Origin of the sequence: Sphingomonas sp. ASV193, from assembly GCF_040203355.1 — a bacterium.
In the GTDB taxonomy this organism is placed as follows: Bacteria; Pseudomonadota; Alphaproteobacteria; order Sphingomonadales; family Sphingomonadaceae; genus Sphingomicrobium.
Map to the genome: position 1 here is coordinate 1 of NZ_JBEHBW010000003.1, position 219444 is coordinate 219444.

Genomic DNA, 219444 nt, shown 5'->3' on the forward strand with positions numbered 1-219444 from the left:
TCGTCGCTTGCTTGCGCGTAGCTACGGCTACGCGACTGCGCTGCGCTTCTCGCCAGCGGGCCTGTCTGGGCGATCCCGGCCATTGCGGGTATCGAGGACGGACCCCCACAGGGAAGCGCGGCGATTCCAGCGTCCCCGCTTTGCCCCGCGTCGACTTCGCGTTATCGTCCGTCTCGCGAAGGGGGACAGGGACATGGACGACATCACCACCAATCGGCGGCAATTGTTCGGCGCGGCGGCGCTGGTCGCGGGCGCGGGCCTCGTCGGCGCGGGCCCCGCGCGGGCGGGCGGCGCGGGAAGTGGCGGCGGTTTCGGGGGAAGCGGCTGGACCGCCTCGCCCGAGACGGTCGATGCGTGGATGGACAAGCCCGGCACCCGCCACCGGATGGTGTTCGACGGTCCCTCGGCGAAGGGCGGCTGGGGCTCGGTCGGCTATGCCACCAATTACTATTACGCCAACGACAAGGGCTATGGGCTCAAGCCCGAACAGCTCGGGGTGATCATCGTCTTCCGCCACGAATCGACCGTGTTCGGCTACGACGACACGATCTGGAAGAAATATGGCGCCAAGTTCGCCGCCAACCTCAAGATGAAGGGCGACGATCTCAAGCACGCCAACGCCGGGCGCAACCCGATGCTGGTGGTGCCCAAGGGCCCGGTCGAAAAGGGCGAGGAAGCCTTTGCCGGCGCCCCGCTCGTCCGCCTCGCCGGTCAGGGCGCGCGCTTCGCGGTGTGCGGCCTCGCGACCGAGGGCATCGCCCACATGCTCGCGGGCAAGACCGGCGACTGGAAAAAGATCGAGGCCGACCTCAAGGCGCATGTCGTCCCCGGCGCGGTGGTCGTCCCGGCGGGGATCACCGCGGTCAACCGCGCGCAGGAACATGGCTACAGCTTTGCCTACATGGGCTAGGGCGGGCGCGGCGCTCATCGCCGCGCTCGCGCTCCTCGCGGTCGCCTGCACCCGAAGCGCCGCGCCGCCGGCGAGGCCGGTGGAGGCCGCCTTCGCCCCGCCCCCGCTGTCCGCGCTTCCCGCGGGGCCGGAGGGCGAGGCGATCAAGCGCGGCATGGCGATCTTCGACAATCCGCGCGTCAACGCCGCCGCCTATGTCGGCAACGCGATGGCGTGCCGCAACTGCCACCTCGACGGCGGCCGCGCGGCGAACAGCGCGCCGATGTGGGCGGCGTGGGTCAGCTATCCGCAATTCCGCAAGAAGACCGGCACGATCAACACGATCGAGGACCGCATCCGCCAATGCTTCCTCTATTCGATGAACGCGCCGAACAGCCCCTCGGGCGGCCCGCCCCCGGCCGACAGCGACGTGGTGCGCGACCTCGACAGCTATTTCCACTGGCTCGCGACCGGCGCGCCGACCGGCCGCAAGCTTCCCGGCGCGGGCTATCCGACCCCGCCGCTCCCCGCCGGCGGCTACGACCCGGCCAGGGGCGCGGCACTGTTCCAGGCGAAATGCAGCGGCTGCCACGGCGCCGACGGGCAGGGCGCGATCGCTCCCGATGGCACCGTCACCTACCCGCCGCTGTGGGGGCCGAAGAGCTATAACTGGGGCGCCGGCATGGCGCGGATCGACCTCGCCGCGGGGTTCATCAAGGCGAACATGCCGCTCGGGCAGGGCGGCACCCTGACCGGCGACGAAGCATGGCACCTCGCCGCCTTCGTCGACAGCCACGAACGTCCCAAGGACCCGCGCCAGACCGGCACGCTGGCCGCCAACGCCAGGGCCAATTTCGCCGGCCAGAAAAGCTATTACGGCCAGACCCTCGCCGGCGTCACGCTCGGCGGCGGAATCGCGCCGCAGCGCTGACCGCGCGATTTTTCTTTCCCCGTTTTGACATCGGTCAAGGCGCGCCGCGCGCCGCCGCGCCACTCTCCTCGCCATTCGAAGGAGAAACGCCATGTCCGTCCGCCTCGACCGTGCCACCCTCGCCGCCGACGAGCTCGCGCTCGCGCCCGCCCCGGCCCCGCGCGCCTGCACCGACCGCAACTTCAACCTGCCGACCGCGCTGCACGCCGGCTTCTTCGGCCTGTTCCTCGCCTATCTCGCGGTGATGGGGCTCGGCTTCCGCAGCCCGCAGATGATCCTCCCGATGGCGATCTTCGTGATCTTCACTGTCGGCTTCTACGTCGTCCCGATGCTGTGGGCGACGATGGCCCCCGCCCACGCCGACCGCGCGATGCCGCTCGCCCGGCTGCTCGGCGAGGGCGTCGACACGCTCACCGGCCGCACCAGCGGCGCCGGCGCGGTGGCGCAGGTGCTGGTACTCCCGGTGCTGATCTTCGGCTGGGGGCTCGCGGTGGTGACCATCGCCGCGCTCAGCTGACGATCGCCTCCAGCGCCGCGGGATCCGCCAGCCGGATCCCGCGCCGTCCCTCGCGCGCGATCGTCCCCGCCCGCTCGAGCGCGGTGAGCTGCCGGCTCACCGTTTCGATCGTCAGCCCCAGCAGCCCCGCCATCTCGCCCCGGCCGAGCACCAGGTCGAACCGTTCCGCCGGGTGGCACGACGACCGGCTCGCCGCCCGCCCCATCTCCAGCAGGAAGGCCGCGACCCGCGCCCGCGCCGACCGCCGCGACTGCAGGTCGACCAGCGCGCGGGTGCGCTCGATCGCGTCCGACGTCCGCTCGAGCAGCGCCTGCGCGAGCGCGGGAAAGCGGTCGATCGCGCGCCGATACTCCCCGCGCCCGAAGGTGCACAGCTCGCAATCGGCGATCGCCACGACGTCGTATCGGCTCATCGGCCCGAACAGCTCGCCGACGAATCCCGCCGGGTGGACCAGCCCGACGATCCGCTCGGTCCCGTCCGCGCCGATCGTGCGCAGCTTCAGCATCCCGCGCTTCAGCGTCGCGGTCGTGCCGCTCGCCTCGCCCGCGTGGAACAGCGTCTCGCCGGCCTGAAGCGCGCGGGTGCGCCCGAGGCTCGCCAGCGAATCGCGCTCGCCGGGCGTCAGCGCGGCGCAGGCCGCGCTCGTCCGCACCGGGCATTGCTCGCATTGCAGTCCGCTCGCCATCGCCCCGCAAAATAGGCCGGCCCGCCGATGTTGGCCACCCGGCCCATAATGGCTAAGCCCGGACCGTGACCCCCGTGCCAGCCAGCCTCGGCCCCGCCAGCTTCGCCTCGGTCGGCCTCCTCCTGCTCGTCGCCGCGCTGGTGGCGATGGCGACACGGCGGGTCGGCATGCCCTATTCGGTCGGGCTGGTGATCGCCGGCTTCCTGCTCGCCCTCAGCGGGCTCGCCCCCGCCATCGCGCTGACGCCCGAGCTGATCATGGAGGTGTTCCTGCCCCCGCTGATCTTCGAGGCGGCGATCCAGATCGACTGGAAGCCGTTCCGCCGCGAGCTGCCGCTGCTCCTCGCGCTGGTTACCGTCGGCGTGCTGCTCGCGGCGGCGCTGGTCGCCGGGGCGATGCACGCCTTCGCCGGCTGGGGCTGGCTCGCCGCCGCCTTCTTCGGCGTGCTGGTCGCGGCGACCGACCCGGTATCGGTGATCGCGCTGTTCAAGGAAATCCGCGTCCCCCACCGGCTGCACCTCTTGGTCGAGGCCGAAAGCCTGCTCAACGACGGGGTCGCCGCGGTGCTGTTCGCGCTGCTCGTCGGGATCGCCGCCGGGGGCGCGGCGGGCCCCGACACGATCGGGCTCAAGCTGCTGACCACCGCGGGCGGGGGCACGCTGCTCGGCCTCGCGGTCGGCTGGGGCTGCCTGCTCGTCGCCGGGCGGACCCGGGACCCGCTGGTCGAAACCACGCTCACCGTGATCGCCGCCTACGCCAGCTTCCTCGGCGCCGAGCATTTCCACCTGTCGGGGGTGCTCGCGACGCTGGCGGCGGGGCTGGTGGTCGGGAATTTCGGGCGGCGCGGGGCGATCTGCAACGCCGCCGAACATTCGCTGACCGACTTCTGGGAATTCGCCGCCTTCCTCGCCAACTCGATGGTGTTCATCCTGATCGGCAGCGCAGAGGCCTCGCCCGCGCTGCTCGCCGCGCTCCCGCTCGCCGGCCTAGCCACGCTCGCCGCGCTCGCCGGGCGCGCGGTCGCGGTCTACCCCTTGAGTCTCGCTTTCGCCCGCTCGCGGCTGGCGGTGCCGTGGGGCTACAAACACGTCCTGTTCTGGGGCGGCCTGCGCGGCGCGCTCGCCCTCGCGCTGGCGCTCGCGCTCCCCGCCGACCTGCCCGAACGGGGCGCGGTGATCGCCGCCACCTTCCTCGTCGTCGCCTTTTCGATCGTCATTCAGGGCCTGACGATGAAGCCGCTGATCGCAAAGCTCGGCCTCATCGAAAGCAGAGCCCCCGAGCAAAGCGAGAGCGGAGCGTAGCGAGCGTCGCTATGCCGAGAGAGGGCGAACGCCGGCCAGCGACTTGCGCAGCAGCTCGTCTGCCGTCACCGATTTACGCCGTGACGGCCCCTGCGCTGGCCGGATGAACAGGGAGACCCACGATGCCTGACCGGTTCGAACGTCACAAGCAGCCTTGGACCGAGGCCGAGCTCGAAAAGCTCAAGCGCCTCGCGGTCAAGGGCATGGGATTGAAGGCGATCGCCAAGGCGCTGACGCGAAGCGAGGAATCGACCCAGGCCAAGGCCAAGGACCTCAAGCTCAATATCGCCAAGCTGCGCTGACACGGGCCGCCCGCCCGCGGTCGAAAAGACATTAACCATGCCTGCATCCGCCGCGTCGCCGCCCACGTAACTTCGACGGCGGCGCGTCTGCACCCAGCGGTTGGGAACGCCTCTTTGCAGCCGGTCGGTCGTCGAACAAAGGAGAGGATGCATGCGTCATTCGAAACTCGCGGTGGCCCTGTCGGCCATCGCCCTCGTCGCCCTGCCCGCGTCGGTCTCGGCCGGGGCGCCGGCCAAGACCGGAAGCACGTCGAACGCCAATAATTGCTGGGGCGTGGTCAGCGCGCAGCTGGCGCAGATCGAAGGCGGGCTCGGCAGCCACGTGCGCGAACAGAGCGAGCCGCGGCTCGGCCTCGGCAACGTCGCCGACCTGTTCTACGAAATGGGGCTGATCGACAGCCCGACGGTCAGCGCGCTGGGCTCGTTCCTCGCCAGCGTCGACGAATATGACGGGACCAGCTGCCCCGCCAACTAGGATGCGCGCGCCGGGTCGGTCGGTCGCCCCCGGCCGGCCCGCGCGCCAACCCGCGACATTGATCCAGGCAAGTCGATGATATAATAAAACAGAAAATAATGTTTTATCATATCATGTTCTCTTCTTGAACGTCACTGAACAGGCGCTGAATTGCCCCGAAAATATAGCGTATTGCATGATGCAATATTTGTGACAGCTTCCCCGGCGTCGCGATTCGCGCGGCGAACGAAAGGGGACTTTCATGATTGTAAGGGCTTTTGGACTGGCGGCCGCGACGATCGTCGCCCTGGTCGGCGGCGCGTCGATCGCGAGCGCGCAACAGGTCGAACGCAACGGCAACGGGTATAACGTCATCGCCTGCGCGCGCGGCGTCGGCCAGGGCGAGGCGCGCTGCTACGCCCGCATCAAGTCGGACGCGCGCGGCAATTTGTTCGTCGGCAAGAACGCGATAACCCCGAACGCGGTCCCCTCGGGCTATGGCCCCGCCGACCTGCGCAGCGCCTATAATTCCCCGTCGAGCGGCGGCAACGGCCGGGTGGTCGCGATCGTCGACGCCTACGGCTATTCGAACGCCGAGAGCGACCTCGCCGTTTACCGCGCGCAATATGGGCTTCCGGCCTGCACCACCGCCAACGGCTGTTTCAAGAAGGTCAACCAGAGCGGGGGCACCAGCTATCCGCGCAACAACACCGGCTGGGACCAGGAACAGGCGCTCGACCTCGACATGGTCTCGGCGATGTGTCCCGACTGCAAGATCCTGCTCGTCCAGACCTCGAGCACCTCGCTCGCCAACCTCGGCGCGGGCGCCAACGAGGCCGCCGCGCTCGGCGCCAGCGTGATCTCGAACAGCTACGGCGGCGGCGAGAGCGGCACCTCGAGCTACGCCTCGGCCTACAACCACCCCGGCGTGGCGGTGACCGTCTCGTCGGGCGACAGCGGCTATGGCGCGCAGTTCCCGGCCACCGCCAACACCGTGATCGCGGTCGGCGGCACGTCGCTCACTCGTGCCTCGAACACCCGCGGCTGGTCGGAAACCGCCTGGAATTCGGGCGGCAGCGGCTGCTCGACCGTCTATGCCAAGCCCAGCTACGAGACCGACAGCCTGTGCACGATGCGCATGGAGGCCGACATCTCGGCGGTCGGCGATCCCAACACCGGCGTCGCGGTCTATGGCCCGGGCTCGACGGGCAAGTCGCAATGGATGGTGTTCGGCGGGACCAGCGTCGCCTCGCCGCTGATCGGCGGGATGTACGGCGTCACCGGCAAGACCGCCAACGGCGCCTCGACCATCTTCGCCGACTCGGCCAGCGGCTTCAACGACGTCACCTCGGGCAGCAACGGCAGCTGCGGCGGGACCTACTTCTGCACCGCCGGTGCCGGATACGACGGTCCGACCGGACGCGGCACGCCGATCGGCGTCGCCGGGCTCTAGCGTCTTCCTGACCCCAGGACGCTTGAGCGGGGCCGCGGCGACACGCCCGTCGTCGCGGCCCACATGTTTTTCGCGAAAGGCCCCGGCGGCGCGTGCCGGCGGGGCGTCGCGAATGGCGAGGTTCCGGCTGACCGGAACGGTGAAGGAGAGTGATGATGCTTCGAATGATCTCGATGGGGCTCGCGGCCACGGCCCTGCTCGCGGTGACCCCGGCCTCGGCCAAGGGCTGCCTCAAGGGCGCGGCGGCAGGCGGCGTCGCCGGCCATGTCGCGGGCCATCACGGCAAGCTCGGTGCGGCGGCGGGCTGCGCCATCGGCCATCACCACGCCAAGACGACGAAGAAATAGGCAGCTTTGCTCCGGGCGCGGCGCTCGCTCGCCGCGCCCGGATTTTTCGCTGTCCTACAGGCCCGCGCCTGTGAGACACGGGAATCCTCGCGAATTCGGCGGTTGGATTCGCGCTCGGTTATTCCCACTGCTTTTGAAGAACGACCCCGCTTAAGGTCACGAAAACGTCCGGGGTAACGCTGGCTTTTGCGCCTTAAGCTAGGGCACCAGCACCGTGTCGACCGCCTTGTCGGCCATCCGCGGATAATCGAGCGTGTAGTGCAGCCCGCGGCTCTCGTGCCGGCTCAGCGCGCTCCGCACGATCAGGTCGGCGACCTCGACCAGGTTGCGAAGCTCGATCAGGTCGGGGGTCACGCGGAAATGGCCGTAATAGTCGGCCACTTCCTGCCGCAACAGGTCGATCCGGTGCTTGGCGCGCTCGAGCCGCTTGGTCGTGCGCACGATCCCGACATAATTCCACATGAACCGCCGGATCTCGCCCCAGGTCTGGGCGATGACCACTTCCTCGTCGCTGTCGGCGACCCGGCTCTCGTCCCACGCGCGGATCGGCGGCGGCTCGGGCAGCGAGTCCCAGTGCGCGTCGATGTGCCTCGCCGCCCCCTCGCCGAACACCAGGCATTCCAGCAGCGAGTTCGACGCCAGCCGGTTGGCCCCGTGAAGCCCCGACTGGGTCACTTCGCCCGCGGCGTAGAGCCCCGGCGCGTCGGTCCGCCCATCGAGGTCGACCAGCACCCCGCCGCAGGTGTAATGCTGCGCCGGCACCACCGGGATCGGCTCCCTGGTGATGTCGATCCCAAGCCCGATCAGCTTCTCGTAGATGTTGGGGAAGTGCGCCTTCACGAACTCGGGCTCGCGGTGCGAGATGTCGAGCCAGACATAGTCGAGCCCGTCGCGCTTGATCTCGCTGTCGATCGCGCGCGCGACGATGTCGCGCGGCGCCAGCTCGGCCCGCTCGTCGTAGGCGGGCATGAACCGCTCGCCGGTCTTGGGGTTCTTGAGGATCCCGCCCTCGCCGCGCACCGCCTCGGTAATCAGGAAGTTCTTGACCTCGAGATTGTAGAGGCAGGTCGGGTGGAACTGCATGAATTCCATGTTCGAAATCCGGCACCCCGCGCGCCACGCCATCGCGATCCCGTCCCCGGTCGCCCCCCGCGGCGCGGTCGAATAAAGGTAGGTCCGCCCCGCGCCCCCGGTCGCGAGCACGGTCGCGCGCGCGGTCAGCACGTCGACCTTTTTCGTCCCCCGGTTGAGCGCATAGACTCCGTGCACCGCGCCGCTGGTGCTGAATTCCCTCGCGTGCCGACCGGTGACGAGGTCGATCGCCACCCGATCGGGGATGATGGTGATGTTGGGGTGCGCCACCGCCGCCTTTTCGAGCGCCTGCTGGATCGCCCAGCCGGTCGCGTCGGCGACATGGACGATGCGGCGGTGCGAATGGCCGCCCTCGCGGGTGAGATGTAGGTCGCCGCCCTCGGTCGCGAACGGGACGCCGAGCTCGGTCAGCCGCGCGATCGCCGCGGGTGCCTCGCTCACCACATGCTCGACCACCGCGAGGTTGTTGAGCCCCGCCCCGGCGATCATCGTGTCGCGCACGTGCGATTCGAAGCTGTCGCCTTCCTCGAGCACCGCGGCGATCCCGCCCTGCGCCCACTCGGTCGCGCCGCCGCCAAGCTCGCCCTTGCTCAGCACCGCGACCTTGCGGGTGGCGGCGAGGTTGAGCGCGGCGGTCAGCCCGGCCGCGCCCGAGCCGACGATCAGGACGTCGAACGATTCGCGGCTCAAGCCGCGCTCTCGCGAGTCAGCGCGAGGAAAACGTCCTCGAGATCGGGGTCGCGGGTCGAGACGTCGACCACGTCGAACCCCGCCTGCTGGAGCGCGCCGAGCACCTCGCCCGCGTTGGCGCGGTCCTTGCGATACTGGACCTCGATCGTGCGCGGCTCGACCTGTTCGATCCGGTCGAACAGCGCGTTATCGGGAAGCGCCGCGATGTCGCCCGCGACCTCGACCCTCACGACCTTGTCCTGCGCCTTGGCGACCAGCTGGCGGGTGGGCTCGTTGGCGATCAGCCGGCCGTGGTTGATGATCGCGATGCGGTCGCACAGCTGCTCGGCTTCCTCGAGGTAATGGGTGGTCAGCACCACGCTCACCCCCTGCCGGTTGAGCTGGCGGACATAGTCCCACAATTGCTGGCGAAGCTCGATGTCGACCCCGGCGGTCGGCTCGTCGAGGACGAGGATCGGGGGCGAATGGACCATCGCCTTGGCCACCAGCAGCCGCCGCTTCATCCCCCCCGACAGGGTACGCGCATAGGCGTCGGCCTTGTCGGTCAGGTGCACCGCGGCGAGCAGCCGGTCGGTGATCCGCTCTCCCTTCGGCACCCCGTACAGCCCGGCCTGAATCTCGAGCGCCTCGCGCGGGGTGAAGAAGGGATCGAACAGGATCTCCTGCGGCACGATCCCGATCGAGCGCTTGGCGTTGCGCGGGTGCGCCTCGATGTCGAAGCCCCAGATGCGCGCGGTCCCGCTGGTCTTGGTCACCATCCCGGCAAGGATGTTGATCAACGTCGACTTGCCCGCGCCGTTGGGGCCGAGCAGCCCGAAGATCTGGCCGCGCGGCACGTCGAAGGTCACCCCGTCGAGCGCCCGCTTGCCCCCCTTGTAGGTCTTGGCGAGCTGGTCGATCTGGATCGCGGCCTCGGTCATTCGCCAAGCGCATAGCGCGTGACGCCGGGCTGGCAAGCGGCGCGTGGTTATCGGCGGCTTAACCCTATCGAAGGGTTTGCCCGGTAAGCGGTGCAGCGATGGTTTCGCGTCTTGCCTCCCGTTCGCTCGCCCTGCTCGTGCCCGCGCTTCTCGCGGGGACGCCGGCGCTTGCCGGCACGGCGAGCGCAACTTCGACGGTGAGCATCGTCAAGCCGACCTCGCTGACCCGTGTCGCCGACCTCAATTTCGGGACGATGCTGACCCCGGCGACGGGCACCGGCACGATCGCGGTCAACCCCAACACCGGGACGCCGACCTATGGCGGCGGGCTGACCGCGCTCGCCGGGACGGTCGGGCAGGCGCAGTTCAGCGGGCGCGCCTCGCGGCTGTCGCTGGTATGGATCACGCTGCCCGCCGCGCCGGTGACGCTGACCCGCAGCGGCGGGACCGAAACGCTGGTAGCGAACAATTTCACGATCGATTCGGCCGGACAGTTGCGACTCGTCGGCACGACCCCCTTCCCGATCGGGATCGGCGCCACCCTGACCGTCCCCGCGACCGCGGTCGGCGGGGTGTACAGCGGCAGTTTCGCGCTGACCGTCGACTATTATTAACCGCACCGTTGATCCCGATCGCTGAGGGTCGCGGTTGACCGGGCGTTAAGCAAACATCCGTTTTCGGCGGAAATCGGTCGGAAATCGACCGGTTGGCGGTGCGCGAATCTCACCGCGCGCGGTTAACGCCGCGGCTACGCCCTATCTTGAGCAAATCCGGCATAACTGCCGCCTAGCTTCCGGGTCGTTCCAATTTGGAGACCAGACCCGTGTTCATCACCCGTATGCTTTCCGCCGCGATCGCGGCGCTCGTCATCGCCTCGCCCGCCGTGGCGCAGAGCTTTCCCACCCCGACCAACGGCCCGTCGGGCCCGACCGCGAACCGCGTGGCGGCGATCGGCAACGGCAAGGCGGTCATCCTGACCCCGTTCCAGCTGCTCCAGGAGCAGGCGCTCAATTTCGGCAGCTACGTGCTCCCCACCGGCCAGTCGGGCAGCGTGTCGCTCGACCCGGTGACCGGCGCAGTGACGCCGACGACCGTCGTCCCGATCCCGTCGAACGCCCCGCTGCGCGGCAAGATGGACTTCGCCGGGACCGCCAACCAGCCGGTGACCGTGCAGGTGACCTCGTTCAGCGGCTTCCTTTGCGCCGCCCAGTCGAGCTGCTCGTCGGGGCTTCCGACGACGCTGACGCTCGACGGGGTCCAGCAGGGCACGACCGGCATCTACAACTATACCGTCCCGGCGAGCGGGGTGCTGTCCTTCTACATCGGTGGCACCGTCGGCATCCCGGCGGCGACCGCGTCGGGCACCTATGGCGAAAGCTTCCAGGTCACGCTTAGCTATAACTGATTGAAGCGGGGGGACGCCGCTGGTAGGCGTTCCCCCATGCTTCCCCCGCCCGAAACCATCCGCGTCAAGACCGTCCGCGTCGCCTGCGACGGCGGCGGCGAGATCGAGCCCGCGCTCGGCCATCCGCGCGTCTACCTGCACATCGACGACAACGGCTATGTCGACTGCGGCTATTGCGACCGCCGCTTCGTCCTCGAAGGCGGCCCCGCCGACAGCGACGCGGCTGGCGCCGCGCATTGAGCGCGCCAGACCCGCGCGGTTTCCTCTACCGCACGCTCGATCCAAACGAGGCCAAGGCGCTCGCCGCGCGGCACCTTTCGCGGCACGACGACGGCGAGCTTTATCTCCAGCACCGCGTGTCCGAGGCGTTCGGGTTCGACGACGGACGGTTGAAGACCGCCGACTATCATAGCGGCGGCGGTTTCGGCCTGCGCGGGGTCAGCGGCGAGACCACCGCCTTCGCCCACGCCAACGAGATCAGCGCCGCGGCGATCGAGCGCGCCGCCGATACGCTGAAATTGCTCGACCCGGCCAAGGGGCTGCCCGCCCCGCCGCCGCCCCGCACCAATCGCGCGATGTACGGCGCCGACGACCCGCTCGGCGCGATCCCCTTCGCCGACAAGGTCGCGCTGTGCCAGCAGATCGACGCGGCGGCGCGCGCGCGCGATCCGCGCGTCGCGCAGGTCAGCGTGACGCTGTCGGGCAGCTGGAGCGTGGTCGAGATCGTCCGCGCCGACGGCTTCGTCGCGACCGACGTGCGCCCGCTGGTGCGGCTGAGCATCTCGATCGTCGCCAAGTCGGGGGAACGCCGCGAAACCGGCAGCTTCGGGTTCGGCGGGCGCTATCTCTACGACCGGCTGTTCGATCCCGCCGGGTGGAACCGCGCGATCGACGAGGCGCTGGCGCAGGCGCTGACCAACCTCGAATCGGTCGCCGCCCCGGCCGGCGAAATGCCGGTGGTGCTCGGCTCGGGCTGGTGCGGGGTGCTGCTCCACGAAGCGGTCGGCCACGGGCTCGAAGGCGACTTCAACCGCAAGGGCACTTCGGCCTTTTCGGGGCGGATCGGCGAGCGCGTCGCCGCGCCGGGGGTGACGGTGATCGACGAGGGCGACATTCCCGGTCGCCGCGGCAGCCTGACGATCGACGACGAAGGGACGCCGACGCAGCGCAACGTGCTGATCGAGGACGGCATCCTCAAGGGCTACCTCCAGGACCGGCTCAATGCGCGGCTTATGGGGATGCAGCCGACCGGCAGCGGGCGGCGCGAGAGCTTCGCCCACGCGCCGATGCCGCGGATGACCAACACCTTCATGCTCGGCGGGACCGAGGAGCCCGGCGCGCTGATCGAGCGGGTCAAGGACGGCATCTACGCCAAGAGCTTCGGCGGCGGGCAGGTCGACATCACCAGCGGCAAGTTCGTCTTTTCCTGCACCGAGGCCTACCGCATCGAAGGCGGCAGGATCGGCGCCCCGATCAAGGGCGCGACGCTGATCGGCGACGGGCCGAGCGTGCTGACCCGGGTCGAAGGGATCGGCAACGACATGGCGCTCGACGAAGGCGTCGGCATCTGCGGCAAGGGCGGCCAGTCGGTCCCCGCCGGGGTCGGCCAGCCCTCGCTGCTGGTCGGCGCGCTGACGGTCGGCGGCACCGCCGCGTGAGCCTCGTCGAGCTGGCGCGCTACGCCAGTCCGATCGACGCCGAGCTCGACCGCCAGCGGCTCGACGGCGCGATGATCGACGCGGTGCTGTTCGATGCCGGGATGAGCAGCGTCTACCCGGCGGCGGGGCTGGTCGAGATCCGGCTGATGGTGCTCGACGACGACCTCGAACTGGCGCGCGAGACGCTCGGGCTCAGCTCCGCAGCAGGTGCGCCACCGGGCCGAGGTTGAACCCAGCGCCCTCGACCGCGTGGCGCAATTGCTCTTCCGACGCGCCATGCTCGCTGCGCGCGACTGCCCAGCACAGCGCCGAGCGATTGCCGCTGCGGCAAAAGGCGTGGACCTTGCCGTCGCCCGCCGCGTCCATTGCCTCGTGCATCGCCTCGACGTCGGCCGGGCCCATCCGCAGGATCGGGACGTGGCGATAGGCGATCCCCGCCGCCTTCGCCGCGGCCTCGATCTCGGCGCTGGTCGGCTGGCCCTCGTCCTCATGGTCGGGGCGGTTGTTGATGATCATGGTGACGCCCTCGGCCTTCAGGCGGGCGACCTCCTCGGGCCGGATCTGGCCCGACACCGAGGTCTTCTCGTCAAGCTGCGGTGCCATCGATGCTCTCCCTCGCCTCGGCCAGCGCCGCCAGCAGCGACTCGCCGTACCGGTCGCGCTTAGTGTCGCCGATCCCGTCGATCCGCGAAAGCCCCGCCAGGCTGGTCGGCCGCTCGGCGGCGACCGCGCGGAGCGTCGAATCGTGGAACACCACGTAGGGCGGCACGCCCTGCTCCTTCGCCGTCCGCCGCCGCCAGTCGCGCAGCGCGTCGAACAGCGGGTCCGGCGGGAAATCTCCCGCCGCCCCGCCCCGCGCGCGAGGCTTGCGCGGCGGGGGCACGGCGATGACGACGCGCTCCTCGCCCTTCAGGATCGGCTTCGCGCCCGGGCCGAAGCTGAGCCCGCCATAATCGTCGCTGCGCAGCGCGTCGCGCGCCAGCAGCGTGCGCGCCACCGGCTTGACCAGCGCCAGCTCGTCGACGCCCATGATCCCGAACACGCTCAGCTGGTGATGCCCGAACTGGCGCACCTTTTCATTGTCGTCGCCGCCGAGCACGGCGGCGAGGTGCGCGACCCCGAACCGCATCTCGGTGCGAAACGCGGCGCTCAGGAGCTTCCTCGCCACCTCGGTCACGTCGAGTGTCTTGGGCGGGTCGAGGCAATTGTCGCAATTGCCGCATCGCTCGCCCGGATCCTCGCCGAAATGGCGGAGCAGGATCGCGCGGCGGCAGGTCGCCGCCTCGACGAAGGCGGCGAGCGCGTTAAGCCGCTCGCGCTCGCCCGCGCGCCGCTCGGCCTCGACCTCGGTCTCGATCCGTCGCCGGGCGCGCGCGAAGTCGTCGGCGCCCCAGAACAGCCACGCCTCGGCCGGGTCGCCGTCGCGCCCGGCGCGTCCGGTCTCCTGGTAATAGGCCTCGATCGACTTGGGGATGCCGGCGTGCGCGACCAGCCGCACGTCGGGCTTGTCGATCCCCATGCCGAAGGCAACGGTGGCGGTCATCACCATCTCTTCCGAGGCGACGAAATCGGCCTGGTTGCGCCGCCGCACCGCGGGGTCGAGCCCGGCGTGATAGGGGCGCACCGGGCGCGCGCCGCCGAGCTGCTCGGCCAGCTTCTCGGTCGCCGCGCGGCTCGGCGCATAGACGATCCCCGGCCCCGCCTCGGCGGCGAGCAGCCGCTTGAGCTGCGCGGGCAGCCCGTCGCGCGGGCGGACGTGGTAGCGGATGTTCGGCCGGTCGAACCCGGCGACCACCAGCCCGTCGTCGGGGATGCCGAGCTGGACGAGGATGTCGGCGCGGGTCCGCCGGTCGGCGGTCGCGGTCAGTGCGAGCCGCGGCACCTCGCGATGCCGGTCGAGCAGCCCGCGCAGCATCCGGTAGTCGGGGCGGAAGTCGTGCCCCCATTCGGACACGCAATGCGCCTCGTCGATCGCGAACAGCGCGATCGGCGCTTCCTCGAGCAAGCGGGCGAACCCTTCGGTCGTCGCGCGCTCGGGGGCGACGTAGAGCAGGTCGAGCGCATGGTCGCGGAACGCGTCGCGGATGCCGCGCGGGTCGTCGCTCGCGCTGGTCAGCGCGGCGGCCCGAATGCCGAGGCTCGTCGCGCTGCGCACCTGGTCGTCCATCAGCGCGATCAGCGGCGAGACGATAATCCCCGTCCCCCCGCGCGCCAGCGCCGACAGCTGGTAGGTCAGCGACTTGCCCGCCCCGGTCGGCATCACCGCGAGCGTGCTTTTTCCCGCCACCGTCCGCTCGACCACCGCCTCCTGCACGCCGCGAAAGGCGGCGTGGCCGAAGACGTGGGCGAGCAGCTCGGTCGGCGAACGAGGGCCTGTCTGGCGCGGGCTCACTTGTCCCCGGCGGCCCCGTCGAAGCCGTAGAAGGCGAGGTAGGGCTGGATCGACGGGTCGTGGCCGGCAAAGCCGCGGAACATCGCGCCATAATCCTCGGTATTGCCGCGGCTCAGCACCAGAGCGCGGAAGCGGTCGCCATTGGCGAGGGTCAGCCCGCCATGGCTTTCGAACCAGGCGAAGGCGTCCTGCGCCAGCATCCGGGTCCACGGATAGGCGTAATAGCCCGCCGCATAGCCGCCCGACCAGATGTGGCGGAAATAGCTGGTGCGATAACGGCTCGGCACGTCGGCGACATCGAACCCGCCCTTGGCCAGCGCCGCCGCCTCGAACCCGTCGACGTCCTGACGCCCGGCGGTCGCGGGCAGCGAATGCCAGTCGAGGTCGAGCCGCGCGGCGGTCAGCGTCTCGCCGACGTCATGGCCCTGGTTGAAGGTGCGCGCCGCCTTGACCTTGGCGACCAGCTCGGCCGGGATCGGCGCGCCGGTGCGATAGTCCTTGGCGTAATTCGCCAGCACCTTCGGGTCGAGCGCCCAGTTCTCGTTGAACTGCGAGGGGAACTCGACGAAGTCGCGCGCGGTGTTGGCGCCCGACAGCGACGGATATTGCTGGTCGGCGAACAGGCCGTGGAGCCCGTGGCCGAACTCGTGGAACATCGTCGTCACGTCGTCGAAGCTGACCAGCGGGGGCTTGCCCGCGGCGGGCCTGGTGAAGTTGCAGACGTTGTAGATCACCGGCAGCGCGCCGCGCGACTTGGCCTGGACGACGAGGTTGTCCATCCACGCCCCGCCTTGCTTGTTGTCGCGCTTGTAATAGTCGAAATAGGCGAGCCCGACCGGCTTGCCGTTCGCGTCGGACACTTCGTAGACGCGCATGTCGGCGTCCCACGTCGGCAGGTCGGTGCGGCGCTTGAAGGTCAGCCCGTAGAGCTGGTTGGCGGCGTAGAAGACCCCGTTCTCGAGCACGTTCCACATCGAGAAATAGGGCTTGAGCGCGCCCTCGTCATAGTCGTAGCGCGCCTTGCGGACCTGCTCGCTGTAATAGTCCCAGTCGGCCGGGGTCGCCTTGAACCCGCCGTTCTGCTGGTCGATCACCGCCTGGATCGCGGCGGCCTCGGCGCGTTCCTTGGCCGATACCGCGGGGGCGAGCCGCGCGAGAAAGCCGATCGCCGCGTCGGGGGTCTTGGCCATCTGGTCGTACAGCGCATAGGCCGCCCAGCTCGGATAACCGAGCAGCGCCGCCTTTTTCGCGCGGAGCGCGGCGAGTTCCGAGATCAGCGCGCGAGTGTCGTTGGCGTCGCCCTTCTCGGCGCGGGTCCAGCCGGCGCCGAACAGCTTGAGCCGGGTGGCGCGGTCGCTCATCGAGCCGAGCGCGGGCTGGCCGGTGGTGTTCTGGAGCGCGATCAGCCAGCCGTCCATCTTCTTGGCCTTCGCCGCCTCGGCCGCCGCGGCGATCGCGTCGTCGCTAAGCCCGGCGAGCGCGGCGCGGTCGGTGACGTGGAGCGCGCCGGCGGCGGTCGCCGCGGTCAGCTTCTGCGAAAAGCTGCTTTCGAGCGAGGAGATGCGGCCGTTGAGCGTCTTGAGCTCGGCCTGCCTAGCGGCGGGAAGCTCGGCCCCGGCATGGACCATCCGCTTGTAATAGACGTCGAGCAGCCTGGCCTGCTCGGGCGTCAGGTTGAGCGAGGCGGCGCGGTCGTGGAGCGACTTGACCCGGGCGAACAGCGCCTTGTTGAGGTTCATGTAATCGTTGGTCGCGGTCAGCAGCGGCGCGGTGGTCGCGTCGGTCTTGTCGAGCGTGTCGTCGGTGTCGGCGCTCAGCACCGCGTTGAACGCGAGCTGGGTGCGTTCGAGCAGCGGGCCCGCCTGTTCGAGCCGGCCGATCGTGTTGTCGAAGGTCGGCGCCGCCTTCTGCTTGGCGATCGCGTCGATGTCGCGCTTGCGCTGCGCCATCCCGGCCATCAGCGCGGGCAGATAGTCGCCCGACTTGATGTGCGCGAAATCGGGCGCGCCATAGGGCAGCGACGAGGGCCTGGCGAACGGGCTCGACGCGGGCAGCGCCGCCGACGGCACGGTTTTGGCGAGCGCGGGGGCGGTCAGCGCCAGCGCGGCGCCGGCGAACAAAAGGGTACGAACCATCGGCTATATTCTCCTGATCCTGTGTCGCCGCTTTGAAAGCCTGCCCGCGCTGACGCAAGGCTGAACCGCCGCGAGCATTCGGCTGCCATCAAACTGCAACACGCCCGTCGTAGCCGCGCCACGAACGAGAAAAGGATTCGCCCGTGGCTTCGGTGTTCTACGTCATGACCCTGCTCGGCTGCGCCCAGGGCGGCGCCAACTGCACCCCGGTGATGACGCTGCCGATGGCCTATGCCAGCGAGGCGCGCTGCCTCGCCGATCGCTCGACCATGTCGGCGGCGGTGACCGGCTATGCCGCGGTCGAGGCGCGCTGCGCGGCGAAGACCAATCCCCCGGCCAGCGCGCAGACCCGCGCCGACCACAGCGCCTAGATCGCGCTACTCGGCCGCCTCGGCGGCTTCCTCGCTTTCGCGTTCGGCCGCCTGCCGCGCCCATAGCTCGGAATAAAGCCCGCCCTTCGCCAGCAATTGCGCGTGGGTGCCGCGCTCGGCCACCCGCCCGGCGTCGAGCACGACGATCTGGTCGGCCCCGGCGATGGTCGACAGCCGGTGGGCGATGATGATCGAGGTGCGCCCGCGCTGCGCGGCGTGAAGCGTCGACTGGATCGCCTCCTCGGTGCGCGAATCGAGCGCCGACGTCGCCTCGTCGAGGATCAGGATCGGCGGGTCCTTGAGCAGGGTGCGCGCGATCGCCACGCGCTGCTTCTCGCCGCCGCTGAGCTTGAGCCCGCGTTCGCCGACCATCGAATCGTATCCCCTGGGCAGCGCGGCGATGAAGCCGTCGATCGACGCGCCCTTCGCCGCCCCCTCGATCGCCGCCTGGTCGGCGCCCTCGCGGCCATAGCCGATGTTGTAGCCGATCGTTTCGTTGAACAGCACCGTGTCCTGCGGGACGATGCCGATCGCCGCGCGCAGGCTGTCCTGCCGGACCGCGGCGATGTCCTGCCCGTCGATGCTGATCCGCCCGCCCTGCGGATCGTAGAAGCGGTAGAGCAGCCGCGCGAGGGTCGACTTGCCCGCCCCCGACGGCCCGACCACAGCGAGGCTGGTCCCCGCCGGCACGTCGAGGTCGATGCCCTTGAGAATCACCCGCTCGGGCTCGTAGCCGAACACGACATCCTCGAACCGGACATGGCCCGCGCCGACCGCGAGCGGCGGCGCGCCGGGCGCATCGACGATCTCGGCGGGCGTATCGACCAGCGCGAACATCTGCTCCATGTCGATCAGCCCCTGCTTGATCGAGCGATAGACCCAGCCGAGCATGTCGAGCGGGCGGAACAGCTGCATCAGCAGGCTGTTGACCAGCACCACGTCGCCGGGCGTGAACCGCCCCTTCGACCAGCCCCACACGGTGAACGCCATCGCGCCCGCCATCATCGCGTTGGTGATCAGCGCCTGGCCGATATTGAGCCACGCCAGGCTCACCTCGTTCTTGACGCTCGCTCGCGCGAAGGCGCCGATGGCATGGTCGTAGCGCTGGGTCTCGCGCTCCTCGGCGCCGAAATATTTGACCGTCTCGTAGTTCAGCAGGCTGTCGACCGCGCGCCCGATCGCCTGGTTGTCATGCTCGTTGAGCTCGCGGCGAAGCGCGTTGCGCCAGTCGGTCACCTTGCGGGTGAAGACGATGTAGACGACCACCATCGCCAGCGTCGCCGCGACCAGCCCGGGCCCGAACTTGGTGTAGAAGATGACGCAGATCGCGGTCAGCTCGATCACCGTCGGGGCGATGTTGAACAGGATGAAATAGAGCATCGTGTCGATGCTCTTCGTCCCGCGCTCGACGATCTTGGTGAGGCTGCCGGTCCGCCGTTCGAGATGGAAGCGAAGCGACAGCGCGTGGACGTGGCGGAACACCCGCGCCGCCAGCCGCCGCGCCGCGTCCTGCCCGACCTTTTCGAAGATCGCGTTGCGCAGGTTGTCGGCCAGCGTCCCGCCGAAGCGCGTGACCGCATAGGCGACCACCAGCATCAGCGCGACGCCGATCGGCTGGTTCTTCGCGCTCATCGCGTCGACCAGCCCCTTGTAGGCGAACGGCATGGTCAGCCCGATCGCCTTGCCCGCGAGGACCAGCAGCATCGCGACCACCACGCGCAACCGGAGCCCCGGCGCGTCCTTCGGCCACAGCATCGGCAGAAAACGCCACAGGACGGCGAAACTGCCGCGGCTCGCTTCGGATGTCGGGGGGGCGTCGCGCATCGGCCTTAAAGGTAGGGCGCGCCCCCGCAATCGACAACGGATGCGACGAACCGTTTGGAACAACAGACAATTTCCTGTCGTTTAACCGGCAAGTGCTCTTGACGAGCGGGAGAGTTTCGATGGGCGTCGGTTTTTTCGTCATTGCGATCATGGGCTGCACCGACGGGTCGGCCGCCTGCACCAATGTCGCCACGCTTCCCACCCGCTACAGCAGCAAGAGCGAGTGCGTCGCCGCCACCGTCGACGCGCTCAGCAACAACAACAATTTCGACTATCCCTCGCTGCTCGCCCAGTGCCGTCCGACCGGGTCGGCGTCGAACGATCCCGAGCCGAGCGTCCCCGCGACCGCGCGCCGCGGTTAGCGTAATTTCCCAACTTCACGCGGGATTTTCTGCGTGATGGGAGCGGCGCTTGTCCCGCGCCATTGAAAACAAACGGCTTTTTCCGTTTGGCACGGCCTCTGCATTTCTCTCGTCAACCCCGCTTCGGGGCCAAAAGGGAGAATGACCATGATCGCCATCTATACCGACAGCCGCCGCACCGCGGTGACCTTCGCCGCCGCTTTCCTCACCGCCATGCTGTTCGTCACCGCCGCGGTCGGCCCGCTGCCGATCGCCTGACGCCCGGCTGAGCCTCATCCAACCGCATCTCGAAAGACCAGGACAATGAACGGACGTTTTCTCCTCAACCGCACCCAGGGCAAGGTCATGGGCGTCGCCGCCGGGCTCGCCGACTGGACCGGGGTCGACGTGCTGTGGATCCGCCTCGGCATCGTCGCGGCGACGCTGCTGCTCAGCCCGGTGGTGATCCCGCTCTATATCGTCACCGGCTGGCTCGCCGCGGACCGTTGAGAAAGCGCGCCGATGGGCCGCGTTGACGCCGCGGCGCGCGCGCTTATGGTCGGCAACCCGACACGGGTGGAAGAGAGGCCACGATGGAACGCGACGGCGACGAAATTCACCTCAACGAGGTCGAGGCGAGCGGGGCGGAGAAGCCGCACATCGTCCGTTACGTCCTCGGCATCTCGCTCCTCCTGGCGGTGATCGCGATGTCGGCGGTGTGGATCCTGGCGGCCGTCCTCAAATAGCCCGCCCTCAAATCGCATCCCGCCCTCCCCATCCGCTGAGCCTTGCCGCGAGGCTCGTCCGCCGCGCGATGATCGGCTGGTTTCGCGGCGCCGGCTGGAAGGTCGAGGGGCGACTGCCCTCGCTCCCCAAATTTGTGCTGGTCGGCGCACCGCATACCTCGAACTGGGATTTCCTCGTCTTCGTCGGCGCGGTCGACAGCTTCGGGCGCGACGTCCATTTCATCGGCAAGCACAGCCTGTTCCGCTGGCCGATGGCGCGCTTCATGCGCGGGCTCGGCGGCGTGCCCGTCGACCGGCGCGCCAGCAACGACCTCGTCCGGCAGATGGCGGCCGAATTCGCCGCGCATGACGATTTCATCCTCGTCGTCGCCCCCGAAGGCACGCGCAGCCCCGGCACCCGCTGGCGCAGCGGCTTCTATCGCATCGCGCAGGCGGCGGGCGTGCCGATGGTCTGCGTCGGCCCCGACTATCCGCGGCGGCGCGCGGTGATCGGCCCGACGATCGTCCCGACCGGCGATTACGACGCCGACATGGCCCCGGGGTTCGCCTTTTTCCGGACGCTTCGCGGGCTCCATCCCGCGCGCGGCTTTATCCCCGACTGACGCCGCGCTAGGCTGGGATTACTTTTTCAAGGAGTCGCCCGATGCGCCGTGCCCTGACCCCGCTGCTCGCCACCTTGTTCGCGCTCGCCGCCGTCCCCGCCGATGCCGCGCTGCCGGTGGGAACGAGGGCCCCGGATTTCCGCACGGTCGGCGCGCTCGGCGGCAAGCCGTTCGGCATCCACCTCGCCGAGCGGCTGAAGAAGGGGCCGGTCGTCCTCTATTTCTATCCCAAGGCGTTCACCTCGGGCTGCACGATGGAGGCGCACGCGTTCAGCGAGGCAATGCCCGAGTTCAAGCGGCTCGGCGCGACCGTCATCGGCATGAGCGCCGACGACCTCGGCACGCTCAAGCAATTCTCGGTCAAGGAATGCCGCAGCGCCTTCCCGGTCGCGGTCGCGACGCCGAACACGATCAAGGCTTACGACGTGTCGATGCCGATGGTCGGCATGGTTCGCCCGATGACCAACCGCACCAGCTACGTCATCGCGCCCGACGGGCGGATCGTAATGGTTTACAGCGACCTCGACTGGAAGGACCATGTCGCCAAGTCGCTGGCGGCGGTCCGGGCGTTGAAGGGCAAATAACACCGGCCGACGGTGGCGATTGCCGACGGCAAGTCGTTGCGCCGAAGTCACGGTTGCGAATTTACCTTTAATTAAATCACGTTAACCGATTCCTTTAACCGGAACTCGTGCGCAGCTTGGGCGTCGGGGGTCCGCGATGACGTTCAGATGTGCCGCCATCTTCTTGCCTGCACTGGCCCTGTTCGCGGGGACTGCGCCGGCCGATGCGGAAACGGCTGCCTCGATTCCCGATCCGATCGTCGTTACCGGCCGCCATGGACCCGACGTGCTGGGCACCGCGACGCTCAGCGCGGGGGTCACCGTCTATAACGCGCGGATCGGCCGGCTCGGCCGCGAGCCGCTCGGCAACCCGGCGATCGAGGCGCTGGCGATGCCGCTTCGTGGGCTGTCCCCGGACGCGATGGTCGCCGGGGCGATGCGCGAAGTCCGCGCCCGGGTGCGGTTCACGACCAACATCGATTCCGCCGCCGTCAGCAGCTACTGGAACGAGGCGTCGGATACGCTTCGTCGCGGGATTGGCGATTCCGACGACATCGCGATCGTCGAGATGCAGGTGCTTCGCGCCGCGGGATTCGACCAGGACCAGCTTTGGCTTAGCGTCGGACGCCATCGGCTGCTCGGCGCGCACACCGTGCTGTTCGTCCATACGCCGTCGGGCTACCGGATGCTCGACGCGAGCGAAACCGCGCCGATCGACGTGACGGGGACGGCGCCGACACGGTTCCGACCGATCGTCTCGATCGGGTTCGGCGGGGCGTTCGTTCACGGCATCCGCTACACCGCGCGCTGAGGCGATTTCGCCTCTTTTCCGCCAATTTAACGTCTCTCTTTGCGTCTTCGGCTCGTCCCCGAGGCGGCTCGGCTCGCCGGAAACAGCGGATCCGGGGGCGGGGGGCCGAACGTTCCTAGGGTATGACGAACCATCGTTATATGCTCACCTCGGGCCGGGGCGCGCTTCTTGCCGCCCTCGCCTTTGCTTCCACGCCGGCGCTTGCCCAGCAGGTCACGCCGGACACCGCGCAGCCGGTCACGGCGACGCCGGACACGACGCAGACGACGCCGGCACCGGTCGCGGACACGCCCGCCCCGGTGGCCGACACGACGACCGCCGACCCGCTCGCGGCAATGACCGCGACGACCGCCAAGGCGGCGCCGAAGGCCACCTCGCCGTCGCGCGTCGCGACGAAGAGCGTCGCCAGGCCGGAACCCGCGCGTGCTACGCCGGCGGCGACGACCAAGCCTGCCGCGGCTTCGGTTCCGGCAGCTCCCGCCGCGCCGGTGGCGCCGATGACGCCGCCCCCGGTCGAGGCGACGCCCGCGCCGGCCCCGGTCGCGCAGGCGCCGGCTTCGACGAGCGACGAGACGCCGCTGATCGCCGGTGCGGCGGGGGCGGGGCTGCTCGTGCTTGGCGGCGCGGCGTATGCGCTGAGCCGTCGTCGTCGCCGGGACGAGGAGATCGTCGAGCCCGCCTACACCGACGAGCCGCATGTCGCGCCGGCGGTGGCGCGGGAGCCGGTGACCGCGCCGATTGCGGCGAAGGAGCCGGTGGTGGCCGAGCGATCGGCGTTCAGCTGGGCGCAGCCGGTGGCGGCGAAAGCCGAGGCCGACCGGATCGAGCAGGCTTATGCCGGGCCGACGCCGGACAATCCGTTCCTGTCGCTCAAGAGGCGGCTGAAGCGGGCGACCTTCTTCGAGCAGCGCGACCGGCTGGTGAAGGCGGGCGAGGCGCGCCCGGTGCCGCCGACCGCGGGCCTGCCGGCGCGGATGGTCGAAAGCATCAAGGCGACCGCCGCCAAGGTGGCCGGCCCGAAGCCGGCGATGAACTACGGCTTCCGCTACGCCCCGGCCTAAGCGATCCGCGTAGCGTAACCGGACATGCCGCCGTCCCCGCGTGTGTGGGGGCGGCGGTCCGTCGTTAAGGTCACAAAAGCCAGCGTCACCCCGGACATTTTCGTGACCTTAAGCGAGGGGCGGCGGTTGAATCGTCCCCGGAGGCCGGCCGCGCGCGCGTACGAATCGCCGCGAAGGGGGAATGGCCCGGCGCGAGTGTCTCACACGGGCGGGGCTGTAGGACAGCGAAAAATCAGGCGAGGCGCTTGCGGTTGGCGCGGACGCGTTTGCCGGCGGCGGTGAGCGCGGCGCGGGCGGCGGCCTCGGGCGTGCGAACCCGGCCGCTGACGAGCCTGCCCGCCAGTTCGAACCCGGCCTCGACCTTCTCGGCGACCATCCGCTCGCCCTCGCGCGTCGCGGCGCGGCCGCCGTGCATCATGGTCAGCGTGCGAAGCGTCATCACGGTGGCGGCGTCGGCCATCAGCAGGGCGCTGTCGACCCACAGGCGGGTCCACTGGTCGGTGAGCTGGCGGTTCATGGGGCAGGTCCTTCGGTCGGCTCGACGCGAACGGCCGCGCGGGGGATCAACGGCCCGAACCGCCCGATGGGCCCACGCCCCGCGAGGAAAGGCGCGGACACGAAAGCGTGCAAGGCGATGCGGCGGCGCGTGCTAGGCCCCGCCCGGGCATCCCGCCCGCTTTAGGAACACATCATGGGCAAGGGCCAGAAATCCAACCGCGAGATCCGCAAGCCCAAGAAAGAAGCCCCGAAAAAGCACAACGCCTCGAACCCCTCGACCAAGGAAGGCGTCGTCCGCGGCCTGGAGAATATGAAGAAGTAGCGAAAGCGGCCCCGAGCGCAGGGGAGCGATCGCGACAGCAATCGCGACGCTGCGTCGAAGAGAGGCCGCGCCTCGGACGGCGTGCGCGCTCCAGCGAAGCGAAGCGCGACACGACCGACGACGCGGGATTTACTCCCGAGTCGCTCTACGTGCTCCGCTCACCAGCTTAATTTTACTGGACCATCGGTCCATGCCCATATGCCCGAAAGAGGCCAAGAAGCAGTTCTGCCGAAATGCCATCTCGCTGGGCTTCACCTAGCGGATGAGTCGCATCCTGTACGACCAGCTTGGGTCGCTGGCGCTGCGCTTGTGGGAATACGTCGACGGCAAGCGGTTCGCCATCTTCGAAAAAGGTCTTTAGGTGGTTGCAGAGCCAGCCGGACCAACCGTCGTCTTCGAATATGCCCGCGTCGAAGCCTTCGACATATCGATCAAAGTTAGTCCGGCTGAGCGTGTTCCAGCAGCCAAAGCCCCACGACCGATTCAACCCGTGGATCGGAATGTAAAGAACGCTGCGGATGAAAAAATACTTCCCTTCGAGAACGCAGAAATCCTCGGAAAGGAAGTCGCCATCGCGGCGAAGCGCGGCGTTCGGTTCGTATTTTGCAGCGTGCGGCCAAGGGTCAGGCGAGGTGGCCGCCAGATCCATTAAGCCGCGATGCCGCTCATTGCATGAGCCGCAACGCCAGTCGGATCGGAGCAGTTCGACCGCCCACGGATCACCCTTTGGTGAAAGCGCGGCAGTCCGCTTGCCAAACAGGCGACGGATCAATCGTGCTCCCTTCCCCCAGCCCCAACATAAAGCTCACTCCCCCCCTCACGATACCGCTCGCTCATCTCCTGCATCCCCGCCTCCGCCGCGCCCGACGAGTTGACCAACCCCTCCTGCTGCAACCGCGCAAACTCCCGCACCTCCGCCGTAATCTTCATCGAGCAAAACTTCGGCCCGCACATCGAGCAGAAGTGCGCGGTCTTCGCGCCTTCGGCGGGCAGGGTCTGGTCGTGGTACTGCTCCGCCGTGTCGGGATCGAGCGACAGGTTGAACTGGTCGCGCCAGCGGAACTCGAACCGCGCCCGGCTCAGCGCGTCGTCGCGCAGCTTGGCCGCGGGGTGGCCCTTGGCGAGGTCGGCCGCGTGGGCCGCCAATTTATACGTCACCACGCCGACCTTGACGTCGTCGCGATCGGGGAGGCCGAGGTGCTCCTTGGGCGTCACGTAACAGAGCATCGCGGTGCCGTACCAGCCGATCATCGCGGCGCCGATGCCGCTGGTGATATGGTCGTAGCCGGGCGCGATGTCGGTGGTCAGCGGCCCGAGCGTGTAGAAGGGGGCCTCGCCGCAAGCCTCGAGCTGCTTGTCCATATTCTCCTTGATCTTGTGCATCGGCACGTGGCCGGGGCCCTCGATCATCACCTGGACGTCCTGGTCCCACGCGCGCCTGGTCAGCTCGCCGAGCGTGTAGAGCTCGGCGAACTGGGCCTCGTCGTTGGCGTCGGCGATGCTACCGGGGCGAAGGCCGTCGCCGAGGCTGTAGGCGATGTCGTAGGCCTTCATGATCTCGGTGATCTCGTCGAAGCGTTCGTAGAGGAAGCTCTCGCGATGGTGGGCGAGGCACCACTTGGCCATGATCGAGCCGCCGCGGCTGACGATTCCGGTGACGCGCCTGGCGGTGAGCGGCACGTAGGGAAGGCGGACGCCGGCGTGGATGGTGAAATAGTCGACGCCCTGTTCGGCCTGTTCGATGAGGGTGTCGCGGAAGACTTCCCACGTCAGGTCCTCGGCGATGCCGCCGACCTTTTCGAGCGCCTGGTAGATGGGGACGGTGCCGATCGGGACGGGCGAGTTGCGGATGATCCATTCGCGCGTGTCGTGGATGTTGCGCCCGGTCGAAAGGTCCATCACCGTGTCGGCGCCCCAGCGGATCGACCAGACCATCTTGTCGACTTCGGCGGCGACGTCGCTGGCGACCGCGCTGTTGCCGATGTTGGCGTTGATCTTGACGAGGAAGTTGCGGCCGATCGCCATCGGCTCGCTTTCGGGGTGGTTGATGTTGTTGGGGATGATCGCGCGGCCGCGGGCGACCTCGTCGCGGACGAATTCGGGGGTGACGTGGTCGGGGATGGCGGCGCCGAAGGATTCGCCGTCGCGCACGTGGTCCTTGAGCATCTCGCGCCCGATGTTCTCGCGGGTCGCGACATATTCCATTTCCGGCGTGATGATCCCGCGCCTCGCGTATTGCATCTGGCTGACGTTGTGGCCGGCACGCGCGCGGAGGACGCGGCGGCGGACGTTGGGGAAGACCTGCACGCCGGAGTCCTTGTGGTCGCGTGACGCTGCCGCTCCGCTCCGGCGGTCGGGGCGGAGTCCGTTGTCCTCGGGGCGGACTTCGCGGGCGGCGACTTCCTCGACGTCGCCGCGGGCGCGGATCCAGTCGCGGCGGAGCTCGGGGAGGCCGGCCATGATGTCGATGCGCGCGTCCGGGTCGGTGTAGGGGCCCGACGTGTCGTAGACGTTGAGCGGGGGCTCGCCGGACGAGGGCTCGAGGTCGATCGCGCGCATTGCGACGCGCATATCGGGAAAATTGGGCGTGCCGACGTGGATCTTGCGCGAACCACGGATCGGGCCGGTGGTGACCTTAAGTTCGGTGCGGGCGGGGATATCGGCCATCGTGTCACTCCTTGGATGGAGGGATGGCGCGAGCTGCGCTCCCTCCCTACGCCGGTTTTCAAGCCGGATCAGGTTCGACGGGTCGCAGGGCGTGACTCCTGCCTCTCAGCCACGTCTTTGCCCGCATCCGAAAAATCGGCGCGGGGGTGGCTCCCCGGGGATTGCCCTCGTCTAGGCGTATCGGCGCAGGGCGTCCAGCGGGCCTCAGTTTCCATCTGGGAAAGTTTTCGCTTTCCAATGCGGAAAGTCGAGGCTATCTGTCTTTCCGACTCGGAAAGAGAAGGAGTGAGACGATGAACAAGGACGAGGCGATCGCGGCACTGGGGTCGGTCGACGCGGCGAATGCGGCGCTGGCGCGGGCGGCGAGTTGTCCGCCGTGGCGGCACGCGGCGTTCGGGGCGCTGATGGGGTTGCTGGTGTTTTCGGCGGGGCAGCCGGTGATGGTCCAGTCGGCGCTGACCGCGGCGTGCATGGGCGGGGTCGCGGTGATCGCGGTGAGCGACCGGCGCCGGATGGGGGTGTTCGTCAACGGCTATCGCAAGGGGGCGACGCTGCCGGTGACGCTCGCGCTGCTGGGGGTGATGCTGGTGCTGATTTTCGCCGAGCTCCATGCGCGCGACAGCGGCCTGTCGCTCGCGACCAAGGCGGCGCTGGCGCTCGCCGCCGCGGCGATCGGGACCGCGGGGAGCGTTCGCTGGCAGCGGATCTACCGGCGCGAGCTGGGCGTGACGGCGTGAGCCGCGAGGATCCGGGCGGGGCGGGGCTCGACGGGTTCGCGCCGGCCTTCCACCAGCCGGTGCGGCTGCAGATCGGGGCGGTGCTGTCGAACGTCAGCGAGGCCGAGTTCGCCCGGTTGCGCGAGATCGCGGGGGTCGCCGATTCGGTGCTGTCGAAGCATCTTTCGGCGCTGGCCGATGCGGGCTTCGTCAAGCTTCGCAAGGCGCCGTTCGAAGGGCGACAGCGGACCTGGGCGACGATCACCCCGGCCGGGCGACGCGCCTTCGCCGACCATGTCGACGCGCTGCGACGACTGGCCGGCGAGGCGGTCTAGGGAAACGCCTTAGCGGCTGGCGCCGGCGCTCGCGCCCGCGTCGGCGCGCGCGGCGGCTTCCTGCTCGGCGACGCTGGCGACACCGTCATGGTTGGTGTCGACCTTGTCGAAGTTGGCGAGCGTCGGCGCGCGGAACTCGGCCTGGGTGATCGTGCCGTCCTTGTTGGCGTCGAACCGGTTCATGATCGTGGTGACGTCGGCGTCGGTGATCGGCTTGGGGCTGGCCTGGCGCGCGGCGGCCCACTCGGCCTTGCTGATCTTGCCGTCCTTGTTGGTGTCCATCGCGGTGAACATCGCCTCGGTCTCGGCATTGATCGCGGCGACCCGCTGCGCCTGGCCGGCCTTGAGGTCGGCGAGGACCTCGGCCTTGCTGATCTTGCCGTCCTTGTTGGTGTCGGCGCGGTTGAACGCCTCGGTCAGCTTCTCGGTGGTCGCGCCTTCGGCGCCGCTGAGCTTGGCGATATATTCGGCCTTGGTGACGAAGCCGTTCTTGTCGGTGTCGAACGCGGCCAGCGCCTCGGCGGCCTGCGCCTCGGTGATCGGCTTCGGGCTGACTTTACGCACCGCCTGCCATTCGAGCTTGGTGATGAAGCCGTCCTTGTTGGTGTCGACCTGCGCGAAAGCGGCGTCGCGCTGACGGTTGAACTCGGCGATCTGGTCGGCCTGGTCGTTCTTCATCCCCGCGAGCACTTCGGCGCGGTCGACCTTGCCGTCATGGTTGGTGTCGAGACGCGCGAAATCGGCGTCGAGCTTGGCGGTGATCTGGGCGCGGGTGATCGGCTGGGGGCCGGTGGCGGCCTGACCGCCGGCCATCGCCGGGGCGGCGAACGCCAGCAGCGCGAGGACGGGAAGGGTCGAACGGGGCATCATGATCTCCTGAGGGACGCGGCCCCCCGGGCCGCCGTGACGGCGCCCCTACTCAATGATTCGGGCTTGCGCCAGCGTGAACGGCCTTTTGGCGGTTTTCCGAACCCGCGCCCACCTTCCCTTTTCCTTGACCGCGCGGGGGGTCCGGGCGAAGCGAGGAGCAATGAGCCTGGCCCATCTCGACGCGCTCGAAGCCGAGAGCATCCACATCATCCGCGAGACGGTGGCCGAGGCCGCGCGCCCGGTGATGCTCTATTCGATGGGCAAGGATTCGGCGGTGATGCTGCACCTGGCGAAAAAGGCGTTCGCGCCGGCGCGGCTGCCGTTCCCGCTGCTGCATGTCGACACGACGTGGAAGTTCAGGGCGATGTACGCGATGCGCGACCGCATCGCCGCCGATCCCGGCCTCGACCTGATCGTCCATCGCAATCGCGAGGCCGAGGCGGCGGGGATCAACCCGTTCGACCACGGACCGCGCCACACCGACGCGTGGAAGACGCAAGGGCTGCGCCAGGCGCTCGACGCGGGCGGTTACGACGCCGCGTTCGGCGGGGCGCGGCGCGACGAGGAGAAGAGCCGGGCCAAGGAACGGGTCTTCTCGTTCCGCGCCCCCGGGCATCGCTGGGACCCGCGGCGGCAGCGGCCCGAGCTGTGGTCGCTCTACAACGCGCGGGTCGGGCCGGGGGAGACGATGCGGGTGTTCCCGCTGTCGAATTGGACCGAGGCCGACGTGTGGGCCTACGTGCTTCGCGAGGGGATCGAACTGGTCGACCTCTATCGCGCCGCCGAGCGGCTGGTAGTGAGGCGCGGCGGGCAGTGGATCATGGTCGACGACGAGCGGATGCGGCTCGAACCCGGCGAGGTGCCCGAGCGGCGCTGGGTGCGGTTCCGGACGCTCGGCTGCTACCCGTTGTCGACGGCGGTCGAGAGCCGCGCGACGAGCATCGAGGAGGTCGCCGCCGAGACGCTGGCGAGCCGCAACAGCGAGCGCGAGGGGCGGATCATCGACCGCGACGGGGGCGAGGCGTCGATGGAGAAGAAGAAGCGCGAGGGCTATTTCTGATGGCCGCCGCCCCCGACACCGACACCGAGACCGGCACGACGCTGCGATTCCTGACCTGCGGGAGCGTCGACGACGGCAAATCGACGCTGCTCGGGCGGCTGCTGTTCGACCTGGGGCAGGTGCCCGACGACCAGCTCGCCGCGCTCGAGCGCGACAGCGCGCGGCACGGGACGCGGGGCAGCGCGACCGACTATGCGCTGCTGGTCGACGGTCTGAGCGCCGAGCGCGAGCAGGGCATCACGATCGACGTCGCCTATCGCTATTTCGCGAGCGCAAAGCGGCACTTCATCGCCGCCGATTGCCCGGGGCACGAGCAATATACGCGCAACATGGTGACCGGGGCGTCGACCGCGGACGCGGCGGTGGTGCTGGTCGATGCGCGCAAGGGCGTGCTCGAACAGACTCGGCGGCACAGCTTCGTCTGCGCGCTGATGGGCATCCGCCATGTCGCGGTGGCGGTGACCAAGATGGACCTCGCCGATTGGGACGAGGCGGCGTTTCGCGCGATCGAGGCCGACTATGCCGAGCTGGCGGGCAAGCTGGGGATCGAGCGGTGGACCGCGATCCCGCTGTCGGGCGTAAGCGGCGACAATGTCGTGGCGCGGGGCGGGACGGCGGGCTGGTACGAGGGGCCGACGCTGCTCGACTGGCTCGAGGCGGTGAGGATCGAGGACGGGCTCGCGGCGCTGCCGCTGCGCTTCCCGGTGCAGCTGGTGCAGCGGCCGGACGTCGACTTCCGTGGCTATGCCGGGACGATCGCGCAGGGTTCGGTCGCGCCGGGCGATCCGGTGCGGCTGCTTCCGTCGGGGCGGACGACGAGCATCGCGCGGGTGATCGGCGCCGATGGCGAGCGCGGCCACGCCGAGGCGGGGGAGGCGGTGACGCTTACGCTCGCCGACGAGGTCGATTGCGCGCGCGGTGACGTCGTGGCGTCGGCGAAGGACGCGCCCGAGGTCGCCGACCAGCACGAGGCGATGCTGGTGTGGCTGGCCGAGGAGCCGATGCTGCCCGGGCGGCAATATGCGCTGAAGCTGGCGACCCAGAACGCGGTGGCGACGCTCGCCGAGCCCAAGCACAAGGTGGCGATCGCGACCTTCGAGGAACTGGCGGCGCGGACGCTCGAGATGAACGAGATCGGCCCGGTGGTGGTGACCACCGACCGCGAGATCGTCGCCGAGCCTTATGCGGCGGCCGGCGGGCCGGTGCGCAAGACGATGGGCGGGTTCATCCTGATCGACCGCGACAGCGGGGCGACCGTCGCGGCGGGGATGATCCGCTTCGCGCTTCGGCGGGCGCTCAACATCCACCGGCAGCCGCTCGACGTGTCGCGCGAGACCCACGCGGCGCTGAAGGGGCAGCGGCCCGCGGTGCTGTGGTTCACCGGCCTGTCGGGAGCGGGCAAGTCGACCATCGCCAATTTGGTCGAGAAGCGGCTGGCGGCGAAGGGACGGCACAGCTTCCTGCTCGACGGCGACAATGTGCGGCACGGGCTGAACAAGGACCTGGGCTTCACCGACGCCGACAGGGTCGAGAATATCCGGCGGGTGGGCGAGGTCGCGCGGCTGATGGCCGATGCCGGGCTGATCGTGCTGACCGCGTTCATCTCGCCGTTCCGCGCCGAGCGCGAGATGGTCCGCGCGATGCTGCCCGAAGGCGAGTTCGTCGAGATTTTCGTCGATACGCCGCTGGCCGAGGCCGAGGCGCGCGACGTCAAGGGACTCTATGCCAAGGCGCGCGCGGGCGAGCTGCCCAATTTCACCGGGATCGACAGCCCCTACGAGCCGCCCGAGGCGCCCGACCTTCGCATCGACACCGGCGCGATGAGCCCCGAGGAGGCCGCCGAGGCGGTCATCCGGCTGCTCGAAAGCCGCTCGGCCTAAAAGGTGTAGCCGAGCCCGATCGCGGTCTGCCACTGCTCGCGGCTGCCGCGCTGGGCGACGATCGGCGAACGGGCGAAGTCGCCGTAGAGGCGGGTGTGGTTGACCAGGGCGAACAGCGACCAGCCGTGAAGCAGGTTGCCGGTCAGCGACTGGGCGGCGGTGAAGCCGACCTTCCATGCCTTGTAGCCGCCGCCGGCATTGTAGGCGGGCAGCGTGCTGGCGAGCGATTCGGCTGGGGTGATCGAGTAATAATAGTCGGCGTAGCGGTTGCTGGCGAAGTCGAATCCGGTGTCGAGGCTGACGTAGGTGCGGCGCGACAGCGGGGTCGAGAAGCTGGCCCGCGGGCCCCAGGTCCAGCCCTTGTAGGCGTTGAGCGCGCGGGTCGCCTCGACCTTGAAGCTGAGCGAGTCGTAGGGGTTGGTGAGGCCGTGGAGGCTGAAGCCGGTGAAGCCGCCGACTTCGAACGCGGCCTTGCGGCGGGGGAGCAGGTTGACCAGCGGGTCGTGGACCTTGCCGGTGCGGTTGAGCCGGACCCCGACGATCGGGCCGGCGTCGAGATCGAACTTGCCGTGTCGCGGGAACAGGTCGGCCGACAGGCGGGTGCCGCTGGTCGAGAAGCCGATCCCGCTGACCTGTCCGCGGATCGCGGCGGCGGGGATGACGCGATAGTCGTTCGAGCCCTCGTAATCGGGAATGTAGGCCGCGCCGACGCCGATGGTCAGCGTGTCGTGGCTCTTGTTCGGGTCGGGCAGCGCCTCGGCGCTCTGGGCGAGCGCGGGGCTGGCGGCGAGAAGGGCGAGGGCGGGTGCGGCGGCGACGAGGTGGCGGTGCATGACGATATCCCTTGATGGCGGGCCGGCTAGCGGACCCAGGTGCGGCGCGCGCCGCCCGGTGCGATGGTGACGAGCTGCCCGCTGCCGTCGGCGGGCATGAACAGGTAGGCGATGCCCGCGGGGTCGGAGAAGGTGCCGTAGCCGACGAAGGCGAGCGGCTGGGTGCGGCCCCCGCGACTGACGGTCATCGCGGTGCGGGTGCCGGCGATGGTGAGCGTCTCGCCGTTGGAACGAAAGCTGCCCTGCCAGCGCGCCAGCGTCGCCGGGGTGGCGGCGGCGGCGAGCGAGGCGTCGGCGGTGCCCGCGGCGACCTGCGGCGGGGGCGGGGGCGCGGGAGGTTCGTCGATGCAGCCGGTCAGCGCGAGCGCGGCGCCGACGATCCACCCGTTACGCATAAAGCTACTCCCCTGTTCGCGCTTCTACGCGCAGGGGAGCGTTTCGGTTGCGTAAGGCCGGTGTGGCCGTGGGGCCGGGTGTTGCCGATCGGTCGCGCTAACCCGCGCGGGGCCAAAACGGGATCAGTCGCCCTGGCCGGGTGGGTCTAAGGACGGAATCAGTCGCCCTGGCCGGGCTCGTTTAAGGAGGGCATTAGTCGCCCTGGCCGGGCTCGGGGCTGAAATATTTGTCGTACTTGCCCTCTTCGCCCTTGTGCTCGTCGGCATCGGCGGGGGTCTGGCCATTGTTGCGGGTGACGTTGGGCCATTGCGCCGAGAAGGTCGAATTCAGCTCGAGCCATTTCTCGAGCCCGTTCTCGGTATCGGGGAGGATCGCCTCGGCCGGGCACTCGGGCTCGCACACGCCGCAGTCGATGCACTCGTTGGGGTTGATGGCGAGCATGTTCTCGCCCTCGTAGAAGCAGTCGACCGGGCACACCTCGACGCAGTCCATATATTTGCAGCGGATGCAGGCGTCGGTGACGACGTAGGTCATGGGCGATAAGCTCCTGTTGGTCGGGCCAAGCGCTATTGCGTGGGCGCGGCCTCGTCAATCTCCCGGTAGGCGAGGCGCGCCTCGGCGGGCGGCCCGCGCCGGCTCGGCAGCGCGAGCACCTCGATAATCCGCACCCGGCCGTGGAGCGGGAGCGCGACGATGCTCCCGGCGCGGACCGCGTCGCTCGCCTTCAGCGCGCGGCGGCCGTCGATGCGGACATGGCCCTGGCCGACGAGGCCGTGCGCCTGGGTGCGGCTTTTGATCAGGCGGATGAAGAAGAGGTAGCGGTCGATCCGCACGGGTCAGGGCTTGGGGCGCGACGGGCGGCGAAGCTCGGCGAGCGCGGCGAAGGCGTTGGCGGCGGCGGGCGCGGCGGCCTTGCGCGGGCGCTCGCGGTGGCGGGTGCCGCGCCATTTCCACGCCTCGCCGGCCGGGCCAAAAGCAGGGACGAAGCCGACCTCGGCCATCAGCTGGCGGATCGCGACCGCGTCGAGCCCGAGGCTGGTGGCGAGCGCGGCATCGACGATGTCGGTGCGCCCCGCCTGTTTCGCGGCATGGGCGTGGGCGGCGAGCCGGTCGGCGAGGTCGAGCCTAAGCCAGCGCGGGCCGATCCGGCGGAAGGCGAGCGCGGCGCCGCGCGGGTCGGCCTCGCCGTCCAGCGTCGCCGCCGAAGGATCGGGGAGGCGCGGCAGCGGCTGGCCCGCGCGGACCGCCTGGAGCGCGGCGCGCCAGCGCTGGGCGGCGGGCTTGAGCAAGGGGGGGAGGAATAGGTCGAGCGCGCCGAGCCGGACCTTGAGCCGGTGGAGCGCGTGGCGGTCGGCCTTGTCGAGCTGGGCAAGCTGCTGGGTCAGCGCGCGGCGCGGGAGCACTCCGCCGGCATCGACCAGCATCGCCGCGAGCGCGCGCACGCCGGGGGTCGCGGCCTTGTCGGTAGCGGTCGCGGCGAGGCGGCGCAGGGGCGCGAGGTGGCGGTCGAGCTGGCGATCGAGCCAGCCTTCGAGCCGGGCGCGAAGTTCGGCACGGCGCGGGGCGCTCAGCCGGTCGAGCGGGCGGACGGTGCGCACCGCGGGTTCGAGCAGCGAGCGGCCGGGGGCGAGGCGCGCGAGGAGGTGGCCGCCGTCGCTCGCGGCGATGGCGAGCGCGGGGCCGTCCTCGACCAGCGCGAAGGCCTCGTCGGGGGCGTCGAGCAGCGCCTTCGCGCGCCGGTCGAGCTCGTCGCCCAACCGGCGTTCGGCGGCGGCGAGGAGGAGGCGCTTGTCGGCGTGGCGCGCGGCCGGGTCGACGCGGAACTCGAACCCCGCGAGGTGGCCGATCGGCTCGGGCCCGACGCTGACCTCGCCGTCGGCGGCGACGGTGACCGGAAGCGCGTCGGCGCCGCGCGCGCCGATGTCGCGGACGAGGACGGCGGTGCGGCGGTCGACAAACCGCTGGGTGAGCGCGCCGTGGAGCGCGTCGGAGAGGCGCGCTTCGACGGCGCGCGTGCGTTCGGCCCACTTGGTCGGCTCGGCCAGCCAGTCGGCGCGCTGGGCGATATAGGCCCAGCTGCGAACCCCGGCGAGCCGGTCGGCGAGCGCCTCGATGTCGCCCGCGACATTGTCGAGCCGGGCGACCTCGGCGGCGAACCATTCGTGCGGGACATGGTCGCCGTCACACAGGTAATTGTAGAGGCGGCGGACCATGCGCGCATGGTGCATGGGCCCCACTTTCCGGAAATCGGGCAGCCCGCACGCCGCCCACAGCCGGCGGGCGCGCTTGTCGGTCGCGGCGGCGATCGCGGGATCCTCGGCGATCAGCTTGAGCACCGCGAGGTCGATCGCGGTCGGGGCGGGGCGGAGCAGCGGGTCGTCGCTCTTCGCCTCGAGGCTGCGGATGAGGTCGGCGACGCTGGTGAAGTCGAGGTCGCTGCTGCGCCAGTAGAGATGGTCGAGCGGGCGGAAGCGATGCTCCTCGATCGCGGCGATTTCTTCCTCGCTGAACTCGGGCGCGGCTTCGCCGCCGAGCGACAGCGTGCCGAAGCTGCCGTCCTTCTGGTGGCGCCCGGCGCGGCCCGCGATCTGCGCCATTTCGGGGATGGTGAGGCGGCGGTCGCGACGGCCGTCGAACTTGTCGAGCCCGGCGAAGGCGACATGGGCGACGTCCATGTTGAGCCCCATGCCGATCGCGTCGGTGGCGACGAGATAGTCGACCTCGCCGCGCTGGAACATCGCCACCTGCGCGTTGCGGGTGGCGGGGGAGAGTGCGCCCATCACCACCGCCGCGCCGCCCTTGAACCGGCGCAGCATCTCGGCCAGGGCATAGACCTGCTCGGCGGAGAAGGCGACGATCGCGGCGCGCGGGGGCAGGCGCGACAGCTTGGCGCTGCCCGCGTAGCGCAGCGTCGAGAAGCGCGGGCGGGTGACGATCTCGGCCTCGGGCAGCAGCTGGCGGATCAGCGGCTTCAACGTTTCCGAACCGAGGATCAGCGTCTCCTCGCGGCCGCGCGCGCGCAGCAGCCGGTCGGTGAAGACGTGGCCGCGTTCGGGGTCGGCGCCGAGCTGCGCCTCGTCGATCGCGGCAAAGGCGAACTGGTCGGGGAAGGGGCCTTCGTGACGACGGTCCGCGCGGCCGGTGCGGACCGGCATCGATTCGGCGGTGGCGAGGACGTAGCGCGCCTGCGGGGGGACGATCCGCTCCTCGCCGGTCAGCAGCGCGACCGATTTCTCGCCCTTGATCGCGACGACGCGGTCGTAGACCTCGCGCGCCAGCAGGCGCAGCGGGAAGCCGATCACTCCCGACGAATGGGCGCACATCCGCTCGATCGCCAAGTGGGTCTTGCCGGTGTTGGTGGGCCCGAGGATGGCCCGCAGGATGCCGTCGTTGGGGGCGGCCATGCCGACAATGTGGCGCGCTTTCCGGGCCATGCAAGCGGGTTGCGACGAGGCGAACCCTATACGCCTTCTTAACCATGATGGCCGAAAGAGGGGGCCATGTACCAGTGGCGCGATTTCCGGGCGGACGGGGGCGGGGCGGTGTTCGTCTCGCCGCGAAGCTTCGCGCCCCGCGCGGCGGGTTTCGGACGCGCCGACCTCGACCGGCGCCACTGGCTGGCGGTCGACCTGTCGCGCGACCTGTTCACGAAGCGGTGGTGGCAGGGGGCGGGAACGCTTGCGCTGCTGGTCGCGATCGCGATCGCGGTGACGCCCGCGCCCGAGCCGCTGCCGGGGCTGGGCGAAGGGATCGACCCGGCGCAGGCGCGCTACCTGTCCGACCTCGGCGTCGCGCCGGCGCGGCTGGGCGGGCGGAGCGGCGGGGCGATGGCGGCGGGGCCGGCGGTCGCGCCGCTCGCCGAGGCGCCGGTCGCCAACGGGGTGACGGTCAACGCGATGCTGGGCGCGGGCGACCGGATCGGCGCGCTGCTGATGCGGCTGGGGGCCGACAGCGGCGACGCGGTCAGGGTCGACGCGCTGGTCCGCGCGGCGGCGCCGTCGGGAGTCGACGACATGGTGCCGGTGGCGATCCGGCTCGGCCCGGCGGGGGCGGGGGGCAAGCGCCGCGTCGAGCGGGTCTCGCTGCGCCCGACGATGGCGCTCGACCTAGGCATCGTCGCCGAGGACGGCGGCTTTGTCGCGCGGCGAACCGCGCTGCCGGTCGACGCGACCCCGCGCCGGGTGCGCGGGCGGGTCGGCAATTCGCTCTATTTCTCGCTGCGCAGCGCGGGGGTGCCGGCCGACACCGCGGCGGAGTATCTCAAGGCGCTGGCGACCAAGATCGACGTCGGCAGCGACCCGGCGGCGGACGACCAGTTCGACCTGGTGATCGCCAACAAGCGGTCGTCGAGCGGGGTCAGCAAGTCGGGGCCGCTGCTTTACGCCGGGCTCGAGCGGACGCTGGGGCCGTCGGTGCAGCTGATGAAATGGGCCAGCGGCGGAAAGGCCGGGTGGACCGACGCCGACAGTTTGGAGACGCCGGGCTTCGGTGGGTTTGGAGGGGGTTTTGGGGGCGCTTCGGGCGGGCTGATCTGGCCGGTCAACGCGCCGATCACCTCGACCTTCGGGATGCGCTATCACCCGATCCTGCACATCACGCGGATGCACAAGGGGATCGATTTCGGCGCCCACTGGGGCCAGCCGATCGTCGCCGCCGCCGACGGGCAGGTGGTGCGCGCGGGCTGGGCCGGGGGCTATGGCCAGCAGGTCCGGCTGGCGCACGGCGGCGGGCTCGACACCAGCTACAACCACATGAGCCGGATGGTCGTCGCGCCGGGGCAGGTGGTTCGGCAGGGGCAGCTGATCGGCTATGTCGGCAGCACGGGGCTTTCGACCGGGCCGCACCTGCACTTCGAGGTGACTCGCGGCGGCGTGGCGGTGAACCCGATGGGGGTGCGCATGGAGACGGCCGCCGTCGCCCGCGCCCCGACCCCCGACACCGGCATGGTGGCCAAGTTCAGGGCACGGATGAAGGCGTTGCTCGGCAGCGCCCGGGGCTAGCCGCGCTAACCGAGGATTTGGAGGACGGCGGCGAACGCGAGCGGGTCGCGCGGCCGACGGGGGGTGGAAACCGCGCGGTCGCGAAGGGCGAGCGGGCGCGGCATGACCGGCAATCGCCGGAACGTCGATACGATCGTCATATAATTACTTCGACTGCTGGGCAGCCTTATGTCTTTCCTGTTGTTCGCGGCCGTGTTCGGCCCGTTCGACCTGGTCGGCGAGTTGCGTCCAGGCCGCCTGGGACCGGCGGCAACGCTCCTTCACATGAGAGAGCGTCGCCGCGTCGCCTTGCCGCCGCGCCTCGTCGGCGCGATCGAGATAGAATTGGAGGGTCTTGCTGTTCACCGACGGCCTTAGTCGGCCGCGGGGGCAGCGGCGTCGGCTTCCTTGAGGTTGACGGCACTGGTCTTGCCGTTGCGGCCTTCCTCGAGATCGTAGGACAGGCGCTGATTCTGGGTCAGCGTGCGCAGCCCCGCGCGTTCGACCGCCGAGATGTGGACGAAGGCGTCGCCCTCGCCGGTATCCGGCTGGATGAAGCCGAAACCCTTGGCGTCATTGAAAAATTTTACGGTGCCGATCGGCATGATGAAATGTCCTTCTTCGAGATCGCGAGCCGAACGCCGGTTCGCGGTTGCTAAGAGCAGCGATAAAAGAAGGAAATAGCAGCCGCAAAGCGCCGAAAACCGTCATTTGCGACTGGTAGCGATTCGGCATGTACCCCTATTCTTCCAGAAAAGATAGGGCTCATCAAAATATTAAGCCAAATTAGGCGAAGGTCGCGATGTCTGCTATGGAAGGAAAATCGCGTTGACCGATTTTTCCGGCATGGTCGCGACTGAGAGACTAAATGCGCTCTTGCTGTTGTCAGGAGCCGTCCCTTGGATCTCAATTATCTTCATCAACGCCTTGCGGTCAGCCTGGTCCAGGCCGAGCGCGCCACCTGCGAAGCCTCGCAGCTCGCGCATGGCGAACTCGCCCGGCGCTATGCCGCGCAGATCGCCGAGGCGCGCCGGGTCGTCTGCTGCGAGGAGGGGGCGCGGTGAGCGTACACACCCCGGGCATCATCGAGCGGGCGTTCCAGCTCGCGCAGGATTCGACCACCGTCGACCAGATCCGCGGACAGCTTCGACGCGAAGGATACAGCAGCGTCGATGCCCACCTGATGGGCCGCAAGATCCGCGGCGACCTGGTCCGCATCATGCGGCTGGCGGTGGCGGCATCAGTGCCGGTCTGAGCCGGCAGCGTTGCCCTAAGCGCTAGGCCGCGCTTTTCGCCCGATGCCGCCGGCAGCTGTGCGGGTTGACCTCGAGCGCGACGCCCTTGAGCGTGCCGTCGATGTCGTCGCCGATACGGCAGGTCGCCGGATCGCCGAGCCGGAGCATGCCCCGACCGTCGATGGCGTGGGGCGCGTGGGCGATGACCAGCGTGTAGGGTCGGCGGGTGCCCTCGGCATAGAGGCCGGTGACCCGGGCGACGACCGGGTGCGCGGGAAGCGCGGAGCCGTGGCCAGCAATGACGAAGATCGCGGCCATCGCGGCGGCGCCGACCGCGGCGAGGCCGATGCCGATCCGGTCGCGCAGGCGCATCGCGTCAGGCCCGTGCCTCAGCGGCCGTGACCGCGCCACCTCTTGATGGTGCGGTCGATGATCCCCGCCTCGTCGCCGGTCTCGCGCCACAGGGCGGCGAAGCTGGGGTCGCTCGACGCCGGGCGCTTTTCGGGTTCGAGGTCGTCGAAGCGAACGCGGATCGGGATGGCGACGCCTTCGCCGCAGACGATGCATTCGCGGTTGCGAAGCGCCGGGATGGCGTCGAGGAAGCCGCGCGCGCCTTCGGGCATCGCCGCGCGGACGCAGGCCTGGTCGCGGTCGTTGTTGAGGCGCATCGAGACCAGCGTGCCGCACTGCGACAGCACGCCCTCGGCAAGGTCGGACGGACGCTGAGTGATGAGGCCGAGCGAGACGCCGTACTTACGGCCTTCCTTGGCGATCCGCTCGAGGATCTTGCGCACGGCCTGGCCGCGCGCATTCTCGTCCTTGGGGACGTAGCGGTGGGCTTCCTCGCAAACGAGGAGGATCGGGCGCTGCGCCTCGGTGCGCGACCAGATCGCATAGTCGAACACCATCCGCGCGAGCACCGAGACGACGACGCTGGTGACTTCGGACGGAACGCCCGAGACGTCGACGATGCTGATCGGCTTGCCGTTGGCGGGGAGGCGGAACAGTTTCGAGAGCAGGCTGCCGAGCGTATCGCTGACCAGCATGCCCGAGAACATGAAGGTGTAGCGCGGGTCGGCCTTCAGCTCGTCGAGCTTCGACTTCAGCCGCTGGTAGGGGGTCGCCTCGCCCGCGCGGTCGAGCTTGCCCATTTCGTTGACGATGATCGCGTTGAGGTCGGACAGCAGATAGGGGATCGGGCTGTCGACGGTGACCTTGCCGTACTTGTCGGCTTCCTTGCCCTTGGTGCGCGCGGCGAGCAGGCACTTGGCGATGATATCGGCGTCGCGTTGCCGCTCGGCCCCGTCGCTGGTCAGCAGCACCTCGCAATGCTCCTCGAAATTGAGCAGCCAGTAGGGGAGCTGGAGATTGTCGACGTTGAACAGCTCGCCGCACGACTTGAACGCGGCCGAATATTCGCCGTGCGGGTCGATCATCACGATGTGCCCTTCGGGCGACAGCTGCGAGATGCGGTGGAGGACGAGCGCGACCGAGGTCGACTTGCCGGTGCCGGTACTGCCCAGGATCGCGAAATGCTTCGAGAGCATCGGGTCGACGTAGAGCGCGCCGCGGATGTCGTCGGTCGGGTAGACGGTGCCGATCTCGACGTGCGGCTCGTCCGAGGCGGCGAAGATCGCGCGCATGTCCTCGGTCGAGACGGGGACGATGTCGTTGCCCGGGATCGGGTAGCGGGTGACGCCGCGGCGGAAATTGGACAGGCGACCGCGCGAATCCTCGGTGCCTTCGCCGAGGAAGTCGATGTTGGCGATCACGCCCGCGTCGAGGTCGGCCTTCAGCGTGCGGACGTTGGCGATCAGCCAGCTGTTGCCGACCTTCATCTTGACCTGGCTGCCGACCTGTCCCGACTGGGCGATCGACGGGTCGGGATCGGCCATGTTCTCGGCCAGCTTGTCGGGGTGCATCATCACCTTGCTCCCCGAGCCGGCGATTTCGAGCACCTTGCCGATCGGCGGGAGCTTGGCCGACGGCGACGGCGGGGCGCTGGCGCCCGAGGTGGCGGCGGCATCGTCGTCCGAAAAGCTGCTCATCTGGTCGAGGAAGCTGCGCAGGTTGTTTTCGTCGGACATGATGCTGGGTGGCCCCCGATGGCTGGTTACGGAAGCGCCGTTTACCACACATCGGTTAACTTTGTCCTGCCCTACGCACCGCGGCGGCGGAAGGCGGCGGCGGCGGCCCAGCCGAGCCCGAGCGAGAGCAGCACCGAGGCGATCCCGTAATAGACCCCGTGGCGGCGCGCGGCGACCGCGATCCAGCGTTCGGTCCCGGCCTTGTCGATCTGGACGTCGCGGGTCGCGGCGGCGATCACCTTGCCGCGGTCGATCAGGAAGGTCTCGGCCTGGTAGGTGCCGACCGGGACCTGGCTTGGGATCGAGATGCGCGCGCGGTAGAGGACGCCGTCGCTGATTTCGACCCCGCCGGGGCTTTCGGCGTAGAGTCCCTGGCGACGGCGCAGGTCGAGGAGGCCGGCCTCGAACCGCCGTTCCTTGTCGGGCAGCGCGCCGCCGCCGGGCGAGAGCTGGAGATCGTGGAGGTCGATCTCGTAGATCGCGGCGGTGCGCTCGTCGACCAGCTGGCGTACCGGGCGCGAGGAAGCGACCGCGTAGAAGGAGGGGGCCGAGCGGAAGCGGTTCGAATCGGCGTTCATCCACATCCCCGCGATCTTCTGCTTTTCGCGCACGACGATCGGCTCGACCGGGCCGCGCAGCACGACGACGATGTCGGCCGGGGTGGCGGGGGCCTTGCCGCCGGGATAGACGATCGCGCCGAACAGCAGCAGCTGCGCGCCCGAGAAGCTGTAGCGGATCTCGACCTGGCGCGCCGAGACGTCGGGGACCAGCACCGGCTTGGCCTGCCCCATCAGCAGCGGCGCGGCGAGCGCGAGGAGGGCGGCGGCGCGTCTCACAGATATTCGATCGAGTAGATTTCGCCCGGGCGCCAGGCGAGGCCGAGCGCCATCCGCCCGGCGACGAGCAGGATCATCACCGCGAGCGCGAGGCGCAGCTTGTCGGGCTTGAGCCGGGTGGCGAGGATGGTGCCGTACTGCGCGCCGATCACCCCGCCGACGAGCAGCAGCGCGGCGAGCACGATGTCGACCGAATGGGTGGTGACCGAATGGATCATCACCGACACCGCGCTGGTCGCGAGGACCATCAGCAGGCTGGTGCCGACAACGAAGCGCGAGCTCATGCCGAGCAGGTAGATCATCGCCGGGATGAGGATGAAGCCGCCGCCGACCCCGAGCAGCACGGTGAGCATGCCAGTGACCAGCCCGATCACCCCCGGCGCGACCGGCGAGACGTAGAGCCCCGAGGTGGTGAACCGCCAGCGCAGCGGCAGCGAGGCGATCCAGCGCTTGTGGCGAGCGGGGGGGCGGGCGGCGTCGGGCGCGGCGAGCCAGCCCTGCGCGACCATCGCGTCGCGAAGCATCAGCGCGCCGATCGAGCCGAGCAGCAGGACGTAGAGCAGGCTGATCATCAGGTCGACCTGCCCCGACTTCTGGAGCAGTCGGAAGACGAGCGAGCCGGCGAGGCTGCCGACCGTGCCGCCGGCGATCATCACCAGCCCCATCTTCACGTCGACCGCGCCGCGCCGCCAGTGGGTGAGGAAGCCCGACACGCTCGCCCCGGCGATCTGGGTGGTCGAACTGGCGACCGCGATGCTCGGCGGGATTCCGTAGAAAATCAGCAGCGGGGTGGTGAGGAAGCCGCCGCCGACCCCGAACATCCCCGACAGCACGCCGACCGCGCCGCCCAGCATGATCATCAGCAGCGCGTTGACCGACTGGCCGGCGATGGGGAGGTAGATATCCATGAACCGCGGCCCACGCTGCCCCAAGCGGATGGCGGAATAAAGGCCCGCGGCGTCAGAAATCCCCGGCGAGGGTGATCACCGGGCCCGATCCCGGCCGCGCATTGCCCGCCGCCTTGTAACGATAGTCGAGGTGGACCCTGAGGTTCTTGCGCGGGCGGACCGAGAGGCGCGGGCCGATGTCGAGCCGGCTGACCCCGGGCTGGATCCCGCCCCACACCCCGATCCCGGCCCAGAAGCGGTGGAGGAACTTGCGGGTCGCGGTGGCCGAACCCTCGGCGAACAGGTCGCGGTGTTTGAGCCCGACGACCCCGCCCTGCGCATAGGCGTCGAGGATCATGCCGGCGGGCAGCGGCTGGTCCCACAGCCCGGTCTCGGCGAACAGGGCGAAGGCCGAGCGGCCGCCGCTTCGCCCGAGGAGCTGGCGGCGCTCGGCGGTGAAGGCGAGGGGAATCCGCGCGAACGGCTGGACGCGAAGCCCGAGCGCGGCCTCGCCCCCCATCGTGCGGTTGCCGATCGGCGCGGTGAGCCGGAGGCTGGCGGCGAAGCGACGGTCGAACCGGTAGAGCAGCCGCATCCCGCCCTCGCTTCCGCCCAGCGTCCCGCCGGGGGCGAGCGCGCGGGTCGACTGGGCGAGCCGGTCGTTGCGGACCAGCGCCCAGCTGGTCAGCTGGAGCCGGTCGAACTTCGCCGCGACCATCGGCGGCGGGCTGCCAAGCGGGGCGGGGGCGCCCGCCGAGCCGCCGTCGACCTGTTGCAGCGGCCAGTCGCGCAGCGGGCGCGGCGATCGGCCATAGGCAGGCGGGGCGTCAGCGAGGTCCCAGCCGGGGGCGGGATCGGCGAGCGCGTAGCGCGCGCGGACCCGCGGGGCCGACACCGGGGCGTAGCTCGGCGCGTAGCCCGCGGGGAGATAGTAGACGATGTTCGGCGGCGCCGCCGGGAGCGGCGTCATGGCGTCGGTCGGCACGGGCGCGGCGCCGGGCGGCGGCAGGGTCAGCGGGTCGAGCCCGGCGAGCGCGGGGGTCGATCGCTCGGGCAGCGCCGGGGCGGGCTCGGGCAGGCGGGTGTCGGGAGTCATCGCCAGCAGCGCGCTTCGCGCGACCACCCAGCCGCCGAGGACGAGGACGAGGAAGCGGGTCGGGGCGCTCATGACCGGCCCATCGCGGGAAGCTCGCGCGGAAAAGTGTGCGCGGTCTTGTCCCACTGGCGCGGGCCGCCGCCGAAATGGAGCCGCGCCGCGCGCCACGAGGCGGCGATGGCGATGACGTTGCCGACCAGCAGCCGGGGCAGCGCGCGAAGCCCCTCGCCGAGCCCGTAGGCGTAGGCGGTGAAGATCATCCGCATCGCGACGTGCCACGCCAGCAGCACCGCGTTGGCGAGGAGCAGCAGGCGAAGCCCGGGCGAGGGGGTGAAGCCGACCGGCGCGCCGAGCGCGCGGGCGAGCGCGAGCTGCCCCCAGAGCAGCGCGGCGAGATAGCCGACCGCGAGCAGCACCGCCGCCATCGGCCCGCGCCGGTCGCGCATCCGGAACCAGCGCTCGCCGAGCCCGCCGGTCCAGCCGAGCCGGTCCCAGCCGCTCATCGCGATCCCGCCGATCCAGCGCGCCTTCTGCCGCACCGCCGCGCCCATCGTCGTCGGGAAATGGCCGCGGCTGGCGACCACCGCGCCGCCGCCGGTGCCCGCCGCCATCCGCACGAACATCGTCTTGAGCCCGAGCGCGCCGAGGCGCAGCCCCATCTCGTAATCCTCGGTCATGCTGGCATCGGCGAACGGGCGGCCGTCGTGGCGCGCGGCGAGCCGGTCGAGCGCGCCGCGTTCGAGCCCGCAGCCGACCCCGGCGAGCGGGATCGCCGCGCCGACCGCCTCGCGCACCACCAGTTCCTTGACGTGCGCCTCGGCGAACTCGTCGGCATAATGGCCCGCGACCCAGCGCGAGCCGGGGTCGAGCAGCGGGACGACCGGGAGCTGGACCACCGCGGCGCGCTCGACCAGCCGGTCGAACAGGCGAAGCTCGAGCGGGTCGACCACGTCCTCGGCGTCGTGGAGCACGACTGCCTTGAAGCGGTGCGCGTCGGCGACCTCGTCGGCGGTCATCGCGGCGTAGAGCCGGTTGAGGCAGTCGGCCTTGGTGGTCGGGCCGTCGACCCCGATGTCGATCGCGCGGACGCGCGGGTCGGCGACGCTGGCGATCGCCGCGGCGGTCGCCGGGTCGTTGCGGTAATGGCCGACGTAAAGCCGGTAGTCGGGATGGTCGAAGCGGGCGAGCGCGGCGCGGAGCATCGGCGCGATCACCGCCGATTCGTCCCAGGCGGGAACCAGCACCGCGATCCGCCCGGTCGGCGGGGGCAGGCGATCGGCGAAGGCGCGCGGGAAATGGCGATAGACGGTCGCCGAGCGCCAGAAGGTGCGCGTGAAATAGATCAGGTCGACCGCGAGGTCGTCGATCGCGAACAGGAAGAAGCCGACCCCCGCGAACAGCGCGAGCTCGCCGGTCGCCGCCGACAGGAGTTGCGGCAGGCTCACGCGCCGCGTCTCGAATTACTGGATACGCCCACGACGATCGCGACCCCCCGCGAAATCCGTCCGAGCGGGGGAATTGATTCCATAATGGATCGGACTTGGCAAGCGCCGCCGCCGATTGAGCCGCGCGCGATCCGCGCCTAGCGTGGCGCGATGTTGCTCGCCCTCCTGTTCGCCGCGCAGACGCCGCCGGCAACTATCGTCGCCGCCGACGGACACTGGGCCGCGCTTCGGCGGGGGGCGACGTGCGAGGCGGCGAGCCTGTCGCTGCGCGGCACCGCGGGGCAGCGGCCGCCGGCGCGCGCGAGCCTGGCGTTCGACGCGCCGGGCGGGGTCCGTCGCGGGCAGTTCGCGGTGCGGCTCAACCGCCCCGCGCGCGACGGGGCGAGCGTGCTGGCGACGATCGGCAAGCAGCCGTTCCTGCTGGTCGGGCGCGGCGAGTGGGCGTGGAGCAACGGGGCGGCGCAGGACGCGGCGATCATCGCCGCGCTTCGCGCCGGGGGCTGGATGTCGGTGCAGAGCCGCGCGGCCAACGGCGGGGCGATCGTCGACCAGTATGACCTCAGCGGTGCGCCGACCGCGATCGACGCCGCCGCGGCGTGCGCGGCGGGACTGGCAAAACGCTGAGGCTTCAACTACATGGCCCGCCTGCCATGAGTGCCGACACCGCCCTGATGCCGATCCCCGGCACCGTCGATCCCGTGCCCGTGCACCGCGCCGGCGCACCGCCGCGCGCCGACGGGCGGGTCGAGCTGGTCGGCAAGTCGAAGGAGGCGATCCGCGCCGCGCTCGCGGACGCCGGGCTCGAGCCGAAGCAGGCCAAGCTTCGCGCCAAGCAGATCTGGCACTGGATCTACAATCGCGGGGTGTCGGACTTCGCGGCGATGACCGACATCGCCAAGGCGCAGCACGGCTGGCTGGCCGAGCGGTTCGCGATCACCCGGCCCGACGTCGTCGAGGCGCAGGTGTCGAACGACGGCACGCGCAAGTGGCTGCTGAAGACCCACGACGGCCACGAGTTCGAAATGGTGTTCATCCCCGACGCCGACCGGGGAACGCTGTGCGTGTCGAGCCAGGTCGGCTGCACGCTCAACTGCCGCTTCTGTCATACCGGGACGATGGCGCTGGTCCGCAACCTCGAGCCGGCGGAGATCGTCGGGCAGGTGATGCTGGCGCGCGACGCGCTCGGCGAATGGCCCAAGCCGGGCGAAGAGAACCACGGCGCCGAGGGGCGGATGCTGACCAACATCGTGATGATGGGGATGGGCGAGCCGCTGTATAATTTCGACAATGTCCGCGACGCGCTGAAGATCGTGATGGACGGCGACGGGCTGGGGCTCAGCAAGCGGCGGATCACGCTGTCGACCTCGGGCGTGGTGCCGATGATGGAAAAGGCGGGCGAGGAGATCGGGGTCAACCTCGCCGTCTCGCTCCACGCGGTGACCAAGGAGGTGCGCGACGAGATCGTGCCCCTCAATCGCAAATATGGCATCGAGGAATTGCTCTCCGCCTGCGCCGCCTATCCGGGCGCGAACAATGCGCGGCGGATCACCTTCGAATATGTGATGTTGAAGGACAAGAACGACAGCGACGCCGACGCGCGCGAGCTGGTGCGGCTGATCAAGGCGTACAAGCTGCCGGCGAAGGTGAACCTGATCCCGTTCAACCCGTGGCCGGGCGCGGCCTACGAATGTTCGACGCCCGAGCGGATCAGGGCGTTCAGCGGCATCGTGTTCGACGCGGGCATCTCGGCCCCCGTCCGCACCCCGCGCGGGCGCGACATCGACGCGGCGTGCGGCCAGCTCAAGACTGCCGCCGAGAAAAAGCGGCGGTCCGAGGTCTTGAACGCGGGCGAATGAGCCGCCACGGTCGGCGCCAGAGGGAGTGACCATGGCGTTGATCGGCCGACTGCTTGGAACGTTGATGACCCGCGGGCGGCTGACGCTCGTCATGCCCGACGGCAGCCGCGACACCTATGGCCCCGGCGGCGATGGCGGGCACCTGACCGTCCGCTTCACCGACAAGCGCGTCGCCTTCGACATCGTCCGCAATCCGCGGCTCGGCTTCGGCGAGGCCTATATGGACGGGCGGATCGTGATCGAGGACGGGACGATCCTGCAGCTGATGGAAATGCTGCTCGGCGCCAATCGCTGGGAGGACGGCGGGGCGGGGCGCAAGGCGATCGCCACCGGGCGGGTCGCGGCGCTGAAGTCGCTGTTCCGGCGCAACCCGGCCAAGCGGTCGCGCAAGAACGTCGCGCATCATTACGACCTGTCGGACGAGCTGTACGAACTCTTCCTCGACGGCGACCGGCAATACAGCTGCGCCTATTTCACCGATCCGGGCAACGGGCTCGACCAGGCGCAGGCCGACAAGAAGGCGCATATCGCCGCCAAGCTCTACCTGAAGCCGGGGCAGCGGGTGCTCGACATCGGCTGCGGCTGGGGCGGGACCGCGCTCTACCTAAACCGCGTCGCCGACGTCGACGTGCTCGGCATCACGCTGTCGGAGGAGCAGTTGAAGGTCGCGCGGCGGCGCGCCGAGGAGGCGGGGGTCGCCGACCGGGTCAAGTTCGAGCTGATCGACTATCGGGCGCTCGACGGGCGGTTCGACCGGATCGTGTCGATCGGCATGTTCGAGCATGTCGGCGCGGCGCACTACACCGAATTCTTCGCCAAGTGCCGCGAGCTGCTGGCCGACGACGGGGTGATGCTGCTCCACACCATCGGCAAGCTCGGCAGCGAGGGGACGCCCGACCCGTTTACCGACAAGTGGATCTTCCCCGGATACCACCTCCCCTCGATCAGCGGGATCTGCGCGGCGACCGAGCCGCTGCGGCTGATCGTCAGCGACATCGAGGTGCTGCGGCTGCATTACGCCTACACGCTGCGCCATTGGCTGGCGCGCACCGAGGCGGCGAAGGCCGAGATCGTGAAGCTCTACGACGAGCGCTTCTTCCGGCTTTGGGAATTCTACCTGGCGGGCGGAATCGTGATGTTCGAGACCGGGGCGGCGTGCAATTTCCAGGTGCAGTACATCCGCGACCGCCGCGCGGTGCCGATCACTCGCGACTACATGGCCGAGGCCGAGGCGCGCTACCGGGCGATCGGCGACGGGCTCGGCGCGCCCAAGAAAAAGGCGCGCGCCAGGCGGGTACGCGAACCCGCCTGACGCTGCCCCAATAGCAGCGCCACCAGCGGGCGCTTAATTGCCGCGCTTCATGTCCATTGGCATCATGTGGCCGCGGTTGGCCTTGCGCTCGTCGGGGGTGAGGACGCCGTCGTGGTTGGTGTCCATCATGTCGAAATGCTGCGCGGCGACCGCCTGCACTTCCTGAAGCGTGATCCGCCCGTCGTGGTTGAGGTCGGCCATGCGCAGCATCCCCGCGCCGCCGCCCATCCCGCCCCGGCCGCCATGATGCATGCCGTGCATCGCCTGCATGTCGCCGGCCATCGGCTGGGCGCCGGGCTGGGTTGGGTCGTTCTGCATCACGATGCGGCGCTGCTCGATCCGGACTTGGCGGCCGGCGGCGAATTCCTGGCGGCTGAGAACGCCGTCATGGTTGGTGTCGAGCCGGTCGAAGGCGGCGTTGGGGTTGGCCATCGCCCCTTCGCTGCGCTTCCACTGGCCGCCACCGGGCGCCCGCTTCCAGCCGCCGCCCTGCGCCTGGAGCGCGTTGAGTTCGTCGGCGGTCACGATCCCGTCGTGGTTGGTGTCGGCGCGCTGGAAGGCGGCGACCGCGCGCTGGATGAACTCGGCGCGGGTGATCGACTTGCCGCCGCCCTGCTGGGCCATCGGCGCCATCGGCGCGGGCGCGGCGGTTTGGGCCGGGAGCGGGGCCGCGATCGCCAAGACCGCGCCGGCGAGAAGCAGTTTGCTCATGCTTGTTCACTCCTGATCGAAAGAGGCGCGAAGTCTATCGCCGGCACCTGTATGGCGCTTGAATAGGCGGGGCATGGGTGGCAAGGGCGCGCGGGGCGTATTTCCGACGCGATTACAGGAGCTTTCCTTGGCCGATTCCATTCGCCGCGTGGTGCTCGCCTTTTCGGGCGGGCTCGACACCAGCGTGATCCTGAAATGGCTCCAGCAGACCTACAACTGCGAGGTGGTGACCTTTACCGCCGACCTGGGGCAGGGCGAGGAGCTGGGTCCGGCGAAGGCCAAGGCCGAGCTGATGGGGGTGAAGCCCGAGCATATCTTCATCGACGACCTGCGCGAGGAGTTCGTCGCCGACTACGTGTTCCCGATGATGCGCGCCAACGCGCTCTACGAGGGGCTGTACCTGCTCGGCACCTCGATCGCGCGGCCGCTGATCGCCAAGCGCCAGATCGAGATCGCGCATGCCGTCGGCGCCGACGCGGTCAGCCATGGCGCGACCGGCAAGGGCAACGACCAGGTTCGTTTCGAGCTCGGCTACTACGCGCTCGACCCCGACATCAAGGTCATCGCCCCGTGGCGCGAATGGGACCTGACCAGCCGCACCGCGCTGATCGACTTCGCCGAGAAGAACCAGATCCCGGTGCCCAAGGACAAGCGCGGCGAAAGCCCGTTTTCGACCGACGCGAACCTGCTCCATACCTCGAGCGAGGGGAAAGTGCTCGAAGACCCGTGGGAGGAAGTGCCCGACTATGTCTATTCGCGCACCGACGACCTCGTCGCCGCGCCCGACACGCCCGAGGAGATCACGATCGACTTCAAGGCCGGCGACGGGGTCGCGGTCAACGGCGAGGCGCTGTCGCCCGCGGCGCTGCTGACCAGGCTCAACGCGCTCGGCAAGCGGCACGGGATCGGGCGGCTCGACCTGGTCGAGAACCGCTTTGTCGGGATGAAGAGCCGCGGCATGTACGAGACCCCGGGCGGGACCATCTACGCGGTCGCGCACCGCGCGATCGAGCAGCTGACGCTCGACCGCGGGGCGGCGCATCTCAAGGACGAGCTGATGCCGCGCTATGCCGAGCTGATCTACAACGGCTTCTGGTTCGCGCCCGAGCGCGAGATGCTGCAGGCGGCGATCGACCATAGCCAGGCCAAGGTCGAGGGGACGGTGCGGATGAAGCTCTACAAGGGCGGGGTCCATGTCACGGGCAGGAAGTCGCCGCACTCGCTGTACAGCGAAAAGGTGGTGACCTTCGAGGACGACGCCGGCGCCTACGACCAGCGCGACGCCGAGGGGTTCATCAAGCTCAACGCGCTCCGGCTTCGTTTGCTGGGACGGCGCGATCGATGATCACGCCTTTGGGCCTGCTGGGTCGCCGCGGGAGCTGATGCAGGCGCCCGAGATCCTGGCCCACGAGGCCGCCCCGGCGCCGAGCCCGAAGGGCGCGCCGCGGCCGTGGTGGGAGGGGCGGCCCTACGTGGTGGCGATGATCCTCGTCGCCTTCATCCCGCTCCTCTACCCGAGCTTTCCGCCGCTGGTCGACCTGCCCGGGCACATGGGGCGGTTCCAGGTCGCGGCGACGATCGACACCAGCCCCTACCTCCACCAGTGGTACAGTTTCCGCTGGCGGCCGATCGGCAACATGGGGGTCGACCTACTGGTCGTGCCGCTGGTCAAATATCTGGGCGTCGAGCTGGCGACCAAGCTGGTGGTGATGTCGATCCCGCCGCTCACCGTCGCCGGGATGCTGTGGGTCGCGCGCGAGGTGCACAACCGGCTGCCGCCGACGGTCGCCTTCGCGCTGCCGCTGGCGTTCGGCTATCCGTTCCTGTTCGGCTTCGTCAATTTCGCGCTGTCGATGGCGCTCGCCTTCCTCGGCATGGGGCTGTGGCTGCGGCTGGGGCGGCTGGGCAGGACGCGGCTGCGCACCGCGATCTTCATCCCCTACAGCTTCGTCGTCTATTTCTGCCACACCGTCGGCTGGGGGATGATGGGGCTGATGTGCTTTTCGGCCGAGGCGGTGCGCCAGCACGACCGGGGCCTGAGCTGGTGGAAAGCGATCCTGACCGCGGGATTCCACGCCGCGGCGATGGCCGGGCCGGTGGTGATGATGGCGCTGTGGCGAAGCGACGCGGGCGGCGGGGCGACGACCGGCTTCTGGGACTGGGCGCGCAAGGGCGACTATCTGCTGAAGGTGGTCCGCGACCGCTGGAAATGGTGGGACATCGGCGCGGCGATCCTGTTCCTGCTGCTGCCGATCGCGGCGATCGTCCACCCGAGGCTGACGCTGTCGCGCAACCTGTTCTTCTCGTTCCTGGTGGTCGCCGCCGCCTTTGCGCTGCTGCCGTGGAAAGTGTTCGGCTCGGCCTATGCCGACATGCGGCTGGTGCCCTACGGGGTCGCGCTGATCGTGCTTGCGATCCGCTTCAAGCGGTCGACCGACTTCAAGCTCGCCGGGCGGATCGCGCTGACCGGGGCGGGCTTCTACCTGCTGCGGATCGCGGGCAACATGCTCAGCCTCGGGCTTGCCGCCGATCACCAGGCGCAGATCATCGCCGCGCTCGAGAGGATGCCGCCGGGCTCGCGGGTCGCCTCGATGGTGTGGGCGCCCTGTTCGGGCTGGCCGATGGAGCGCGAATCGCACCTGCCCGCCTTCACCATCATCAAGCGCGATTCGTTCAGCAACGACCAGTGGCGGCTTGCCGGGGCGGCGCTGCTGACGGTGCACAAGCCCGATTCGGGGGCGTTCGAGGCCGATGCGTCGGAAATCGTGCGCAGCCCGCCGTGCCGCCACCAGGGCTGGTACATCGACACCGCGTTCAGCTACCTGAAGCCCGAGGCGTTCGATTATCTGTGGATCATCGACGCGCCGCCGATCCCCTACCAGCTGGTGCGCGACTGGAAGACCGTCTACTCGGTCCCCGGCTCGCTGCTCATGCGCAAGCGGGGCGCCTCAGAACAGCTACCAGCGACACCCCCGCCGGAAACGGAACCCTACCCGCAAGCCATCGCTCGCTAGCGAATATGCCCTCGAGAAGCTTGTTGAGCGGCGCGGGCGGGAGCGCGTCGTCGCCGCCTTCCTTGCCGGTCAGCTTGCCGATCGCGCGCGCCCCGGCGATCGCCGGGAACAGCAGCGTGTTGAACGGGGTCAAGAGGTCGACCGCGAACCCCGCCTCGCGCGCGAGCGCGTCGATCTCGCGCTTGCGATAGCGGCGGTGGTGATGGTGCGCGACGTCGTGCGCGCTGAACATCCACGGGTTGGCGGGGACGGTGAGCAGCAGCGCGCCGCCGGGCCTCAGCAGGTCGAAGATGGCGGCGAGCGAGGCCCTGTCGTCGGGGACATGTTCGAGCACGTCGAGCAGCGCGACGAGGTCGTAGGCGCCGCGCGCGATGCCATCGAGCTCGGGCAGCCTGCCGACCGCGACCGGGGCGCCGACGCGGCCCGAGGCGATCTTCCCCGCGGCTTCGTCCATCTCGACGCCCTCGACCCGCCCGAAGCTCTTGAGCATCGCCAGGTTGTGACCCGGGCCGCACCCGACCTCGAGGATCCGCGCGTCCTTCGGCGGTTTCGCCACGCGGCGGACGATCTCGTCGAGCACGCGGCGGCGGGCGCGGAACCACCAGTGGGTGTCGCCGAGCTCGGCCATCCGGTCGTAGATATGGCGTTCCACTATTCGCCCCCGATCCGTTCGCGCACGATGTACAAGGGGCGGCCCTTCACCTCGGTCAGGATGCGCCCGACATATTCGCCGAGCACCCCGAGCGAAAGCAGGTTCAGTCCGCCGAGGAACAGGATCGCGACCATCATCGAGGCATAGCCCGGCACCTCGATCCCGAAGGCGAGGGTGCGAACGACGATGAACAGCGCGTAGACAATAGCACCGAGCGCGACGAAACCGCCGAGATAGCTCCATACCCGGAGCGGCAGCGTCGAGGCCGAGGTGATGCCGTCGATCGCCAGCGTCCACAGCTTGACGTAGTTGAACTTGGTCCGCCCGACCTTGCGCTCCTCGCGGTGGTAGCTGACCGCGGTCTGCTTGAACCCCGCCCAGGCGAACAGCCCCTTCATGAAGCGGTTGCGCTCGGGCATCGAGCGGATCACCTCGACCACCCGCCGGTCGAGCAGGCGGAAGTCGCCGGCATGTTCGGGGATCTTGTCGCGGCTGATCCAGTTGTGCGCGCGGTAGTAGAGGTCGGCGGTGAGCCGCTTGGGCAGGCTGTCGGTCTCGCGATTGTCGCGCACGCCGTAGACGACGTCGTAACCTTCGCGCCACTTGGCGACCATCTCGCCGATCACCTCGGGCGGGTCCTGCAGGTCGACGTCGAGCGGGATCACCGCCGCGCCCTTCGCCTCGTCGAGCCCGGCCGACAGCGCGGCCTCCTTGCCGAAATTGCGCGAGAAGCTGATCGCGCGGATCCGCGGGTCGGTGGCGTTGAGCGCCTTCAATTGCGCCAGCGTCGCGTCGCTCGACCCGTCGTCGACGAACAGGATCTCGAACGCGGTCGCGGCGGGATCGGCGAGGCCTTCGAGGATCGGCACCACCCGCTCGGCGAACGGGCCGACCGCGGCTTCCTCGTTCATCACGGGCACGATCAGGCTGAGCTGCATCGCGCTCATGCGTAGACGAACTTGCGGTGAAGCGCGAAGGTCACCAGCGGGGTGAAGAAGACCATCGGGATCGTCGGCCACCAGTTGGGGCCGTGGAGATGCTTGACCAGGTACCAGACGAAGCCCTGGTTGATCGCGTAGCCGAGCAGGTTGACGAGCAGGAAGCGAAAGCCGCGGACATGGTGATTGTCGCGCGCGCCATGGTCCTTGAAGCTGTAGGCGCCGTGGACCGCGTAGCTGATGCCCGAAAAGACGAGGAAGACGATGGTGAAGGCGGTCATCGGCCCCACCCAGCCGGTCTCGGCGAGCAGGTAGAAGCTCGCCGCGACGCCGATGGTGATGATCCCCCCGGCCAGCCCGTAGCGGGCGAGCTGGACCAGCGTCGCGCGATGCTCGGGCTCGAGCCGGTTGATGACGGACTGGACCATGGCTGGAAAAGGCCGTTAGTTTCCAGACCGACAAACCGCAATGGCCGAGAGCGGCGCGGCCCCGTCAGCGCCGTTGCGGGCGGTCACCATGGGCTCTAGAGCGAGCGCGAGTTTTCCAAGGGCCGGGGTGGGACGTGATCGACAGGCTTGAGCGTGACATCGAGCGCCACTGGCGGCTGATCGTGGTCGTCGCGTGGCTCGGCTTCTGCGTCTATTTCCTGTGGCAGAAGCAGGCGGCGATCCACTGGTTCGCGCTCGGCGATACCGACGACAATACCCGCATGGCGCAGGTCCGCGCGTGGCTTACCGGGCAGGGCTGGTACGACCTTCGCCAGCACCGGCTCGACCCCGTCCACGGCGGGGCCAACATCCACTGGTCGCGGCTGGTCGACCTGCCGATCGCCGGGCTGATCCTGCTGTTCCGCCTGTTCGTCGCGCCGATCACGGCCGAGAAATATGCCGCCGCGATCGCGCCGATGATCCCGCTGCTGCCGATGATCTGGGCGCTGGCGCTGACCGCGCGGCGGCTGGTCGGCGCGCTGGCGGTGCCGCTGACGATCGTCGCGCTGTTCATGGCCGGGGCGACGCTCGGCATGGTGCAGCCGCTGCGGATCGACCACCATGGCTGGCAGCTCGCCTTCCTCGCGCTCTCGCTCGCCGGGCTGGCCGATCCCGACCGGCGGCGCGGTGGACTGACCACCGGGATCGCCACCGCGCTCGGCCTGTCGATCGGGCTCGAGATGATCATCTACATGGCGATGATGGGCGTCGCGCAGGTCCTGTTCTGGGTGCAGGACGAGGGCGAGCGCGAGCGGCTGGCGGCCTATGCGCTGAGCCTGTCGGTCGGGACGACGCTGGCGTTCCTGATCTTCGGGTCGAACGACAATTGGCACGCGGTGTGCGACGCGCTGTCGCCGGTGTGGCTGAGCGACGCGCTTGCCGGGAGCGCGCTGCTGGCGGGGCTGGTATTCGTTCGCGGGCTGAGCTGGCAGCGGCGGCTGCTGGTCGCGCTCGGCGCTGGGATCGTGATCGCCGCCTTCCACGCGCTGGCGTGGCCGAAATGCCTGTCGCGGCTCGAGGGAATCAGCCCCGAGGCCGACCAGCTGTGGATGAGCCACGTCCAGGAGGCGCGGCCGATCTGGAAGCATGGCGCCGAAACGACGATGCTGATCCTCGGCCTGCCGGTCGCGGGGCTGATTGGTTACGCTATGATGGCATGGCGCGCGCGGGGGAACGGCGACCTCCAGCGGCGGATCCTCGCGGTGGCGGCGCCGCTGCTGGCGGCGATGCTGCTGCTGGCGTGGCAGACGCGTACCGGGCCGGCGGCGCAGATGATGTCGCTGGTCGGTGCGGCGGGGCTGATCGCGGTGCTGGTGCCGATCGCGCAGGGCTCGCGCTTTTCGGGGGTGCGGGTGGTGGCGACGGTGGTCGCGGTGCTCGCCGGGCTGGGCGCGCTGACCCCGCTGATCGCGACCCAGTTCCCCGAGGAGAAGAAGACCGCCTATTCGAACCGGGTCGACGCCGCCAACCGGCGCTGCCCGACGCTCCCCGCGCTTCGCCCGATCGCGCTACAGCCGAAGGGGATCATCTTCACCTTCGTCGATTTCGGGCCGCGGATCATCGCGATGACTCATCACGACGCGATCACCGGCCCCTACCATCGCAACTACCAGGCGATCGTCGACGTGATGAAGGCGTTCCGCGGCGACGCGGCGCAGGCGCACGCGATCATCGTCGACAAGTATCGCAGCAACTACGTGCTGATCTGCCCCGACCAGTCGAGCGCGACGATCTTCCGGTCCGAAGCGCCGAAGGGCTTCTACGTCCAGCTGGCGGGCGGAAAGGTGCCGAGCTGGCTGCAGCCGGTCGACCTCGGCAAGACCAGCCCGTGGACGATGTGGAAGGTGGTCGGCTGAAGCCGCGCTAGCCCGCGAGCGCGGGGAGCGACTGTTTCAGCCCGTCGATCACGAACTGGGCGGCGAGCGCGGCGAGGATCACGCCGAGGATACGGGTGATCATCGCCTCGAGCTTGGCGCCGATCGCCTTCATCAGCGGCCCGGCGGCGAGCATGGCGAGCAGCGTCAGGACGATCACCGCGGTCATCGCGCCGAGCACGACGCCGCGCTCCTCCCAATTCTCGGCGCGGCTGGCGAGCAGCATGGTCGAGGCGATCGAGCCCGGCCCGGCGATCATCGGGATCGCCATCGGAAAGACGCTGATGTCGGTCGCGGCGTCGCGCTTGACCCCCTCGGCGCGCTCCTCGCGGCGCTCGGTGCGCTTTTCGAACACCATGTCGAGCGCGATCATGAACAGCATGATCCCGCCCGCGAGGCGAAACGCGGGCAGGGTGATGCCGAGCGTATGGAGCAGCGGCTTTCCGAGCAGCGCGAAGAACAGCAGGATCGCCCAGGCAATGGTCGCGCTGCGGATCGCCATCTTGCGGCGGTGGTCGGCGCCGGTCCCCGCGGTCAGCGACGCGAAGATCGGCGCGTTGCCCGGCGGGTCGATGATCACCAGCAGGGTGACGAAGGCGGTGGTGAACAGCTCGATCAAAGCGCGGGGTCGATTTCGAAGCGTTCACGGCGGGCGGCGGAGACCATCGTGTTGCGGATCAGGCAGGCGATGGTCATCGGGCCGACCCCGCCCGGCACCGGGGTGATCGCGCCCGCGACCTCGCTGGCGCCGGCGAAATCGACGTCGCCGACCAGTTTCGAATTTCCCGGGCCCGCCTCGATGCGGTTGATGCCGACGTCGATGACGGTCGCGCCGGGCTTGAGCCAGTCGGCCTTGACCATTTCGGGCCGGCCGACCGCGGCGACGACGATGTCCGCGCCGCGCACGACCTCGGGCAGGTCGCGGGTGCGCGAATGGGCGATGGTGACGGTGCAGCTGGCCGACAGCAGCAGCAGCGCCATCGGCTTGCCGACGATGTTCGAGCGGCCGATGACCACCGCGTTCTTGCCGCTGAGGTCGCCGAGCTCGGCCTCGAGCAGCTTGAGGCAGCCGAGCGGGGTGCAGGCGACGAAGCCGGGGAGCCCGATCGCCAGCCGCCCGGCGTTGACCGGGGAGAAGCCGTCGACGTCCTTGTCGGGGTCGATCCGGGTGATGACGATATTCTCGTCGATCTGCGGCGGCAGCGGGAGCTGGACGAGGATGCCGTCGACCGTCGGGTCGGCGTTGAGCCGGTCGACGAGCGCGAGCAGCGTCTCCTGGCTCGTGTCGGCGGGCAGCTTGTGTTCGAAGCTTTCCATCCCCGCCTCGCGGGTCGCCTTGCCCTTCGAGCGGACGTAGACGCTGCTCGCCGGGTCCTCGCCGACCAGCACCACCGCGAGCCCGGGGGCGCGGCCCGTGGCGGCGCGGAAGCGCGCGACCTCGGCCCCGACCTGCTGGCGAAGCGCGAGCGCGGCGGCCTTGCCGTCGATCCGGCGCGCGGTCACATCGCCCCGTAGAGCAGGCTCGCCTCGGCCCCGGCGAGCAGGCGGCGGAGCATGGCGATCAGCAGCAACACGACCAGCGGCGAAAAGTCGATCCCGCCGAAATCGGGCAGGATGCGGCGTACCGGGCGGTAGAGCGGGTCGAGCAGCCGGTCGAGCCCGACCACCAGCGAGCGGACGAACGGCTGGCTGGTGTTGAGCACGCGAAACGCGACCAGCCAGCTGACGATGACCGAGGCGAAGATGAGGTACGTCAGAAACTGGAGCAGCATCTGGACGATGTCGAAGAGCGCGGAGACCATGGCCGCCCATGTAGCGACGCTTGCCGCGCCGCACAATTAGGGCGCGAAGCGCTCGCGTTCGGCCTGGGCGAGGATCAGCGCGAAGTCGTCGTCGGGGGCGAGCCATTCGCGCACCGGGGTCCAGCCGCCCGCGAGCAGCAGCAGCCGTGCGCCGCGCGGACCATATTTGTGGCTGTTCTCGGTGTGGATGCTCTCGCCCGCCTGCATCTCGAAGCGGTGGCCCTCGACGCTGAAGCCGAGGTCGCGGCGCGCGACGAGGTGCATCTCGATCCGCGAATGGATGTCGTTCCACCGCGCCTCGTGGCGGAAGGCGTCGAGGGGGATGTCGCCGCCGAGCTCGCGGTTGATCCGCTCGAGCAGGTTGAGGTTGAACGCGGCGGTGACCCCCTCTGGATCGTCATAAGCGGCGATCAGCCGCTCGACCGGCTTGACCCGGTCCATTCCGATCAGGAGCCGTGCCCCGGTGCCGAGCACGTCGCGGAAGTGGCGCAGCAGGTCGGTCGCGCTCTGCGGCACGAAATTGCCGATGGTCGAGCCGGGGAAGAAGCCGATCCGGGACAGCCCGTCGATCTCGGGCGGAAGGGTGAAGGGTTTTGTGAAATCGGCCTCGACCGGGTGGACCGCGACGTCGGGGAAGCGCGCGTCGACCGCGGCGGCGGCTTCCCGCAGGTAGTCGCCGCTGATGTCGATCGGGACGTAGGCGGCAGGCTTGAGTGCTTCCAACAGGATCGGGGTCTTGGTCGAACTGCCCGAGCCGAACTCGACGAGTGCGCAGCCCTCTCCGGCGAGAGCCGCGAGTTCGCCCGCCATGCCCTCGATCAGCGCGGTCTCGGTACGGGTCGGATAATAGCTGGGGAGCCGGGTGATGTCGTCGAACAGCTCGCTCCCGCGCCGGTCGTAGAACCAGCGCGCGGGGATGGCGGGGACCGGCTCGGCCAGCCCGTTCAGCACGTCGGCGCGGAACGCCGGATCGATCGTCTCAACGGTCTTGAGCAAGACGCACTCCCGTGAACTGCCAGCGCGCGGCCGGGGGAAAGAAATTGCGGTAGGTGGCGCGCGAATGGCCGCGCGGGGTGGCGCAGCTCGCGCCCTTCAGCACGAACTGGCCGCACATGAACTTGCCGTTATATTCGCCGACCGTGCCTGCCGCGGGCGCGAAGCCGGGGTAGGGGAGGTAAGCCGACTGGGTCCATTGCCAGACGTTGCCGAACGGGTCGTTTCCGGGTGTCGGCGCGACCGGGCCGGCACGGTCGAGCTGGTGGCCGGCGCGCGGGTCGGCGTCGGCGAAGGCGGCTTCCCACTCGGTCTCGGTCGGCAGCCGTGCGCCGGCCCAGCGGGCGAAGGCGTCGGCCTCGTAATAGCTCAGATGCGCGACCGGGGCGGCGCGGTCGATGGCGCGCGCGCCGCCGAGCGTGAAGGCGCTGGCGATGTCCTCGTGCCAGTAGAGCGGGCGGTCGACGCGGTTGGCCTCGACCCAGTCCCACCCCTCGCTGAGCCACAGCGACGCGGTGCGATAGCCGCCGTCGGCGATGAACTGGATCCACTCGCCGTTGGTGACGCATCGGTCGGCGATGGCGTGGGGATGAACCAGCGCGCGGTGACGCGGGTTTTCGCAGTCGAAGGCAAAGCGGCCGGCGTCGCTGCCGATCTCGAAGAGGCCCTCGCGCCCCTCGATCCAGCCGGGCGGGGACGCGTCCTCGCCCGACGGCGGGGGAAGCGCGCCATAGGCGGGCTCGAGCGGGTTGGCGGCGAAGGTCGCGAGCAGGTCGGTGAGGAAAAGCTCCTGGTGCTGCTGCTCGTGGTGGATGCCGAGTTCGACCAGCGCCAGCGGTTGCGGCGGAAGGTGTGGCAGCGCGTCGGCGAGCGCGGCGTCGACCGCGCACCGCCAGTCGCGCACCTCGTCGAGCGTGGGGCGGCTGATCATCCCGCGCCGCGCGCGTTCGTGGCGCGCGCCCTCGCCGTTGTAATAGCTGTTGAACAGGAACGGCCAGCGCTCGTCGTGGAGCCGGTAGCCACGGACATGGTCGCGAAGAACGAAGGTTTCGAAGAACCATGTCGTATGCGCGAGGTGCCACTTGGCGGGGCTGGCGTCGGGGTGCGGCTGGATCGTCGCGTCGGCATCGCTGAGCGGGTCGGCGAGCGCGAGCGTCAGCGCCCGCGTGGCGGCCAAGCGGCTCGCCAGCGTCTCGCGCTGCAGTTCGTCGGCACGGGCCATGATGGCGTCCCCTCCCGGCTTAAACCGCCGAGCGGGCGATAAGGTTTCAACCGGCGACCCGCGTCGCCCCCGGCTGCCACTTGACCTCGTCGGCCCCGGCCACCGCGCGGGCGGTGACGAACAGATGGTCGCTCAGCCGGTTGAGATAGGCGCGCGCGTCGGGGTTGACCGGCTCCTCGGCGGACAGCGCGATGACCGCGCGCTCGGCCCGGCGAACGATCGCGCGGGCGAGGTGGGTCGCGGCGGCGGCGGGCGATCCGCCGGGGAGGATGAAGCTGTCGAGCGGGGCGAGGCCGGCGTTGATCGCGTCGATCTCGGCTTCGAGCCGGGCGACCTGCGCGGGCAGGATGCGGAGCGCGCCCTCGACCTCGACCGGGGTGGCGAGGTCGGCACCGAGGTCGAACAGCTCGTTCTGGACGCGGCGCAGCCGGGCGGCGTGGGGGTCGGACGGCGCGAGCGCCTCGATCGCGAGGCCGAGCGCGCTGTTCGCCTCGTCGACCTCGCCGATCGCGGTCATCCGTGTGCCGGCCTTCGACACGCGGCTGCCGTCGACGAGCCCCGCGCTGCCGTCGTCGCCGGTGCGGGTGTAGATCTTGGTGAGCTTGACCAGGGCCTAGCTGCCGTTCGACTTGGCGACGACCAGCAGCAGGACGACGATGACGATCGCGATGCCTTGGTAGAGCACGCGTTTCTGCATGTAGCCCTGCTGGACTTCGCCGCTGACGTCCTTGCCGTTGGCCATGGCGATAACACCGCGGACGAGGGCGTACAGGACCGCGCCCATGGCGACGACGAGCGCGAGGATGAGGAGGATGCTCATGGACGCCTATCTAGGCGTCGGCGAGGCGGAATCCTAGGGGCAGCGAACCCGCGCGGATCCGGTCCGCGAGTGCGCGCCCGTCGACCCCCGCATCGCGCATCGCCGCCAGCGTCGGGGCCCGGTCGCGCTTGGCGAGGCGGCGGCCGTCGTCGTGGAGCACCAGCGGGTGGTGGAGGTAGGTGGGCTCGGGCAGGCCGAGCAGCGCCTGGAGCAGCCGCTGGGTCGGGGTCGAGGGGCGCAGGTCGGCGCCGCGCACCACCAGCGTCACCCCGCTGTCGGCGTCGTCGACCACGCAGGCGAGGTGATAGGAGGAGGGCGCGTCCTTGCGCGCGAGGATCGCGTCGCCGATGTCGCCGGCACGCGCGGTGAAGCGCGCGCCGTCGGCCTCGCTCCACGACGGCTGCCCCGCCCGGTCCAGCGCCTTGCCGCTGTCGAGCCGCCAGCAGTGCGGGGTGGTCGCGCGTCGGTCGGGGTCGTCGGGCAATGCGCGGCACGTGCCGGGATAGCTCCCCCCCGCATCGCCGTGCGGGGCAGTGAGCGAGGCGGCGATGTCGGCGCGGGTGCAGAAGCAGGCGTAGACCAGCCCCTCGGCGCGCAGCCGGTCGAGCGCGTCGGCGTAAAGCGCGGTCCGCGCCGACTGGACCAGCGGCGGCCCGTCCCAGTCGAGCCCGAGCCACGCCAGGTCCTCGGTGATGCCGTCGACGAACTCGGGGCGGCAGCGGCCGGGGTCGAGGTCCTCGATCCGCAGCTTCCACGCGGCGCCGGCATCGCGTCCGGTGACCGCCGACCAGGCGTGGCCGAGGTGGAGCCGCCCCGAGGGCGACGGCGCGAAACGGGTGATGACGCTCGGGTGTGGCAAAAGGGACTCTTGACGCTGATTCGCCGGTCATGCTGTCATGCCATTGTCGCAGCGGCTTGGCATCCGTCGCGACGACAAGACGGAAGGACGGGCCCGACGGCCGCCGGTCTCCGCCATGTGGGTGCGATCCGCCGGGGTGGGACGGCGTTCGGGGGGCTGGTCCAGTCCACGAACGCTGGAGACCCTTGCGCCGTGTACCACCCAGAGCTTCTTCGCCACCCCGACGGTTGTCCCGCCCTCGTCCTCAACGCCGACTATACCCCGCTGAGCTATTACCCGCTGTCGCTATGGCCGTGGCAGGCGGCGGTGAAGGCGATGTTCCTCGAGCGGGTCGACGTCGTCGCGCTCTACGACCGCGAGGTGCACAGCCCAACCCACACGCTCAAGCTGCCGAGCGTGATCGCGCTTCGGCAGTTCGTGAAGCCGAGCGAATATCCGGCGTTCACCCGGTTCAACCTGTTCCTTCGCGACCGTTTCCGCTGCGTCTATTGCGGCAGCCTCAAGGAACTGACCTTCGACCATGTCGTGCCGCGCGCACAGGGCGGACGGACGAGCTGGGAGAATGTCGCCACCGCCTGCGCGCCGTGCAACCTGCGCAAGGGCGGGCGCACCCCGCGGCAGGCCGAGATGCACATCGAGTGCGAGCCCTATCGCCCGACCCACTGGCAATTGCAGGACCATGGCAAGCGGTTCCCGCCCAACTATCTCCACCAGAGCTGGCGCGACTATCTTTACTGGGACATCGAGCTCGACCCCTGATGTCCTAACACTTCGTTAACCATTTTGGGCGACGGGTAGGGGATGACCCCGGCCCCCGCCTCGCCGTCCCGAATCCTGCTGATCCAGCCGTCGAGCGGCGCGCTCGCGGTGATCGCGCGGCGGCTGGCCGAGGCGGGGCACCGGGTGGTGTCGTGCGACGCGCCCGCGCAGGCGGTCGCAGAGCTTCACCGCGCATCGGTCGACCTGGTGCTCGCCGAGATCCGCATGGTGCCGGTCAGCGGGGTCGAGCTGACCCGGCTGGTGCGCGACGACAGCGCGCTTCGCGACACGCCGGTGATCCTGATCGGCGGACGAAGCGATGCCGGGGGCGCGATCGCGGGCTTCGCCGCGGGGGCCGACGACGTGGTCGCCAAGCCGTTCGATTTCGACCTGCTGCTCGCGCGGATCGACCGCGCGCTCCGCCGGGCGAAGGCGGTACGGCAGCTCAAGGCCGACAATGCGACGCTCGACGCGCGGGTGATCGAACGCGCGGTGCAGCTCGGCGAGACGCGGATGGCGCTGGCCGAGAGCGAAGCCGAGCGGCGGCGGCTCGAACGGATGGTCATGCGCGCCTAGCGCGTCGCGAGATAATCCTCGATCACCGGGCGAAGATCGTCGCGACCGAGCGCGATCGCCAGGTTGGCGAGCACGAATCCCGCCCTGTCGCCGCAGTCGTGGCGCACCGCCTCGGCGGTGAGCGCGTGGAACGGCTGCCGGCCGATCAGCTTGGCCATCGCGTCGGTCAGCTGGATCTCGCCCCCCGCGCCGCGTTCCTTCGAACTCAGGATCGCCATCACCTCGGGCTGGAGGATGTAGCGGCCGACCACCGCGAGGTTCGACGGCGCCTCGGCGGGAGCGGGCTTCTCGACCAGCCCGGTGACCTCGGTCACCGCCCCGTCGCGCGCGCCGGGGGTGATGATCCCGTAGCTCGAGGTGCGGTCGGCGGGCACTTCCATCGCGCCGACGATGTTGCCGCCGAGCCGGGCGTAGGCGTCGACCATCTGCCGGAGCGCGCCGGGCTTGCCGACCATCAGGTCGTCGGGGAGCAGGATCGCGAACGGTTCGTCGCCGACGATGTGCCGCGCGCACCAGACGGCGTGGCCGAGCCCGAGCGGCTGCTGCTGGCGGACCGACACGATCTCGCCGAAATCGGCGCGCGAGGCCGACAGCGGGTCGAGGCTCTTGCCCGCCTTTTCCATCGTCGCCTCGAGCTCGAAGCTCATGTCGAAATAGTCGACCAGCGACGACTTGCCGCGCCCGGTGACGAAGATCAGCTGCTCGATCCCCGCCTCGCGCGCCTCGTCGACCGCGTACTGGATGAGCGGGCGGTCGACGACCGTCAGCATCTCCTTGGGCATCGTCTTGGTCGCGGGGAGCAGGCGGGTGCCGAGCCCGGCGACGGGGAAGACGGCTTTGCGGATCGGTTTCATCGGCGGCTCAGTTCGGCTGGTCGGCGGTGTCGGGACCGGTTGTCACCGGGGCGGGCTTCGTCGCCACGGCAGGCGCCGCGGGGGTGAAGCCCGCGGCGGGGGGCGGCAGGTCGAAGCGGTCGGACTCGCGCGGCTTGTTGCGGGTCAGCAGCTCGTCGACCCGCTGCGGGCGTGCCTGGGTGGTATAGGCGAGCAGCTGGTCGACCGTCGGGGTGGTCAGCGCCATGCGCGGCTTGACCGGCATCGACCGGCCCGGCGCGGGCTCGAGCGGGCCGACCCGCGCGCAGGCGCCGAGCAGCGACAGCAGCGTGGCAAGCGCGAGCGTCCGCTTCATCGTCCCTCCCGTCCCGCCTGCTGCGCGCGTGCGGCGGCGATCGCCTGCCTTACCCGCTCGGGCGCAGTCCCGCCAGCCGAGCGGCGCGCGGCGACCGAGGATTCGACGCTTAGCCGCGCCAGCGCGCGCTGGTCGATCCGCGGGTCGACGGCGCGAAGCTCGTCGAGCGTCAGCTCGTCGAGCGCCTTGCCCTTCGCCTCGGCGGCGGCGACCGCGCTGCCCGCGACATGGTGCGCCTCGCGGAACGGGACGTCGGCCTCGCTCACCAGCCAGTCGGCGAGATCGGTCGCGGTGGCATGGCCCGCGGCGGCGGCGGCGCGCATCCGTTCGGGAACGAACGCGAGGTCGGCGATCATCCCGGCCATCGCCGCGAGGCTGAGGCCGAGCAGGTCGTGCGCGTCGAACAGCGGCGGCTTGTCGTCCTGGAGGTCCTTGGCATAGGCCAGCGGCAGGCCCTTCAGCAGGACCAGCAGCGCAACGAGGTCGCCGATCACCCGCGCGCTGTGGCCGCGCACCAGCTCGGCGGCGTCGGGGTTGCGCTTGTTGGGCATGATCGAGCTTCCGGTCGACCAGGCGTCTGGCAGCTTGACGAAGCCGAACGGCTGCGAGGCCCACAGCACGATTTCCTCGGCCAGCCGCGACAGGTGGACCGAGCAGAGCGCGGCGGCGTGGAGATAGTCGACCGCGAAGTCGCGGTCGCTGACCGCGTCGAGGCTGTTGGCGGTCGGCCGGTCGAAGCCGAGCGCGGCGGCGGTGGCCTCGCGGTCGAGGTCGAAGCCGGTGCCGGCGAGCGCGGCGCTGCCGAGCGGGCTCTCGTTCATGCGGCGCCGCGCGTCGGCGAAGCGCGAGCGGTCGCGCACCAGCATCTCGCGATAGGCCATGAGGTGATGGCCGAGCGTCACCGGCTGGCCCGACTGGAGGTGGGTGAAACCGGGCATCACCGCGTCGGCGTGCTGTTCGGCGCGCGCGAGCAGCGCGTCCTCGAGCGCGTAGATCCCGGCGATCGCCTGGTCGCAGCAGTCGCGGACGAACAGCTTGAAGTCGGTCGCGACCTGGTCGTTGCGCGAGCGCGCGGTGTGGAGCCGCCCCGCCGCCGCGCCGATCTTCTGCGACAGGCGATGCTCGACGTGCATGTGGATGTCCTCGAGCGCGGGGTCCTCGACCAGCTCGCCGCGCTCGATCTCGAGCCCGACCTCGGCCAGCGCCAAGTCGATCGCGCGCGCGTCCTCGGGCGAGAGGATGTTCTGCATCGACAGCATCGCGGCGTGGGCACGGCTGGCGGCGATGTCCTGTTTCCACAACCGCTTGTCGACTGCGATCGAGGCATTTATCTCGCGCATCACCGCGGCCGGTCCACCCTGGAAGCGCCCGCCCCACATTTGATTGGAGTCGCTCTTGCGGTCGATCGTCGCTCTCCTCGCCCTGGCGTTGCTCGCCAGCGGCTGCGATAGGCAAAAGGCCCCCGCCCCTCAAGCGGCGAGTGGCGGCGCGCCCGCGCCCGCCGCCCAGCCCGGGGTAGGGCTCGACCGCACGCACAAGGGCGAGCCCTTTCCCGACGCGGTGATCAAGGATCCCGACGGCGAGGACATCGACATGAGCGAGTTCGAGGGCGCGCCGGTGCTGGTCAACCTGTGGGCGACGTGGTGCGGGCCGTGCGTCAAGGAACTGCCGACGCTCGACCGGCTTGCCGCCGCTCACCGCGCCGACGGCGGGCTGAAGGTGATCACGGTCAGCCAGGATTCGGGACCGCAGGACTCGGTCCGCGCCTTTCTCGACAAGCTCAAGGTCGGCGAGATCGAGGCCTACCAGGACCCCGACATGAAATTGTCGAGCGCGTTCAAGGTGCAGGTGATGCCGACCAGCATCCTGTTCGACCGCACCGGGCACGAGCTGTGGCGCTACACCGGCGACCGCGACTGGAGCGATGGCGACAGCGCCCGGCTGCTGGCCGAGGCCCGATAGACCCCGGTCGGTCCGCTATGGCGGTTGATCGAAAGTGCGCTTGCGCGCGACCACCCTACCCCCAACACCGGCCATCTGAACAACGAGGAGGCCGGACATGCTGATCGCGATGTTGATGGCGGGTACGACGGAATTGGCGGCCGCCCCGCTCGACGGACGACGGATTCCGACCGGATCGACCTGCTTCGCGATCGAACGGTCGGGGGCCTCGATCGGCCAGACCTTTCAGCGAGTCCGCCGGCTCCGCTTCGCGGGGCAGGACGCACTCGACATCGTCGTCCATCAGCGGGTCGGCCGATCGTTCGACATGCGCGATCACTTCATCGTCGCGCGGCGAACGCTGGCGCCGATCCTATTCGACAGCCGGCGCGGGGCAACGGTCGACGCGCCGGGCTGGCATAGGCTGTCGCTGCGCTACTCGCCGGGCCGGATCACTGGCAGCCGGCTCGATGCATCGGGCCGTCGGCCGATCGACGTGGCGCTCGACCACGCGGTGGTCGACGGCAACCTCTGGGGCATCACCTTTGCCGCGCTCCCGCTTCGCGACGGCGCCGCGTTCACGGTGCCGACGTGGCAGTACGACAAGGGCTTCGGCACCTTTTCGGTCCGTGTCGTCGGCGTCGAGAAGGTCACTGTCGGCACGCGTGCCGAGCCGGCCTGGGCGGTCGAGGTGAGAACCGGCGACGGCGAGGTCGCACGCTACCTGATCGGCCAGCGACCCGCCGAACTCGGCTATCGCGCCGGTCCAATGGCCCAGCGCATCGGCGGGGACTGCAGCGACCTCGACTAGTCGCGCAGCAGCTCGTTGATCGAGGTCTTGCTGCGGGTGCGTTCGTCGACCCGCTTGACGATGATCGCGGCGGCGAGGCCGGGGCCGCCGTCCTTACCGGGCAGCGTTCCGGGCACGACCACCGAATAGGCCGGGACGCGGCCGTAGACGACCTCGCCGGTGGCGCGGTCGACGATCTTGGTCGAGGCGCCGATGAACACGCCCATGCTGATCACCGCGCCCCGTTCGACCACCACGCCTTCGGCGACCTCGCTGCGGGCGCCGATGAAGCAGTCGTCCTCGACGATCACCGGGCCGGCCTGGAGCGGTTCGAGCACCCCGCCGATCCCGGTCCCGCCCGAAATATGGACGTTGCGCCCGATCTGCGCGCAGCTGCCGACCGTCGCCCAAGTGTCGATCATCGTCCCTTCGCCGACGTGCGCGCCGATGTTGACGAAGCTGGGCATCAGCACCGCGTTCGGGGCGATGTAGGCGCCCTTGCGGACGATCGCGCCCGGCACCGCGCGGAACGCCGCCGCCTTGAATGCCGCCTCGTCCCAGCCGAGGAACTTGCTGTCGACCTTGTCGAACCACGGCGCGCCGCCGGGACCGCCCGCGATCGGCTGCATCGGGTTGAGCCGGAAGCTCAGCAGCACCGCCTTCTTGAGCCACTGGTTGACGCGCCACTGGCCTTCGACCGGTTCGGCGACGCGCGCCTCGCCGCGGTCGAGCAGGCCGATCGCCTCGGCGACCGCGGATTTGAGCGACGGGTCGGTCGGATCGAGCGACTCGCGCCGGTCCCATGCGCCGTCGATGATCGTCTGAAGCTCGCTCATGCCGCCTGTTCCTCGAGGATTTGCGTCAGCCACTCGCCGACGTCGCCGATGACGACGTCGACCACGGCCGGGTCGAAATCGTGACTACCGCGTTCGCTGCCGTTGTCGACCCATACCGTGGTCATGCCGAGCGATTTGGCGGGCACGAGGTTGCGCGCCATGTCCTCGACCATCACCGCGCGCGCCGGATCGATCGCGAACTGGTCGAGCAGCTTCTTGTAGCCGTGGAGTTCGGGCTTGGGGACGAGGTCGGCGGCGAAGACGTCGTGGAGATGATCGACTTGCGCCGCGATCCCGAGCCGGTCGAGCACCTTCCATGCATAATCGGCGTTGCCGTTGGTATGGATGAACTTGCGCCCCGGCAGCCGCGCGATGGCGGTGGCAAGGCGGTCGTCGGGGAGGACGCGGTCGAGCGGAATGTCGTGCACATCGGCCATGAAATGGTGCGGGTCGACGTCGTGGTGCTTCATCAGGCCCGCGAGCGTGGTGCCCGAGCCGTGGAAATGCATCTTCTGGATCCGCCGCGCCTCGGCCCAGTCGACCCCGAGCAGCCGCTCGATATAGGCGGTCATGCGCTGGTCGATCAGTTCGAACAGCCGGCTGGCGGACGGGTAGAGGCAATTGTCGAGATCGAAGATCCAGTCGCCGATGTCGGAAAGCCGCAGGTCCATCGGAAACGGCGGATAGTCGACATTTTCCCTTCATCAAACGGAAAGCTTTGATTAGGCATATCGTTGCTCAATAGTGTAGCTATTTCAGTTACTTGGGCGGGGTATGGCGAAAATGAACCGATATATGGCAACGACGGCCTGCGCGCTGATGCTCGCCTTGTCGGCTTGTGGCGGCGATTCGGGCGGGGGTGGGCCGATCTCGACGCCGACCCCTACGCCCACTCCGACGCCGACCCCTACGCCCACACCGACGCCGACCCCTACCCCTACCCCTACGCCTACGCCCACTCCGACGCCTACCGCGACCAACTTCAACACGGTGGAGTATCGCGATTCGAACGCGGCGGTGTCGTCGAACGCGATCAGCGCGTGGCAGGCCGGGGCGACCGGGGCCGGGATCAAGATCGGCATCGTCGATTCGGGGATCAACACCTCGCTCGCCGAGTTCGCGGGGCGGATCGACCCGGCGAGCGGCGACGTGGCGGGGACTCGGGCGCTGGCCGACGAAGCGGGCCACGGGACCGGGGTCGCATCGACCGCCGCCGCGGCGCGCAACGGCGCGCACGAAGTCGGCGTGGCGTTCAATGCCACCATCGTCATGGAGCGTGCCGATGCGCCCGGCACCTGCGCCGACACCACCGGCACCGACCCGGGGTGCCAGTTCTACGATAACGCCATCGCGAAGGGGATCACCGCCGCGGCCAATGCCGGGGCGCGGGTGATCAACCTGTCGCTGGGCGGCGACGCGCCGGGCCAGGTGGTGATCAGCGCGATCAACGCGGCGGTCGCCAAGGGCATCGTCATCGTCGTCTCGGCGGGCAACGACGGGCCGACCGCGAACAGCGGCAATCCCGACGCGTTCGGCGCTGGGCTGGCGGCGGCGGCGCCCAATTCGGTCATCATCGCCGGGGCGCTCGACCAGAGCCTGACCCAGATGGCGAGCTTTTCGAACCTCGCCGGGACCAGCAGCGCTTCCTACCTCACCGCACTCGGCGACTCGGTCGTCGCCATCTCGAACGACGGCAAGGACTACTATTGGTCGGGCACCAGCTTTTCGGCGCCGATCATCACCGGGGCGGTCGCGCTGCTTGCGCAGGCCTTTCCCAACCTGACCGGGCAGCAGATCGTCAGTATTCTCTATCAGTCCGCCGACGATCTCGGCGCGGCGGGGGTCGACAGCACCTTCGGCCACGGCCGGCTCAACATCACCAAGGCGTTCCAGCCGATCGGCGCGACCTCGCTCGCCGGGTCGCAGACCCCGGTCAGCCTGACGCAGAGCACGGGCACGCTGCCGTCGGCGGCGGGCGACGCGGCGAGCGCGGCGGGGCGCCAGATGGGAGCGATCATCCTCGACGGCTATTCGCGCGCCTTCACCATGGACTTCGCCAAGCGGCTGACCGCCGCGCGCGCGGCCAAGCCGCTAAGCGCGGCGCTGGGCGGCAACATCCGCACCAACGCGGTCGCGGCGGGCCCGGTCGCGGTAAGCGTCTCGGTCACCGACAATCGCGCCGACCTGGCGCCGCTCCACATCGGCGAGCAGGACGCCTATCGCTCGCGGCTCGTCGCGGCGCAGGCGGTGACCCGGCTCGATCCGAAGACGCAGGTCGCGTTCGGTTTCGGCAGCAGCGCCAAGGCGATCGAGCGCAAGCTCACCGGGGCCGAGGGCGGCGCCTTCCTCGTCGCGCGCGACAGCAATGCGACCAACGGCTTCGCCGCGCGCCCGACGCAGGCGGTGGCGGCGCGGCGCGAGCTTGGGCAGGGCTTCGCCATGTCGTTCAGCGCCGAACAGGGCCGCGCGATCGACCAGCAATATGCCGACGGGCTGTCGCATCGCTATTCGCTGACCGGCGCGACGATCGACAAGAGCTTCGGCCGTTCGAGCTGGGGCTCGCTCGGCATCCAGCGGCTGCAGGAACATGACACGCTGCTCGGCGGCAAGCTCGGCGGGCTGCTCGGCGGCGGGGGCGGGGCGTCGACCTTGTTCGTCGACGGCGAGCTCCGCCACGACTTCGGCAGCGGGGTCAGCGCGGCGGTGCAGGCGCGGCGCGGCTGGACGCGGTTCAACGGCGGCGCGTTCCAGACCGACGCCTATGCCTTCGATCTCGCCAAGGTCGGCATCCGCAATGACAGCGACCGGATCGGGCTGCGCATCTCGCAGCCGCTGCGGGTCGCGAGCGGCGGGCTGGCGCTGACGCTGCCGACCGGGTGGAGCTACGACACGATGACCCCGACCTACTCGCTCGACACCATGTCGCTGACCCCGAGCGGGCGCGAGGTCGATGCCGAGCTTAGCTATGCCACCGCGTTCGGGCGCGGCTGGCTGAGCGGAAACCTGTTCGCGCGGCGCGATCCGGGCCATGTCGCGGGGCTGGCCCCCGACCTCGGCGCCGCGATCCGCTACTCGTTCGGCTTCTGATCGAGCGACTTGCCGTAGACGACCAGCCGTTCGAGCTCGCTAAAGCCGTGGGCGAGGTGCCATCGCTGGCTGGCCGTGTTTTCGGGGACCGTGTCCGACCCCAGCCACGCGAGGCCGAGGTCGCACGCCCATCGCTCGACCGCGTCCAGCAGCGCGGCGGCGATGCCGGAGCGGCGGTGCGCCTCGTCGACCCACAGATCCTCGACGAACGCCGCGCGGCCGCCGGGCGCGCCCTCGACATAGCCGCGAACGCGGGCGTCGATGAAGCCGACGATCGCCTCCTCGGCCTCGGCGAAGAAGCAGGCGAACGGGTCGCCGCTGGCCTTCCACCAGGCGATGTCGGCGGTGAATTCGGACGCCGGGATGGCGGGGTGAAGCCGGGTCAGCAAGTCCGCCCAGGCCGGAAAATCCGCCTCGCTTGCGCGACGGATGGTCAGACGGTCTCCAATTTTCAGACGGTGAAACTCTCGCCGCACCCGCACGCGCCCTTGGCGTTGGGGTTGTCGAATACGAAGCCGGCGGTGAAGTCGTCCTCGCGCCAGTCCATGGTCGAGCCGATCAGGTAGAGCAGGCTCGGCCCGTCGACGAAAAAGGTGCCGCCGGGGGTGTCGATCCGCTCGTCGAACGGGTTGGCCTCGGACACATAATCGACCGAATAGGCGAGCCCCGAACAGCCGCGGCGCGGGGTCGAGAGCTTGACCCCGATCGCCCCGTCGGGCGCGCGGCTCATGAGGTCGGCGACGCGCTCCTCGGCCGAAGGGGTGAGGGTGATTGCGGCAGGACGAACTCGTGTAGCCATGTCTTCCTTCTTCCTCGCCCAAAGTACCACCTTGGGCGACGGTTAGAGCATTCCCAGTTCGAGGCGGGCTTCGTCGCTCATCTTGCTCGGGTCCCACGCGGGTTCCCACACCAGCTTGACCTCGGCGTCGCGGATGCCGGGGACCGACAGGACGCGAAGCTCGACTTCGCCTGGCATCGTTTCGGCCACCGGGCAGTGCGGGGTGGTCAGCGTCATCGTCACCGTCGCGTCGCCGTCCTCGGTGATCGCGACGTCGTAGATCAGCCCGAGCTCGTAGATGTTCACCGGGATCTCGGGGTCGTAGATCGATCGCAGCGCCTCGATCACCGCCTCCTGCAACTCGCCGCCCGGGGCGTTGGCCTCGAGCGCGGGTTTCTCGGCGGCGAGGAAGCCCTCGAGATAGTCGCGCTTGCGCTCGAAGTCCGGGGTCACGCGGGCGCGCGGCGGGGTGTCGACCGCGTCGACCTGTTCGATCTCGATCTTGCGTTCCTCGTTCATCGAAATATCCGTTTCACGCGCTTGAGGCCGTCGACCAGCGCCTCGACATCGTCCGGGCCGCCATGCGCGGCGAAGCTGGCGCGGGCGGTGGCCGCGACTCCTAGATGGTCCATCAGCGGCTGGGCGCAATGGTGGCCGGCGCGGACCGCGACGCCCGCATCGTCGAGGATCGTGCCGACGTCGTGCGCGTGGACGCCATCGACGTTGAAGCTGACGATCCCCGCGCTGTCGTCGGGTCCGTAGAGCGTGACGTCGTTCATCGCCCGAAGCGCCTCGCGTGCGGCGGCGGCGAGCGCGGCCTCGTGCGCGTGGAGCCGGTCGCGGCCGATGCCTTCGACCCAGTCGATCGCGGCGTGGAGGCCGACCGCGCCGACGATATGCGGGGTGCCCGCCTCGAACCGCGCGGGGGCGTCGAGATAGGTTGTTTCGGCAAAGGTGACGCGGTCGATCATCGCCCCGCCGCCCTGCCACGGCGCCATGTCGGCGAGCCGGTCGGCCTTGCCCCACAGCGCGCCGATCCCGGTCGGGCCGTAGAGCTTGTGGCCGGAAAAGGCGTAGAAGTCGCAGTCGAGCGCGGCGACGTCGACCGGAAGGCGCGGGGCGGCCTGGCAGCCGTCGAGCAGCAGCGCCGCGCCGGCCTTTCGCGCGATTTGCGCCGCGCGGGGCGCATCGAGCACCGAACCGAGCACGTTCGAGACATGCGCGAGCGCGATCACCGCATGGTCTTCGCTCGCCATCCGCTCGGCGGCGTCGAGGTCGATGCGCCCGTCGGCGCTGAGCGGCACGACATCGAGCGCGTAGCCGGCGAGCTGCCACGGGACGATATTGCTGTGATGCTCGAGCTGGCTGACGAGGACGCGCTTGCGGGTGCCGTTCTGGAAGCGCTGGGCGACGAGGTTGATCGCCTCGGTCGCGCCGCGGGTGAAGACCAGCTCGTCGGGTTGCCCGCCGATGAAGCGCGCGGTGGCGGCGCGGGCGGCCTCGAACCGGCCGGTCATCTCGGCAGAGCGCTGGTACACGCCGCGATGCACCGTGGCATAGTCGCGGGCGTAGGCGGTGGTGATCGCGTCGATCACGGCCTGCGGCTTCTGCGCGGTCGCGGCGCTATCGAGGTAATGCCAGCCCGGCCCGATCGCGGGGAACTGGCCCCGAAGGTCGAGCGGCGCGGCGATCGGCGCGTGCGCGGTCATCGCGTCACCTCGCGCAGCGCGGCGCGCGCGGCGGCGGCGATCGCGCTATCCTCGTCGAGCGAATCCCAGAGCCCGCCGACGAAACCGTCGAGCAGCACCGCCTTTGCGGTCGCCGGGTCCATTCCGCGCGCCATCGCGTAGAAAAGCTGGTTCGGGTCGAGCTCGCCGACCGTCGCGCCGTGCGCGCACTTGACGTCGTCGGCGTAGATTTCGAGCTCGGGCTTGGCGTTGGCGGTCGCGCCGCGGTTCAGCAGCATCGCCTTGACCGACTGTTCGCCATCGGTCCCGTCGGCGCCGCGCGCGACCGCGACCTTGCCGAGATAGCTGCCGGTGGCGGTGTCGCCGAGCACGCTGCGGACCGTCTGGCGCGACGAGGCATCGCGCTCGACATGGCGGACGGTGGTGACGATTTCGAGCGTCGCCGACCCGCCACCGATCATCGCCGCGTCGAGCGCGAAAGCGGCCCCTTCACGCAGCGTCACGTCGATCTCGAACCGGCCGTAGCGCGACGCGGTGGCGAGCAGGAACAGGTCGAGAGTCGCGCCGGCGGCGACGTCGAAATTCGCGCGGCGGACGTCGATGTCGTTTCCGCTCGGCAGCCAGATTTGCTGCAGGCTTTGCTGCGCAGCAATTTGCGTCGTCTCGACTGGCGCGAGCGCATCCCACGCCTCACCGAGCGCGGCGATGTCGGCGTAGCGAAACGCTTCGTCCCGGCGCGTCGGCAGCGCGGTCATGCGGCGACCTCGGCGTAACCTTCGCGTTCGAGCTCCCGCGCGAGTTCGGGTCCGCCCGAACGGACGATCTTCCCGGCGCTCAGCACATGGACGCGGTCGGGTTTCACATAGTCGAGCAGCCGCTGGTAATGGGTGATCAGCAGCACCGCCTTGTTGGCTCCACGCATGATCGCGTTGATGCCGTGGCCGACCGCCTTCAGCGCGTCGATGTCGAGCCCGCTGTCGGTCTCGTCGAGGATCGCGAGCTTCGGGCTCATGATCCCCATCTGCACCATCTCGGCGCGCTTCTTCTCGCCGCCCGAAAAGCCGACGTTGACCGGGCGCTTGAGCATCTCGGCGTCCATGCCCAACGTCTCGGCTTGCACACGTGCAAGCCGGATGAATTCCCCGCCCGAAAGTTCAGCCTCTCCGCGAGCGCGCTTCTGGGCATTGAGTGATTCTCTGAGGAATTGCATGTAAGACACGCCGGGGATCTCGACCGGGTACTGGAAGCCCAGGAAAAGCCCGGCGGCGGCGCGCTCGTGCGGATCGAGGCCGAGCAGGTCGGCACCGTCGAAGGTCGCGCTGCCGCCGGTCACCTCGTAACCGGGGCGGCCGCCGAGCGTGTAGGCGAGCGTCGACTTGCCCGCGCCATTGGGACCCATGATCGCGTGCACCTCGCCCGCCGGGACGGTGAGCGAAAGGCCGTTCAGGATCGGCTTGCCGGCGACGGTCGCGTGAAGGTCGGTAATGGTCAGCATCAGTCTTTCCCGCTCGCGCACTTGGCGAGGTAATAGCGGCGCTTGACGTCGATCGCCTCGACGCGGAGCGCCTCGAGCGTGCGCTGGTCGTCGAGGCTTTTCTGCCGATCGTCGAGCGCGGCGGAGGCGTTGGCGAGCGCGCGGTCGTTGTCCCCCGCCATCGGCTTGCCCGCGCGGAGCAGCGCCTGGCGCGCGCGAAGGTCGGCGCGGGCGCCGACGATCGCGGCTTCCTCGGCATAGGCGGCGGTCATGAACGCGCTGCGCCGCGACTGGTCCGACGCGAAGGTCGGGGTCACCGCGCCGCGATCGCACTTGTCGATCGCCTGGTCGAGCGCGCCGAAGTCCTCGACCGAAAGGGCGGATGCGAAGAGGAGGAGGGGGATCATTGGGTCGGAAGGCTCTCTATTCTTGGATTCGACGGTGTCGGCGAAGGCAGAGGGTCGCGGCCATCGTCGACGACCTTGTAGATCGAGGGATCGCGCCCTTCCTTTCGCGCCTTCATCCGCCGCAGGACATCGCGAATGGCCAGCCCGAAAAACACGAGCGCACTGATGCTTTGCGCAAGCGACCAAAGGTCCTTCGGCGGCCACGAGGACTTGAGAAGGAAAGTCGTGCCCAGGAACGTCCACGCAACCGGTCGAAGGGCGTACCTGTCGGTGTACAAGGTCTTCACCCCACGCTCCCCTCGAGGCTGATCCCGAGCAGCTTCTGCGCCTCGACGGCGAACTCCATCGGCAGTTGCTTGAGCACTTCGCGGGCGAAGCCGTTGACGATGAGGGCGACCGCGCTTTCGGTGTCGAGGCCGCGCGCCTGGGCGTAGAACAGCTGGTCCTCGCTGATCTTGCTGGTGGTCGCCTCGTGCTCGATCGTCGCGGTCGGGTTGCGGACCTCGATGTAGGGGACGGTGTGCGCGCCGCAGTCGGCGCCGAGCAGCAGGCTGTCGCACTGGGTGAAGTTGCGGACGTTGTCGGCGCCCGGCATCACCCGCACCAGCCCGCGATAGGTGTTGTCGCTGCGCCCCGCCGAGATGCCCTTGCTGACGATGGTCGATCGGCTGCCGGCGCCGATGTGGACCATTTTGGTGCCGGTGTCGGCCTGCTGGCGGTTGTTGGTCAGCGCGACCGAGTAGAATTCGCCGACCGAGTCCGCGCCCTTCAAAATGCAGCTCGGATATTTCCAGGTGATCGCGCTGCCGGTCTCGACCTGGGTCCAGCTGACCTTGCTGCGGTCGCCCGCGCACAGCGCGCGCTTGGTGACGAAGTTGAAGATGCCGCCCTTGCCCTCGGCGTCGCCCGGATACCAGTTCTGGACGGTCGAATATTTTACCTCGGCATCCTCGTGCGCGTAGATCTCGACCACCGCGGCGTGGAGCTGGTTCTCGTCGCGCATCGGCGCGGTGCAGCCCTCGAGATAGCTGACGTAGCTGCCCTTGTCGGCGACGATCAGAGTCCGCTCGAACTGGCCGGTATTCTCGGCGTTGATGCGGAAATAGGTGGAAAGCTCCATCGGGCACTTCACGCCCTCGGGGACGTAGACGAAAGTGCCGTCGGAAAAGACCGCGCTGTTGAGGCAGGCGAAGTAGTTGTCGCGCTGCGGCACGACGCTGCCGAGATATTTGCGGACGAGGTCGGGATATTCCTTCACCGCTTCGGAGATCGACAGGAAGATCACCCCGGCGCGGAGCAGCTCCTCGCGGAAGGTGGTGGCGACCGAGACGCTGTCGAACACCGCGTCGACGGCGACCTTGCGCGCGCCTTCGACCCCGGCGAGCACCTTCTGCTCCTCGATCGGGATGCCGAGCTTTTCGTAGGTGCGGCGGATCTCGGGGTCGAGCTCGTCGAGGCTGGCGAGCGACGGCTTCTTCTTCGGCTCGGCGTAATAGTACGCGTCTTGGTAGTCGATCTTCGGGATGTCGAGCTTGGCCCAGTCGACCTCCTCCATCTCCAGCCACGCGCGATAGGCCTTCAGCCGCCAGTCGAGCATCCATTCGGGCTCGCCCTTCTTGGCCGAGATGAAGCGGACCGTGTCTTCGCTGAGCCCCTTGGGCGCGAAGTCCTGCTCGACCTCGGAAACGAAGCCCCACTCATAATCCTTGGCGAGCGCTTCGCGCGCCTGCTGGTTGGTCACGACTTCCTCGTTCATCGCGCGAGCTCCGTCAGGCTGACCGCGTCGAGCGCGCCGCGCACCTTCGCGCCGACCACGCCCATGTGCGGCTTCACCCGGCACATCGAATCGAGCGCGCAGTCGCTGACGCCTTCGCTGGTCCCGCATTGAGTCAGCGCGATCGGCCCCTCGACCGCCTCGACGATGTCGGCGAGGCTGATCGCGCCGATGTCGCGGGCGAGGACGTAGCCGCCCCCCGCGCCGCGCTGCCCGGTCAGCAGCCCGTGACGCGACAACTGCTGCATCAGCTTCTGCGCGGTGGGCAGCGGCACCCCGGTCTCGTCGGCGAGTGCCGTCGCGCTGAGGCGAGCGCCGTCGCCACGGCGGGCGGCGGCGGTCATCATCACGACCGCATAGTCGGCAAGGTGGGTCAGGCGCATCGAATAGGAGCTTTCCGGTCGCAATTAGGCGCTTGGCGCGGGATTCGCAACCGGCTAGCGACGGCGGCATGCTCTATCCGCTGCTCCGTCCGCTGGTCTTCCGCCTCGATCCCGAGCGCGCGCACCGGCTAACCATCGGCGCGCTCAAGCTGCGGACCGGCACCGGCGCGCCGCCGGCGACGCCCGCGACGCCAACGCTCGAGACCGGGGTCGCCGGGCTTCGCTTCCCCAACCCGGTCGGATTGGCGGCGGGCTTCGACAAGGATGCCGAGGTGCCCGAGGCGATGCTCGGGCTCGGCTTCGGCTTCGTCGAGGTGGGGACGCTGACCCCGCGTCCGCAGGCGGGCAACCCGACTCCGCGGCTGTTCCGGCTGGCCGAGGACCGTGCGGTGATCAACCGCATGGGGTTCAACAACCTGGGTCAGGAGGCGGCGCTGGCGCGGCTCTCGCCGCGGCGGCGCGGGATCGTCGGGGTCAACATCGGCGCGAACAAGGACAGCGCCGACCGCATCGCCGACTATGCCGAGGGGGTGGCGCGGATGGCGCCGGTCGCCGATTACCTCACGGTCAACATTAGCTCGCCCAACACGCCGGGCCTGCGCGACCTCCAGGCGGGGGGCGAGCTTGCCGAGCTGCTCGCGGCGGTACGCGAGGCGCGGGCACCGGGCGGGCCGCCCGTGTTTTTGAAAGTCGCCCCTGACCTTTCGGCGGGCGATCCCGAGCGGATCGTGCGCGCGGCGGTCGATCATGGCATCGACGCGCTGATCGTCGCCAACACCACTTTGTCGCGCCCGCCGCTCCGCTCGCGCCACGCGGGCGAGCAGGGCGGGCTGTCGGGCGCGCCGCTAAGGGCGCTTGCGCTCGCCCAGCTCAAGGCGTTCCGGGTCGCGACCGGCAGGGAGCTGCCGCTGGTCGCTGCGGGGGGAATCGCCAGCGCCGACGATGCGTGGGAGCGGCTTCGTGCCGGGGCGAGCCTCGTCCAGCTTTACTCGGCTTTGGTCTACGAGGGACCGGGGCTGGCGCGGCGGATCGTCCGCGGGCTTGAGGAACGGGTAGCGCGCGAAGGCATGCGCTCGATCGTCGACCTCAATCCTCAGGGGTAGGCGACGATCCCCTCGCGGCGCGGGTCGGCGGCGCCGTCGACGCGGCCGCCCTCGCGGATCATCACCGCGGTCAGTCCGCTGTCCTCGCCCTGCCCGGGCTTGAGGTCGATTCCCCTGGCCTTGAGCGCGGCCAGGATCGCGGGCGGGAACCTGGTCACCTCGCCCTGGAAGGCGGTGCCGCGCGCGACGAGGTTGGGCTCGGCCAGCGCCTGGGTCATCGGCTCGTGCCACATCACCGAGGCGACCATCGCCTTGGCGACATAGGCGAGGATCGCGCTCCCCCCGGCCGAGCCGAACGCGCCGGCGAACCGGCCATCGCGGGTCAGCACGATCGTCGGCACCATCGACGAGCGCGGCTTCTTGCCCGGCGCGACCGCGTTGGCGGACGCGCGCCCCTGCTCGTCGGTCGGCGCGAAGTTGAAGTCGGTCAGCTGGTTGTTGAGGAAGAAGCCGTCGACCATCCGCCCGCTGCCGAAGATCGATTCGACCGTGGTGGTCATGCTGACGACATTGCCCGCACCGTCGCGGACGATGAGGTGCGAGGTGCCGGTCGGCTCGAGCGTTCGGTCGGCGGCGGCGATCGGGGCACCGGCGGGGTCTCCCGGAGCCGGCGCCTCGGGCGATGCGCTCGGGGCGATCAGCGCGGCGCGGCGTGACAGATAGGCGGGGTTGAGCAGCCCGGCCTGCGGCACCGTCACGAAGGCCGGGTCGCCGACGTAGCGGTCGCGGTCGGCGTACATCAGCCGGCTCGCCTCGGCGAACAGGTACCAGCTCTGCGGATCGCCGGGGCCGCGCCGGGCGATGTCGGTGCGCTCGAGCAGCCCGAGCAGTTCCTGCAGCCCGACCCCGCTCGCCGGGGCGGGGGGCGAACAGACGCGATAGCCCTGCCACGGCGAGCAGAGCGCCTCGCGCTTGACCGGGCGATAGGCGGCGAGGTCGGCCATGGTCATCGACGAGGGTCGCGCGTCCTGCCGGAGCCGCTCGACGATCTTCGCCGCGGTGCTTCCGGCGTAGAGCGCCGACGGGCCCTGGTCGGCGAGGCGAGTGACGAAATCGGCGTAGGCGGGATTGCGCAGCGTGTCGCCCGCTTCGAGCAGCCCCCCGCCGGGCCGCGCGAAATAGGCGCGCACGTCGGGCGCGGCATTTTCGGGGAAATCGCCGTGGATCAGCTTGCCGAGGCGCGGGCTGACGGTGAAGCCGCCCCGCGCGGTGCGGATCGCGTCGCCGAACAGGCTGCGCCACGGCAGGCGGCCATGGTCGTGCTGCGCTTCGGCCAACATCGCCACCGCCCCGGGGACGCCGGTCGATCGACCGCTGAGCACCGCGGTCGCGAACGGCAGCGGCTTGCCGTCGTCGCCGAGGAACATGGTCGCCGTCGCGCCCGCCGGGGCGACCTCGCGTCCGTCGTAGACGGTGAGCTTGCCGCTGGCGGCGTCGAAATAGGTCATGAACGCGCCGCCGCCGAGCCCCGAGCTCTGCGGTTCGACCAGCCCGAGCATCGCCTGCACCGCGACCGCGGCGTCGACCGCGCTGCCGCCGCGGCGAAGCACCTCGGCCCCGGCGCGCGCGGCGAGCGGGTTGGCGGCGATCACGAAGGGCTGGACCGTCGCGGCGACCGGCTGAGTGGGTGGCGGCGCGGGCGGTGGCGGCGCGCTCGTGGTGGTCGCGCAGGCGGCGAGGAGCAGGGCGGCGAACGGGGCGAGGAAGCGCATGGGGCGCGAACCTAGGCGGCTGGCGCGGGGGCGGCAATCCGCCTAACAGGCGTGCCGTAGCGTCCGCCAAGAGACGCGCTCAACGAGAGGATGTCCGGGTGGCGCGAACCCAGCTCGAAACATTTCCCAACCTGGTGACCATGTTCCTCACCCGTGCCCGCGAGCGCGGCGACGCACCTTTCCTGTGGGCGAAGCGCGGGGGGAGGTGGCAGGCGACCAGCTATGCCGAGGCGGCGCGGCAGGTCGCGGCGCTGGCCGACAGCCTGAAGCGGATCGGCATCCGCCCCGGCGACCGGGTGATGCTGGTCAGCGAAAACCGGCCCGAGTGGCTGATCGCCGATCTCGGCATCATGGCGGCGGGGTGCGTGACGGTGCCGACCTACACCACCAACACGACGCGCGATCACCAGCATATCCTCAACAACAGCGGCGCGGCGGCCGTGATCGTGTCGACCCAGAAGCTGGCCAAGCCGCTGCTTCCGGCGGTGCTGTTCGAATCGAGCTGCCGCCACGTCATCTCGATCGACGACATACTGACCGGCCAGTCGCCCGACGTGGCCCAGTTCCACCATTGGAACGAGATGGTCGCGGGCGATGCCGACGTCGGCGCGGTCGAGGCGCGGATGGCGGGGGCGGGGCGCGAGGACCTCGCCTGCCTGATCTATACCAGCGGCACCGGCGGCGCGCCGCGCGGGGTGCGCCAGCACCACGGCATGATCCTGCACAATTGCGCGGCGTGCATCGACGTCATCGCCAACGACTTCGGCTGGGACGAGGAGAAATTCCTCTCCTTCCTCCCCGCCAGCCACGCCTACGAACATACCGGCGGGCAGCATTTCCCGGTCGCGCTGGGGGCGGAGATCTACTACGCCGAGAGCCTCGAAAAGCTCGCCGCCAACATCGAGGAAGTGAAGCCGACGATCATGGTCGTCGTGCCCCGCCTGTTCGAGATGCTTCGCGCGCGGATCATCAAGACGATCGAGAAGGAGGGCGGGTTGCCCGCCTATCTGCTGGGCCGCGCGCTGGGGATCGAGTCGCGCCGCACCCAAGGCAAGGGCCGGCTGATCGACGCGCCGATGGACGGGCTGCTCTCGCTGACGCTGCGCAAGAAGGTGCGCGCCAAGTTCGGCGGGCGGATGAAGGCGATGGTCTCGGGCGGCGCGCCGCTCAACCCCGAGGTCGGGCTGTTCTTCCAGGCGATGGGGCTGCCGATGCTCCAGGGCTACGGCCAGACCGAGGCGGGGCCGGTGATCAGCTGCAACCGGCCCAAGGCGGGGATCAAGATGGAAACGGTCGGCCCGCCGCTGCTCGCGACCGAGGTGCGGATCGCCGAGGACGGCGAGATCATGGTGCGCGGCGAAAATGTCATGCACGGCTATTGGAACAACGAGGAAGAGAGCGCGCGCGTGCTGGTCGACGGGTGGCTGGCGACCGGCGACGTCGGCCATCTCGACGCGCGTGGCCGGATCGTCATCACCGACCGCAAGAAGGATTTGATCGTCAACGACAAGGGCGACAATGTCGCGCCGCAGCGGATCGAGGGGATGCTGACGCTCCAGCCCGAGATCGCGCAGGCGATGGTCTACGGGGATCGCAAGCCGCACCTCGTCGCGCTGCTGGTGCCCGAGGCCGAGTTCGCCGGAAAGCCCGACCTGCAGCAGCGGCTGGCAAAGGCGGTCGACCGGGTCAATGCCGAGCTCAGCGTCATCGAAAAGGTGCGCCGGTTCATCATCGCCGACGAGGCCTTCTCGGTCGACAACGAGATGCTGACCCCGTCGATGAAGATCCGCCGCCACGTCATCGGCAAGGTCTATGGCGAGCGGCTGGCCGCCCTCTACAAGCGGTAGGTCAGAGCCGCTGTCCGGGGAGCGCGTAGGGGATGAAATCGCCGAGCGCGCAGCTTCCCGCGTACATCCCGCCGCCGGTCGAGACGACCTTGACGATGTCGCCGCGGCACGACTGCGAGCTGCCGAACTTCTCGAACACCAGCACGTTGCCGGGCGAGGCGGCGGCGTGGCAGCCCATGCCGACGCGGTTGACGTAGATGCGGTTGCCGTCGCGATAGACCAGCTTGTCGCCGACCGCGCTCACCTGCGCGTTGGTCACCGTCGACGACAGGCAGGTTTGCGGGCGTCCCGGGGTGCGGACCGCGAGGTCCTGCGCGAGGCGGACCTGTTCGCCGTCAACATAGGCGGCGTCCTGCGGATATTGGGCACAGGCGGCGGGGAGGGCGGCGAGGAGCAGCAGCGCTTTGTTCATGGCAAGGTCCTTTCGGAACCGTTTCTATTCCGCGCAAGCTGAACGCCGGCTTTCAGAAACGGTCTTTCCAGCTTCTCAAACGCGCGAGCTCGTCGGCGTTTCCGGCACGCACGAACGGGTTGGTGTCGCGCTCGGCGGCGACCGTCGTGGGCAGGGTCATTTCGCCCCGCGCGCGCATCGCCTCGACCGCCGCGAGACGCTCGGCGATCGCTGTGTTATCGGGCTCGGCGGCGATGGCGAAGCGCGCGTTCGACAGCGTATATTCGTGCGCGGCGTAGAGCTTCGTGTCGGGCGGGAGCGCGGCGAGCCGCGTCAGCGAGCCGTGCATCTGCTCGGCCGTCCCCTCGAACAGCCGCCCGCAGCCCATCGCGAACAGCGTGTCGCCGACGAAGGCGATGCCATCGTCTTCGAATATCAGCGCGACATGGCCGAGCGTGTGGCCGGGGACCGCCCACACCTTGCCGACATGATCGCCGAGCCGGACGGTCGATCCCTCTGCCAGCGGCTCGTCGAGCGCGGGGATTCGCTCGCGCTCGGCCTCGGGTGCGAACACTGTCGCCCCGGTCGCGTCCTTGACTCGCTGGTCGCCGCCGGTGTGGTCGGGGTGCCAGTGGGTGTTCCACACCTGCCCGATCGTCCACCCGCGGTCCGCCGCGGCCGCGAGCACCGCCTCGCCGTCGCCGGGGTCGACCACCGCCGTCTCGCCGCTCGCCTCGTCATGGACCAGCCAAAGGTAATTGTCGGCGAAGGCCGGGACCGCGACGACGGTCAGGCTCACCAGCTGCCCTCATTCTCCATCGACGCCCACGGCTCGGCCGGGGGAAGCGGGTCGCCCGCCTGGAGCAGCTCGACCGAGATCCCGTCGGGCGACTTGACGAACGCCATGTGCCCGTCGCGCGGGGGGCGGTTGATCGTCACCCCCGCCTGCTGCAGCCGGCGGCACGTGTCGTAGATGTCATCGACGCGGTAGGCGAGGTGGCCGAAGTTGCGGCCGCCGCGATATTCCTCGGGCGCGCTGCCGTCGGCAGGGGGCCAGTTGTAGGTCAGCTCGACCTCGGCGCTCGCCTTGTTGCTCCCTTCGACCATGTCGCCCGGCGCGGCGAGGAAGATCAGCGTGAAACGGCCCCGCTCATTCTCGATCCGGCGCATCTCGCGCAGTCCGAGCTGTTCAAAAAACGAAACTGTCGCGTCGGGATCGGCGACGCGGAGCATGGTGTGGAGATAGTTCATGCCCGCAAGATCAGCGCAGGGGGCGGGAAGTTCAACCCTCTAGCGGTCGGTCTTCGGCTCGGGCGGGATCTTCGCGCCGAGCGCGTCGAGCTCGCGCTTGGCCGAGGCCGCGACCGGGCCGCCCGCGTCGGCGGCGGCGGCGCGGGTCCAATAGTCGCGCGCTTCCTCGTCCTTGCCGCCGAGGTGGGCGATATAACCCGCCTCGAACAGCACGTCGGCGAGCCCCGGGCCGAGCGCGAGCGCCCGCGCGATCGCGCTTCGCGCGGTCCCGAGGTCGTTCTCTCGCACCGCGAGCGCGGCCGAGAAATACCAGTAGAACGGGTCCTTGTCGGCATTGGGCGCGGCCTCGGTCGCGAAGCGGCGCGCGGCGGCGAGGTCGCCCTGCCCCTCGGCGGCGCGCGCGCGATCGAGCAGCGCCAGCCCGCGCTGTTCGGCCTGCAGCCCGTCGCCGGCGAGCGCCTTGTCGAGATCGGCCGCCGCCTTGGCCGGCTGGCCCGCGGCGATCCACATGTTGCCCGCCGCGGCCCACATCCGCTGGGTGCGCGGGTTGCCGACCGGAGAGGCGTCGGCGGCGCGTTCGAACAGCCCCGCCGCGTCGACGAACTTCTGCGAATCCGAGGCGGCGAGCGCCTGGCACAGGAGGCCGGTCGAATCCTCGCTACAGGTCGGGGCGGCACCCGCGAGCGCGGCGGCAATCAAGAGGGCGATCATCGAATCAGTTCCACCAGATTGTACAGCTCGACGAGGATCGCGTGGATTTCATGCGGCTCGCTGAGACGATGGCCGCCACCCTTGATGAAGCGGATCTGGACGTCGGATGAATGGAGCTGGTCGATCAGCTTGAGCGGCACCCCGATCGGGACGGTGTGATCGGCGAGCCCGTGGACGAAGCGCACCGGGATCGGCAGGTCGATCGGGTTCCACAGCAGGCGGAACGCCTCGCCCGAGCGCCAGAAGCCTTCGTGGGTGGTCTGGACGTCCTGGCTGTTCGGGTCGCGAAGGTCGATCCGCCCGTCGCGGACGATCGCCGCGCGTTCCTCGTCGCTATAGCCCCAGTCGGTGAAGTCGGGCGCGGCGGCGATGCCCAGCAGCCCCTTGACCCGGTCCTTGCGGCGAAGCGCCGCGTGGACCGCGAGCCAGCCGCCCATCGACGAGCCGGCGACGATCAGGTCGCCGGTCGGCACCGCCATGTCGATCGCCGCGAGCACCTCGTCGAGCCATCGGCCCATCGTCCCGTCGGCGAAATTGCCCGCGGACGAGCCGGTGCCGCTATAGTCGAGGCGAAGGCAGCCGGCCCCGCGCGCGGCGCAATAGGCGTCGATTGCGCTCGCCTTTTCGCCTTCCATGTCCGACGCGTAGCCGGGCAGGAAGACGACGGTCGGCATCGCCTGGGTGGCGGCGCGGTGGCGGATCGCGATTCGCCGCCCGTCGCCGGGGTCGAGATAGCTGAGCGGGACGGGCGGAAGCGGATTCTGGTCGGTCATGCGCGCCCCTTAGCGGGGTCGGCGCCATCGATCGAGTAGGCGGCGGATCTTCGTTCCCGGTCCCGCATCGGGCTGCGGCGGACCGCAGATCGCGGCGAGGGCCTGCGCCTGGGCAGGCATCAGCACCGGGCGATAGGCGTGGCCGGGCACGTAGGAGCGGTAGAAGGCAATCGCGCGATCGATGCTTACCGGGTGGCTGTTGAGGAAGGCGAGGCGGTCGTCGCCGCGCTGGTCGCCGGTGAGGTGCGACAGCTTGAAGAACAGCGCGGCGGTCGGTCGCGGATCGACGTCGGCGCGGCGGAGCGCCGCGATCGCGTCGGCGTCGGCCTCGGCCTCGTTGGCGCGGGTGAAGCTGAGGCCGACGAGCTGCTCGGTATTGGCGCCGATCCCGCCGGCGAACAGCCGGATGAGCGAGCCGATCCCGAATTCGCGGATCAGCGCCTGGGTCACGTGGCGGCGATGGACGTGCGCCATCTCGTGCGCGAGCACCCCGGCGAGCGCGGTCGGGCGCGTATCGTCGAGCATGCCGCGGAACACGACGATGTTGCGCCCCGGAAGCGCGGCGGCATTGTAGATCGAGCTGTCGAGCGCGGAGAAGCGGATCGCGGCATCGGGATCGGCGGAGGTCGCCGCCGGATCGATCCGGTCGGCCAGCGCGCGCAGCGCGGCGTTGCCGTCGGGGCTGGCGCAGCGAAGCGTCCCGAAATCGCCGACCAGCGAATTGCCGAGGTCGCGCTCCCACCGCTGGGGAACCAGCGGCGCGACATAGGCCGGCGCGAGATGACCGACCAACAGCACGGCGACCGCAATCCCGGCGAACAGCGCGCTGGCCCGCCACAGGCCGAGCCGGTCGATCCAGCGGCCATAGCCCTTGGCCTGAACGGGCAGCAGCGCGGCCAGCGGCGGATCGGCAGGATCGAGCAGGCGAAGCCGCCAGCCGGGAAGATCGGTGCGCGAAAAGCGGGTCCCGCCGCTGCCTTCGACCGCGCGGAGCAGCGCGGGCTCGACCCGTTCGTCCTCCCCCCCGTCGCCGAAACCAAGTTGCAGCCGGTCCTCGACCGCCGCGAGCGTGACCGGGCGCGCCTCGGCAGTGCGACCATCGAACAGTGCGGCGCGAACCATGGCGCGGCTACATCGCGCCGAGGTCGAACGCGTCGGCGAAGCCCTCGGCTTCGCGCGGCGCATGGGTGGTCGACTGGACGAGGGCGGCGACGTCGACCTCGCCGTAAAGTTCGAGGTGGCGGACCATGAAGGTCCAGTTGCGATAGCCCCAGTAGGAAATGCCCGCGCCGAGCGTCACGACCGCGAGCGCGAGATTGCCGAGGAACAGCTTGAGCCACTGCCAGGTGGTCGCGTCGAACCCGAATTCAAGGTCGCCGAGCCGGAGCGCGGCGGCGGCGTTGCGGTAATAGGCCGCGAAGAAGTTCAAGGTCAGCAGGGGGACCAGGACATAGACCGCGATGATCAGCAACAGCAGCGTCACCGCGAGTTCGGCCTGCATGCCACGGCGAAATCCGGGCGAGAAGTTGGTGAAGCGAAAGATCAGGAAGCCGAAGGCAAAGGCAAGGATAGGAACCGCGTAAACCAGCCCCCAGCGGTCCTTCAGATCCTCGGCGGTGAGGCTGGAAGTGAAGCGCAGCTGGCCGAAGCTCATGCCGTTCCAGCGGGCATCCCATAATCGGGTTACCGTCCACGGAAACATGGTGAACAGACTGATCCAGGAGACTATCATTCGACCCAGATATTCGCCGCCATAAGCCCATCCCGGCTCGTCACTGCCGCCGCGAATTCCCCGCCACCAGCTTCGAGACAGGCGGTAGCGCAGGGCGCGGAAGCGGGCGACCCCGCCAAGGTAGAGCAGGCCAATCTCAAACAGCAGCAGCAGGCCGGTCGCCGCGCTCGTCTTGCCGCGGGCGATCAGCGCGGGAAACAGGAACTGGATGAAGCCGAAGAAGGGCAGCAGGAAGGCCATCACGATCAGGAAGCCGACGAACATCTCGCGTCCGGTGCCGGTCCATTCGAGCGTGTCGTCGATTACCTCTGTGTGCGACCACAGGTAGCGGCGCTGGCGCGCGGAGGCCCAGAAGCGGTAGACGCCGAGCGTCACGACCGTCAGCAGCACGTTGGTCGCGGCGATCGGCAGATAGTCCCGCCAGCTCCCGGTGAAACGCACGGCGCGGGCCTCGTCGGCCGGCGCGATCGATTCCAGACTGTTCACGTCGCCCCCCAACTCGGCACCCCGAGACTGACGCTCGTCGAACGCTTTCGCAAGCGCCAAATTACGCAGTTCGTCGGCGGCGGGCGAACCGAAAATTAACCGCCGCCGGTTAGGCGTCTTCGCGTTCGAAACGGGGGAAAACGGGCATTACGCGCGCGATCTTGATCGGCTTGGCCGGGTTGGCCGCGATGCTTGTCGGCGGCTGCGCGCGATCGGGCGAGGGCGATTATTTCGACCTGCCGCCGGCGCAGGTGCTGGTCCAGCTCGCGGCGATGGACGTCGGGTCGGTCGCCGCGCTGCCCGGCGACACGAGCTCTTGGCGCGACGGCGATTCGATCCACTGGGCGGTCGACGTGGCGGGGCAGCGGATCGCGGCCTACCACGCCACGGTCAGCGCCGACGGCGACGGGTCGCGGATCGTGCTGGTCGAAGATTCGGTCGAACCGGTGCGGCTGCCGTCGGGCGGGTCGGCGGCGATGGACAAGGTCAACGCCGACGTCGGCGGCATCCTCGCCAGCCGCCTCAACCGCGACATGGCGCGCGACTATCTGCGCGAAAAAATCGCTTCGACGCTCGACCATCGCCCGATGAACGGGTTTCGCGTCGCGTGGAGCACCGGGCAGCGGATCCAGCGCGACGCGTCGCTGCTCCACGACTTCGCCGACCGGGTCGATGAAATGCAGACCGATGCGCTGAAGGCGTCGTTCGAAGCGCAAAAGGCCGAGGCCGCCGCGCGCTCGGACGCCGGGGAGATCGAGCGCAGCTATCGGGACCTGCCGGGCGAGTCCGGCCTACCCAACACGAGCGTCGGGCGACCGACCCTCGACACCCGACCGACAAGCGTCGACGACAATGGAGGCATGAAATGAAGAAGTGGCTGATCCTCGCTGCCATGATGCTCGGCGGCTGTACGCAGGAACTCAATTACCAGGTTCCCGCCGACGACGCGCTGGCGACGATCGAGTCGGTCGCCGGGAGCGACGCGATGGAATTTCCGAACATGGGTTACGCGGTCGACGTGGCCTTCGAGAATGTCGCGGCCGACCGGCTGGCGGTGTGGACCTACAGCTATGGCGGCAAGGAACTTGGCAAGCTGATGGCGTCGGTCGAGCCGGCCGGCGATGCGGCCAGCAAGGTGAAGATCAACTTTGTCGACGGCAAGGAGGCGCTCGACGATCGCGGGACCGCGATCCGCCGGCTGCTCGAATCGGACCAGCTCATGCTCGCCAAGGAAGCGATCGCCGCGAAGTTCGAGAACCGTGCGGTCGACCCGGCGCTGAAGAAACAGCTGACGATGGACCTCGCCGCGCTCGAGATGGGCAAGGTGCTCCGCGAGATGCCCCAGATGCAGCACGACGCGTTCGCCGCGGCGTCGCAGATGGACAAGGAATCGCGCGACAGCCGCGAAGAGGCGCACGACCGCGAGCAGGAGCGGCTGGTCAACCCCAACGGGTTCGGCCAGGCCCGCCCCTGACTCGCCTCAGCGGGCCAGCGCGGCGTCGAGTGCCTTCGCGAAAGCTTCGGGCTGGTCCTGCATGACGAAGTGGCGCGTGTCGGCGATCGGCACGAGCGTCGCGGTCTTCCGCGGCGCGTACTGCCCGACGTAGAGCGGGTCGGCTGGCGTTCCGCCCGGGTAGATCAGCGTCAGCGGCGCGCGGATTGTCGCCAGCGCGGGGCGCGCGTCGGTGGTGAGATCGTCGATCATCGCCTCGCCGACCACGGCGGGGTCGGACACGCGCTGGCCGTAGGCGATCAGGCACTGGCCTTCGGCGCTGTTGCTCATCGCTGAAGGCGCCGCCGGCGCGGGGCCGGGCTTGCAGTCGAGGGGCGCGGCGAAATCGGGCCTGGCGGTCGCGGCGGTTATCGTCGCCTTGATCTGCGCGGCGCGCGCCTTCGCGGTCGCCACGTCGTCGATCCCGAACAGCGGGCCGATGAACGGAAGTGCGTCGACCACCACGATCCGGCCCGGCAGGTCGGGGTGTTGTTCGGCGACCATCAGCGCGGCGAGCCCGCCGAGCGAATGGCCGACGATCGCCGGGTGGCCGAATCGCGCGGCATAGGCGGCCAGCTCGTCGACGAACGGCTGGAGCACCGGGCCGCTGGCGTTGGCGCCGGCCGGCTCGCCGAAGCCGCGGAGCTGGACGAGGTGAACGCGGTGAGTCGCCTTCAGCCGGTCGGCGGTCGCGCGCCACACCGCGCGCGGGCTCGACAGGCCGGGGACGAGGATGACGTCGGGGCCGCTCCCGACCAGCTCGACGCTGAAGCGCGACGGCTGCGCGAAGGGGGCCGGGGTCGCAGCGGGCGGGACGGCGGCGAATGAGGGCGTGCCGTGGGCGAGGAGCGCGGCGAAGCCGATCGCGGCGACGAGGCGGGCCTTGTTCTGGGGAGTCATCGGGTCAGTCCTTTTTGCTGGGGGACGTGAAAATCTCTTCGATCGGCATCTCGAACAGTTCGGCGATGCGGAAGGCGAGGGGGAGCGAGGGGTCGTACTTGCCGGTCTCGATCGCGTTGACCGACTGGCGCGACACCTCGAGCCGCTCGGCGAGGTCCTGCTGGCTCCAGTAGCGAATCGCGCGGAGCACCTTGAGGTTGTTCAGCATGACGGCTCCCTCCGGACCAGGCGGGCGACGCCGAGGCCGATTGCCCACACCGGGAAGGCCGCCCATGCATCGATGCGCGGCGCGACGTCGAACGCGTTGAGGAACCCGTAGAGCGTCGCCAGCACGAGCAGGAAGCCGGTCGCGATCAGCGACTGTTCGACGTGGCGGGCGCGTAGATATTCGTCATCCTCTTCCTTGAGCAGCAACGCCATCGCGCGGATCATGCCCATCACCGGCACCGCGGCGACGAGCGCCAGCAGCACGCGCGCGATCAGCGGCGGGTCAAACGTCCGCGCGATGCTCATCGCGGCGAAGAACAGCGCGACGTAGCTGAGGCTCGCGATCAGGAAACGGCGGGTGTAGCGGACCTGCGCCGGCGAGGCTGCACCGCAGACGGCCAGCGCGCGCTGCCCTTCGCGGGTCATCGGGATGATCAGCAGGAAGCTGGCGAGGAACAGCGCGGTCGACCAGGGGCCGGTCAGCACGTGGGCGAGTTTGAGGGCCGCGGTGCCGAAGGTGGCGGCGACAAACGCCGCCGCCCACCAACGGGCGCGGTTCGGGGACGAAGTCACGGTCATGGAAAGCATCCTTCTCAATAAGACAAGTACACTTTACATGCTGACGCTGCGATATGTCAAGCGTGCTTTCCAAAAAGTCGCGCTTGCTTGAAATCCTCTTCATCTTGAAGGCGTTGCTGCGCTGCCGTAGGGCGGGCGCCATGTCCGAGATGATCAAGATTTCGCTTCCCGACGGTTCGATTCGCGAGCTTCCCGAAGGTTCGACCCCCGCCGACGTCGCGGCGGCGATCGGGCCGGGGCTGGCCAAGGCGGCGCTCGCCGCGCGCGTCGATTACGGCAATGGGGGCGAGCTTCGCGACCTCCACCGCCCGTTCGAGGGCGATGCGACGGTGGCGCTGGTCACCAGTCGCGACGAGGCCGACGCGCTCGAGCTCGCGCGGCACGACTTCGCCCACGTCCTCGCCGAGGCGGTGCAGCGGCTCTACCCGGGGACTCAGATCACCTTCGGCCCGGCGACCGACGACGGCTTCTACTACGACTTCGCCCCCGCTCCCGGGCGCGGGCCGTTCACCGAGGAGGAACTGCCGGGCATCGAGGAAGAAATGCGCCGCGTGATCGCGGCCGACAAGAAGCTGGTCCGCGAGGAGTGGTCGCGCGAGGACGTCCGCGCCTTTTTCGAGCAAAGCGGCGAGACGTTCAAGGCCGAATGGGTGATGGAGCTGCCCGAGGGCGAGGCGATCACCATGTACAGGACCGGCGAGGGCGAGGCCGACTGGATGGACCTTTGCCGCGGGCCGCACCTGCCCTCGACCGGCAAGCTCGACCCGCAGGCGTTCAAGCTGACCCGCGTGTCGGGGGCCTATTGGCGCGGCGACCCCAAGAACCCGATGCTCTCGCGCATCTACGGCACCGCCTGGCTCAACAAGAAGCAGCTCGCCGAGCATCTCCACCGGCTCGAGGAAGCGGGCAAGCGCGACCACCGCAAGCTCGGGCGCGAAATGGACCTGTTCCACCTGCAGGAAGAGGCGCACGGCAGCGTCTTCTGGCACCCGCAGGGCTATCGCATCTGGCGCGAGCTCGAGGCCTATATGCGCCGCGCGATCGACGGCGCGGGCTATCGCGAAGTCAAGACCCCGCAGCTGATCGATGCGCGCCAGTGGGAGCGCAGCGGCCACTGGGGCAAGTATCGCGAGAACATGTTCGTCGTCCCCGACGAGGTCCCGGGGGTCGACGACGAGGGCCCGGTGCTGACCGGCGAGGCCGACCTGATGGCGCTGAAGCCGATGAACTGCCCGGCGCACGTGCTGATCTTCAAGCAGGGCATCACCAGCTACCGCGACCTGCCGCTCAGGATCTACGAAAACGGCTGCTGCCATCGCAACGAGCCCCACGGCGCGCTCCACGGGCTGATGCGGGTGCGCCAGTTCACCCAGGACGACGCGCACATCTTCTGCACCGAAGAGCAGATCGTCGACGAGGTGAAGGCGTTCTGCGCGCTTGCCGACCGGGTCTACAAGGACTTCGGCTTCACCTATTCGATCAAGCTCGCGCTTCGCCCCGACCAAAGGTTCGGCAGCGACGCCGACTGGGACAAGGCCGAGTCCGAGCTCCGCAACGCGGTGGTCGAGGCGGGGATGGCGACCCCCGAATATGGCTGGGAAGAGCTGCCGGGCGAGGGCGCCTTCTACGCGCCCAAGCTCGAATGGCACCTGACCGACGCGATCGGGCGGACGTGGCAGGTCGGCACCATCCAGTCGGACCGGGTGCTCCCCGATCGGCTCGACGCGACCTATGTCGGCGAGGACGGCGAGAAGCATCGCCCGGTGATGCTCCACCGCGCGATCTTCGGCAGCTACGAACGCTTCATCGGCATCCTGATCGAACATTTCGCGGGCAAGCTGCCGCTATGGCTCGCGCCAACGCAGGCGGTGGTCGCGACGATCGTCAGCGACGCCGACGACTACGCCGACGAAGTGGCGGCGAAACTTGTCGCCGCCGGGATTCGCGCCGAGGCCGACACGCGCAACGAGAAGATCAACTACAAGGTACGCGAACATTCACTCGCCAAGGTCCCGCTGCTGCTGGTCGTCGGCAAGCGCGAGGCGGAGGAAGGCAGCGTCGCGGTCCGCCGGCTCGGCAGTGACGAGCATCAGAAAGTCATGTCGCTCGACGAGGCGATCGCGACCTTCGCGAACGAGGCGCGCGCGCCCGACCTCGTCTAGGGCGGCGGCCGCGACCGCGCCGTCATGCCCGCGCTATTCGCCGATTTCAGCAGCGAGCGGATCATCGACGCCACGCTCGGCTTCGTCGTCACCGCCAACGGCCGGTCGCTCGAGCTCGGCTTCATGCTCGGCTTCGACGCCGCAATGGCGCAGCGTTGCCTCAGGCTCGACTTCTGGCAGGCGGTGTGCGGCACCATCGCGCGGACCGGGCAGGCAATGCACCTCGTCGATGTCCAGCGTTCACTCGACCCGCTCGCCGACCTCGTCCGCTCGGCAGGGGTCACCGCTTACGCCTGTGAACCGCTGATGATTGCCGGGCAAGTGATCGGCACGCTCTCGTTCGCCTCGCGAAGCCGCCTCCGTTTGGACCTCGATGATCTCGATTTTTTCGCGGAGGTCGCGATGCACCTCGCCCAGGCGCGCCACGGGGCGCGAAGCCGCGCGGCTGACAGCTACGCAATGAGTTTTTCCTAGCAAGACAAGCCGATCCGGAGGATCCGGCCTGCACCGGACGGACCCTGATCGCCGCTAAATGACGCTATTATCCCGGTCGCTCGGCGATCGCGGGCTGCGCCCGCCTCGCCACAGGCCGGGCGCAAAATCGCCGGTCGCGGCGGTCAAGCCTTTTCAACATGGCGCCGAATGCTTAATTGCGGCGCTTACGACAGGCTTTTCGAACCAGGAGACACAGCTATACCACCGCCCTATCCGCGCCGAGGAATGGCGCCGCCGCCGCAGTTCAGCGGCCCCCGCTACAACGAGTTTATCCAGGCTCAAAAGGTGCGGGTGATCGACGAAAACGGCGAAAATCTGGGCGTGATGTATACGCGCGAGGCCTTCGAGCAGGCGCAGAGCGTCGGGCTCGACCTGGTCGAGATCAGCCCCGGTGCCGATCCGCCCGTCGCCAAGTTCCTCGATATCGGCCGCTTCAAATATGAAGCGCAGAAAAAGGCCAACGAGCAGCGCAAGCGCCAGAAGACGCAGGAGATCAAGGAGATCAAGATGCGTCCGAACATCGACGACCACGACTTCGACACGAAGATGAAGAAGGTCTTCCAGTTCCTCGAAGAGGGGGACAAGGTGAAGATGACGCTTCGCTTCCGCGGTCGCGAAATGGCGCACAACCAGCTCGGCATGGCGGTCCTCCAGCGGGTCGCCGAGCAGACCGCCGAAATGGCCAAGATCGAACAGCATCCGCGGCTCGAGGGGCGCCAGATGCTGATGGTGATCGCGCCCAAATAAGGCCCGCGCTGCGGTCTTCGCCGTCTGGCGACGCCGACCTTCCGTTACGGAATGCGCCGATAGGGACACGCCATGTTGCAGCAAAGCCGCAGCATGGCGTGATTCGTCTCGCGGGCGCCGCCCCTCGCTTTCGCCTTCCCTGCGTTGGCGATACTCATTCTCCCCATAATAAGAACGCGCTTTCGGGGGAGAAAACCATGCGCAAGTCGATGTGGCTGCTTTCGGCCGGCCTCGCCGCCCTTTCCACGCCCGCCTTTGCCCAGGATGCGACGACCACGCCGTCGCCGCAGACCGGGGGCGAGGCCACCGCCGCGACCGCCGCGGTCGACCAGCCGGTCAGCCAGGGCGAGATCGTCGTTACCGCGACCCGCCGTAACCAGGCGCTGAGCAGCGTGCCGATCGCCGTGTCGGCGGTGACCGGCGACCAGCTCAAGAATTCGGGCGCGAGCGACATTCGCCAGCTCAACCAGGTGTCGCCCTCGCTGCTGGTCTCCTCGACCTCGTCGGAATCGGGCGGCGCCGCCGCGCGCATCCGCGGCGTCGGCACGGTCGGCGACAACGCCGGCCTCGAAAGCTCGGTCGCGCTGTTCATCGACGGCGTCTATCGCTCGCGCACCGGCGTCGGCCTCAGCGAGCTCGGCCCGATCGACCGGATCGAGATCCTGCGCGGCCCGCAGGGCACGCTGTTCGGGCGCAACGCTTCGGCGGGCCTGATCTCGGTGATCACCGTCAAGCCGAAGTTCGAGAATTCGATCGAGGGCGAGGCGACGCTCGGCAACTATAACCTCCGCCGCTTCAGCCTCGGCATCAACGGGCAGGTCACCGACTCGCTCGCCGCGCGGGTCGACGGCATCTACGTCAAGCGCGACGGCTTCATCGACGACGTCCGCTCGGGCCGCGACCTCAACGACCGCAACCGCTGGATGGTGCGCGGGCAGCTGCTCTACCAACCGTCGACCGACCTGTCGGTTCGCCTGATCGCCGACTATACCAAGCGCAACGAGGAATGCTGCGCCGCGGTCTACCAGCCGGCGCGCGACTACACGATTTCGGGCCCGCAGCCCTCGACCGTCGCCGCGATCATCCGCGGGCTCGGCGGCCATGTGCTCGACAATCCGAAGGACCGCGATGTCGCGATCACCCCGGGCCGCAACTACGCCTCGCGGGTCCGCGACGCGGGGCTGTCGGGCGAGATCAATTACGACCTCGGCGGCGCCAAGCTGACCTCGATCACCGCCTATCGCTACAACGACGCGGTGCGCGGGCAGGACGCCGACTATAACGACCTCGACCTGCTCTATCGCAAGGACGACGGCGGCTACGACACGCGCTATCGCACCTTTACCCAGGAACTGCGCTTCAACGGCACCACGCTCGGCGGCAAGCTCGATTGGCTGGTCGGCGGCTTTTATTCGAACGAGAAGCTGCACCAGACCGACAACCTGGCCTATGGCGCGGACTATACCAATTACGCCAACTGCCTGACCGCCTACAAGCTCGGCTACCAGCTCTACAACGCGGGCTTCCGCGGGCAGGACGCCGCGCATCCCGACGCGCGCGGCTTCCCCAGCGTGGGCGCCAACGGCTGCGTCAACACGCTTCGCGCCGGCCAGCTGTTCGGCGCGCTCGGCGGGGCGGCGAGCTCGACCGCGCGGGCGATCGCGCTGTTCGCGGGGCTCAACCCGGCGACCGCGGGCTATTACGGCTACGGCGCGATCGCGCGGCAGCTCCAGCTCGGGCTCGGGCTTCCGGCCACCCCGACGCTGAGCGGGGTCGGCGAGAGCGACGAGTATAACCAGACCAGCAACAACTGGGCGATCTTCACCCACAACATCTTCTCGCTCACCAACCAGCTCAAGCTGACGGTCGGCGCGCGCTACACGCACGAAAAGAAGACGCTCAATGCCGACCTTCTCGACAACAACATCTACTGCAGCACGCTTTACGCGGTCGGCACCTCGGTCAACCCGCTGACCGGGCTCGACTCGTTCCAGACGCTGCCGTGCGCGATCCCGAGCGTTCCGGGCCACCACCTGACCGGCAAGGAATCGAAGAGCGAGGGCAAGCTGTCGGGGACGGTCAACCTCAGCTACAAGCCGACCGACGCGCTGCTGCTCTACGCAAGCTACTCGCGCGGCTACAAGGCGGGCGGCTTCAACCTCGACCGCTCGGCCTTCCCGCGCTACCAGTTCGTCAGCACCGACCCCAACGATCCGGCGGTCGGCGCGGTGTGCGGGCCGCAGGGGGCCACCGCGATGCGCGGGTGCGCCAATGGCGCCGCCACGCTTCGCGATCTCGAGTTCGCGCCCGAAACCAACGACGCGATCGAGCTCGGCGCGAAATATCACAGCCGGATGATCGACGTGAACGTCGCCGCCTTCCACCAGCTGTTCAAGAACTTCCAGCTGAACGCGTTCAACGGCACCAACTTCATCGTCGAGAACATCAACTCGTGCAGCGTCGACCTCAACGGCACCGACAGCGACGCGTCGGCGACCACCGGGGCGTGCACCGGCAAGACCCGCGCCGGGGTGCGCAGCCAGGGGGTCGAGGTCGAGGTGTTCACCCGGCCGTTCACCGACTTCACGCTGAACGGCGGCGTCACCTACGCCGAGACGACCTACCGCAAGAACCTGGTCGGGGCCGACGGTCGCGCGCTGTCGCCGAACTTCTTCCAGCTCCCGGGCCGGCAGATGTCGAACGCGCCGCGCTGGACCTTCACCGCTTCGGCGGGCTGGACCCCGCGGATCGGGACGAGCGGGCTCGGCGCGCTGTTCTACGTCGACTGGCGCCACTCGAGCGCGCTCAACACCGGGTCGGACCTCGACTTTGAAAAGATCCAGTCGGCGTTCGATGTGGTCAACGCCCGCATCGGCCTGACCGGGCCGAACCGGTCGTGGAGCGTCGAGCTTTGGGCGCAGAACGTCTTCAACAAGCTCTACAACCAGGTCAGCTTCGACATGCCGCTGCAGGGCTACGGCACCGGCCTCTATTCGAACACCCAGCGCGGGGTCGATACCGGCCGCTATCCGCGGGCGAACCAGCTGTTCGGCTCGTTCCTCGGCGAGCCGCGGACCTTCGGGATCACCTTCCGCGGCCGCTTCGCCGAGGCTCGGGCGGTGCCGCCGCCCCCGCCGCCGCCCCCGCCGCCTCCGCCCCCGCCGCCGCCCCCGTCGCAGACCTGCGCCGACGGCACGGTGATCGACGCGACCGCGACGTGCCCGGTGCCGCCGCCCCCGCCGCCGCCGCCGGCGCAGGGCGAGCGCGGCTAAGCCGCCGGCAAAAACGAGAAAGTGGGAAGGGGCCTCGCTTCGGCGGGGCCCTTTTTCGTCAGTGGGTGCGCGCGACCTCGAGCAGCGCCTCGCGAAGCTGCGCGGACGCGGCTTCGCCCAGCTTCCGCCCCTCGGCATCGGTCACGTAGAACACGTCGACCGCCTTTTCGCCGTAGGTGGCGATGTGCGCCGAATGGAGCGAGACCGAGCGGTCGGCGAGCGTTCGCGCGAGCCGTGCGAGCAGGCCCTGGCGGTCGCGCGCATTGACCTCGACCACCGTGGTCTTGTTCGACGCGTTCTCGGCCACCAGCACGCGCGGGGCGATCTGGAAATGCTCCTCGCGCTGCGGAACGCGGAGCGGGGGCGGGGGCTGCGGCACCTGCCCGTCGGCGAGCACGCGCTCGATCGTCTCGGCGAGCCGCGCGGTCTGGCGACCCTCGGCATAGGCCCGCCCCTGCCCGTTCAGCACGAGCAGGTTATCGAGCGCGAAGCCGTCGCGCGTGGTGTGGATCCGCGCGTCGATGATGTTCGCGCCCGCCCTGGCGAGCGCGGCGCTGATCGCCGCGAACAGCCCGGGTCGGTCGGGGGCGAACACGCTCAGCCGGGTCGCGCCGCTGTCGGGATCGGGCGCGGCCTCGACCGACGGGCGCGTCTCGCCGAGCCGCGCGCCGGCGGTCGCGACCTGCAGCGCGTTGGCGTGGTGAAGCGCGGGCTGTTCGGCGAGCCAGTAGCTGTCGGGCAGCCGTCGCGCATGGGCCTTGGCCGCCGCGCGGGTCCACCCCATGGCCTCGTCGAGCGCCGCCTGCCGCTCGGCGACGCGCTCGCGCCGGCCATGCTGGACGTGGCCGAGCCGCAGCCGCTCCTCGGCAGCTTCATAAAGCGTCTTGAGCAGCTGGCGCTTCCACTCGTTCCACGTGCCCGGACCGACCGCGCGAATGTCGACCACGGTCAGCATCACCAGCAGCCGTAGCCGCTCGGGCGACTGCACCACGTGCACGAAATCGTCGATCGTCTTGGGGTCGGTAAGGTCGCGGCGGAAGGCGATCCGGCTCATCAGCAAATGGTGCCGGACCAGCCACGCGACCGTTTCGGTCTCGCCCTCGTCGAGCCCGAGCCGCGGGCAAAGCTCGTAGGCGATCGCCTCGCCGAGCTCGCTATGGTCGCCCCCGCGCCCCTTGGCGATGTCGTGGAGCAGCACCGCGACATAGAGGGTGCGGCGCGATTCGAGCTGGCGGAACAGCGCGCTCGACAGCGGATGATCCTTCGCCATCTCGCCGCGCTCGATCGCCGCGAGCAGGCCGATCGCGCGGATCGAATGCTCGTCGACGGTGTAGTGGTGATACATGTCGAACTGCATCTGCGCGACGACCCGGCCGAAGTCGGGCATGAACCGCCCGAACACCCCCGCCTCGTTCATCCAGCGAAGCACCGTGTCGGGGGCCTTGATGTCGGTCAGCACCGACAGGAACAGCGCATTGGCCTCGGGATCGTCGCGGATCGTGTCGGCCAGCCGCGCCTGCGCGGTCGCCGCGCGCATCGCCTTGGGGTGAAGCTCGAGCCCCTCGCGCGCGGCGAGCGCGAACAGCTCGATCAGCCGGGTCGGGCGCTCGGCCAGGAAATCGTCCGACGGGATCGACAGCCGGCCGCGATCGATGGTGAAGCCGTTGAGGTGGCGCGGCTTGCGGGTGAACGTCGGCAGCGCGAAACGGCGCCCCTTCTTGCCGAGCTGCTCGTCGAGCTGGGCGAGGAGCACGCCGGTGAGGTCGCCGACCGTCTTGGCCTGCAGGAAATAGAATTGCATGAACCGCTCGACCGCCGACTTGCCCGGCCGGTCGGCGTAGCGCATCGCGGTGGCGATCCGCGGCTGATATTCGAAGCCGAGCCGTTCCTCGGCACGGCCCGCGAGCCGGTGAAGGTGGCAGCGCACCGCCCAGAAGAATCGCTCGGCGCGGTCGAAGCGGGCGAACTCGGCCTCGCTTAGCAGCCCCTTGGCGACCATGTCGCGCGGGCTCGACGCGCCGAGCGCGAACCGCGCGATCCAGTAGAGGGTGTGAAGGTCGCGAAGCCCGCCCTTGCCGTCCTTGACGTTGGGTTCGACGACGTAGCGGCTATCCCCCATCTTGCGGTGGCGCTCGTCGCGCTCGGCCATCTTGGCGGCGACGAACTCGGCGGCGTGGCCCTTGACGATTTCGCGCGCGAAGCGCTGCTCGAACGCGTCGAACAGCGGCCGCTCGCCCCACAGCCAGCGGCTTTCGAGCAGCGCGGTGCGGATCGTCATGTCGCTCTTGGCCGAGGCGATCGCCTCGTCGACGGTGCGGACCGACTGCCCGACCTTCAGCTTGAGGTCCCACAGCTGGTAGAACAGCGCCTCGGCGACCTTCTCGGTCGTGCCGCCATGGCCGCCGACGAGCAGCATCAGGTCGATGTCGCTGTAAGGGGCAAGCTCGCCGCGCCCGGTGCCCCCGACCCCGACCAGCGCGATCCGCTCGGCGGGCGCGGGGTTCGAGGTGGGATGAAGGCGAAGCGCGGCATGGTCGAACGCCAGTCGGACGACCTGGTCCGCGAGAAAGGCATAGGCCGCCGCCGCCGTCCGCCCGTTCGACGGGTGCGCGGCCAGCCGCTCCCCGATCTCCTCGCGCCCGGCGGCGAGCGCGGCGGCGAGGATCGCCCCTGCCTCCTCGGGCGCGGCGGCGGCGAGCCGGTCGGCGATCGCGCGGCGGTCGAGGATCGCGCGGCGGTTGGCGACGGCGGGGAGGCGCGGCTGGTCGGTCATCGCCAAGCGCTCATGGCTGGGCGTCCGCGAGCCGCTTGATCGCGTAGAGCGCGTCGAGCGCCTCGCGCGGGCTCATCGCGTCAGGGTCGAGCGCGGCGATCGCCTCGGCCAGCGGGTCGGCGGGCGGCGGACCCTCGGCCTGCGATGAGAACAGCGGCAGCTCGTCTAGCCCGGCGCCGATCCCGCCGGTCGCCTCGCGCCCGTCCTCGAGCCGCGCGAGCACCGCCCTGGCGCGCGCGACCACCGCGCCCGGCAGCCCCGCCAGCCGCGCGACCGCGATCCCGTAGCTGCGGTCGGCAGCGCCGTCGGCGACTTCGTGGAGGAGGACGAGGTCGCCCTTCCACTCGCGCGCGCGGACATGGTGGAGCGAGAGCGCGCCGAGACGCGCGGCGAGCCGGGTGAGCTCATGATAATGAGTCGCGAACAGGGTGCGCGCGCGGACCGTGTCGTGCATCGCCTCGACCACCGCCCAGGCGATCGCCAGCCCGTCGTAAGTCGAGGTGCCGCGCCCGATCTCGTCGAGGATGACGAGGCTCCGGTCGGTCGCCTGCGACAGGATCGCGGCGGTCTCGACCATCTCGACCATGAAGGTCGAGCGCCCGCGCGCGAGATTGTCCGAGGCGCCGACCCGGCTGAACAGCCGGTCGACGATGCCGATGGTCGCGGCGCGCGCGGGGACGTAGGCGCCCGCCTGCGCGAGCAGCACCGCGATCGCCGCCTGTCGCAGGAAGGTCGACTTGCCGCCCATGTTGGGGCCGGTGATCAGCCACAGCCGGTCGGCGGGGGACAAAGCGAGGTCGTTGGCGACGAACCGCTCGCCGGCGTCGGCCAGCGCCGCCTCGACCACCGGGTGACGCGCGGCGACGAGGTCCAGCAGCGGCTCGTCGCGAAGCATGGGCAGGCACCACTCGCCCTCGCTCGCGCGCTCGGCGTGGCTGGCGGCGACGTCGATCCGCGCGAGCGCGTCGGCGGTGCGCGCGATCCGCGGCGCGGCCGCGACCGCCTGGCCGGTGAGTTCTTCGAGATGCGCGGCCTCGGCGGCGAGCGCATGGGCGCCCGCCTCGACCACCCGGCTCGCCTCGGCATGGAGGTCGGGCGAATTGAAGCGCACCACCCCGGCGAGCGTCTGGCGGCGGGTGAAGCCGCTGTCGGCGGCCATCAGAGGGTCGGCGTGGCGGGCGGGAACCTCGATATGATAGCCGAGCACCGCGTTGTGGCGGACCTTCAAGGATCCGACCCCGGTCGCGTCGCGATACTTGGCCTCGAGCGCGGCGATCGCGCGGCGGCCGTCGTGGCTGGCGAGCCGGAGCGCATCGAGCGCGGCGTCGTAGCCCTCGGCGATATAGCCGCCCTTTGACGCGTCGAGCGGGGGCGAGGCCACCAGCGCGAGCCCGAGCCGGTCGGTCAGCGCGGCATGGCCCGACAGGTCGGGCAGCAGCGACTTGAGCAAGTCGGGACAGGTCAGGTCGCAGTCGAGCTCCGCCTTAAGCGCCGCCGCGCCGGTGAGCCCGTGGCGCAGCTGGGCGAGGTCGCGCGGCCCGCCGCGTCCCGCCACCAGCCGCCCGAGCGCGCGGGCAAGGTCGGGCAGCGCGCGCATCGCCTCGCGCAGCCGCAGCCGGCGGAGCGGCTCCTCGTGAAGCCATTGCACGAGCGCCAGACGCGCCTCGATCGCGGGCCGGTCGGTCAGCGGTGCGGCGAGGTCGGCGGCGAGCAGGCGGCGCCCCGCGGCGGTGACGCAGCGGTCGATGTTGGCGAGCAGGCTTTGGCCGCCGTTGCTTGCGCGAACGATTTCGAGGCTCTCGCGCGTCGCCGGGTCGATCCCGAGGTGCGCCGAGCGCGCGACCCGGCGCGGCGCGTCGAGGAAGCTCGCTGCCTCCTTTTGCGTCGCGGCGAGATAGGCGAGCAGCCCGCCCGCCGCCGCCAGCTCGGCGCGCCCCGGCCCGCCGAACCCGTCGAGGTCGACGACCCCGAACCGGCTTTTAAGCGCGCGTTCGCCCGACAGGCTGTCGAAGCCGCCCTTGCCCGGCGTGGTCGCGATCCCCGGCACCCTGCCCTCGGCGATCGTCTCGGCGGGGGCGATCCGCGCCAGCTCGGCGCGAAGTTCGCCCGAGCCGCAGGCGACCAGCTCGAACCGCCCGGTCGAAATGTCGGCGGCGGCGATCGCGTAATCGTCGCCCGCGCGCCCGACCGCGGCCAGCCAGTTGGCCGCGCCGCTGTCGAGCAGCACTTCCTCGGTCAGCGTCCCCGGGGTGACCAGCCGGACGATCGCGCGGTCGACCAGCGCCTTCGACCCGCGCGCCTTGCGCGCCTCGGCGGGGCTCTCGGTCTGCTCGGCGATCGCGACGCGGTGCCCGCCCTTGATCAGCCGCGCCAGGTAGGATTCGGCCGAATGGACCGGCACCCCGCACATCGGGATCGGCTCGCCGCCGTCCTCGCCGCGCTTCGTCAGCGCGATGTCGAGCGTCGCGGCGGCGGCCTTCGCATCGTCGAAGAACAGCTCGAAAAAATCGCCCATTCGGTAGAACAGCAGCGCGTCGCCCGCCTCGGCCTTGAGCCGCTTGTATTGCGCCATCATCGGCGTTTGCTTGGGTTCGGGGGAGTCGCCGCGGGCCATTATCGGGGAACCTAGCGGCAAGCGCCCGCCCGCGCGAGGGTGACTTGCGGGCGCGCTTGGCGCTAAGGCCTTCCGCCATGAACGAAAGCAACGTCAAATTCACCCGCGACGAGGCGCTCGATTTCCACGCGCGCGGGCGGCCGGGCAAGATCGAGATTCGCGCCTCGAAGCCGATGGCGACCCAGCGCGACCTCAGCCTCGCCTATTCGCCCGGCGTCGCGGTGCCGGTCGAGGCGATCGCCGCCGACCCGGCCACGGCCTACGACTACACCGCCAAGGGCAACCTCGTCGCGGTAATCTCGAACGGGACCGCGATCCTCGGGCTCGGCAACCTCGGCGCGCTCGCCTCGAAGCCGGTGATGGAAGGCAAGGCGGTGCTGTTCAAGCGCTTCGCCGACGTCGATTCGATCGACCTCGAGGTCGACACCACCGACCCGCAGCGGTTCATCGAATGCGTCGAGCTGCTCGGCCCCAGCTTCGGCGGCATCAACCTCGAGGACATCGCCGCGCCCGACTGCTTTATCATCGAGGCGGCGCTCAAGGAGCGGATGAACATCCCGGTGTTCCACGACGACCAGCACGGCACCGCGATCATCACCGCCGCCGGGCTGATCAACGCCTGCCACCTCACCGGGCGCGCGCTCAAGGACATCCGGGTGGTGGTCAACGGCGCGGGCGCGGCGGCGATCGCCTGCACCGAGCTGATCAAGGCGATGGGGGTGCCGCACGGCAACGTTATCATGTGCGATCGCACCGGCCCGCTCTACCCGGGGCGCGAAGGGATGGACCAGTTCAAGTCGGCGCACGCGGTCCCGACCGAAACCCGCTCGCTCAAGGAGGCGATGGTCGGCGCCGACGTGTTCCTCGGCCTCAGCGCGGCGGGCGCGGTGACCGGCGAGATGGTCGCCGGCATGGCGCCGCAGCCGATCATCTTCGCAATGGCCAATCCCGATCCCGAGATCACCCCGCCCGAGGCCAAGGCCGCGCGCCCCGACGCGATCGTCGCCACCGGGCGAAGCGACTACCCTAACCAGGTCAACAACGTGCTCGGCTTCCCGTTCATCTTCCGCGGCGCGCTCGACGTGCGCGCGACCGGGATCACCGAGGAGATGAAGATCGCCGCCGCCGAGGCGCTCGCCGCGCTGGCGCGCGAGCCGGTGCCCGAGGAAGTCGCCGCCGCCTATGGCGGGATCAGCCAGCATTTCGGCCCCGACTATATCATTCCCGCCCCGTTCGACCCCCGGCTGATCGAGGTGATCCCGGCGGCGGTCGCCGAGGCGGCGATGAAGAGCGGGGTCGCGCAGAAGCCGATCGACGACCTGCGCGCCTATCGCGAGAGCCTGCGCGCGCGGCTCAACCCGACCGCCTCGGTGCTCAACCTCGCGTTCGAGGCGGCGCGCACCAGCCCCAAGCGGGTGCTGTTCGCCGAGGGCGAGGAAGAGAATGTCCTGCGCGCCGCGATCGCGTTCCGCGACGGCGGCTACGGCACCCCGGTGCTGGTCGGGCGCGACGACGTCTATGACAAGCTCGCCGAGCTCGGCGTCGACGACCCGCGCAGTTTCGAGGTGCTCAACAGCCGCAACTCGCCGCTGGTCGGGCGCGCGGTCGACTATATCTACGCCAAGCACCAGCGCCACGGGATGCTGAAGCGCGAGGTCGAGCGGATGGTCAACCAGGACCGCAACACCTTCGCCGCGGCGATGCTCGCGCTCGGCGAGGGCGACGCGATGATCACCGGCACGACCCGCCCCTTCAGCCAGTCGCTGCGGCAGGTCCGCGTCGTGCTCGACGAGGAAGGCGACCAGTCGACCCCGTTCGGGATCAACATCGTCGCGACCCAGACTCGCACCGTGCTGATCGCCGACACGGCGGTGACCGAGCGGCCGACCGCCGAGCAGCTCGCCGCGATGGCGATCCGCACCGCCAGCTTCGCGCGGCGGATGGGGCACGAACCGCGCGTCGCCTTCGTCAGCTACACCACCTTCGGCAACCCGCCCGGGCGCCACATCGGCGAAATCCGCGAGGCGGTGCGGGTGCTCGACACGCTGGTCACCGACTTCGAATATGAAGGCGAGATGGGGCCAGACGTTGCGCTCAGCCACGAGGCGCAGCAGCGCTTCTACCCGTTCAGCCGGCTGAACGGCCCGGCCAACATCCTCGTCATGCCGGGGCTTCAGTCGGCCAACCTGTCGGCCAAGCTGCTCCGCGCGCTCGGCGGGGAGAGCGTGATCGGGCCGTTCCTGATGGGGATGAGCCTGCCGGTCCAGATCGCGCCGATGACCGCCAGCGTGTCCGACCTGCTGACGCTCGCGGTGCTCGCCTCGGGCGGAGCCGATTCGATCCGCAAGGCCCCGGCGCGCGGACGCTCGGGCTAGATCCGTTCGACCTGCGCGACGCTGGTCGAGCCGCGCAGCGCGGCGATGATCGCGTGGAGGTGGGCGAGGTCGTGGACCTCGACGTCGACGTGGAAGGTCATGAAGCTGCCGTCGCGGTGAGCGAGGTGGAGGTTGACGATGTTCGCCCCCTTCGCGCCGAGAATCCCGGCCATTTCGCCGAGCGTGCCCGCGGCGTCGCGGATGATCACCGCCAGCTTGGCGGTGCCGCCGTCGCTGCCGTCGCCCCACGCGAGGTCGAGCCAGTCGGCGTCGATCCCGCTCGCTAGGTTGTCGCAGCCGATGACATGGACCTCGATCCCCTCGTCGGCGCGGCGCAGCCCGACGATCCGGTCGCCGGGGATCGGGTGGCAGCAGGGGGCGAGGTCGTAGGCCACCCCCGGGGTCAGCCCCTTGATCGAGATCGCCTCGCGCTGGCCGAGCGGGCGCGGCGCGACGTCGCCGCCCGCCGAGCCGGGCATCAGCGCCTCCATCAGCTCGACGTCGCTGACCAGCCGGCGCGCGACCTTGACCATGAGGTCTGCCTCGTCCTCGGCCTTGAGCGCCTTGATCGCGCGCTTGAGCGCGTCCTTGCCGAGCGGCGCGGGCAGCCGCGCGACGATCTCGTCGTAGATCTTGCGGCCAAGCTCAATCGTCTCGTCGCGTTCCTTGTGACGGACGAAGCGGCGGATGCCCGAGCGCGCCTTGCCGGTGACGACGAAGCGAAGCCACGCCGGCTGCGGATGCTGCGCCGCGCTGGCCAGGATTTCGACCTGGTCGCCATTGTCGAGGATCGTCCGCAGCGGGACGACCCGGCCGTTGACCTTGGCCCCGACCGCAGTGTCGCCGAGCGCGGTGTGGACGGCGTAGGCGAAGTCGATCGGGGTCGCGCCCTTGGGCAGCTGGATCAGCTCGCCCTTGGGGGTGAAGGCGAAGATCCGGTCCTGGTACATCGCCATCCGGGTATGTTCGAGCAGCTCTTCGGGGCTGTCGGCATGCTCGAGGATTTCGACCAGGTCCGAAATCCACGGCACCTTGACGTCGGCGACCGGGCGGCCCTCCTTGTAGGCCCAGTGCGCGGCGAGCCCGCGTTCGGCCTGGACGTGCATTTCCTGGTCGCGGATCTGGATCTCGATCCGGGTCTTGCTGTCGTGGATCACCGAGGTGTGCAGGCTTCGGTAGCCGTTGCGCTTGGGGGTCGAGATATAGTCCTTGAACCGCCCCGGGACCATCGGCCAGCGGCGGTGGATCAGCCCGAGCGCGCGGTAGCAGTCGGCGGTTTCGGGGACGACCACGCGAAACGCCATCACGTCGGACAATTGCTCGAAGCTGATGTGCCGCTCGGCCATCTTCTTCCAGATCGAATAGGGGTGCTTCTCGCGGCCCATCACCTCGGCGGTGAGGCCATGGTCCTCGAGGTAGAGCTGCAGCCCGAGCCCGATCCGGTTGACGAGGTCGCCGCCCTCCTCGCCGAGCTGCTTCAAGCGCCGCTTGATCGAGGCGTAGGCGTCGGGCTCGAGCTCGCGGAAGGCGAGTTCCTGCATCTCCTGCATGATCTCGTACATGCCGATCCGCTCGGCCAGCGGGGCGTAGATATCCATCGTCTCGCGCGCGATCCGGCGGCGCTTTTCGGGGTTCTTGATGTGATGGAGCGTGCGCATGTTGTGCAGCCGGTCGGCCAGCTTGACCAGCAGCACGCGGATGTCGTCGGACAGGGCGAGCAGGAACTTGCGGAGGTTCTCGGCGGCGCGCTCGCTTTCCGACTGCGCCTCGATCTTGCTGAGCTTGGTGACCCCGTCGACCAGCCGCGCGACGCTCGGTCCGAACAGCTTCTCGATCTGTTCGGGGGTGGCGACGGTGTCCTCGATCGTGTCGTGGAGGATCGCGGTGACGATCGTCTCGTCGTCGAGCTTGAGGTCGGTGAGGATCCCCGCGACCTCGATCGGGTGGCTGAAATAGGGGTCGCCCGACGCGCGCACCTGCGCCCCGTGCGCCTTCATCGAAAAGACGTAGGCGCGGTTGATCAGGCCCTCGTCGGCGTCGGGGTCGTAAGCGCGGACCCGCTCGATCAGTTCATATTGTCTCAGCACGCGCGCCTAATGTGGCGTGTCGCCCCCCTCGTTCGCAAGCGCAAAAAGGGCCGGGCGCTGGAGGGAGCGCCCGGCCAGTGCGCGCGGCCGACCTGCGTGCGGGCCGGCGCGCTCCCTCGGGGGAGGGATTAGTTGCGCGCGAGCGCGCTCGCCGACGCCGGGACGGCCTTGGCCGAGGCGTTGCAACGGGCGAGCTCGGCAGCGGAAAAGGCGCGGCCGTCGACGCTGAACCGGTCGATCGTACCGGCCTGCTTGGCGAGGCCCTGGCAGATCAGGATCGGGCGGCCGTAGTCGGTCGCGCCGGTGCACCCGCCCGCGCCGCACGCCCAGGCGATGTCGTCGCCGACCAGCCGCGCCGAGGGGACGGCGGCGGCGGGGTGCGCGGCGAAGCTCGCCGCGCTGGCGGCGGCGGGCAGGAGGACGGCGGCGGCAAGCGCGGAATGGTGGAAGCGGTTCATCGGGCACCCCTGAAAACAAGTTGCGGAACGAAACCTAGTCTATCAAGCCAGTTTCGTTCCGCAACTGTTATTTCGCTTCGCTTTGTGGCACGGCGATGTCGGAGAGGAGTCTGCCCGCGTTGTCCGCAACTACGTCGACCGACATCGATGCCTTCAAGGCTGCCGCGCTTCGTTGCCCCTTGCCCCCCGCGATCGAGCTGATCGGGGAGCGCTGGTCGTTCCTGATCCTTCGCGGCGCGCTCAACGGGCTGAAGCATTTCGAGGAATATCAGGCCGGGCTGGGGATCGCCCGCAACATCCTGTCGAACCGGCTGTCGAGACTGGTCGCGGGCGACATCCTCGAACGCGCGCCCGATCCCGACGACAAGCGCCGCGTGATCTATAGCCTGACCCCCAAGGGCGAGGCGCTGCTCCCGGTCGTGCTCGCGCTCCGCCAGTGGGGCGAGGACTGGGGGCACGGGCGGCAGGAAATCGTCCTCGCCGATTCGCGCCACGGCAAGCCGGTCAAGCGGATCACCGTCCAGTCGGCCGACGGCCGCGACCTCGGCATCCACGACCTGATGTGGCTCGACCAGTCGAACGGCGCGACGATGCGCCGCACCTGAATCGAAAAGGGCGGCGCCGAAGCACCGCCCTCTTGTTTCGAGCCGTCACGGAGTAAATCCGTGCCGTCAGTCCTGTCGCCTGCTTTGCGGCGCAGGCTGGCCGGCGCTCGGCGTCTCTTCGCCCAAGCTAGCGGGCGTTCGCCCGCTTCGCTTAGGCTCGGCGCCTCACTCGTAATCGCCGCCCGACGGGGTCGGGCGCGGCGGCGCGGCGGCGGTGAGGCGCAGCGCCTCGGCCGATTCGCTCAGGCTCGCCAGTTCGTCGGTCTCGTCGTCCTCGTCGATGCGCACCTTCTGCAGCCCGCCGACCAGCGCTTCCTCGAGATGCTTGGGCTTGACCGTCTGCTCGGCGATCTCGCGCAGCGCGACCACCGGATTCTTGTCGCGATCGCGGTCGATCGTCAGGTCCGCGCCGCCCGAAATCTGCCGCGCCCGCTGCGCCGCGAGCAGCACCAGGTCGAACCGGTTGGAAATCTTGTCGACACAATCTTCGACCGTCACGCGCGCCATTCGTCGCTCCGCTAATTCTCACGAGGAGGGAAAGGAAGGGTCGCGAGTTAGTTACGGGGGGAGGAAAAGTCAATCGAAAGCACCTGCTTGATGACCCTTGCCACCGCGCCCGCCGCTGCTCACTTAGGGGTGATGGAGCGCGATCCCGACCTCGAACCAAGCGACTCCCGGCGGCTCGGCCGCAAGGCCGCCTCGGAAGCGCGGACACTGACGGTCGACGGCAACCGGCTAACGCTGATCCCCGACGGGCCCGAGCGGCTCGACGCGCTGGTCGCGCTGATCGACGGCGCGAAGAAGAGCCTTCGCCTGCTCTACTATATATTCGCCGCCGACGAATCGGGCGGCCGGGTCCGCGACGCGCTCGAACGCGCCCGCGCGCGCGGGGTCGAGGTCGGGCTGCTGATCGACGGCTTCGGCAGCTCGAGCACGCCGCCCGACTATTTTACCGCGCTCAACGAGGCGGGGGCGCGCTTCTGCCGGTTCCTGCCCAGCTACGGTCGCCGCTACCTGATCCGCAACCACCAGAAACTCGCGCTGGCCGACGAGGAACGGGTGATCATCGGCGGGTTCAACGTCGAGAACGACTATTTCGCGACCAAGGAAGAGGGCGGCTGGCGCGATCTCGGGCTGCTCGTCGAAGGCCCCGCGGCGGCGCGGCTGGCGCCCTATTTCGACGCGCTGATGGGCTGGGCGCTGAAGAAGGGCGCGCGAATCCGCGACCTTCGGCGGATCATCCACCGCTTCAGCGAGACCGAGGGCACGCTGCAATGGTCGTTCGGCGGGCCGATGCGGCGGCTGAGCCCGTGGGCGCACGCGACCTGCCGCGACCTGTCGCAGAGCCAGGACGTGGCGATGATCGCCGCCTATTTCGCGCCGACCTACGGGATGCTCCGTCGGATCGGCCGGGTCGGCAAGCGCGGCCGCGCGCGGGTCATCACCGCCGCCAAGTCGGACAATAGCGCGACCATCGCCGCGGCGCGCTTCGTCTACGGCAGGCTGCTCAAGCGCGGCGTCGAGATGTTCGAATATGAACCGACCAAGCTCCACACCAAGCTGGTCGTGTTCGACGACGTCGTCCACATCGGCAGCAGCAATTTCGACATCCGCAGCCTCTATCTTAACCTCGAGATGATGCTGCGCGTCGCCGACCCCGAGTTCGCGACGATGATGCGGCTCTATTTCGAGGGCGAGGCGCAGGATTCGCTGCAGATCACCCGCGCCATCCAGAAGAAGCGCGGCACGCTGCTCAACCGGATCAAGTGGGCGACCAGCTTCTTCCTGGTGACGACCGGCGACTATACGGTGACGCGCCGGCTGAACTTCGGCAGCGGCGCGTAAGGCCGCCCTAGGCCGCCTTCGTCTTGCCCGGCTCGCGATAGGCCCAGAACAGCGTCGCGGGGGGCACGTTGATCCATTCGAACCCGCGCACGATGCGCTCGAAATGCGGGTCGATGAAGTCCTTCACCTTCGGGCTGAACTGGTAGACGAGGAACGCCCCGCCCGGTCGGATCACCCGCGCGGTCGCCGCGCCGATCGCGTCGCCGACACCCGGCGGAAGCGTCGAAAAGGGAAGCCCCGACAGCACGTAATCGGCCTTGTCGAAACCCTGCGCGGCGACGATATTCTCGACGTCGGCGGCCGAGCCATGGACCGCGACCAGCCGCTCGTCGTCGATGTCGTCGTTGAGATAGTCGATGAACTCGGCATTGGTGTCGATCACCACCAGCTTGGAGTCGGGGCCGAGCCGGTCGAGGATCGGGCGGGTGAAGGTGCCGACGCCCGGGCCATATTCGACGAACAGGCGGGTCGCCTTCCAGTCGACCGGGCCGAGCATCCGGTCGATCAGCTTGCCGCTCGACGGGATGATCGATCCGACCATCACCGGATGCTTGATGAAGCCGCGAAGGAACGCCCATTTCGGGCTTCCCGAACGCCGGTCGCGGCGACGGGCGAGGCGGGCCTTGGCATGGCGGGCGGTGGTGGCGTTCAATCCGGGCTCCTGACGCGGTAAGCCGCCGGCGTTCGCAAATGACGGCGCGCTTGGCAAGGGCAAGCCGACTTGCCCCGCTCGGTCCGGCGAGCCTAAGGCACGGTCCGTGCTGACCCGGAGCCCCATCCAGCCCGGCACGCCGCGCATCGGCGGCACCGCGCTCAAGACGCCGCACTTCCTGCTGCTGTTCGCGGCGATGCTCGTCGCCGCCTCGGGCAATACCGCGGTCCAGTCGGTGATGCCGGCGATCGGGCGGGCGATGCACATGCCCGACGTGGTCGTCGCGATCGCCTATACGGTGTCGGCGGTGCTTTGGGTGGTGATGGCGCCGTGGTGGGCGCGCGCCAGCGACCGGCGCGGACGAAAGGCGCTTACCTTGGTCGGAGTCGGCGGCTTCGTCGTCTCGTCGGCATTGTGCGGGCTGGCGCTGGCGGCGGGGCTGTCGGGCTGGGTCGGCGCGGGCCTCGCCTTCGTCCTGTTCGGGCTGGCGCGCGGGATCTACGGCGGGTTCGGGTCGGCCACTCCCTCGGCGACGCAGGCCTACCTTGCCGGCAAGACCCGGCGCAGCGGGCGCGTCGCGGCGCTCAGCTCGCTGTCGTCGAGCTTCGGGCTCGGCACGGTGATCGGCCCCGCGCTCGCCCCCCTGTTCGTCTTCCCGCCGCTCGGGCTTCCCGGCCCCTTTTTCGGATTCGCGGTAATCGGCGCGGCGGTGTGGATCGCGGTCCGCCGCTGGTTGCCCGACGATACCGTCCCGCGCCACGGCCGACGCAGCGGTCACGGCGCGGCGATGAGCTACCCGTCGGCCGCGACCACCCCGACCGGGGCGAGCGTCGTCGCGGCGACCAGCCCGCGCGACCAGCCCGCGATGCGCTGGCGCGACCCACGAATCCGCCGCTGGATCGTCGCCGGGGTCGCGGCGGGCCATGCGCAGGCGGCGCTGCTGACCTTTCTCGGCTTTTTCGTGATCGACCGGCTCCGCCTCTCGCCGCTCGGCTCCGAAGGGCCGATCTCGATCGTGCTGATGGCCGGCGCCGCCGCGACGCTTGCCGCGCAATGGGGGCTTATCCCCCGGCTCGACCTGTCGCCGCGCCGGATGATCCTGTGGGGCTCGTGGATCGCCGCGCTCGGCTTCGCGGTGCTCATCGCCGCAACCGACCTCTACGGGCTCGTGCTCGGCTTCGCGCTCGCCAGCCTCGGCTTCGGCTTCACCCGCCCGGGCTTCACGGCGGGGGCGAGTCTTGCCGTGCCGCTGACCGAACAGGGCAGCGTCGCCGGGGTGATCACCGCCGCCAACGGGATCAGCTACGTCGCCGCGCCGACGCTGACCATGCTCGCCTACCACCTCGCCCCTGCGCTCCCCGCCGCGCTGTCGCTGGCGGGGCTGGTCGCGCTCGCGGCATGGGGCGCCCAGGCGCTCGACTAGTCTTTCGTGCTGCTGCGCGGGCGAAGCATTCCGGGCGTGACGAAGCCGATTCCGCCGGTCGGGCGCACCGCGTCGGCCTTGAGCGTGTCCTGGATCCGCTCGTAATCGCCGAGCATGTCCTCGGTCACCGACGCGCGGGTCTCGGTCAGCGCGACCTCGAAATCGGCCATCGTCACCTTGGCGTCGTTGAGGTCGCGACGAAGCGCGGTGAGGCCCGCGCGGCGGACGAGGTCCTCTAGGTCGGCGCCGGTGAACCGCTCGGTCCGCGCGGCGAGCGAATCGAGGTCGACGTCGTTTCCCAGCGGCATCGTCGCCGTGTGGATGCCGAGGATCTGCCGCCGCCCCTTCTCGTCGGGCGGGCCGACGTAGATCAGTTCGTCGAACCGGCCGGGGCGAAGCAGCGCGGGGTCGATCAGGTTGGGCCGGTTGGTCGCGCCGATCAGGACGACGTTGTTGAGCTCCTCCAGCCCGTCCATCTCGGCGAGGATGGTGTTGACCACCCGCTCGGTCACCTGCGGCTCGCCCAGCCCGCCGCCGCGCGCGGGGACGAGGCTGTCGAGCTCGTCGATGAAGATCACCGTCGGCGCGACCTGGCGCGCACGGGCGAACAGCCGGGCGATCTGCTGCTCGCTCTCGCCATACCATTTGCTCAGCAGGTCGCTCGACTTGGTGGCGATGAAATTGGCCTCGCTCTCGCGCGCCGCCGCCTTCGCCAGCATCGTCTTGCCGGTGCCCGGCGGGCCGTAGAGCAGGAAGCCCTTGGCCGGGCGGATGCCGAGCCGCTTGAACGCCGCGGGATGCTTGAGCGGCAGCTCGACCCCTTCGCGCAGCCGGTCGCGCGCGGCGTCGAGCCCGCCGAGGTCGTCCCAGCGGACATTCGGCGCCTGGACCATCACCTCGCGCATCGCGCTCGGCTGCACCCGCTTCAGCGCTTCCTCGAAGTCGCTGGCGTGGACCGACAGCGAATCGAGGATCTCGGTCGGGATCGTGTCCTTTTGCAGGTCGAGCTTGGGCATCAGCCGCCGGACCGCCTCGAGCGCCGCCTCGCGGGTCAGCGCGGCAAGGTCGGCGCCGACGAAGCCGTAGGTCCGCCGCGCGAGGTCGTCGAGCCCGACGTCCGACGCCAGCGGCATGCCGCGGGTGTGGATGCCGAGGATCTCTCGGCGACCGGGCTCGTCGGGAACGCCGACGACGATCTCGCGGTCGAACCGGCCGGGACGGCGAAGCGCCTCGTCGAGCGCCTCGGGGCGGTTGGTCGCGGCGATGACGACGAGGTTCTGGCGCGGCTCGAGCCCGTCCATCAGCGTCAGCAGCTGGGCGACCAGCCGCTTCTCGGCCTCGCCGCTGACCTGGTCGCGCTTGGGCGCGATCGAATCGATCTCGTCAATGAAGATGATCGACGGGGCCGCCTTGGCCGCCTCCTCGAACACCTCGCGCAGCTTCTTTTCGGATTCGCCATAGGCCGATCCCATGATCTCGGGCCCGGCGATGTGGAAGAATTTGGCGTCGCTCTCGTTGGCGACCGCGCGCGCCAGCCGGGTCTTGCCGGTGCCGGGCGGGCCGTGGAGCAGCACCCCCTTGGGCGGATCGACGCCGAGCCGCTGGAACAGCTCGGGATGGCGCAGCGGCAGCTCGACCATCTCGCGCAGCGCGTCGATCGTCGAGGCCATCCCGCCGAGGTCGTCATAGGTGACGTCGGCGCGGCGCTCGCCGTCCTTGGCGGTAAATTCGCTGAGCAGCTCGACCTGCGTATGCTCGTCGATGTGGACGATCCCGCGCGGGGTGGTCGACGCGACCGTCAGCCGCACTTCCTGAAGCGCGAAGGCCGGGGCGTTGAGCAGCTGGCGGATATGCTCGGGCATGTCGGCATTGACCCGCTGATGCCCGGCGGTGGCGACGATGTCGCCCTCCATGAACGGGCGGCCCTCGAAGCTGCGGTGAAGCGCCTCTGCCGAACCCTGCAGCCGGACGTTGGCTTGCGCCGGGGCGAACACGACTCGAGTCGCGGGCTTGGACGTCGCCTTCTCGATCTCGACAAAATCGCCCGATCCGACCCCGGCGTTGGCGCGCTGGAGCCCGTCGAGGCGGATGATCTCGAGCCCCGCATCGTCGGGGTAGGGGCGGATCGCGCGCGCGACGGTGGTGCGCTTGCCGATAATCTGGACGACGTCGCCCTCGTTCAGCCCCAGCTCGCTCGCCAGCCGCGAGGGCAGGCGCGCGATCCCGCGGCCCGAATCGGCGGGGTTGAGGTTCGCCACCTGAAGGCGGCGGGTCAGGGTTTCGGCCTCGGCCATTCGCTCGTTTTCCTCTCGAATCGCGCCTGCGCGAACGGCGGGCGCGGAGCTTCGCTACGGGTCAGTCCAACGGGACTGCCCCTGTTCGGGTCCCATATGGCGGCGGGCCGGGACGAAAAAAGGGGGCCGGGTGTTGCCACCCGACCCCTTAGGATCATTCAGGAGAGGATGCCTTCGAAAAGGCACGGACCTTATTGCACTGCGGAATTCTTTTCGCAAGTGCAAAAACGCAGATGCGAGTTTTTTTTCGCTACTAATGTTTGATCAGCGCGGTGACCTTGCGCAGCACCCCGCGCGGAAGGAAGCGATGGCCCTGCGCGCCGAGCTTGTTGGCGAGGCCCGGGACGAACACCGCCTTGTTCGCCGCGAGCGCCTTGAGCCCGCCGGTAACGACGTCCTCGCTTTTCGCCGACATCTTGTCGAACGCGCCGTTGCCGGTGAACCCGGCGACCGCCCCGAACTCGGTCGCGGTCGGCCCGGGGCAGAGCGCGCTGACCCGCACCCCGTTCGCCTTCACTTCCTCGTGAAGCGCCTCGGTGAACGAGAGGACGAACGCCTTGGTCGCGAAATAGGTCGCCATCCCCGGCCCCGGCTGGAAGGCGGCGGTCGAGGCGACGTTGAGGATCGCGCCCTCCTTGCGCCGGACCATCTCGGGCAGCACCGCGTGGCACAGCTCGACCAGCGTGCCGACGTTGAGGTCGATCATCTCGCGCTGGCGCGCGCCGCCCAGCTCGGTGAACCGCCCCCACAGCCCGAAGCCGGCGTTGTTGACCAGCATGTCGACCCGCTCGCCGTGCGCCGCGAGATCGGCGACCAGCGCCGCCGCCGCGCCCGGCTGGCCAAGGTCGAGCGCGAGCGCGCGGGCATTGCCGACCTCGGCCGCCAGCGCCTCGAGCCGCTCCTTGCGCCGCGCCACCAGCAACAGCCGGTGGCCGTCGGCGGCGAGCTGGCGGGCGAAATCGACTCCCAGCCCCGCCGACGCGCCGGTAATCACCGCGACGGGTTTCAGCGACGCCTTGCGCGGCGCCGCCTTTTTCGCGGCGGCGGGCCGGGGCGCGGCCTTTTTCGGCCTCGCGGCGGGGGTGCGGGCCATCAGCCGACGGTTGCCTTGAGGATCTTGCCCGGGTCGCGGACCGGCTCGCCCTTGGGCAGCGCGTCGACATATTCCATGCCGCTCTCGACCTTGCCCCAGACGGTATATTGCCGGTCGAGGAAACGCGCGTCGGCGAAGCAGATGAAGAACTGGCTGTTGGCGCTGTTGGGGTTGGCGGTGCGCGCCATCGAACAGGCGCCGCGCACGTGCGGCTCGTCGTTGAACTCGGCGGGCAGGTCGGGAAGCTTGCTGCCGCCAGTGCCGGTCCCGGTCGGATCGCCGCCCTGCGCCATGAAATCGTCGATCACGCGGTGGAACACGACCCCGTCGTAAAAGCCTTCCTTCGCCAGCGTGGTGATCCGCTCGACGTGCTTGGGGGCAAGGTCGGGGCGGAGCTTGATGACGACGTCGCCGCCGGTCGAAAGGGTGAGGGTCAGCGTGTCGTCGGCCATGGACTTGTCCTTTGGTTGTCAATCCGCGCCCATGTAGGGCGGGCGCGCGGGTTGCGCCAGCCGGGGCGCGGGCATAGGACGTTCCCGCCCGCGCGGATCTGCGCGGCGCGACCGGCGAGGGAGGGTGCGATGGCCGAACGCGACGACTTCGCCACCCTGCTGTCCGAACCCGACCTGCCGGTGACCAGCGACAGCCAGCCGATCGACGAGGAGAACCGGCTCCGCCCGCGCTTCGTTCGCGAGGTGCTCGACGCGGTCGCCGACGGCGACGACGAGGCGGCGCGAAGCCTGGTCAGCGAGCTTCACCCCGCCGACATCGCCGACCTCATCGAGATCGCCCCGGCCGAGGAGCGCGGCGACCTCATCCAGGCGCTCGCCAGCATGGTCGACGCCGACGTCTATGCCGAGCTCAACGACCATGTCCGCGAGGACGTGATCGACGAAATGGCGCCCGAGCAGGTCGCCGAGATCGCGGGCGAGCTCGACACCGACGACGCGGTGGCGATGATCGAGGACCTCGAGGAGGACGAGCAGCGCGCCGTCCTTCGCGCGATGGAGCCCGACGATCGCGCCGCGGTCGAGGAAGCGCTGAGCTACGGCGAGGAGACCGCCGGCCGGCTTATGCAGCGCGACCTGATCGCGGTGCCCGAGCATTGGACCGTCGGCAAGCTGATCGACTATCTGCGCTCCGACGACGAGCTGGCGACCGATTTCTGGGAAGTGTTCGTGGTCAGCCCGTCGCACCACCCGGTCGGCACCTGCAAGCTGTCGACCATCCTGCGCAGCCCCCGCAAGACCCCGGTCAGCGAGATCATGGCGCGGAAGCAGACGCTGATCCCGGTCGACATGGACCAGGAAGACGTCGCCATCCGCTTCCAGAAATATGCGCTGATCAGCGCCGCGGTGGTCGACCCGACCGGGCGGCTGGTCGGGATGATCACCGTCGACGACATCGTCCATATCATCCAGCAGGAAGCGGGCGAGGACATCACCCTGCTGTCGGGCGCGGGCGAAGGCGACATCAACGAACCGCTGCCGATGACCATCCGCACCCGCGTGGTGTGGCTGGTGGTCAACCTCGCCGCGACGATCTGCACCGCCTCGGTGGTCGGGCTGTTCCAGGGCGAGATCGGGCGCTACGCGATCCTCGCCGCGCTGATGCCGATCGTCTCGGCGCTCGGCGGCAACGCGGGGACCCAGACGCTGGCGGTGGTGGTGCGCGCGCTGGCGACCAACCAGCTGACCAGTTCGAACACGATGTGGATGTTGTTCCGCGAATTCCGCATCGCCATCGCCAACGGCGCCGCGCTGGGGTTGGTCGGGGCGGTGGGCAGCTACCTCGTGCTCGGCAACGCCACCCTGTCGATGGTGTTCGCGCTGGCGATGCTGATCAACAGCCTCGTCGCCGGGCTGGTCGGGGTCCTGGTGCCGGTGACGCTCGACAAGGCCAACCTCGATCCGGCGGTCGCCTCGGCGGTGTTCGTGACGACCATGACCGACGTCATGGGCTTTTTCACCTTTCTCGGCCTCGCCTCGGTCCTGCTGACCTAAGCGGTTGAAAGCGTAGGCTTTTGCCGCCAGATGGGGGCGATGCCGCTCGGTCTCACCAAGGTCGCCTTCAGCTGCGCCAGCCTCGAAACGCTCCAGCGGCGGGTCGACAAGTGGGCCGAGGCGGGCGAGATCCGGATCCCGACGCGGATGCGGCCCAAACGCGCCGCCGAATGCATCGGCGGGCACCTCCATTACATCGTCAAGCACCGCATCGTCGGGCGGGTCGAGATCTTGCGGTTCGACGAGCGCCGCGACGGGCGGATCGACATCGTCTGCCGCGCGAAGCTCGAGGTCGTCGCGCCGATCCCGCGCCGCGCGCACCAGGGCTGGCGCTACCTCGAAGAGGCCGAGGCCCCGACGACGGGCGACGGGGAGGGCGACGGACTCGCCGCGCTTCCGCCCCGGCTCTACGGGAAACTCGCTTCGTTGATGCTGGTCTAAAGTTCAGCAGCCGCTGACGCTATCGGTTGGTCAGCAGCCGCTGACGCAACTGGCTTGGTCAGCATCCGCTGACGGTTGCCGAGCCATTGGCCTTGACGGTGCAGGCGGCCTTGCCGTCGATCGCGACGGTCGCCGAGCCGCTGGCGGTGATCGCGGCCTTGTCGGTCGCGGCGGCGTGGGCGCTCGCCGATCCGGCGACCCCGAGCGTGAGGTCGGCGACCTTGAGCCCGCTCGAATCGAACTCGCCGGTCCCGCTGACGCGCGCGACGACGACATTGGCGCGGCCGCCGAGCTTGACGCTGCCGTCGCCGAGCTGGGTGACATCGAGCGTGTCGACGTCGGCGCTCGCGAGCGACAGGCTCGCCGCGCCGCTCGCGCCGAGCACCAGCTTCTGGCCGCGCGCCCGGTCGATCGACAAGCTGCCCGACCCGCTGACGATCGCCTGCTGGAGGTCGTGGGTGCCGATCGCGATGGTGACGGGCCCGGCGGAACGGCGATCGTCGCCGCCGCTGCCCGACGACCGGCTCGACTGGATCACCAGCGTCTGGCCCTCGACCGCGACGTTGACCCGGTCGAGCCCGGCCTGCCCGCCGCTCGCTCGCGCGAATGGGGCGACCCCGGTGACCATCGTCACCGCATAGGGCCCCTGGACTCGGACCCGGTTGAAGTCGGTGACGCTGTAGTTGCGGTCCGCGCTCTTGACGGGCGCGGCAACGATCACGGCGACGGCGGCGACGATGAGGGCGGTGCGCATGGCCTCACCCTCGTCGATCCATGGTTAACAAATGGTTCGCACCCGCGCCGAAGCGGCCCGTCAGTCGGTCGCGCCGCAGACGACCGAGCCGCTGCCCATCCGGGTGACCGAACAGCGCGCGCCGCCGGCGACCCGCACCGAGCCGCTGCCGACCAGCGACACGCTCGCGCTTTGCGTGGCGCGCGCCGCGACCTGCCCGCTCCCGGCGACATTGGCCGCGAGGGTGCGGCTCGCCAGGCGGTCGGCGAAGATCCGTCCCGATCCCGCGTCCGACAGCGAGAGCGTGTCGACCGCGCCCGCGACGCGGATGCTGCCCGCCCCGCCGCTTTCAAACCGGGCGGTCCGCGCGTGCAGCGAGTCGACGCTGAGCGTGCCTGCCCCCGCGAGCGTCCCGCTGAAGTCGTTGTCGACCCGGTCGATCGCGAGCGATCCCGCGCCGGCAAGGGCGGCATGGTCGAGCCGCGGCGCGACGACGGTGAAGACGGTGCGCGAATAGCCCCATCGCGGCCCGCGCGGGTGATCGCGGAGCCGGATCTTGAGCGTCCCGTCGCGCACCTCGACGATCGTCGCCTCGATCATCGCCGGGTCGCCGACCGCGGTGACGCGCGGCGCGGCGCCGGTGACGACCCGCACCTCGAACGGACCGGCGACGCCGATGCCATGGAAGCCCACGACCGGAAAATCGTGGGTGGCAGCGGCGGCAGCCTGCGCGGCGGTCGCCGAGGCGGTGAGGGCGGCGGCGGCAATCAGGCGAAAGGCGTGAACCGGCATGGGAGCCTCCAATCAATGACGCTACATTTGTAGCGCACTACATTTGTAGCGTCAATTGCCAATCGCGCTCAGCCGCACGTGATCGTGCCCGACCCCATCTTCGACTTGTCGCAGGTCGCGCCGCCGGTGACGACGATGTCGCCCGATCCCATGATCGCCGCCTTCGCGGTGCCGCTGGCGTGCGCCTTGATATTGCCCGACCCGGCGATCGAGGCGTCGGCCGACTGCGCCTGCAACGCCGAGGTATCGATGTCGCCCGACCCGGCGATGTTGGCCTTGACCTCCCCGCTGGTCCCGGCGGCACGGATCGATCCCGACCCGGCGATCGAGAAATCGCTGCTCGTCGTGGTGAGCCTGGCGATCGAGAGGTCGCCCGACCCGGCGACATTGCCCTTGAACGCGGACGCGGTCGACTGGTCGAGCGCGAGCTTGCCCGACCCGGCGATGCTCGCTTCGGCCAGCGCGGGCGCGCCGCCGACGTCGACGGTCACCGTCGGCCGATCCTTCCAGTGGAAGCCGAGATTGTCCTTCAGCTTGATCAGCAGCGTGTCGCCCTTGATCTCGATCTCGCTGTTGTCGAGCACGTTCTGTCCGCCGTGCGCGACCACCCCCGCCGCCCCCGCCGGGTGGACCCTGACGTCGAACGGCCCGGCCACCGCGATCTTCGAAAAGCCGGTCAGCGCATAGTTGCGGCTGGTGTCGGGGCCCGGCTCCATCGCCTTGCTCGACCAGTGGCAGGCGCCTAGCGCGATCGACGAGGTCGCGGCGACGAGGGCAACGATACGGTTCATGACGGTCCTCCTGTATTGCACGACTAATACAGTGACCCGCGCCCGTGTTGCAACCAAAAAGAAGGGCGCCTCCGACGGAGACGCCCTTCGTTTCGACCAACGGCCGAAGCCTAGTGCTGGCGGGAGGCGGCGAGGTGCCGTCCCGCCGACGGCGTTATGCCGCTTCCTTGGCCTTGTTGTGGATCGCGGCAGCCTTGTTGAGGATGTCGTGGATCTTGGCGAGCGCCGCCTTCTCGTCGGTCTGCTCCATGGCGCCGAGCTCGCGCGCGAGGCGCGACGAGGCGGCTTCGAAGATCTGCCGCTCCGAATAGCTCTGCTCGGGCTGGTCGTCGGCGCGGAACAGGTCGCGGGTCACCTCGGCGATCGAAGTGAGGTCGCCCGAGTTGATCTTCGCTTCATACTCCTGCGCGCGGCGCGACCACATGGTACGCTTGACCTTGGGCTTGCCCTTCAGCGTCTCGAGCGCGTCCTTCATGGTCTTGTCGCTCGACAGCTTGCGCATGCCGACGCTGTCCGCCTTGGCGACGGGGACGCGAAGCGTCATTTTCTCTTTTTCGAAACGCAGGACGTAAAGGTCGAGCCGGGTCCCGGCGATCTCGGTGCTCTGGAGTTCGACCACGCGGCCGACACCGTGCTTGGGGTACACCACATAATCACCAACGTCGAAGCTGAGCGCCTTCGCAGCCATTCTTACACCTTTCTCCAACGATCTTACATTCCGTCAGGCCAACGCGCCGCGTTTCGCCCCCCAAACGGCGACCCCCCGGTCAAGCCCCACGGATAAGAAGATCAGGTCCTGCAAGATTCGACCGCCGCGGACCGCGACGGCCTTGATGACGATTATATAACAGAAAATGATTCAGATTTCGAGTCCCAGTTGCGCCGGGACCGAGGGGTCGTCGTCGACCATCGAATGAAGCCCTAACCCCAACAGGCGTATTCCTTTTTCGACCGGCATAACGCCTTCCAGAAGGGCCAGTCCGGCGGCTAGGAAAGCGCTTTCATCGGGGACGGGGAAGGCGAAGCTCTTCGACCGCGTGATGATCCGGAAATCGGCAAATTTGACCTTGAGCGTCACCGTCCGCCCCCGCACCCCGGCGCGCGCGATCCGCTGCCACGACAGGCCCGCGACCCGCGCGGTCTCGCGGCGCAGGTCTTCGGGCTCGACATAGTCGACGTCGAAGGTGCGCTCGGCGCTGACCGACTTGTGACCCTCGTTCACCCGCACCGGGCGCTCGTCGATTCCGCGCGCGATCTGCCAGTACCATTCGGCGCTCGACCCGAAATGCGCCCGGAGTTGCTCGATCGGCCAGCTCGCGAGGTCCGCCCCGGTCAGGATCCCCAGCCGCTCCATCTTCGCGGCGGTGACCGGCCCGACCCCGTGGAATCGCTTGACCGGCAGCGCCGCGACGAACGCCGCCCCCTTGCCCGGCGGGATAACGCACAGGCCATCGGGCTTGTTCTGGTCGCTTGCCAGCTTGGCGATGAACTTGCAGTAGCTGACCCCGGCCGAGGCGGTGAGCCCGGTCTCCGCGCGAATCCGCCCCCGGATCGCCTCGGCGATCGCGCGCGCGCTGCCCAGCTTGTGCCGGTCCTCGCTGACGTCGAGATAGGCTTCGTCGAGACTCAGCGGCTGGATCAGGTCGGTATAGTCCTCGAAAATTGCGCGGATCTGCTGGCTGACCGCCTTGTAGGCGTCGAACCGCGGCTTGACGAAGATGAGGTCGGGGCAGCGTCGCCGCGCGGTGACCGAGGGCATCGCCGACCGCACCCCGAACATCCGCGCCTCGTAGCTTGCCGCCGCGACCACCCCGCGATGCCCGCCGCCGACCGCCACCGGCTTGCCCTTTAGCTCCGGATTGTCGCGCTGCTCGACCGATGCGTAAAAGGCGTCCATGTCGACGTGGATGATCTTGCGGGGCGGCGCGTCGTTCACGTCTCGTTCTCTAGCTTCCCTTCCCGCGCGAGTCATGCTTTAGGCGCGGGCCATGAACATCCATGAATATCAGGCCAAGGAATTGCTGGCCAAGTTCGGCGTCCCGGTTCCCGCCGGCCACGCCGCTGTAAGTGTCGACGAAGCGGTCAAGGCCGCCGAGGCGCTGCCCGGCCCCCTGTGGGTGGTCAAGGCGCAGATCCACGCCGGCGGGCGCGGCAAGGGCAAGTTCAAGGAACTCGGGCCCGACGCCAAGGGCGGGGTCCGCCTCGCCCGCTCGATCGACGAAGTCCGCGCCCATGCCGAGGAAATGCTTGGGCGGACGCTGGTGACGATCCAGACCGGCGAGCACGGCAAGCAGGTCCAGCGACTCTACGTCACCGACGGGGTCGACATCGCCAAGGAATTTTACCTCGCGCTGCTGGTCGATCGCGCGAGCGGGCGGATCGCGGTGGTCGCCTCGACCGAGGGCGGGATGGACATCGAGACGGTCGCCCACGACGCGCCTGAGAAGATCACCACCATCACGATCGACCCGGCGACCGGTTTGATGCCGCACCATGGGCGCGAGGTCGCGGCGGCGCTCGGCCTGTCGGGCGACCTCGCCAAGCAGTGCGCCAACGTCCTGGCCAAGCTCTACGACGCCTTTCTCGGCACCGACGCCAGCCAGATCGAGATCAACCCGCTGGCGATCACCGAAGCCACTGGTGACTCTGGAGCGAAGCTGATGGTCCTCGACGCCAAGGTCGGCTTCGATTCGAACGCCATGTTCCGCCACAAGGACCTCGCCGAGCTGCGCGACCTGACCGAAGAAGACCCGATGGAGATCGAGGCGTCGAAGTACGACCTCGCCTACATCAAGCTCGACGGCGACATCGGCTGCATGGTCAACGGTGCCGGCCTCGCGATGGCGACGATGGACATCATCAAGCTGAACGGCGCCTTCCCCGCCAACTTCCTCGACGTCGGCGGCGGCGCGTCGAAGGAAAAGGTCACCGCGGCGTTCAAGATCATTTTGAGCGATCCGGCGGTGAAGGGCATCCTCGTCAACATCTTCGGCGGGATCATGAAGTGCGACATCATCGCCGACGGCATCGTCGCGGCGGCGCGCGAGGTGAACATCGGCGTCCCGCTGGTCGTGCGGCTCGAAGGCACCAATGTCGAGGCGGGCAAGGCGATCCTCGCCAATTCGTGCCTGCCGATCGTCGCCGCTAACGACCTCGGCGACGCCGCGCGCAAGATCGTCGCCGAAGTGAATCAGGCGGCCTGAACCTAGTCAGCGAAAGTGCCTTCCGGAACGTATAATCAACTTTTTCGTTGACAAACCGGTGATCGATCCGCAAGGGGATTGCACCAAATACTTGACGCCTCACCTTGAGGCGACCATCCTGGGCCCCTGCGAAGAAATTCGCGGGGGTCTTTTGGCATTTGGGGCAAAAATCTGTGAAAACTAGTCTGCTAATTGATGGTGGCCATCTAAGAGTTTGCGCGAAGAAGGCTGCGAAAAATTACGACAACACGTTCATCGAGTCTTTCAGTGCTCTTTGTTTTGACGCCGCAGAATATAAGTTCCGGGTTTATTATTATGATTCGCCGCAATATCGAGGGAAGGTAACCCTCCCTGTTTCCGGCAACGAAACAAACTTCCAGTCGAATGATGCATGGCTAAATGAGTTGGCTACCCGTGAGAGGTTTGCTGTACGAAGAGGTACGCTCGGCTTCAGAGGGTGGAAGCCCAAAAATACGCCGATTGCGGGGGCTCAGCTAACGGATGCGGATTTCGCCCCCATCTTTGAGCAGAAGGGCGTAGATATGCGAATCGGCCTCGACATTGCTACATTCTGTGAAAACCGAAGCATCGATCGGGTGCTTCTTGTCTCGGCTGATACAGATATGATTCCGGCCATGAAGCATGCACGTAAGGCGGGTATCGAAATTGGATTGATCCAGCTTGGTGTGCCGGCGGCGCCGCTGCACAAGACGCTAAAGGCGCATTGCGATTTCATGCGCCACGTTGCCCTGCCGTAGGCGGATATGTAAGTGCCACTCGCCAGCGCTTAGATTGCCGATCCCACGGCTGTCATGCCGAGCAAAGAACTCACGGGAGAAGCTCATGAAAGCCCTCGTCGCCGTCAAGCGGGTGATCGATTACAACGTCAAGCCGCGGGTCAAGATGGACGGCAGCGGGGTCGACCTCGCCAACGTCAAGATGAGCATGAACCCGTTCGACGAGATCGCGGTCGAGGAAGCCATTCGCCTCAAGGAAAAGGGCGCGGGATCCGAGATCGTCGTCGTGTCGATCGGTCCGGCCAAGGCGCAGGAAACGCTCCGCACCGCGCTCGCGATGGGCGCCGACCGCGCGATCCTCGTCCAGACCGATGAAGAGGTGGTCGAGCCGCTGGCGGTGGCGAAAATCCTGAAGGGCATCGTCGAGGAAGAGCAGCCCGGCCTCGTCATCCTCGGCAAGCAGGCGATCGACGACGACAGCAACCAGACCGGGCAGATGCTCGCCGCGCTGCTCGGCTGGCCGCAGGGCACCTTCGCTTCGAAGGTCGAGGTCGCCGGAAGCGACGTCAGTGTCACCCGCGAGATCGACGGCGGGCTCGAAACGGTGAAGCTCGCCACCCCGGCGATCGTCACCACCGACCTTCGCCTCAACGAGCCGCGCTACGCCTCGCTGCCCAACATCATGAAGGCCAAGTCGAAGCCGCTCGCGGTGAAGTCGCCGGGCGACTACGGGGTCGACGTCGCGCCGCGGATCGAAACGCTCAAGGTCAGCGAGCCGCCCAAGCGCACCGCCGGGATCAAGGTCGGCTCGGTCGACGAGCTGGTCGCCAAACTCAAGTCGATGGGAGTTGCCTGACATGAAGACGCTGGTTCTCGTCGAACATGACGGCGCGTCGATCAAGGACGCGACCCTCGCCACCGTCACCGCCGCCGCGAAGCTCGGCGAAGTCCACCTGCTCGTCGCCGGGGCCAATGTCGGCGCGGTCGCCGACGCCGCCGCGGCCATCGAGGGCGTGGGCAAGGTCCATGTCGCCGACGGCGCGCATCTCGAGCACCAGCTCGCCGAGGACGTCGCCCCGGTCGCGACCGCGCTGATGGCCGGCCACGACGCCTTCCTCGCCCCGGCCACGACCTTCGGCAAGAACATCGCCCCGCGCGTCGCCGCGCTGCTCGACGTGATGCAGCTGAGCGACATCCTCAGCGTCGAGGAGGACGGCAGCTTCACCCGCCCGATCTACGCCGGCAACGCGATCGCCACGGTCCGCTCGAAGGACGCCAAGAAGGTTATCACCGTCCGCACCACCGCCTTCGACAAGGCGGCGGCGACCGGCGGCAGCGGAACGATCGAGGCGGTCGACGCGGGCGCGGCCTCGGGTAAGGCGTCGTTCGTCGGCGCCGAGCTCAGCAAGTCCGAGCGCCCCGAGCTGACCAGCGCGAAGGTGATCGTCTCGGGCGGCCGCGCGCTCGGCAGTTCGGAAGAATTCCACCGCCTGATCGACCCGCTCGCCGACAAGCTCGGCGCGGGCGTCGGCGCCAGCCGCGCGGCGGTCGACGCGGGCTATGCCCCGAACGACTACCAGGTCGGCCAGACCGGCAAGATCGTCGCCCCCGAAGTCTATCTGGCGGTCGGCATATCGGGCGCGATCCAGCATCTCGCCGGGATGAAGGACAGCAAGACGATCATCGCGATCAACAAGGACGAGGAAGCCCCGATCTTCCAGGTCGCGGACATCGGCCTGGTCGGCGACCTGTTCAAGATCGTGCCCGAGCTGACCGAGAAGCTGTAGCCCTTCGACCAACGGCGGTTTGCACTCGCCGTCGTTGCGACTAGCCTCCCGCGGCCGAATTCGTTGGGGGGAAGATATGACGGTTCGTCGATTCGTCACGGTTGGCATGATGGCGGCCCTGTCGCTGCCGCCCCTCGCGACCGCCGGGCCGCCGCCCCTGCTCGAGCCGACCTCGCCCTGGGTGGTCGACTATGCCGACAACAGCTGTCGGCTGATCCGCGGCTTCGGGCAGGGCAAGGCCTATCTTCGCCTGGTCGTCGAACAGGTCGAACCGCACGGCGCCCGCTCGATCATGCTGATCGGCCCTGGCGTTCATTCGAACAACATGGTCAGCTCGATCCCGCCCGTCTTTCGCCTGGGCCAGGAGCCGCCCCGCACCGCCCCGAACACGCTGACCTTCGACCCGCTCGGGGTGCGCCTGCCGTTCGGCGAGGCGGACAAGGGCAACGAGGATGGGACTCAGGCGGTCTACTGGTTCAACCGGTTCGGACACGGGCGTTACGGCCTGCTCACCCCCGCGCAGCAAAAGGCGCAGATGGAAGCCGACGTGGCGAACGGCTATCCGGGCATGACGAAGGCGGACCTCTCGGATCGCGGGCGCGATTTTGCGGCGACCGACTGGTCGGTCCCGCCGGCCCCTCGTCGGGAGGCGAACGACGCGCTGTTCGACGCGCGCGCCGCGAAAGTCACCTCGGTCCGGTTCGATGGCCTGTGGACCTCGCCCGTGTCGCTGAACACCGGCCCGCTCGACAAGCCGCTCCAGACGCTCGAGAAATGCACGACCGACAGCCTGCCGGACTGGGGCATCGATCCGGCGGTCGAGGCGTCGATCGCGGTTCGTGCGCATCCCGCCGCCCAGCCGTCGCGGTTTTTCACCTCGGAGGACTATCCGACCGCGGCGCTGCGGGCGATGAAGGAAAGCCGCATGACGACGTGGCTCAACATCGACGCGACCGGCAAGATCGCGAAATGCCGGGTTATCAGCGCCTTTGCCTCGCCCGAGATCAACGATGCGATCTGCCTGATGGTCCGCCGCAAGGTCCGCTATGTCCCGGCGCAGCGGGCCGACGGCACCAAGGTCGCCGATTACGACGTGCTGACGTTCAGCTTCGTGGTGTGAAGCGCGGCGACGGGCGACCGGCCAGCCAGATCCCGGTGGCCTAGTCCGTCGCGGCGCCGTTCAGGAAGACGACGTCGAGCTCGAGCAGCTCGCACCGGCCCTGGTCGATGCCGTTCTCCTTCGCCAGCCGTAATTGCTGCTGCTCAGCTCGTCGGCCCGGCGCTCGAGCTGGTCGCGGGTGATCCACCCCTGGTCGAACGCGATCTCCTCGAGACAGGCGATCTTGACCCCCTGCCGCGACTCGATCGTCTCGACGAAGTGCGACGCGCTCAGCAGGCTGTCGAACGAGCCGGTGTCGAGCCAGGCGAAACCGCGCCCGAGCAGCTCGACATGAAGCTCGCCGCGGTCGAGATAGGCCTGGTTGACGCTGGTGATCTCCAGCTCGCCGCGCGCCGACGGCTTCACCGCCTTCGCGATCTCGATCACCTGGTTGTCGAAGAAATAGAGGCCCGGCACCGCGTAGCGGCTCTTGGGCTCCTTCGGCTTTTCGGTAAGCGACACCGCGCGCTGGTCGCGATCGAATTCGACCACGCCGAAATTCTCGGGATCGTTGACGAGGTAGCCGAAGATCGTCGCGCCCACCGACCGCGCCGACGCCTCGCGCAGCGTGTCGGTGAAGCCCTGCCCGTAAAAGATGTTGTCGCCCAGCACGAGGCAGACGCTGTCGTCGCCGATGAAGGATTCGCCGATGATGAACGCCTGCGCGAGCCCCTCGGGCCGCTCCTGGATGGCATAGTCGAGCCTGACACCGAATGCGCTGCCGTCGCCCAGCAGCGCGCGGAACGACTCCTCATGCTCGGGATTGGTGATGATCAATATGTCGCGAATGCCGGCCAGCATCAGGACCGACAGCGGATAGTAGATCATCGGCTTGTTGTAGATCGGGAGCAGCTGCTTGTTGGTCGCCGCCGTCACCGGGAAAAGGCGGGTCCCGCGTCCGCCGCCCAGAATGATACCCTTCACGATCTACTCTCCTGGCCAACACCGGTGTCGGGATTATCGAACGTCGGCGCGAGCGATTGGTCGGAAAAATGCCCCGCTCGCCGGGCCTGTTCATCACCTTTTGCGCCTTAACCCGGCATGTCGCCGCGCGGCCCGACCGGAAGACCGTGGCGGTCGCCGCCGCCTGTTGATGATATTTTGGCAAAGGGCAAGCGATCTTCGGCCTTGAGACTGCGGCCAGAATACCTGTTGCAGGGTTGCGGTTGCCCTTCGCTCACGCGTCGGGACCATTTCCGCGTCCGGCTGCCCTTCGGGACCATTTCCGCGTGACCATCCCCCGGATGGTCACTTTAAGCGGAAACGGTGGTGCCCAGGGGCGGAGTCGAACCACCGACACGACGATTTTCAGTCGTCTGCTCTACCACTGAGCTACCCGGGCGCACCGTTGTCCGGCACGTGGCCGGGCGGGCGAAGGCGTCCCTAGCGGTGGCTCCCCTCGCTGTCCAGCCCACCGCCGTCGAGCCCGGCATCGGCGGGCGGCCCGGCGATCCGGTATCCCTGGTCGAGCCAGCGCAGCAGGTCGCGGTCCTTGCAGCCGCGGCTGCAGAAGGGCGCGTGGTCGGGCGACGGCGGCTGGCCGCACAGCGGGCAATTCTTAGTGGACATGCCCGCCCGACATGGCGAGCGCGGGGTCGGCCCGCAAGGTCGCGGTGCCGCCGATCCGCCGCTGCAGCGGCTCGACCCACGCCGGGGCGATCGCCGCGATCACCGCCGGGTGCGCGATGAGCGTCGCCGCGCCGACATGGCGCTCGGCACGCCGCAGCAGCGCCCGCGCCTCGAACGCCGCGCGATCCGCCGCCAGCTCGACCAGCGAGGCGCGCGCGCGGGCCCGGACGACCTGGACGAAGCCGAAGCCGTTGCTCGCGGTCCTTTCATGCGGGGTCGGCAGATAGTCGGCGAGGATTGCGTCGACCGCCTGCCGCTCGGCCTTGCCCCTCAGCGTCGGAAAATCGATCCCGGTCGATCCGCCGAGGTCGAGCCGCGCGATCGCCCGCGCCGCTGCCCACGCCCCCATCTGCGCGAGCTTGTCGGGGACCAGCCAGCCGTCGATATCGATCATCGTCATCGCCGCGGTCGGCTCGATCCGCAGCTCGCCGCCGTCGAAGCGAACGATCCCCGACCGCGCCTCCTCGACCAGCTCGTCCCAACCCTCGATGACGCCGTCGCTGCCCTCGGCCAGCGGCGGCGCGGCGCGCGGCGTCTCGTCGGTCACCCGCGCCAGCCCGCGCTTCCACGGCTCGCGCCCGCCGAGCGCCTCGCGGGTCACCTCGACCACCAGCGACCGGCCCTCGCTCACCCCGCTGACCCCGCGCGGCAGAAGGAATTGCTCCCCGCCCGCCTCGACCGTGACCCGCGGCGCGACCGCGACCAGCTTGGCCTCGAGCACCGTCCCGGCTGGCGTTACGCCGTCGCGTCGCACCCGCGCCTCGACGATCTCGCCATTCTCGATCCGCGCCGCGCGGGTCTCGCCGATCCCGCGCTCGATCACCCAATCAGGCAAGATCGTAGCCCGCGCTTTTCAGCAGGTGCCGGGTCTCGGCGAGCGGCAGCCCGACGACGTTCGAATAGCTGCCCGCGATGTAGCGGACATAGACCTCGCCATAGCCCTGCAGCGCATAGCCCCCCGCCTTGCCTCGCCACTCCCCATGCCCGGCGTAAAAGTCGATCTCTTCCGCGCTCAGCCGCTTCATCGCGATCATCGTCTCGACCAGCCGCGATCGGCGCTTGCCGCCCGGAACGGCCAGCGCGACCCCGGTCAGCACCCGATGCCGCCGTCCGCTTAGCAGCGCCATGCATCGGCGTAGCGTCGCCTCGTCCTCGACCTTGGGCAGGATTCGCCGCCCGACCGCGACCACCGTGTCGGCCGCCAGCACCAGCGCATCGGGATGACGCTCCGCGACCGCCGCCGCTTTCTCCTCGGCCAGCCGCAGCGCGTGCGGGCGCGGCAGTTCGCCCGCCGCGGGTTCCTCGTCGATGTCGGCGGGGTCGACCGCGTCGGGAACGACGCCGATCCGCGCGAGCAGGTCGAGCCGGCGCGGACTGGCCGACGCCAGCACCAGCTTCATCAATACCCCGGCGGGCGCTCGCGGCCGGGCATGAAGCGATAGGTGATGCGGCCCTTGGTCAGGTCGTAAGGGGTCAGCTCGACCAGCACCTCGTCGCCGGTCAGCACGCGGATGCGGTTCTTGCGCATCTTGCCGGCGGTATGGCCGAGGATTTCATGACCATTCTCGAGCTCGACGCGGAACATCGCGTTGGGCAGCAGTTCGACCACCCGCCCGCGCATCTCGAGAAGTTCTTCCTTGGCCATGCAATTCCTTTGTCCGCTCGAATATAGTCGCGGCTCTCTAGCGACGAACGGTACCAAAGGGAAGGCGGACGGATTCAGCCAACCGTCAGCACCGTCGACCCGGTCGTCCTGCGCCCTTCGAGCGCGCGGTGCGCCTCGGCCGCGTCCTTCAGCGCGAAGCGCTGACCGATGTCGATCTTGACCTTGCCGCTCGTCACCATGTCGAACAGCGCCTGCGCCGACGCGCGAAGTTCGTCGGGCTCGGCGATATAGTCGAACAGCGTCGGGCGGGTGAGAAACAGCGAGCCCTTCTGCGCGAGCAGCCCCGGCGGGAACGGCTCGACCGCGCCCGACGCCTGCCCGAAGCTCACCAGCATCCCGCGCTTGGCGAGCACGTCGAGCGACTTGAGGAAGGTCGCCTTGCCGACCGAATCATAGACTACCGGTACCTTTTTCCCGTCGGTCAGCTTCGCGACCTCGACCACCCAGTCGCCCTGTTCGAACAGGATGACATGGTCGCAGCCGTGCGCCTTGGCGAGCGCGGCCTTTTCCTCGGTGCCGACCGTGCCGATGACCGTCGCCCCGATCGCCTTGGCCCATTGGGTGAGAATCAGCCCGACCCCGCCCGCCGCGGCGTGGACCAGGATCGTCTCGCCCGCCTTCGTCTGGCGGACGCGGTTGAGCAGCATGTCGACCGTCATGCCCTTCAGCATCATTGCCGCGGCGGTATCGAAAGCGATCGCGTCGGGCAGCTTGACCAGCCGGTCGGCGGCGATCAGCCGAGCCTCGGCATAGGCGCCGATCGGCCCGGCGTAGGCGACCCGGTCGCCGACGCTCAACCCCTCGACCCCCTCGCCGACCGCCTCGACGACGCCCGCCCCTTCGGTGCCGAGCGTCGCGGGCAGCGGCTGCGGGTAGAGGCCGGTGCGGTGATAGACGTCGATATAGTTGAGCCCGACCGCCTTGTGCGCGATCCGCACCTCGCCCTTGCCCGGCGCGCCGACCTCGACCTTTTCCCATTGCATCACCTCGGGGCCGCCGGTCTGGTGGATGCGGATGGCGTGGGTCATGGTCGGGTCTCCCGGGCGCAATGAAAAGGCCCCGCCGGAAGTGGGTCCGGCGGGGCCTCGTTCAAGGCTTCGATCTGTACTGCGATCACATCGCCGCGTGACCCGCCAGCGCCGCGAGCAGCAGCAGCGCGACGATGTTGGTGATCTTGATCATCGGGTTGACCGCCGGTCCGGCGGTATCCTTGTAGGGATCGCCGACGGTATCGCCGGTCACCGCGGCCTTGTGCGCCTCGCTGCCCTTGCCGCCGAAATTGCCGTCCTCGATATATTTCTTGGCATTGTCCCACGCGCCGCCGCCCGAGGTCATCGAGATGGCGACGAACAGCCCGCTGACGATCACGCCGAGCAGCAGCGCGCCGAGCGCGGCGAGGCCGTTGTCCTTGCCCGCCACCGCGCCGATCACGAAATAGACGACGATCGGGGCGAGCACCGGCAGGAGCGAGGGCAGGATCATCTCGCGGATTGCCGCCTTGGTGACGAGGTCGACGGTCCGCGCGTAATCGGGGCGCGAAGTCCCGTCCATGATCCCCGGATTGTCGCGGAACTGGCCGCGCACTTCCTCGACCACCGCGCCGCCGGCGCGGCCGACCGCGGTCATCCCCATCGCCCCGAACAGGTAGGGCAGCAGCGCGCCGAGCAGCAGCCCGACGATGACATAGGGGTTGTTGAGGCTGAACAGCTTGTCGAGGTCGCTGGTGACGCCGATCTGGCTGCCGAACTCCTTGAGGTCGGCGGTGTAGGCACCGAACAGCACCAGCGCGGCAAGGCCGGCCGAACCGATCGCATAGCCCTTGGTCACCGCCTTGGTGGTGTTGCCGACCGCGTCGAGCGCGTCGGTCCGGTGGCGCACCTCGTCCTCCAGTCCCGACATCTCGGCGATGCCGCCGGCATTGTCGGTCACCGGACCGTAGGCGTCGAGCGCGACGACCATCCCGGCCAGTGCGAGCATCGCCGAGGCCGCGAAAGCGACCCCGAGCGGCCCCGCCAGCTGGTAGCTGACGATCACCCCGGCGATGATCACCAGCGTCGGCAGCGCGGTCGATTCGAGGCTGATCGCGAGTCCCTGGATGACGTTGGTGCCGTGGCCGGTCTGCGACGCCGCGGCGATCGACTTGACCGGGCGATAGTTGGTGCCGGTGTAATATTCGGTGATCCACACGATCAGCGCGGTGACCGCCAGGCCGACCATGCTGGTGTAGACGAGGTTCCACGCCGGGAAGGCGAGCCCGCCCGAGGTCGCGATTTCCTGGTTCAGGTTGCCGCCGAACGCGAACCACGCCGCCCCGACGATCGCCACCGCGCCGAGAATCGTGGTCGTCCAGAAGCCCTTGTAGAGCGCGCCCATGATCGATTCCTTGGCGCCCAGCTTCACCATGTAGGTGCCGATGATCGAGGTGATGATGCACACCCCGCCGATCAGCAGCGGCAGGCTCATCAGCGGCAGCAGCAACGGCGAGGCGCCGACCGCCAGCGCGACGCTGACCATGGTGATGCCGACGGTGACGACATAGGTTTCGAACAGGTCGGCGGCCATGCCCGCGCAGTCGCCGACGTTGTCGCCGACGTTGTCGGCGATGACGGCGGGGTTGCGGGGGTCGTCCTCGGGGATGCCCGCCTCGACCTTGCCGACCAGGTCGGCGCCGACGTCGGCGGCCTTGGTGAAGATGCCGCCGCCAAGCCGAGCGAAGATCGACACGAGGCTCGCGCCGAGCGCCAGCGCGGTCAGCGCGGTCACGACCTTGCGATCGTTCGGGGCGAGGCCCATCGGCCCGACCAGCACGTAAAACAGCACCGCGATCGCCAGCAGCGCGAGCCCGGCGACCAGCATGCCGGTCACCGCGCCCGATCGGAACGCCACCGTAAGGCCGGCCTGGAGCCCGGTTCGCGCCGCCTCGGCGGTGCGCACGTTGGCGCGGACCGAGATGTTCATGCCGATGAACCCGGCCACGCCCGACAGCACCGCGCCGGTCACGAAGGCCGAGGCGCTAAGGCCGCCGAGGAAGAAGAAGACGATTGCCGCGACGACCACGCCGACGATGGCGATGGTGGTGTACTGGCGGCGAAGATAGGCCGCCGCGCCTTCCTGGATCGCGCCCGCGACCTCGACCATGCGCGCATTGCCGGCGGGCGCGCGAAGCACCTGCTGGCTGGTAAGGATGCCGTAGATGAGGGCGATGACGCCGCACCCGATGGCGAGCAGGACCAGATTCATGTGATGACTTCCCCTGGTGTTCGAACGCCTTTGATCGGCGCTTCGCTGAATGACGGGGGAAGGTGTAACGGGCTTTGCGCGGCTGGCAAGTCAGCGCTGCGCGAGCGGCTGGTCAGCGCTTCGGGCGGGCTTTCAGCGAGCGATCAGCAGCAGCGCGGAGCCGATCCCGGACATCAGGCCGGCGAGCGCGAGCCAGCGCTGGCGGGGATTGAGGGCGATCGTGGGCATAACCAAGGCGCTCCGGCAGCGGCACCTCGCCGGCGGCGTCGGACAGGATGATGTCGCGACCATCGGTGAGGTGCCCGATCCGGACGCATTGCGTCCCGGCTGGTAAAGAAAGGCTTAATCCCGGGTCGAGATTGGACGGGAGCGCGGCGAGCAGCGCATAATCGTCGCCCGCGGTCGCCGCGAACAGCCGCGCGCGCCGGTCCTGCCCGCGCTCGGCGATAAAGGCGCGGCTCAGCGGCAGCGCGTCGAGGTCGACCGCCGCGCCGCAGCCGCAGGCGGCGATCATCCGCGCAAGGTCGAGCAGCAGCCCGTCGGACACATCCATCATCGCCCGCGCGCGCGGCGCCAGCGCCTGCCCGGCGGCGAGCTGCGGCACCGGCTGGCGATAGGCCTCGACCAGCGGCCCCTCGGCGTCCTTGTCCTTGGCGAGGATGTCGAGCCCCGCGCCCGAATCGCCGAGCGTCCCGACCAGCCACAGCCCGTCGCCCGGCCGCCCGCCCGAGCGGGCCGGCACCGCCTCGCCCGCGCGGCCGATCGCGGTCAACGAAAAGACCCGCGGCGCGCCCTCGGGAAGCGCGATGGTGTCGCCGCCGACCAGCGCGAGGCCATAGGCGTCGCACGCCGCCGCGACCCCGTCGAGGAAGCGGTTCTCCCACCGTCCGTCGCCGTCGCTCAGGCTCGCGGTCATCAGCGCGGCGCGCGGGGTCGCGCCCTTGGCGGCGAGGTCGGAAAGGTTCACCGCGACCAGCTTCCACCCGATCGACGAAGGCGGGTCGTCGCGGCGGAAATGCACCCCCTCGGCGATGCTGTCGTGGGTGATGACCCAGCCGTCGAGCAGCGCGGCGTCATCGTCGAGCCCGCGCGCGGCGGGGTCGGTCGCGATCGTGCGCAGCCGGTCGAGGAAGGCGAACTCGCTGGCCATGCCCCAGCCTAAGCCGGACGGACGTCCTTTGCCAGCGCGTCGAGCAGCCCGTTGACGAAGCCCTTTTCGCGCTTGTCGTAAAAGGCGTCGGCGACGTCGAGATATTCGCTGATCACCGTCGGGGTCGGCACGTCGGGGCGGGCCAGCAGCTCGTAGGCCCCGGCGCGGAGCACCGCCTTCATCGGCTTGTCGAGCCGCGCGAGGCTCCAGCCGTCGGCGAGCTTGCCCTCGATTTTCGCGTCGATCTCGTCGCGGCGGGCGAGCGCGCCGGTCACGACGTCGTCGAAAAAGGCGACCTCGGCGTCGGCGTAGGTCGCTTCCTCGATCGTCGCGCCGAGCCGGTGGTGGTGGAATTCGTGGAGCAGCGCGGGGGTGGCGGTGCCCTCCATCTCCTGCTGGTAGAGCGCCTGCACCGCGGCGAGGCGGGCGGCGGAACGGGAGAGGGAGCGGCTCGACATGGCCGGGCCTCTAGCGGGTCAGGCCGCCGCGAGGAAGGGGCCGAGCGCGTCGGCCACCCTGTCGGGCGCTTCCCACGGCGCGAAATGGCCGACGCCCTTCAGCGGCACGATCTCGACCTCGAGGCCGACCTCGCCGATGCCGTCGAGCTGGACCGGGCGGAGCGCCTTGTCCTCGAGCCCCCAGGCGATGCGGACGGGGACGCGGATCCTCGGCACTCCGCGCACGACCCAGTCGGGCAGCGCGGCGTCCGCGTCCATCGTCGGCACGAGCATCGCGCTGGCGCGGTACCAGTTGAACATCGCGGTGAGCGCGCCGGGGCGACCCCAGTCGGCGAGATATTGGGCGCGGTCCTCGGCGGTGACTTTCGCCAGGTCGACGTGGGGCGCGAAGCTCTTGTCGAAGAAAGTGTCGAGCCCCATCGCCGCGATCCGCGCCTCCATCCCCGGATCGCGGAAGGCGCTGATGTACTGGCTCGCCGCGCGCTGCTCGCGATCCTCGACCAGGCTGCGCTGGAAAATCGCGGGATGGGGCGAGTTGACGATGGCGAGCCGCGACAGGCCGGGCAGCCCGCGGATCGCCGCCGCCCACGCGATCGCCCCGCCCCAGTCGTGTCCGACCAGCGCGAAGCGGTCGAGATTGAGCGCCTTCGCCAGCGCGGCGATGTCGGCGACCAGCGTGTCGGTGGCGTAGGCCTCGACGTCCTGCGGGCGGTCGCTCTCGCCGAACCCGCGCAGGTCGGGCAGGATGCAGCGCACCTCGCCCTTCAGCCGCTCGGCGACCTTGCGCCAGGTGCGGTGCGATTCGGGAAAGCCGTGGAGGAAGATCGCGGCGGGCGCGTCGGCGGGGCCGACCTCGACGAGGTTCATCGCGATTCCGGTGGGAAGCTCGATCTTCACGGGTAGCTGACCGTCTTCGGCACCTCGGGGATCGGGATGAACTCGTCGCTGTCGCCGGGGATCAGCGGGAAGCGCATTGCCTTCCAGTCGTCCTTCGCCTGCCGGATGCGATCGCGGCTCGAGCTGACGAAGTTCCACCAGACGTGGCGCGGGGTCGCGAACGCCTCGCCGCCGAGCAGCATCGCCCGGCCGGTCCCGGCGAGCGTGGCGGCGTGGCCGGGGGCGAGCAGGTAGAGGGTGAACGGGTCGAGCCGCTGTCCGTCGAGGATCACTTCGCCCTCGGTCACCAGCACCCCGCGCTCGTCGGCGTGCGGGTCGATCGGGATGATGCCGCCGCCCAGCACGATGTCGGCGTAGAGGGTCGATGCGTGCTGGGTGGTCGCGGCGGTCTTGCCCCACAGCGTCCCCATCAGCACGCGCGCCGATACGCCCTCGCCCTCGAGGGTCGGCAGGTCGTCCTCGGCGACATGTTCGAACGCCGGGTCGATCTCCTCCTTCCCGTCGGGAAGCGCAAGCCAGGTCTGCATGCCGTAAAAGACCGGGCCGTCGGGGCGGGTCTCGGCGGGCGAGCGTTCGGAATGGACGATGCCCTTGCCCGCGGTCATCAGGTTGACTGCGCCGGGGCGGATGACTTGGTCGTTGCCGAGGCTGTCGCGGTGGCCGATCGCGCCTTCGAACAGATAGGTGACGGTGGCGAGGTTGATGTGCGGGTGGGGGCGGACGTCCATGCCGTGGCCGGCGGGGAGCCTGGCGGGGCCGAACTGGTCGACGAAGATGAACGGGCCGACCATCGTCCGGGTCCTGGCGGGGAGGGTGCGGCGGACCTTGAAATCGCCGAGGTCGTGGGTGACGGGAAGGATCTCGATCATCGCGCGATTATGCGCCTTAAGGTCACAAAGGCCAGCGTCACCCCGGACATTTTCGTGACCTTAAGCGAGGGGGCGGCGATGCGCGCGGGCCGATCGGGCGACGAGGCGCGCGCGCTTCGATCGAGAACGCGATGTTACGCGTCGATTCGCGAATAGGACAGGAAAATCAGGCGTCGCGCGCGGCGACGATGCCGAGCAGCCGTTCGACCACGTCCTCGGCCAGCGCGGGCTTGGCGACGATCGGCACGTTGAGCGAGCGCAGCCGCTCGCCCTCGCGGTCGAGGTCGCCGGTATGGAGGATGAACGGGATTCCGTGGGTGGCGAGATATTCGGCGACCGGCCAGCAGGTCTGGCCGCGGCCGAGGTTGACGTCGAGCACCGCGCCGCGAACGGCATGGTCGCGAAGGATGTCGAGCGCCTCGTCGACGCTGCCCGCGACCGAGGCGTTCGAGCCGGCGTCCTCGAACGCCATCTTGAGGTCGAGCGCGATGAACGGTTCGTCCTCGAGCACCAGGAAGGGGGCGGTCATCGCGTCCATCGCCTAGCGCACCAGCGGCACGACGAGGGTGACCGCGAGCCCGGCCGGGTCCCAGTCGCGGTCGAGCCGCCCCTGCGCGTGCGCGACCAGCGTATCGGCGATCGCCATGCCGGTGCCGCCGTCGCGCGCGGTGCGGGTGACCGGGGGTCCGCCGCGTTCGCGCCAGTCGAGCCGGACCGACGGGCGACCGGACGGATCGGCGTCATGACGCCACGCGACCTCGACGGTGCCGGGCTCGTTCGACAACGCGCCATATTTGGTGGCGTTGGTGGCGAGCTCGTGAAGCACCAGCCCGATCACTGAGATGGCATTGGCCTCGGCGCGCAGCCCGTTGCCGTCGAAGCGGATCCGGTCGCCCTCGGGATCGTAGGGCCCGAGCACCGAGCGGATCGCCTGCCCGACCTCGATCGTGCCGAGCAGCGCGTCGTCGAGCGTCGGCTCGTAGGCGCGGCCGAGCGCGGCGATGCGTTCGTTGATCGCGCGCGCGACCGGCCGTGCGTCCATCGAGCGCCCGGTGATGTTGACGATCCCGCCGATCACCGAGAAGACGTTCTTCAATCGGTGCGAGATTTCGCGGGCGAGCGCCTTGGCGTGGCGTTCCTCGGCGCGGGCGAGGTGGAGGTTGGTGACGTCCCACTGGCTGCCGAAGAAATATTTGAGGCTGCCGTCCTCGTTGTAGATCGGGCCGAGGTGGAGCGCGTTCCAGAAGGTCTGCCCGTCCTTGCGATAGTTGAGCAGTTCGACCACCGCGACTTCCTGCCGCGCGATCGCCTCGCGGATCCGCGCGACCTGTTCGGGATCGGTCCTGGGGCCCTGGAGGAAGCGGCAGTTGCGGCCGATGATCTCGTCGGCCGGGTAGCCGGTCAGCTTTTCGAACGCGGCGTTGCAGAAGACGATCGGGTCGTCGGGCAGGTTGGGGTCGGTGAGGCAGACCGCCATGCGGGTCTGCGCCATCGCCTGTTCGAACAGCAGGCCGCTGGCGCCGTCGAAATGACCCGAAGTGCCCGACGCGTCCCAGCCGTCGTTGATCGAGTTCGGCTGGTCCGAATCGACGGGCCGGTTGGGGGGATTATTCTCCCGGTCAGACACGCCACGCGACTCGCATCGACGAAGCGTTTTTCATGGTTGGCGGTAAAGCGCCAGTAAATTTTGCGCGGTCGAAACGAGGCGTCGGACCGGGGGATTTCGCCCGGTGTCGGGGCGCGGTCGACGAAGGGCGACGCGCCGGCTTCGCCGCGCTTGCCGGGGCCGCCGCGAGCCGCGACAATCGGGCGGCAGGAGGCAGACGATGCGCTACGAGATCAACGGGACGGTGATGCAGACGGTGGCGATCGCGCTGTCGCCGGGCGAATCGGTGTTCGCGCAGACGCACGGGATGGCGTGGATGACCCGCGCGATCGAGATGGACACGCATACCGGCGGCGGGATGTGGGCGGGGCTGAAGCGCGCGATGGGGGGCGGGAGCTTCTTCATCACCGATTACAGCGCGGCGGGCGGCAGCGGCGAGGTCGGCTTCGCGCCGCGCTTTCCGGGGACGATCATCGCGAAGGAATTGCGCGCGGGGGAATCGCTGATCTGCCGCAAGGAGACGTTCCTGTGCGCCGAACGCGGGGTAAGCCTCGAAATCGTGCTGCAGCAGCGGCTGGGGGCGGGGTTCTTCGCGGGCGAGGGGTTCATCCTGCAAAAGGTGAGCGGGCCGGGCACGGTATTCCTCGACCTGTCGGGCGAGGTGATCGAAAAGACGCTGGCGCCGGGCGAGACGCTGCGGGTCCACGCCGGGCATATCGGGATGCAGGAGCCGAGCGTGTCCACCGACATCCAGATGGTGCGGGGCTTTCGCAACATGATCTTCGGCGGCGAGGGGCTGTTCCTCGCCACGCTGACCGGGCCGGGGAAGGTGTGGCTGCAGTCGATGCCGGTGATGAACCTGGCCGAGGAGATCGCGCGCTACCTGCCGGGCGAGAAGGCGGTCGACGCGGGCGCGGGGGCGGGGATCGGCCGGATGGTCGGCGGCGGCGCGGCGGGCGCGGCGCTCGGGGGGATATTGGGCGGGATCTTGGGGAGCGAGTGAGGGGGGCGGACGGTCCGCTATGGGTGAAAGCGGACATTCGACACCTAGTTAGACCTAGAGCATTGCGGTTATCAGGAAAGCAGCGCCGACAATGAGGAACGCGGCGTTTAGGGTCGTTGCGAGCCAAAACATAAAAGGGTTCTTCGAGCGCGTGTAACTCGCGAATGGCACTCCGGCAGCTTCCATTTTGCCAGTCTGAAGGCCGTGCACCAATGTCCACCCAATAAGCGGAACGCCGACAATCAAGATTGCAACCACGGCGGCATCCCTCATGGGCATCTCCTTACCTACATAGCTGCGAGCTTAAATCGGCCAGCCCCTGCGAGCCAGACAGGAAAGCTTCGTAGATGTCCGCAAAAGGTCGTTAGCGGTCATTCGTCCGGCGCGTTCGCCCTGATCGTCAGCGCATGGACGCGTTCCTTCATCAGCTCGCCGAGGGCGGCGTAGACGAGGCGTTGGCGCTGGACGCGGGACTGGCCTTCGAACGCGGCGCTTTCGATGGTCAGGGCGAAGTGGCTTTCGCCGCGGCCGTCGTGGCCGGCGTGGCCGATATGGTGGGCGCTCTGGTCCTCGAGCTCGAGCCGGGTGGGACGGAGCGCCGCTTCGAGGCGACGGATCATCTCGGCCGCGATCGGCCCGGTGGTGGCGGGGTCGGACATATTTTCTATATAGACGCGATGGCGTCGAGGTCGAGCAAATGGCACGGGCGGGTCGAGGGGGCGGCGAGCGAATGCGCGGTGCCGGGCTGCGCCGAGGCGGGCGAGTACAAGGCGCCGCTGTCGCCCGGCGGGTTCGACGGGCCGGGAAGCTGGCGCTGGCTGTGCCTCGACCATGTCCGCGAGCATAATAAGCGCTACAATTATTTCGACGGGATGAGCCCCGACGAGATCGAGGCGGCGCAGTCGCCGATCGCGGGGTGGGAAAGGGCGACGCGGGCGTTCGCGTCGAACGGCGACCCGGCGCCGGCGTGGGCCGACTTCAAGGACCCGCTCGACGCGATCTCGGCGCGCTATCGGCCAATGGCGACACGGCAGGGCGTGGACCGGTTCACCGCGCGCGAGCGCGAGGCGCTGGACGCGCTCGGGCTGGGCGACGATGCCGATCGCGGCGCGGTGCGGCGCGCCTATTCGACGCTGGTGCGGCGCTACCATCCCGACCGCAACGGCGGCGACCGGCGGCACGAGAAGAAGCTGACCCGGGTGATCGAGGCGTACCAGACGCTGAAGGGCGCGCGGGCGCTGGCCTAACCCGCGCGACCGCTTCAATCGCGGTCGGGCGCGCCCAGCGGGAAATAGTGGCGATAGGGACGGGCCTCGTCGACCGCGCGGGCGACCGCGGGGTGGGCGAGCAGGCGCGCACGGTAGGCGGCGAGTTTCGGGCGCGCCGCGCCGATCGGCTCGACCCAGTCGGCGTAGAACAGGGTCGGGGCGGCGGCGCAGTCGGCCATGGTGAATTGCTCGCCCGCGGCCCATTCGGCGTCGGGGAGGTTCGCCTCGAGCCAGTCGTAGGCGATGCGGAGGCGTTCGAGCCCGCGCGCGGCGGCCTTTCCCTCGCCGTCCTTGCTCATGGCGTAGTCGACGCTCGGCTGGAAATTGCCGCCGATGTGGAGGTCGAAGAAGCGGTCGAGGAACCGGACCCGGCGGCCCTTTTCGCCGTCGGGAATCCAGACATTGGGGCCGGGGTGGCAGGCCTGTAGGTGCTCGATGATGCAGCTTGTTTCAGGGACCACCTGGCCGTCGTCGACCAGTAGCGGGAACTTGCCGATCGGCCAGAGGCGGTGAAGCTCGGCGCCGACGCCGTCATGTTCGATGTTGCGATAGTTGAACGGGGTGCCGTCGGCGTAGAGCGGGATGAGGACCTTCCAGCAATAGCTGCTGAACGGGTGGACGTAGAGGGTGAGGGTCACCAGCGGTTCTCCTTGATCGCGGCCTGGCGCGCCTGTTCGCGCGGGTTCGGACTGTTGGGCGGGCTGCTGCCTAGCGCCACGCCGGGTGTGGGCACGAAGGTGGCGACGGCGGTGCCCTTCGATGTCGTCCGGCCGCTTTCGAAGCGGAGCGTCGCGGGCGGGGTGCCGCCGGGGAAGCTGCGTTTTCCCTTGCCGAGGATCAGCGGGTAGGTGAGCAGGCTGAGGCGGTCGAGCAGGCCGCGCTCGATCAGGCCGGGGTAGAGCGTGCTGCTGCCCCAGATCTGCAGGCGTGGGCCGTCGCCGTCGCGCAGCGCCGCGAGATCGTCGAAGCCGCGCAGTCGATGGCTGTTGGCCCAGTCGAGCGGGGCGTCCGAGGTGGTCAGGACATATTTTTCGGCGGCGTTGAAGGCATCGGCGATCGATTTGTCCTCGCCCTCATGGAATGGCCAATAGGCGGCGAAGATGTCGTAGGTGCGGCGGCCGAGGAGGAGCGCGTAGGGCGGCGCCAGACTCGCGCCGATCGCCTCGCCCGCTTCCTCGTCGGGAAAGCCGAACTGCCAGCCGCCGAGGTCGAAGCCGCCGGTCGGGTCCTCCTCGCGCGACCCGGGGGCCTGCATCACGCCGTCGAGCGACTGGAACAGGGTGCCGCAAATTTCACGCATCGGCGCTTTCCCCGCGACGCGCCGCCTCGATCGTGGCGATGTCGATCTTCTGCATGGTCATCATCGCCTCGAACGCGCGCTTGGCGGCGGCGGGGTCGGGGTCGTTGTTCGCCTCGAGCAGGGCGCGGGGGGTGATCTGCCAGGCGAAGCCCCACTTGTCGGTGCACCAGCCGCACTCGCTCGCCGTGCCGCCGTTGTTCACGATCGCGTCCCAGTAGCGGTCGGTCTCGGCCTGGTCTTCGGTGACGACCATGAAGCTGGTCGCCATGCTCGGCTTGAAATGCGGGCCGCCGTTAAGGCCGACGAAGGCGCGGCCGAGGACAGTGAAGTCGACGGTGAGCTCGGCGCCCTCCTTCGTGCTCGGATTGTCGGACGGCGAGGCCATCGCCGAGCCGACGCGGCTGTCGGGGAAGGTGGCGGCGTAGAACTCGGCCGCCTCGCGCGCCTGGCCGCGATCGAACCACAGGCAGGTGACGAGCTTGTCGGGCATCGGACCCTCCTATTTGCGCGGGCCGACGAGGCCGAAGGTCGCGCCCTGGGGGTCGGTGGCATGGACCGAAAATTCGCCGCCGGGGATCGGCATCGGTTCGCTTGCCGGGGTGCCGCCGCCCGCCTTTACCGCCGCGAGAGCGCGGTCGATGTCGTCGACGCCGATGTAGAAGGTCCAGGCGTTCCGTGGGTGCTGGGGCAGCTTCTTCATGATCGCGCCGATGCCGACGCCGTCCTTCTGGATGAACTTGTAGTCGCCCATCTCGCCCATCGGCATCGCGCCTTCCTGGGTCCAGCCGAAGTGCTTACGGTAAAAGGCGATCGCGCCGTCCTGGTCGTCGCTGGCGAGGTCGTTCCAGCGGACGTGCTGCGGCCGGTCGACCGAGAAGACGTCGCTCTTCGCGTCGGGATTGCCGGAAGGCGGAGTCGGGGTCATGACATAGAAAGGCGCGCCCCACGGATCGGCGAGCATCGCCAACCGCCCGACCCCGTCCATGTCGCGCGCGGGCATCAGCGTCGTGCCGCCGTCGGCCTCGACCGCGGCGACGGTGCGGTCGACGTCGGCGACGTGGAGATAGCCGACCCACCCCGCGCGCGCGCCGTGGGCGATCATGTCGTCGGTCAGGACCAGCAGGCCGCCGGCATTGCCACCGTCGGCGCGCTTGATCATCCGGTAATCGACTGGGCCGCCGCCGGGGATGCTGTTGGCGGGGTCGATGTCCCAGCCGACCACCGCGTCGTAGAACGCCTTGGCGGCGGCGGCGTCGGGGGTCATCAGCTCGTACCAGATGAAGCTGCCGGTATCGGGATCGTGGTCGCTCATCGTCTGCCTCTCCTTTCCGCTTACGCGTCGGCCGGTTCGACCGGGTGCGCGCCCTGTTCGGCCATCGCCGGGTCCATCCACATCAGCTCGAAATGATGGCCGTCGGGATCGAGCAGGCTGCGCCCGTACATCATGCCATAATCCTGCGGCGGGGTCGGGTCGGCGGTGCCGCCCGCGGCGACCCCGGCGGCGATGTCGGCGTCGACCGCCGCGCGGCTGGGGCGCGAGAGGCACAGCAGCGGACCGCCGACGGCCTTCGCGTCGGCGGCCGGAAGCGGGCTGAACTGGCGATACTTGTCGTGAGTCAGCAGCATGAAAAAGATGTTGTCGCCCGCGACCATGCAGGCGGCGGTGTCGTCGGTGAACTTCGGCTCGTTGGTCGTGCCGATCGCCTCCATGAAGGCGCGCGAGGCGGCGAGGTCGCTGACCGGCAGGTTGACGAAGATCATCTGGGGGCCGCTCATTTTTCTCTCCTCGGTCGGGCTCGATTCGCTTGTATCCTGCGCGCCGAAGTCATAATTAGCAACTGTGGAGTTAGAAAAGATAACCAGCGCGGGGCGAGGCGAGCCGAAACGGCGGTACGACGACGCCTGCGGGACCGCGCACGCGCTCGACCTGATCGGCGAGCGGTGGGCGCTGCTGGTGCTTCGCGAACTGATGCTCGGGCCGCGGCGGTTCACCGACCTCAAGGTCGACCTGCCGGGGATCAGCGCCAACGTGCTGACCCAGCGGCTCGGCGAGCTCGAGGCGCGCGGGCTGGTGCGGCGGCGGTTCCTGCCCTCGCCGACCCGGGTCGCGGTGTACGAGGCGACGGCTTGGGGGCTCGAGGCCGAGCCGATCGTCCAGTCGCTCGGCCGGTGGGCGGCGCGCAGCCCGGCGCACGACCCGACGCTTCCGATCAGCGGGGTGTCGATCCTGTTGTCGTTCCGGACGATGATCGATGCCCGGCGGGCGAAAGGGATCGATGCGCGGATCGGCTTTCGCTTCGGCCACGACGATTATGTCGCGCGGATCAAGAAGGGGGCGATCAAGGTCGCGCGGGCGAGCGAGGCGCGGCCGCTGAGCGGGTGCGACGCGGTCTTCTCGGGGCCGCCGTCGGCGCTGGCGGCGGTGGTCTATGGCGGCCAGCCGCTCGACCTCGTCGGGGTGACCGGGGACCGGGCGCTGGCGCAGCGCTTCACCACCCTGTTCCCGCTCCCGCCCAAAGTGGGCGCCGACGGCCATTGAGGCGCGCGGCGCATCGTCCTAAGGCGGGCGCCATGACCGAGCTTCCCAATACCGCGGCCGACAGCCGCGCCGACACGGTGCTGACCGCCCCCGACAAGATGGTCGGCGTGCGCGAGGCGTTCGGGATCGACAGCGACATGGAAGTGCCGGCCTTTTCGGAGGCCGACGAGCGGGTCCCCGACCTCGACCCGGCCTATGTCTTCGACCCCGACACCACGCTGGCGATCGTCGCCGGATTCGCGCGCAACCGGCGGGTGATGGTCCAGGGCTATCACGGCACCGGCAAGTCGACCCATATCGAGCAGGTCGCCGCGCGGCTCAACTGGCCGTGCATCCGAATCAACCTCGACGCGCACATCAGCCGGATCGACCTGATCGGGCGCGACGCGATCGTGCTGAAGGACGGCGAGCAGGTCACCGAGTTCCGCGAAGGGCTGCTGCCGTGGGCGCTGCAGCACCCGGTCGCGCTGGTGTTCGACGAATATGACGCCGGGCGGCCCGACGTGATGTTCGTCATCCAGCGCGTGCTCGAGACCGACGGCAAGCTGACCCTGCTCGACCAGAACCGGGTGATCCGGCCGAACCCCTGGTTCCGGCTGTTCGCGACGACCAACACCATCGGGCTGGGCGACACCAGCGGGCTGTATCACGGCACGCAGGCGCTCAACCAGGGGCAGCTCGACCGGTGGAATATCGTCGCCACGCTCAACTACCTTCCCGCCGCGACCGAGGCGCAGATCGTGCTCGCCAAGTCGGGCGAATATGACGACCCCAACGGTAAGGTGGTGGTCGACAAGATGGTCAAGGTCGCCGACCTGTCGCGGCAGGGGTTCATGAACGGCGACATCTCGACCGTGATGAGCCCGCGAACGGTGATCAGCTGGGCGCAGAACGCGCTGATCTTCGGCGACGTCGGCTTCGCCTTCCGCCTGTCGTTCCTCAACAAGTGCGACGAGAGCGAGCGGCCGCTGATCGCCGAATATTACCAGCGCGTGTTCGGGCAGGACCTGCCGGAAAGCGTCGCGGCGCGGGCGTGAGGCCTAGTCGGTCTTGCCCAGCTCGCGCAGCCGCTCGGCCACCCGCTCGTCGAACGAGCGATAGTCGGTCTCGCTGAGATGGCGCAGCTTGACCATCCGCTGGTGGCGGATCGCGCTGGCGCTGCGGATGCGGAAATAGGTGATCACCGCGCCGACGACGGCAAGCACCGCGGTCGTGGTGAAAGGGTCGAGCCGGTCCATCGGTCCATCCTCCTGGCTGATTCCCTTTATCGCGCGCGAGCGGTGAACAAGCGGTTATCGTCCGCGCGGGCGATTGACGGCATCGCCGCGGCGGGTTCACAGCGCGCGCGATGAGCGCCCCCGCCACCAACCTCGACCGGTTCCGCGCCGCGCTGGCAAGCACCGCGCGGGCGATCGCGCGCGATGCGGCGGTCGAGGTCGCGCTGGCGAGCGAGGGGGCATCGGCCGCGGGCAAGACGATCCGCGTGCTCTCCCCCGGCAACGGGCTCGAGCCCCGGCTGGTGGCCGAGGCGCGCGGCGCGGCCGACGCGCACGCGCTGATGTTCCGCTACAGCGACCCCGCGCTTCACGCCGCGCGCGCGCCGCGGGTCGAGGGCGAGGCGCGCGGGGTGTTCGACGCGCTCGAGGCGGCGCGGGTCGAGGCGCTCGGCGCGCGGGCGATGGCCGGGGTTCGCGCCAACCTTTCCGAGCTGGCCGAGGCGCGGGTGCGCGGCGACGCGATCGGGCGCGCGCGGACCGCCGAGGAAGTGCCGCTGGCGAGCGCGGTCGCGCTGATCGCGCGCGAGCGGCTGACCGGCGAGGCGCCGCCGGCGGGGGCGAAAGCGGCGATCGAGCTGGTCGCGCCGTGGATCGAGGAAAAGGCGGGCCCCGAGCTCGACGCGCTGGCGCTGACGATCGACGACCAGGCGGCATTCGCGACGCTGGCGCAGCGGCTGCTCGAGGATCTCGAGCTGGTCGAGCCGGGGCAGCCGAGCGAGCCCGAGCCCGAGGCGGGCGAGGACGAGCCGAACGAAGGCGAAGGGGGTGAGGACGCCGACAGCGCCGAGGAGCAGGACGGAAGCGCGGGCGGCGAGATGGACATGCGCGCCGAGCAATCCGAGCCCGAGGCAGGAGAGGAGGAGGGCGAATCGACTCTCGACCTCGACGACGAGGGCGAGGCGGCCGAGGGGCAGGAGGGCGACGAGCGCGCCGCGCCGACCGCGGGACGGCGCAACTGGGCCGATTCGCCGGCGACCGACTATCGCGCCTTCACCACCCAGTACGACGAGGTGGTGACCGCGACCGAGCTGTGCGACGACGAGGAGCTGGGGCGGCTTCGCGCCTATCTCGACCAGCAGATGGCGAGCCTTGGCGGGGTCGTAACCCGGCTCGCCAACCGGTTGCAGCGGCGGCTGATGGCGCAGCAGGCGCGAAGCTGGGACTTCGACCAGGAAGAAGGGCTGCTCGACGCCGCGCGGCTGGCGCGGGTGGTGACCTCGCCGGGCCATTCGCTGAGCTACAAGGTCGAGCGCGACACCGAGTTCAAGGACACGGTGGTCAGCCTGCTGATCGACAATAGCGGGTCGATGCGCGGGCGGCCGATCTCGATCGCCGCGACCAGCGCCGACATCCTCGCGCGGACGCTCGAGCGGTGCGGGGTGGCGACCGAGATATTGGGCTTCACCACCCGCGCGTGGAAGGGCGGGCAGGCCAAGGAAGCGTGGCTGGGCGCCGGGCGGCCGCTCCATCCCGGGCGGCTCAACGACCTCCGGCACATCGTCTACAAGCGCGCCGACCAGCCCTATCGCCACGCGCGCAAGAGCCTCGGGCTGATGATGCGCGAGGGGCTGCTGAAGGAGAATATCGACGGCGAGGCGCTGTTGTGGGCGCACAACCGCCTCGCCGCGCGGCCCGAGGAGCGGCGGATCCTGATGGTCATTTCCGACGGCGCGCCGGTCGACGATTCGACCGCCAGCGCCAATGACGGCGGCTATCTCGAGCGGCACCTCGGGCAGGTGATCGACTGGATCGAATCGCGATCGAGCGTCGAGCTGGTGGCGATCGGGATCGGCCACGACGTGACGCGCTACTATTCGCGCGCGGTGACGATCATGGATGCCGAGCAGCTCGGCGGCGCGCTGATCGGGCAGCTTGCGGCGCTGTTCGACACGCGGTGAGGGGGCGAAAAGAAAATGGGGCCGGAGCAGTTTACGCGCTCCGGCCCCCCCTCGTTACGCGACGCGAGGGATCTGGGCGGCGGGGAAAGGGGGAAAACCCCGCCGTTGCAAAGGCTTATGCACGATTCGCAGTTGAACGAAGCTGAACGCGCATTGCAGCTTTCGTTCAGCAAATCGAGTTTTTTCAACGGCTTGGCGCTGATCGGGCTGATCGGGCTGATGGCGGTGTCGGACCGGGGGGCGAACCGCTTCGACCCGGTCGGCGATCGCAGCCTCGCGCTCGACTATCGCGCGCGGCCGGGGGTGGCGGTCGAGGGGCCGGCGCGGCTGGTCGGCGCGTGGGAGGTGCGGGCGCGCGACCCGCGATTCGGCGGGCTGTCGGCGCTGGCGGTCGAGCGCGGGCGGCTGCTCGCGGTGAGCGATTCGGCGGTGGCGATGTGGCTCGACCCGCCGGGCGGCGCGGCGCCGGTCGTGCAGCTCCATTCGATCGCCGAGACCGCGGGCGACCCGGCGCGCAAGATCGGGCGCGATTCGGAGGGGCTTGCCCCCGATCCGCTCGGGCGCGGCTGGTGGCTGAGCTACGAGCAGGTCCACTCGCTGATCCTCTACGACCGGCGGTTCGACCGTGCGCTGGCGCGGATCGCGCTGTCGTCGCCCGACTTCGAGCCCAACCTGGGAGTCGAGGCGATCTGGCCCGACGGGACGAAGATCGACTGGATCGCCGAGGCGAGCGGGGTGAGCGACGCCGCGCGGCTACCCGACGGGCGCGTGGCGATGATCCACCGGGGGATCGGGCCAACCGGATTCCATTCCTGGATTTCGGGACTGGGCGCGCCGATCCGGCTTCGTCTCGGGCCGCTCGACAATCCGGAAGGAATCGCGGCCGCGCCCCTGCCTGGCGGCGGGACGCGGCTGTGGATCGTGACCGACAATGACTTTATCCGGTGGCGGCCGACGCTGCTGGTCGCGATCGACCTGCCGCCGAAGGGTTAGGCGCTCGCCTTGGCCTTTTTCGAGAGCTCGCGCTTCAGCTTGGCGGCCTTGGGCGAGAGCTTGTCCTCGCTGGTCTTGGTCAGCCAGTTGTCGAGGCCGCCGACATGTTCGACCGAACGAAGGCCGTGGGTCGAGACCTTGAGCTTGACGCTCTTTTCGAGCGATTCGCTCATCAGCGTGACGTTCTGCAGGTTCGGCAGGAACGTGCGCTTGGTCTTGTTGTTGGCGTGGGAAACATTGTTGCCCACCTGCCGGCCCTTGCCGGTCAGCTCGCAAACCCGCGACATAGATCACCTTATCGGTTGTGGGAGCGCGCGAATGCGCCCGGAAAGCGCCGCCCGATACAGAGCGAAGGGCGAATCGTCAACCGGGCGAAGGGCGAATCGTCAACTGGCCGGTGGGCGGTGACCGCGCGCGGCGAAGCGTCCGCAACCCGACACGCTTTGTTGCGTTGGATGGCTGCTCGGGGACGAGACAAGATAACAGGAGATGGGGATGCGCGCGGTTCTGCTGATACTCATGGTGGTGGTGGTGGCCGCGCTGATCGCGATCAAGACAGGTTTCTGGCAGGTCTACCAGACCCAGCCCGCGCAGCTTCCCGGAGTCAGCGTCAACGGCACCACCGTCACCGCCCACGGCGGCCAGCCGCCCGCGTTCGAGGTGCAGACCGGGTCGGTCGGGGTCGGGACCGGGCCGGCGAACGTCACCGTCCCGCAGGTCGAGATCAAACCCGGCACCGCGCAGGTCAACGTTCCCAAGATCGAGGTGACGCGGCCCACGCCGCCGCAGCCACAAGGCCAACCGCAGCCCGCCAACCAGGCCGCGCGCTAGGGTTCGTGCCCGACGGCTGCTAGGGGGGCGGCCATGGGCTCGCTGCTGCTTCCCCCCGCCATGCGCCGCGCGCTCGACCTCGCCGCCGAGGCGGCGCGGGCGGGCGAAGTGCCGGTCGGCGCGGTGGTCACGCGCGGCGAGACGATCGTCGCCGAGGCGGCCAACGCGATGCGCGGGGCGACCGACCCCACCGCCCATGCCGAGGTCGTCGCGCTCCGCCGCGCCGGGGCGGCGCTCGGCACCTCGCGGCTCGACGAGTGCCAGCTGTGGGTGACGCTGGAGCCGTGCGCGATGTGCGCGGGGGCGATCGCGCTGGCGCGGATCGGGCGGCTCTGCTTCGCCGCCGAGGACCCCAAGGGCGGGGCGGTGGTCAACGGTCCCCGGCTGTTCGCCCAGCCGACCTGCCACCACCGGCCCGAGATTGTCGCCGGGCTGGGCGAGGACGAGGCGGCGGCGCAGCTGCGCGGCTTTTTCGCCGAGCGGCGGCAGGGCGAACTTCCCGGCTGATTCTTGCCGTCGCGGTCACGATCCGGCATGGACCGCTCACCGCATGACCCAGCCGCTGGCCCCTTTTCCGTGGATCGACATCGTCATCATCCTCGCGCTCGTCGCGCTGAACGGGGTGCTGTCGATGAGCGAGCTGGCGATCGTCTCGTCGCGCGAGGCGCGGTTGAAGGCGATGGCCAAGACCGGCAGCAACGGGGCGCGGGTCGCGCTCGAATTGTCGGGCGATCCGGGGCGATTCCTGGCGACGGTGCAGAGCGGGATCACGCTGATCGCGGTGGTCGCGGGGGCCTTTTCGGGCTCGCGCCTGGGCGAGCCGGTGGCCGAGCGGCTGGAGCGGCTCGGGCTCAGCCACGAGACCGCGGCGCAGGCGGGCTTCACGCTGGTAATCGTGCTGACCACCTTCGCCAGCCTGGTGATCGGCGAGCTGGTGCCCAAGCAGGTGGCGCTGCGCAGTCCCGAGCCGATCGCCGCGATCATGAGCCGCCCGATGCTGTGGCTGGCCAAGGCGACCGCGCCGTTCGTGTGGCTGCTCGACCGCACCAGCGCGGCGATCTTCAGGCTGCTCGGGCTGACCCGCGAATCGAAGAATGTCGTGACCGCCGAGGAGCTTCACCTGGTCGTCGCCGAGGCGACCAGCGCCGGGGTGATCGAGGAAAATGAGCGCGCGATCATCAGCGGGATCGTCCGCCTCGCCGACCGGCCGGTGCGCGAGGTGATGACCCCGCGCACCGAGATCGACTGGATCGACGCCCAGGCGAGCGCGGCGGACATTCGCGCGGTGCTGGCCGAAAGCTCGCACAGCCGACTGCCGGTGGCGCGCGGGTCGGTCGACGACATCGTCGGGGTGGTATCGACCCGCGACATGCTGTGCGCGCTGCTCGAGGGCCGGTCGATCGCGATCGGCGAGCTGCGCAAGGACGCGCCGGTGATCCCCGACATGATGGACGCGATGGACGCGCTGGCGGTGCTTCGCCACGCCGAGGTGCCGCTGGCGCTGGTCCACGACGAATATGGCCATCTCGACGGGATCGTCACCCCGGGCTCGATCCTCGCGAGCCTGGCGGGGGCGTTCGCCAACGACATGGACGAGGGCGAGGACCAGCCGCTGGTCGAGCGCGACGACGGCAGCTGGCTGGTGAGCGGGGCGGCGAGCGCCGACCTGCTGGCCGACCGCATCGGCGTCGCCATGCCCGCCGACCGCGACTATTCGACCGTCGCCGGGTTCGCGCTGTCGGTGCTCAAGCATTTGCCCGGCGAGGGCGAGACCTTCACCCACGACGGCTGGTCGTTCGAGGTGCTCGACATGGACGGGCGCAAGATCGACAAGCTGCTGGTCAGCCGCAAGCGCAAGCGCGCCGCGCCGGAGGAAGTGGCGGCGGCGTCCTAGAGTTTCCCAAACTTCTGTTCGAACCCGTCGGTGTCGCCGCGCGCGAGATAGTCGGCCTGTTCGGTCACCCGATCGCGCGCGAGGCGGCCGCGGAACGCGCCGAGCGAGCTGTCGAGGGTTTCGAGCTGGCCTTCGCTGAGGGAGGCGATCTGGTCGAAGCGGGTGAGGCCGCGCGCGTTGAGCAGCTCGGCGAGCTTGGGGCCGACGCCTTTCAGCAGCAGCAGGTCGTCGGGCGGGCCGCCCGCGCCGGGGAGGTTGGCGTGGATCCGCGCGTTGAAGATGTCGCCGGCGACGTCGCTGGTCGCGGCGGCGAATTCGTCGCCGACCCCGCGGCCCTCGTGCGCCTCCGGGGCGTGGCTGGAGGCCATGTGCGGGCGGACCGGGGCGCTGTCGGTCAGCGTCACCCGTTGGCGCGGGCGGAAGGCGAGGAACAGCAGCGCGAGGATCACCAGCGCGCCGATGACGACGATCAGCGGGTGCTGGGCGAACAGGTCGGTCATCATTTCTCCTTGTTGTGATCGCGCAGGGTGCGTTTGGGCGGCACGTAAAGGCGGCGGCCGACGAGCAGTCCGATCACCAGTCCCGCCGCGAGAACTGGCCAGTAAAATTGCAGCAGCGTCAGCACCGGCGCGCCCTAGAACGGATCATATTGGTGCGACAACCGCCGAAGCCCGAAGACGTAGGCGAGGATCATCCCCGCCGCGAAGCCGACCAGCGCGAGGATTTCGACCTCGAGCAGCAGCGGCCAGACGCCCTCGGCGCGGCGGCGGTAGGTCGCGGCCTCGACCCCGGGCAGCGCCTCGACATCCTCGACCATCATCCCGCGCTGGAAGTCGTTGCCCTGCCCGCCGAGGTGGATCGTGCGGGTCAGCGGGGCGCGGTGGATCGCGACGGTGAACGGCGGGGCCTCGTTTTTGACAAGCATCGCGCGGGTCTCGTTTTCGAGGAAGCTCGCCATGCGTTCGCCCGCGCCGAGCGGACCGTGCCAGAGCGCGGCGACCGCCATGGTCGCGGCGATGCCGAGCGCGTGGAAGCGGAAGCGGACGGGGGTCATGAAGGCGTAACCGCCGCGCCGCGCGCGCGTTCCAGCTCGCGCCAGCCGATGTCGCGGCGATGAAAGCCGTCGGCGAAGTCGATTTTCGCGAGCGCGGCATAGGCGGCGTCGCGCGCGTCGGCGAGGGTCTCGCCCGCGGCGGTGACCGCGAGGACCCGCCCGCCGCTGGCGACGAGGCCGCCGTCCTGCGCCGCCGTGCCCGCCTGGAAGACGATCGCGCCTTCCGCCTCGGCCTCGTCGAGGCCGCGAATCGCGCCGCCTTTCTTCGGGGTGCCGGGGTAGCCTTGCGCGGCGACGATGACGGTCATCGTCACCGCTTCCTCGAGCTCGAGGTCGAGATCGTCCATCCGCCCGTTGGCGACGTCGGCCAGCAACGCGGCGAAGTCGCCGGCGATGCGCGGCATGATCGCCTCGCACTCGGGGTCGCCGAAGCGGACATTATATTCGATCAGCTTCGGCCCCTCGGCGGTCAGCATCAGCCCGGCAAACAGGACGCCGTTGAACGGGGTACCGGCCTCGGCCATCGCCCGCGCGGTCGGCTCGACGATCTCACGCATCGCGCGTGCCTCGAGCGCGGGGGTGAGGACGGGAGCGGGGCTGTAGGCGCCCATCCCGCCGGTGTTGGGGCCGGTGTCGCCTTCCCCGACCCGCTTGTGGTCCTGCGCGCTGGCGAGCGCGGCGCAGCGGGCGCCGTCGACGAGGACGAACAGGCTCGCTTCCTCGCCGTCGAGAAACTCCTCGATGACCATATGCCCGTCGCCCGCGGCGTGGATCGCGGCCTCGGCCTCGGCGCGGGTCGCCGCGACGGTGACGCCCTTGCCCGCCGCCAGCCCGTCGGCCTTGATTACCACGGGGATCGCGAAGCGGTCGAGCGCGGCGAGCGCGGCGGCGGCGGTGTCGACCCGGACGTAGGCGGCGGTCGGGATTCCGGCCTTTGCGCAAAGATCCTTGGTGAACCCCTTCGAGCCTTCGAGCTCGGCGGCGGCGGCCGACGGGCCGCACACCGCGATGCCGGCGGCGCGGCAGGCGTCGGCGACCCCGGCGACCAGCGGCGCCTCGGGCCCGACGACGACGAGGTCGATGTTGCGTGCCTGGGCGAGGCGCACCACCTCGGCCGGGTCGCACGGATCGAGCGCGACGCATTCGGCCCAGCGCGCGATCCCGGGATTGCCGGGCGCGCAGACCAGCTCGTCGCAGCTCGGCGATTGCCTCAACCGCCAGGCGAGCGCATCCTCGCGCCCGCCAGACCCCAGCAAAAGGATGTTCATGACCACTCCCGATCCCGACCGAGCCGGCCTGTTAGCCGACGAGCGGCAGGGCGACAATTCGCCGCCGCTGTCGGTCGGCGAGCTGTCGGGCGCGCTCAAGCGGACGGTCGAGACCGCGTTCGACCGGGTGCGGGTGCGCGGCGAGATCTCCGGGTGGAAGCGGCACGGGTCGGGGCACTGCTATTTCACGCTGAAGGACGACGAGGCGTGCATCGACGCGGTGATCTGGCGCGGGCAGGCGGGCGCGCTCGCCTTCGCCCCCGAAGACGGGGCCGAGGTGATCGCGACCGGCAAGCTGACGACCTATCCGGGGCGGTCGAAATACCAGATCGTCGTCAACCGGATGGAGCTGGCGGGCGAGGGGGCGCTGATGGCGCTGCTCGACAAACGCCGCCGCGCGCTGGCGGCGGAGGGGCTGTTCGACGAATCGCGCAAGCGGCGGCTGCCCTATCTGCCGCGCACGATCGGGGTGGTGACCTCGCCGACCGGGGCGGTGATTCGCGACATCCTCCACCGGCTCGCCGACCGGTTCCCGAGCCATGTCGTGCTGTGGCCGGTGCCGGTGCAGGGCGACGGGGCGGCGGACAAGGTGGCGGCGGCGATTCGCGGCTTCGCCACCCACGCCGCGCGGCCCGACCTGCTGATCGTCGCGCGCGGCGGCGGGTCGGTCGAGGATTTGTGGGCGTTCAACGAGGAAGTGGTGGTGCGCGCGGCGGCCGAATCGCCGATCCCGCTGATCAGCGCGGTCGGGCACGAGACCGACACCACGCTGATCGACTTCGCCGCCGACCGACGCGCGCCGACCCCGACTGCCGCCGCCGAGATTGCGGTGCCGGTGCGCGCCGAGCTGGTCGAGACGCTCGGCGGACACGGGCAGCGCAAGGCCGGGGCGGCGCGGCGGCTGGTGCAGCGCGCGGGCGAGCGGTTCGCGGCGGCGAGCGAGCGCTGGCCCGAACCGGGGGCGTTGTTCGATCCGCTCGCGCGGCGACTCGACGAGGCGGGGGCGCGGCTGCCCCGCGCGCTCGCCGCCCGCGCCGCGCACGCGCGCGCCGACCTTGCCGGGGTGGCGCCACGGCTCGATTCGCGGCTGGTGGCGCAGAAGATCGAGCGCGCGGGCGACCGGCTGGCGGGGCTGTGGCGGCTGGCCGAGCTGGCGCATCCCGAAAAGCCGTTGCAGCGCGGCTACGTCCGGGTGACCGACCGGGCGGGACGGACGCTGACCCATGCGCACGACGCGCGGCAGGCGGGGGCGCTTGACCTCCACTTCGCCGACGGGGTGGTCGCGGCGAACGCCGGCGACCCGGGGACGACGCTGCCCAGGGCGTTTCGCCCGCCGGTTGAGCGAAAGCGCCGCGCGGCCTATGGCGAACCGCAGCCGGGGTTGTTCGACGCGCCGCCGGCGGAGGATTGAGATGCTGATGACCGGGCGCGGCCGCGTGGCGCGCGTGCATTACATGGATGCCAGCTTCCGCCTGCTGAGCGACGGCGACCATGTCGTCTGCGCGATCAGCGGGATCCAGATTCCGCTCGACGAACTGCGCTACTGGTCGGTCGCGCGGCAGGAGGCCTATGCCGACGCCGCGGCGAGCCTCGAAGCCGAGCAGCGCGCCGCGAAATAGGGGCCTCCGCCCCTGTGGCGGCACTGTGGCGGCACTGACACAGTGCGGCACAAAAGGTTCCGCGCAGTCTTTCAGAAACTTTACAGTCGAGCGCGTCTGCCCGCAGAAGGCGCGTTGAAGTGGGGGTCGAGGCCCTCGGTTCAAGCTTGAGTCCGTCAAGAGACGGCTCGGTCTCGGAGGAAATACATGAAGAAATCGATCTTGCGTGCGTCTGCCGCGTTGCAGACCATCGCCATCGTCGGAGCGGGTGCTGCCGTGTTTGCGGCTGCCCCGGCTGCCGCGCAGGACTACACAACGGGCGCGCTGCTTGGCACCGTGACCAACAACTCGGGCGCCCCGGTCGCCGGCGCGACGGTCAGCCTGACCAGTGCCGCTCAGGGCCAGACCCGCACCTTCGTGACCGACGGCAGCGGTAACTTCACCGCCGCCGGCCTTGTCCCGGGCCAGTACAACCTGAGCGTCAGCGCCGCGGGTTACAGCAAGTCGCAGGACACGATCACGATCACCGCCGCTCAGCAGAGCACGGTTACCGTCGGCCTGCAGACGCAGGCGCTCGGCAGCAACGAGATCGTCGTCACCGGCCGTGCGCGCCAGCGTGCGACGCAGGCCGCGACCGGCCTCAACATCGACGTCCAGGCGGTCAATGCGAACGCCCCGATCGCGCACAGCGTGACCGCGATCGCCCTGCTGGCCCCGACGGTGCAGCGCGGCGTCACCGGCTTCGGCGACGTGCCGACGGTCGGCGGTTCGTCGGTCGCCGAGAACGCCTACTATGTGAACGGCCTCAACATCACCAACCCGGACACCTATGTCGGGTCGGCGCGCGTGCCGTTCTATTTCTACAAGAACCTCGACGTGCAGACCGGCGGCTACCAGGCCGAATTCGGTCGTGCGACCGGCGGCGTGCTCAACGCGACCACCAAGTCGGGCACCAACGATCCGTTCATCGCGCTCCACTTCGACTGGGAGCCGCGCAGCCTGGAGGGTTACAGCCCGAACATCGGCCTCGCGACGAACCCGTCGACGATCGGCCGCATGAGCAAGCATGATTCGAAGCAGCTGACCCTCGAGGCCGGCGGCGCGATCATCCCGGATCACCTGTTCATCTACGGGTTGATCTCGGCCAACCGTCAGACCGACGAGGCGGCTTCGAGCACCACCTTCTACCGCACCAAGAACAATGATCCGTTCTACGGCGGCAAGCTCGATGCGTACATCAACCCGACGCAGCACTTCGAGTTCACGATCTTCGACACCCGCAACGTCGGCTACCAGACCGCGTACGAGTTCACGCCGAACAGCAACTTCACCGGTGGTACCATCGGTGCGTCGCAGGGCACGCAGAAGATCTTCGACGGTGGCCTGAACTGGGTCGCGCGCTACACCGGCGACGTCACCCCGTGGCTGACCCTGTCGGGCGCGTACGGCGTCAACAAGGACGACTCGAGCGTCCTGCCGTCGTCGACGAGCAACTACTACGTCCAGGATCGCCGTCCGGAAACGACGGGCGGCGCGACGGTCGTCGTCTCGGCCGACCAGCCGTTCGCGACCCAGGCGATCAACAAGACCCGTCGCCGGTTCTACCGCGGCGATGCCGACATCCGCTTCACGGCGGCCGGCCAGCATCACGTCCGTTTCGGCTTCGACAACGAAGACCTGAGCGAAGACAAGATCACTTCGGCGGTCGGCACGCTTCCGGTCCTCTATCGCTACCGGGCGAACGGCATCCAGGTGATCTACGAGCGGCTCGGCGGCCACGTGTCGGCGACCGACACGGCCTATTATGCCGAAGACTCGTGGACGACCCCGGTCGATGGCCTGACGGTGAACTTCGGCATCCGCGACGACATCTTCAAGCAGGCGAACCTGTCGGGTGAGCAGTATCTGAACTTCAAGAACAACTGGGGCCCGCGCGTCGCGTTCAGCTACTCGCCGCCGTCGCTCCAGAATTGGAAGTTCTTCGGCAGCTACGGCCGTTATTTCATCCCGCCGGCGATGAACCTCGGCTTCCGCGGCCGCGACGACTATTTCGCCGAATATTTCGCCTATCCGGGTCAGGATCCGTCGGGTCGTCCGACGTCGGCGCAGCGCGCTGCCTTCAAGTATGACCCGACCACGGGTCTGCCGCTTGGGCCGATCGGGCCGGCGCTGACCTTCCTCGGGAACTCGGGCTATGCCTCGGCCTGTCCGGAAGACCTGTCGGCGGCCCCCGGCTCGCCGCAGAACGGGGCGAACACCTGCCTCGTGTTCGGCGCGAACGTCCAGAACCCGGCGATCGCCAAGATCGTCCCGGGCACCAAGGCGACCTACGAAGACGAGTTCATTCTCGGCACCCGCTATCAGGCGACGCCGCGGCTGAGCTTTGGCATCAACGGCATCTACCGGAAGCTTAAGCGCGTTTCGGAAGACACCGATTTCGCGCCGCAGCTGGCGGATCACTTCTGCCCGAGTGCGACCTACGATGCGGACGGCAACCCGACCAACCTGGCGGGCCAGCAGTGCGACTTCTACAGCAACAACAGCGCCTACTACATCTGGAACGTCGGCCAGTCGTCGATCACGCTCAACGACTGGTACCTGGCCACGAAGGGCCAGGTCTCGCCGGTCACGCTGACGGGCCTGACGTTCCCGAAGCCGAAGCGCACGTACAAGGCGATCATCCTCGACTTCAACCGCACCGACGACGGTGTCTGGTTGGCGAGCGGGTCGGTCACCTGGTCGAAGCTGAAGGGTAACACCGAAGGCACCGTGAAGTCGGACGCCGGCAACGGCGCGCAGACCGACGCGGGTTCGACGCAGGACTTCGACTACCTCGGCCTGTCGGACTACTCGTACGGCCTGCTGCCGAACGATCACCGTTGGCAGTTCAAGCTGTTCGGCGGCTATCACTTCGGCAAGATGTTCACGCTCGGCGCGAATATCTTCGTGCAGTCGCCGATGCACGGGTCGTGCGAGGGTATCCACCCGACCGATTCGCATGCCGCGGGTTACGGTGCCTCGAGCTTCTACTGCGGTACCGGCCTGACCACGATCGATGGCACCCCGACCTACACGGGTCAGGCTCCGTCGCCGCGTGGCACCGGCTGGAAGTCGAACTGGCTGAAGCAGATCGACCTGTCGGCGCGCTTCAACGTGCCGCTGGGCGACAACGACCAGCGCAAGCTCACGCTGCGGGCGGACGTGTTCAACGTCTTCAACTCGCACGCGGTGATCCAGCGCTATGCGCAGCAGGAACAGGCTGCGAACGGAGACGGCACCTACATCGCGGATGTCCTTTACCGGACCCCGACGGCGTACCAGACGCCGCGCTACGTCCGCCTCGGGCTCGACCTGATGTGGGGTGGGCATTCGGCGCCGCCGCCGCCCCCGCCGCCGCCGCCGCCGCCGCCGCCCCCGCCCCCGGTGCAGACGCAGACCTGCCCGGACGGAACGGTGATCGACGCGACGGCGACCTGCCCGCCGCCGCCGCCGCCGCCGCCGCCGCCGCCTCCGCCCCCCGCCGGGGAGCGTGGCTAAGCACCGCGGCAGGGTCCGGTAACGGATCCGGCAAAAAAGAGGGGCCGCTCCTGGAAGGGAGCGGCCCTTTCTTGTTGTCGGGAATGCCGAGCGGGAAAGGGAGCGTCCGCTTCCCTCGCGCGCGACGGGCTACCCGTCGTAGCGATCGTAAAAAGGCTTGAGGTGCCTTGCGAAGGCCTCGGCCCGGCCGATTCGGCGCGTGGTGATCCTATCGTGCACCTGTCCCACGCTGGCGGTCCTTACGGCGCGCCCTTTTCGCGAGATTTGCTCAAGCCCGGCTTCGGTCTGCAGATCGAAATGACGCTGCAGCTTGAGCGCCCATTCGCCGGGACGTTCGACCAGCGATTCGTAAGGGACAGCGAGGATTTGTTCTGGGAAGCATTGCTGCCAATGATCGAACAGCCGGTCTTCCATGCGCATGAAGTCGGCGATTGCAGCCAAGGAATTGGTCCATGGAAGGCCGCCGGCGAAGTAGGTGGCGAAGCACGACAACGCGACATCCCCGGGATTGCGTCGTAGCCAGGCGATCTTTGCATCGGGCATCGCATGGAGCATGAGTCCGACCATCAGGCCCTGATTGAGAGATTTGTCGACGATCAGGGACGACGACCGGAAATGGCGGTCGACCAGCCCGGCATAATCCCGCGCAATGTCGCCCCACGGGTCGGACGACCCGCGCTTTTCCTGATAGGCCACAGCTGTCGCCAGCGTCCCGCCCGCGGGCAGCAGCGCAGCCCCGAAGAGGTTGAGTTCGGCCCCGTCCAAGACGTTCGAATGGCTGAGGAGGATCTGCTCGGTCAGGGTCGTCCCCGATCGGGGCATGCCGGTGACGAACAGGGACCTTTGTCCTTCGAAGGTCGAGGGAGCCAGGCGCTCGGCGAAATCGGGGCCGTACTCCGTCACCGTCCGGTCCGCCGCCCGCAGCAGTCCGGTAAGGTCGACCGGCCGGGCCCCGAAACTGATCGCCGCTCCCTTCCGATAATAATCGAAGGCACGGTCGACATCGCCGATGTCTTCCCACGCCTTGCCTAGGCCGTGCATCAGGCTTGCGCGTGCCTCGGGCGGCGCTGCGTGCAAACTCTCAAGACGCTCCATCGCGGCGATGTCAGGATCGCCGGGGACGAAGGTCTTGATCATCGCGAGCGAGAACCAGGTGGGGAGCGATTCCGGGATTGCCGCGAGCGACTGGCGGAACAACTGCTCGGCCTCCTCGGCGCGACCGACTTGGCTGGCGACGGTCGCACGAAAATGAACGACATGAGGATTGTTTTGGACCGCGCTAGGCTGCCGTTCGAGGTCCGCTACCGCTTCCTGCGTGCGGCCGAACGTGGCGAGCGCAGACCACCAGCCGAGACGGGAAGAAATAGAACCGGGAACGACTGCCTGCCGTGCGGCCTCGATGGCAAGATCGGCCTCGCCGATATGCCCCGCCAGTTGCGCGACGCTGGCAAGGTTTTTCGGCGAGGTATTCCCTGGGGTGAGCTGCTTTGCGAGGAGAGCCGCCGCGCCACGACGGTCGCCGGCTCGCAACGCCTCGAGAGCCTGCGTGAAATAGGGGATCGACGGCATCGCCGCGGCTTGGGACAGGTGCCGTCAGGGTGTCAACACAAGCCCGCCGTCGCCCTCGTCGACCCTGACGGTCGAGCCGTCGCGGACCCGGCCGGAAAGGATTTCGTCGGCGAGCGGGTCCTGGAGGTATTTCTGGACCGCGCGCTTGAGCGGGCGCGCGCCGTAGACCGGGTCGTAGCCGACGCGGCCGAGCCAGGCGCGGGCCTCGGGGGTGAGGTCGAGCCGGATCTTGCGGTCCTCGAGCAGCCGGCCGAGCCGCGCGACTTGGATGTCGACGATCGGCGCCATGTGGCTCGCCGACAGGCGATGAAACAGGATGATCTCGTCGAGCCGGTTGAGGAATTCGGGGCGGAAATGGCCGCGCACGACCTCCATCACCTGAGGCTCGACCTTGGCGACGTCCTCGTCCTCGCCGAGATTGGCGAGATATTGCGAGCCGAGGTTCGAAGTGAGGATGATCAGCGTGTTGGTGAAGTCGACGGTGCGGCCCTGCCCGTCGGTCAGGCGGCCGTCGTCGAGCACCTGGAGCAGCACGTTGAACACGTCGCCGTGCGCCTTTTCGACCTCGTCGAACAGCACGACCTGGTAGGGGCGGCGGCGGACCGCCTCGGTCAGCACGCCGCCTTCCTCGTAACCGACATAGCCCGGGGGTGCGCCGATCAGCCGGGCGACCGCGTGCTTTTCCATGAACTCGCTCATGTCGATGCGGACCATCGCGCTGTCGTCGTCGAACAGGAAGCCGGCGAGCGCCTTGGTTAGCTCGGTCTTGCCGACCCCGGTCGGGCCGAGGAACAGGAACGAGCCGAGCGGGCGGTTGGGGTCCTGCAGCCCCGCGCGGGCGCGGCGGACCGCGGCGGAGACCGCCTTGACCGCGTCTTCCTGGCCGATGACGCGCGCGCCGATGGTCGCTTCCATCGCCAGCAGCTTCTCGCGCTCGCCTTCCATCATCCGCTCGGCGGGGACGCCGGTCCAGCGGCTGACCACCGAGGCGATGTCGTCGGCGGTGACTTCCTCGCGAAGCATCGCGCCCGCGCTGGCGGTGGCGGCGTCGGCGAGCTTCTTCTCAAGCTCGGGGATGCGCCCGTATTGAAGCTCTCCGGCCTTGGCGAGGTCGCCACCCCGCTGCGCCTGTTCGAGCTCGATGCGCGCGGCGTCGAGCTCGGCCTTGACCGAGGCCTCGCCTGCGATCTTTTCCTTTTCGGCGAGCCAGCGCGCGGTCAGCTCGCTCGACTGCTGCTCGAGGTTGGCGAGCTCCTGTTCAAGCCGCGCCAACCGCTCCTTCGAGGCGGCGTCGCTTTCCTTTTTCAGCGCCTCGCGCTCGATCTTGAGCTGGATGATGCGGCGGTCGAGGGTCTCGATTTCCTCGGGTTTCGATTCGACCTCCATGCGCAGCCGCGAGGCGGCCTCGTCCATCAGGTCGATCGCCTTGTCGGGCAGGAAGCGGTCGGCGATGTAGCGGTTGGACAGCGTCGCCGCCGCGACCAGCGCCGCGTCGGTGATCCGCACCCCGTGGTGGAGCTCGTACTTCTCCTTCAATCCGCGCAGGATCGAGATGGTGTCGGCCACGGTCGGCTCCCCGACGAACACCGGCTGGAAGCGTCGTTCGAGCGCGGCATCCTTTTCGACATGCTTGCGATATTCGTCGAGCGTGGTCGCGCCGATCACGTGGAGCTCGCCGCGCGACAGGGCGGGCTTGAGCAGGTTACCCGCGTCCATCGCGCCCTCGCCCTTCCCGGCGCCGACCAGCGTGTGCATCTCGTCGATGAACAGGATGATCGCGCCGTCGGATTGCTTGACCTCGTCGATCACGCCCTTGAGCCGTTCCTCGAACTCGCCGCGATATTTCGCGCCGGCGATCAGCGCGCCCATGTCGAGGCTGAGCAGCTGGCGGTCCTTGAGCCCGTCGGGGACGTCGCCGTTGGCGATGCGCAGCGCGAGGCCTTCGGCGATCGCGGTCTTGCCGACGCCGGGCTCGCCGATCAGCACCGGGTTGTTCTTGGTGCGGCGGGCGAGGACCTGCACGGTGCGACGGATTTCCTCGTCGCGGCCGATGACCGGGTCGAGCTTGCCGTCGCGCGCGCGCGCGGTGAGGTCGACGGTATATTTCTTGAGCGCGTCGTAGCGGTCTTCGGACCCCTGCGTATCGGCGGTGCGTCCGCCGCGAAGCTTGTCGATCGCCGCGTTGAGCGCCTGCGGGGTAAGGCCCGCGTCGGCGAGCGCCTTGCCCTCGGCGCTGCCCTTGGCGAGCGCGAAGGCGAGCAGGATGCGCTCGACCGTGACGTAGCTGTCGCCCGCCCTGGTCGCGATCTCCTGCGCGCTGTCGAGCACGCGCAGCAGGTCGCCGTCGACGCCGGGGGCGCTGGTCGCGCCGCTGCCGGTCACCGCCGGTTCCTTCGCCACCAGCGCGTCGACCGCGCGGCGCGCGGCCTTGCCGTCGCCGCCCGCGGCGTCGATCAGCCCGACCGCCATGCCCTGCTCGTCGTCGAGCAGCGCCTTGAGGTAATGCGCCGGGGTGATCCGCTGGTGATGCTCGCGCACCGCGATGGTCTGCGCCGCCTGCAGGAAGCCGCGCGCCCGGTCGGTCAGTTTCTCGAAATCCATGTCAGCCCCTCGGTCGTCGTTCGGCGGCGATGTGGTGTGTTATTCGCGCAACACAAGGGGCGCAAATACGGTCAGGGGGTAGGGGCCAGCGGGTCGGGTTTCTCGTCGAGCCTGAGCGGGACAACAGGGGTCGGCGGCATTTGAGGCAGGGGGGTCGTGCCGAACGGCAGCGCGCCCTCGGCCAGCACTGCCGGGCAGCCCCATCCGCCGTGCGCGCCGGCCGTCCCCCATTCGCGCGCCTTGCGGGCGTCGATGTGGAAGCGCAGCCCCTTGTAGAAGCCGAGGCCGATGCTGTTCCACCCGCCGCTGGCGACGTGGAGCCGGCACAGCCGGACCATCAGTTCCTCGCGGCTGATCGGGGTTAGCGGGACCATGTCGACCGCGCCGCCGGTCATGTGCGTGCTGGTCGGCGCGCCCTTGGCGCAGGCGTTGAGCGCGGGGTTTCGATAGTTGCTGACCGGCTCGACCGGGCCGACCGCGGGGACGACATAGGCGCCGATGTAGCGCAGCGCGACGACGAGGTTGGGCCAGGTATCGGGCGGGGGGATGTCGTAGGGCTGCGCGCCGCACCTCTGCCAGTCGCTGGCGGTGCGCAGCAGCTGCCACGTCGGGGCGACCCCGCCGACGCCGTTGGCGACGAGATAGTCGTTGAACGACTTCACATAGGTCGCGCGGATCGGGTCGGCGGCGACCCAGCGGCGGTAACCGGGCTCGTCCTGCCCGGGGGTAACATAATCGGCGGCCGGGTCGTACCCCGGGGTGCGGGTGCCGGGGAGCCATTGCGCGCTGCCGCTTCCGGCGAAGAGGACGCAGAACAAAGCGGCGGACGACAGAGCGGCGACTTGGCGCATGATGCCAGCCTACACCCGCGCGCGCGGTTGAAAAGGCGCGCGGTTGAAAAGGGCGGGGCGGCCTCCCATCATCGCATCCATGAGCCAGCCGATCGATGTCGACATCCCGCACCAGCTCGGCAAGGCCGAGGCCCGCCGCCGCCTCGAGACCAATATCGGGTCGCTCGAGCGCCATATCCCGGGCGGGGCGGCGGTCGCCAACCGCTGGGACGGCGACACGCTCCACCTGACGATCCACGCGATGGGGCAGGCGGTCGAAAGCCAGATCGACGTGCGCGACGCGCTGGTCCATTGCCGCGTGCTGCTGCCCGGGATGCTCGGGCTATTCGCGGGGCCGATCGCTGCGGCGCTGAAAAGCCAGGGTTCCAACTTGCTGCTCGAGGACAAGCGCGCCTAGACTCCGGCGACAGGGAGTCGCCGCATGCGCCATTTCGCGATCGTCGGTTCGGGGCCGGCGGGATTCTACACCGCCGAGGCGCTGGCGAAGGCCTATGGCGCGGGCGCGGCGATCGACCTGATCGACAAGCTGCCGGTGCCCTACGGGCTGATCCGCTTCGGGGTCGCGCCGGACCACCAGTCGATCAAGGCAGTCAGCCGCCGTTACGAGCAGGTCGCCGAGAGCGAGGGGGTGCGCTTCATCGGCAACGTCGCGGTCGGCGAGGCGGTGTCGGTCGATCAACTGCTCGGCCTCTACGACGCGGTCGTGCTGGCGACCGGCGCCCCGCACGACCGCGCGCTCGGCATCGCGGGCGAGAATTTGCCCGGCGTGGTCGGGTCGGCGGCGTTCGTCGGCTGGTACAACGGGCACCCCGACTTCGCTGACCTCGACCCGCCGCTCGATGGCGAGGCCGCGGTGGTGATCGGCAACGGCAATGTCGCGCTCGACGTCGCGCGAATCCTCAGCAAGACGCGCGACGAGTTCGCCGGGGCGGACATCGTCAACCACGCGATCGATGCGCTCGACCATAGCCGGCTCCGCACGATCACCCTGCTCGGGCGGCGCGGGCCGCACCAGATCGCAATGACGCCGAAGGAGTTGGGCGAGCTCGGCCATCTCGCTGCCGCCTCGCCCGAAGTCGATCCGGGCGATCTTCCCGACGAGGGCGCGGACGCCGCGCTCGAGCCCGGGATGCGCAAGTCGGTGGCGCATTTGCGCGGGTTCGTCGCGCCCGACGCGGCCAGGCCCAAGCGGATCGTGTTCGATTTCTTCGCGCGGCCGGTGCGGATCGAGGGCGAGGGGCGCGCCGAACGGGTGATCGTCGAGCGGACCCGGCTCGACGGCGCGCGGGCGGTCGGGACCGGCGAGGAATATGCGGTGCCGGCGCGCCTCGTGGTCAGCTGCATCGGCTATGCCGCGCCGCCGATCGGCGGGGTGCCCTATGACCAGACAGGCGGCCGCTACGCCAACGAGGAGGGTCGAATCGCCGACCGGTTGTTCGCCGTCGGCTGGGCGCGGCGCGGGCCGTCGGGGACGATCGGCACCAACCGCCCCGACGGGCAGGAAGTCGCCGCCCAGATCGCCGCCGCGATGCCCGAGGGGTCGGACGGCGGGAAGGCGGGCCACGAGGGACTGGCGGCGTTGCTGGGCGCGCGCGGCGTCCATCCGACCAGCTTCGACGACTGGCGGACGATCGAGGCCGCCGAGGTGGCCGCGGCGCGCGCCGGGGCCCCGCGCGAGAAGTTCGTCCGGCACACCGACTGGCTGTCGCTGCTCGGCCGGTGAATATCGCGGTTGCGCTCGGGGAAAGGCGCGGCTAGGAAGCCCGCGCCTTGGCTCTCGTGCGCTGGCGCGCGCGGGTTCCGGTCGGGGAGTAGCTCAGCCTGGTAGAGCACTGTCTTCGGGAGGCAGGGGCCGGAGGTTCGAATCCTCTCTCCCCGACCATCATTCGCGGGCAAGCAACCGGGGGGTGCGTGCGCGCGCATGATCCGCCGGACGGCGAGCCGACATAATATGCAGCGCCTGCCTCAGCCCTCGTCGGATTGACGCGCCCGACGGACGCGACGCCGACACCCCGTCACGGGATGTCGGCGCCTGTGGTTCACCTTATCTCAGGCGGGTTGTTTCGCTTCCTCGAGCACCTTGAGCAGCGCTTCGGCCGCGGGTTCGCTCGACGGCGGGTTCTGGCCGGTGATCAGCAGCCCGTCGGTCACGACATAGGGCTCGAACTTGCCTTTCTTCGAATAATCGGCGCCCTTCGCCTTGAGCGCGTCCTCGAGCAGGAACGGGACGACTTCGGTCAGCCCGACCGCCTCTTCCTCCTCGTTGGTGAAGCCGGTCAGCTTGCGGCCTTCGACGAGCGGTTTGCCGGTCGCGTCGACCACATCCTTGAGCACGCCCGGGGCGTGGCAGACCAGCGCGACCGGTTTGTCGGCCGTCAGCGTCGAGGCGATCAGCCGCTTCGACACCGGGTCCTCGGCGAGGTCCCACAGCGGGCCGTGGCCGCCGGGGTAGAAGACCGCGTCGAACGGCTGGTCGGCGACCTCGGCGAGCTTGCGCGTCGAGGCGAGCGCCTGCTGCGCGGCGGGGTCTGACTTGAACCGGCGGGTGGCGTCGGTCTGCGCGTCGGGCTCGTCGCTCTTGGGATCGAGCGGCGGCTGGCCGCCGGCGGGGCTGGCGAGCGTGATGTCGGCGCCGGCGTCCTTGAGCACGTAATAGGGGGCAGCGAACTCCTCGAGCCAGAAGCCGGTCTTCTTGCCCGTGTCGCCAAGCCGGTCGTGGCTGGTCAGGACCATCAGGATTTTCATCGGGACACCTTCGATTTCGGTTGTCCCCCGCCCGTCACCCAGATGGGAACGCACCCGGCGATGGTAAAGGGGTCGCCTGCCCCTAGCGCTGGACGGCGGTCTTCGGCAGCGTGGCGAGCGTCAGATAGCCCTGGTCGCCCGCCAGCAGCTTGAACCGGCGGCGGGCGGCGGCCATCATCTCGGCCTTCGTCACGCGGCCGTCGAAATTGCTGTCCATCGCGGTAATCGGCTCGGGAATCGGGACCAGCCCGAAGCGCCCGGCACCGCGCAACAGGTCGCTCTGAAAGGCGGCGGCGTTGATCCGGGCGAGGCGCGCCGCTTCGCCGCCGTCGTTGCCGTCGGACGGCCGGTCGTCGTCGTTGGCCGACTGGCCGCGCCCGCGATCCGCGCGCTTCGAGGCCATCTCGTCGTCGTCCCGGGTCTTGGCCGCGTCGGGCGAGCGCTTCGAATAGGCTTCCCCGCCGTGCCATGCGCCATCGGCGCGGCCGAGGATGCCGGGTAGCTCGTGATCCTCGTAGCCCTTGATCTCGTCGGGCGAGAGGATGCCGTCGTGGTTGATGTCGAGCCGGTCGAAATAGGCGGCGACATTGGCGATGAACTCGTAATCCTCGATCTTGCCGTCATGGTTGAGGTCGGCGGCGGCGAACCATTTGGCGGCCGGGTAAGGCTCGCCCGCGGCGGCGCGGAACGGCTCGCCCGAAGGGGCGACGAACAGCTGCGGGCGGCTCTGCGCGCTGGCGCTCGCGGCCACGGCGAGGGCGAGGGCCAGGCCGCTCGCGGCGAGGATCGGTCGGGGCATTGGCAAGGGTCTCCGCACGTCGGTGATTCGCGTTAGCCAGCGATAGCTGGCGCAAGGCTGAATGAAAGGGTGGCCATCAACTCGCGAACGAGGGATCGAGCCGGTAGGCCTTGCGCTTGAGCGCGGGCCACGCGAGCAGGTTGGCGGCGAGCTTGAGCCCGACCGAGCCCTGCGCGGCGGCGAGCTCGGGGGTGCCCTGCGGCGGGTTGTTGCACTTATTCCCCGCGCTCAGCGCCATGATCTGCGCCTCGCACGCGCGCTCGATGAAATAGAGCTTCACGAAACATTCGCCGACCGTGCCGCCGACCGCGAGCGTGCCGTGGTTGCGAAGGATCATTCCGCCCTTGTCGCCGAGGTCGGCGACCAGCCGCTCGCGCTCGTCGAGGTCGGTGGCGACGCCCTCGTAATCGTGGAAGGCGAGGTCGGAGCGGACCAGCATCGCGGTCTGGGTAAGCGGCAGCAGTCCCTCCTCGTGCGCGCTGACCGCCTGCCCCGCTGGGGTGTGGAGGTGCATCACCGCCTGCGCGTCCTCGCGCGCCATGTGGATCGCCGAGTGGATGGTGAAGCCCGCCGGATTGGTGATGAACGGGGTCGGCTCGACCGGATTGCCGTGGACGTCGACCTTGACCAGCGAGGAGGCGGTGACCTCCTCGAACATCAGCTGGTAGGGGTTGAGGAGGAAATGATGCTCGGGCCCCGGCACTCGCGCCGAAAGGTGGGTGAAGATGAGATCGTCCCAGCCGTAGTGCGCGACCATCCGGTAGGCGGCGGCGAGGTCGACGCGGACCGCCCATTCCTCGGCGCTGACCTTGTCCTTCATCGGCGGGATGTCGAGTTCGGCAAGGGCGCGCGCGTCCTCGAAGCCGCGGTTCATCGTGTCGACCCGGTTCATGCGGGGACGTCCTGTCGTTCGGGATGGGCGGCGGCGAATGCCGGGTGCGCGCTCGCCGTCTCGTCGGCGCGGCGGAGCGTGGGATAGGGATCGATCGAGATCGAGAAGCGCCGCGCGTTGTAGAGCTGGGGGACGAGGCAGATGTCGGCGAGGCTGACCGCGTCGCCGAACAGGAAGGCGCCGGCGCGCGGGCGGGCGAGCAGCTCGAGCGCGGCGAGCCCCTCGGCGATCCAGTGGCGATACCATTCGTCCTTCGCCGCCTCGGGCTGGCCGAGCTCGCCGGTGAGATATTTGAGCACGCGGAGATTGTTGAGCGGATGGATGTCGCAGGCGACGGTCAGCGCGAGCCCGAGCACGTGCGCGCGGTCGGCGGCGTCCTTGGGCACGAACGGCGGGTCGGGGTAGTTGGCGTCGAGATAGTCGCAGATGGCGAGGCTCTGGCCGATCCGGTGGCCGTCGATCTCGAGCATCGGGATGAGCCCTTGCGGGTTCTTCATCCGGTAGCCGGCTTTTTTCTGCTCGCCGCTGGCGAGGCTGACGGGGCGCGATTCGTATTCGACGCCCTTGAGATTGAGCGCGATCCGCGCGCGATAGGCCGCCGACGAGCGAAAATAGTCGTAGAGGATCGGCCGGGCCATCGCGCGATGCTGCGCCCCGGCGCGCGGCGCGTCAATCGGCCAAAAACGGGGCGATCACCTCGGCGGGCACGCGCAGCGGACGGCCGGTCGCGCGGTCGAGGATCGCCCACTGGGTGCGGGCGCGGACGCGCGGTTTTCCGTCGGCACCGGTGAATTCCATGTGTCGGTCGAACCGCGCGCCCTTCGGCGCATCGCCGACCCAGGTGCGCGCGGTCACCGTCTCGCCCGGGAGAACCGCGCGCAGGTAATCGATCTCGTGCCGCACCACGACCCAGACGTAGGCGTCGTGGTGCGCCGGGTCGGCGACCGCGTGCCAATGCGCGACCGCGACGTCCTGGATCCACTTCACCCACACCGCATTGTTGACGTGGCCGAGCTCGTCGATGTCGGCCTCGGTCGCGGTGATCGACTGGGTATATGGCGGGCGCTCGCTCATGCGACCTGGGTCAGCACGAAGGCGTAGGCCTCGGCGAGTTCCTCGAGCGCGTTCCAGCGGCCCGACTTGCCGCCGTGGCCCGCGCCCATGTTGATCTTGAGGTAGAGCGGGTTGGTGTCGGTCTTGGTCGCGCGCAGTTTCGCCGCCCACTTGGCCGGCTCCCAGTAGGTGACGCGCGGGTCGGTCAGGCCGCCGGTGATCAGCATCGGCGGATAGGGCCTGGCGGCGACATTGTCGTAGGGACTGTAGCCGCGGATGAGGTCGAACGCGGCCTTGTCGACGATCGGGTTGCCCCACTCGGTCCATTCGCCGGGCGTCAGCGGCAGCGTGTCGTCGAGCATCGTGTTGAGCACGTCGACGAAGGGCACGTCGGCGACGACCGCGCCGTAAAGCTCGCCCGCCTGGTTGACCGCCGCGCCCATCAGCTCGCCGCCCGCCGACCCGCCCTGCGCGGCGACCCGGCCGGGCTTGGCATAGCCCGCATCGATCAGCCCCCTGGTCACATCGACGAAATCGTTGAACGCATTCTCGCGCTTCGTGAGCTTGCCGTCGAGGAACCACTGGTAGCCGAGGTCGTCGCCGCCGCGGATGTGGGCGATGGCGAAGGCGAAGCCGCGATCGACGAGGCTGAGGCGCGTGACCGAGAAGCTCGGCGGGATCGCATAGCCGTAAGCGCCGTAGCCGTAGACGAACAGCTTGCCGCTGCCGTCCTTGGGGCTGTCCTTGCGGCGAAGCACCGAGACCGGGACGCGCACCCCGTCTCGCGCCTCGATCATCAGCCGCTCGGTGACATAGTCGCCCGCGTCGTAACCCGACGGGATTTCCTGGACCTTTAGCACCTCGAGCGCGCGGGTCGCCGGGTGGTAGTCGTAGACGGTCTGCGGGGTGACCATCGACGAATAGGCGAGGCGGTAGGCATCGGGAGCATATTCGGGGTTGCCGGCGAAGGCGGCGCTGTAGCTCGCCTCGGCGAACGGCACCCGCTCGGGCGCGCCGCCGTCGTAGGGGCGGAGCAGCAGCTGGTCGAGCCCATCGACCCGCGCGGTGACGAGCAGGTGATCGCGGTGGCTGGCGATCCCGCGAAGATAGGTGCGGTCGTCGCCGGCGATTTCCTCTCGCCACGCGCCGGGGTTGGCCGGGTCGGCGCTGGCGAGGCGGAAATTGACGTGGGTGTCGTTGGCGAGGATCCACAGCCGCCCGTGCGCGCTGTCGATTTCGTACTGGCGGTCGGGCGCGCGCGGCCTGACCAGCGTCAGCGGGCCGCTCGGGTCGGCGACGGAGACGAAGCGCACCTCGTTCGACGAGTTGTTGCCGGTCGAGATGACGATCCATTCGCGGTCGGTGGTGCGGTCGACGCCGACCGAAAAGGCGATGTCGTCTGTCTCTTCGTAGAGCGTCGTCGCCTCGCCCGAGCCGAGCCGCTGGTAGCGCGCGCGGTAGCTTCGCCACTGGTCGTTGACCTCGGTGAACACCAGCCCGCCGCTGTCGTTGGTCCAGACCGGTGCGCCGATCCCGACCTTGGTCAGCGTTTCGAGGTCCTGCCCGTTGGCGAGGTCACGGACGACCAGCTTGAACCGCTCCGACCCGTCGTCGTCGACCAGCGTCGCCAGCTTCGTGCCGTCGGGGGAGACCGCGAAGGCGCCGAGGCGGAAATAATCCTTGCCCTCGGCCTCGGCATTCTCGTCGAAGATCAGCGCCTCGGCGCCGCCGCCGACCGGGGTGCGGTACCACAGGCGGTACTGCGTCCCCGGCTTGAACGCCGAGCGGTAGAGGAAGGCCCCGTCGCGCACCGGGACGGTCGAATCGTCCTCCTTGATGCGGCCCTTCATCTCCTCGAACAATTCGGTGACGAGCGGCCGGTGCGGCGCCATCGCCGCTTCGAAATAGGCATTCTCCGCCTTCAGATAATCGAGCACCTCGGCGTCGGTGACCTCGGGGTAGCCGGGGTCGCGGAGCCAGTGCCACGGGTCGTCCCACGTCACGCCATGCGCCTCGTTGGTGTGCGGCTTCTGCGCGGCGAGCGGGGGCGGGGGCAGGGTCATTGGCACCTCATGGCTTGGCGGATCGCCGGTTCGGGGCCTATCTAGCGGCTGAAAAGGAGTTTGCCATGTCGTCCCACGCCGACCGCCTGAAAGCCCTTCGCGAGCAGTTGAAGGAGGACCGGCTCGACGGCTTCGTCGTGCCGCTGACCGACGAGCATATGAGCGAATATGTCGGCAGCTATGCCCAGCGGCTCGAATGGCTGACCGGGTTCAAGGGCTCGGCCGGGTCGGCGGTGGTGCTGCCGGAAGAGGCGGCGATCTTCACCGACGGGCGCTACACGCTGCAGGTGCGCCAGCAGGTCAGTCCGACCGAGTGGAGCTACGAATCGGTGCCGCAGACAAGCGCCGCCGAATGGCTCCGCGCGCATGCGCCGAAGGGGGCGCGGATCGGCTACGACCCGTGGCTGCATACCGCCGACTGGGTCAAGCAGGCGAGGGAGCAGCTCGCCGCCAAGGGGGCCGAACTGGTCGCGGTGGGCACGAACCCGATCGACAAGGTGTGGGCCGACCGCCCGGCGCCGTCGGACGCGCGGCTGGTGGTCCAGCGCGACGAGCTGGCGGGGCGTTCGTCGGCCGACAAGCGGCAGGAAATGGCCGACTGGCTGAGCGACAACAATGCCGACGCGGCGGTGCTGGCGGCGCTCGATTCGATCGCCTGGACGTTCAACGTGCGCGGCGCCGACGTCACCCACACCCCGGTCGCGCTCGCCTATGCGTTGGTCAACAGGGACGGCACCGCCGACCTGTTCGTCGCGGGCGACAAGGTCGACGCGCAAGTCGCCCAACACCTCGGCAACGGGGTGCGGCTGCACGAGCGCGACGCGTTCGAGGTTTATCTGAAGTCGATGGCGGGCAAGACCGTCGCGGTCGACCCCGAACGCTCGGTCGCGGCGATTTCGCAGGCGCTCGAGGCGGCGGGGGCCAAGGTATGGCGCGTGCGCGATCCCGCGGTGCTGCCCAAGGCGATCAAGAACCCGGTCGAGATCGCCGGGCACAAGTCCGCACAGGCGCGCGACGGGGCGGCGATCGCGCGCTTCGTCCGCTGGATCGAGACCGAGGCGCCCAAGGGCGGGCTCGACGAGCTTAAGGCGAGCGACAGGCTGCAAGCGTTTCGCGCCGAGGGCGGGCTGCTCAAGGATCTGTCGTTCGACACGATCAGCGGCAGCGGGCCGAACGGCGCGATCGTCCATTACAAGGCAAGCGAGGAAACTAACCGCCCGCTCGAGATGAACTCGCTCTACCTCGTCGATTCGGGCGGACAATATGAGGACGGCACCACCGACATCACCCGTACGCTGGTGATCGGCGAGCCGACCGAGGAGATGCGCGACCGCTTCACCCGCGTGCTGCAGGGACATATCGCGATCGCCACCGCGCTGTTTCCCAAGGGCACGCGCGGCTCGCAGCTCGACAGTTTCGCGCGGCGACCGTTGTGGGAGGCGGGGCTCGACTATGCCCATGGCACCGGCCACGGGGTCGGCGCCTTCCTCGCGGTGCACGAGGGGCCGCAGCGGATTTCGCCGGTCGGGTCGGGCCAGTCGGGCGGCGACGAGCCGCTCGCCGCCGGCATGATCCTTTCGAACGAGCCCGGTTATTACAAGGCGGGCGAATATGGCATCCGCATCGAGAACCTCGTGCTGACGGTCGAGAAACAGGTCGAGGGCGCGGAAAAGGAGATGCTCGGCTTCGACACGCTGACCTTCGCGCCGATCGAGCGGCGACTGGTCGTCAAGGACATGCTGTCGCCGAAAGAGCTGGCATGGCTCGACGCCTATCACGCCCAGGTGCTGGAGATCGTCGGGCCGCAGCTCGCGGGCGAGGACCGCGCCTGGCTCGAGGCGCAGTGCGCGCCGTTGTGAGCCGGGACCGGGGAGGGGTATCGTGACCAAGCGACTTCGGGGCGCCGGGCCACTGCTGTGGCTGCTGCTCGGCTGGGTGCTGGCGGCGCTTTATATCCTCGGGCCGCGGGTCGCGCTCAATCGCGGGCTCGACCGGCTGACCGCGGCGGGCCACGCGATCCAGCAACTGGTCGGCGCGCATCGCCGCTGACCCGCGCCGCGCGGCGCGAGGCGGGCGCAAGGCCGGGCGTTTGGGGCGCGCGTGGGTGGCGCTGCTCTATCGCTGGCGGCACGGCCGCTGGCCCGACTTCGATCGACCTACGCTGTTCACCGAATGGGTGCAGCGCCGCAAGCTCGACGACCGCGACCAGGCGCTGGCGCGGCTGACCGACAAGCTCGCCGGCAAGGCGATCGCGGTCGAACGGCTCGGCGCGGCGCGGGTGATCCCGACGCTGTGGAGCGGGGCGCGCCTCCCCGCCGATCCGCCCGGCGGCTATCCGCTGATGGTCAAGGCCAACCATGGCTGCGGCCAGTATCGCGTCGTGCGCGACCTTGCCGACTGGCGGCGCGCGGCGCGGGCGGCGCGCGCCTGGCGGCGGCGGCCTTATGGCGGGCTGCTCGGCGAATGGCATTATCGCGGGGCGCGGCGACTGGCGCTGGTCGAGCCGCTGGTCGGCGACGGGCGCGTGCCGCCGCTCGATTACAAGGTCTATGTCTTCGCCGGGCGCGCGGCGGTGGTCCAGCTGCACCTCGGCCGCGGCACCGGGCGGCACCGCTGGATCCAGTTCGACCGCGACTGGACACGGTTGTCGGCGGCCGACGGCGCGCCCGATCCCGCGCCGCCGGTCACGCTCGGCGAGATGCTTGCCGCCGCCGAGGCGATGGCGGGCGAGCTCGACTTCGTCCGGGTCGATTTCTACGAGGTCGAGGGCGGGCTGCTGTTCGGCGAATATTGCCTGTTTCCCGGCTCGGGGCTCGACCCGTTCGACCCGCGCTCGATCGACGAGAGGCTTGGCGACGCGTGGGCGGCGGCTCGCTCGGCCAAAGAGCGGCTTTAGTCGGCGGCGTCCTTTTCCGGCGCTTCGGGCGGGGTCGCCTCCCGACTCTGCGCCTTGCGCCGGCGAAGATTGTCGCGAAGCGCGGCGGCGAGGCGTTGCTCGCGGTCGGGGGTCGGCTTGGCCATGGGGGCGTTGCTATGGCGCAACGCCGTTCCCGGCAAGCGCCTTGACGCCCCGCGCCCGACCGGCCATAGGCCGCGCGTCTTTCCGACATCATGCTGCCGTAGCTCAGTGGTAGAGCGCATCCTTGGTAAGGCTGAGGTCGTGAGTTCAATCCTCACCGGCAGCACCACCTTCACAAAGAACCGTCCGGGGGACGCTTCTTTGTGAAGGTCCCACGCACGGCGTCCCGAGCCGTGCGGACCCTAAGTCCCGGGGGACGATTTTCTCTGAAGGTCCGCCGGATGGCGTTTTGAGCCGGGCGCGAAATTCGCCACGACGCGTTTACCCCTCGTTAAATTTCTGCGTTCAGATTGAATGTTAGGAGAATCTCGCCCCGGCGCGACCTTAACCATTTGGGAACCTGCGCGGCGAATAAGGGGACGGCATCAACGCCGAGGACCCACGCCATGAGCATGATTCGAACGATGATCCGTAACGACAAGGGCGCCACCGCGATCGAATATGGGCTGATCGCCTCGCTGATCTCGATCGCCGCGATCGCCGCCATGTCGGGGGTCGGATCGAAGCTGACGACAACCTACAACAACGTCTCCTCGCAGCTCGGCTAAGGCCGGACCGGGCGAGGGCTAGGGCGCGCGGCTTGCGCACCCTTCGCCCGCCCGCCCGTTGACGCGCCCGCCGACCGTCGCCATGCGAGGCGGCGATGCGCTTTTTCTCGGACAATGCGGCGTCGGCCCACCCGGCGGTGATCGAGGCGATCGGCGAGGCCAACCGGCCCGACACCGCCTATGACGGCGACGGCTACAGCAGGCGGCTCGATGCCGCCTTCTCGGACCTGTTCGAAACCGAGGTCACCGCGCTGTGGGTGACCACCGGCACCGCCGCCAACTGCCTCGCGCTCGCCAGCCTCGTGCGGCCGGGCGAGGGGGTGCTGTGCCACCACGAGGCGCACATCAACGTCGACGAGGCCGGGGCGCCCGAATTTTATTCGGGGGCGAAGCTGCTGACGGTAGCGGGCGAGGGGGCCAAGCTGACCCCCGCCGCGCTGGCCGAGGCGCGCGCGCGGATCCGGCCCGACGTCCACCAAGTCCAGCCGGCGGCGGTGTCGATCACCAACGCGACCGAATATGGCCGCGCCTACACCCCCGACGAGACCGCCGCGATCGGCGCGTTCGCGAAGGAGCATCGGCTCGGCTTCCACCTCGACGGGGCGCGCTTCGCCAATGCGGTGGTGGCGACCGGGGCGCGGCCCGCCGACCTGACGTGGCGCGCGGGGGTCGACGCGCTGAGTTTCGGTTTCGTCAAGAACGGCGGGCTCAGCGCCGAGGCGCTGGTGCTGTTCCGGCCCGACCTCGCCGACCGCGCCCGGCGGCTGCGCAAGCGGTCGGGGCATCTGCTGTCGAAAGGCCGCTATTTCGCCGCGCAATTGCTGGCGATGGTCGAGGACGACGTCTGGCTGGACAATGCGCGCGCGGCCAACGGCCATGCGGCGGCGCTGGCGGCGGCGTGCGGGGCGCGACTGACCCAGCCGGTCGAGGCGAACGAATTGTTCGTCGCGGTAAGCGCCGAGGAGGCCGCCGCGCTGCGCGGCGCGGGGTTCGAATTCTACGACTGGGCGCCGGGCGAGATCCGGCTGGTGACCGCGTGGGACAGCGACCCCGACCATGTCGCCGCGTTGGCCGGGGCGATCGCGGCGCTGTGAGCGACGACGGGCGCGATCACCCGTTCGACCGGTCGATCGCGATCCCGTTCGCCATCTTCACCCTGATCTGGGGCTCGACCTGGCTGGTGATCAAGGACGGGCTGGGGACGGTCGCGCCGCAATGGTCGGTCGCCTATCGCTTCCTGCTCGCGGGGGGCGGAATGGCGCTGGTCGCGCGCTGGAAGGGTCAGTCGCTCAAGCCGACCCGGAAGCTGCTCGACGCCGCGGTGCCGATCGCGCTGCTCCAGTTCAGCGGCAATTTCAACGCCGTCTACCTCGCCGAACAGCATATCACCTCGGGGCTGGTGGCGACGGTGTTCGCCCTGTTGATGGTGCCCAACAGCCTGCTGGCGTGGGCGGTGCTGGGGCATCGGCCGACGCCGCGCTTCCTCGCCGCCTCGGCGGTCGCGGCGAGCGGGGTGGCGCTGCTGTTCCTGCACGAATGGCGCGAGGCCGGAGTTGAGGACGCGGGCGCGGTCGCGGCCGGGATCGCGTGGACGCTGATCGGCATGACCGCCGCTTCGGGCGCGAACGTTTGGCAGGCGACCAAGCGCGTGAGGAAGCAGCCGCTGCTGGCGATGCTGGCCTGGGCGATGGGCGTCGGCGCGCTGATCGACGTCGTCATCGCGCTGTCGGTCGCGGGGCTGCCGACGCTCGACCCGCGCCCGCAATATTGGGCGGGGGTCGCCTATCTCGCGCTCGCCGCCTCGGTGCTGTGCTTCAGCCTCTATTATCCGGTGGTGCGCAAGATCGGGCCGGGCCGCGCGGCCTATTCTTCGGCGCTGGTGCCGGTGATCGCGATGGCGCTGTCGACGCTATTCGAAAATTATCGCTGGACCCCGCTCGCCGCGTCGGGCGCGGCGCTGGCGATCGCCGGGCTGTTCCTCGCGCTGTGGCAGCGCAGGCCGGAACCCATCGCCGCGCCGGACGCTGGCTGAGCGATACGAAAAGGATCATCATGGACGCCCGTACCAATCCCGAAGCCCCGTCCAGCCCCGCGCACGTCGCCGTCTATCGCAAGGACTATCGCCCGCCCGACTGGTGGGTGCGCGAGGTCGAGCTGAACCTCGCGCTCGACCCGGCGCGGACCGCGGTCACGGCGCGGCTGAAGGTCGAACGGAACGGCGAGCACGGCCGCCCGCTGCGGCTGGCGGGGGACGAGCTTCGCCCGCTGGCGGTGAGGGTCGACGGGACCGACGCGCGATGGACGATGGACGGCGACGACCTGCTGGTCGAGCTGGATACGCCCGAAGCCTGGGTCGAGACCCGGGTCGAGATCGTCCCCGCCGCCAATTCGAAGCTGATGGGGCTGTACGAATCGGGCGGAATCCTGTGCACCCAGTGCGAGAGCGAGGGCTTCCGCCGGATCACCTTCCACCCCGACCGGCCCGACGTGCTGAGCGTCTACCGGGTGCGAATGCGGGCGGACAAGGCGCGCTTCCCGGTGCTGCTCGCCAACGGCAACCCGGTCGCCGCGGGCGAGGGCGAGGACGGCATTCACTGGGCCGAGTGGCACGATCCCTTCCCGAAGCCGTCCTACCTGTTCGCGCTGGTCGCGGGCGACCTCGCCGCCAATCGCGATAGCTTCACGACGATGAGCGGGCGCGCGGTCGAGCTCGGCATCTGGGTGCGCGAAAAGGACTTGCCGCGAACACACCACGCGATGGCCGGCCTCAAGGCGGCGATGCGCTGGGACGAGGAGAATTACGGGCGCGAATACGACCTCGACCGGTTCAACATCGTCGCGGTCGACGACTTCAACTTCGGCGCGATGGAGAACAAGGGCCTCAACATCTTCAACTCGCGTTACGTGCTGGCCGACACCGACACCGCGACCGACGCCGATTTCGACGCGATCGCCGGGGTCGTCGCGCACGAATATTTCCACAACTGGTCGGGCGACCGGGTGACCTGCCGCGACTGGTTCCAGCTCAGCCTCAAGGAAGGCTTCACCGTCTTTCGCGACCAGAGCTTCTCGGCCGACATGACCAGCGAGGCGGTCAAGCGGATCGACGACGTCCGGCTGCTTCGCGCGGTGCAGTTCCCCGAGGATGCCGGCCCGCTCGCCCACCCGGTGCGGCCCGACAGCTATCTCGAGATTGCCAACTTCTACACCGCGACGATCTACAACAAGGGTGCCGAAGTCATCCGCATGATGCGCACGCTGCTTGGGCCCGACGCCTATCGCGCGGGCTGCGACCTCTATTTCGAGCGGCACGACGGCGAGGCGGCGACCTGCGACGATTTCGTGCAGGCGATGGAGGACGCGAGCGGGGCCGACCTCACCCAGTTCCGCCGCTGGTACGAGCAGGCGGGGACACCGCACGTCCGCGCCGCGCTGGTGCGCGACGGCGAGGGCTGGGCGCTCGACCTGTCGCAGGACACCCCGCCGACCCCGGGGCAGCCCGACAAGGCGCCGGTGGTGATCCCGCTGCGCACCGCGGTGCTGGGCGCGACGAGCGGGCGCGAGCTGGTCGCCGAACAGGTGATCGCGCTGACCGAGGCGCACCAGCGGGTGCCGCTCGGCCCGGTCGCCGAGACCCCCTTGCTGTCGATCAACCGCGGCTTTTCGGCGCCGGTCAACGTCAGTGTCGAGCGCGCGGCGGGCGAGCTCGAGAAGCTGGCCGAGGTCGATCCCGACCCGTTCGCGCGGTTCGAGGCGACGCAGGAGCTGATGATGCGCGCGCTGGTTGCCGGGGCGACCGGCGACCACGCCAATGCCGACCCGGCACCGGTGATCGCGGCGATGGGGGCGACGCTTCGCTCGAACGCGCTCGACCCGTCGTTCAAGGGCGAGGCGCTGATCATCCCGTCCGAGGCGCTGATCGGCGACCGGCTCGACATAGTCGATCCCGAGGCGGTGCACGCCTCGCGCGACGCGCTTCGCGCGGCGGTGGGCGCGGCGCTTGCCGACGATCTCGCCGCCGCGCAGGCGCGGGGCGCGGCGGGCGACGACCTGTCGAACGAGGCCAAGGGGCTGCGGCGGCTGCGGACGGTCGCGCTCGGGCTGATCGCGGCGGCCGACCCGGCGCGCGGGGCGGCGCTCGCCAAGGCGCAATATGACGCGGCCGACAATATGACCGACCGGCAGGGCGCGCTGGTGATCCTCGCCGCGCTCGACGGTCCCGAGCGCGAGGCGGCGCTGGCCGATTTCTACGATCGCTATCGCGGCGACACGCTGGTGATCGACAAATGGTTCGCGATCCAGGCGGAGGCGAGCCGCGCCGACACGCTCGACGTGGTCGAACGGCTTCGCGCGCACGGCGATTTCAGCCTGAAGAACCCCAACCGGCTGCGCGCGGTGGCGGGAAGCTTCGCGTCGAACCCGTGGGTGTTCCACGCGCGCGACGGGCGCGGCTACCGGCTGCTGGCCGACCTGGTGGTCGAAAGCGACCGGCTCAACCCGCAGGTCGCCGCGCGGCTGGTCCCGCCGTTCGGGCGCTGGCGCCGCTTCGCCGAGCCGTGGGGCAGCGCGATGCGCGAGGCGCTCGAGACGATCGTGCGCGCGCCGGGCTTGAGCAAGGACGTGTTCGAACAGGCGTCGAAGTCACTCGCGTGAGCGAGTGACCTCGCGTGAGCGAGTGACCTGACCGCGGCCGAGGTGGAAACGGGCGGCGCTTCCGCCGCCCGTTTCGCTTATTTCACGATGTGCGCGCCCTTGGTGCCGCACTTGGCGAACTTGCCCTTGGCGTCCTTGCAGACGACCTTCTTCGCCTTGACGGTCGGGCACTTCACGAACTTGCCATGGTCGCGGCACGGCGCGGCGAAGGCGGGGGTCGCGGTCAGCGACAGGGCGGTGAGGGTAGCGATGAGGATACGCATTCGAGTCTCCCGAGGCTTGGGTGGGCCGAAGCTGCGCGCTTTGTCGTCGTTTGAAAAGAGGGAAGCGGAAGGTTCGGACGTGCGCAGGGAACCGTTGGCGGCATCGCGACTTACCTTCGCCGGAGGTGTCACATGGCCAATTTGCTAGGCGCGCTGATCGGCGCGGCGATCGACCGCGAGGACGGCGACAGCGGGATCAAGGGCGCGATCGTCGGGACGCTTGCCGAGGGCGCGATCAAGGCGGTGCTGCCGATCGCGGCGACCTGGGCGCTCGGCTGGGCGGTCCAATATGGGGTTCGCAAGGGCTGGCACGCGCTGACCGGGGCCGACCCGGTGGGCAGGGACGGGCAACTCAAGACCGCCTGACGCGGTCCTTGCGACGCACAAAAAATGCCCCGCGGGAACCCGCGGGGCATTTCGTTGCCGGGAGCCCTCCGGCGTCGAAGGCTTACTTCTTCGAAGCGTCCTGGGCCTTTTCGGCCGCGTCCTTGGCCGCGTCGCCGGCCTTTTCGGCGGCTTCACCGGCGTTCTTCGCGGCGTCGCCAGCGGCGGCCTTCTCGTCGGCGTTGGTGGCGGTGGCGACATTGTCGGCCGCATTGGCGACGGCATCGGCCGCGTTCGAAGCGTTGTCGGCGGCGTTGGTCGCTTCCATGCTCGCCGCGTTCGCCGCATTGGCGTCGTCGGCGTCGTGCTTCTTGCAGGCGCTGGTGCCCATCAGGGCAATCGCGGCGGCGGCGGCAACCAGAGTGAATTTATTCATGCGTTCCTCCTTTGACGGGTCCGACGAGGGCTTGCGCCGGCACGTCAGCGGCGCCGTGGATGGCGCAAAAATTCGTGTCCGACAAGACGCCATCGATAGAGGGGCGCGGCGCGGTTCAGCCGCCGATCCAGGCGGCGACCTCGGTCGCGACCTGGTTGGCAGCCTGGTTGAGCGCCGGGCCGACGCTGCGCGCGGTCCCGTCGGCGGGAACCCGCGCCTCGAACCGGCGGGTTTCGACGCGGCTGCCGCCCCCCGTCGACAGCGCGCCGTCGTAGCGCACCACGACCGCCCCCGCGCCGGCATCGTAGCCGAACTTGGACAGCGAGCCCGTAAGCCGCAGCCCAGGATCGAGCGACGACTGGCGCGGGTCGAGAACGACGCGGCGGGTAGTGCGGAGCACCGTCTCCTGCACCAGCCGCTGGAACAGCTTGTCGGGGGTTTCGACCCACATCAGGTCCTTGATGTACGATACCGCGGTGCCGCCGGCCTCGGCCGGGACGCGGGTCGTCGCCAGTTCCTTGGGAATCAGCGGATAGTCGATCGTCACTGCCTGCCCGGCAGCGCTGCTGCGCTGCGGCTGGGCGAGCGGCGGGGCGCTGCTGTCGAGGCTCAGCAGCGTCGCCGGCACCTTGGCGCCGCCGAAGCAGCCGCCGAGCATCAGCGCCATCGCGCCCGTCAGGAAGAACCGACCCATCCGCATCACTTCCTCTTTCCTGGATTATAATCGGGCAGCTTGGGCGCGCCCAGCGAGCCGCCGATCCCGTCCTGGTTCAACCGGTCCGAGAAGCCCTTGAGGCTGGTCGTCAGGTCGCGCAGCTGGCGGACCAGCTGGTTGGTCTCGGGAAGCGTCGACTTGGAGAAATTCTGGATCCCCGGGCGCGCGTCCTCGACCGTCTTGTTGAGCGTGTCGGCCGCCTGCTGGACCGAGGCGAGCGTCCGGCGCAGGTCCTCGGCGGCGGGCTTGCCCTGCTCGTTGACCAGCCGATTGGTCGAATCGGCGAGCAGCCCGACCCGCTGCGCCGCGACCCCGGCGTTGCGCGCCGCGATCTGCGCGTCGTGGAGCGCGCTGCCGAGTTCGGGCGCGCGTTCGGCGAGCACCTTGGTGGTCTTGTCGACATTTTCGAGGATGTCGGCGACCGCGTTCTGGTTCTTGTCGCTGAGCAGCTCGGTCAGCCGCTCGGTCAGCCGCTGGATCCGGTCGATCAGCTCGGGCGCGCTGTTGAGCAGCGCGCCGAGTCCGCCCGAGCTCGACGGGATCACCGGGCAGCCCTGCGGCCCCATCGTGTCGATCGGGCCGGCCCCCTTCATCGCCCCGTCGAGCGAGATTTCGCTGACCCCGGTGAAGCCGACGCCGTGGATCTGCGCGGTGGTGCCCTTGAGGACCGGGGTGTCGGCCTTCACGTCGATCCGCACCCACACGAACTCGGGGCGGTCGGGGAGCAGCTTGATCGACTTGATCTCGCCGACCGGGACGCCCGAGAAGCTGACCGTCGAGCCGGTGTTGAGCCCGCCGACGCCCTGGCTGAAATAGATGTCGAAGCAGCGGGTCGCCTTGTTGTTGAGCCCCGCCAGCCACACGACGAAGATCAGCAAGGCCGCCAGCAGCATCAGGACGACGGTGCCCACCAGCACCTGGTTCGAACGCGTTTCCATCAGTCCCCCGGAGGCTTCATGGCCTGCTTCTCTAGACCCGCCGACGCGGCGCGACCACGAGGCCCGTTGAAATATTCCTGGATCCACGGATGGTCCAGCTTGAGCAGTTCGGGAATCGTGCCCACCGCGACCACCGTCTGGTCGCTGAGCACCGCCACCCGGTCACAGATCGCCCACAGCGTATCGAGATCGTGGGTGATGAGGAAGACGGTGAGCGTCAGCCGCTGCTTGAGGTTGGCGATCAGCTCGTCGAACGCCGCCGCGCCGATCGGGTCGAGCCCGGCGGTCGGCTCGTCGAGGAACAAGAGCTCGGGATCGAGCGCGAGCGCCCGCGCAAGGCCCGCGCGCTTGCGCATCCCGCCCGACAGTTCGCTCGGATATTTCGGCCCGGCGTTGGGCGACAGCCCCGACATGGCGATCTTGTAGCCCGCGATCTCGTCGAGCAGCGGTGGCTTGATGAACGGGAAATATTCGCGGATCGGCACTTCGACATTCTCGGCCACGGTGAGCGTCGAGAACAGCGCGCCGTTCTGGAACAGGATTCCCCAGCGGCGGCGGATGTTCTTCGCCTCGAGCTCGTCGCGCCCGACCATATTCTCGCCGAGCACCTCGATCTCGCCCGCCTGCGGCACCTGCAGCCCGATGATCGAGCGCATCAGGACCGATTTGCCGGTGCCCGAGCCGCCGACCACGCCGAGGATCTCGCCGCGGCGCACGTCGAGGTTGAGGTCCTTGTGGATGACCTGGTCGCCGAACGCATTGTCGAGCCCGCGCACGCGGATGACGAGGTCGTCGCCGTCCTCGCCCGCGTAGGGCTTGCCCGCATAGGCCCTGGCCGGCTTGCCGCGCGGCGTGTCGTCGGGCGCGTCGGTCAATTCCACCCCACCGACGAGAAGAACACCGCGAACACCGCGTCGAGCACGATGACGAGGAAGATCGACTGGACCACCGCGTTGGTCGTGCGGGTGCCGACCTCTTCCGAATTGCCCTCGACCAGCATGCCCTGGAAACAGCCGGCGAGCGCGATGATGAAGCCGAAGATCGGCGCCTTGATCAGCCCGACCCACAGGTCGGTCAGCGGGATCACGTCCTGCAGCCGCTGGATATAGGTAAGCGGGGGGATGCCGAGGCTCAGCCAGACGAACACCCCGCCGCCGAGCAGCGACATGATCATCGCGTAGAAGGACAGCAGCGGCATCATCACCACCGCCGCCATCATCCGCGGAATGACCAGCGCCTCGATCGGCGAAACGCCGATCGTGCGCATCGCGTCGACCTCCTCGGTGATCTTCATCGTGCCGAGTTGCGCGGCGAACGAGCTGCCCGATCGCCCGGCCACCATGATCGCGGTCATCAGCGTCGCCAGCTCGCGCACCGTGATCCGCCCGATCAGGTTGATGGTGTACACCTCGGCGCCGAACTGGCGCAGCTGGACCGCGCCCTGCTGGCCGATGACGACGCCGATCAGGAAGGTCATCAGCGCGATGATCCCCAGCGCGCGGACCCCGACGACGTCGAACCGCTGGACGACGGCGTTGAAGCGGAAGCGCTTGGGGCGGCTGACGAAGGCGACCAGCGAGATCAGCGTCGCCCCGAAGAAGCCGATCAGCCCGACCAGCGTGTGCCCGGCCTCGATCACCCACTCGCCCAGTTCGGCCACCGCGCGCAGCGGCGCCGCCGACTGGTCGGGGCGGACCTGCACCGGGTGGTCGGCCTCGGCCACCTGCTCGAGCAGTTCGCGCGCGTCCTCGCTTGCGCCTTCGACGGTGGCGCCGCGATCGCGGATCGCGCGGTGGACGACCCAGGCGCCGACCGTGTCGATCTTGGTCACGCGGCTGAGGTCGATCGTCAGCGGGTCGGGAATTTCGTCGATCTCGCGCTCGGTCGAGGCGGCGCGCGTGATGGTCAGCGTTCCGACGCATTCGTAGACATGCCCGTCGGCTGCCGCGCGCTTCGTCGGTTCAACCCCCATCGCCCTGTTCGTAGAGCGCAAAAGACCCCGCCCGGCAAGGCACTTCCTTGTGCCCGCCAAGGCGGTATAGCCGCTGGCGATGCCCGAACCCGAGCGGCCACCTTTCCCGAGCGAGCGCGACCGCGTGGGCGAGCGCGCCGCCTATGCCGCCGTAAGGCCTCGGGTTGGCGATTTCCTTGCGCTCGGGCTTTGGCGGCGTCCCGCTTTCCTGATCGTCCGTGCCGCGGCTCGCGCCGGGGTGCCGCCGGCGGTCGTGACGCTGGCGGGGGCGGTGGCCGGGTTCGTCGCCTGTCTCCTGTGGCGCGGGGGCTGGTGGTGGGCTGGGATGGTCGCGGCGCTCGTCTATACCCTTCTCGACGCGGTCGATGGGCCGCTCGCCCGGCTGACCGGCCGCGAGAGTCGTGCGGGCGCATTGCTCGATCGCGGGCTGGCGCTGCTGCTGCCGCCGCTGTGGACGTGGGGATGGCTCTCGGGGCTGGCCGCGCGGGGGCATCCGATCGAGCCGTTGCTCGGCTATTCGCTGCTTGTCTCGGTGCTTGCCGGGGGGATCGCCCGGCTGGCGATCGAGCGGCTGTTCCGCCGCCAGTTCGGCTTCGCGATTCATGGCTGGCGCCCGGTCGACACGTCTTTCCGGCTGGTCACCGCCGGGCCGGGACCCGACCTTGCGATCCTCATCGTCGCTTTGCTGTTCGATCGGCCCGACAAGGGTATCCAGTATGTCGCGCTGTGGACGCTCGCCAGCCTCGTGTTCCACGCCGTCCGCCTCGCGCAGGCGAACGAGCGGCGCTTGCGGCGGTCTCGGCTGCGCAGCTGGCTCGATCGATGAGCTGGACCGCGCTGCTGCTCGCCGGATCGCGCCCCGGCGGCGATCCTTTCGCCGAGGCGCAGGGGGTACGGGTCAAGGCGCTGATCCCGATCGGCGGCGCGCCGATGATCGCGCGGCCGCTGCGCGCGCTCGCCGACAGTCCCATGATCGAGCGGGTCGTCGTGCTGACCCAGGACCCGGCCGAGCTCGGCGATGCATTGCCGCGCAGCACCGCGGTCGAGCGTTCGAGCGGAACGATCGCAAGCACGCTCGGCACCCGGCTGAGCGCGCCCGACGCGCGTTTTCCCGTGCTGGTGACGACCGCCGACCATGCGTTGCTGACCCCCGCAATCGTCGCCGACTTCACCGCGCGCGCCGCCGGGGCCGACCTCGCCATCGGCGTCGTTTCGAGGGCGGCGCTCGACCGGGCGATGCCCGAGACCCGGCGGACCTGGCTGCGCTTTCGCGGCGAGGCGCTGACCGGCGCCAATCTGTTCGCCTTCGCGACCCCCGCCGGGCTTCGCGCGGTCGAACTGTGGCGGAGCGTCGAGCAAGATCGCAAGAAGGGCTGGCGGCTTTTGTGGCAGCTCGGGCCCGATGTGCTGCTCGGCGCGCTGCTCCGCCGGCGCACCGGCAAGCAGACCGCCGACGCGATCGGGCGGCGGCTCGGGCTTTCGATCCGGCTGGTCGAACTGGCCGACCCGCTCGCCGCGATCGACGTCGACAAGCCGTCGGACCTCGCGCTGGTCCGGCGTCTCGTGGCAGAGGGGCCCCGATGAGCAGCGCTTCGCCGACCGACCTCGCCATCTACGACATGGACCGCACCGTCACCCGGCGCGCGACCTACACCCCGTTCCTCATCTATTGCGCGGCGCGGCGCGCGCCGTGGCGGCTGGCGCTGGTGCCGTTCGCGGCGCTGTCGATGCTCGCCTATGCCGCGAAGCTGATCGACCGGGGGCGGCTCAAGGAGATCAACCACCGGCTGCTGCTCGGGGCGCTGCGCACCCGCGCCGAGCTTGCCCCGCTGTTGTCGGGGTTCGCCGCGCTCACTGCTCGGACCAACGTGCGGCCCGGCGCGCGCGCGGCGATCGCGCGCGACAAGGCCGAGGGGCGGCGCGTGGTAATGGCGACCGCCAGCTACCGATTCTACGCCGCCGCGATCGCCGAGGCGCTCGGCTTCGACGACTGCATCGGTACCGACACGCTGCTCGGGCTCGACCAGGCGGTTCGCGCGAAGATCGACGGGCAGAATTGCTACGGCCCGGCCAAGCTGGTGATGATCGAGCATTGGCTGGCGCGCGAGGGCGTCTCCCGCGCGCACGTCCGCTTCTATTCGGACCATGTCAGCGACGCGCCGGTGTTCGAATGGGCCGACGAGGCGGTCGCGGTGAACCCCCACGACCGGCTCCGGCGGATGGCGGTTCAGCGCGGCTGGGCGGTCGAGGACTGGGGCTGAGCCGCCGGCCGGGCCGCCGCCTCGGGCTGCGGCGCGCGCGGGGCCGGGGTCGAGTCGGTCGCCGAGGTCAGCTTGAAGGTGATGATCGTCAGGATGGTCGCCAGCCCAAGGCTGACCGCGCGCAGCCGGGCCGAGCTTTTCGGCACCTCGGCCTCGGCGGCGTCGGGGAAGGGCGCCCCCCAGCTCGGCTGGTAGGTCCGCCGCATCGACGGCGAATAGCTCGGGTGGCGCGGGCGCAGCGGGGGCAGGTGTCGCCGCCGGTCGTAGGCCGCGCGTGACACCGGGTCGTGGAGGCAGGCATAGGCCTCGTTGATCGCGCTCGCCTTCGACCCGGCATCCGCCGACGCGTTCACGTCGGGGTGATAGAGGCGCATCAGCTTTCGATAGGCGAGCCGGATTGCCGCGGCGTCGGCGTCGGGGGCGATGCACAGGGTCGCGTAATGATCGGCGGCCACATCCATCGCGCCAGCCTAGGCGGTTCGCCGGGACGGTTCAACGCCCGGCGAAACCGCCCTCAGACGGCGGGACTTAGACGGCGGCCAGGGCGTGCGCGAAGTCGGCGATCAGGTCCTCGGCCTTTTCGACCCCGATCGAGATGCGGACGAGGTTGTCGCTGATGCCGAGCGCGGCGCGGCGCTCGTCGGGGACCGACAAATGGGTCATCGCCGCGGGCGCGCTGGCGAGCGTCTCGGTGCCGCCGAGGCTGACCGCGAGCTTGGCGATGCGCAGCGCGTCGAGGAAGCGGAACGCTTCTGCCTCGCCGCCCTTTAAATAGAGGGAAAAGGTCGAGCCCGCGCCGAGGCAGTGGCGGTCGTAAATGTCGCGCTGCGCGCTGCCCGGCTCGAGGAAGCCGAGATAGCCGACCTTTTCGACCTTGGGATGATCGCGGAGGAAGGCGCAGACCTTTTCGGCATTTTCGCCCGCGCGGCTCATGCGGAGCTCGAGCGTCTCGAGGCTGCGCAGCAGCATCCACGCGGTATTGGGGTCGAGGATCCCGCCCATCGGGTTGCGGATCAGCCGGACCTTGTCGAGCACCGCCTTGTTGCCGACCAGCGCCCCGGCGACGAGGTCGCTGTGTCCGCCGACATATTTGGTGAGGCTGTAGACGCTGATGTCCGCGCCCTGCCGCAGCGGCTTGGCCCACAGCGGGCCGAGGAACGTATTGTCGATCGCGATCGGCGGCAGATCGCCCTCGCCGAAAGCGGCGGCCCGCGCGGCGTGGACCGCCTCGACGTCGACCAGCGCGTTGGTCGGGTTGGCCGGGCTTTCGAGGTAGATCAGCGCGACCTTGCCGCCGCTCGCCGACGCCATCTCCTTCGCTTTCGCCAGCACCGCGTCAAGTTCCTCGCGGCTCGCGCCGGCGGGGAAGTCGACATAGGTCACGCCGAACCGCGCCATGATCTTGTCGATCAGGCTTTCGGAGGCGGAGTAGAGCGGGCCCGAGTGGACGATCACGTCGCCCTGGCTGGCGAGCGCGAGGACCAGCGAGCTGATCGCGGTCATCCCGCTCGAGAAGCTGAGCGCGCTTTCGGCGTCTTCCCAGATCGCCAGCCGGTCCTCGAGGATTTCCTGGTTCGGCCCGTTGAAGCGCGAATAGACGAGGCCCTCGGCGCGCCCGCCGCTGCCCTCGCGCTTGCCGGTGATGCCTTCGAAGAAGCGCTTCCCCTCGGCCGCGGTCTCGAACACGAAGGTCGAGGTGAGGAAGATCGGCGGCTTGAGGCTGCCTTCGCTCAGCGCCGGGTCGAAGCCATGACCCATCATCAGCGTCGAGGGATCGAGCTGGTGGTTGCCAATGAAGCGTTGCGGGTCCTTGGGCTTGCGGGCGTTGCTGATGGGCGCGTCGGTCATGTCGGTCTCCCCGATCCGTCATTCCCAGGGAGGCGGGAACCAGAGGGCGAGAAAGCCGGGGCGTGTCCCGTCCTAACCTCCGCAGGACGCATCTCCGCCGGCTCGCCGGATGCGCGGGCGATTAGCTTCGCGGCGGCGCGATTTCAACGCCGATCATGCTGATCAGGCGGCCATAGGCCGGCTCGCCGCGGTGGGTCGCGCGGCGGAAGCTGTAGAAGCGCGCGTCGTCGGCATAGGTGTCGAGCCCCATCGCCTCGACCCGCCCGATCCCGGCGGCGGCGAGCCGCGCGGCGACATAGGCCTCGAGGTCGAAATGCGGCCGCCCGCGCGGGCCGTCGGTGAAGAAGCGGGCGTTGGCGGCGTCCTCGGCGAGGAACGGTTCGGGAAAGGCGGGATCGATCTCATAGCTCGCGCGCGCGATGGTCGGGCCGATCGCCGCGACGATCCGCCTGGGCTGGGCACCCAGCGCGATCATCGCCGCGATCGTGCGGTCGGTCACCCCGCCGATCGCCCCGCGCCAGCCCGCATGCGCGGCGCCGACGACGCCCGCCTTGCGGTCGGCGAGCAGCACCGGGGCGCAGTCGGCGGTGACGATGCCGAGCAGCACGCCCGGCCGGTCGGTGACCAGCGCGTCGGCCTCGGGCCGGGCCTCGTCGGGCCACGGTTCGGTGAGGGTGACGCAGGTCGGCGAATGGACCTGGTAGACCCCGGCCAGCTTTGCGCCGGGCAGCACTGCCTCGGCCGCGCGGCGGCGGTTTTCGGCGATGGCGGCGGGATCGTCGCCGCTGCCGAGCCCGCAGTTGAGGCTGGCGACCGCGCCGGTCGACACGCCGCCGCGCCGCGTCAGGAAACCGTGCGGGACGGCGGCGAGCGCATGGGCGCGAAGGACCTCGACCCCGCTCACAAAGCGGCCAGCATGATCCGGTCGTCGTCCTCGTGGTTGCCGACCATGAACTTGTAGGCACCGACCTCGACGAAGCCGCGCCTGTCGTAGAAGCGGCGGGCGCGATGGTTGTCGATGTAGACGCTTAGCGCGAGGTGGCCGAAGCCGCGCCGCCGCGCCTCGTCCTTCGCCCACGCCATCAGCGTGTCGGCGATGCCCGCGCCCTTCGCCGCCTCGGCGAGGTAGAGCTGGTGAAGCTCGTAGGTCCCGTCGGGGGCATCGAACGGGAGCTCGTTGGGGCCGAGCTTGGCATAGCCGACCAGCCGCCCCTCCTCGGCGAGGCGGAAGGCGAAGGCGGGGTCGGCGAGCTGCGCCTCGAACGCCTCGGGCGCCTTCTGGCACAGGAAGGCGGCGATATCCTCGTCGGCGTAGAGATGGCCGAAGGTCGCGGCGAAGCTTTCGCAGAACAGCTTGCTGAGCGCCGCGCCGTCACCCGCGCGGCCGTCGCGATACGCCACCGTCATTCGACCCCCGCGACCATCGGCCAGCCGGGTGCGGTCAGCGCCATCACCTTGAACAAGGTCCCCATCTCCTCCTCGGCGCACAGCCGGCGGCGGTCGGCGGCGATCGCTTCGGCGCGGTCCGGATTGCGCGCCGCGAGCGCCATCGCGCGCGGGCCGATGCCGAGCGTTTCGAGCCAGCTGCCCTGCGACACGCAGCGCGACACCGCGACGCCGCTGTCCCTGACGGCGGCGGCGATCGCGGCGAAATCGACATGGCTGGTAAGGTCCTGCTCGCCCGGCCGGTCGAGCGGCAGCGTGTGGACGTGGGCGTGCATCGCCTGGAACGTGTCGCCGACCGCGTTGGGGATCGCATGGCCATAGTCGATCAGGATCGCGACCCCGCCGTTCGCCGCGAGCTTGGCCGCGATCGCGCGCGCCGCCGCCTCGCGCGCCGGGGCGACCTCGCGGATCGCGCCGTCGCGGTCGAAGGCAAGCCGCCCGCCGATCCAGTCGACCCGGCGCGGCTGGTCCCCGACCCATTGCTGCACCGGCAGCGCGTCAAGGAACTCGTTGGCGACGAGCAGCAGCGGCGCGTCGGGCAGGCCGTCGATGTCGTCGTGGAATTGGGCACCGGGCACTGCCGCGGCCTGCGCGGCGCGGAGCACCGGGCTGGTCTCGACGAAATGGACCGCCCCGTCGAAGCCCGCCGCGCGCAGCACCCGCAGCGCGTCGCTCGCCAGCGTGCCGCGGCCGGGCCCGAGCTCGGCATAGACCGCAGCCCCCGGCCTGCCCGCGCGCGCCCACGCGTCGGCGAGCGCGGCGCCGACCAGTTCGCCGAACATCTGGCTGATCTCGGGCGCGGTGGTGAAGTCGCCCTCGGCGCCGAGCGGGTCGCGGGTCGCGTAATAATAGGCGTTGCACGCTTCCATGTAGGCGTCGAGCGGAAGCGGCCCCTCGGCCTTGATCCGCTCGACCAGCGCGGTCTCGAGCGGGGTCACCTCAGGCGACGCTGGCGGTGCCCGCGGTCGGCTCGACCCGCACCCGCCGCCCGTTGGCAGTCACCATCAGGTAGAGGCCGAGCAGGATCATCGGCACCGACAGCCACTGGCCCATGTGGAGGTGGGTGCGCTGGGCGAATTCGACCAGCTGCGAATCGGGTTCGCGGATGAACTCGATCCCGAAGCGGAAGACGCCGTAGAAAAAAACGAACGCCCCGACCAGCTTGCCCGGCTGGTAGCGCGCCTGGGTCTTCCAGAACATCCATGCGAGGATCGAGAACAGCACCACGCCCTCGAGCAGCGCCTCGTAGAGCTGGCTCGGGTGGCGCGGTGGGCCAAGCACGCGGGTGCCGAATGCGGTCATCTCGGGAAAGCGGACCGCCCACGGCACGGTGGTCGGCGCGCCCCACAGCTCGCCGTTGACGAAGTTGGCGAGCCGCCCGAAGCCGAGCCCAAACGGGACGCAGCAGGCGACATAGTCGTGGACCCGAAGCCAGTTGAGCTTGTTCTTCCACGACAGGTAAAGGATCCCGAGCGAGACGCCGATGACCCCGCCGTGGAAGCTCATCCCCCCGTCCCACAGCTTGAAGATCTCGACCGGGTGGCGAAGATATTCGCCGAGGTTGTAGAACAGGACGTAGCCGATCCGCCCGCCGAGGATGACGCCGAGCGCCGAATAGAAGACGAGGTCGTCGCTGTGCCGCTCGGCCATCGGCGCGCCCGGCTGGCGGAGCAGCTTCTTCATGTACCAGTAGCCGACGAAGATCCCGGCGAGATAGGCGAGCGAATACCAGCGCAGGTCGAACCGGCCGATGCTGAACAGGACCGGCGACAGGTGCAGGTCGGTATAGCTGATGTACCCGGCGTAAGGATCGTTCGCTTGCATGGGCTTCCCTCTGGCGTTGCCGCCTCATAGGGTGGCAGGCGACAAAGGCAAAGGAGAGGTTGCCACGTGGGTTCCGAGCTCGATCGCCTGTATGACGAAAGCTTCGCGCGGCTGGTGGGCCCGGGCGGGCGACTGACGCTCGGCAAGGACGGCGAGGGGCGGACGCTCGTCACCAACCTACCCCCCACGTTGCCCGCCTTCTTCAAGACCTTCTGCGCGCTGAACGGCGCGAAGGAAGCGCTGGTCGCGGGGGAGGAGCGGCTGAGCTTCGCCGATCTCGACCGGCTGTCGGACCGGCTGGCGGCAGGGCTCGCGGGGCGCGGGATCGCCAAGGGCGAGCGCGTCGGAATCGCGATGCGCAATTGCCCGAGCTGGATCGTCGCGCACATGGCCATCGTCAAGGCGGGAGCGATCGCGGTGCTGCTCAACGGCTGGTGGCAGGCCGAGGAGCTCGACCATGCGCTCGCGCTGACCGCGCCTGCGCTGGTGCTCGCCGACGCGCCGCGCGCGCTTCGCGTCGCCCAGTCGACCTATGCCGGCGAGGTGGTGACGCTGCCGATCGAAAAGCCGGTCGAGGAGGCGCTCGCCGGGCTGCTGGGCGATGAGGCGGTCGCGCTGCCCGAGGTCACGCCTGACGACGACGCGACGATCCTGTTCACCTCGGGCTCGACCGGCGAGGCGAAGGGGGCGGTGTCGACCCACCGCGCGGTGACGATGGGGGTCTATACCTACGCCGCCTCGATCCTGACGCTGCTCGGCATTCTCGAGGCGACCGGACGCCCCCCGGTCAATCCGCCGCGCACGCTTGTGTCGGTACCGCTGTTCCACGTCACCGGCGAAGTGCCGCTGCTGCTCAACAGCTTCGTCATCGGGCGCGGGATGGTGATCATGCCCAAGTGGGACGCGGGCGAGGCGCTGCGGCTGATCGAGAAGGAGAAGATCACCTATTTCGTCGGGGTGCCGACGATGAGCCTCGAGCTGATGAATCACCCCGACCGCGAGAAATACGACCTGACGACGCTGAACGACATCACCGGCGGCGGGGCGCCCCGCCCGGTCAGCCATGTCGAGCGGTTGCAGAAGAGCTTCCCCACCTCGCAGCCCGCGCTCGGTTACGGGCTGACCGAGACCAACGCGGTCGGGTGCGGCAACTATTGGTCGAACTATGCGGCCAAGCCCAATTCGACCGGGCGCTCGCTGCCGTTCGTCGACGTCGCGATCCTCGGCGAGGGTGACGCGCACCTGCCGGCGGGCGAACGCGGCGAGGTCGGCATCCGCGCGGCGGCCAACATCCGCGGCTACTGGCGCAACGAGGCGGCGACCCGCGCGCTGTTCAGCGCCGACCATTACGTCCGCACCGGCGACATCGGCTTTCTCGACGAGGACGGCTATCTGTTCATCGTCGACCGGAAGAAGGACATCATCATTCGCGGCGGCGAGAATATCGCCGCGGCCGAGGTCGAGGCCGCGCTCTACGCCTGCCCCGATGTCGCCGAGGCGGCGGTGTTCGGCGTGCCCGACGAGCGACTGGGCGAAGTGCCGGTCGCGATCCTCTATCCGCGCGACGGATCGGCGCTCGACGAGGAAAAGCTTCGCGCCTTCCTCGGCGGGCGGCTGGCGGCGTTCAAGATCCCGGCGGTGCTGCGGTTCGAGCCCGCGCCGTTGCCCCGGCTCGGTACCGGCAAGATCGACCGGGTCAGCCTCAAGCTCTCGTTCCTCGCCGGTTGAGGGCGCGGATGCCCGACATCGACCGCCGATCGCTGCTGGTCGGCGGGGGCGCGCTGGCGGGCCTGGTCGTCGCCTACGAGCTGTGGCCGCGCGCGAAACACTCTCCGCTTCGCGCCGCGCGCAAGGGCGAGCGGGTATTCGGCCCCTATCTCAAGGTCGCCGCCGACGGGCGGGTGACCGTCGCTGTGCCGCAGGCCGAGGTCGGGCAGGGAAGCTGGACCGCGCTTGCGCAGGTCGCCGCCGACGAACTCGGCGCCGAGTGGGCCATGGTCGGGGTCGAACCCGCGCCGGTCGCGCCGGGGCGCTATGACAATCGCTTTTTCGGGACGCGGCTGACCGCCGGTTCGACTTCGGTGCGCGCGTTCGACCGGCCGCTCCGCGACGCGGCGGCGGTGGCACGGGCGCTGCTGTTCGAGGCGGCGGCGCGGCGGTGGTCGCTCGATCCGGCCGATTGCGACGCGGTCGGCGGGAAGGTCGTCGCGGGGGGGCGCAGCCTCGGCTTCGGCGAGCTGGTCGAGGAGGCGGCGGCGCTCGGACGACCGGTGCGCCGCCCCGAACGGCGCGCGATCGGGCACGGCGGCATCGCGGGACAGCCGCTGCCGCGGGTCGATGGCGCGGCCAAGGCGAGCGGCGGCTGGCGTTTCGCTGGCGACGTGCGGCTGCCCGACATGGTCTTCGCCTCGGTCCGGCTCGCGCCCCCCGGGGGCAGGCTGGCGGGCTACGACAAGGGCGTGCCGGGGCTCGTCGCCGACCGCGAATGGCTCGCCGCGAGCGGGCCGACCTGGTGGGCGGCCGAGCAGGCGCTGCGCCGCGCCGACCCGCGCTTCACCGGCCCGGTCGACGCCGATTCGCCCGCGATCGACGCGGCGCTGGCGAAGGCGCTGGCAAGCGCGAGGACGGTCCACGAAGTCGGCGACTATGCCGCCGCGACCGCGGGGCGGACCCCGCTCGCCGCCACCTACGCGATCGCCCCCGCGCCGCACCTGGCGCTCGAGACGCCGGCGGCGGTCGCGCGGTTCGGCGGCGGCGGGCTCGAGCTGTGGAGCGGCTGCCTCGCGCCCGACCTAGCCCGCGGCGCGGCAACCGAGGCGGGCGGGATCGAGGCCGCGCGGGTGACGCTCTACCCGGCCCCGAGCGGCGATCTCGGCGGGGGCGCGCTCGACGAGCGCGCGGTGCGGCTGGCGGTGGAGCTGGCCAGGCGGCTCAAGCGCCCGGTCTCGCTGATATTTTCGGCCAACAGCGCGCAAACCCACGATCGCCCGCGCCCGCCGCTGCTGGCGAAGATCGCCGCTCTCGGCGACGAGGGCAACGGCATCGCCAGCTGGCACGCGACGCTCGCCGGCGCGCCGGGGCTCGACGCGGCGCTGGCGCGGATCGAGGGCAAGGCGTCACCCGCGTTCGACCCGCGCGGCGCGGTTCCGCCCTACGCGATACCGGCGCTGCGGATCGACGCCGCGACCGCGAAACTGCCGATCGCGGAAGGCTATCTGGTCGGCGATGTCGAGGCGCTGACGAGCTTCGCGAGCGAGAGCTTCATCGACGAGCTGGCGCGCGCGCGCGGGTCGGACCCGCTCGCCTTCCGGATCAACCTGCTCGGCCAGCAGCCGCGGCTCGCCGCCTGCCTGACGATGGCGGCCGACAAGGGCGGCTGGGACGGGGGTGCGAAGGGCAGCACGATGGGGCTCGCCTGCGCCTCGGGCTTCGACAGCCATGTCGCGCTGCTCGCCGACGCGGCGATGGGCGCCGACGGGCGGCCCATCGTGCGCCGGCTGGTCGCGGCGGTCGATTGCGGACGGATGGTCAACCCGGCGCTCGTCCGGCAGGCGGTCGAAACCGGCCTGCTCCACGCGCTGGTCAACGCGACCGGCCCGGCGCCCGAAGTGATCGCGGGGGTGATCCGCGCGCGCCCGCTCGCCGCGCTCGGGCTCGGGCGGCTTGGCGACGCGCCCAGGGTCGAGGTGCACCTGATCGGCCACGCCGACCTTCCGCCGGGTGGGGTCAGCGGGCTCGGTGCGCTGGTGCTTCCCGCCGCGCTCGGCAATGCGCTCTACGCCGCGACCGGGCGGCGCTTGCGTCGATTGCCGTTCGACCCGAATAGCGGCGCATGATTCGCCCCGCCGACCATCCCGCGATCCGCGCCCCCCGGGTCGGCGTGCTGCTGATCAACCTCGGCACCCCCGACGCGCCCGAGCCGGTGGCGGTGCGGCGTTACCTTAAGCAGTTCCTCACCGACCCGCGGGTGATCGAGATCCCGAAGCTGGTGTGGTGGCCGATCCTCTACGGCATGGTGCTTCGCACCCGCCCGGCGCAGAGCGCGCACGCCTATGCGCAGGTGTGGCGCGAGGACGGCTCGCCGCTCGCCGCGATCACCGCCGCGCAGGCGCGCGCGCTCCAGGCGCGGTTCGGCGAGAGCGTGACGGTCGATCACGCGATGCGCTACGGCCAGCCCGACATCGCCGCGCGGCTGACCGCGATGAAGGCGGCGGGGTGCGAGCGGATCCTGCTCGCGCCGCTCTATCCGCAGTACAGCGCGTCGACCACCGCCACCGCCAACGATGCGGCGTTCACGGTGCTGGCGGGGATGCGCTGGCAGCCCGCGATCCGCACGCTGCCGCCCTATTACGACGATCCGCTCCACGTCGACGCGCTGGCGCGCGACCTCGAGCGGCAGATCGCGGCGCTCGACTTCATCCCCGACCGGCTGCTGCTCAGCTTCCACGGCGTGCCCGAACGGACGCTGCGGCTCGGCGATCCCTATCATTGCCAGTGCCAAAAGACCGCGCGGCTGGTCGCCGCGAAACTGAACACCCCGGTCGCGGTCAGCTTCCAGTCGCGGTTCGGGCGCGCCAAGTGGCTCGAGCCATCGACCGAGGACGTGCTGACCGCGCTTCCGGGCGAAGGGGTCGGCAAGCTGGCGATCGCCGCGCCGGGCTTTTCCGCCGACTGCCTCGAAACGCTCGAGGAGCTCGGGCTTCGCGGCAAGGAGACGTTCGAGGCGGCGGGCGGCACGCATTTCGCGCGGCTCGACTGCCTCAACACATCCGACGAGGGGATGGCGATGCTCGACGCGCTGATCCGCCGCGAACTTGCCGGATGGTGGCCAGCCGCCTAATTCCAACAAAAAACGAGGAGAGAGACATGGCGCGAGTGGCGATCGTTACCGGGGGAACGCGGGGAATCGGCGAGGCGATCAGCGTCGCGCTCAAGGAGGCGGGAATGACCGTCGCCGCCAACTATGCCGGCAACGAACAGCGCGCGAAGGAATTCACCGAGCGCACCGGCATCCCCGCCTACAAGTGGGACGTCGCCGACCACGAGGCGTGCCTCGAGGGCGTCAAGAAGGTCGAGGCCGAGCTCGGCCCGGTCGACGTGCTGGTCAACAATGCCGGCATCACCCGCGACACGACGATGAAGCGGATGGACCATGCCAAGTGGCAGGAGGTGATGGACACCAACCTCGGCGGTTGCTTCAACATGGCCAAGGCGGTGTGGGACGGAATGAGCGAGCGCAAATATGGCCGCGTCGTCAACATCGGCTCGATCAACGGGCAGGCCGGGCAGTACGGCCAGGTCAACTATGCCGCCGCCAAGTCGGGCATCCACGGCTTCACCAAGGCGCTGGCGCAGGAAGGCGCGCGCAGCGGCATCACCGTCAACGCGATCGCGCCGGGCTATATCGACACCGACATGGTCGCCGCGGTGCCCGAGGAAGTGCTCGGCAAGATCGTCGCGAAGATCCCGGTCGGGCGACTCGGGCAGGCGAGCGAGATCGCGCGCGGGGTCGCCTTCCTGGTCGACGAGAATGCGGGGTTCGTGACGGGGTCGACGCTGTCGATCAACGGCGGGCAGCATATGTATTGAGGGCTGTTTGTTCGGCCCCTCAGACGCCGGGCGCGGGGCATCCGCCCCGCTTGGCTTCGGCCCAATCAGGGCCGGCGGCCGTTCGGCCTTGCGACGCTTCGCGTCGGTGAACTTCATCCGGTGACGCCGGGCTACGCCCCGCCGACCAAGCGGTCGATCACCATCGCCGGGCACGAGACGTCGATCAGCCTCGAGCCGATGTTCTGGGTCGCGCTCGAGGCGGCGGCGCGGGAGCGGGGGTCGAGCCTGACCGCGCTGGTCGCGGCGATCGACGAGGAGCGCTTGGGCGCGCGGCCGACGCCGAACCTCACCAGCGCGATCCGCCAGTGGCTATTTTCCGATCGCCTCGCGGACCGCGGCGGCGAAGGCTGACGGCGCGCCCGGCGACAGGTCGAGCCACAGCGCGGGCTCGATCAGTTCCAGTTCGATCACCCGCAATGTGCCGTCTGGGCCGCGCAACAGGTCGGCGCGGGCGTAGGCGGGGGGCGCGGGGGCGGCGGCGAGCGCGGCCTGAGCCAACGCGACCGCGCCCGCGGGCGGGTCGACCGGGGCCTCGCGCCCGCCGAGGTGCGGCTGGACGCGATAATCGCCCGACTTCGGCCGCTTGACCAGCGCGTGGCTGAACCGCCCGCCGAAGAACAGCAGCGAATATTCGCCCTCGTCCTGCACCGCCGGGAAGAAAGGCTGGACGAGGATGTCGCGGCCCCGCGCGTCATCCGGCACGCCGTCGCCCGCGCCGAGCCGGTGGGTGCCGTGCGCGCCCGCCGACACCGGCGGCTTGATCACTAGCGAGTCGCCATAGGCTGCGCGCGCCTCGCCCAGCGCGGCCTCGTCGAAGGCGCGGTAGCGGCGGGTCGGGATGGTCGGAATGCCGCGCTCGGCGAGTTCGACCAGATAGGCCTTGTCGCTGTTCCAGCGAAGCACCGGAACGGGGTTGAGCACGCATCGCGCCTCGGCTTCGAGCCGGTCGAGCAGGCCGTGCCAGCCGACGGCATCGAGCTGGTAGCCCCACGCCACCAGCGCCAGCACCGCGTCGAACCCGCCGACATCGCCCGCGTCGGTCCACGGGCGTGCCTCGACCGTCATGCCCGCGTCGCGAAGCGCGGCGGCCTGGATGTCGAACGCCCAGGCAAAGTCCTCGCGATAGCCCGACCCGGGGGTCAGCATCAAAAGGCGAATCATCGCGACAGCAGGATTCGCGCCTGGCTGGCGATCTGGGCGAGCATCGAGGCGGTGACGTTGCTCGCCATCTTGGCGCGCTCGATCAGCGCGCGGAACTGGGCGATCCGGCGCGGGTTGCGCTCGACCCACCGTTCGACCCCCTGCTCGGCGCGCTCGTCGCGGAGGCCGCGCAGGAAGTCGAGCCGGAGCTGTTCGAAGTCGCGCGTCAGTCCCGCCGCGAGCAGCCGTTCCCACTGGTCGTCGGGGACGAAGCGCGCGACCTGCTGCTGCGCCCAGTCGAGCCCGAGCACCTCGCCCAATCGGACGTAGGCGCGGGTGAGTTCGAGCGCGTCGAGGTCGCGCCGCGCGCTCAGCGCCGACACGCCGATCGCGCCTTCCATCTCGTACAGCGCGACCAGCCGGTCGACGATCTCGGCCGGGGCGCCCAGCGCGGTGAGCTTCTCGCGCCGCGCCGAGGCTTCGCCGCGAACCTCGTCGCGGATCAACGCGCCGGTCATGCCGGTCAGCTTCGCCATCCCCGGGGCGAGCTGCTCGACCACCACCGACGGCCGCTTCTCCCCCGCCGCGGCGCGAATCGTGTCGCCGAGGTGTGCGCGGATCGACTTGGCGGCGGTGGCGAACAGCTCGATCCTTACCGGCTCGCTGACCGCGGCGGTCTCGAGCGCCTGCCACAATTGCCCGAGCCCGAGCAGCCGCTCGACCGCGAGGAAGGCGGTGACCACTTGCCCGAGCGAGACGCCCTCTTCCTCGGTCATGTCGAGCGCGACGCTCGGGCCGAGCCGGTTGACCAGCCGGTTGGCGACCTTGGTCGCGACGATTTCCTGCCGCAGGCGATGCGTGCGGATCGAGGCGGCATGGGCTTCGCGCATCGCCGAGGGGAAGGCGGCGAGCAGCTCGCCGTCCATCATCGGATCGTCGGCGAGCTTGAGCTCCTCGGCCGCCGCCTGGAGCGTGATCTTCGACATCGACAGCACGACCGCGAGCTCGGGCCGGGTCAGCCCGCGCTGGTCCTGCCCTCGGCGCAGCAGCACGTCGCTTCCCTCGAGCCCCTCGACCTTGCGGTCGAGCCGCCCGGTCGCCTCGAGCATCTCGATCGTCCGGACGAAGCCGGGCAGCCCGCGCGGGCCGCGCGCCTCGGCGATCGACAGCGCCAGCGTCTGCAGCCGGTTATCCTCGAGCACCAGCTCGCCGACCTCGTCGGTCATGCTGGCAAGCAGCGCGTTGCGCTTCGCTTCGCCGAGCCGCCCTTCCTGCATCTCGCGGTTGAGCGGGATCTTGATGTTGACCTCGTTGTCCGAACAATCGACGCCCGCCGAATTGTCGATGAAGTCGGTATTGATGCGCCCGCCGACCGACGCATACTCGATCCGCCCGGCCTGGTTGATGGCAAGGTTGGCGCCTTCGCCGATCACCTTGGCGCCGACCTCGCGCCCGTCGATGCGGACCGGGTCGTTGGCCGGGTCGCCGACCTGCGCGTTGGTCTGCGACGAGGCCTTGATGTAGGTGCCGATCCCGCCGAACCAGAGGAGCCCGACCTTCGCCTTGAGGATCGCGGTGATCAGGCTGGTCGGGTCGGTCTTGGCCGACGTCAGCCCGAGCATCGCCATCGCCTCGGGGGTCAGCTCGATTTCCTTTTGCCCGCGCGGGACGATCATCCCGCCCTTCGACATCGCCTTGCGGTCGTAATCGTCCCAGCTCGATCGCGGCAGGTCGAACATCCGCTTGCGCTCGGCCCAGCTCGCCGCCGGGTCGGGATCGGGATCGAGGAAGATGTGGCGGTGGTCGAACGCGGCGACCAGCTTGATCGCCTTCGACAGCAGCATGCCGTTGCCGAACACGTCGCCCGACATGTCGCCGCAGCCGGCGACGGTCACCGGCTCGGACTGGATGTCGATCCCCATTTCGAGGAAATGGCGCTGGACCGAGATCCACGCGCCCTTGGCGGTGATCCCCATCGCCTTGTGGTCGTAGCCGTTCGACCCGCCCGAGGCGAAGGCGTCGCCGAGCCAGAAGCCGCGGTCGAGCGCGATCGCGTTGGCGACGTCCGAAAAGGTCGCGGTGCCCTTGTCGGCGGCGACCACGAAATAGGGATCGTCGCCGTCGTGGATGACGACGCTCGACGGGTGGACGACGCGGTCGTCGACGATGTTGTCGGTGACGCTGAGGAGCGAGCGGATGAAGATGCGGTAGCTCTCGGTCCCCTCGGCCAGCCACGCGTCGCGATCGCTTGCCGGGTTGGGCAGCTGCTTGGGATAGAAGCCGCCCTTGGCCCCGGTCGGCACGATCACCGCGTTCTTGACCAGCTGCGCCTTCATCAGCCCGAGAATCTCGGTACGGAAGTCGTCGCGCCGGTCGGACCATCGCAGCCCGCCGCGCGCGATCGGCCCGCCGCGCAAATGGATGCCCTCGACCCGCGGGCTGTAGACCCAGATCTCTCGGTAGGGGACGGGGGCCGGGAGCCCGGGGACGCGCGCGCTGTCGATCTTGAACGCCAGCGCCTCGTCGGGCTTGTACGAAAAGGCGTTGGTTCGAAGCGTCGCGTCGACCACCGCGCGAAGCAGCCTGAGGATGCGGTCGTCGTCGATCCCCTTGACCGCCTGCAGCGCCTCGTCGAACCGCTGCGCCCACGACGCCTGCTCGAGGTCGCGCTTGCCCGTCGCGGCGGGGTCGTGCGCGGCCATGAACAGCCCGACGAGCGCGCGGGTCGCCTTGGGCGCGCGCGCCAGCGCCTCGACCACGGTGGCGATCGAATAGGCGACCCCGGTCTGGCGCAGGTAGCGAAACCAGGCGCGCAGCCAGATCACCGCGCGCGGGGTCAGCCCGGCGCGCACGATCAGCTGGTTGAACAGGTCGTTCTCGCTCGACCCGCACAGCACGTCGGCGATCGCCTGCTCGATCGCCTCGGTCCGCTCGAACAGCGGGGCGCAATCGCCGCCGTCGGCGGTGGCGAGCGCATATTCGTGGATCGCGCCGACGCCCTCCAGCCGGGTCGGCGCCTCCTTGATCACGGTGAAGCCGAAATTCTCGAGCACCGGGACGACGTCGCTGAGCGAGACGATGCCGCCGCGCTGGTAGAGCTTGAGCCGGAACGCCGAGGGCGGGTCGAAGTCGAGCCGGTAGAGCCGGATCGAGCGGTCGGTCGCGCCCTTCAGCGCATCGAAGCGAAGGATGTCGGTCGCCGCGTCGGCCGCCGGGTAGCGCAGGCGGAACGCCTCGGGCAGCAGGTTGCCGTAGCCGAGCGTGAGGCGGCGGCCGCGGGTCGGGTCGGTCGCCTCGGCCAGCTTCTCCTCGACCGCGGGAAGATAGCCGCGCACCATCTCGTAGAGGCGGCGGTTGAGCGACTTCGAATCGGGGCTCGCCCGCCCGGCCTCGATGGTGAAGGTGTAGCGCATCAGCGCGAGGTCGCCGTCGCCGAGGTCGATCGCCCAGCTGGTCTGCCGCCCCCCGCAGGCGGTGGCGATCATGTCGCTGATCGCCAGTCGCCGGGCGGTGGTCAGCTCGTCGCGCGGCAGCCAGACGAAGGCGAACATATGGCCGCGCAGGATCGAGCGGGTCAGCACCATCGTCGGCTGCGGCCGGTCGGCCAGCGTCATCGCCGCCTCGACCAGCCGGCGGACGTCCTTGGCGGTGAGGTTGAGCACCAGGTCGTGAGGCAGCGACGACAGCGCGTGGCGAAGCGCCTTGCCGCTGTGGCTGGTCGGGACGTAGCCGAAGCTCTTGTCGAGGTCGGCGAGCACGGTGCGAAGCATCGGCGTGTCCTCGACCGGTGCGTTTAGCGCCTCGCTGGTCCACATGCCGACATAGACGCCGACGCTGGTCACCTTTTCGCCCTCGCGGATCGGGACCACGACGAGGTCGAGCGGGACCCGGCGATGGATCGACGAGCGGCGATCGGCCTTGGTCATCAGCGGCACCCGGCCGCCTTCCTCGAAATAGCGGATCGCGGCCTCGCAGCCGCCGTCGTCGGTCGGCTCGCCGGGGAAGCGGAACAGGCCGAGCCCGGTATCGCCGGTCTCGCCCGGGCGTTCGACTTCGTAGCCGACGATCGTCATCGCCCCGTCGGCGAACCAGTCGAGCAGCGCCTTGCTCTCGCCGCCGAGCGCCTCGGCGTCGGCGCGCATCTTGGCCTGCATTTCGCGCCAGTCGTCGACCGCGGAGCGGACCTCGGCGAGCACCTGCGCAAGTTCGGCACGGAGCGCGCTGCGGGTCCGTGCGTCTGCGCGGTCGAGCTCCATGTAAATGATCGATTCGGTCTCGCCCTCGCCGATCGCGAGCAGCGTGCCGTCGGCGTCGCGGCGAACCTTGACGATCGGGTGGAGCAGCCGGTTGATCGTCACGCCCCGCGCGGCGATCGCGGCGGCGACCGAATCGACCAGGAACGGCATGTCGTCGTTGACGATTGCGAGCCGCATCCGCCGCTGGCCGCTTTCGCCGCTGGTCAGGTTGATGACCGGCCTTCCCGGCGTTCGACTCGCGATCAGCTCGCCGACGAAGTCGGTCGCCGAATCGAGGTCGGCGGGCTCGAACCCGACCAGTTCGCCGGGCAGCGCGCCACGCGTCAGGGCTTTCCGCAAATCGTCCTCGAAGGGGCGTGCGGCACGGGTCATGACGGTCATGTGAGGGCGGCTCCGAGGGTTCGATGCGATGCCCGCGGGGCCTAGTCCCGCCGCGCGGTCAAGGCAAGGCGGCGCCCGGTGAACCGGTCAGCCCAGCTTGCGCACCAGCCGTTCGAGCAGCGCGGGATCGGCGACCAGCCGCACCGCTTCGTGCACCCCGTCGGCGTTGCGACGAGTGACGACCAGCGCGAACTCCTCGTTGGTGGCGAGCTGGCGAAGGTCGATCGCCGGCGCGGCGCGAAGCGCGACCTTGCCCAGCGCGAGCCGGTCGGGCGCATCGGGCGCGGCGGGGCGGCGGGCCTTGCGCTCGGCGGCGACGAGGCCCTTCAGCCCGCCCTCGGCGCGTTCGACGAACGGCAGGAAGCCGCCGAAGTCGATGCCCTCGCGCTCGGCGAAGCTCAGCGCGGCGGCGAATTCGGTCAGCCGCGCCTTGTCGTAGTCGGCGCCGAACACCAGCTTGACCACCGGGGTCATCGGCGCGCGCGCCTGCGCCTTCACGCCGGCATCGTCGAGGATTTCGGCATAATCGTCCGGGACGCGCTTGGCGGCGACCGAGAAATCGTAGGCCATCGCCAGCGCGCGGTAGAGCGCGGCGCGGCTGCGGCCGTCGGCCTGCTTGCAGACCTCGGCGCTTTCGCGCGCGGCGCACAGCCGGTCGGCGAGCCCGGCGTCGTCGTCGACCGCGACGGCCTCCTCGTCGTCGCTGGCATCCTCGTCATCCCACGCGGCGATCGGCCTGACTTCGGAGTCGAGCACCAGTTCGTCGGTCGCGGGCGCAAGCGCGGGGACGATCGCCTGCTCGGCGACCGCGCCTTCGCCGGCGTCCTTCCAGTTGATCACGCCATAGATGAAGTCGATCGTCTGGCCGTCGCTCGAAAAGGGCATCATGATGCCGCGATAGCTGATCGTGTGGCCGCGCTGGTTGACGAACTCGGCCTCGAACCCGACCGGGGCGCGGTTGGCGATGATCTGCATATAATGGTCGGTCAGCCGGCTGAGCAGCGAACGGCTCGGCACGTCGCTGATCCGGCGGACGCCATCGGCGGCGAGCCCGCATTCGTCGCGCACCGCCGCGCCGATGTAGGGCGTCGCCGGGTCTTCGCCCCCGCCGGTGAAATCGAGCAGCACCGAGTGCGGGCCGAAGTCGGTCACCCCCGTGGGATCGAGGTCCTCGATCGACGGATAGTCGCGGCCGTCGAGCAGCGAGCACCAATAGTTATAGGCGCGCACGTGCATCCGCCGCTCGTCGGCCCCGATCGCGGCGGCGGTGGCGGCGGCGGGGGCGGGCTCGTCGACCGGCGCGGGCAGGTCGAAGTCCGACGGGTGATGAGAATAGGAATCCATGGCTCGCTCGTTTCCCCCGGATTTCTCCGATTTGGCGGTGTTTTCGCGGATCCGGGTTGCGAAACCGTTAACCTTGTTCCGACGAGCACACCCTTGCCCACCTTGCGACCCGCGTGTAGGGCGCGCCTCGCGCATCGCCGCTTTAGCTCAGTTGGTAGAGCACCTCATTCGTAATGAGGGGGTCACAGGTTCGAGTCCTGTAAGCGGCACCATCACATCAGTCCGGGGACTGATGTGATCCGCCGAATGACCGATGGCGCGATCCCATTCCATCGACCCAGCCGGTCCTGACGCGCATTCACGCGCCCAGCGGATAGGCGGTCGTGTAGCGAACGCGCTCCATCGCGAAGCGGCTGGTGACGTTCTTCAAGGGGACGCGGTCGATCAGGCGTTTGTAGAAGTCGTCGACCGCCGCCATGTTCGCCGCCGTGATCCGCAGCAGATAGTCGACCTCCCCCGCCATCCGGTAGATTTCCATAATCTCGGGAAAGTCGGCCACCGCCGCGCGGAAGCGGTCGGTCCACTCCTTTGAATGATCGCCGCTCTCGATCTCGACGAACACGGTGAGGCCGAGCCCGATCGCGTCAGGATCGACCAGCGCGACGCGTTTCGTGATGACCCCTTCGTCGGTCAGTTTCTGGATCCGGCGCCAGCACGGCGTCTGCGACAGGTTCACCTGCCGGGCGATGTCGGCGACCGCGATCGAAGCATCGTCCTGGAGGATCGCGAGAATCCTGCGGTCGATCGAATCCACTACCTGATCTCCCAAAAATAGAAGAATATCCTAATATATTCGCATTGCATCGCAACATAAATTTTATCTTCGCCTAGTGAATTGACGACTTTTTTTTCGAGCGTATCCGGCAGTCATCCGGCGAGTCTGACCTCTCGGGTGAATTAGAATAATATTCTATGCGGAGCAAATGGGTGGCGGACGATCGACCTCGGATCGCGGAACTTGAGCGGGCGGACACCGTGGCGATAGCCGCGGCGTGCGACATCGCCGACCGGCTTCGCCACGCGATCGCGACGATCGACGGGCCACTGGTGTTCACCACCAGTTTCGGGATCGAAGACCAGCTGATCGCGCATCATCTTTTCACCGACGACCTGCCGATCCGCGTCGTCGCGCTCGACACCGGTCGGCTGTTCGACCGGACCTACGCGCTGTGGCAGGAGACCGAGGAACGCTACGGCCGCCGGATCGCGGCGGTCTATCCCCGATCGGACGCGCTTTCGGCGCTCGTCGCCGACCAGGGTATCAACGGCTTTTATCGTTCGACCGGCGCGCGCGCGGCATGCTGCGCGACCCGCAAGGTCGAGCCGCTCGCGCGTGCCCTTTCCGGGGCCGGGGGTTGGGTCGTCGGGCTTCGCGCGGACCAGTCGGCGACCCGCGCGGCGACGACGCTGACCCAATGGGACGAGGCGCACCGCCTGACCAAGGTCGCGCCGCTGTTCGACTATGACCGCGCACGGGTGGTGCGCGAGTGTGTCGCGCTGGGCGTCCCGGTCAATCCGCTTCACGCCGAGGGATTCCTCTCGATCGGCTGCGCGCCGTGCACCCGCGCGATCCGGCCGGGCGAGCCCGAGCGTGCGGGGCGCTGGTGGTGGGAAGCCGACCAGGCGCGCGAGTGCGGCCTGCACCTCGCCGACGGCCGGCTGGTGCGGAGGGCGAGCGCATGAGCGGCACCGGACGCATCGGCGCGCTCAGCAACCTGCCGCTGTTCCACGACCTGCGCGGGCGCAAGGCGGTGGTCGTCGGAGCGTCGCTGGCGGCCGACTGGAAGGCCGAGCTGCTCGGCGCGGCGGGGGCGAGGGTGCTACGGATCGCGGCGGGCTGGACCCCGGTCGACCTCGACGGCGCGGCAATCGCGCTCGCCGACCTGTCCGACCGCGACGAGGCGGCGCGCTTCGTCGCCGCGGCGCGCGGGGCTGGCGCGCTCGCCAATGTCATTGACTGGCCCGAATTTTGCGACGTCCAGTTCGGGACGATCGTCAATCGCTCGCCGGTGGTGATCGGCATTTCGACCGACGGCGCCGCGCCAATGCTCGGCCAGTCGATCCGCACCCGGATCGAGGCGGTGCTGCCGACGGGAATCGCCGACTGGGCGCGCGCGGCGAAGTCCTGGCGAGCCCGGCTGAAGGGGCGGATCGGCGACTTCGAAGCGCGCCGTGCCTTCTGGCGCCGGTTCGTCGCCACTGCGTGGCGCGAGCATCGACGGTCGCCGGACGACGCCGACTTCGACACGCTGATCGCGGAGAGCCCCGAAGTCGAAGGCGCCATCAAGGGCAAGGTCATGTTGGTCGGCTCGGGACCCGGCGATCCGGAGTTGCTGACGCTGAAGGCGGTCCGCGCGCTCCAGGACGCGACCGTCATCCTTCACGACCAGCTGGTCGGTCCCGGCGTGCTCGAACTGGCCCGGCGCGAGGCGCGGCGGATCGCGGTCGGCAAGTCGCCGCGCGGGCCTTCGACCAGCCAGGCCGACATCAACCGGCTGATCGTCGAGCTCGCGCTGGCGGGCGAGACGGTGGTTCGGCTGAAGGGCGGGGACCCGATGATCTTCGGCCGCGCGACCGAGGAGATCGAGGCGTGCCGCGCCGCGGGGGTCGAGGTGACCATCGTCCCCGGCATTTCCGCCGCACAGGGCGCCGCGGCGGCACTCGGCCTTTCGCTGACCGAGCGCAAGCATGCGCGCCGGGTCCAATTCGTCACCGGGCACGGGGCCGACGGGCGGCTGCCCGCCGACATCGACTGGGCGAGCATCGCCGACCGCCGCGCGACGACGATTCTCTACATGCCGCGCGCGACGCTCGACCAGTTCGTCCGCAAGGCGCTCGCCAGCGGGCTCGACCCCGCGACCCCGGCGGCGGCGATCGCCTCGGTGTCGCTCCCGGCCGAGACGCATGGCTGGAGCGCGGTCGCCGACATCGGCGCGGTCGCGGCGGGCCTGCCCGCCGGGGCACCGGTGACGATCGTCATCGGCTGGATCGGGCGCAGCCGCGTCGAGCGCGCGGGCGATGTCGTCGCGCTTCCGCTGGCGCTCGCGTCATGAACGCGCACAGCCCCTTCCGCGCCCGGGCGCTGACCCATCTCGAGCAGCTCGAGGCCGAGGCGATCGAGATTTTCCGCGAGGTCGTCGCCGAGGCCGACCGGCCGGTGCTGCTCTATTCGATCGGCAAGGACAGCGCGGTGATGCTCCACCTCGCGAAAAAGGCTTTTTTTCCCGGCCCGCTGCCGTTTCCGCTGCTCCACGTCGACACCGACTGGAAATTTCGCGCCATGTACGCCGAGCGCGACCGGATCGCCGCCCAGCCGGGGATCGAGCTGCTGGTCCACCGCAATCCCGAGGCCGCGCGGCTGGCGATCAACCCGTTCGACCATGGCGCGGCGCACACCGACCTGTGGAAGACCGAGGGGCTGAAGCAGGCGCTTGACCACCATGGGTTCGACGCCGCGTTCGGCGGCGCGCGCCGCGACGAGGAAAAGAGCCGCGCCAAGGAGCGGGTGTTCAGCTTCCGCGACCGGAATCATCGCTGGAACCCGAAGGCGCAGCGTCCCGAGCTGTGGTCGCTCTACAATGCGCGCAAGGGCGACGGCGAGACGATCCGCGTCTTCCCGCTGTCGAACTGGACCGAGCTCGACATCTGGCAATATATTTACGCCGAGCGGATCGAGATCGTCCCGCTCTACCTCGCCGCCGAACGGCCGGTGGTGGTGCGCGACGGCACGCTCTTGATGGTCGACGACGCGCGGTTTCGCCTGCGCTCCGGCGAAGTGCCGCAAACCCGCTCGGTCCGCTTCCGGACGCTCGGTTGCTACCCGCTGACCGGCGCGGTCGAGTCGCGGGCGTCGAGCCTGGCCGACGTCATCGAGGAAATGATCGGCGCGACGACCTCCGAACGCGAAGGCCGGGTGATCGACCGTGATGGCGGCGCGGCGAGCATGGAGAAGAAGAAGCAGGAGGGCTATTTCTGATGGCCACTGTACTCGAGCAAGCGCCCGACGCGCTGGTGGCCGACACCGCGTCGGCAGATTCCCGGCTTGCCGCCTGGATCGAGGCCAACCAGCGCAAGTCGCTGCTTCGCTTCATCACCTGCGGCAGCGTCGACGACGGCAAGTCGACGCTGATCGGGCGGCTGCTCTTCGATTCGCGCCAGCTGCTCGACGACCAGCTCGCGACGCTGTCGCGCGACAGCGCACGGGCGGGGCGATCGGGCGCGCTCGACTTCGCCTCGCTGGTCGACGGCCTCGCCGCCGAGCGCGAGCAGGGCATCACGATCGACGTCGCCTACCGCTTCTTCGCGACCGAGCGCCGCAAGTTCGTCGTCGCCGACACGCCGGGGCACGAACAGTTCACCCGCAACATGGTGACCGGGGCGTCGAGCGCCGATCTCGCGGTGATCCTCGTCGACGTCACAAGGGGAATCCTGACCCAGACCCGCCGCCACAGCCGGATCGCGCGGCTGCTCGGCATCCGCCACCTCGTGCTGGCGGTGAACAAGATGGACCTCGTCGGCTACGACCGCGTGACGTTCGACCGGATCGTCGCCGACTACCGCCGCTTCGCCGACGAGGTCGGGATCGAGGCGTTCGACGCGATCCCGGTGTCGGGGCTCAACGGCGACAATGTCGTCGACCGCTCGGCGGCGATGGACTGGTACGACGGCCCCGCGCTGCTCGAGCATCTCGAAGCGGTCGAGACCCGCGCGCCCAACGAGCGCGCGTTCCAGATGGCGGTGCAATGGGTGAACCGGCCCGATTCGCGCTTCCGCGGCTATGCCGGGCGGATCGCGCGCGGCCGGGTGCGGACGGGCGACGAGGTCGTCGTCCTCCCCGAGGGCACCCCGACCCGGATCGCGCGGATCGTCACCGCCGACGGCGACCTTGCCGAGGGAATTGCCGGCCAGTCGGTGACGCTGACCTTCGCCGACGAGGTCGATTGCTCGCGCGGCGACGTCATCGCCCTGGCCGATTCGCCGCCCGCAACCTGCGACCGGATCGACGCGACACTGGTCTGGATGGCCGAAGCGCCGCTGCGGCTCGACCGCGCCTACTGGCTGCGCGTCGGCACCGATACCGTGAGCGCGCGGGTCGACGAGGTGAAAGCGCTGGTCGACGTCGAAAGCGTCGGGGAGCGCGTCGGCGAGCGGCCGGGCGCGTCGCTCGCGCTCAACGACATCGGTCGGGTCGTCATCGGCCTCGAACGCCCGATCCCCGCCGTGACCTACGACCAGAGCCGCAAACTGGGAGGCTTTATCCTTATCGACAGACTGACGCGCGCGACCGTCGCCGCCGGGACGATCGACGCGCTCGACCCGCCTCGTGCCGAATTGCCCGCCATCGCCGAGCATCCGCTCGATCCCGCGCGGCGCGACGCGCTCGACGCGCTCGCCCGCGACCTGTCGCCCGCGCAGGCGAGCTGGCTTAGCGGATATTTCGCCGGGCTTCACGCCGGGCTCCAGCAGGGCGTCGCGGCGCCCGTCGCGCCCGCCCCCCACGCCCCAGCCCCAACACCGCAGGCGCGGACGCTGACCATCCTTTACGGCACCGAGACCGGCAACAGCCGCGCGCTCGCCACGTCGCTCGCCGCCACGTTCGCCGCGCGTGGGGTCGCGGTCGCCGTGGCCGACATGGCCGACTACAAGGTCCGCCAGCTGAAGGACGAACAGGACCTGCTGTTCATCGTCAGCACCTATGGCGAAGGCGACCCGCCCCAGCCGGCGATCGCCTTCTTCGACTTTCTCGAAGGTCCGCGCGCGCCCCGGCTCGAGGGCGTCCGCTTCGCGGTGCTCGCGCTCGGCGATTCGACCTACGAACATTATTGCGCGGCGGGAAAGCGGATCGAGCGGCGGCTCGCCGAACTCGGCGCGCGCGCGCTGGCGCCGCGGGTCGATTGCGACATCGACTATGACGAGCCCGCCGCCGCCTGGAGCGCCGAGATCGTCGAGCGGCTCGCCGAAACCCCGGCGGCGACCGGCGCGACCCACGCGGCAGCGGCGCCGGCCGCGCGTCACGACACCGTCCACGACAAGCGCAACCCGTTCGCGGCGACGGTGCTGGAGACGATCCGCATCGTCGGTCGCCATTCGACCAAGGACACCCGCCACCTCGAGCTCGACCTGTCGGGATCAGGGCTTCGCTACCAGCCCGGCGACGCGCTCGGGCTCGCCGCCTCGAACGACCCCGGCGTGGTCGCGGCGCTGCTCGAAGCGACCGGGCTGTCGGGCGATTCCGAAGTCGAGGTCAAGGGCGCGACGTCGTCGCTCGCCGCCGCGCTCGCCGACCGGTTCGAAATCACTACCGCCAGCCCGCGCTTCATCGACCAGTGGGCGAAGCTCAGCGGGTCGAGCGAACTTGCCGCGCTGGCCGGCGCTGACGCCGCCGCCGACCGCGTCGGCTTCCTCGCCGCGAACCATGTCGTCGACATCGTCCGCCGCTTCCCGGTGGCGGGGATCGGCGCGAGCGACCTGCTTGCCGGGCTTCGCCCGCTCCAGCCGCGGCTCTACTCGATCGCCTCGAGCATGGCGGCGGTCGGCGACGAGGCGCACCTGACGGTCGCGCCGGTGCGCTACGACCTCCACGGTACCCCGCGCGGCGGGGTCGCCTCGACCGCGATCGCCGACCGGCTGGCGATGGGCGACACGGTGCCGGTCCATGTGCAGGAAAACCCGCATTTCCGCCTGCCCGCCGACGACGTCCCGATCGTCATGATCGGGCCCGGCACCGGGGTGGCACCGTTCCGCGCCTTTTTGCAGGAGCGCGAGGCGCTCGGCGCGCCGGGGCGGTCGTGGTTGTTCTTCGGCGAGCGCAACCGCCGCAGCGACTTCCTCTACCAGGTCGAGATGCTCAAGTGGCTCGAGCAGGGGGTGCTAAACCGTCTCGACGTCGCCTTTTCGCGCGACACCGCCGAGCGGGCCTATGTCCAGCAGCGGATGCGCGAGCAGGCGCGCGAACTGTTCGGGTGGCTCGAGGAAGGCGCGCACGTCTACGTCTGCGGCGACGAAAAGGCGATGGCGCGCGACGTCGACGCCGCGCTGACCGCGCTGGTCTCCGAGCAGGGCGGCCTCTCGCCCGAGCAAGCGCACGACTATGTCGCCCGGCTGGTCGCCGACCGCCGCTACCAGCGCGACGTCTACTGAAGGCCAACCCATGTCCACCACCCAAATCGACCGCAGCACCGACCTCTCGCAACCGCTCGATCGGCTCGGTCCCGACGAGCGGCTCAAGCATGACAGCGACTATCTGCGCGGGCGAATTGCGCACGACCTGATCGACCGGATCACCGGCGGCGTGACCTTCGAGAGCAACAAGCTCATGAAGTTCCACGGTATCTACCAGCAGGACGACCGCGACATCCGTGACGAGCGGCGACGGCAGAAGCTCGAGCCGGCGCTGACCTTCATGGTCCGCGTTCGCCTGCCCGGCGGGGTCTGCACCCCGGCGCAGTGGCTCAAGGTCGATGAACTGGCGCGCGCGCATGGCGGCGACAGCATCCGGCTTACCACCCGGCAGACGTTCCAATTCCACTGGATCGTCAAGGAAGACATCCGTCCGACCATAGAGGGCTTGCACGAGGTGCTGCTCGATACGATCGCGGCGTGCGGCGACGACGCGCGCGGGGTGATGGCCACCGCCGACCCGGCCGATTCGGCGATCGACGCGGAGATCGCGGCGCTGTCGAAGCAGCTCAGCGATCACGTCATCCCCCGCACCCGCGGCTATCACGAGATCTGGTACGGCCAGGAGCGGGTCGCGACGAGCGAGGAGGAAGAGCCCTTCTACGGCAAGCAGTACCTCCCCCGCAAATTCAAGATCGCGTTTGCCGTGCCGCCGTCGAACGACGTCGACGTCTATACCCAGGACCTCGGCTTCATCGCCGTCGTCGGCCCGCACGGCGTCGAGGGATTCAACGTCAGCATCGGCGGCGGCATGGGGCGAGCCGACAACGACCCGGACACCTATCCGCGGCTCGCCGACGTCGTCGGCTTCATCGCCAAGGACCGGCTGCTCGCCTGCGCCGACGCGGTGATCGGGGTGCAGCGCGACTATGGCAACCGCGTCCACCGGCCCCGCGCGCGGTTCAAATATACCATCGACGACAAGGGCCTGGCGTTCGTCGTCGGCGAGATCGAGCGGCGCATGGGCGCGACGTTCGAGCCCGCGCGTGCGACCGTCTTCACCGCCAACGGCGACCGGCTTGGCTGGCACCGCACCGATCGCGGGCTGTTCAATTACGGGCTCCATGTCGAGAGCGGCCGGGTCGTCGATACCGACGCCACGCCGCTGCTTCGCGCGCTCCGGGAGATCGCGCGGGTCCATGACGGCCACTTCCGGCTGACCCCCAACCAGAATTTGCTGATCGCCGGGGTCCGTCCCGAGCGAAAGGCGGCGATCGAGGCGATCCTGGCCGAGCACGGGCTGGCAGGCGACGAGGCGCCCAGCGCGCTTCGCCGCGGCGCGGTGGCGTGCGTCGCGCTCCCGACCTGCCCGCTCGCGATGGCCGAGGCCGAACGCTACCTGCCCGCGCTGATCGGCAAGGTCGACGCGATCCTCGCCGCCAACGGGCTGAGCGACGCGCCGATCACGCTTCGCATCAGCGGTTGCCCTAATGGCTGCTCGCGCCCCTATGTCGCCGAAATCGCGCTGACCGGACGCGCGCCGGGCAAATATGATCTGTGGCTCGGCGGCGGCTTCCACGGCGAGCGGCTCAACCGACTGCACAGCGCGAACATCGGCGAGGAACGGATCCTCGAGATTCTCGGCGCGGAGCTGTCGCGCTACGCCCGCGAGCGGCTGCCGGGCGAGCGGTTCGGTGATTTCGTCACCCGCGTCGGCGCCGCCGCTTGATCGACAATTTCCCCCTCTACGCGGGCGCGGGGCTGCTCGTCGGGGTGCTGGTCGGGCTCACCGGGGTCGGCGGCGGGTCGCTGATGACCCCGCTGCTGGTGCTGCTGTTCGGGTTCCACCCGGCGACCGCGGTCGGCACCGACCTGCTCTACGCCTCGGCGACCAAGACCGTCGGCACGGTCGTCCACGATCGCCGGCAGACGGTCGATTGGCGGATCGTCGGCGGGCTGGCGAAGGGCAGTATCCCCGCCGCGATCGTCTCGCTGCTGGTGATGGCGCGGCTCGGCCCGCTAAGCCCCGGCGCGTCGAAGATCATCGGCACGATGCTCGCGGTCGCGCTGTTGGCGACCGGCATCTCGATCCTGTTCCGGCCGGCGATCCTGCGCTGGGCCGAGCGCCGGTCGATCGGCTCGGACGAACGCGACGTTCGTCGGCCGACGCTGCTGCTCGGCGTCGTGCTCGGGGTGTTGGTGTCGGTGACTTCGGTCGGGGCCGGCGCGATCGGGACGACCGCATTATTGATCCTCTATCCGCGCCTCCCGGTCGCGCGGGTTGCGGGCAGCGACATCGCCCATGCCGTGCCGCTGACGCTGGTCGCGGGCATCGGTCATTGGCTGATCGGGTCGGTCGATCTCGGGCTGATGGTCGCGCTGCTCGCCGGGTCGATTCCCGGGATCGTGATCGGCAGCCTGGTCGGCACCCGCGCGCCCGACCGCGTGCTGCGCCCGGTGCTGGCGATGACGCTGGTCGCGGTGTCGGTGCGAATGTTCTCGGCATGACCCGAACGATTTTCTAAGCTCCAGGCAAAAGGCGCTCATCCGATGCTCATGTTGCTTCTTGCGCAGGCGGTCGCCGCGCCCGCCGCGCCGCCGCGAGGCGACGAGCCGACCTCGGTCGGCACCGGCGCGAAGGATTCGTCCGAGATCGTGGTCACCGCGCGACGCAAGCGCGAGACTGCGCAGACCGTCCCGCTGGCGATCTCGGTGGTCGGCGGCGATCACATCGATGCGACCGGCGCGTTCAACGTCGGGCGGCTCCAGCAGCTGACCCCGACGCTTCAGTTCTACTCGTCGAACCCGCGCAACACCGCGGTCAACATCCGCGGTATCGGCGTGCCGTTCGGGCTGACCAACGATGGGATCGAACAGGGCGTCGGCATCTATGTCGACGACGTCTATTTCTCGCGCGTCGCCTCCTCTACCTTCGACTTCCTCGACGTCGACCGGATCGAGGTGCTGCGCGGGCCGCAGGGCACGCTATACGGCAAGAACACCTCGGCGGGCGCGATCAACATCACCTCGCGCCAGCCCGAGTTCCACTGGGGCGGGCGGGCCGAGGCGTCGGTCGGCAATCTCGGCTTCGTCCAGCTGAAGGGCGCGCTGACCGGGCCGCTCAGCGACACGCTGGCGTTCCGGCTCGCCTTTTCGCGCACGAGCCGCGACGGCACGATCCGCAACGTGCGCACCGGCGGCAGGGTCAACAACCAGGACAATCTCGGCACTCGCGCACAGCTTCTCTGGAAGCCGTCGAGCCGGTTCCAGCTGACGCTGGCGGGCGACTATAACCGGCAGAACCCCGATTGCTGCGTCCAGCTCTACGTCCGCACCGGGCTGACCCAGCGCCCGCTCAATCGCCAGTATGACGCGCTCGCCGCCGCCTTCGGCTACGCGGTGCCCTCGACCGACGCGTTCGACCGGCTGACCGACCAGGACACGCCAAGTCACGCGGGCAACAAGACCGGCGGCCTGTCGGCTCGCGCCAAATGGGACGTCGGCATCGGCACGATCACGTCGATCAGCGCGTGGCGCTTCTGGGACTGGGACCCGTCGAGCGACCGAGACTTCCTCGGGCTGCCGATCACGACCGCCTCGCAGAACCCGTCGAAGCAGGACCAGTATACCCAGGAATTGCGCTTCAACCGGAGCGGGCGGACGATCGACCTGTCGCTCGGCGCGTTCGCCTTTCGCCAGACGGTGCGGACGCGCGGCCTCCAGGTGCAGGGCAGCGCCGCGAGCCGCTGGCTGCTCAATCCCGGCAACGTCGCGCCCGGCAGCAGCGCGTGCAGCCCGGCGACCGCCAACGCCTGCAACCCCGCGGTGCTCGACGGGCTGACCGCGACCAACGACATCCGCCTCGCCAACGACAGCGCGGCGCTGTTCGGGCAGCTGGCGTGGAAGGTGACCGACCGGTTGACGATCCAGCCCGGGATCCGGCTCAACTACGACCTCAAGAACGGTCATTATTCGTCGGTGGTGACCGACAAGGCGGGCCGGCTGGTCGTGTTCGGCCCGACCGACAGCGTCACCCGCGACCGGCTGTCGGTGCTCACTCCGCAGCAGTTCGATGCGCGCTACAAGGCGTGGAACCTCAGCTACGACCTCACCGCATACTATCGCCCGACCCGCGCGCTGATGGTCTATGCGACCTATGCGCGCTCGTTCAAATCGGGGGGCATCAACCTCAACGGCGTGCCCAACGACGCGGCGGGCAACCCGCTGCTGGCGGCGGCGACGGTCAAGCCCGAGACGATCGACCATCTCGAAGCGGGGGTGAAGTCGCAGTGGGATCGTGGCCGGGTGACCGCCAACCTCGCGCTGTTCCGGACCGACATTCGCGATTTCCAGGCGCTGGTGAACAATGGCCAGCTCGGCGTGCTTCGCGGCTATCTCGCCAATGCCGGCAAGGTCCGTAGCCGAGGCGCCGAATGGGACCTGTCGTGGCGTCCGTCGCGCCGCTTCAACGCCTATCTCAACGGCGCCTACACCGATGCCCGCTACCGCCGCTTCGCCGACGCGCCGTGCCCGCCCGAACTGGGCGGCGGGGCCAACAGCCCGCCGGCGTGCGACATTTCGGGGCAGGTCCTGCCCGGCGTCTCGCGCTGGTCGCTGTCGTTCGGCGGCGAAGCGAGCCGCCCGGTGCGGATCGGCGGCGCCGCGGCGGAGGTCTATGTCGGCGGCGACGCCAATGCGCGGACGCGCTTCTCGTCGAACCCCAGCCCGTCGGCCTACACCTGGATCGCGGGCTATACGCTGGCCAACTTCCGCCTCGGCCTCCGCACCCCGTCGATCGACGGCTTCCTGTGGATCCGCAACGCGTTCGACACCCGCTATTTCGAACAGCTGGCGGTCGCGAGCGGCAACACCGGCCTGATCGTCGGCCAGCCGGGCGACCCGCGAACCTTCGGCGTGACGGTCAAGAAGCTGTTCTGATCCCGCGCCACGGGGGGAGATGTTCCGCGGAGGCAGCGACGCCCGCTAGTGAACGCCCTCGGTCGATACGTTCTTGGGCGGGCGCGGGGCGAGCAGGACGGTGAACGCGGCGACCATGAAGACCAGCGTCAGCGTCTGGAACACATGTTCGGTCGCCAGCATCGTCGCTTGGTTCTGGACCTGGTAGCCGAACGCGCTGACCGCCTGGTCGTGGCTCAGCCCGCCCTGCTGGAGCGAGCCGATCACCGCGTCGGGCTCGTTGAGCGAATTGACCAGAGAAGTCTGGTCGGCGCGGCCGAGGTCGGTCCACTTGGTGGTGAAGATCGACGTGCCGATCGCGCCCGCCAGCGAGCGCGCGAAGTTGAGGATTCCCGCCGCCGAGGCGGTCTCGTGCTTCCCGACATCGCCGAGGCTGATGACCGTGATCGGGACGAAGAAGCAGGTCATGCCGATGCCCTGGATCAGCTGCGGCAGCATGATGTGGAAAAAGGTCGTGTCGGTGGTCCAGTAGGTCCGCACCCAGCTCATCCCCGCAAGCCAGCTAAGCCCGAAAAACACCAGCAGGCGCGGGTCGAAGCGCTGCATCAGGCGGGGCACGAACGGCGCGGTCATCACCGCCAGCACGCCGTTGACTCCGGTCGCGACCCCGGCCTGCGTCGCCGTATAGCCCATCCATTGCTGGAGCCATTGCGGGGTGATCACGACCGAGGCGAAAAAGGCCCCGAAGCCGAGCGACATGGTCGCCACGCTGGCGCTGAACCCGCGATGGCGGAACACCGAAATGTCGACGATCGGCTCGCGCTCGGTCAGCTCCCAGATGACGAAGGCGACGAAGCCGACCGCGGCGACGATCGCGCAGGTCAGGATGAATTTCGACGAGAACCAGTCGCTCTCCTGCCCCTTGTCGAGCATCACCTGGAGCGCACCGACCCACACCACCAGCAGCGCGAGCCCGATCTTGTCGATCCCGACCTTGCCCTCGCGCCCGGTGTCGTGCCCGCGCATCAGCGCGACCACCCCCGCGAAGCAGACGATCACCACCGGGATGTTGATGAAGAAGATCCACCGCCACGTCGTATGATCGCTGATCCAGCCGCCGAGAATCGGGCCGATGATCGGCGCGATGATGGTGGTCATCGCCCACACCGCGGTCGCCATCGGCTGCTGCTTCTTGGGGAAGATGCTGAGCAGCATGGTCTGGGTCAGCGGCATCAGCGGACCGCCCGCGAACCCCTGGCCGAGCCGGAACAGCACCAGCGCGCTGAGCGAGGGCGCGAGCCCACACAGCGTCGAGAAGATGCCGAACCCGACCAGCGAGGCGAGAAAGGTGCGAAGCGCGCCGTATCGCTTGACGAAGAAGCCCGTTAGCGGGACGCAGATCGCTTCGGCCACCGCGTAGGTGGTGACGACCCAGGTCCCCTGGCTCGCCGACACGCCCAGCCCGCCGGCGATGTGCGGGATCGACACGTTGGCGACGGTGGTGTCGAGCACGACGATGAAGTTGGCGAGCGCCAGCATCACCGCGGCCAGCCACAGCCGGCCGCCCTCAAGCGGCTTCGATTCCTTGGCGAGGAGCGCCTTCAGCGCCACGGGACGCTTACTTTCCGCCCGTGATGTCGACCTTGGCGTCCATCGTCAGCCCGACCCGCAGCGGGTGCGCCGCGAGCTCCTTCGGGTCGAGCGAGATCCGCACCGGCAGGCGCTGGATCACCTTGATCCAGTTGCCCGAGGCGTTCTGCGCCGGGATCGGCGAGAAAGCCGCCCCGGTGCCGCCCGAAATGCCGACCACGCGCCCATGGAACACCACGTCGCCGCCGTAATAGTCGGAGGTCAGCTCGACCGGCTGGCCGACCCGCACCTTGGCGAGCTGGTTTTCCTTGAAATTGGCGTCGACGTAGAGCTGGCCGACCGGCACGATCATCATCGCCGTAGCGCCGCGCGGGAGCATCTGGCCGACCTGCACCTTGAGCTGCGCGACGACCCCGTCGACCGGTGCGCGGACCTGCGTGCGGGCGAGGTCGAGCCGGGCATTGTCGAGCGCGGCACGCGCCTGGAGCACCGCGGGCGAGCTGTCGATCGAGCTGCCGTGGATCGGGGCGAGGGTGGCGGCCTGAGAACTGCTCGCCGCCTCGCGCTGCTTTTCCTGCTGCGCGACCGCGGCGGAAAGCTGCTGGAGCCGCGCGCTGGCGGTCTGCACCGCGGTGGCCGCGGCGGTCAGTTCG

At 69.5% G+C, this 219444-nt stretch carries 226 protein-coding genes, 4 tRNA genes and 1 riboswitch (1 of these 231 only partly in view); of the genes, 99 read left to right on the forward strand and 131 right to left on the reverse strand.

All coding sequences use genetic code 11. From position 1 onward, the window contains the following. Positions 1-193: 193 nt before the first annotated feature. The 3 genes from ABDK56_RS06155 (at position 194) to ABDK56_RS06165 (ending at position 2337) form a co-directional block, all read left to right on the forward strand. On the forward strand, positions 194-910 hold the full coding sequence (locus tag ABDK56_RS06155; RefSeq protein ID WP_349807293.1) for a hypothetical protein: 717 nt from the start codon (positions 194-196) through the stop codon (positions 908-910). Continuing rightward, entirely contained in the window at positions 894-1820 is a 927-nt protein-coding gene (locus ABDK56_RS06160) for a c-type cytochrome (protein WP_349807294.1), read from the forward strand. Before ABDK56_RS06155 ends, ABDK56_RS06160 begins: the two co-directional genes overlap by 17 nt. A gap of 91 nt (positions 1821-1911) precedes the next feature. Next, a complete protein-coding gene (locus ABDK56_RS06165; RefSeq protein ID WP_349807296.1) occupies positions 1912-2337 on the forward strand; it encodes a hypothetical protein in 426 nt (141 codons plus the stop codon). Here ABDK56_RS06165 and ABDK56_RS06170 read toward each other — a convergent pair. Further along, positions 2330-3022, reverse strand: a complete 693-nt coding sequence (locus ABDK56_RS06170) for a Crp/Fnr family transcriptional regulator (RefSeq protein WP_349807297.1) — start codon at positions 3020-3022, stop codon at positions 2330-2332. The genes ABDK56_RS06165 and ABDK56_RS06170 overlap by 8 nt on opposite strands. A gap of 65 nt (positions 3023-3087) precedes the next feature. Here ABDK56_RS06170 and ABDK56_RS06175 point away from each other — a divergent pair, with 65 nt between their 5' ends. The 5 genes from ABDK56_RS06175 to ABDK56_RS06195 all read left to right on the forward strand — a co-directional run bounded on the left by ABDK56_RS06175 (position 3088) and on the right by ABDK56_RS06195 (position 6879). After that, positions 3088-4323: a cation:proton antiporter gene (locus ABDK56_RS06175; protein WP_349807299.1), complete on the forward strand. Its 1236-nt coding sequence runs from the start codon at positions 3088-3090 to the stop codon at positions 4321-4323. A 122-nt stretch (positions 4324-4445) separates the two neighbouring features. Next, positions 4446-4625, forward strand: a complete 180-nt coding sequence (locus ABDK56_RS06180) for a hypothetical protein (protein WP_349807300.1) — start codon at positions 4446-4448, stop codon at positions 4623-4625. Positions 4626-4776: 151 nt separating this feature from the next. Further along, the gene (locus tag ABDK56_RS06185; RefSeq protein ID WP_349807301.1) at positions 4777-5100 is read left to right on the forward strand and encodes a hypothetical protein; all 324 of its coding nucleotides are present in this window, start codon (positions 4777-4779) and stop codon (positions 5098-5100) included. A gap of 241 nt (positions 5101-5341) precedes the next feature. After that, the gene (locus tag ABDK56_RS06190; RefSeq protein ID WP_349807302.1) at positions 5342-6532 is read left to right on the forward strand and encodes a S53 family peptidase; all 1191 of its coding nucleotides are present in this window, start codon (positions 5342-5344) and stop codon (positions 6530-6532) included. Between the two features lie 155 nt (positions 6533-6687). Continuing rightward, the gene (locus ABDK56_RS06195; protein ID WP_349807303.1) at positions 6688-6879 is read left to right on the forward strand and encodes a hypothetical protein; all 192 of its coding nucleotides are present in this window, start codon (positions 6688-6690) and stop codon (positions 6877-6879) included. A gap of 198 nt (positions 6880-7077) precedes the next feature. On the opposite strand, the gene nadB is transcribed toward ABDK56_RS06195, so the two are convergent. Continuing rightward, positions 7078-8661, reverse strand: coding sequence for an L-aspartate oxidase (gene nadB, locus ABDK56_RS06200; protein WP_349807304.1), 1584 nt, complete (start codon positions 8659-8661; stop codon positions 7078-7080). Further along, positions 8658-9581: an ABC transporter ATP-binding protein gene (locus ABDK56_RS06205; RefSeq protein WP_349807305.1), complete on the reverse strand. Its 924-nt coding sequence runs from the start codon at positions 9579-9581 to the stop codon at positions 8658-8660. The genes nadB and ABDK56_RS06205 overlap by 4 nt, the downstream gene beginning before the upstream one ends. A gap of 98 nt (positions 9582-9679) precedes the next feature. Here ABDK56_RS06205 and ABDK56_RS06210 point away from each other — a divergent pair, with 98 nt between their 5' ends. The 5 genes from ABDK56_RS06210 to ABDK56_RS06230 all read left to right on the forward strand — a co-directional run bounded on the left by ABDK56_RS06210 (position 9680) and on the right by ABDK56_RS06230 (position 12874). After that, complete coding sequence (locus tag ABDK56_RS06210; protein WP_349807306.1) at positions 9680-10195, forward strand: DUF4402 domain-containing protein; 516 nt, start codon at positions 9680-9682, stop codon at positions 10193-10195. A gap of 209 nt (positions 10196-10404) precedes the next feature. After that, positions 10405-10986 (forward strand): DUF4402 domain-containing protein, encoded by a 582-nt coding sequence (locus ABDK56_RS06215; RefSeq protein ID WP_349807307.1) that lies wholly within the window; start codon positions 10405-10407, stop codon positions 10984-10986. Positions 10987-11022: 36 nt separating this feature from the next. Further along, on the forward strand, positions 11023-11226 hold the full coding sequence (locus ABDK56_RS06220; RefSeq protein WP_349807309.1) for a zinc-finger domain-containing protein: 204 nt from the start codon (positions 11023-11025) through the stop codon (positions 11224-11226). Continuing rightward, a complete protein-coding gene (gene tldD, locus ABDK56_RS06225; protein ID WP_349807310.1) occupies positions 11223-12644 on the forward strand; it encodes a metalloprotease TldD in 1422 nt (473 codons plus the stop codon). The genes ABDK56_RS06220 and tldD overlap by 4 nt, the downstream gene beginning before the upstream one ends. Beyond that, positions 12641-12874, forward strand: coding sequence for a putative signal transducing protein (locus ABDK56_RS06230; protein WP_349807311.1), 234 nt, complete (start codon positions 12641-12643; stop codon positions 12872-12874). The genes tldD and ABDK56_RS06230 overlap by 4 nt, the downstream gene beginning before the upstream one ends. Here the strand turns inward: ABDK56_RS06230 and ABDK56_RS06235 are convergent. From ABDK56_RS06235 to ABDK56_RS06245, 3 genes are read right to left on the reverse strand one after another with little or no spacing between them, the layout of a single operon-like run. After that, on the reverse strand, positions 12837-13247 hold the full coding sequence (locus tag ABDK56_RS06235) for a protein tyrosine phosphatase family protein (RefSeq protein WP_349807312.1): 411 nt from the start codon (positions 13245-13247) through the stop codon (positions 12837-12839). The two genes, ABDK56_RS06230 and ABDK56_RS06235, sit on opposite strands and share 38 nt — an antisense overlap. Next, a complete protein-coding gene (locus tag ABDK56_RS06240) occupies positions 13231-15036 on the reverse strand; it encodes a RecQ family ATP-dependent DNA helicase (protein ID WP_349807313.1) in 1806 nt (601 codons plus the stop codon). Before ABDK56_RS06240 ends, ABDK56_RS06235 begins: the two co-directional genes overlap by 17 nt. Continuing rightward, a complete protein-coding gene (locus ABDK56_RS06245; protein ID WP_349807314.1) occupies positions 15033-17171 on the reverse strand; it encodes a M3 family metallopeptidase in 2139 nt (712 codons plus the stop codon). The genes ABDK56_RS06240 and ABDK56_RS06245 overlap by 4 nt, the downstream gene beginning before the upstream one ends. Before the next feature lie 143 nt (positions 17172-17314). Here ABDK56_RS06245 and ABDK56_RS06250 point away from each other — a divergent pair, with 143 nt between their 5' ends. Further along, the gene (locus tag ABDK56_RS06250; RefSeq protein ID WP_349807315.1) at positions 17315-17542 is read left to right on the forward strand and encodes a hypothetical protein; all 228 of its coding nucleotides are present in this window, start codon (positions 17315-17317) and stop codon (positions 17540-17542) included. 6 nt (positions 17543-17548) lie between these two features. Here ABDK56_RS06250 and ABDK56_RS06255 read toward each other — a convergent pair whose 3' ends face one another. After that, a complete protein-coding gene (locus tag ABDK56_RS06255; protein ID WP_349807316.1) occupies positions 17549-19366 on the reverse strand; it encodes an ABCB family ABC transporter ATP-binding protein/permease in 1818 nt (605 codons plus the stop codon). Positions 19367-19485: 119 nt separating this feature from the next. Here ABDK56_RS06255 and ABDK56_RS06260 point away from each other — a divergent pair, with 119 nt between their 5' ends. The 7 genes from ABDK56_RS06260 to ABDK56_RS06290 all read left to right on the forward strand — a co-directional run bounded on the left by ABDK56_RS06260 (position 19486) and on the right by ABDK56_RS06290 (position 23490). Then, positions 19486-19728, forward strand: coding sequence for a hypothetical protein (locus ABDK56_RS06260; protein WP_349807317.1), 243 nt, complete (start codon positions 19486-19488; stop codon positions 19726-19728). Between the two features lie 303 nt (positions 19729-20031). Next, positions 20032-20217, forward strand: coding sequence for a PspC domain-containing protein (locus ABDK56_RS06265; RefSeq protein ID WP_349807318.1), 186 nt, complete (start codon positions 20032-20034; stop codon positions 20215-20217). 83 nt (positions 20218-20300) lie between these two features. Beyond that, complete coding sequence (locus ABDK56_RS06270; RefSeq protein WP_349807319.1) at positions 20301-20453, forward strand: hypothetical protein; 153 nt, start codon at positions 20301-20303, stop codon at positions 20451-20453. Between the two features lie 68 nt (positions 20454-20521). Then, positions 20522-21055 (forward strand): lysophospholipid acyltransferase family protein, encoded by a 534-nt coding sequence (locus tag ABDK56_RS06275; RefSeq protein WP_349807320.1) that lies wholly within the window; start codon positions 20522-20524, stop codon positions 21053-21055. 41 nt (positions 21056-21096) lie between these two features. Next, a complete protein-coding gene (locus tag ABDK56_RS06280) occupies positions 21097-21639 on the forward strand; it encodes a peroxiredoxin (RefSeq protein WP_349807321.1) in 543 nt (180 codons plus the stop codon). 136 nt (positions 21640-21775) lie between these two features. Then, the gene (locus tag ABDK56_RS06285; protein WP_349807322.1) at positions 21776-22429 is read left to right on the forward strand and encodes a transglutaminase-like cysteine peptidase; all 654 of its coding nucleotides are present in this window, start codon (positions 21776-21778) and stop codon (positions 22427-22429) included. A gap of 122 nt (positions 22430-22551) precedes the next feature. Then, entirely contained in the window at positions 22552-23490 is a 939-nt protein-coding gene (locus ABDK56_RS06290; RefSeq protein WP_349807324.1) for a hypothetical protein, read from the forward strand. A gap of 232 nt (positions 23491-23722) precedes the next feature. Here ABDK56_RS06290 and ABDK56_RS06295 read toward each other — a convergent pair whose 3' ends face one another. Beyond that, entirely contained in the window at positions 23723-24007 is a 285-nt protein-coding gene (locus ABDK56_RS06295) for a hypothetical protein (protein WP_349807325.1), read from the reverse strand. Positions 24008-24181: 174 nt separating this feature from the next. Between ABDK56_RS06295 and ABDK56_RS06300 the strand changes: the two genes are divergently transcribed. After that, complete coding sequence (locus tag ABDK56_RS06300) at positions 24182-24310, forward strand: hypothetical protein (protein WP_349807326.1); 129 nt, start codon at positions 24182-24184, stop codon at positions 24308-24310. A gap of 172 nt (positions 24311-24482) precedes the next feature. Here the strand turns inward: ABDK56_RS06300 and ABDK56_RS06305 are convergent, their stop codons facing one another. Continuing rightward, positions 24483-25082: a DUF2199 domain-containing protein gene (locus ABDK56_RS06305; protein WP_349807327.1), complete on the reverse strand. Its 600-nt coding sequence runs from the start codon at positions 25080-25082 to the stop codon at positions 24483-24485. After that, positions 25079-26977, reverse strand: a complete 1899-nt coding sequence (thiC, locus tag ABDK56_RS06310; protein ID WP_349807328.1) for a phosphomethylpyrimidine synthase ThiC — start codon at positions 26975-26977, stop codon at positions 25079-25081. Before thiC ends, ABDK56_RS06305 begins: the two co-directional genes overlap by 4 nt. A 26-nt stretch (positions 26978-27003) precedes the next feature. After that, positions 27004-27144, reverse strand: a riboswitch (TPP riboswitch). A gap of 126 nt (positions 27145-27270) precedes the next feature. On the opposite strand from thiC, the gene ABDK56_RS06315 reads away from it, so the two are divergent. Beyond that, positions 27271-27714 carry a hypothetical protein gene (locus tag ABDK56_RS06315; protein ID WP_349807329.1) on the forward strand — a complete coding sequence of 148 codons (444 nt, stop codon included), beginning with the start codon at positions 27271-27273 and terminating at the stop codon, positions 27712-27714. Continuing rightward, a complete protein-coding gene (locus ABDK56_RS06320; protein ID WP_349807330.1) occupies positions 27711-28028 on the forward strand; it encodes a winged helix-turn-helix domain-containing protein in 318 nt (105 codons plus the stop codon). Before ABDK56_RS06315 ends, ABDK56_RS06320 begins: the two co-directional genes overlap by 4 nt. Before the next feature lie 9 nt (positions 28029-28037). Here the strand turns inward: ABDK56_RS06320 and ABDK56_RS06325 are convergent, their stop codons facing one another. After that, complete coding sequence (locus ABDK56_RS06325; protein ID WP_349807331.1) at positions 28038-28895, reverse strand: EF-hand domain-containing protein; 858 nt, start codon at positions 28893-28895, stop codon at positions 28038-28040. Positions 28896-28950: 55 nt separating this feature from the next. Here ABDK56_RS06325 and cysD (ABDK56_RS06330) point away from each other — a divergent pair, with 55 nt between their 5' ends. Both cysD (ABDK56_RS06330) and cysC read left to right on the forward strand, forming a co-directional pair. Continuing rightward, on the forward strand, positions 28951-29958 hold the full coding sequence (gene cysD, locus ABDK56_RS06330) for a sulfate adenylyltransferase subunit CysD (protein WP_349807332.1): 1008 nt from the start codon (positions 28951-28953) through the stop codon (positions 29956-29958). Further along, the gene (cysC, locus tag ABDK56_RS06335) at positions 29958-31838 is read left to right on the forward strand and encodes an adenylyl-sulfate kinase (protein WP_349807333.1); all 1881 of its coding nucleotides are present in this window, start codon (positions 29958-29960) and stop codon (positions 31836-31838) included. Before cysD (ABDK56_RS06330) ends, cysC begins: the two co-directional genes overlap by 1 nt. On the opposite strand, the gene ABDK56_RS06340 is transcribed toward cysC, so the two are convergent. The 5 genes from ABDK56_RS06340 to ABDK56_RS06360 all read right to left on the reverse strand — a co-directional run bounded on the left by ABDK56_RS06340 (position 31835) and on the right by ABDK56_RS06360 (position 36501). Further along, on the reverse strand, positions 31835-32671 hold the full coding sequence (locus ABDK56_RS06340) for a MipA/OmpV family protein (RefSeq protein ID WP_349807334.1): 837 nt from the start codon (positions 32669-32671) through the stop codon (positions 31835-31837). The two genes, cysC and ABDK56_RS06340, sit on opposite strands and share 4 nt — an antisense overlap. A 26-nt stretch (positions 32672-32697) precedes the next feature. Further along, a complete protein-coding gene (locus ABDK56_RS06345; RefSeq protein WP_349807335.1) occupies positions 32698-33066 on the reverse strand; it encodes a hypothetical protein in 369 nt (122 codons plus the stop codon). A gap of 193 nt (positions 33067-33259) precedes the next feature. After that, the gene (fdxA, locus tag ABDK56_RS06350; RefSeq protein ID WP_349807336.1) at positions 33260-33601 is read right to left on the reverse strand and encodes a ferredoxin FdxA; all 342 of its coding nucleotides are present in this window, start codon (positions 33599-33601) and stop codon (positions 33260-33262) included. A 32-nt stretch (positions 33602-33633) separates the two neighbouring features. Then, entirely contained in the window at positions 33634-33900 is a 267-nt protein-coding gene (locus ABDK56_RS06355; RefSeq protein ID WP_349807337.1) for an RNA-binding S4 domain-containing protein, read from the reverse strand. 3 nt (positions 33901-33903) lie between these two features. Continuing rightward, a complete protein-coding gene (locus ABDK56_RS06360) occupies positions 33904-36501 on the reverse strand; it encodes a helicase-related protein (protein WP_349807338.1) in 2598 nt (865 codons plus the stop codon). A 66-nt stretch (positions 36502-36567) separates the two neighbouring features. Between ABDK56_RS06360 and ABDK56_RS06365 the strand changes: the two genes are divergently transcribed. Further along, complete coding sequence (locus ABDK56_RS06365) at positions 36568-38067, forward strand: M23 family metallopeptidase (protein WP_349807340.1); 1500 nt, start codon at positions 36568-36570, stop codon at positions 38065-38067. 144 nt (positions 38068-38211) lie between these two features. Here the strand turns inward: ABDK56_RS06365 and ABDK56_RS06370 are convergent, their stop codons facing one another. Then, complete coding sequence (locus ABDK56_RS06370; protein ID WP_349807341.1) at positions 38212-38412, reverse strand: hypothetical protein; 201 nt, start codon at positions 38410-38412, stop codon at positions 38212-38214. 8 nt (positions 38413-38420) lie between these two features. Continuing rightward, positions 38421-38651, reverse strand: a complete 231-nt coding sequence (locus ABDK56_RS06375) for a cold-shock protein (protein WP_349807342.1) — start codon at positions 38649-38651, stop codon at positions 38421-38423. Between the two features lie 294 nt (positions 38652-38945). Between ABDK56_RS06375 and ABDK56_RS06380 the strand changes: the two genes are divergently transcribed. Continuing rightward, positions 38946-39110, forward strand: coding sequence for a hypothetical protein (locus ABDK56_RS06380; RefSeq protein WP_349807343.1), 165 nt, complete (start codon positions 38946-38948; stop codon positions 39108-39110). Continuing rightward, on the forward strand, positions 39107-39301 hold the full coding sequence (locus tag ABDK56_RS06385; protein WP_349807344.1) for a hypothetical protein: 195 nt from the start codon (positions 39107-39109) through the stop codon (positions 39299-39301). The genes ABDK56_RS06380 and ABDK56_RS06385 overlap by 4 nt, the downstream gene beginning before the upstream one ends. 22 nt (positions 39302-39323) lie before the next feature. On the opposite strand, the gene ABDK56_RS06390 is transcribed toward ABDK56_RS06385, so the two are convergent. The 6 genes from ABDK56_RS06390 to ABDK56_RS06415 form a co-directional block, all read right to left on the reverse strand. Then, positions 39324-39653 (reverse strand): hypothetical protein, encoded by a 330-nt coding sequence (locus tag ABDK56_RS06390; protein WP_349807345.1) that lies wholly within the window; start codon positions 39651-39653, stop codon positions 39324-39326. A gap of 17 nt (positions 39654-39670) precedes the next feature. Further along, positions 39671-41368 (reverse strand): ATP-binding protein, encoded by a 1698-nt coding sequence (locus ABDK56_RS06395; RefSeq protein WP_502959272.1) that lies wholly within the window; start codon positions 41366-41368, stop codon positions 39671-39673. A 71-nt stretch (positions 41369-41439) separates the two neighbouring features. Beyond that, on the reverse strand, positions 41440-42159 hold the full coding sequence (locus ABDK56_RS06400; RefSeq protein WP_349807793.1) for a TIGR02186 family protein: 720 nt from the start codon (positions 42157-42159) through the stop codon (positions 41440-41442). Positions 42160-42200: 41 nt separating this feature from the next. Next, positions 42201-43112 carry a sulfite exporter TauE/SafE family protein gene (locus tag ABDK56_RS06405; RefSeq protein ID WP_349807347.1) on the reverse strand — a complete coding sequence of 304 codons (912 nt, stop codon included), beginning with the start codon at positions 43110-43112 and terminating at the stop codon, positions 42201-42203. Positions 43113-43164: 52 nt separating this feature from the next. Beyond that, a complete protein-coding gene (locus ABDK56_RS06410; RefSeq protein ID WP_349807349.1) occupies positions 43165-44259 on the reverse strand; it encodes a hypothetical protein in 1095 nt (364 codons plus the stop codon). Continuing rightward, the gene (locus tag ABDK56_RS06415; protein WP_349807350.1) at positions 44256-45632 is read right to left on the reverse strand and encodes a glycosyl transferase family protein; all 1377 of its coding nucleotides are present in this window, start codon (positions 45630-45632) and stop codon (positions 44256-44258) included. Before ABDK56_RS06415 ends, ABDK56_RS06410 begins: the two co-directional genes overlap by 4 nt. Before the next feature lie 150 nt (positions 45633-45782). Here ABDK56_RS06415 and ABDK56_RS06420 point away from each other — a divergent pair, with 150 nt between their 5' ends. From ABDK56_RS06420 to ABDK56_RS06430, 3 genes are read left to right on the forward strand one after another with little or no spacing between them, the layout of a single operon-like run. Beyond that, the gene (locus ABDK56_RS06420) at positions 45783-46256 is read left to right on the forward strand and encodes a hypothetical protein (RefSeq protein ID WP_349807352.1); all 474 of its coding nucleotides are present in this window, start codon (positions 45783-45785) and stop codon (positions 46254-46256) included. 26 nt (positions 46257-46282) lie between these two features. Next, entirely contained in the window at positions 46283-47488 is a 1206-nt protein-coding gene (rlmN, locus tag ABDK56_RS06425; protein WP_349807353.1) for a dual-specificity RNA methyltransferase RlmN, read from the forward strand. A 31-nt stretch (positions 47489-47519) separates the two neighbouring features. Continuing rightward, positions 47520-48800 (forward strand): class I SAM-dependent methyltransferase, encoded by a 1281-nt coding sequence (locus ABDK56_RS06430; RefSeq protein WP_349807354.1) that lies wholly within the window; start codon positions 47520-47522, stop codon positions 48798-48800. Positions 48801-48833: 33 nt separating this feature from the next. On the opposite strand, the gene ABDK56_RS06435 is transcribed toward ABDK56_RS06430, so the two are convergent. After that, on the reverse strand, positions 48834-49511 hold the full coding sequence (locus ABDK56_RS06435) for an EF-hand domain-containing protein (protein WP_349807355.1): 678 nt from the start codon (positions 49509-49511) through the stop codon (positions 48834-48836). 127 nt (positions 49512-49638) lie between these two features. Here ABDK56_RS06435 and ABDK56_RS06440 point away from each other — a divergent pair, with 127 nt between their 5' ends. Together ABDK56_RS06440 and ABDK56_RS06445 are read left to right on the forward strand one after the other, a co-directional pair. Further along, the gene (locus ABDK56_RS06440) at positions 49639-50856 is read left to right on the forward strand and encodes an argininosuccinate synthase (protein ID WP_349807356.1); all 1218 of its coding nucleotides are present in this window, start codon (positions 49639-49641) and stop codon (positions 50854-50856) included. Between the two features lie 37 nt (positions 50857-50893). Beyond that, positions 50894-52525: a hypothetical protein gene (locus tag ABDK56_RS06445; RefSeq protein WP_349807357.1), complete on the forward strand. Its 1632-nt coding sequence runs from the start codon at positions 50894-50896 to the stop codon at positions 52523-52525. On the opposite strand, the gene ABDK56_RS06450 is transcribed toward ABDK56_RS06445, so the two are convergent. Genes ABDK56_RS06450 through ABDK56_RS06460 form a run of 3 tightly spaced genes read right to left on the reverse strand, consistent with a single transcriptional unit; the run spans position 52440 to position 54543 of the window. Next, entirely contained in the window at positions 52440-53177 is a 738-nt protein-coding gene (locus ABDK56_RS06450) for a class I SAM-dependent methyltransferase (protein WP_349807358.1), read from the reverse strand. The genes ABDK56_RS06445 and ABDK56_RS06450 overlap by 86 nt on opposite strands. Beyond that, a complete protein-coding gene (locus ABDK56_RS06455; protein ID WP_349807359.1) occupies positions 53177-54124 on the reverse strand; it encodes a glycosyltransferase family 2 protein in 948 nt (315 codons plus the stop codon). The genes ABDK56_RS06450 and ABDK56_RS06455 overlap by 1 nt, the downstream gene beginning before the upstream one ends. After that, complete coding sequence (locus ABDK56_RS06460; protein ID WP_349807361.1) at positions 54121-54543, reverse strand: GtrA family protein; 423 nt, start codon at positions 54541-54543, stop codon at positions 54121-54123. The genes ABDK56_RS06455 and ABDK56_RS06460 overlap by 4 nt, the downstream gene beginning before the upstream one ends. Before the next feature lie 134 nt (positions 54544-54677). On the opposite strand from ABDK56_RS06460, the gene ABDK56_RS06465 reads away from it, so the two are divergent. Then, a complete protein-coding gene (locus ABDK56_RS06465; protein ID WP_349807362.1) occupies positions 54678-56459 on the forward strand; it encodes an AcrB/AcrD/AcrF family protein in 1782 nt (593 codons plus the stop codon). Positions 56460-56466: 7 nt separating this feature from the next. Here ABDK56_RS06465 and ABDK56_RS06470 read toward each other — a convergent pair whose 3' ends face one another. From ABDK56_RS06470 to gluQRS, 8 genes are read right to left on the reverse strand one after another with little or no spacing between them, the layout of a single operon-like run. Next, a complete protein-coding gene (locus tag ABDK56_RS06470) occupies positions 56467-57096 on the reverse strand; it encodes a MarC family protein (RefSeq protein ID WP_349807363.1) in 630 nt (209 codons plus the stop codon). After that, positions 57093-57980 (reverse strand): bifunctional methylenetetrahydrofolate dehydrogenase/methenyltetrahydrofolate cyclohydrolase FolD, encoded by an 888-nt coding sequence (gene folD / locus ABDK56_RS06475; protein WP_349807364.1) that lies wholly within the window; start codon positions 57978-57980, stop codon positions 57093-57095. Before folD ends, ABDK56_RS06470 begins: the two co-directional genes overlap by 4 nt. After that, on the reverse strand, positions 57977-58279 hold the full coding sequence (locus ABDK56_RS06480) for a YggT family protein (protein WP_349807365.1): 303 nt from the start codon (positions 58277-58279) through the stop codon (positions 57977-57979). The genes folD and ABDK56_RS06480 overlap by 4 nt, the downstream gene beginning before the upstream one ends. A 36-nt stretch (positions 58280-58315) precedes the next feature. Continuing rightward, positions 58316-59275 (reverse strand): L-histidine N(alpha)-methyltransferase, encoded by a 960-nt coding sequence (gene egtD / locus ABDK56_RS06485; protein ID WP_349807366.1) that lies wholly within the window; start codon positions 59273-59275, stop codon positions 58316-58318. After that, positions 59259-60494 (reverse strand): ergothioneine biosynthesis protein EgtB, encoded by a 1236-nt coding sequence (egtB, locus tag ABDK56_RS06490; protein WP_349807367.1) that lies wholly within the window; start codon positions 60492-60494, stop codon positions 59259-59261. Before egtB ends, egtD begins: the two co-directional genes overlap by 17 nt. 46 nt (positions 60495-60540) lie before the next feature. Beyond that, positions 60541-61104 (reverse strand): cob(I)yrinic acid a,c-diamide adenosyltransferase, encoded by a 564-nt coding sequence (locus tag ABDK56_RS06495; protein ID WP_349807794.1) that lies wholly within the window; start codon positions 61102-61104, stop codon positions 60541-60543. Positions 61105-61107: 3 nt separating this feature from the next. After that, the gene (locus ABDK56_RS06500) at positions 61108-61314 is read right to left on the reverse strand and encodes an HIG1 domain-containing protein (protein WP_349807369.1); all 207 of its coding nucleotides are present in this window, start codon (positions 61312-61314) and stop codon (positions 61108-61110) included. A gap of 10 nt (positions 61315-61324) precedes the next feature. Continuing rightward, positions 61325-62173: a tRNA glutamyl-Q(34) synthetase GluQRS gene (gene gluQRS / locus ABDK56_RS06505; RefSeq protein WP_349807370.1), complete on the reverse strand. Its 849-nt coding sequence runs from the start codon at positions 62171-62173 to the stop codon at positions 61325-61327. A 192-nt stretch (positions 62174-62365) separates the two neighbouring features. Here gluQRS and ABDK56_RS06510 point away from each other — a divergent pair, with 192 nt between their 5' ends. Together ABDK56_RS06510 and ABDK56_RS06515 are read left to right on the forward strand one after the other, a co-directional pair. Continuing rightward, the gene (locus tag ABDK56_RS06510; RefSeq protein WP_349807371.1) at positions 62366-62932 is read left to right on the forward strand and encodes an HNH endonuclease; all 567 of its coding nucleotides are present in this window, start codon (positions 62366-62368) and stop codon (positions 62930-62932) included. Between the two features lie 42 nt (positions 62933-62974). Next, positions 62975-63508 carry a response regulator gene (locus ABDK56_RS06515; protein ID WP_349807372.1) on the forward strand — a complete coding sequence of 178 codons (534 nt, stop codon included), beginning with the start codon at positions 62975-62977 and terminating at the stop codon, positions 63506-63508. On the opposite strand, the gene ABDK56_RS06520 is transcribed toward ABDK56_RS06515, so the two are convergent. Genes ABDK56_RS06520 through argH form a run of 3 tightly spaced genes read right to left on the reverse strand, consistent with a single transcriptional unit; the run spans position 63505 to position 66075 of the window. Beyond that, a complete protein-coding gene (locus ABDK56_RS06520; protein ID WP_349807374.1) occupies positions 63505-64362 on the reverse strand; it encodes a UTP--glucose-1-phosphate uridylyltransferase in 858 nt (285 codons plus the stop codon). The genes ABDK56_RS06515 and ABDK56_RS06520 overlap by 4 nt on opposite strands. A 7-nt stretch (positions 64363-64369) precedes the next feature. After that, entirely contained in the window at positions 64370-64696 is a 327-nt protein-coding gene (locus ABDK56_RS06525; RefSeq protein WP_349807375.1) for a hypothetical protein, read from the reverse strand. Continuing rightward, positions 64693-66075 (reverse strand): argininosuccinate lyase, encoded by a 1383-nt coding sequence (argH, locus tag ABDK56_RS06530; RefSeq protein WP_349807377.1) that lies wholly within the window; start codon positions 66073-66075, stop codon positions 64693-64695. Before argH ends, ABDK56_RS06525 begins: the two co-directional genes overlap by 4 nt. A gap of 16 nt (positions 66076-66091) precedes the next feature. Between argH and ABDK56_RS06535 the strand changes: the two genes are divergently transcribed. Both ABDK56_RS06535 and ABDK56_RS06540 read left to right on the forward strand, forming a co-directional pair. Beyond that, positions 66092-66658, forward strand: a complete 567-nt coding sequence (locus tag ABDK56_RS06535; RefSeq protein WP_349807378.1) for a TlpA family protein disulfide reductase — start codon at positions 66092-66094, stop codon at positions 66656-66658. Positions 66659-66755: 97 nt separating this feature from the next. Then, positions 66756-67448 carry a DUF3108 domain-containing protein gene (locus tag ABDK56_RS06540; protein ID WP_349807379.1) on the forward strand — a complete coding sequence of 231 codons (693 nt, stop codon included), beginning with the start codon at positions 66756-66758 and terminating at the stop codon, positions 67446-67448. On the opposite strand, the gene dapD is transcribed toward ABDK56_RS06540, so the two are convergent. Next, a complete protein-coding gene (gene dapD, locus ABDK56_RS06545; protein WP_349807381.1) occupies positions 67445-68263 on the reverse strand; it encodes a 2,3,4,5-tetrahydropyridine-2,6-dicarboxylate N-succinyltransferase in 819 nt (272 codons plus the stop codon). The two genes, ABDK56_RS06540 and dapD, sit on opposite strands and share 4 nt — an antisense overlap. Beyond that, positions 68260-68934 carry a pyrimidine 5'-nucleotidase gene (locus tag ABDK56_RS06550; protein WP_349807382.1) on the reverse strand — a complete coding sequence of 225 codons (675 nt, stop codon included), beginning with the start codon at positions 68932-68934 and terminating at the stop codon, positions 68260-68262. The genes dapD and ABDK56_RS06550 overlap by 4 nt, the downstream gene beginning before the upstream one ends. 319 nt (positions 68935-69253) lie before the next feature. Between ABDK56_RS06550 and ABDK56_RS06555 the strand changes: the two genes are divergently transcribed. Beyond that, positions 69254-71350 carry a S8 family peptidase gene (locus tag ABDK56_RS06555; RefSeq protein ID WP_349807383.1) on the forward strand — a complete coding sequence of 699 codons (2097 nt, stop codon included), beginning with the start codon at positions 69254-69256 and terminating at the stop codon, positions 71348-71350. On the opposite strand, the gene ABDK56_RS06560 is transcribed toward ABDK56_RS06555, so the two are convergent. The 10 genes from ABDK56_RS06560 to ABDK56_RS06605 are packed head-to-tail and all read right to left on the reverse strand — an operon-like array spanning position 71332 to position 77854. Beyond that, on the reverse strand, positions 71332-71832 hold the full coding sequence (locus ABDK56_RS06560; RefSeq protein ID WP_349807384.1) for a GNAT family N-acetyltransferase: 501 nt from the start codon (positions 71830-71832) through the stop codon (positions 71332-71334). The two genes, ABDK56_RS06555 and ABDK56_RS06560, sit on opposite strands and share 19 nt — an antisense overlap. Beyond that, positions 71802-72149, reverse strand: a complete 348-nt coding sequence (locus tag ABDK56_RS06565; protein WP_349807385.1) for a HesB/IscA family protein — start codon at positions 72147-72149, stop codon at positions 71802-71804. The genes ABDK56_RS06560 and ABDK56_RS06565 overlap by 31 nt, the downstream gene beginning before the upstream one ends. Before the next feature lie 42 nt (positions 72150-72191). Then, positions 72192-72647: an SUF system Fe-S cluster assembly protein gene (locus ABDK56_RS06570; RefSeq protein ID WP_349807386.1), complete on the reverse strand. Its 456-nt coding sequence runs from the start codon at positions 72645-72647 to the stop codon at positions 72192-72194. Further along, positions 72644-73837, reverse strand: coding sequence for a cysteine desulfurase (locus tag ABDK56_RS06575; protein WP_349807387.1), 1194 nt, complete (start codon positions 73835-73837; stop codon positions 72644-72646). The genes ABDK56_RS06570 and ABDK56_RS06575 overlap by 4 nt, the downstream gene beginning before the upstream one ends. Continuing rightward, entirely contained in the window at positions 73834-74571 is a 738-nt protein-coding gene (locus tag ABDK56_RS06580) for a SufD family Fe-S cluster assembly protein (protein WP_349807388.1), read from the reverse strand. Before ABDK56_RS06580 ends, ABDK56_RS06575 begins: the two co-directional genes overlap by 4 nt. Beyond that, positions 74568-75311, reverse strand: coding sequence for a Fe-S cluster assembly ATPase SufC (sufC, locus tag ABDK56_RS06585; protein ID WP_349807389.1), 744 nt, complete (start codon positions 75309-75311; stop codon positions 74568-74570). The genes ABDK56_RS06580 and sufC overlap by 4 nt, the downstream gene beginning before the upstream one ends. After that, positions 75311-75697 (reverse strand): hypothetical protein, encoded by a 387-nt coding sequence (locus tag ABDK56_RS06590; RefSeq protein ID WP_349807391.1) that lies wholly within the window; start codon positions 75695-75697, stop codon positions 75311-75313. Before ABDK56_RS06590 ends, sufC begins: the two co-directional genes overlap by 1 nt. Continuing rightward, on the reverse strand, positions 75694-75975 hold the full coding sequence (locus tag ABDK56_RS06595) for a hypothetical protein (protein WP_349807392.1): 282 nt from the start codon (positions 75973-75975) through the stop codon (positions 75694-75696). Before ABDK56_RS06595 ends, ABDK56_RS06590 begins: the two co-directional genes overlap by 4 nt. 5 nt (positions 75976-75980) lie before the next feature. Further along, complete coding sequence (sufB, locus tag ABDK56_RS06600; RefSeq protein WP_349807393.1) at positions 75981-77453, reverse strand: Fe-S cluster assembly protein SufB; 1473 nt, start codon at positions 77451-77453, stop codon at positions 75981-75983. Beyond that, complete coding sequence (locus tag ABDK56_RS06605) at positions 77450-77854, reverse strand: SUF system Fe-S cluster assembly regulator (RefSeq protein ID WP_349807395.1); 405 nt, start codon at positions 77852-77854, stop codon at positions 77450-77452. The genes sufB and ABDK56_RS06605 overlap by 4 nt, the downstream gene beginning before the upstream one ends. A 68-nt stretch (positions 77855-77922) precedes the next feature. Between ABDK56_RS06605 and ABDK56_RS06610 the strand changes: the two genes are divergently transcribed. Next, positions 77923-78957: a quinone-dependent dihydroorotate dehydrogenase gene (locus ABDK56_RS06610; protein ID WP_349807396.1), complete on the forward strand. Its 1035-nt coding sequence runs from the start codon at positions 77923-77925 to the stop codon at positions 78955-78957. Here the strand turns inward: ABDK56_RS06610 and ABDK56_RS06615 are convergent. After that, positions 78948-80669, reverse strand: coding sequence for a gamma-glutamyltransferase family protein (locus ABDK56_RS06615; RefSeq protein WP_349807397.1), 1722 nt, complete (start codon positions 80667-80669; stop codon positions 78948-78950). The two genes, ABDK56_RS06610 and ABDK56_RS06615, sit on opposite strands and share 10 nt — an antisense overlap. A gap of 140 nt (positions 80670-80809) precedes the next feature. Between ABDK56_RS06615 and ABDK56_RS06620 the strand changes: the two genes are divergently transcribed. After that, positions 80810-82516, forward strand: coding sequence for an AMP-dependent synthetase/ligase (locus ABDK56_RS06620; protein ID WP_349807795.1), 1707 nt, complete (start codon positions 80810-80812; stop codon positions 82514-82516). Position 82517: 1 nt separating this feature from the next. Here the strand turns inward: ABDK56_RS06620 and ABDK56_RS06625 are convergent, their stop codons facing one another. The 7 genes from ABDK56_RS06625 to ABDK56_RS06655 are packed head-to-tail and all read right to left on the reverse strand — an operon-like array spanning position 82518 to position 87860. Further along, positions 82518-82928 carry a hypothetical protein gene (locus ABDK56_RS06625; RefSeq protein WP_349807398.1) on the reverse strand — a complete coding sequence of 137 codons (411 nt, stop codon included), beginning with the start codon at positions 82926-82928 and terminating at the stop codon, positions 82518-82520. A gap of 52 nt (positions 82929-82980) precedes the next feature. Next, the gene (gloB, locus tag ABDK56_RS06630; protein WP_349807796.1) at positions 82981-83709 is read right to left on the reverse strand and encodes a hydroxyacylglutathione hydrolase; all 729 of its coding nucleotides are present in this window, start codon (positions 83707-83709) and stop codon (positions 82981-82983) included. Then, a complete protein-coding gene (locus tag ABDK56_RS06635) occupies positions 83703-84158 on the reverse strand; it encodes a VOC family protein (protein WP_349807399.1) in 456 nt (151 codons plus the stop codon). Before ABDK56_RS06635 ends, gloB begins: the two co-directional genes overlap by 7 nt. 39 nt (positions 84159-84197) lie before the next feature. After that, entirely contained in the window at positions 84198-84869 is a 672-nt protein-coding gene (locus ABDK56_RS06640; RefSeq protein WP_349807400.1) for a tetratricopeptide repeat protein, read from the reverse strand. Further along, positions 84866-85642 (reverse strand): alpha/beta hydrolase, encoded by a 777-nt coding sequence (locus ABDK56_RS06645; RefSeq protein WP_349807402.1) that lies wholly within the window; start codon positions 85640-85642, stop codon positions 84866-84868. Before ABDK56_RS06645 ends, ABDK56_RS06640 begins: the two co-directional genes overlap by 4 nt. Before the next feature lie 9 nt (positions 85643-85651). Then, entirely contained in the window at positions 85652-86764 is a 1113-nt protein-coding gene (locus tag ABDK56_RS06650; protein ID WP_349807403.1) for a M48 family metallopeptidase, read from the reverse strand. Positions 86765-86771: 7 nt separating this feature from the next. Beyond that, positions 86772-87860: a YjgN family protein gene (locus ABDK56_RS06655; protein WP_349807404.1), complete on the reverse strand. Its 1089-nt coding sequence runs from the start codon at positions 87858-87860 to the stop codon at positions 86772-86774. 161 nt (positions 87861-88021) lie between these two features. On the opposite strand from ABDK56_RS06655, the gene ABDK56_RS06660 reads away from it, so the two are divergent. Both ABDK56_RS06660 and ABDK56_RS06665 read left to right on the forward strand, forming a co-directional pair. Continuing rightward, positions 88022-88729 (forward strand): hypothetical protein, encoded by a 708-nt coding sequence (locus ABDK56_RS06660; protein ID WP_349807405.1) that lies wholly within the window; start codon positions 88022-88024, stop codon positions 88727-88729. Further along, a complete protein-coding gene (locus ABDK56_RS06665) occupies positions 88726-89334 on the forward strand; it encodes a hypothetical protein (protein WP_349807406.1) in 609 nt (202 codons plus the stop codon). Before ABDK56_RS06660 ends, ABDK56_RS06665 begins: the two co-directional genes overlap by 4 nt. 6 nt (positions 89335-89340) lie before the next feature. On the opposite strand, the gene ABDK56_RS06670 is transcribed toward ABDK56_RS06665, so the two are convergent. From ABDK56_RS06670 to ABDK56_RS06680, 3 genes are read right to left on the reverse strand one after another with little or no spacing between them, the layout of a single operon-like run. Next, entirely contained in the window at positions 89341-90252 is a 912-nt protein-coding gene (locus ABDK56_RS06670; protein ID WP_349807407.1) for an alpha/beta fold hydrolase, read from the reverse strand. Between the two features lie 4 nt (positions 90253-90256). Next, complete coding sequence (locus tag ABDK56_RS06675; RefSeq protein WP_349807408.1) at positions 90257-90460, reverse strand: helix-turn-helix transcriptional regulator; 204 nt, start codon at positions 90458-90460, stop codon at positions 90257-90259. After that, entirely contained in the window at positions 90454-91038 is a 585-nt protein-coding gene (locus ABDK56_RS06680; RefSeq protein ID WP_349807409.1) for a hypothetical protein, read from the reverse strand. The genes ABDK56_RS06675 and ABDK56_RS06680 overlap by 7 nt, the downstream gene beginning before the upstream one ends. A 140-nt stretch (positions 91039-91178) precedes the next feature. Here ABDK56_RS06680 and thrS point away from each other — a divergent pair, with 140 nt between their 5' ends. From thrS to ABDK56_RS06700, 4 genes are all read left to right on the forward strand, one after another. Next, positions 91179-93200 carry a threonine--tRNA ligase gene (gene thrS, locus ABDK56_RS06685; protein ID WP_349807410.1) on the forward strand — a complete coding sequence of 674 codons (2022 nt, stop codon included), beginning with the start codon at positions 91179-91181 and terminating at the stop codon, positions 93198-93200. 24 nt (positions 93201-93224) lie between these two features. Then, positions 93225-93674 (forward strand): GAF domain-containing protein, encoded by a 450-nt coding sequence (locus ABDK56_RS06690; protein WP_349807411.1) that lies wholly within the window; start codon positions 93225-93227, stop codon positions 93672-93674. 246 nt (positions 93675-93920) lie between these two features. After that, on the forward strand, positions 93921-94442 hold the full coding sequence (gene infC, locus ABDK56_RS06695; protein ID WP_349807412.1) for a translation initiation factor IF-3: 522 nt from the start codon (positions 93921-93923) through the stop codon (positions 94440-94442). Positions 94443-94639: 197 nt separating this feature from the next. After that, positions 94640-97714, forward strand: coding sequence for a TonB-dependent receptor (locus tag ABDK56_RS06700; RefSeq protein ID WP_349807413.1), 3075 nt, complete (start codon positions 94640-94642; stop codon positions 97712-97714). A 58-nt stretch (positions 97715-97772) separates the two neighbouring features. Here ABDK56_RS06700 and ABDK56_RS06705 read toward each other — a convergent pair whose 3' ends face one another. Both ABDK56_RS06705 and mutS read right to left on the reverse strand, forming a co-directional pair. Further along, entirely contained in the window at positions 97773-100487 is a 2715-nt protein-coding gene (locus ABDK56_RS06705) for a [protein-PII] uridylyltransferase (protein ID WP_349807414.1), read from the reverse strand. Positions 100488-100497: 10 nt separating this feature from the next. Then, complete coding sequence (gene mutS, locus ABDK56_RS06710; RefSeq protein WP_502959273.1) at positions 100498-103101, reverse strand: DNA mismatch repair protein MutS; 2604 nt, start codon at positions 103099-103101, stop codon at positions 100498-100500. Positions 103102-103178: 77 nt separating this feature from the next. On the opposite strand from mutS, the gene ABDK56_RS06715 reads away from it, so the two are divergent. Then, entirely contained in the window at positions 103179-105476 is a 2298-nt protein-coding gene (locus ABDK56_RS06715; RefSeq protein ID WP_349807417.1) for an NADP-dependent malic enzyme, read from the forward strand. Here the strand turns inward: ABDK56_RS06715 and ABDK56_RS06720 are convergent. Further along, positions 105473-107563 (reverse strand): RelA/SpoT family protein, encoded by a 2091-nt coding sequence (locus tag ABDK56_RS06720; protein ID WP_349807418.1) that lies wholly within the window; start codon positions 107561-107563, stop codon positions 105473-105475. The two genes, ABDK56_RS06715 and ABDK56_RS06720, sit on opposite strands and share 4 nt — an antisense overlap. A gap of 128 nt (positions 107564-107691) precedes the next feature. Next, on the reverse strand, positions 107692-108021 hold the full coding sequence (locus ABDK56_RS06725; protein ID WP_349807419.1) for a CC_3452 family protein: 330 nt from the start codon (positions 108019-108021) through the stop codon (positions 107692-107694). 119 nt (positions 108022-108140) lie between these two features. Between ABDK56_RS06725 and ABDK56_RS06730 the strand changes: the two genes are divergently transcribed. Continuing rightward, positions 108141-108626, forward strand: a complete 486-nt coding sequence (locus ABDK56_RS06730) for a winged helix-turn-helix transcriptional regulator (RefSeq protein WP_349807420.1) — start codon at positions 108141-108143, stop codon at positions 108624-108626. Between the two features lie 165 nt (positions 108627-108791). On the opposite strand, the gene rpoZ is transcribed toward ABDK56_RS06730, so the two are convergent. Then, positions 108792-109133, reverse strand: a complete 342-nt coding sequence (rpoZ, locus tag ABDK56_RS06735) for a DNA-directed RNA polymerase subunit omega (protein WP_349807421.1) — start codon at positions 109131-109133, stop codon at positions 108792-108794. Positions 109134-109223: 90 nt separating this feature from the next. Between rpoZ and ABDK56_RS06740 the strand changes: the two genes are divergently transcribed. Then, entirely contained in the window at positions 109224-110471 is a 1248-nt protein-coding gene (locus ABDK56_RS06740) for a phospholipase D-like domain-containing protein (RefSeq protein ID WP_349807422.1), read from the forward strand. A 7-nt stretch (positions 110472-110478) separates the two neighbouring features. Here ABDK56_RS06740 and ABDK56_RS06745 read toward each other — a convergent pair whose 3' ends face one another. Then, positions 110479-111123, reverse strand: a complete 645-nt coding sequence (locus tag ABDK56_RS06745; protein WP_349807423.1) for a class I SAM-dependent methyltransferase — start codon at positions 111121-111123, stop codon at positions 110479-110481. Positions 111124-111229: 106 nt separating this feature from the next. On the opposite strand from ABDK56_RS06745, the gene ABDK56_RS06750 reads away from it, so the two are divergent. Next, entirely contained in the window at positions 111230-112546 is a 1317-nt protein-coding gene (locus ABDK56_RS06750; RefSeq protein WP_349807424.1) for an MFS transporter, read from the forward strand. Here ABDK56_RS06750 and ABDK56_RS06755 read toward each other — a convergent pair. The 3 genes from ABDK56_RS06755 to ABDK56_RS06765 form a co-directional block, all read right to left on the reverse strand. Further along, a complete protein-coding gene (locus tag ABDK56_RS06755; protein WP_349807425.1) occupies positions 112543-114840 on the reverse strand; it encodes a CDC48 family AAA ATPase in 2298 nt (765 codons plus the stop codon). The two genes, ABDK56_RS06750 and ABDK56_RS06755, sit on opposite strands and share 4 nt — an antisense overlap. Before the next feature lie 253 nt (positions 114841-115093). Further along, positions 115094-115933: an SDR family NAD(P)-dependent oxidoreductase gene (locus tag ABDK56_RS06760; protein ID WP_349807426.1), complete on the reverse strand. Its 840-nt coding sequence runs from the start codon at positions 115931-115933 to the stop codon at positions 115094-115096. Continuing rightward, positions 115933-116385 carry a peptidylprolyl isomerase gene (locus ABDK56_RS06765; RefSeq protein WP_349807427.1) on the reverse strand — a complete coding sequence of 151 codons (453 nt, stop codon included), beginning with the start codon at positions 116383-116385 and terminating at the stop codon, positions 115933-115935. The genes ABDK56_RS06760 and ABDK56_RS06765 overlap by 1 nt, the downstream gene beginning before the upstream one ends. 129 nt (positions 116386-116514) lie before the next feature. On the opposite strand from ABDK56_RS06765, the gene mgtE reads away from it, so the two are divergent. Together mgtE and ABDK56_RS06775 are read left to right on the forward strand one after the other, a co-directional pair. Beyond that, positions 116515-117936 carry a magnesium transporter gene (mgtE, locus tag ABDK56_RS06770; RefSeq protein WP_349807429.1) on the forward strand — a complete coding sequence of 474 codons (1422 nt, stop codon included), beginning with the start codon at positions 116515-116517 and terminating at the stop codon, positions 117934-117936. Positions 117937-117975: 39 nt separating this feature from the next. Beyond that, positions 117976-118377 (forward strand): DUF1489 family protein, encoded by a 402-nt coding sequence (locus ABDK56_RS06775; RefSeq protein WP_349807430.1) that lies wholly within the window; start codon positions 117976-117978, stop codon positions 118375-118377. A 58-nt stretch (positions 118378-118435) separates the two neighbouring features. Here the strand turns inward: ABDK56_RS06775 and ABDK56_RS06780 are convergent, their stop codons facing one another. From ABDK56_RS06780 to dinB, 5 genes are all read right to left on the reverse strand, one after another. Next, the gene (locus ABDK56_RS06780; protein ID WP_349807432.1) at positions 118436-119131 is read right to left on the reverse strand and encodes a GIN domain-containing protein; all 696 of its coding nucleotides are present in this window, start codon (positions 119129-119131) and stop codon (positions 118436-118438) included. A 60-nt stretch (positions 119132-119191) separates the two neighbouring features. Beyond that, the gene (locus tag ABDK56_RS06785; protein ID WP_349807434.1) at positions 119192-119902 is read right to left on the reverse strand and encodes a head GIN domain-containing protein; all 711 of its coding nucleotides are present in this window, start codon (positions 119900-119902) and stop codon (positions 119192-119194) included. A 68-nt stretch (positions 119903-119970) separates the two neighbouring features. Then, complete coding sequence (locus ABDK56_RS06790; RefSeq protein ID WP_349807435.1) at positions 119971-120693, reverse strand: head GIN domain-containing protein; 723 nt, start codon at positions 120691-120693, stop codon at positions 119971-119973. Positions 120694-120847: 154 nt separating this feature from the next. Next, complete coding sequence (locus tag ABDK56_RS06795) at positions 120848-121381, reverse strand: CarD family transcriptional regulator (protein WP_349807436.1); 534 nt, start codon at positions 121379-121381, stop codon at positions 120848-120850. Positions 121382-121552: 171 nt separating this feature from the next. Beyond that, a complete protein-coding gene (gene dinB / locus ABDK56_RS06800) occupies positions 121553-122665 on the reverse strand; it encodes a DNA polymerase IV (protein ID WP_502959274.1) in 1113 nt (370 codons plus the stop codon). A 16-nt stretch (positions 122666-122681) separates the two neighbouring features. Between dinB and sucC the strand changes: the two genes are divergently transcribed. The 5 genes from sucC to ABDK56_RS06825 all read left to right on the forward strand — a co-directional run bounded on the left by sucC (position 122682) and on the right by ABDK56_RS06825 (position 127540). Beyond that, on the forward strand, positions 122682-123896 hold the full coding sequence (gene sucC, locus ABDK56_RS06805) for an ADP-forming succinate--CoA ligase subunit beta (RefSeq protein ID WP_349807439.1): 1215 nt from the start codon (positions 122682-122684) through the stop codon (positions 123894-123896). Between the two features lie 173 nt (positions 123897-124069). Next, complete coding sequence (locus tag ABDK56_RS06810) at positions 124070-124654, forward strand: NYN domain-containing protein (RefSeq protein ID WP_349807440.1); 585 nt, start codon at positions 124070-124072, stop codon at positions 124652-124654. 85 nt (positions 124655-124739) lie between these two features. Then, positions 124740-125489 (forward strand): electron transfer flavoprotein subunit beta/FixA family protein, encoded by a 750-nt coding sequence (locus ABDK56_RS06815; RefSeq protein ID WP_349807442.1) that lies wholly within the window; start codon positions 124740-124742, stop codon positions 125487-125489. Between the two features lies 1 nt (position 125490). Further along, positions 125491-126420, forward strand: a complete 930-nt coding sequence (locus ABDK56_RS06820) for an electron transfer flavoprotein subunit alpha/FixB family protein (protein ID WP_349807444.1) — start codon at positions 125491-125493, stop codon at positions 126418-126420. 76 nt (positions 126421-126496) lie between these two features. After that, positions 126497-127540 (forward strand): energy transducer TonB, encoded by a 1044-nt coding sequence (locus tag ABDK56_RS06825; RefSeq protein ID WP_349807445.1) that lies wholly within the window; start codon positions 126497-126499, stop codon positions 127538-127540. Between the two features lie 60 nt (positions 127541-127600). Here ABDK56_RS06825 and rfbA read toward each other — a convergent pair whose 3' ends face one another. From rfbA to ABDK56_RS06895, 14 genes are all read right to left on the reverse strand, one after another. Then, entirely contained in the window at positions 127601-128503 is a 903-nt protein-coding gene (rfbA, locus tag ABDK56_RS06830) for a glucose-1-phosphate thymidylyltransferase RfbA (protein ID WP_349807446.1), read from the reverse strand. A gap of 343 nt (positions 128504-128846) precedes the next feature. Further along, a tRNA-Phe gene (locus ABDK56_RS06835) sits at positions 128847-128921 on the reverse strand. A 41-nt stretch (positions 128922-128962) separates the two neighbouring features. Then, positions 128963-129148, reverse strand: coding sequence for a DNA gyrase inhibitor YacG (locus tag ABDK56_RS06840; protein WP_349807447.1), 186 nt, complete (start codon positions 129146-129148; stop codon positions 128963-128965). After that, a complete protein-coding gene (locus ABDK56_RS06845; protein WP_349807449.1) occupies positions 129138-130043 on the reverse strand; it encodes a ribonuclease in 906 nt (301 codons plus the stop codon). The genes ABDK56_RS06840 and ABDK56_RS06845 overlap by 11 nt, the downstream gene beginning before the upstream one ends. Beyond that, entirely contained in the window at positions 130036-130608 is a 573-nt protein-coding gene (locus tag ABDK56_RS06850) for a Maf family protein (protein WP_349807451.1), read from the reverse strand. The genes ABDK56_RS06845 and ABDK56_RS06850 overlap by 8 nt, the downstream gene beginning before the upstream one ends. Then, the gene (infA, locus tag ABDK56_RS06855) at positions 130608-130853 is read right to left on the reverse strand and encodes a translation initiation factor IF-1 (protein ID WP_037499034.1); all 246 of its coding nucleotides are present in this window, start codon (positions 130851-130853) and stop codon (positions 130608-130610) included. Before infA ends, ABDK56_RS06850 begins: the two co-directional genes overlap by 1 nt. A gap of 74 nt (positions 130854-130927) precedes the next feature. Beyond that, the gene (locus tag ABDK56_RS06860) at positions 130928-131902 is read right to left on the reverse strand and encodes a quinone oxidoreductase family protein (RefSeq protein ID WP_349807452.1); all 975 of its coding nucleotides are present in this window, start codon (positions 131900-131902) and stop codon (positions 130928-130930) included. A gap of 85 nt (positions 131903-131987) precedes the next feature. Further along, entirely contained in the window at positions 131988-134114 is a 2127-nt protein-coding gene (locus ABDK56_RS06865; protein ID WP_349807453.1) for a sodium-translocating pyrophosphatase, read from the reverse strand. A 112-nt stretch (positions 134115-134226) separates the two neighbouring features. Beyond that, positions 134227-135264: a thiamine-phosphate kinase gene (gene thiL, locus ABDK56_RS06870; RefSeq protein WP_349807454.1), complete on the reverse strand. Its 1038-nt coding sequence runs from the start codon at positions 135262-135264 to the stop codon at positions 134227-134229. Between the two features lie 8 nt (positions 135265-135272). Next, on the reverse strand, positions 135273-135722 hold the full coding sequence (gene nusB / locus ABDK56_RS06875) for a transcription antitermination factor NusB (RefSeq protein ID WP_349807455.1): 450 nt from the start codon (positions 135720-135722) through the stop codon (positions 135273-135275). A gap of 18 nt (positions 135723-135740) precedes the next feature. After that, complete coding sequence (locus ABDK56_RS06880) at positions 135741-136619, reverse strand: alpha/beta fold hydrolase (RefSeq protein ID WP_349807456.1); 879 nt, start codon at positions 136617-136619, stop codon at positions 135741-135743. After that, the gene (locus ABDK56_RS06885; protein WP_349807457.1) at positions 136616-137488 is read right to left on the reverse strand and encodes a pirin family protein; all 873 of its coding nucleotides are present in this window, start codon (positions 137486-137488) and stop codon (positions 136616-136618) included. The genes ABDK56_RS06880 and ABDK56_RS06885 overlap by 4 nt, the downstream gene beginning before the upstream one ends. Positions 137489-137654: 166 nt before the next feature. Continuing rightward, positions 137655-138017: a response regulator gene (locus ABDK56_RS06890; protein ID WP_349807459.1), complete on the reverse strand. Its 363-nt coding sequence runs from the start codon at positions 138015-138017 to the stop codon at positions 137655-137657. Positions 138018-138029: 12 nt separating this feature from the next. After that, positions 138030-139115 (reverse strand): PAS domain-containing protein, encoded by a 1086-nt coding sequence (locus ABDK56_RS06895; protein ID WP_349807460.1) that lies wholly within the window; start codon positions 139113-139115, stop codon positions 138030-138032. A 199-nt stretch (positions 139116-139314) separates the two neighbouring features. Here ABDK56_RS06895 and ABDK56_RS06900 point away from each other — a divergent pair, with 199 nt between their 5' ends. Next, positions 139315-140097, forward strand: a complete 783-nt coding sequence (locus ABDK56_RS06900) for a TIGR00266 family protein (RefSeq protein WP_349807461.1) — start codon at positions 139315-139317, stop codon at positions 140095-140097. A 54-nt stretch (positions 140098-140151) separates the two neighbouring features. Here ABDK56_RS06900 and ABDK56_RS06905 read toward each other — a convergent pair whose 3' ends face one another. Beyond that, complete coding sequence (locus ABDK56_RS06905; RefSeq protein ID WP_349807463.1) at positions 140152-140370, reverse strand: hypothetical protein; 219 nt, start codon at positions 140368-140370, stop codon at positions 140152-140154. Positions 140371-140468: 98 nt separating this feature from the next. Further along, complete coding sequence (locus tag ABDK56_RS06910) at positions 140469-140756, reverse strand: BolA family protein (protein ID WP_349807464.1); 288 nt, start codon at positions 140754-140756, stop codon at positions 140469-140471. Positions 140757-140774: 18 nt separating this feature from the next. Here ABDK56_RS06910 and ABDK56_RS06915 point away from each other — a divergent pair, with 18 nt between their 5' ends. Next, positions 140775-141344, forward strand: a complete 570-nt coding sequence (locus ABDK56_RS06915; RefSeq protein WP_349807465.1) for a J domain-containing protein — start codon at positions 140775-140777, stop codon at positions 141342-141344. A 14-nt stretch (positions 141345-141358) separates the two neighbouring features. Here ABDK56_RS06915 and ABDK56_RS06920 read toward each other — a convergent pair whose 3' ends face one another. From ABDK56_RS06920 to ABDK56_RS06940, 5 genes are read right to left on the reverse strand one after another with little or no spacing between them, the layout of a single operon-like run. Continuing rightward, positions 141359-142003: a glutathione S-transferase family protein gene (locus ABDK56_RS06920; RefSeq protein ID WP_349807466.1), complete on the reverse strand. Its 645-nt coding sequence runs from the start codon at positions 142001-142003 to the stop codon at positions 141359-141361. Further along, the gene (locus ABDK56_RS06925) at positions 142000-142665 is read right to left on the reverse strand and encodes a dihydrofolate reductase family protein (RefSeq protein WP_349807467.1); all 666 of its coding nucleotides are present in this window, start codon (positions 142663-142665) and stop codon (positions 142000-142002) included. The genes ABDK56_RS06920 and ABDK56_RS06925 overlap by 4 nt, the downstream gene beginning before the upstream one ends. Continuing rightward, positions 142658-143155, reverse strand: coding sequence for a VOC family protein (locus ABDK56_RS06930; protein WP_349807468.1), 498 nt, complete (start codon positions 143153-143155; stop codon positions 142658-142660). Before ABDK56_RS06930 ends, ABDK56_RS06925 begins: the two co-directional genes overlap by 8 nt. Positions 143156-143164: 9 nt before the next feature. Further along, positions 143165-143977: a VOC family protein gene (locus ABDK56_RS06935; RefSeq protein WP_349807469.1), complete on the reverse strand. Its 813-nt coding sequence runs from the start codon at positions 143975-143977 to the stop codon at positions 143165-143167. A gap of 20 nt (positions 143978-143997) precedes the next feature. Beyond that, entirely contained in the window at positions 143998-144441 is a 444-nt protein-coding gene (locus ABDK56_RS06940; RefSeq protein ID WP_349807471.1) for a VOC family protein, read from the reverse strand. 64 nt (positions 144442-144505) lie between these two features. Between ABDK56_RS06940 and ABDK56_RS06945 the strand changes: the two genes are divergently transcribed. Both ABDK56_RS06945 and cobS read left to right on the forward strand, forming a co-directional pair. Beyond that, positions 144506-145204 (forward strand): winged helix-turn-helix transcriptional regulator, encoded by a 699-nt coding sequence (locus tag ABDK56_RS06945; RefSeq protein WP_349807472.1) that lies wholly within the window; start codon positions 144506-144508, stop codon positions 145202-145204. A 32-nt stretch (positions 145205-145236) separates the two neighbouring features. Beyond that, entirely contained in the window at positions 145237-146241 is a 1005-nt protein-coding gene (gene cobS, locus ABDK56_RS06950) for a cobaltochelatase subunit CobS (protein ID WP_349807473.1), read from the forward strand. A gap of 3 nt (positions 146242-146244) precedes the next feature. On the opposite strand, the gene ABDK56_RS06955 is transcribed toward cobS, so the two are convergent. Then, the gene (locus ABDK56_RS06955) at positions 146245-146442 is read right to left on the reverse strand and encodes a hypothetical protein (protein WP_349807474.1); all 198 of its coding nucleotides are present in this window, start codon (positions 146440-146442) and stop codon (positions 146245-146247) included. Positions 146443-146552: 110 nt separating this feature from the next. Between ABDK56_RS06955 and cobT the strand changes: the two genes are divergently transcribed. Both cobT and ABDK56_RS06965 read left to right on the forward strand, forming a co-directional pair. Then, positions 146553-148379 (forward strand): cobaltochelatase subunit CobT, encoded by a 1827-nt coding sequence (gene cobT, locus ABDK56_RS06960; RefSeq protein ID WP_349807475.1) that lies wholly within the window; start codon positions 146553-146555, stop codon positions 148377-148379. Positions 148380-148532: 153 nt separating this feature from the next. Beyond that, the gene (locus ABDK56_RS06965; RefSeq protein WP_349807477.1) at positions 148533-149372 is read left to right on the forward strand and encodes an esterase-like activity of phytase family protein; all 840 of its coding nucleotides are present in this window, start codon (positions 148533-148535) and stop codon (positions 149370-149372) included. On the opposite strand, the gene rpmB is transcribed toward ABDK56_RS06965, so the two are convergent. Further along, positions 149369-149659, reverse strand: a complete 291-nt coding sequence (gene rpmB / locus ABDK56_RS06970) for a 50S ribosomal protein L28 (RefSeq protein WP_349807478.1) — start codon at positions 149657-149659, stop codon at positions 149369-149371. The two genes, ABDK56_RS06965 and rpmB, sit on opposite strands and share 4 nt — an antisense overlap. Positions 149660-149867: 208 nt before the next feature. Here rpmB and ABDK56_RS06975 point away from each other — a divergent pair, with 208 nt between their 5' ends. From ABDK56_RS06975 to ABDK56_RS06985, 3 genes are read left to right on the forward strand one after another with little or no spacing between them, the layout of a single operon-like run. Further along, complete coding sequence (locus tag ABDK56_RS06975; RefSeq protein WP_349807479.1) at positions 149868-150203, forward strand: hypothetical protein; 336 nt, start codon at positions 149868-149870, stop codon at positions 150201-150203. 33 nt (positions 150204-150236) lie between these two features. Then, entirely contained in the window at positions 150237-150710 is a 474-nt protein-coding gene (locus ABDK56_RS06980; protein WP_502959275.1) for a nucleoside deaminase, read from the forward strand. Positions 150711-150753: 43 nt separating this feature from the next. Continuing rightward, the gene (locus ABDK56_RS06985) at positions 150754-152097 is read left to right on the forward strand and encodes a hemolysin family protein (RefSeq protein ID WP_349807480.1); all 1344 of its coding nucleotides are present in this window, start codon (positions 150754-150756) and stop codon (positions 152095-152097) included. On the opposite strand, the gene ABDK56_RS06990 is transcribed toward ABDK56_RS06985, so the two are convergent. From ABDK56_RS06990 to purD, 4 genes are read right to left on the reverse strand one after another with little or no spacing between them, the layout of a single operon-like run. Continuing rightward, positions 152094-152597: a helix-hairpin-helix domain-containing protein gene (locus tag ABDK56_RS06990; RefSeq protein WP_349807481.1), complete on the reverse strand. Its 504-nt coding sequence runs from the start codon at positions 152595-152597 to the stop codon at positions 152094-152096. The two genes, ABDK56_RS06985 and ABDK56_RS06990, sit on opposite strands and share 4 nt — an antisense overlap. After that, a complete protein-coding gene (locus ABDK56_RS06995) occupies positions 152597-152722 on the reverse strand; it encodes a hypothetical protein (RefSeq protein WP_349807482.1) in 126 nt (41 codons plus the stop codon). Before ABDK56_RS06995 ends, ABDK56_RS06990 begins: the two co-directional genes overlap by 1 nt. A 9-nt stretch (positions 152723-152731) precedes the next feature. Beyond that, positions 152732-153151, reverse strand: coding sequence for a hypothetical protein (locus ABDK56_RS07000; RefSeq protein ID WP_349807483.1), 420 nt, complete (start codon positions 153149-153151; stop codon positions 152732-152734). After that, positions 153148-154419 (reverse strand): phosphoribosylamine--glycine ligase, encoded by a 1272-nt coding sequence (purD, locus tag ABDK56_RS07005; RefSeq protein WP_349807484.1) that lies wholly within the window; start codon positions 154417-154419, stop codon positions 153148-153150. The genes ABDK56_RS07000 and purD overlap by 4 nt, the downstream gene beginning before the upstream one ends. Here purD and xseA point away from each other — a divergent pair. From xseA to ABDK56_RS07020, 3 genes are all read left to right on the forward strand, one after another. Further along, a complete protein-coding gene (xseA, locus tag ABDK56_RS07010; RefSeq protein ID WP_349807485.1) occupies positions 154418-155830 on the forward strand; it encodes an exodeoxyribonuclease VII large subunit in 1413 nt (470 codons plus the stop codon). The genes purD and xseA overlap by 2 nt on opposite strands. Position 155831: 1 nt before the next feature. Then, on the forward strand, positions 155832-156038 hold the full coding sequence (locus ABDK56_RS07015) for a DUF2093 domain-containing protein (RefSeq protein ID WP_349807486.1): 207 nt from the start codon (positions 155832-155834) through the stop codon (positions 156036-156038). Positions 156039-156224: 186 nt separating this feature from the next. Beyond that, the gene (locus ABDK56_RS07020; protein WP_349807487.1) at positions 156225-159554 is read left to right on the forward strand and encodes a TonB-dependent receptor; all 3330 of its coding nucleotides are present in this window, start codon (positions 156225-156227) and stop codon (positions 159552-159554) included. A gap of 129 nt (positions 159555-159683) precedes the next feature. Here ABDK56_RS07020 and ABDK56_RS07025 read toward each other — a convergent pair whose 3' ends face one another. From ABDK56_RS07025 to ABDK56_RS07035, 3 genes are all read right to left on the reverse strand, one after another. After that, positions 159684-161123, reverse strand: a complete 1440-nt coding sequence (locus tag ABDK56_RS07025; protein WP_349807488.1) for a tetratricopeptide repeat-containing sulfotransferase family protein — start codon at positions 161121-161123, stop codon at positions 159684-159686. A gap of 24 nt (positions 161124-161147) precedes the next feature. Beyond that, positions 161148-163724, reverse strand: coding sequence for an ATP-dependent chaperone ClpB (clpB, locus tag ABDK56_RS07030; protein WP_349807489.1), 2577 nt, complete (start codon positions 163722-163724; stop codon positions 161148-161150). Between the two features lie 71 nt (positions 163725-163795). Continuing rightward, positions 163796-164575 carry a hypothetical protein gene (locus ABDK56_RS07035; protein ID WP_349807490.1) on the reverse strand — a complete coding sequence of 260 codons (780 nt, stop codon included), beginning with the start codon at positions 164573-164575 and terminating at the stop codon, positions 163796-163798. A gap of 79 nt (positions 164576-164654) precedes the next feature. Here ABDK56_RS07035 and ABDK56_RS07040 point away from each other — a divergent pair, with 79 nt between their 5' ends. The 3 genes from ABDK56_RS07040 to ABDK56_RS07050 all read left to right on the forward strand — a co-directional run bounded on the left by ABDK56_RS07040 (position 164655) and on the right by ABDK56_RS07050 (position 166457). Then, entirely contained in the window at positions 164655-164972 is a 318-nt protein-coding gene (locus ABDK56_RS07040) for a polyhydroxyalkanoic acid system family protein (protein WP_349807491.1), read from the forward strand. A gap of 24 nt (positions 164973-164996) precedes the next feature. Continuing rightward, on the forward strand, positions 164997-166298 hold the full coding sequence (locus ABDK56_RS07045; protein WP_349807492.1) for an FAD-dependent oxidoreductase: 1302 nt from the start codon (positions 164997-164999) through the stop codon (positions 166296-166298). Positions 166299-166380: 82 nt separating this feature from the next. Beyond that, positions 166381-166457: transfer RNA gene (locus ABDK56_RS07050), tRNA-Pro, on the forward strand. Between the two features lie 167 nt (positions 166458-166624). On the opposite strand, the gene ABDK56_RS07055 is transcribed toward ABDK56_RS07050, so the two are convergent. From ABDK56_RS07055 to ABDK56_RS07080, 6 genes are all read right to left on the reverse strand, one after another. After that, positions 166625-167320, reverse strand: a complete 696-nt coding sequence (locus tag ABDK56_RS07055; RefSeq protein WP_349807493.1) for a type 1 glutamine amidotransferase domain-containing protein — start codon at positions 167318-167320, stop codon at positions 166625-166627. A gap of 82 nt (positions 167321-167402) precedes the next feature. Next, complete coding sequence (locus ABDK56_RS07060; protein WP_349807494.1) at positions 167403-168119, reverse strand: EF-hand domain-containing protein; 717 nt, start codon at positions 168117-168119, stop codon at positions 167403-167405. A gap of 76 nt (positions 168120-168195) precedes the next feature. Next, positions 168196-168939, reverse strand: a complete 744-nt coding sequence (locus ABDK56_RS07065) for a class II aldolase/adducin family protein (RefSeq protein ID WP_349807798.1) — start codon at positions 168937-168939, stop codon at positions 168196-168198. A 68-nt stretch (positions 168940-169007) separates the two neighbouring features. Then, positions 169008-169649, reverse strand: coding sequence for a maleylacetoacetate isomerase (gene maiA / locus ABDK56_RS07070; RefSeq protein ID WP_349807495.1), 642 nt, complete (start codon positions 169647-169649; stop codon positions 169008-169010). Between the two features lie 31 nt (positions 169650-169680). Further along, complete coding sequence (locus ABDK56_RS07075; RefSeq protein ID WP_349807496.1) at positions 169681-170085, reverse strand: acyl-CoA thioesterase; 405 nt, start codon at positions 170083-170085, stop codon at positions 169681-169683. Beyond that, a complete protein-coding gene (locus ABDK56_RS07080) occupies positions 170082-172127 on the reverse strand; it encodes a S9 family peptidase (protein WP_349807497.1) in 2046 nt (681 codons plus the stop codon). The genes ABDK56_RS07075 and ABDK56_RS07080 overlap by 4 nt, the downstream gene beginning before the upstream one ends. Positions 172128-172192: 65 nt before the next feature. On the opposite strand from ABDK56_RS07080, the gene ABDK56_RS07085 reads away from it, so the two are divergent. Genes ABDK56_RS07085 through ABDK56_RS07095 form a run of 3 tightly spaced genes read left to right on the forward strand, consistent with a single transcriptional unit; the run spans position 172193 to position 175023 of the window. After that, entirely contained in the window at positions 172193-173986 is a 1794-nt protein-coding gene (locus tag ABDK56_RS07085) for an aminopeptidase P family protein (RefSeq protein WP_349807498.1), read from the forward strand. Positions 173987-174008: 22 nt separating this feature from the next. Continuing rightward, positions 174009-174176 (forward strand): hypothetical protein, encoded by a 168-nt coding sequence (locus ABDK56_RS07090; RefSeq protein WP_349807499.1) that lies wholly within the window; start codon positions 174009-174011, stop codon positions 174174-174176. A gap of 40 nt (positions 174177-174216) precedes the next feature. Beyond that, positions 174217-175023 carry an ATP-grasp fold amidoligase family protein gene (locus ABDK56_RS07095; protein ID WP_349807500.1) on the forward strand — a complete coding sequence of 269 codons (807 nt, stop codon included), beginning with the start codon at positions 174217-174219 and terminating at the stop codon, positions 175021-175023. On the opposite strand, the gene ABDK56_RS07100 is transcribed toward ABDK56_RS07095, so the two are convergent. Further along, a complete protein-coding gene (locus ABDK56_RS07100) occupies positions 175020-175148 on the reverse strand; it encodes a hypothetical protein (protein WP_349807501.1) in 129 nt (42 codons plus the stop codon). The genes ABDK56_RS07095 and ABDK56_RS07100 overlap by 4 nt on opposite strands. 92 nt (positions 175149-175240) lie before the next feature. Here ABDK56_RS07100 and ABDK56_RS07105 point away from each other — a divergent pair. The 5 genes from ABDK56_RS07105 (at position 175241) to pepN (ending at position 180407) form a co-directional block, all read left to right on the forward strand. After that, positions 175241-175315, forward strand: a tRNA-Thr gene (locus ABDK56_RS07105). Positions 175316-175592: 277 nt separating this feature from the next. Continuing rightward, positions 175593-175754: a Flp family type IVb pilin gene (locus tag ABDK56_RS07110; RefSeq protein WP_349807502.1), complete on the forward strand. Its 162-nt coding sequence runs from the start codon at positions 175593-175595 to the stop codon at positions 175752-175754. 95 nt (positions 175755-175849) lie between these two features. Further along, a complete protein-coding gene (locus tag ABDK56_RS07115; RefSeq protein ID WP_349807503.1) occupies positions 175850-176848 on the forward strand; it encodes a threonine aldolase family protein in 999 nt (332 codons plus the stop codon). Beyond that, entirely contained in the window at positions 176845-177786 is a 942-nt protein-coding gene (locus tag ABDK56_RS07120; protein ID WP_349807504.1) for a DMT family transporter, read from the forward strand. Before ABDK56_RS07115 ends, ABDK56_RS07120 begins: the two co-directional genes overlap by 4 nt. A 20-nt stretch (positions 177787-177806) precedes the next feature. Continuing rightward, positions 177807-180407, forward strand: coding sequence for an aminopeptidase N (gene pepN, locus ABDK56_RS07125; RefSeq protein ID WP_349807505.1), 2601 nt, complete (start codon positions 177807-177809; stop codon positions 180405-180407). A gap of 77 nt (positions 180408-180484) precedes the next feature. Here pepN and ABDK56_RS07130 read toward each other — a convergent pair whose 3' ends face one another. Further along, positions 180485-180670, reverse strand: coding sequence for a hypothetical protein (locus ABDK56_RS07130; protein WP_349807506.1), 186 nt, complete (start codon positions 180668-180670; stop codon positions 180485-180487). 132 nt (positions 180671-180802) lie between these two features. Here ABDK56_RS07130 and ABDK56_RS07135 point away from each other — a divergent pair, with 132 nt between their 5' ends. Beyond that, positions 180803-181036 carry a hypothetical protein gene (locus ABDK56_RS07135; protein ID WP_349807507.1) on the forward strand — a complete coding sequence of 78 codons (234 nt, stop codon included), beginning with the start codon at positions 180803-180805 and terminating at the stop codon, positions 181034-181036. Between the two features lie 82 nt (positions 181037-181118). Here ABDK56_RS07135 and ABDK56_RS07140 read toward each other — a convergent pair whose 3' ends face one another. The 5 genes from ABDK56_RS07140 to ABDK56_RS07160 all read right to left on the reverse strand — a co-directional run bounded on the left by ABDK56_RS07140 (position 181119) and on the right by ABDK56_RS07160 (position 185055). Then, complete coding sequence (locus tag ABDK56_RS07140) at positions 181119-181430, reverse strand: hypothetical protein (RefSeq protein ID WP_349807508.1); 312 nt, start codon at positions 181428-181430, stop codon at positions 181119-181121. A 115-nt stretch (positions 181431-181545) separates the two neighbouring features. Then, positions 181546-182130, reverse strand: a complete 585-nt coding sequence (locus tag ABDK56_RS07145; RefSeq protein WP_349807509.1) for an ABC-type transport auxiliary lipoprotein family protein — start codon at positions 182128-182130, stop codon at positions 181546-181548. Beyond that, on the reverse strand, positions 182130-183083 hold the full coding sequence (locus ABDK56_RS07150; protein WP_349807510.1) for an MlaD family protein: 954 nt from the start codon (positions 183081-183083) through the stop codon (positions 182130-182132). Before ABDK56_RS07150 ends, ABDK56_RS07145 begins: the two co-directional genes overlap by 1 nt. Further along, on the reverse strand, positions 183083-183865 hold the full coding sequence (locus ABDK56_RS07155) for an ABC transporter ATP-binding protein (protein WP_349807799.1): 783 nt from the start codon (positions 183863-183865) through the stop codon (positions 183083-183085). Before ABDK56_RS07155 ends, ABDK56_RS07150 begins: the two co-directional genes overlap by 1 nt. 89 nt (positions 183866-183954) lie before the next feature. Continuing rightward, positions 183955-185055 carry an ABC transporter permease gene (locus tag ABDK56_RS07160; protein ID WP_349807511.1) on the reverse strand — a complete coding sequence of 367 codons (1101 nt, stop codon included), beginning with the start codon at positions 185053-185055 and terminating at the stop codon, positions 183955-183957. 79 nt (positions 185056-185134) lie between these two features. Here ABDK56_RS07160 and ABDK56_RS07165 point away from each other — a divergent pair, with 79 nt between their 5' ends. The 3 genes from ABDK56_RS07165 to ABDK56_RS07175 are packed head-to-tail and all read left to right on the forward strand — an operon-like array spanning position 185135 to position 187316. Continuing rightward, positions 185135-185881, forward strand: coding sequence for a CDP-alcohol phosphatidyltransferase family protein (locus ABDK56_RS07165; RefSeq protein WP_349807513.1), 747 nt, complete (start codon positions 185135-185137; stop codon positions 185879-185881). Further along, entirely contained in the window at positions 185878-186639 is a 762-nt protein-coding gene (locus ABDK56_RS07170) for an NTP transferase domain-containing protein (RefSeq protein WP_349807514.1), read from the forward strand. Before ABDK56_RS07165 ends, ABDK56_RS07170 begins: the two co-directional genes overlap by 4 nt. After that, positions 186636-187316, forward strand: a complete 681-nt coding sequence (locus ABDK56_RS07175; protein ID WP_349807515.1) for an HAD family hydrolase — start codon at positions 186636-186638, stop codon at positions 187314-187316. Before ABDK56_RS07170 ends, ABDK56_RS07175 begins: the two co-directional genes overlap by 4 nt. Here the strand turns inward: ABDK56_RS07175 and ABDK56_RS07180 are convergent. From ABDK56_RS07180 to lgt, 6 genes are all read right to left on the reverse strand, one after another. Further along, positions 187283-187777, reverse strand: coding sequence for a J domain-containing protein (locus tag ABDK56_RS07180; RefSeq protein WP_349807517.1), 495 nt, complete (start codon positions 187775-187777; stop codon positions 187283-187285). The genes ABDK56_RS07175 and ABDK56_RS07180 overlap by 34 nt on opposite strands. A 67-nt stretch (positions 187778-187844) precedes the next feature. Next, positions 187845-189164: a cystathionine gamma-synthase family protein gene (locus tag ABDK56_RS07185; protein ID WP_349807518.1), complete on the reverse strand. Its 1320-nt coding sequence runs from the start codon at positions 189162-189164 to the stop codon at positions 187845-187847. Positions 189165-189285: 121 nt separating this feature from the next. Then, on the reverse strand, positions 189286-190068 hold the full coding sequence (gene pgeF / locus ABDK56_RS07190; protein WP_349807519.1) for a peptidoglycan editing factor PgeF: 783 nt from the start codon (positions 190066-190068) through the stop codon (positions 189286-189288). Further along, the gene (locus tag ABDK56_RS07195; protein WP_349807520.1) at positions 190065-190571 is read right to left on the reverse strand and encodes a GNAT family N-acetyltransferase; all 507 of its coding nucleotides are present in this window, start codon (positions 190569-190571) and stop codon (positions 190065-190067) included. Before ABDK56_RS07195 ends, pgeF begins: the two co-directional genes overlap by 4 nt. Beyond that, complete coding sequence (locus ABDK56_RS07200) at positions 190568-191548, reverse strand: class I SAM-dependent methyltransferase (protein ID WP_349807522.1); 981 nt, start codon at positions 191546-191548, stop codon at positions 190568-190570. The genes ABDK56_RS07195 and ABDK56_RS07200 overlap by 4 nt, the downstream gene beginning before the upstream one ends. A 1-nt stretch (position 191549) precedes the next feature. After that, positions 191550-192434, reverse strand: a complete 885-nt coding sequence (gene lgt, locus ABDK56_RS07205; RefSeq protein WP_349807523.1) for a prolipoprotein diacylglyceryl transferase — start codon at positions 192432-192434, stop codon at positions 191550-191552. A 66-nt stretch (positions 192435-192500) separates the two neighbouring features. Between lgt and ABDK56_RS07210 the strand changes: the two genes are divergently transcribed. From ABDK56_RS07210 to ABDK56_RS07230, 5 genes are all read left to right on the forward strand, one after another. After that, entirely contained in the window at positions 192501-194162 is a 1662-nt protein-coding gene (locus ABDK56_RS07210; protein ID WP_349807524.1) for a class I adenylate-forming enzyme family protein, read from the forward strand. 8 nt (positions 194163-194170) lie between these two features. Further along, positions 194171-196270, forward strand: coding sequence for a molybdopterin cofactor-binding domain-containing protein (locus tag ABDK56_RS07215; protein WP_349807525.1), 2100 nt, complete (start codon positions 194171-194173; stop codon positions 196268-196270). After that, a complete protein-coding gene (hemH, locus tag ABDK56_RS07220; RefSeq protein ID WP_349807526.1) occupies positions 196267-197274 on the forward strand; it encodes a ferrochelatase in 1008 nt (335 codons plus the stop codon). The genes ABDK56_RS07215 and hemH overlap by 4 nt, the downstream gene beginning before the upstream one ends. Before the next feature lie 26 nt (positions 197275-197300). Further along, positions 197301-198023 (forward strand): acetoacetyl-CoA reductase, encoded by a 723-nt coding sequence (gene phbB / locus ABDK56_RS07225; protein WP_349807527.1) that lies wholly within the window; start codon positions 197301-197303, stop codon positions 198021-198023. 120 nt (positions 198024-198143) lie between these two features. Continuing rightward, positions 198144-198395 carry a ribbon-helix-helix domain-containing protein gene (locus tag ABDK56_RS07230; protein WP_349807528.1) on the forward strand — a complete coding sequence of 84 codons (252 nt, stop codon included), beginning with the start codon at positions 198144-198146 and terminating at the stop codon, positions 198393-198395. Here ABDK56_RS07230 and ABDK56_RS07235 read toward each other — a convergent pair. From ABDK56_RS07235 to ABDK56_RS07245, 3 genes are all read right to left on the reverse strand, one after another. Next, positions 198354-199205 (reverse strand): ATP-grasp domain-containing protein, encoded by an 852-nt coding sequence (locus tag ABDK56_RS07235; RefSeq protein ID WP_349807529.1) that lies wholly within the window; start codon positions 199203-199205, stop codon positions 198354-198356. The two genes, ABDK56_RS07230 and ABDK56_RS07235, sit on opposite strands and share 42 nt — an antisense overlap. Next, on the reverse strand, positions 199202-203812 hold the full coding sequence (locus tag ABDK56_RS07240; RefSeq protein ID WP_502959282.1) for an NAD-glutamate dehydrogenase: 4611 nt from the start codon (positions 203810-203812) through the stop codon (positions 199202-199204). The genes ABDK56_RS07235 and ABDK56_RS07240 overlap by 4 nt, the downstream gene beginning before the upstream one ends. Positions 203813-203908: 96 nt before the next feature. Then, entirely contained in the window at positions 203909-205165 is a 1257-nt protein-coding gene (locus ABDK56_RS07245) for a PAS domain-containing protein (RefSeq protein WP_349807532.1), read from the reverse strand. A 136-nt stretch (positions 205166-205301) separates the two neighbouring features. Between ABDK56_RS07245 and ABDK56_RS07250 the strand changes: the two genes are divergently transcribed. Next, positions 205302-205377, forward strand: a tRNA-Thr gene (locus ABDK56_RS07250). Positions 205378-205463: 86 nt separating this feature from the next. Here ABDK56_RS07250 and ABDK56_RS07255 read toward each other — a convergent pair. Next, positions 205464-205919 (reverse strand): Lrp/AsnC family transcriptional regulator, encoded by a 456-nt coding sequence (locus ABDK56_RS07255; protein ID WP_349807534.1) that lies wholly within the window; start codon positions 205917-205919, stop codon positions 205464-205466. A 221-nt stretch (positions 205920-206140) separates the two neighbouring features. Here ABDK56_RS07255 and ABDK56_RS07260 point away from each other — a divergent pair, with 221 nt between their 5' ends. From ABDK56_RS07260 to ABDK56_RS07290, 7 genes are read left to right on the forward strand one after another with little or no spacing between them, the layout of a single operon-like run. Then, complete coding sequence (locus ABDK56_RS07260) at positions 206141-206848, forward strand: phosphoadenylyl-sulfate reductase (RefSeq protein WP_349807535.1); 708 nt, start codon at positions 206141-206143, stop codon at positions 206846-206848. Further along, positions 206845-208218: a siroheme synthase CysG gene (gene cysG / locus ABDK56_RS07265; protein ID WP_349807536.1), complete on the forward strand. Its 1374-nt coding sequence runs from the start codon at positions 206845-206847 to the stop codon at positions 208216-208218. The genes ABDK56_RS07260 and cysG overlap by 4 nt, the downstream gene beginning before the upstream one ends. Then, positions 208215-209141: a sulfate adenylyltransferase subunit CysD gene (gene cysD, locus ABDK56_RS07270; protein WP_349807537.1), complete on the forward strand. Its 927-nt coding sequence runs from the start codon at positions 208215-208217 to the stop codon at positions 209139-209141. Before cysG ends, cysD (ABDK56_RS07270) begins: the two co-directional genes overlap by 4 nt. Beyond that, positions 209141-212305, forward strand: a complete 3165-nt coding sequence (locus ABDK56_RS07275; protein WP_349807539.1) for an assimilatory sulfite reductase (NADPH) flavoprotein subunit — start codon at positions 209141-209143, stop codon at positions 212303-212305. Before cysD (ABDK56_RS07270) ends, ABDK56_RS07275 begins: the two co-directional genes overlap by 1 nt. A 10-nt stretch (positions 212306-212315) precedes the next feature. After that, positions 212316-214013, forward strand: a complete 1698-nt coding sequence (locus tag ABDK56_RS07280) for an NADPH-dependent assimilatory sulfite reductase hemoprotein subunit (protein ID WP_349807540.1) — start codon at positions 212316-212318, stop codon at positions 214011-214013. After that, positions 214013-214792 (forward strand): sulfite exporter TauE/SafE family protein, encoded by a 780-nt coding sequence (locus ABDK56_RS07285; protein ID WP_349807800.1) that lies wholly within the window; start codon positions 214013-214015, stop codon positions 214790-214792. The genes ABDK56_RS07280 and ABDK56_RS07285 overlap by 1 nt, the downstream gene beginning before the upstream one ends. A gap of 42 nt (positions 214793-214834) precedes the next feature. Then, positions 214835-217222: a TonB-dependent receptor gene (locus tag ABDK56_RS07290; protein ID WP_502959276.1), complete on the forward strand. Its 2388-nt coding sequence runs from the start codon at positions 214835-214837 to the stop codon at positions 217220-217222. 45 nt (positions 217223-217267) lie between these two features. Here ABDK56_RS07290 and ABDK56_RS07295 read toward each other — a convergent pair whose 3' ends face one another. Together ABDK56_RS07295 and ABDK56_RS07300 are read right to left on the reverse strand one after the other, a co-directional pair. Next, positions 217268-218812: a DHA2 family efflux MFS transporter permease subunit gene (locus ABDK56_RS07295; protein ID WP_349807542.1), complete on the reverse strand. Its 1545-nt coding sequence runs from the start codon at positions 218810-218812 to the stop codon at positions 217268-217270. 7 nt (positions 218813-218819) lie between these two features. Next, positions 218820-219444 carry the 3' portion of an HlyD family secretion protein gene (locus ABDK56_RS07300; protein WP_349807543.1) on the reverse strand. It continues 560 nt past the right edge of the window, so 625 of the gene's 1185 nt are visible here — the last part of the coding sequence; the start codon falls outside the window, past its right edge — the gene reads right to left on this strand; the stop codon is at positions 218820-218822.

What these genes read in the sequence shown, in the direction of transcription:
- ABDK56_RS06155 (WP_349807293.1), top strand. Translation starts at nt 194, where the DNA reads ATGGACGACATCACCACCAATCGGCGGCAATTGTTCGGCGCGGCGGCG.
- ABDK56_RS06165 (WP_349807296.1), top strand. Translation starts at nt 1,912, where the DNA reads ATGTCCGTCCGCCTCGACCGTGCCACCCTCGCCGCCGACGAGCTCGCG.
- ABDK56_RS06170 (WP_349807297.1), bottom strand. Translation starts at nt 3,022, where the DNA reads ATGGCGAGCGGACTGCAATGCGAGCAATGCCCGGTGCGGACGAGCGCG.
- ABDK56_RS06180 (WP_349807300.1), top strand. Translation starts at nt 4,446, where the DNA reads ATGCCTGACCGGTTCGAACGTCACAAGCAGCCTTGGACCGAGGCCGAG.
- ABDK56_RS06185 (WP_349807301.1), top strand. Translation starts at nt 4,777, where the DNA reads ATGCGTCATTCGAAACTCGCGGTGGCCCTGTCGGCCATCGCCCTCGTC.
- ABDK56_RS06190 (WP_349807302.1), top strand. Translation starts at nt 5,342, where the DNA reads ATGATTGTAAGGGCTTTTGGACTGGCGGCCGCGACGATCGTCGCCCTG.
- ABDK56_RS06195 (WP_349807303.1), top strand. Translation starts at nt 6,688, where the DNA reads ATGCTTCGAATGATCTCGATGGGGCTCGCGGCCACGGCCCTGCTCGCG.
- ABDK56_RS06205 (WP_349807305.1), bottom strand. Translation starts at nt 9,581, where the DNA reads ATGACCGAGGCCGCGATCCAGATCGACCAGCTCGCCAAGACCTACAAG.
- ABDK56_RS06210 (WP_349807306.1), top strand. Translation starts at nt 9,680, where the DNA reads ATGGTTTCGCGTCTTGCCTCCCGTTCGCTCGCCCTGCTCGTGCCCGCG.
- ABDK56_RS06220 (WP_349807309.1), top strand. Translation starts at nt 11,023, where the DNA reads ATGCTTCCCCCGCCCGAAACCATCCGCGTCAAGACCGTCCGCGTCGCC.
- ABDK56_RS06235 (WP_349807312.1), bottom strand. Translation starts at nt 13,247, where the DNA reads ATGGCACCGCAGCTTGACGAGAAGACCTCGGTGTCGGGCCAGATCCGG.
- ABDK56_RS06245 (WP_349807314.1), bottom strand. Translation starts at nt 17,171, where the DNA reads ATGGTTCGTACCCTTTTGTTCGCCGGCGCCGCGCTGGCGCTGACCGCC.
- ABDK56_RS06255 (WP_349807316.1), bottom strand. Translation starts at nt 19,366, where the DNA reads ATGCGCGACGCCCCCCCGACATCCGAAGCGAGCCGCGGCAGTTTCGCC.
- ABDK56_RS06260 (WP_349807317.1), top strand. Translation starts at nt 19,486, where the DNA reads ATGGGCGTCGGTTTTTTCGTCATTGCGATCATGGGCTGCACCGACGGG.
- ABDK56_RS06265 (WP_349807318.1), top strand. Translation starts at nt 20,032, where the DNA reads ATGAACGGACGTTTTCTCCTCAACCGCACCCAGGGCAAGGTCATGGGC.
- ABDK56_RS06270 (WP_349807319.1), top strand. Translation starts at nt 20,301, where the DNA reads ATGGAACGCGACGGCGACGAAATTCACCTCAACGAGGTCGAGGCGAGC.
- ABDK56_RS06275 (WP_349807320.1), top strand. Translation starts at nt 20,522, where the DNA reads ATGATCGGCTGGTTTCGCGGCGCCGGCTGGAAGGTCGAGGGGCGACTG.
- ABDK56_RS06280 (WP_349807321.1), top strand. Translation starts at nt 21,097, where the DNA reads ATGCGCCGTGCCCTGACCCCGCTGCTCGCCACCTTGTTCGCGCTCGCC.
- ABDK56_RS06285 (WP_349807322.1), top strand. Translation starts at nt 21,776, where the DNA reads ATGACGTTCAGATGTGCCGCCATCTTCTTGCCTGCACTGGCCCTGTTC.
- ABDK56_RS06290 (WP_349807324.1), top strand. Translation starts at nt 22,552, where the DNA reads ATGACGAACCATCGTTATATGCTCACCTCGGGCCGGGGCGCGCTTCTT.
- ABDK56_RS06295 (WP_349807325.1), bottom strand. Translation starts at nt 24,007, where the DNA reads ATGAACCGCCAGCTCACCGACCAGTGGACCCGCCTGTGGGTCGACAGC.
- ABDK56_RS06300 (WP_349807326.1), top strand. Translation starts at nt 24,182, where the DNA reads ATGGGCAAGGGCCAGAAATCCAACCGCGAGATCCGCAAGCCCAAGAAA.
- thiC (WP_349807328.1), bottom strand. Translation starts at nt 26,977, where the DNA reads ATGGCCGATATCCCCGCCCGCACCGAACTTAAGGTCACCACCGGCCCG.
- ABDK56_RS06315 (WP_349807329.1), top strand. Translation starts at nt 27,271, where the DNA reads ATGAACAAGGACGAGGCGATCGCGGCACTGGGGTCGGTCGACGCGGCG.
- ABDK56_RS06325 (WP_349807331.1), bottom strand. Translation starts at nt 28,895, where the DNA reads ATGCCCCGTTCGACCCTTCCCGTCCTCGCGCTGCTGGCGTTCGCCGCC.
- cysD (WP_349807332.1), top strand. Translation starts at nt 28,951, where the DNA reads ATGATTCGGGCTTGCGCCAGCGTGAACGGCCTTTTGGCGGTTTTCCGA.
- cysC (WP_349807333.1), top strand. Translation starts at nt 29,958, where the DNA reads ATGGCCGCCGCCCCCGACACCGACACCGAGACCGGCACGACGCTGCGA.
- ABDK56_RS06340 (WP_349807334.1), bottom strand. Translation starts at nt 32,671, where the DNA reads ATGCACCGCCACCTCGTCGCCGCCGCACCCGCCCTCGCCCTTCTCGCC.
- ABDK56_RS06345 (WP_349807335.1), bottom strand. Translation starts at nt 33,066, where the DNA reads ATGCGTAACGGGTGGATCGTCGGCGCCGCGCTCGCGCTGACCGGCTGC.
- fdxA (WP_349807336.1), bottom strand. Translation starts at nt 33,601, where the DNA reads ATGACCTACGTCGTCACCGACGCCTGCATCCGCTGCAAATATATGGAC.
- ABDK56_RS06360 (WP_349807338.1), bottom strand. Translation starts at nt 36,501, where the DNA reads ATGGCCCGGAAAGCGCGCCACATTGTCGGCATGGCCGCCCCCAACGAC.
- ABDK56_RS06365 (WP_349807340.1), top strand. Translation starts at nt 36,568, where the DNA reads ATGTACCAGTGGCGCGATTTCCGGGCGGACGGGGGCGGGGCGGTGTTC.
- ABDK56_RS06375 (WP_349807342.1), bottom strand. Translation starts at nt 38,651, where the DNA reads ATGCCGATCGGCACCGTAAAATTTTTCAATGACGCCAAGGGTTTCGGC.
- ABDK56_RS06390 (WP_349807345.1), bottom strand. Translation starts at nt 39,653, where the DNA reads ATGCGCCTGCGCGACCGGATCGGCATCGGCCTCGCCGCGGTCGGCGCC.
- ABDK56_RS06395 (WP_502959272.1), bottom strand. Translation starts at nt 41,368, where the DNA reads ATGTCCGACGAAAACAACCTGCGCAGCTTCCTCGACCAGATGAGCAGC.
- ABDK56_RS06400 (WP_349807793.1), bottom strand. Translation starts at nt 42,159, where the DNA reads ATGGGGCAGGCCAAGCCGGTGCTGGTCCCCGACGTCTCGGCGCGCCAG.
- ABDK56_RS06405 (WP_349807347.1), bottom strand. Translation starts at nt 43,112, where the DNA reads ATGGATATCTACCTCCCCATCGCCGGCCAGTCGGTCAACGCGCTGCTG.
- ABDK56_RS06410 (WP_349807349.1), bottom strand. Translation starts at nt 44,259, where the DNA reads ATGAGCGCCCCGACCCGCTTCCTCGTCCTCGTCCTCGGCGGCTGGGTG.
- ABDK56_RS06420 (WP_349807352.1), top strand. Translation starts at nt 45,783, where the DNA reads ATGTTGCTCGCCCTCCTGTTCGCCGCGCAGACGCCGCCGGCAACTATC.
- rlmN (WP_349807353.1), top strand. Translation starts at nt 46,283, where the DNA reads ATGAGTGCCGACACCGCCCTGATGCCGATCCCCGGCACCGTCGATCCC.
- ABDK56_RS06430 (WP_349807354.1), top strand. Translation starts at nt 47,520, where the DNA reads ATGGCGTTGATCGGCCGACTGCTTGGAACGTTGATGACCCGCGGGCGG.
- ABDK56_RS06435 (WP_349807355.1), bottom strand. Translation starts at nt 49,511, where the DNA reads ATGAGCAAACTGCTTCTCGCCGGCGCGGTCTTGGCGATCGCGGCCCCG.
- ABDK56_RS06445 (WP_349807357.1), top strand. Translation starts at nt 50,894, where the DNA reads ATGCAGGCGCCCGAGATCCTGGCCCACGAGGCCGCCCCGGCGCCGAGC.
- ABDK56_RS06455 (WP_349807359.1), bottom strand. Translation starts at nt 54,124, where the DNA reads ATGAGCGCGATGCAGCTCAGCCTGATCGTGCCCGTGATGAACGAGGAA.
- ABDK56_RS06460 (WP_349807361.1), bottom strand. Translation starts at nt 54,543, where the DNA reads ATGGTCCAGTCCGTCATCAACCGGCTCGAGCCCGAGCATCGCGCGACG.
- ABDK56_RS06480 (WP_349807365.1), bottom strand. Translation starts at nt 58,279, where the DNA reads ATGGTCTCCGCGCTCTTCGACATCGTCCAGATGCTGCTCCAGTTTCTG.
- egtB (WP_349807367.1), bottom strand. Translation starts at nt 60,494, where the DNA reads ATGGCCCGTGCCGACGAACTGCAGCGCGAGACGCTGGCGAGCCGCTTG.
- ABDK56_RS06500 (WP_349807369.1), bottom strand. Translation starts at nt 61,314, where the DNA reads ATGAGCATCCTCCTCATCCTCGCGCTCGTCGTCGCCATGGGCGCGGTC.
- ABDK56_RS06515 (WP_349807372.1), top strand. Translation starts at nt 62,975, where the DNA reads ATGACCCCGGCCCCCGCCTCGCCGTCCCGAATCCTGCTGATCCAGCCG.
- ABDK56_RS06520 (WP_349807374.1), bottom strand. Translation starts at nt 64,362, where the DNA reads ATGAAACCGATCCGCAAAGCCGTCTTCCCCGTCGCCGGGCTCGGCACC.
- ABDK56_RS06525 (WP_349807375.1), bottom strand. Translation starts at nt 64,696, where the DNA reads ATGAAGCGGACGCTCGCGCTTGCCACGCTGCTGTCGCTGCTCGGCGCC.
- argH (WP_349807377.1), bottom strand. Translation starts at nt 66,075, where the DNA reads ATGTGGGGCGGGCGCTTCCAGGGTGGACCGGCCGCGGTGATGCGCGAG.
- ABDK56_RS06540 (WP_349807379.1), top strand. Translation starts at nt 66,756, where the DNA reads ATGCTGATCGCGATGTTGATGGCGGGTACGACGGAATTGGCGGCCGCC.
- dapD (WP_349807381.1), bottom strand. Translation starts at nt 68,263, where the DNA reads ATGAGCGAGCTTCAGACGATCATCGACGGCGCATGGGACCGGCGCGAG.
- ABDK56_RS06550 (WP_349807382.1), bottom strand. Translation starts at nt 68,934, where the DNA reads ATGGACCTGCGGCTTTCCGACATCGGCGACTGGATCTTCGATCTCGAC.
- ABDK56_RS06565 (WP_349807385.1), bottom strand. Translation starts at nt 72,149, where the DNA reads ATGGCTACACGAGTTCGTCCTGCCGCAATCACCCTCACCCCTTCGGCC.
- ABDK56_RS06570 (WP_349807386.1), bottom strand. Translation starts at nt 72,647, where the DNA reads ATGAACGAGGAACGCAAGATCGAGATCGAACAGGTCGACGCGGTCGAC.
- ABDK56_RS06575 (WP_349807387.1), bottom strand. Translation starts at nt 73,837, where the DNA reads ATGACCGCGCACGCGCCGATCGCCGCGCCGCTCGACCTTCGGGGCCAG.
- ABDK56_RS06580 (WP_349807388.1), bottom strand. Translation starts at nt 74,571, where the DNA reads ATGACCGCGCTGCCGACGCGCCGGGACGAAGCGTTTCGCTACGCCGAC.
- sufC (WP_349807389.1), bottom strand. Translation starts at nt 75,311, where the DNA reads ATGCTGACCATTACCGACCTTCACGCGACCGTCGCCGGCAAGCCGATC.
- ABDK56_RS06590 (WP_349807391.1), bottom strand. Translation starts at nt 75,697, where the DNA reads ATGATCCCCCTCCTCCTCTTCGCATCCGCCCTTTCGGTCGAGGACTTC.
- sufB (WP_349807393.1), bottom strand. Translation starts at nt 77,453, where the DNA reads ATGAACGAGGAAGTCGTGACCAACCAGCAGGCGCGCGAAGCGCTCGCC.
- ABDK56_RS06605 (WP_349807395.1), bottom strand. Translation starts at nt 77,854, where the DNA reads ATGCGCCTGACCCACCTTGCCGACTATGCGGTCGTGATGATGACCGCC.
- ABDK56_RS06610 (WP_349807396.1), top strand. Translation starts at nt 77,923, where the DNA reads ATGCTCTATCCGCTGCTCCGTCCGCTGGTCTTCCGCCTCGATCCCGAG.
- ABDK56_RS06615 (WP_349807397.1), bottom strand. Translation starts at nt 80,669, where the DNA reads ATGCGCTTCCTCGCCCCGTTCGCCGCCCTGCTCCTCGCCGCCTGCGCG.
- ABDK56_RS06620 (WP_349807795.1), top strand. Translation starts at nt 80,810, where the DNA reads ATGTTCCTCACCCGTGCCCGCGAGCGCGGCGACGCACCTTTCCTGTGG.
- ABDK56_RS06625 (WP_349807398.1), bottom strand. Translation starts at nt 82,928, where the DNA reads ATGAACAAAGCGCTGCTGCTCCTCGCCGCCCTCCCCGCCGCCTGTGCC.
- ABDK56_RS06635 (WP_349807399.1), bottom strand. Translation starts at nt 84,158, where the DNA reads ATGAACTATCTCCACACCATGCTCCGCGTCGCCGATCCCGACGCGACA.
- ABDK56_RS06640 (WP_349807400.1), bottom strand. Translation starts at nt 84,869, where the DNA reads ATGATCGCCCTCTTGATTGCCGCCGCGCTCGCGGGTGCCGCCCCGACC.
- ABDK56_RS06645 (WP_349807402.1), bottom strand. Translation starts at nt 85,642, where the DNA reads ATGACCGACCAGAATCCGCTTCCGCCCGTCCCGCTCAGCTATCTCGAC.
- ABDK56_RS06650 (WP_349807403.1), bottom strand. Translation starts at nt 86,764, where the DNA reads ATGGTTCGCGCCGCACTGTTCGATGGTCGCACTGCCGAGGCGCGCCCG.
- ABDK56_RS06665 (WP_349807406.1), top strand. Translation starts at nt 88,726, where the DNA reads ATGAAGAAGTGGCTGATCCTCGCTGCCATGATGCTCGGCGGCTGTACG.
- ABDK56_RS06670 (WP_349807407.1), bottom strand. Translation starts at nt 90,252, where the DNA reads ATGACTCCCCAGAACAAGGCCCGCCTCGTCGCCGCGATCGGCTTCGCC.
- ABDK56_RS06675 (WP_349807408.1), bottom strand. Translation starts at nt 90,460, where the DNA reads ATGCTGAACAACCTCAAGGTGCTCCGCGCGATTCGCTACTGGAGCCAG.
- ABDK56_RS06680 (WP_349807409.1), bottom strand. Translation starts at nt 91,038, where the DNA reads ATGACCGTGACTTCGTCCCCGAACCGCGCCCGTTGGTGGGCGGCGGCG.
- thrS (WP_349807410.1), top strand. Translation starts at nt 91,179, where the DNA reads ATGTCCGAGATGATCAAGATTTCGCTTCCCGACGGTTCGATTCGCGAG.
- ABDK56_RS06690 (WP_349807411.1), top strand. Translation starts at nt 93,225, where the DNA reads ATGCCCGCGCTATTCGCCGATTTCAGCAGCGAGCGGATCATCGACGCC.
- infC (WP_349807412.1), top strand. Translation starts at nt 93,921, where the DNA reads ATGGCGCCGCCGCCGCAGTTCAGCGGCCCCCGCTACAACGAGTTTATC.
- ABDK56_RS06700 (WP_349807413.1), top strand. Translation starts at nt 94,640, where the DNA reads ATGCGCAAGTCGATGTGGCTGCTTTCGGCCGGCCTCGCCGCCCTTTCC.
- ABDK56_RS06705 (WP_349807414.1), bottom strand. Translation starts at nt 100,487, where the DNA reads ATGACCGACCAGCCGCGCCTCCCCGCCGTCGCCAACCGCCGCGCGATC.
- mutS (WP_502959273.1), bottom strand. Translation starts at nt 103,101, where the DNA reads ATGGCCCGCGGCGACTCCCCCGAACCCAAGCAAACGCCGATGATGGCG.
- ABDK56_RS06715 (WP_349807417.1), top strand. Translation starts at nt 103,179, where the DNA reads ATGAACGAAAGCAACGTCAAATTCACCCGCGACGAGGCGCTCGATTTC.
- ABDK56_RS06725 (WP_349807419.1), bottom strand. Translation starts at nt 108,021, where the DNA reads ATGAACCGCTTCCACCATTCCGCGCTTGCCGCCGCCGTCCTCCTGCCC.
- rpoZ (WP_349807421.1), bottom strand. Translation starts at nt 109,133, where the DNA reads ATGGCGCGCGTGACGGTCGAAGATTGTGTCGACAAGATTTCCAACCGG.
- ABDK56_RS06740 (WP_349807422.1), top strand. Translation starts at nt 109,224, where the DNA reads ATGACCCTTGCCACCGCGCCCGCCGCTGCTCACTTAGGGGTGATGGAG.
- ABDK56_RS06755 (WP_349807425.1), bottom strand. Translation starts at nt 114,840, where the DNA reads ATGGCCGAGGCCGAAACCCTGACCCGCCGCCTTCAGGTGGCGAACCTC.
- ABDK56_RS06760 (WP_349807426.1), bottom strand. Translation starts at nt 115,933, where the DNA reads ATGGCCCGCACCCCCGCCGCGAGGCCGAAAAAGGCCGCGCCCCGGCCC.
- ABDK56_RS06765 (WP_349807427.1), bottom strand. Translation starts at nt 116,385, where the DNA reads ATGGCCGACGACACGCTGACCCTCACCCTTTCGACCGGCGGCGACGTC.
- mgtE (WP_349807429.1), top strand. Translation starts at nt 116,515, where the DNA reads ATGGCCGAACGCGACGACTTCGCCACCCTGCTGTCCGAACCCGACCTG.
- ABDK56_RS06775 (WP_349807430.1), top strand. Translation starts at nt 117,976, where the DNA reads ATGCCGCTCGGTCTCACCAAGGTCGCCTTCAGCTGCGCCAGCCTCGAA.
- ABDK56_RS06780 (WP_349807432.1), bottom strand. Translation starts at nt 119,131, where the DNA reads ATGCGCACCGCCCTCATCGTCGCCGCCGTCGCCGTGATCGTTGCCGCG.
- ABDK56_RS06785 (WP_349807434.1), bottom strand. Translation starts at nt 119,902, where the DNA reads ATGCCGGTTCACGCCTTTCGCCTGATTGCCGCCGCCGCCCTCACCGCC.
- ABDK56_RS06790 (WP_349807435.1), bottom strand. Translation starts at nt 120,693, where the DNA reads ATGAACCGTATCGTTGCCCTCGTCGCCGCGACCTCGTCGATCGCGCTA.
- ABDK56_RS06795 (WP_349807436.1), bottom strand. Translation starts at nt 121,381, where the DNA reads ATGGCTGCGAAGGCGCTCAGCTTCGACGTTGGTGATTATGTGGTGTAC.
- dinB (WP_502959274.1), bottom strand. Translation starts at nt 122,665, where the DNA reads ATGACTCGCGCGGGAAGGGAAGCTAGAGAACGAGACGTGAACGACGCG.
- sucC (WP_349807439.1), top strand. Translation starts at nt 122,682, where the DNA reads ATGAACATCCATGAATATCAGGCCAAGGAATTGCTGGCCAAGTTCGGC.
- ABDK56_RS06815 (WP_349807442.1), top strand. Translation starts at nt 124,740, where the DNA reads ATGAAAGCCCTCGTCGCCGTCAAGCGGGTGATCGATTACAACGTCAAG.
- ABDK56_RS06820 (WP_349807444.1), top strand. Translation starts at nt 125,491, where the DNA reads ATGAAGACGCTGGTTCTCGTCGAACATGACGGCGCGTCGATCAAGGAC.
- ABDK56_RS06825 (WP_349807445.1), top strand. Translation starts at nt 126,497, where the DNA reads ATGACGGTTCGTCGATTCGTCACGGTTGGCATGATGGCGGCCCTGTCG.
- ABDK56_RS06840 (WP_349807447.1), bottom strand. Translation starts at nt 129,148, where the DNA reads ATGTCCACTAAGAATTGCCCGCTGTGCGGCCAGCCGCCGTCGCCCGAC.
- ABDK56_RS06850 (WP_349807451.1), bottom strand. Translation starts at nt 130,608, where the DNA reads ATGAAGCTGGTGCTGGCGTCGGCCAGTCCGCGCCGGCTCGACCTGCTC.
- infA (WP_037499034.1), bottom strand. Translation starts at nt 130,853, where the DNA reads ATGGCCAAGGAAGAACTTCTCGAGATGCGCGGGCGGGTGGTCGAACTG.
- ABDK56_RS06860 (WP_349807452.1), bottom strand. Translation starts at nt 131,902, where the DNA reads ATGACCCACGCCATCCGCATCCACCAGACCGGCGGCCCCGAGGTGATG.
- ABDK56_RS06865 (WP_349807453.1), bottom strand. Translation starts at nt 134,114, where the DNA reads ATGAATCTGGTCCTGCTCGCCATCGGGTGCGGCGTCATCGCCCTCATC.
- thiL (WP_349807454.1), bottom strand. Translation starts at nt 135,264, where the DNA reads ATGGCCAGCGAGTTCGCCTTCCTCGACCGGCTGCGCACGATCGCGACC.
- nusB (WP_349807455.1), bottom strand. Translation starts at nt 135,722, where the DNA reads ATGTCGAGCCGCTCCCTCTCCCGTTCCGCCGCCCGCCTCGCCGCGGTG.
- ABDK56_RS06885 (WP_349807457.1), bottom strand. Translation starts at nt 137,488, where the DNA reads ATGATCGAGATCCTTCCCGTCACCCACGACCTCGGCGATTTCAAGGTC.
- ABDK56_RS06890 (WP_349807459.1), bottom strand. Translation starts at nt 138,017, where the DNA reads ATGACCGCCCCCTTCCTGGTGCTCGAGGACGAACCGTTCATCGCGCTC.
- ABDK56_RS06900 (WP_349807461.1), top strand. Translation starts at nt 139,315, where the DNA reads ATGCGCTACGAGATCAACGGGACGGTGATGCAGACGGTGGCGATCGCG.
- ABDK56_RS06905 (WP_349807463.1), bottom strand. Translation starts at nt 140,370, where the DNA reads ATGAGGGATGCCGCCGTGGTTGCAATCTTGATTGTCGGCGTTCCGCTT.
- ABDK56_RS06910 (WP_349807464.1), bottom strand. Translation starts at nt 140,756, where the DNA reads ATGTCCGACCCCGCCACCACCGGGCCGATCGCGGCCGAGATGATCCGT.
- ABDK56_RS06915 (WP_349807465.1), top strand. Translation starts at nt 140,775, where the DNA reads ATGGCGTCGAGGTCGAGCAAATGGCACGGGCGGGTCGAGGGGGCGGCG.
- ABDK56_RS06925 (WP_349807467.1), bottom strand. Translation starts at nt 142,665, where the DNA reads ATGCGTGAAATTTGCGGCACCCTGTTCCAGTCGCTCGACGGCGTGATG.
- ABDK56_RS06930 (WP_349807468.1), bottom strand. Translation starts at nt 143,155, where the DNA reads ATGCCCGACAAGCTCGTCACCTGCCTGTGGTTCGATCGCGGCCAGGCG.
- ABDK56_RS06935 (WP_349807469.1), bottom strand. Translation starts at nt 143,977, where the DNA reads ATGAGCGACCACGATCCCGATACCGGCAGCTTCATCTGGTACGAGCTG.
- ABDK56_RS06940 (WP_349807471.1), bottom strand. Translation starts at nt 144,441, where the DNA reads ATGAGCGGCCCCCAGATGATCTTCGTCAACCTGCCGGTCAGCGACCTC.
- cobS (WP_349807473.1), top strand. Translation starts at nt 145,237, where the DNA reads ATGACCGAGCTTCCCAATACCGCGGCCGACAGCCGCGCCGACACGGTG.
- ABDK56_RS06955 (WP_349807474.1), bottom strand. Translation starts at nt 146,442, where the DNA reads ATGGACCGGCTCGACCCTTTCACCACGACCGCGGTGCTTGCCGTCGTC.
- cobT (WP_349807475.1), top strand. Translation starts at nt 146,553, where the DNA reads ATGAGCGCCCCCGCCACCAACCTCGACCGGTTCCGCGCCGCGCTGGCA.
- rpmB (WP_349807478.1), bottom strand. Translation starts at nt 149,659, where the DNA reads ATGTCGCGGGTTTGCGAGCTGACCGGCAAGGGCCGGCAGGTGGGCAAC.
- ABDK56_RS06975 (WP_349807479.1), top strand. Translation starts at nt 149,868, where the DNA reads ATGCGCGCGGTTCTGCTGATACTCATGGTGGTGGTGGTGGCCGCGCTG.
- ABDK56_RS06980 (WP_502959275.1), top strand. Translation starts at nt 150,237, where the DNA reads ATGGGCTCGCTGCTGCTTCCCCCCGCCATGCGCCGCGCGCTCGACCTC.
- ABDK56_RS06985 (WP_349807480.1), top strand. Translation starts at nt 150,754, where the DNA reads ATGACCCAGCCGCTGGCCCCTTTTCCGTGGATCGACATCGTCATCATC.
- ABDK56_RS06990 (WP_349807481.1), bottom strand. Translation starts at nt 152,597, where the DNA reads ATGACCGACCTGTTCGCCCAGCACCCGCTGATCGTCGTCATCGGCGCG.
- ABDK56_RS07000 (WP_349807483.1), bottom strand. Translation starts at nt 153,151, where the DNA reads ATGACCCCCGTCCGCTTCCGCTTCCACGCGCTCGGCATCGCCGCGACC.
- xseA (WP_349807485.1), top strand. Translation starts at nt 154,418, where the DNA reads ATGACCACTCCCGATCCCGACCGAGCCGGCCTGTTAGCCGACGAGCGG.
- purD (WP_349807484.1), bottom strand. Translation starts at nt 154,419, where the DNA reads ATGAACATCCTTTTGCTGGGGTCTGGCGGGCGCGAGGATGCGCTCGCC.
- ABDK56_RS07015 (WP_349807486.1), top strand. Translation starts at nt 155,832, where the DNA reads ATGCTGATGACCGGGCGCGGCCGCGTGGCGCGCGTGCATTACATGGAT.
- ABDK56_RS07020 (WP_349807487.1), top strand. Translation starts at nt 156,225, where the DNA reads ATGAAGAAATCGATCTTGCGTGCGTCTGCCGCGTTGCAGACCATCGCC.
- ABDK56_RS07025 (WP_349807488.1), bottom strand. Translation starts at nt 161,123, where the DNA reads ATGCCGTCGATCCCCTATTTCACGCAGGCTCTCGAGGCGTTGCGAGCC.
- clpB (WP_349807489.1), bottom strand. Translation starts at nt 163,724, where the DNA reads ATGGATTTCGAGAAACTGACCGACCGGGCGCGCGGCTTCCTGCAGGCG.
- ABDK56_RS07035 (WP_349807490.1), bottom strand. Translation starts at nt 164,575, where the DNA reads ATGCGCCAAGTCGCCGCTCTGTCGTCCGCCGCTTTGTTCTGCGTCCTC.
- ABDK56_RS07040 (WP_349807491.1), top strand. Translation starts at nt 164,655, where the DNA reads ATGAGCCAGCCGATCGATGTCGACATCCCGCACCAGCTCGGCAAGGCC.
- ABDK56_RS07045 (WP_349807492.1), top strand. Translation starts at nt 164,997, where the DNA reads ATGCGCCATTTCGCGATCGTCGGTTCGGGGCCGGCGGGATTCTACACC.
- ABDK56_RS07055 (WP_349807493.1), bottom strand. Translation starts at nt 167,320, where the DNA reads ATGAAAATCCTGATGGTCCTGACCAGCCACGACCGGCTTGGCGACACG.
- ABDK56_RS07060 (WP_349807494.1), bottom strand. Translation starts at nt 168,119, where the DNA reads ATGCCCCGACCGATCCTCGCCGCGAGCGGCCTGGCCCTCGCCCTCGCC.
- ABDK56_RS07065 (WP_349807798.1), bottom strand. Translation starts at nt 168,939, where the DNA reads ATGAAGGACAAGGTCAGCGCCGAGGAATGGGCGGTCCGCGTCGACCTC.
- maiA (WP_349807495.1), bottom strand. Translation starts at nt 169,649, where the DNA reads ATGGCCCGGCCGATCCTCTACGACTATTTTCGCTCGTCGGCGGCCTAT.
- ABDK56_RS07075 (WP_349807496.1), bottom strand. Translation starts at nt 170,085, where the DNA reads ATGAGCGAGCGCCCGCCATATACCCAGTCGATCACCGCGACCGAGGCC.
- ABDK56_RS07080 (WP_349807497.1), bottom strand. Translation starts at nt 172,127, where the DNA reads ATGACCCTGCCCCCGCCCCCGCTCGCCGCGCAGAAGCCGCACACCAAC.
- ABDK56_RS07085 (WP_349807498.1), top strand. Translation starts at nt 172,193, where the DNA reads ATGTCGTCCCACGCCGACCGCCTGAAAGCCCTTCGCGAGCAGTTGAAG.
- ABDK56_RS07100 (WP_349807501.1), bottom strand. Translation starts at nt 175,148, where the DNA reads ATGGCCAAGCCGACCCCCGACCGCGAGCAACGCCTCGCCGCCGCGCTT.
- ABDK56_RS07110 (WP_349807502.1), top strand. Translation starts at nt 175,593, where the DNA reads ATGAGCATGATTCGAACGATGATCCGTAACGACAAGGGCGCCACCGCG.
- ABDK56_RS07115 (WP_349807503.1), top strand. Translation starts at nt 175,850, where the DNA reads ATGCGCTTTTTCTCGGACAATGCGGCGTCGGCCCACCCGGCGGTGATC.
- pepN (WP_349807505.1), top strand. Translation starts at nt 177,807, where the DNA reads ATGGACGCCCGTACCAATCCCGAAGCCCCGTCCAGCCCCGCGCACGTC.
- ABDK56_RS07130 (WP_349807506.1), bottom strand. Translation starts at nt 180,670, where the DNA reads ATGCGTATCCTCATCGCTACCCTCACCGCCCTGTCGCTGACCGCGACC.
- ABDK56_RS07135 (WP_349807507.1), top strand. Translation starts at nt 180,803, where the DNA reads ATGGCCAATTTGCTAGGCGCGCTGATCGGCGCGGCGATCGACCGCGAG.
- ABDK56_RS07140 (WP_349807508.1), bottom strand. Translation starts at nt 181,430, where the DNA reads ATGAATAAATTCACTCTGGTTGCCGCCGCCGCCGCGATTGCCCTGATG.
- ABDK56_RS07145 (WP_349807509.1), bottom strand. Translation starts at nt 182,130, where the DNA reads ATGCGGATGGGTCGGTTCTTCCTGACGGGCGCGATGGCGCTGATGCTC.
- ABDK56_RS07150 (WP_349807510.1), bottom strand. Translation starts at nt 183,083, where the DNA reads ATGGAAACGCGTTCGAACCAGGTGCTGGTGGGCACCGTCGTCCTGATG.
- ABDK56_RS07160 (WP_349807511.1), bottom strand. Translation starts at nt 185,055, where the DNA reads ATGGGGGTTGAACCGACGAAGCGCGCGGCAGCCGACGGGCATGTCTAC.
- ABDK56_RS07165 (WP_349807513.1), top strand. Translation starts at nt 185,135, where the DNA reads ATGCCCGAACCCGAGCGGCCACCTTTCCCGAGCGAGCGCGACCGCGTG.
- ABDK56_RS07170 (WP_349807514.1), top strand. Translation starts at nt 185,878, where the DNA reads ATGAGCTGGACCGCGCTGCTGCTCGCCGGATCGCGCCCCGGCGGCGAT.
- ABDK56_RS07175 (WP_349807515.1), top strand. Translation starts at nt 186,636, where the DNA reads ATGAGCAGCGCTTCGCCGACCGACCTCGCCATCTACGACATGGACCGC.
- ABDK56_RS07180 (WP_349807517.1), bottom strand. Translation starts at nt 187,777, where the DNA reads ATGGATGTGGCCGCCGATCATTACGCGACCCTGTGCATCGCCCCCGAC.
- ABDK56_RS07185 (WP_349807518.1), bottom strand. Translation starts at nt 189,164, where the DNA reads ATGACCGACGCGCCCATCAGCAACGCCCGCAAGCCCAAGGACCCGCAA.
- ABDK56_RS07195 (WP_349807520.1), bottom strand. Translation starts at nt 190,571, where the DNA reads ATGACGGTGGCGTATCGCGACGGCCGCGCGGGTGACGGCGCGGCGCTC.
- lgt (WP_349807523.1), bottom strand. Translation starts at nt 192,434, where the DNA reads ATGCAAGCGAACGATCCTTACGCCGGGTACATCAGCTATACCGACCTG.
- ABDK56_RS07215 (WP_349807525.1), top strand. Translation starts at nt 194,171, where the DNA reads ATGCCCGACATCGACCGCCGATCGCTGCTGGTCGGCGGGGGCGCGCTG.
- hemH (WP_349807526.1), top strand. Translation starts at nt 196,267, where the DNA reads ATGATTCGCCCCGCCGACCATCCCGCGATCCGCGCCCCCCGGGTCGGC.
- phbB (WP_349807527.1), top strand. Translation starts at nt 197,301, where the DNA reads ATGGCGCGAGTGGCGATCGTTACCGGGGGAACGCGGGGAATCGGCGAG.
- ABDK56_RS07235 (WP_349807529.1), bottom strand. Translation starts at nt 199,205, where the DNA reads ATGATTCGCCTTTTGATGCTGACCCCCGGGTCGGGCTATCGCGAGGAC.
- ABDK56_RS07240 (WP_502959282.1), bottom strand. Translation starts at nt 203,812, where the DNA reads ATGACCCGTGCCGCACGCCCCTTCGAGGACGATTTGCGGAAAGCCCTG.
- ABDK56_RS07245 (WP_349807532.1), bottom strand. Translation starts at nt 205,165, where the DNA reads ATGGATTCCTATTCTCATCACCCGTCGGACTTCGACCTGCCCGCGCCG.
- cysG (WP_349807536.1), top strand. Translation starts at nt 206,845, where the DNA reads ATGAGCGGCACCGGACGCATCGGCGCGCTCAGCAACCTGCCGCTGTTC.
- cysD (WP_349807537.1), top strand. Translation starts at nt 208,215, where the DNA reads ATGAACGCGCACAGCCCCTTCCGCGCCCGGGCGCTGACCCATCTCGAG.
- ABDK56_RS07275 (WP_349807539.1), top strand. Translation starts at nt 209,141, where the DNA reads ATGGCCACTGTACTCGAGCAAGCGCCCGACGCGCTGGTGGCCGACACC.
- ABDK56_RS07280 (WP_349807540.1), top strand. Translation starts at nt 212,316, where the DNA reads ATGTCCACCACCCAAATCGACCGCAGCACCGACCTCTCGCAACCGCTC.
- ABDK56_RS07290 (WP_502959276.1), top strand. Translation starts at nt 214,835, where the DNA reads ATGCTCATGTTGCTTCTTGCGCAGGCGGTCGCCGCGCCCGCCGCGCCG.